General features: G+C 32.3%; 225 protein-coding genes, 3 tRNA genes, 1 other RNA gene and 2 riboswitches (2 of these 231 cut by a window edge). Of the genes, 74 read left to right on the top strand and 155 right to left on the bottom strand.

The window, feature by feature from the left end:
• The 12 genes from auxB to HMPREF2642_RS07855 all read right to left on the bottom strand — a co-directional run.
• Positions 1-749, bottom strand: partial view of a lipoteichoic acid stability factor AuxB gene (gene auxB / locus HMPREF2642_RS07910; RefSeq protein ID WP_030065207.1) — the 5' portion only. 484 nt of this gene lie to the left of the window's left edge; 749 of the gene's 1,233 nt are visible here — the first part of the coding sequence; the start codon lies at positions 747-749; the stop codon falls past the left edge of the window.
• Between the two features lie 75 nt (positions 750-824).
• Positions 825-1,898: an ABC transporter substrate-binding protein gene (locus HMPREF2642_RS07905; protein ID WP_030065205.1), complete on the bottom strand. Its 1,074-nt coding sequence runs from the start codon at positions 1,896-1,898 to the stop codon at positions 825-827.
• Positions 1,895-2,707, bottom strand: a complete 813-nt coding sequence (locus HMPREF2642_RS07900; RefSeq protein WP_030065202.1) for an ABC transporter permease — start codon at positions 2,705-2,707, stop codon at positions 1,895-1,897. Before HMPREF2642_RS07900 ends, HMPREF2642_RS07905 begins: the two co-directional genes overlap by 4 nt.
• Positions 2,708-2,712: 5 nt before the next feature.
• Positions 2,713-3,516, bottom strand: a complete 804-nt coding sequence (locus HMPREF2642_RS07895) for an ABC transporter permease (protein ID WP_002435321.1) — start codon at positions 3,514-3,516, stop codon at positions 2,713-2,715.
• Positions 3,509-4,603, bottom strand: a complete 1,095-nt coding sequence (locus HMPREF2642_RS07890) for an ABC transporter ATP-binding protein (RefSeq protein ID WP_037548702.1) — start codon at positions 4,601-4,603, stop codon at positions 3,509-3,511. Before HMPREF2642_RS07890 ends, HMPREF2642_RS07895 begins: the two co-directional genes overlap by 8 nt.
• A gap of 12 nt (positions 4,604-4,615) precedes the next feature.
• Complete coding sequence (locus HMPREF2642_RS07885; protein WP_030065198.1) at positions 4,616-5,155, bottom strand: helix-turn-helix domain-containing protein; 540 nt, start codon at positions 5,153-5,155, stop codon at positions 4,616-4,618.
• A gap of 166 nt (positions 5,156-5,321) precedes the next feature.
• On the bottom strand, positions 5,322-5,597 hold the full coding sequence (locus tag HMPREF2642_RS07880; RefSeq protein ID WP_002435331.1) for a UPF0223 family protein: 276 nt from the start codon (positions 5,595-5,597) through the stop codon (positions 5,322-5,324).
• A gap of 164 nt (positions 5,598-5,761) precedes the next feature.
• Positions 5,762-7,168 (bottom strand): dihydrolipoyl dehydrogenase, encoded by a 1,407-nt coding sequence (gene lpdA / locus HMPREF2642_RS07875; protein ID WP_070597770.1) that lies wholly within the window; start codon positions 7,166-7,168, stop codon positions 5,762-5,764.
• A gap of 4 nt (positions 7,169-7,172) precedes the next feature.
• A complete protein-coding gene (locus HMPREF2642_RS07870) occupies positions 7,173-8,498 on the bottom strand; it encodes a dihydrolipoamide acetyltransferase family protein (RefSeq protein ID WP_030065195.1) in 1,326 nt (441 codons plus the stop codon).
• 149 nt (positions 8,499-8,647) lie between these two features.
• Complete coding sequence (locus tag HMPREF2642_RS07865; protein ID WP_002435445.1) at positions 8,648-9,625, bottom strand: alpha-ketoacid dehydrogenase subunit beta; 978 nt, start codon at positions 9,623-9,625, stop codon at positions 8,648-8,650.
• 3 nt (positions 9,626-9,628) lie between these two features.
• The gene (pdhA, locus tag HMPREF2642_RS07860) at positions 9,629-10,741 is read right to left on the bottom strand and encodes a pyruvate dehydrogenase (acetyl-transferring) E1 component subunit alpha (protein ID WP_070597769.1); all 1,113 of its coding nucleotides are present in this window, start codon (positions 10,739-10,741) and stop codon (positions 9,629-9,631) included.
• A 171-nt stretch (positions 10,742-10,912) separates the two neighbouring features.
• Positions 10,913-11,539 carry a YkyA family protein gene (locus HMPREF2642_RS07855; RefSeq protein ID WP_070597768.1) on the bottom strand — a complete coding sequence of 209 codons (627 nt, stop codon included), beginning with the start codon at positions 11,537-11,539 and terminating at the stop codon, positions 10,913-10,915.
• 216 nt (positions 11,540-11,755) lie between these two features.
• On the opposite strand from HMPREF2642_RS07855, the gene def reads away from it, so the two are divergent.
• The 3 genes from def to rnjA all read left to right on the top strand — a co-directional run bounded on the left by def (position 11,756) and on the right by rnjA (position 14,697).
• Positions 11,756-12,307 carry a peptide deformylase gene (gene def / locus HMPREF2642_RS07850; RefSeq protein ID WP_023350468.1) on the top strand — a complete coding sequence of 184 codons (552 nt, stop codon included), beginning with the start codon at positions 11,756-11,758 and terminating at the stop codon, positions 12,305-12,307.
• Positions 12,308-12,739: 432 nt separating this feature from the next.
• The gene (locus HMPREF2642_RS07845; RefSeq protein ID WP_002435438.1) at positions 12,740-12,958 is read left to right on the top strand and encodes a DNA-dependent RNA polymerase subunit epsilon; all 219 of its coding nucleotides are present in this window, start codon (positions 12,740-12,742) and stop codon (positions 12,956-12,958) included.
• A complete protein-coding gene (gene rnjA, locus HMPREF2642_RS07840; protein WP_002435458.1) occupies positions 12,958-14,697 on the top strand; it encodes a ribonuclease J1 in 1,740 nt (579 codons plus the stop codon). Before HMPREF2642_RS07845 ends, rnjA begins: the two co-directional genes overlap by 1 nt.
• Positions 14,698-14,994: 297 nt before the next feature.
• Here the strand turns inward: rnjA and HMPREF2642_RS11860 are convergent, their stop codons facing one another.
• The 4 genes from HMPREF2642_RS11860 to HMPREF2642_RS07820 all read right to left on the bottom strand — a co-directional run bounded on the left by HMPREF2642_RS11860 (position 14,995) and on the right by HMPREF2642_RS07820 (position 19,044).
• A complete protein-coding gene (locus HMPREF2642_RS11860; RefSeq protein WP_256276642.1) occupies positions 14,995-15,351 on the bottom strand; it encodes a thioredoxin domain-containing protein in 357 nt (118 codons plus the stop codon).
• 579 nt (positions 15,352-15,930) lie between these two features.
• The gene (locus HMPREF2642_RS07830) at positions 15,931-16,590 is read right to left on the bottom strand and encodes a potassium channel family protein (RefSeq protein ID WP_002435479.1); all 660 of its coding nucleotides are present in this window, start codon (positions 16,588-16,590) and stop codon (positions 15,931-15,933) included.
• 85 nt (positions 16,591-16,675) lie between these two features.
• A complete protein-coding gene (locus tag HMPREF2642_RS07825) occupies positions 16,676-17,692 on the bottom strand; it encodes a cytochrome d ubiquinol oxidase subunit II (RefSeq protein ID WP_002435403.1) in 1,017 nt (338 codons plus the stop codon).
• Positions 17,689-19,044 (bottom strand): cytochrome ubiquinol oxidase subunit I, encoded by a 1,356-nt coding sequence (locus tag HMPREF2642_RS07820; RefSeq protein WP_030065190.1) that lies wholly within the window; start codon positions 19,042-19,044, stop codon positions 17,689-17,691. The genes HMPREF2642_RS07825 and HMPREF2642_RS07820 overlap by 4 nt, the downstream gene beginning before the upstream one ends.
• 206 nt (positions 19,045-19,250) lie before the next feature.
• Between HMPREF2642_RS07820 and HMPREF2642_RS07815 the strand changes: the two genes are divergently transcribed.
• Positions 19,251-19,493 carry a glutaredoxin family protein gene (locus HMPREF2642_RS07815; protein ID WP_002435401.1) on the top strand — a complete coding sequence of 81 codons (243 nt, stop codon included), beginning with the start codon at positions 19,251-19,253 and terminating at the stop codon, positions 19,491-19,493.
• 142 nt (positions 19,494-19,635) lie between these two features.
• Here HMPREF2642_RS07815 and ptsP read toward each other — a convergent pair whose 3' ends face one another.
• From ptsP to auxA, 5 genes are all read right to left on the bottom strand, one after another.
• Entirely contained in the window at positions 19,636-21,354 is a 1,719-nt protein-coding gene (gene ptsP, locus HMPREF2642_RS07810; protein ID WP_002469960.1) for a phosphoenolpyruvate--protein phosphotransferase, read from the bottom strand.
• A 2-nt stretch (positions 21,355-21,356) separates the two neighbouring features.
• Positions 21,357-21,623 (bottom strand): phosphocarrier protein HPr, encoded by a 267-nt coding sequence (locus tag HMPREF2642_RS07805; RefSeq protein ID WP_002435387.1) that lies wholly within the window; start codon positions 21,621-21,623, stop codon positions 21,357-21,359.
• Between the two features lie 157 nt (positions 21,624-21,780).
• Complete coding sequence (locus tag HMPREF2642_RS07800) at positions 21,781-22,320, bottom strand: hypothetical protein (protein ID WP_002435405.1); 540 nt, start codon at positions 22,318-22,320, stop codon at positions 21,781-21,783.
• A gap of 59 nt (positions 22,321-22,379) precedes the next feature.
• The gene (locus HMPREF2642_RS07795; protein ID WP_023350473.1) at positions 22,380-23,552 is read right to left on the bottom strand and encodes a class I SAM-dependent rRNA methyltransferase; all 1,173 of its coding nucleotides are present in this window, start codon (positions 23,550-23,552) and stop codon (positions 22,380-22,382) included.
• Positions 23,553-23,704: 152 nt separating this feature from the next.
• Positions 23,705-25,000 carry a lipoteichoic acid stability factor AuxA gene (gene auxA / locus HMPREF2642_RS07790; RefSeq protein WP_002435336.1) on the bottom strand — a complete coding sequence of 432 codons (1,296 nt, stop codon included), beginning with the start codon at positions 24,998-25,000 and terminating at the stop codon, positions 23,705-23,707.
• A 155-nt stretch (positions 25,001-25,155) separates the two neighbouring features.
• Here auxA and graF point away from each other — a divergent pair, with 155 nt between their 5' ends.
• The 4 genes from graF to HMPREF2642_RS07775 all read left to right on the top strand — a co-directional run bounded on the left by graF (position 25,156) and on the right by HMPREF2642_RS07775 (position 28,427).
• On the top strand, positions 25,156-25,290 hold the full coding sequence (graF, locus tag HMPREF2642_RS11780; RefSeq protein WP_002435469.1) for a glycopeptide resistance-associated protein GraF: 135 nt from the start codon (positions 25,156-25,158) through the stop codon (positions 25,288-25,290).
• A 156-nt stretch (positions 25,291-25,446) separates the two neighbouring features.
• Positions 25,447-25,548, top strand: a riboswitch (TPP riboswitch).
• Positions 25,549-25,635: 87 nt separating this feature from the next.
• Positions 25,636-26,211, top strand: coding sequence for an ECF transporter S component (locus HMPREF2642_RS07785; RefSeq protein ID WP_002435415.1), 576 nt, complete (start codon positions 25,636-25,638; stop codon positions 26,209-26,211).
• A 13-nt stretch (positions 26,212-26,224) separates the two neighbouring features.
• Positions 26,225-27,628: an ABC transporter ATP-binding protein gene (locus HMPREF2642_RS07780; protein WP_030065184.1), complete on the top strand. Its 1,404-nt coding sequence runs from the start codon at positions 26,225-26,227 to the stop codon at positions 27,626-27,628.
• A complete protein-coding gene (locus HMPREF2642_RS07775) occupies positions 27,621-28,427 on the top strand; it encodes an energy-coupling factor transporter transmembrane component T family protein (protein WP_070597767.1) in 807 nt (268 codons plus the stop codon). The genes HMPREF2642_RS07780 and HMPREF2642_RS07775 overlap by 8 nt, the downstream gene beginning before the upstream one ends.
• A gap of 88 nt (positions 28,428-28,515) precedes the next feature.
• Here HMPREF2642_RS07775 and purD read toward each other — a convergent pair whose 3' ends face one another.
• From purD to purE, 11 genes are read right to left on the bottom strand one after another with little or no spacing between them, the layout of a single operon-like run.
• Complete coding sequence (gene purD, locus HMPREF2642_RS07770) at positions 28,516-29,754, bottom strand: phosphoribosylamine--glycine ligase (protein ID WP_070597766.1); 1,239 nt, start codon at positions 29,752-29,754, stop codon at positions 28,516-28,518.
• Positions 29,755-29,781: 27 nt separating this feature from the next.
• On the bottom strand, positions 29,782-31,260 hold the full coding sequence (gene purH / locus HMPREF2642_RS07765) for a bifunctional phosphoribosylaminoimidazolecarboxamide formyltransferase/IMP cyclohydrolase (protein WP_030065177.1): 1,479 nt from the start codon (positions 31,258-31,260) through the stop codon (positions 29,782-29,784).
• Between the two features lie 15 nt (positions 31,261-31,275).
• On the bottom strand, positions 31,276-31,842 hold the full coding sequence (gene purN / locus HMPREF2642_RS07760) for a phosphoribosylglycinamide formyltransferase (RefSeq protein ID WP_030065175.1): 567 nt from the start codon (positions 31,840-31,842) through the stop codon (positions 31,276-31,278).
• Positions 31,839-32,873: a phosphoribosylformylglycinamidine cyclo-ligase gene (purM, locus tag HMPREF2642_RS07755; RefSeq protein ID WP_030065174.1), complete on the bottom strand. Its 1,035-nt coding sequence runs from the start codon at positions 32,871-32,873 to the stop codon at positions 31,839-31,841. The genes purN and purM overlap by 4 nt, the downstream gene beginning before the upstream one ends.
• Entirely contained in the window at positions 32,866-34,350 is a 1,485-nt protein-coding gene (purF, locus tag HMPREF2642_RS07750; RefSeq protein WP_002435420.1) for an amidophosphoribosyltransferase, read from the bottom strand. Before purF ends, purM begins: the two co-directional genes overlap by 8 nt.
• Entirely contained in the window at positions 34,329-36,518 is a 2,190-nt protein-coding gene (purL, locus tag HMPREF2642_RS07745) for a phosphoribosylformylglycinamidine synthase subunit PurL (RefSeq protein WP_064212240.1), read from the bottom strand. The genes purF and purL overlap by 22 nt, the downstream gene beginning before the upstream one ends.
• The gene (gene purQ / locus HMPREF2642_RS07740) at positions 36,511-37,182 is read right to left on the bottom strand and encodes a phosphoribosylformylglycinamidine synthase subunit PurQ (protein WP_023350479.1); all 672 of its coding nucleotides are present in this window, start codon (positions 37,180-37,182) and stop codon (positions 36,511-36,513) included. Before purQ ends, purL begins: the two co-directional genes overlap by 8 nt.
• A 1-nt stretch (position 37,183) precedes the next feature.
• Positions 37,184-37,444 (bottom strand): phosphoribosylformylglycinamidine synthase subunit PurS, encoded by a 261-nt coding sequence (gene purS / locus HMPREF2642_RS07735; RefSeq protein ID WP_030065170.1) that lies wholly within the window; start codon positions 37,442-37,444, stop codon positions 37,184-37,186.
• Entirely contained in the window at positions 37,441-38,148 is a 708-nt protein-coding gene (purC, locus tag HMPREF2642_RS07730; protein WP_030065168.1) for a phosphoribosylaminoimidazolesuccinocarboxamide synthase, read from the bottom strand. Before purC ends, purS begins: the two co-directional genes overlap by 4 nt.
• Positions 38,149-39,276, bottom strand: a complete 1,128-nt coding sequence (gene purK / locus HMPREF2642_RS07725; RefSeq protein WP_002435349.1) for a 5-(carboxyamino)imidazole ribonucleotide synthase — start codon at positions 39,274-39,276, stop codon at positions 38,149-38,151. It abuts the gene before it with no gap.
• Positions 39,263-39,745, bottom strand: coding sequence for a 5-(carboxyamino)imidazole ribonucleotide mutase (gene purE, locus HMPREF2642_RS07720; RefSeq protein ID WP_030065166.1), 483 nt, complete (start codon positions 39,743-39,745; stop codon positions 39,263-39,265). Before purE ends, purK begins: the two co-directional genes overlap by 14 nt.
• Positions 39,746-39,948: 203 nt before the next feature.
• On the opposite strand from purE, the gene folD reads away from it, so the two are divergent.
• Entirely contained in the window at positions 39,949-40,806 is an 858-nt protein-coding gene (gene folD, locus HMPREF2642_RS07715; RefSeq protein WP_002435335.1) for a bifunctional methylenetetrahydrofolate dehydrogenase/methenyltetrahydrofolate cyclohydrolase FolD, read from the top strand.
• A gap of 90 nt (positions 40,807-40,896) precedes the next feature.
• Here folD and HMPREF2642_RS07710 read toward each other — a convergent pair whose 3' ends face one another.
• The gene (locus HMPREF2642_RS07710; RefSeq protein WP_023350481.1) at positions 40,897-42,042 is read right to left on the bottom strand and encodes a globin domain-containing protein; all 1,146 of its coding nucleotides are present in this window, start codon (positions 42,040-42,042) and stop codon (positions 40,897-40,899) included.
• 261 nt (positions 42,043-42,303) lie between these two features.
• Between HMPREF2642_RS07710 and HMPREF2642_RS07705 the strand changes: the two genes are divergently transcribed.
• The 6 genes from HMPREF2642_RS07705 to rihC all read left to right on the top strand — a co-directional run bounded on the left by HMPREF2642_RS07705 (position 42,304) and on the right by rihC (position 47,979).
• The gene (locus HMPREF2642_RS07705; protein ID WP_002435347.1) at positions 42,304-42,621 is read left to right on the top strand and encodes a DUF5011 domain-containing protein; all 318 of its coding nucleotides are present in this window, start codon (positions 42,304-42,306) and stop codon (positions 42,619-42,621) included.
• 304 nt (positions 42,622-42,925) lie between these two features.
• On the top strand, positions 42,926-44,050 hold the full coding sequence (gene qoxA, locus HMPREF2642_RS07700; RefSeq protein WP_070597765.1) for a cytochrome aa3 quinol oxidase subunit II: 1,125 nt from the start codon (positions 42,926-42,928) through the stop codon (positions 44,048-44,050).
• A complete protein-coding gene (gene qoxB, locus HMPREF2642_RS07695) occupies positions 44,050-46,038 on the top strand; it encodes a cytochrome aa3 quinol oxidase subunit I (RefSeq protein WP_002435303.1) in 1,989 nt (662 codons plus the stop codon). Before qoxA ends, qoxB begins: the two co-directional genes overlap by 1 nt.
• The gene (gene qoxC, locus HMPREF2642_RS07690) at positions 46,028-46,633 is read left to right on the top strand and encodes a cytochrome aa3 quinol oxidase subunit III (protein WP_002435471.1); all 606 of its coding nucleotides are present in this window, start codon (positions 46,028-46,030) and stop codon (positions 46,631-46,633) included. The genes qoxB and qoxC overlap by 11 nt, the downstream gene beginning before the upstream one ends.
• The gene (qoxD, locus tag HMPREF2642_RS07685; RefSeq protein WP_002435478.1) at positions 46,630-46,920 is read left to right on the top strand and encodes a cytochrome aa3 quinol oxidase subunit IV; all 291 of its coding nucleotides are present in this window, start codon (positions 46,630-46,632) and stop codon (positions 46,918-46,920) included. Before qoxC ends, qoxD begins: the two co-directional genes overlap by 4 nt.
• A gap of 150 nt (positions 46,921-47,070) precedes the next feature.
• On the top strand, positions 47,071-47,979 hold the full coding sequence (gene rihC, locus HMPREF2642_RS07680) for a ribonucleoside hydrolase RihC (RefSeq protein WP_030065165.1): 909 nt from the start codon (positions 47,071-47,073) through the stop codon (positions 47,977-47,979).
• 142 nt (positions 47,980-48,121) lie between these two features.
• On the opposite strand, the gene HMPREF2642_RS07675 is transcribed toward rihC, so the two are convergent.
• Both HMPREF2642_RS07675 and HMPREF2642_RS07670 read right to left on the bottom strand, forming a co-directional pair.
• Positions 48,122-49,345, bottom strand: coding sequence for a serine hydrolase domain-containing protein (locus HMPREF2642_RS07675; RefSeq protein WP_030065164.1), 1,224 nt, complete (start codon positions 49,343-49,345; stop codon positions 48,122-48,124).
• A gap of 30 nt (positions 49,346-49,375) precedes the next feature.
• The gene (locus HMPREF2642_RS07670; RefSeq protein ID WP_030065163.1) at positions 49,376-51,028 is read right to left on the bottom strand and encodes a phospho-sugar mutase; all 1,653 of its coding nucleotides are present in this window, start codon (positions 51,026-51,028) and stop codon (positions 49,376-49,378) included.
• A gap of 440 nt (positions 51,029-51,468) precedes the next feature.
• On the opposite strand from HMPREF2642_RS07670, the gene HMPREF2642_RS07665 reads away from it, so the two are divergent.
• The 4 genes from HMPREF2642_RS07665 to HMPREF2642_RS07650 all read left to right on the top strand — a co-directional run bounded on the left by HMPREF2642_RS07665 (position 51,469) and on the right by HMPREF2642_RS07650 (position 58,528).
• Complete coding sequence (locus HMPREF2642_RS07665; RefSeq protein ID WP_030065162.1) at positions 51,469-52,734, top strand: LCP family protein; 1,266 nt, start codon at positions 51,469-51,471, stop codon at positions 52,732-52,734.
• A gap of 56 nt (positions 52,735-52,790) precedes the next feature.
• Positions 52,791-53,261 (top strand): DUF2538 family protein, encoded by a 471-nt coding sequence (locus tag HMPREF2642_RS07660; protein WP_002435360.1) that lies wholly within the window; start codon positions 52,791-52,793, stop codon positions 53,259-53,261.
• 201 nt (positions 53,262-53,462) lie between these two features.
• A complete protein-coding gene (locus HMPREF2642_RS07655) occupies positions 53,463-53,888 on the top strand; it encodes a GNAT family N-acetyltransferase (RefSeq protein WP_002435317.1) in 426 nt (141 codons plus the stop codon).
• A 779-nt stretch (positions 53,889-54,667) separates the two neighbouring features.
• Positions 54,668-58,528, top strand: coding sequence for a glucosaminidase domain-containing protein (locus HMPREF2642_RS07650; RefSeq protein WP_371094473.1), 3,861 nt, complete (start codon positions 54,668-54,670; stop codon positions 58,526-58,528).
• Positions 58,529-58,744: 216 nt separating this feature from the next.
• Here HMPREF2642_RS07650 and HMPREF2642_RS07645 read toward each other — a convergent pair whose 3' ends face one another.
• Complete coding sequence (locus HMPREF2642_RS07645; protein ID WP_002435477.1) at positions 58,745-59,164, bottom strand: MarR family transcriptional regulator; 420 nt, start codon at positions 59,162-59,164, stop codon at positions 58,745-58,747.
• A 155-nt stretch (positions 59,165-59,319) separates the two neighbouring features.
• On the opposite strand from HMPREF2642_RS07645, the gene HMPREF2642_RS07640 reads away from it, so the two are divergent.
• The gene (locus HMPREF2642_RS07640; RefSeq protein WP_030065159.1) at positions 59,320-60,327 is read left to right on the top strand and encodes an acyltransferase family protein; all 1,008 of its coding nucleotides are present in this window, start codon (positions 59,320-59,322) and stop codon (positions 60,325-60,327) included.
• A gap of 148 nt (positions 60,328-60,475) precedes the next feature.
• Entirely contained in the window at positions 60,476-61,648 is a 1,173-nt protein-coding gene (locus HMPREF2642_RS07635; protein WP_049427968.1) for an aminotransferase class I/II-fold pyridoxal phosphate-dependent enzyme, read from the top strand.
• A 106-nt stretch (positions 61,649-61,754) separates the two neighbouring features.
• Here the strand turns inward: HMPREF2642_RS07635 and menB are convergent, their stop codons facing one another.
• From menB to HMPREF2642_RS07615, 4 genes are read right to left on the bottom strand one after another with little or no spacing between them, the layout of a single operon-like run.
• On the bottom strand, positions 61,755-62,573 hold the full coding sequence (gene menB, locus HMPREF2642_RS07630; RefSeq protein WP_002435362.1) for a 1,4-dihydroxy-2-naphthoyl-CoA synthase: 819 nt from the start codon (positions 62,571-62,573) through the stop codon (positions 61,755-61,757).
• Positions 62,566-63,369 (bottom strand): 2-succinyl-6-hydroxy-2,4-cyclohexadiene-1-carboxylate synthase, encoded by an 804-nt coding sequence (menH, locus tag HMPREF2642_RS07625; RefSeq protein ID WP_070597763.1) that lies wholly within the window; start codon positions 63,367-63,369, stop codon positions 62,566-62,568. Before menH ends, menB begins: the two co-directional genes overlap by 8 nt.
• Positions 63,356-65,029, bottom strand: a complete 1,674-nt coding sequence (menD, locus tag HMPREF2642_RS07620; RefSeq protein WP_070597762.1) for a 2-succinyl-5-enolpyruvyl-6-hydroxy-3-cyclohexene-1-carboxylic-acid synthase — start codon at positions 65,027-65,029, stop codon at positions 63,356-63,358. Before menD ends, menH begins: the two co-directional genes overlap by 14 nt.
• On the bottom strand, positions 65,016-66,377 hold the full coding sequence (locus tag HMPREF2642_RS07615) for an isochorismate synthase (protein ID WP_070597875.1): 1,362 nt from the start codon (positions 66,375-66,377) through the stop codon (positions 65,016-65,018). Before HMPREF2642_RS07615 ends, menD begins: the two co-directional genes overlap by 14 nt.
• A 178-nt stretch (positions 66,378-66,555) precedes the next feature.
• On the opposite strand from HMPREF2642_RS07615, the gene HMPREF2642_RS07610 reads away from it, so the two are divergent.
• Positions 66,556-67,494, top strand: a complete 939-nt coding sequence (locus HMPREF2642_RS07610) for a 1,4-dihydroxy-2-naphthoate polyprenyltransferase (RefSeq protein WP_023350491.1) — start codon at positions 66,556-66,558, stop codon at positions 67,492-67,494.
• A gap of 55 nt (positions 67,495-67,549) precedes the next feature.
• Here HMPREF2642_RS07610 and HMPREF2642_RS07605 read toward each other — a convergent pair whose 3' ends face one another.
• On the bottom strand, positions 67,550-68,101 hold the full coding sequence (locus tag HMPREF2642_RS07605; RefSeq protein ID WP_023350492.1) for a GNAT family N-acetyltransferase: 552 nt from the start codon (positions 68,099-68,101) through the stop codon (positions 67,550-67,552).
• A 196-nt stretch (positions 68,102-68,297) separates the two neighbouring features.
• On the opposite strand from HMPREF2642_RS07605, the gene HMPREF2642_RS11850 reads away from it, so the two are divergent.
• Positions 68,298-68,426, top strand: a complete 129-nt coding sequence (locus HMPREF2642_RS11850) for an SAR1012 family small protein (RefSeq protein WP_002435341.1) — start codon at positions 68,298-68,300, stop codon at positions 68,424-68,426.
• A 470-nt stretch (positions 68,427-68,896) separates the two neighbouring features.
• Entirely contained in the window at positions 68,897-69,511 is a 615-nt protein-coding gene (locus HMPREF2642_RS07600) for a winged helix-turn-helix domain-containing protein (protein WP_002435460.1), read from the top strand.
• A gap of 136 nt (positions 69,512-69,647) precedes the next feature.
• Here HMPREF2642_RS07600 and HMPREF2642_RS07595 read toward each other — a convergent pair whose 3' ends face one another.
• From HMPREF2642_RS07595 to HMPREF2642_RS07585, 3 genes are all read right to left on the bottom strand, one after another.
• Positions 69,648-70,892: a lanthionine synthetase C family protein gene (locus HMPREF2642_RS07595; protein WP_030065145.1), complete on the bottom strand. Its 1,245-nt coding sequence runs from the start codon at positions 70,890-70,892 to the stop codon at positions 69,648-69,650.
• A complete protein-coding gene (locus HMPREF2642_RS07590; protein ID WP_030065144.1) occupies positions 70,885-73,866 on the bottom strand; it encodes a lantibiotic dehydratase in 2,982 nt (993 codons plus the stop codon). Before HMPREF2642_RS07590 ends, HMPREF2642_RS07595 begins: the two co-directional genes overlap by 8 nt.
• Before the next feature lie 96 nt (positions 73,867-73,962).
• On the bottom strand, positions 73,963-74,097 hold the full coding sequence (locus tag HMPREF2642_RS07585; RefSeq protein ID WP_030065142.1) for a gallidermin family lantibiotic: 135 nt from the start codon (positions 74,095-74,097) through the stop codon (positions 73,963-73,965).
• A 1,071-nt stretch (positions 74,098-75,168) separates the two neighbouring features.
• Here HMPREF2642_RS07585 and HMPREF2642_RS07580 point away from each other — a divergent pair.
• The 3 genes from HMPREF2642_RS07580 to HMPREF2642_RS07570 all read left to right on the top strand — a co-directional run bounded on the left by HMPREF2642_RS07580 (position 75,169) and on the right by HMPREF2642_RS07570 (position 77,360).
• The gene (locus tag HMPREF2642_RS07580; RefSeq protein ID WP_030065139.1) at positions 75,169-75,534 is read left to right on the top strand and encodes a hypothetical protein; all 366 of its coding nucleotides are present in this window, start codon (positions 75,169-75,171) and stop codon (positions 75,532-75,534) included.
• A 20-nt stretch (positions 75,535-75,554) separates the two neighbouring features.
• Entirely contained in the window at positions 75,555-76,226 is a 672-nt protein-coding gene (locus HMPREF2642_RS07575) for an Ltp family lipoprotein (RefSeq protein WP_047796099.1), read from the top strand.
• A gap of 606 nt (positions 76,227-76,832) precedes the next feature.
• Positions 76,833-77,360 carry an Ltp family lipoprotein gene (locus HMPREF2642_RS07570; protein WP_030065136.1) on the top strand — a complete coding sequence of 176 codons (528 nt, stop codon included), beginning with the start codon at positions 76,833-76,835 and terminating at the stop codon, positions 77,358-77,360.
• A gap of 580 nt (positions 77,361-77,940) precedes the next feature.
• Here the strand turns inward: HMPREF2642_RS07570 and HMPREF2642_RS07565 are convergent.
• From HMPREF2642_RS07565 to HMPREF2642_RS07555, 3 genes are all read right to left on the bottom strand, one after another.
• A tRNA-Ser gene (locus tag HMPREF2642_RS07565) sits at positions 77,941-78,029 on the bottom strand.
• A gap of 3 nt (positions 78,030-78,032) precedes the next feature.
• A tRNA-Asn gene (locus HMPREF2642_RS07560) sits at positions 78,033-78,107 on the bottom strand.
• A gap of 185 nt (positions 78,108-78,292) precedes the next feature.
• Positions 78,293-78,868, bottom strand: a complete 576-nt coding sequence (locus tag HMPREF2642_RS07555) for a competence protein ComK (protein ID WP_037582576.1) — start codon at positions 78,866-78,868, stop codon at positions 78,293-78,295.
• A gap of 219 nt (positions 78,869-79,087) precedes the next feature.
• Between HMPREF2642_RS07555 and HMPREF2642_RS07550 the strand changes: the two genes are divergently transcribed.
• The gene (locus HMPREF2642_RS07550) at positions 79,088-79,306 is read left to right on the top strand and encodes an IDEAL domain-containing protein (RefSeq protein ID WP_030065132.1); all 219 of its coding nucleotides are present in this window, start codon (positions 79,088-79,090) and stop codon (positions 79,304-79,306) included.
• Positions 79,307-79,386: 80 nt separating this feature from the next.
• Here the strand turns inward: HMPREF2642_RS07550 and HMPREF2642_RS07545 are convergent, their stop codons facing one another.
• A complete protein-coding gene (locus HMPREF2642_RS07545) occupies positions 79,387-80,373 on the bottom strand; it encodes a lipoate--protein ligase (RefSeq protein WP_070597761.1) in 987 nt (328 codons plus the stop codon).
• Between the two features lie 204 nt (positions 80,374-80,577).
• On the opposite strand from HMPREF2642_RS07545, the gene HMPREF2642_RS07540 reads away from it, so the two are divergent.
• Together HMPREF2642_RS07540 and HMPREF2642_RS07535 are read left to right on the top strand one after the other, a co-directional pair.
• Positions 80,578-80,763, top strand: coding sequence for a YkvS family protein (locus HMPREF2642_RS07540; RefSeq protein ID WP_002433441.1), 186 nt, complete (start codon positions 80,578-80,580; stop codon positions 80,761-80,763).
• A gap of 5 nt (positions 80,764-80,768) precedes the next feature.
• Positions 80,769-81,371 (top strand): CPBP family glutamic-type intramembrane protease, encoded by a 603-nt coding sequence (locus HMPREF2642_RS07535; protein WP_002433304.1) that lies wholly within the window; start codon positions 80,769-80,771, stop codon positions 81,369-81,371.
• 96 nt (positions 81,372-81,467) lie between these two features.
• Here HMPREF2642_RS07535 and HMPREF2642_RS07530 read toward each other — a convergent pair whose 3' ends face one another.
• From HMPREF2642_RS07530 to HMPREF2642_RS07500, 7 genes are all read right to left on the bottom strand, one after another.
• A complete protein-coding gene (locus tag HMPREF2642_RS07530; protein WP_030065128.1) occupies positions 81,468-82,976 on the bottom strand; it encodes a bifunctional metallophosphatase/5'-nucleotidase in 1,509 nt (502 codons plus the stop codon).
• Positions 82,977-83,154: 178 nt separating this feature from the next.
• Complete coding sequence (locus HMPREF2642_RS07525) at positions 83,155-84,513, bottom strand: TrkH family potassium uptake protein (RefSeq protein WP_002469916.1); 1,359 nt, start codon at positions 84,511-84,513, stop codon at positions 83,155-83,157.
• A 17-nt stretch (positions 84,514-84,530) separates the two neighbouring features.
• Positions 84,531-86,471: a S1C family serine protease gene (locus tag HMPREF2642_RS07520; RefSeq protein WP_030065125.1), complete on the bottom strand. Its 1,941-nt coding sequence runs from the start codon at positions 86,469-86,471 to the stop codon at positions 84,531-84,533.
• Between the two features lie 215 nt (positions 86,472-86,686).
• The gene (locus tag HMPREF2642_RS07515) at positions 86,687-87,487 is read right to left on the bottom strand and encodes a TerC family protein (protein ID WP_002432975.1); all 801 of its coding nucleotides are present in this window, start codon (positions 87,485-87,487) and stop codon (positions 86,687-86,689) included.
• A 317-nt stretch (positions 87,488-87,804) separates the two neighbouring features.
• Complete coding sequence (locus tag HMPREF2642_RS07510; RefSeq protein WP_070597760.1) at positions 87,805-89,367, bottom strand: peptide chain release factor 3; 1,563 nt, start codon at positions 89,365-89,367, stop codon at positions 87,805-87,807.
• Positions 89,368-89,381: 14 nt separating this feature from the next.
• Entirely contained in the window at positions 89,382-89,621 is a 240-nt protein-coding gene (locus HMPREF2642_RS07505) for a YueH family protein (protein ID WP_030065122.1), read from the bottom strand.
• Entirely contained in the window at positions 89,611-91,095 is a 1,485-nt protein-coding gene (locus HMPREF2642_RS07500) for a UDP-N-acetylmuramoyl-L-alanyl-D-glutamate--L-lysine ligase (RefSeq protein WP_023350574.1), read from the bottom strand. The genes HMPREF2642_RS07505 and HMPREF2642_RS07500 overlap by 11 nt, the downstream gene beginning before the upstream one ends.
• A 538-nt stretch (positions 91,096-91,633) precedes the next feature.
• On the opposite strand from HMPREF2642_RS07500, the gene HMPREF2642_RS07495 reads away from it, so the two are divergent.
• Positions 91,634-92,809 (top strand): diglucosyl diacylglycerol synthase, encoded by a 1,176-nt coding sequence (locus tag HMPREF2642_RS07495; RefSeq protein ID WP_030065118.1) that lies wholly within the window; start codon positions 91,634-91,636, stop codon positions 92,807-92,809.
• Positions 92,787-93,977: a lipoteichoic acid biosynthesis MFS flippase LtaA gene (ltaA, locus tag HMPREF2642_RS07490; RefSeq protein ID WP_023350575.1), complete on the top strand. Its 1,191-nt coding sequence runs from the start codon at positions 92,787-92,789 to the stop codon at positions 93,975-93,977. The genes HMPREF2642_RS07495 and ltaA overlap by 23 nt, the downstream gene beginning before the upstream one ends.
• A 151-nt stretch (positions 93,978-94,128) precedes the next feature.
• Here ltaA and HMPREF2642_RS07485 read toward each other — a convergent pair whose 3' ends face one another.
• The gene (locus tag HMPREF2642_RS07485) at positions 94,129-94,638 is read right to left on the bottom strand and encodes a YjcG family protein (protein WP_070597759.1); all 510 of its coding nucleotides are present in this window, start codon (positions 94,636-94,638) and stop codon (positions 94,129-94,131) included.
• Positions 94,639-94,796: 158 nt separating this feature from the next.
• Positions 94,797-95,543, bottom strand: a complete 747-nt coding sequence (locus tag HMPREF2642_RS07480; RefSeq protein ID WP_030065115.1) for an esterase family protein — start codon at positions 95,541-95,543, stop codon at positions 94,797-94,799.
• A gap of 264 nt (positions 95,544-95,807) precedes the next feature.
• On the opposite strand from HMPREF2642_RS07480, the gene cozEa reads away from it, so the two are divergent.
• On the top strand, positions 95,808-96,899 hold the full coding sequence (gene cozEa, locus HMPREF2642_RS07475) for a lipoteichoic acid biosynthesis protein CozEa (RefSeq protein WP_002433349.1): 1,092 nt from the start codon (positions 95,808-95,810) through the stop codon (positions 96,897-96,899).
• Between the two features lie 181 nt (positions 96,900-97,080).
• Here cozEa and fabI read toward each other — a convergent pair whose 3' ends face one another.
• The 7 genes from fabI to HMPREF2642_RS07440 all read right to left on the bottom strand — a co-directional run bounded on the left by fabI (position 97,081) and on the right by HMPREF2642_RS07440 (position 104,143).
• Complete coding sequence (gene fabI, locus HMPREF2642_RS07470) at positions 97,081-97,851, bottom strand: enoyl-ACP reductase FabI (RefSeq protein WP_002433356.1); 771 nt, start codon at positions 97,849-97,851, stop codon at positions 97,081-97,083.
• A 354-nt stretch (positions 97,852-98,205) separates the two neighbouring features.
• On the bottom strand, positions 98,206-100,050 hold the full coding sequence (locus tag HMPREF2642_RS07465; RefSeq protein ID WP_030065112.1) for a monovalent cation:proton antiporter family protein: 1,845 nt from the start codon (positions 100,048-100,050) through the stop codon (positions 98,206-98,208).
• An 8-nt stretch (positions 100,051-100,058) separates the two neighbouring features.
• Positions 100,059-101,444: a magnesium transporter gene (gene mgtE / locus HMPREF2642_RS07460; protein WP_023350579.1), complete on the bottom strand. Its 1,386-nt coding sequence runs from the start codon at positions 101,442-101,444 to the stop codon at positions 100,059-100,061.
• Between the two features lie 25 nt (positions 101,445-101,469).
• Positions 101,470-102,324: an RluA family pseudouridine synthase gene (locus HMPREF2642_RS07455; RefSeq protein ID WP_030065110.1), complete on the bottom strand. Its 855-nt coding sequence runs from the start codon at positions 102,322-102,324 to the stop codon at positions 101,470-101,472.
• Positions 102,321-103,130 carry an NAD kinase gene (locus HMPREF2642_RS07450; protein ID WP_030065108.1) on the bottom strand — a complete coding sequence of 270 codons (810 nt, stop codon included), beginning with the start codon at positions 103,128-103,130 and terminating at the stop codon, positions 102,321-102,323. The genes HMPREF2642_RS07455 and HMPREF2642_RS07450 overlap by 4 nt, the downstream gene beginning before the upstream one ends.
• Positions 103,131-103,143: 13 nt before the next feature.
• On the bottom strand, positions 103,144-103,779 hold the full coding sequence (locus HMPREF2642_RS07445; RefSeq protein ID WP_002433078.1) for a GTP diphosphokinase: 636 nt from the start codon (positions 103,777-103,779) through the stop codon (positions 103,144-103,146).
• 16 nt (positions 103,780-103,795) lie between these two features.
• Positions 103,796-104,143, bottom strand: a complete 348-nt coding sequence (locus tag HMPREF2642_RS07440) for a UPF0738 family protein (RefSeq protein WP_002433336.1) — start codon at positions 104,141-104,143, stop codon at positions 103,796-103,798.
• Between the two features lie 290 nt (positions 104,144-104,433).
• Here HMPREF2642_RS07440 and HMPREF2642_RS07435 point away from each other — a divergent pair, with 290 nt between their 5' ends.
• From HMPREF2642_RS07435 to yjbH, 3 genes are all read left to right on the top strand, one after another.
• Positions 104,434-105,021 carry a CYTH domain-containing protein gene (locus HMPREF2642_RS07435; RefSeq protein WP_030065105.1) on the top strand — a complete coding sequence of 196 codons (588 nt, stop codon included), beginning with the start codon at positions 104,434-104,436 and terminating at the stop codon, positions 105,019-105,021.
• Positions 105,022-105,105: 84 nt separating this feature from the next.
• A complete protein-coding gene (locus HMPREF2642_RS07430) occupies positions 105,106-105,477 on the top strand; it encodes a truncated hemoglobin YjbI (protein WP_030065104.1) in 372 nt (123 codons plus the stop codon).
• Positions 105,478-105,493: 16 nt separating this feature from the next.
• Positions 105,494-106,285, top strand: a complete 792-nt coding sequence (gene yjbH / locus HMPREF2642_RS07425) for a protease adaptor protein YjbH (RefSeq protein ID WP_002433191.1) — start codon at positions 105,494-105,496, stop codon at positions 106,283-106,285.
• Positions 106,286-106,622: 337 nt separating this feature from the next.
• On the opposite strand, the gene pepF is transcribed toward yjbH, so the two are convergent.
• The 4 genes from pepF to spxA form a co-directional block, all read right to left on the bottom strand.
• Positions 106,623-108,431 (bottom strand): oligoendopeptidase F, encoded by a 1,809-nt coding sequence (gene pepF, locus HMPREF2642_RS07420; protein WP_023350584.1) that lies wholly within the window; start codon positions 108,429-108,431, stop codon positions 106,623-106,625.
• 44 nt (positions 108,432-108,475) lie between these two features.
• Entirely contained in the window at positions 108,476-109,465 is a 990-nt protein-coding gene (locus HMPREF2642_RS07415; RefSeq protein WP_070597758.1) for a competence protein CoiA, read from the bottom strand.
• A gap of 103 nt (positions 109,466-109,568) precedes the next feature.
• Positions 109,569-110,291 carry an adaptor protein MecA gene (mecA, locus tag HMPREF2642_RS07410; protein ID WP_030065097.1) on the bottom strand — a complete coding sequence of 241 codons (723 nt, stop codon included), beginning with the start codon at positions 110,289-110,291 and terminating at the stop codon, positions 109,569-109,571.
• 253 nt (positions 110,292-110,544) lie between these two features.
• Positions 110,545-110,940, bottom strand: coding sequence for a transcriptional regulator SpxA (spxA, locus tag HMPREF2642_RS07405; protein ID WP_001829294.1), 396 nt, complete (start codon positions 110,938-110,940; stop codon positions 110,545-110,547).
• A gap of 291 nt (positions 110,941-111,231) precedes the next feature.
• Here spxA and trpS point away from each other — a divergent pair, with 291 nt between their 5' ends.
• Entirely contained in the window at positions 111,232-112,221 is a 990-nt protein-coding gene (trpS, locus tag HMPREF2642_RS07400) for a tryptophan--tRNA ligase (protein WP_002433373.1), read from the top strand.
• Positions 112,222-112,277: 56 nt separating this feature from the next.
• Here the strand turns inward: trpS and opp4C are convergent, their stop codons facing one another.
• The 7 genes from opp4C to HMPREF2642_RS07365 form a co-directional block, all read right to left on the bottom strand.
• Complete coding sequence (gene opp4C, locus HMPREF2642_RS07395) at positions 112,278-113,168, bottom strand: oligopeptide ABC transporter permease (protein WP_023350586.1); 891 nt, start codon at positions 113,166-113,168, stop codon at positions 112,278-112,280.
• A gap of 7 nt (positions 113,169-113,175) precedes the next feature.
• The gene (gene opp4B, locus HMPREF2642_RS07390) at positions 113,176-114,138 is read right to left on the bottom strand and encodes an oligopeptide ABC transporter permease (protein WP_023350587.1); all 963 of its coding nucleotides are present in this window, start codon (positions 114,136-114,138) and stop codon (positions 113,176-113,178) included.
• Positions 114,131-115,114 (bottom strand): ABC transporter ATP-binding protein, encoded by a 984-nt coding sequence (locus tag HMPREF2642_RS07385; protein ID WP_023350588.1) that lies wholly within the window; start codon positions 115,112-115,114, stop codon positions 114,131-114,133. The genes opp4B and HMPREF2642_RS07385 overlap by 8 nt, the downstream gene beginning before the upstream one ends.
• Positions 115,107-116,099 (bottom strand): ABC transporter ATP-binding protein, encoded by a 993-nt coding sequence (locus HMPREF2642_RS07380; protein ID WP_030065070.1) that lies wholly within the window; start codon positions 116,097-116,099, stop codon positions 115,107-115,109. The genes HMPREF2642_RS07385 and HMPREF2642_RS07380 overlap by 8 nt, the downstream gene beginning before the upstream one ends.
• Positions 116,100-116,151: 52 nt before the next feature.
• Positions 116,152-117,864 (bottom strand): oligopeptide ABC transporter substrate-binding protein, encoded by a 1,713-nt coding sequence (gene opp4A / locus HMPREF2642_RS07375; RefSeq protein ID WP_064212236.1) that lies wholly within the window; start codon positions 117,862-117,864, stop codon positions 116,152-116,154.
• Between the two features lie 402 nt (positions 117,865-118,266).
• On the bottom strand, positions 118,267-119,511 hold the full coding sequence (gene fabF, locus HMPREF2642_RS07370) for a beta-ketoacyl-ACP synthase II (RefSeq protein WP_023350591.1): 1,245 nt from the start codon (positions 119,509-119,511) through the stop codon (positions 118,267-118,269).
• Between the two features lie 11 nt (positions 119,512-119,522).
• A complete protein-coding gene (locus HMPREF2642_RS07365; RefSeq protein ID WP_002433345.1) occupies positions 119,523-120,464 on the bottom strand; it encodes a beta-ketoacyl-ACP synthase III in 942 nt (313 codons plus the stop codon).
• A gap of 305 nt (positions 120,465-120,769) precedes the next feature.
• Between HMPREF2642_RS07365 and HMPREF2642_RS07360 the strand changes: the two genes are divergently transcribed.
• Positions 120,770-120,964: a YjzD family protein gene (locus HMPREF2642_RS07360; protein WP_002433216.1), complete on the top strand. Its 195-nt coding sequence runs from the start codon at positions 120,770-120,772 to the stop codon at positions 120,962-120,964.
• A 111-nt stretch (positions 120,965-121,075) separates the two neighbouring features.
• On the opposite strand, the gene HMPREF2642_RS07355 is transcribed toward HMPREF2642_RS07360, so the two are convergent.
• From HMPREF2642_RS07355 to HMPREF2642_RS07340, 4 genes are all read right to left on the bottom strand, one after another.
• Positions 121,076-121,591, bottom strand: a complete 516-nt coding sequence (locus HMPREF2642_RS07355) for a YbhB/YbcL family Raf kinase inhibitor-like protein (RefSeq protein ID WP_030065066.1) — start codon at positions 121,589-121,591, stop codon at positions 121,076-121,078.
• 602 nt (positions 121,592-122,193) lie between these two features.
• Entirely contained in the window at positions 122,194-124,806 is a 2,613-nt protein-coding gene (gene clpB, locus HMPREF2642_RS07350) for an ATP-dependent chaperone ClpB (protein ID WP_049426904.1), read from the bottom strand.
• A 233-nt stretch (positions 124,807-125,039) separates the two neighbouring features.
• Positions 125,040-126,860 (bottom strand): acyltransferase family protein, encoded by a 1,821-nt coding sequence (locus HMPREF2642_RS07345; protein ID WP_030065061.1) that lies wholly within the window; start codon positions 126,858-126,860, stop codon positions 125,040-125,042.
• A 461-nt stretch (positions 126,861-127,321) separates the two neighbouring features.
• Positions 127,322-127,630: a metal-sulfur cluster assembly factor gene (locus HMPREF2642_RS07340; RefSeq protein WP_070597757.1), complete on the bottom strand. Its 309-nt coding sequence runs from the start codon at positions 127,628-127,630 to the stop codon at positions 127,322-127,324.
• Between the two features lie 112 nt (positions 127,631-127,742).
• Here HMPREF2642_RS07340 and HMPREF2642_RS07335 point away from each other — a divergent pair, with 112 nt between their 5' ends.
• Together HMPREF2642_RS07335 and HMPREF2642_RS07330 are read left to right on the top strand one after the other, a co-directional pair.
• Complete coding sequence (locus HMPREF2642_RS07335) at positions 127,743-128,564, top strand: Cof-type HAD-IIB family hydrolase (RefSeq protein WP_023350596.1); 822 nt, start codon at positions 127,743-127,745, stop codon at positions 128,562-128,564.
• An 81-nt stretch (positions 128,565-128,645) separates the two neighbouring features.
• The gene (locus HMPREF2642_RS07330; RefSeq protein WP_030065058.1) at positions 128,646-129,962 is read left to right on the top strand and encodes a CoA-disulfide reductase; all 1,317 of its coding nucleotides are present in this window, start codon (positions 128,646-128,648) and stop codon (positions 129,960-129,962) included.
• A gap of 134 nt (positions 129,963-130,096) precedes the next feature.
• On the opposite strand, the gene HMPREF2642_RS07325 is transcribed toward HMPREF2642_RS07330, so the two are convergent.
• The 8 genes from HMPREF2642_RS07325 to HMPREF2642_RS07290 form a co-directional block, all read right to left on the bottom strand.
• On the bottom strand, positions 130,097-130,498 hold the full coding sequence (locus HMPREF2642_RS07325) for a YisL family protein (RefSeq protein ID WP_002433419.1): 402 nt from the start codon (positions 130,496-130,498) through the stop codon (positions 130,097-130,099).
• A gap of 216 nt (positions 130,499-130,714) precedes the next feature.
• Entirely contained in the window at positions 130,715-131,620 is a 906-nt protein-coding gene (locus tag HMPREF2642_RS07320) for a fumarylacetoacetate hydrolase family protein (protein ID WP_002433262.1), read from the bottom strand.
• A gap of 198 nt (positions 131,621-131,818) precedes the next feature.
• Positions 131,819-135,475 carry a helicase-exonuclease AddAB subunit AddA gene (gene addA / locus HMPREF2642_RS07315; RefSeq protein WP_070597756.1) on the bottom strand — a complete coding sequence of 1,219 codons (3,657 nt, stop codon included), beginning with the start codon at positions 135,473-135,475 and terminating at the stop codon, positions 131,819-131,821.
• Positions 135,475-138,942 (bottom strand): helicase-exonuclease AddAB subunit AddB, encoded by a 3,468-nt coding sequence (addB, locus tag HMPREF2642_RS07310; RefSeq protein WP_030065054.1) that lies wholly within the window; start codon positions 138,940-138,942, stop codon positions 135,475-135,477. Before addB ends, addA begins: the two co-directional genes overlap by 1 nt.
• 129 nt (positions 138,943-139,071) lie before the next feature.
• Positions 139,072-139,647 carry a signal peptidase I gene (gene lepB / locus HMPREF2642_RS07305; RefSeq protein WP_002433408.1) on the bottom strand — a complete coding sequence of 192 codons (576 nt, stop codon included), beginning with the start codon at positions 139,645-139,647 and terminating at the stop codon, positions 139,072-139,074.
• 3 nt (positions 139,648-139,650) lie between these two features.
• Positions 139,651-140,187, bottom strand: coding sequence for a signal peptidase I (gene lepB, locus HMPREF2642_RS07300; RefSeq protein WP_030065052.1), 537 nt, complete (start codon positions 140,185-140,187; stop codon positions 139,651-139,653).
• Between the two features lie 4 nt (positions 140,188-140,191).
• Positions 140,192-140,767, bottom strand: coding sequence for a TVP38/TMEM64 family protein (locus HMPREF2642_RS07295; RefSeq protein ID WP_002433402.1), 576 nt, complete (start codon positions 140,765-140,767; stop codon positions 140,192-140,194).
• Between the two features lie 246 nt (positions 140,768-141,013).
• Complete coding sequence (locus HMPREF2642_RS07290; protein ID WP_070597755.1) at positions 141,014-142,345, bottom strand: glucose-6-phosphate isomerase; 1,332 nt, start codon at positions 142,343-142,345, stop codon at positions 141,014-141,016.
• Between the two features lie 350 nt (positions 142,346-142,695).
• On the opposite strand from HMPREF2642_RS07290, the gene HMPREF2642_RS07285 reads away from it, so the two are divergent.
• The 3 genes from HMPREF2642_RS07285 to HMPREF2642_RS07275 all read left to right on the top strand — a co-directional run bounded on the left by HMPREF2642_RS07285 (position 142,696) and on the right by HMPREF2642_RS07275 (position 146,463).
• Positions 142,696-143,901 carry an argininosuccinate synthase gene (locus HMPREF2642_RS07285; RefSeq protein ID WP_070597754.1) on the top strand — a complete coding sequence of 402 codons (1,206 nt, stop codon included), beginning with the start codon at positions 142,696-142,698 and terminating at the stop codon, positions 143,899-143,901.
• The gene (argH, locus tag HMPREF2642_RS07280) at positions 143,891-145,267 is read left to right on the top strand and encodes an argininosuccinate lyase (protein ID WP_030065050.1); all 1,377 of its coding nucleotides are present in this window, start codon (positions 143,891-143,893) and stop codon (positions 145,265-145,267) included. Before HMPREF2642_RS07285 ends, argH begins: the two co-directional genes overlap by 11 nt.
• 218 nt (positions 145,268-145,485) lie before the next feature.
• The gene (locus tag HMPREF2642_RS07275; RefSeq protein ID WP_371094472.1) at positions 145,486-146,463 is read left to right on the top strand and encodes a glycerophosphodiester phosphodiesterase; all 978 of its coding nucleotides are present in this window, start codon (positions 145,486-145,488) and stop codon (positions 146,461-146,463) included.
• A gap of 241 nt (positions 146,464-146,704) precedes the next feature.
• Here HMPREF2642_RS07275 and HMPREF2642_RS07270 read toward each other — a convergent pair whose 3' ends face one another.
• From HMPREF2642_RS07270 to HMPREF2642_RS07250, 5 genes are all read right to left on the bottom strand, one after another.
• Positions 146,705-147,949: a Glu/Leu/Phe/Val family dehydrogenase gene (locus tag HMPREF2642_RS07270; protein WP_023350604.1), complete on the bottom strand. Its 1,245-nt coding sequence runs from the start codon at positions 147,947-147,949 to the stop codon at positions 146,705-146,707.
• A gap of 108 nt (positions 147,950-148,057) precedes the next feature.
• Entirely contained in the window at positions 148,058-149,248 is a 1,191-nt protein-coding gene (locus HMPREF2642_RS07265) for an ornithine--oxo-acid transaminase (protein WP_023350605.1), read from the bottom strand.
• A 328-nt stretch (positions 149,249-149,576) separates the two neighbouring features.
• Positions 149,577-150,704 carry an NADH-dependent flavin oxidoreductase gene (locus tag HMPREF2642_RS07260; protein ID WP_030065046.1) on the bottom strand — a complete coding sequence of 376 codons (1,128 nt, stop codon included), beginning with the start codon at positions 150,702-150,704 and terminating at the stop codon, positions 149,577-149,579.
• Between the two features lie 332 nt (positions 150,705-151,036).
• On the bottom strand, positions 151,037-151,417 hold the full coding sequence (gene ygs, locus HMPREF2642_RS07255; protein ID WP_002433374.1) for a S1 domain-containing post-transcriptional regulator Ygs: 381 nt from the start codon (positions 151,415-151,417) through the stop codon (positions 151,037-151,039).
• A gap of 228 nt (positions 151,418-151,645) precedes the next feature.
• Entirely contained in the window at positions 151,646-152,239 is a 594-nt protein-coding gene (locus HMPREF2642_RS07250) for a peptidylprolyl isomerase (protein ID WP_002433133.1), read from the bottom strand.
• 65 nt (positions 152,240-152,304) lie between these two features.
• On the opposite strand from HMPREF2642_RS07250, the gene kapB reads away from it, so the two are divergent.
• The 9 genes from kapB (at position 152,305) to HMPREF2642_RS07205 (ending at position 159,951) form a co-directional block, all read left to right on the top strand.
• Positions 152,305-152,685, top strand: a complete 381-nt coding sequence (gene kapB / locus HMPREF2642_RS07245; RefSeq protein WP_002433108.1) for a sporulation phosphorelay system protein KapB — start codon at positions 152,305-152,307, stop codon at positions 152,683-152,685.
• Positions 152,686-152,868: 183 nt separating this feature from the next.
• Positions 152,869-155,274 carry a Na+/H+ antiporter subunit A gene (locus tag HMPREF2642_RS07240; protein ID WP_030065045.1) on the top strand — a complete coding sequence of 802 codons (2,406 nt, stop codon included), beginning with the start codon at positions 152,869-152,871 and terminating at the stop codon, positions 155,272-155,274.
• Positions 155,267-155,695 carry a Na+/H+ antiporter Mnh1 subunit B gene (gene mnhB1, locus HMPREF2642_RS07235; protein ID WP_037548550.1) on the top strand — a complete coding sequence of 143 codons (429 nt, stop codon included), beginning with the start codon at positions 155,267-155,269 and terminating at the stop codon, positions 155,693-155,695. The genes HMPREF2642_RS07240 and mnhB1 overlap by 8 nt, the downstream gene beginning before the upstream one ends.
• Positions 155,695-156,042: a Na+/H+ antiporter Mnh1 subunit C gene (gene mnhC1 / locus HMPREF2642_RS07230; protein ID WP_030065043.1), complete on the top strand. Its 348-nt coding sequence runs from the start codon at positions 155,695-155,697 to the stop codon at positions 156,040-156,042. The genes mnhB1 and mnhC1 overlap by 1 nt, the downstream gene beginning before the upstream one ends.
• Complete coding sequence (gene mnhD1, locus HMPREF2642_RS07225; RefSeq protein ID WP_030065042.1) at positions 156,029-157,525, top strand: Na+/H+ antiporter Mnh1 subunit D; 1,497 nt, start codon at positions 156,029-156,031, stop codon at positions 157,523-157,525. Before mnhC1 ends, mnhD1 begins: the two co-directional genes overlap by 14 nt.
• A 1-nt stretch (position 157,526) precedes the next feature.
• Positions 157,527-158,009, top strand: coding sequence for a Na+/H+ antiporter Mnh1 subunit E (mnhE1, locus tag HMPREF2642_RS07220; RefSeq protein WP_002433263.1), 483 nt, complete (start codon positions 157,527-157,529; stop codon positions 158,007-158,009).
• Positions 158,006-158,299, top strand: a complete 294-nt coding sequence (mnhF1, locus tag HMPREF2642_RS07215; RefSeq protein WP_002433123.1) for a Na+/H+ antiporter Mnh1 subunit F — start codon at positions 158,006-158,008, stop codon at positions 158,297-158,299. The genes mnhE1 and mnhF1 overlap by 4 nt, the downstream gene beginning before the upstream one ends.
• Positions 158,277-158,633, top strand: coding sequence for a Na+/H+ antiporter Mnh1 subunit G (gene mnhG1 / locus HMPREF2642_RS07210; protein WP_030065040.1), 357 nt, complete (start codon positions 158,277-158,279; stop codon positions 158,631-158,633). Before mnhF1 ends, mnhG1 begins: the two co-directional genes overlap by 23 nt.
• Positions 158,634-158,790: 157 nt before the next feature.
• Positions 158,791-159,951: an FAD/NAD(P)-binding protein gene (locus HMPREF2642_RS07205; protein WP_070597753.1), complete on the top strand. Its 1,161-nt coding sequence runs from the start codon at positions 158,791-158,793 to the stop codon at positions 159,949-159,951.
• A gap of 64 nt (positions 159,952-160,015) precedes the next feature.
• On the opposite strand, the gene HMPREF2642_RS07200 is transcribed toward HMPREF2642_RS07205, so the two are convergent.
• The 6 genes from HMPREF2642_RS07200 to HMPREF2642_RS07175 form a co-directional block, all read right to left on the bottom strand.
• Positions 160,016-160,390, bottom strand: coding sequence for a PaaI family thioesterase (locus HMPREF2642_RS07200; protein ID WP_002433169.1), 375 nt, complete (start codon positions 160,388-160,390; stop codon positions 160,016-160,018).
• Between the two features lie 24 nt (positions 160,391-160,414).
• On the bottom strand, positions 160,415-161,731 hold the full coding sequence (locus tag HMPREF2642_RS07195; protein ID WP_037548539.1) for a Na+/H+ antiporter family protein: 1,317 nt from the start codon (positions 161,729-161,731) through the stop codon (positions 160,415-160,417).
• A gap of 333 nt (positions 161,732-162,064) precedes the next feature.
• The gene (locus tag HMPREF2642_RS07190; protein WP_037548536.1) at positions 162,065-163,546 is read right to left on the bottom strand and encodes a M17 family metallopeptidase; all 1,482 of its coding nucleotides are present in this window, start codon (positions 163,544-163,546) and stop codon (positions 162,065-162,067) included.
• Positions 163,547-163,650: 104 nt separating this feature from the next.
• Positions 163,651-164,859 carry an NAD(P)/FAD-dependent oxidoreductase gene (locus HMPREF2642_RS07185; protein ID WP_070597752.1) on the bottom strand — a complete coding sequence of 403 codons (1,209 nt, stop codon included), beginning with the start codon at positions 164,857-164,859 and terminating at the stop codon, positions 163,651-163,653.
• Between the two features lie 378 nt (positions 164,860-165,237).
• Positions 165,238-165,597: a HesB/IscA family protein gene (locus HMPREF2642_RS07180; protein WP_002433168.1), complete on the bottom strand. Its 360-nt coding sequence runs from the start codon at positions 165,595-165,597 to the stop codon at positions 165,238-165,240.
• 73 nt (positions 165,598-165,670) lie between these two features.
• Positions 165,671-165,916 carry a YuzB family protein gene (locus HMPREF2642_RS07175; RefSeq protein ID WP_070597751.1) on the bottom strand — a complete coding sequence of 82 codons (246 nt, stop codon included), beginning with the start codon at positions 165,914-165,916 and terminating at the stop codon, positions 165,671-165,673.
• A gap of 317 nt (positions 165,917-166,233) precedes the next feature.
• Here HMPREF2642_RS07175 and HMPREF2642_RS07170 point away from each other — a divergent pair, with 317 nt between their 5' ends.
• Positions 166,234-167,298 (top strand): NAD(P)/FAD-dependent oxidoreductase, encoded by a 1,065-nt coding sequence (locus tag HMPREF2642_RS07170; protein ID WP_030065026.1) that lies wholly within the window; start codon positions 166,234-166,236, stop codon positions 167,296-167,298.
• 59 nt (positions 167,299-167,357) lie between these two features.
• On the opposite strand, the gene HMPREF2642_RS07165 is transcribed toward HMPREF2642_RS07170, so the two are convergent.
• Positions 167,358-167,678: a YuzD family protein gene (locus tag HMPREF2642_RS07165; RefSeq protein ID WP_002433267.1), complete on the bottom strand. Its 321-nt coding sequence runs from the start codon at positions 167,676-167,678 to the stop codon at positions 167,358-167,360.
• A 100-nt stretch (positions 167,679-167,778) separates the two neighbouring features.
• Here HMPREF2642_RS07165 and HMPREF2642_RS07160 point away from each other — a divergent pair, with 100 nt between their 5' ends.
• The gene (locus HMPREF2642_RS07160; protein WP_002433501.1) at positions 167,779-168,021 is read left to right on the top strand and encodes a NifU family protein; all 243 of its coding nucleotides are present in this window, start codon (positions 167,779-167,781) and stop codon (positions 168,019-168,021) included.
• A gap of 210 nt (positions 168,022-168,231) precedes the next feature.
• Here the strand turns inward: HMPREF2642_RS07160 and dltD are convergent, their stop codons facing one another.
• The 8 genes from dltD to HMPREF2642_RS07120 all read right to left on the bottom strand — a co-directional run bounded on the left by dltD (position 168,232) and on the right by HMPREF2642_RS07120 (position 175,225).
• Positions 168,232-169,473 (bottom strand): D-alanyl-lipoteichoic acid biosynthesis protein DltD, encoded by a 1,242-nt coding sequence (gene dltD / locus HMPREF2642_RS07155; RefSeq protein ID WP_030065018.1) that lies wholly within the window; start codon positions 169,471-169,473, stop codon positions 168,232-168,234.
• Positions 169,470-169,706 carry a D-alanine--poly(phosphoribitol) ligase subunit 2 gene (gene dltC / locus HMPREF2642_RS07150; RefSeq protein WP_002433359.1) on the bottom strand — a complete coding sequence of 79 codons (237 nt, stop codon included), beginning with the start codon at positions 169,704-169,706 and terminating at the stop codon, positions 169,470-169,472. Before dltC ends, dltD begins: the two co-directional genes overlap by 4 nt.
• A gap of 17 nt (positions 169,707-169,723) precedes the next feature.
• Positions 169,724-170,938, bottom strand: coding sequence for a D-alanyl-lipoteichoic acid biosynthesis protein DltB (gene dltB / locus HMPREF2642_RS07145; RefSeq protein WP_030065014.1), 1,215 nt, complete (start codon positions 170,936-170,938; stop codon positions 169,724-169,726).
• Positions 170,935-172,392: a D-alanine--poly(phosphoribitol) ligase subunit DltA gene (dltA, locus tag HMPREF2642_RS07140; protein ID WP_070597750.1), complete on the bottom strand. Its 1,458-nt coding sequence runs from the start codon at positions 172,390-172,392 to the stop codon at positions 170,935-170,937. The genes dltB and dltA overlap by 4 nt, the downstream gene beginning before the upstream one ends.
• A 15-nt stretch (positions 172,393-172,407) precedes the next feature.
• Entirely contained in the window at positions 172,408-172,557 is a 150-nt protein-coding gene (locus tag HMPREF2642_RS07135; RefSeq protein WP_002433492.1) for a teichoic acid D-Ala incorporation-associated protein DltX, read from the bottom strand.
• A 412-nt stretch (positions 172,558-172,969) separates the two neighbouring features.
• A complete protein-coding gene (locus HMPREF2642_RS07130) occupies positions 172,970-173,938 on the bottom strand; it encodes a 2-hydroxyacid dehydrogenase (RefSeq protein ID WP_023350620.1) in 969 nt (322 codons plus the stop codon).
• A gap of 73 nt (positions 173,939-174,011) precedes the next feature.
• Positions 174,012-174,791, bottom strand: a complete 780-nt coding sequence (locus tag HMPREF2642_RS07125; protein WP_030065011.1) for a TIGR01457 family HAD-type hydrolase — start codon at positions 174,789-174,791, stop codon at positions 174,012-174,014.
• Positions 174,791-175,225, bottom strand: a complete 435-nt coding sequence (locus HMPREF2642_RS07120) for a DUF86 domain-containing protein (RefSeq protein WP_002433111.1) — start codon at positions 175,223-175,225, stop codon at positions 174,791-174,793. Before HMPREF2642_RS07120 ends, HMPREF2642_RS07125 begins: the two co-directional genes overlap by 1 nt.
• A gap of 118 nt (positions 175,226-175,343) precedes the next feature.
• On the opposite strand from HMPREF2642_RS07120, the gene HMPREF2642_RS07115 reads away from it, so the two are divergent.
• Positions 175,344-175,610 carry a DUF3055 domain-containing protein gene (locus tag HMPREF2642_RS07115; protein WP_030065009.1) on the top strand — a complete coding sequence of 89 codons (267 nt, stop codon included), beginning with the start codon at positions 175,344-175,346 and terminating at the stop codon, positions 175,608-175,610.
• A gap of 120 nt (positions 175,611-175,730) precedes the next feature.
• On the opposite strand, the gene HMPREF2642_RS07110 is transcribed toward HMPREF2642_RS07115, so the two are convergent.
• The 12 genes from HMPREF2642_RS07110 to sufC form a co-directional block, all read right to left on the bottom strand.
• Positions 175,731-176,120, bottom strand: a complete 390-nt coding sequence (locus HMPREF2642_RS07110; RefSeq protein WP_030065008.1) for a YutD family protein — start codon at positions 176,118-176,120, stop codon at positions 175,731-175,733.
• A 77-nt stretch (positions 176,121-176,197) separates the two neighbouring features.
• Positions 176,198-177,115 (bottom strand): lipoyl synthase, encoded by a 918-nt coding sequence (gene lipA / locus HMPREF2642_RS07105; protein ID WP_002433269.1) that lies wholly within the window; start codon positions 177,113-177,115, stop codon positions 176,198-176,200.
• Positions 177,116-177,198: 83 nt separating this feature from the next.
• Complete coding sequence (locus HMPREF2642_RS07100; RefSeq protein WP_030065007.1) at positions 177,199-178,518, bottom strand: bifunctional metallophosphatase/5'-nucleotidase; 1,320 nt, start codon at positions 178,516-178,518, stop codon at positions 177,199-177,201.
• 93 nt (positions 178,519-178,611) lie between these two features.
• Complete coding sequence (locus tag HMPREF2642_RS07095) at positions 178,612-179,439, bottom strand: sulfite exporter TauE/SafE family protein (protein ID WP_002433256.1); 828 nt, start codon at positions 179,437-179,439, stop codon at positions 178,612-178,614.
• Positions 179,440-179,451: 12 nt separating this feature from the next.
• A complete protein-coding gene (locus HMPREF2642_RS07090) occupies positions 179,452-180,300 on the bottom strand; it encodes a DUF72 domain-containing protein (protein ID WP_030065006.1) in 849 nt (282 codons plus the stop codon).
• Between the two features lie 167 nt (positions 180,301-180,467).
• Positions 180,468-181,535, bottom strand: a complete 1,068-nt coding sequence (locus tag HMPREF2642_RS07085) for an NAD(P)H-dependent flavin oxidoreductase (RefSeq protein ID WP_002433275.1) — start codon at positions 181,533-181,535, stop codon at positions 180,468-180,470.
• A gap of 24 nt (positions 181,536-181,559) precedes the next feature.
• Complete coding sequence (locus tag HMPREF2642_RS07080; RefSeq protein WP_070597749.1) at positions 181,560-182,585, bottom strand: hemolysin family protein; 1,026 nt, start codon at positions 182,583-182,585, stop codon at positions 181,560-181,562.
• A gap of 187 nt (positions 182,586-182,772) precedes the next feature.
• Positions 182,773-184,170: a Fe-S cluster assembly protein SufB gene (gene sufB, locus HMPREF2642_RS07075; RefSeq protein ID WP_070597748.1), complete on the bottom strand. Its 1,398-nt coding sequence runs from the start codon at positions 184,168-184,170 to the stop codon at positions 182,773-182,775.
• 215 nt (positions 184,171-184,385) lie between these two features.
• The gene (sufU, locus tag HMPREF2642_RS07070; protein WP_002433278.1) at positions 184,386-184,850 is read right to left on the bottom strand and encodes a Fe-S cluster assembly sulfur transfer protein SufU; all 465 of its coding nucleotides are present in this window, start codon (positions 184,848-184,850) and stop codon (positions 184,386-184,388) included.
• Positions 184,840-186,090: a cysteine desulfurase gene (locus tag HMPREF2642_RS07065; protein WP_176744845.1), complete on the bottom strand. Its 1,251-nt coding sequence runs from the start codon at positions 186,088-186,090 to the stop codon at positions 184,840-184,842. The genes sufU and HMPREF2642_RS07065 overlap by 11 nt, the downstream gene beginning before the upstream one ends.
• A 66-nt stretch (positions 186,091-186,156) precedes the next feature.
• Positions 186,157-187,464 (bottom strand): Fe-S cluster assembly protein SufD, encoded by a 1,308-nt coding sequence (gene sufD / locus HMPREF2642_RS07060; RefSeq protein ID WP_023350627.1) that lies wholly within the window; start codon positions 187,462-187,464, stop codon positions 186,157-186,159.
• Positions 187,465-187,563: 99 nt separating this feature from the next.
• The gene (gene sufC, locus HMPREF2642_RS07055) at positions 187,564-188,325 is read right to left on the bottom strand and encodes a Fe-S cluster assembly ATPase SufC (RefSeq protein WP_070597746.1); all 762 of its coding nucleotides are present in this window, start codon (positions 188,323-188,325) and stop codon (positions 187,564-187,566) included.
• A gap of 323 nt (positions 188,326-188,648) precedes the next feature.
• Here sufC and HMPREF2642_RS07050 point away from each other — a divergent pair, with 323 nt between their 5' ends.
• Positions 188,649-189,506 (top strand): polyprenyl-phosphate transporter PopT, encoded by an 858-nt coding sequence (locus tag HMPREF2642_RS07050; protein WP_030065002.1) that lies wholly within the window; start codon positions 188,649-188,651, stop codon positions 189,504-189,506.
• 78 nt (positions 189,507-189,584) lie between these two features.
• On the opposite strand, the gene HMPREF2642_RS07045 is transcribed toward HMPREF2642_RS07050, so the two are convergent.
• Complete coding sequence (locus HMPREF2642_RS07045; RefSeq protein WP_002433364.1) at positions 189,585-189,773, bottom strand: CsbD family protein; 189 nt, start codon at positions 189,771-189,773, stop codon at positions 189,585-189,587.
• Between the two features lie 163 nt (positions 189,774-189,936).
• Between HMPREF2642_RS07045 and HMPREF2642_RS11735 the strand changes: the two genes are divergently transcribed.
• Positions 189,937-190,092, top strand: coding sequence for a hypothetical protein (locus HMPREF2642_RS11735; RefSeq protein WP_002433227.1), 156 nt, complete (start codon positions 189,937-189,939; stop codon positions 190,090-190,092).
• 57 nt (positions 190,093-190,149) lie between these two features.
• Here the strand turns inward: HMPREF2642_RS11735 and HMPREF2642_RS07040 are convergent, their stop codons facing one another.
• The 7 genes from HMPREF2642_RS07040 to HMPREF2642_RS07010 form a co-directional block, all read right to left on the bottom strand.
• On the bottom strand, positions 190,150-190,962 hold the full coding sequence (locus HMPREF2642_RS07040) for a MetQ/NlpA family ABC transporter substrate-binding protein (protein WP_070597745.1): 813 nt from the start codon (positions 190,960-190,962) through the stop codon (positions 190,150-190,152).
• 21 nt (positions 190,963-190,983) lie between these two features.
• Positions 190,984-191,679 carry a methionine ABC transporter permease gene (locus tag HMPREF2642_RS07035; RefSeq protein WP_002433122.1) on the bottom strand — a complete coding sequence of 232 codons (696 nt, stop codon included), beginning with the start codon at positions 191,677-191,679 and terminating at the stop codon, positions 190,984-190,986.
• The gene (locus HMPREF2642_RS07030; protein ID WP_002433504.1) at positions 191,672-192,697 is read right to left on the bottom strand and encodes a methionine ABC transporter ATP-binding protein; all 1,026 of its coding nucleotides are present in this window, start codon (positions 192,695-192,697) and stop codon (positions 191,672-191,674) included. Before HMPREF2642_RS07030 ends, HMPREF2642_RS07035 begins: the two co-directional genes overlap by 8 nt.
• A gap of 89 nt (positions 192,698-192,786) precedes the next feature.
• Positions 192,787-192,889, bottom strand: a riboswitch (SAM riboswitch).
• Positions 192,890-192,946: 57 nt separating this feature from the next.
• Positions 192,947-193,243, bottom strand: coding sequence for a thioredoxin family protein (locus HMPREF2642_RS07025; RefSeq protein WP_002433313.1), 297 nt, complete (start codon positions 193,241-193,243; stop codon positions 192,947-192,949).
• Positions 193,236-193,622, bottom strand: coding sequence for a toprim domain-containing protein (locus HMPREF2642_RS07020; protein ID WP_002452796.1), 387 nt, complete (start codon positions 193,620-193,622; stop codon positions 193,236-193,238). The genes HMPREF2642_RS07025 and HMPREF2642_RS07020 overlap by 8 nt, the downstream gene beginning before the upstream one ends.
• A gap of 227 nt (positions 193,623-193,849) precedes the next feature.
• Entirely contained in the window at positions 193,850-194,230 is a 381-nt protein-coding gene (gene gcvH / locus HMPREF2642_RS07015; protein ID WP_002433083.1) for a glycine cleavage system protein GcvH, read from the bottom strand.
• Positions 194,231-194,401: 171 nt separating this feature from the next.
• A complete protein-coding gene (locus HMPREF2642_RS07010) occupies positions 194,402-194,755 on the bottom strand; it encodes an arsenate reductase family protein (protein ID WP_002433128.1) in 354 nt (117 codons plus the stop codon).
• 142 nt (positions 194,756-194,897) lie between these two features.
• Here HMPREF2642_RS07010 and HMPREF2642_RS07005 point away from each other — a divergent pair, with 142 nt between their 5' ends.
• Positions 194,898-195,221: a thioredoxin family protein gene (locus tag HMPREF2642_RS07005; RefSeq protein WP_002433224.1), complete on the top strand. Its 324-nt coding sequence runs from the start codon at positions 194,898-194,900 to the stop codon at positions 195,219-195,221.
• Positions 195,222-195,296: 75 nt separating this feature from the next.
• Here HMPREF2642_RS07005 and HMPREF2642_RS07000 read toward each other — a convergent pair whose 3' ends face one another.
• Together HMPREF2642_RS07000 and aroD are read right to left on the bottom strand one after the other, a co-directional pair.
• Positions 195,297-195,839 carry a nitroreductase family protein gene (locus HMPREF2642_RS07000; protein WP_070597744.1) on the bottom strand — a complete coding sequence of 181 codons (543 nt, stop codon included), beginning with the start codon at positions 195,837-195,839 and terminating at the stop codon, positions 195,297-195,299.
• An 81-nt stretch (positions 195,840-195,920) separates the two neighbouring features.
• The gene (gene aroD / locus HMPREF2642_RS06995; RefSeq protein WP_030064992.1) at positions 195,921-196,640 is read right to left on the bottom strand and encodes a type I 3-dehydroquinate dehydratase; all 720 of its coding nucleotides are present in this window, start codon (positions 196,638-196,640) and stop codon (positions 195,921-195,923) included.
• 169 nt (positions 196,641-196,809) lie between these two features.
• Here aroD and HMPREF2642_RS06990 point away from each other — a divergent pair, with 169 nt between their 5' ends.
• The 3 genes from HMPREF2642_RS06990 (at position 196,810) to HMPREF2642_RS06980 (ending at position 198,945) form a co-directional block, all read left to right on the top strand.
• Positions 196,810-197,232 (top strand): organic hydroperoxide resistance protein, encoded by a 423-nt coding sequence (locus HMPREF2642_RS06990; RefSeq protein ID WP_002433175.1) that lies wholly within the window; start codon positions 196,810-196,812, stop codon positions 197,230-197,232.
• Positions 197,233-197,640: 408 nt separating this feature from the next.
• Complete coding sequence (locus HMPREF2642_RS06985) at positions 197,641-198,147, top strand: GNAT family N-acetyltransferase (RefSeq protein WP_030064990.1); 507 nt, start codon at positions 197,641-197,643, stop codon at positions 198,145-198,147.
• Positions 198,148-198,327: 180 nt separating this feature from the next.
• Positions 198,328-198,945, top strand: a complete 618-nt coding sequence (locus tag HMPREF2642_RS06980) for a LysE/ArgO family amino acid transporter (RefSeq protein ID WP_030064988.1) — start codon at positions 198,328-198,330, stop codon at positions 198,943-198,945.
• A 55-nt stretch (positions 198,946-199,000) separates the two neighbouring features.
• Here the strand turns inward: HMPREF2642_RS06980 and HMPREF2642_RS06975 are convergent, their stop codons facing one another.
• Positions 199,001-199,585, bottom strand: a complete 585-nt coding sequence (locus HMPREF2642_RS06975) for a histidine phosphatase family protein (RefSeq protein WP_023350633.1) — start codon at positions 199,583-199,585, stop codon at positions 199,001-199,003.
• A 211-nt stretch (positions 199,586-199,796) separates the two neighbouring features.
• On the opposite strand from HMPREF2642_RS06975, the gene HMPREF2642_RS06970 reads away from it, so the two are divergent.
• The gene (locus HMPREF2642_RS06970) at positions 199,797-200,033 is read left to right on the top strand and encodes a hypothetical protein (protein ID WP_002433110.1); all 237 of its coding nucleotides are present in this window, start codon (positions 199,797-199,799) and stop codon (positions 200,031-200,033) included.
• Here HMPREF2642_RS06970 and HMPREF2642_RS06965 read toward each other — a convergent pair.
• Complete coding sequence (locus tag HMPREF2642_RS06965; protein WP_002432976.1) at positions 200,025-200,228, bottom strand: sterile alpha motif-like domain-containing protein; 204 nt, start codon at positions 200,226-200,228, stop codon at positions 200,025-200,027. The genes HMPREF2642_RS06970 and HMPREF2642_RS06965 overlap by 9 nt on opposite strands.
• A gap of 438 nt (positions 200,229-200,666) precedes the next feature.
• Between HMPREF2642_RS06965 and tsaA the strand changes: the two genes are divergently transcribed.
• The 3 genes from tsaA to lnsA all read left to right on the top strand — a co-directional run bounded on the left by tsaA (position 200,667) and on the right by lnsA (position 201,920).
• A complete protein-coding gene (gene tsaA, locus HMPREF2642_RS11845) occupies positions 200,667-200,924 on the top strand; it encodes a type II toxin-antitoxin system antitoxin TsaA (RefSeq protein ID WP_023350634.1) in 258 nt (85 codons plus the stop codon).
• 32 nt (positions 200,925-200,956) lie between these two features.
• Entirely contained in the window at positions 200,957-201,142 is a 186-nt protein-coding gene (tsaT, locus tag HMPREF2642_RS06955; protein WP_002433387.1) for a type II toxin-antitoxin system toxin TsaT, read from the top strand.
• A 193-nt stretch (positions 201,143-201,335) separates the two neighbouring features.
• A complete protein-coding gene (lnsA, locus tag HMPREF2642_RS06950) occupies positions 201,336-201,920 on the top strand; it encodes a lipoprotein N-acylation protein LnsA (protein ID WP_030064984.1) in 585 nt (194 codons plus the stop codon).
• Positions 201,921-201,982: 62 nt separating this feature from the next.
• Here the strand turns inward: lnsA and HMPREF2642_RS06945 are convergent, their stop codons facing one another.
• Together HMPREF2642_RS06945 and HMPREF2642_RS06940 are read right to left on the bottom strand one after the other, a co-directional pair.
• Complete coding sequence (locus HMPREF2642_RS06945; protein ID WP_002433190.1) at positions 201,983-202,216, bottom strand: hypothetical protein; 234 nt, start codon at positions 202,214-202,216, stop codon at positions 201,983-201,985.
• Positions 202,217-202,349: 133 nt separating this feature from the next.
• On the bottom strand, positions 202,350-202,955 hold the full coding sequence (locus tag HMPREF2642_RS06940; RefSeq protein ID WP_070597743.1) for a GNAT family N-acetyltransferase: 606 nt from the start codon (positions 202,953-202,955) through the stop codon (positions 202,350-202,352).
• Between the two features lie 180 nt (positions 202,956-203,135).
• Here HMPREF2642_RS06940 and HMPREF2642_RS06935 point away from each other — a divergent pair, with 180 nt between their 5' ends.
• The 3 genes from HMPREF2642_RS06935 to HMPREF2642_RS06925 all read left to right on the top strand — a co-directional run bounded on the left by HMPREF2642_RS06935 (position 203,136) and on the right by HMPREF2642_RS06925 (position 204,535).
• Complete coding sequence (locus tag HMPREF2642_RS06935; protein WP_023350637.1) at positions 203,136-203,882, top strand: poly-gamma-glutamate hydrolase family protein; 747 nt, start codon at positions 203,136-203,138, stop codon at positions 203,880-203,882.
• Positions 203,883-204,002: 120 nt separating this feature from the next.
• A complete protein-coding gene (locus HMPREF2642_RS06930) occupies positions 204,003-204,287 on the top strand; it encodes a hypothetical protein (protein ID WP_030064982.1) in 285 nt (94 codons plus the stop codon).
• A 23-nt stretch (positions 204,288-204,310) separates the two neighbouring features.
• The gene (locus tag HMPREF2642_RS06925; RefSeq protein ID WP_002433282.1) at positions 204,311-204,535 is read left to right on the top strand and encodes a hypothetical protein; all 225 of its coding nucleotides are present in this window, start codon (positions 204,311-204,313) and stop codon (positions 204,533-204,535) included.
• A gap of 309 nt (positions 204,536-204,844) precedes the next feature.
• Here the strand turns inward: HMPREF2642_RS06925 and HMPREF2642_RS06920 are convergent, their stop codons facing one another.
• The gene (locus HMPREF2642_RS06920; RefSeq protein ID WP_030064980.1) at positions 204,845-205,579 is read right to left on the bottom strand and encodes an SGNH/GDSL hydrolase family protein; all 735 of its coding nucleotides are present in this window, start codon (positions 205,577-205,579) and stop codon (positions 204,845-204,847) included.
• 121 nt (positions 205,580-205,700) lie between these two features.
• Positions 205,701-205,901: a cold-shock protein gene (locus HMPREF2642_RS06915; protein WP_002433447.1), complete on the bottom strand. Its 201-nt coding sequence runs from the start codon at positions 205,899-205,901 to the stop codon at positions 205,701-205,703.
• Between the two features lie 785 nt (positions 205,902-206,686).
• Here HMPREF2642_RS06915 and HMPREF2642_RS11945 point away from each other — a divergent pair.
• A complete protein-coding gene (locus HMPREF2642_RS11945; protein WP_095658921.1) occupies positions 206,687-206,755 on the top strand; it encodes an epsilon family phenol-soluble modulin in 69 nt (22 codons plus the stop codon).
• 152 nt (positions 206,756-206,907) lie between these two features.
• Positions 206,908-207,480, top strand: coding sequence for a hypothetical protein (locus HMPREF2642_RS06910; RefSeq protein WP_030061196.1), 573 nt, complete (start codon positions 206,908-206,910; stop codon positions 207,478-207,480).
• Positions 207,481-207,601: 121 nt separating this feature from the next.
• On the opposite strand, the gene HMPREF2642_RS06905 is transcribed toward HMPREF2642_RS06910, so the two are convergent.
• From HMPREF2642_RS06905 to HMPREF2642_RS06845, 13 genes are all read right to left on the bottom strand, one after another.
• Positions 207,602-208,033, bottom strand: a complete 432-nt coding sequence (locus HMPREF2642_RS06905) for a GNAT family N-acetyltransferase (RefSeq protein WP_030061194.1) — start codon at positions 208,031-208,033, stop codon at positions 207,602-207,604.
• A gap of 92 nt (positions 208,034-208,125) precedes the next feature.
• Positions 208,126-208,487: a transfer-messenger RNA gene (gene ssrA / locus HMPREF2642_RS06900) on the bottom strand.
• A 119-nt stretch (positions 208,488-208,606) separates the two neighbouring features.
• The gene (gene smpB / locus HMPREF2642_RS06895; RefSeq protein ID WP_002433363.1) at positions 208,607-209,077 is read right to left on the bottom strand and encodes an SsrA-binding protein SmpB; all 471 of its coding nucleotides are present in this window, start codon (positions 209,075-209,077) and stop codon (positions 208,607-208,609) included.
• A gap of 24 nt (positions 209,078-209,101) precedes the next feature.
• Positions 209,102-211,480 (bottom strand): ribonuclease R, encoded by a 2,379-nt coding sequence (rnr, locus tag HMPREF2642_RS06890; RefSeq protein WP_070597742.1) that lies wholly within the window; start codon positions 211,478-211,480, stop codon positions 209,102-209,104.
• Positions 211,481-211,510: 30 nt separating this feature from the next.
• Complete coding sequence (locus HMPREF2642_RS06885; protein ID WP_002433145.1) at positions 211,511-212,251, bottom strand: alpha/beta hydrolase; 741 nt, start codon at positions 212,249-212,251, stop codon at positions 211,511-211,513.
• A gap of 314 nt (positions 212,252-212,565) precedes the next feature.
• Positions 212,566-212,799 carry a preprotein translocase subunit SecG gene (secG, locus tag HMPREF2642_RS06880; protein WP_002433475.1) on the bottom strand — a complete coding sequence of 78 codons (234 nt, stop codon included), beginning with the start codon at positions 212,797-212,799 and terminating at the stop codon, positions 212,566-212,568.
• Positions 212,800-212,867: 68 nt separating this feature from the next.
• Positions 212,868-213,326: a hypothetical protein gene (locus HMPREF2642_RS06875; protein WP_030061190.1), complete on the bottom strand. Its 459-nt coding sequence runs from the start codon at positions 213,324-213,326 to the stop codon at positions 212,868-212,870.
• Positions 213,327-213,524: 198 nt separating this feature from the next.
• Positions 213,525-214,829: a surface-displayed alpha-enolase gene (eno, locus tag HMPREF2642_RS06870; RefSeq protein ID WP_002432982.1), complete on the bottom strand. Its 1,305-nt coding sequence runs from the start codon at positions 214,827-214,829 to the stop codon at positions 213,525-213,527.
• Between the two features lie 135 nt (positions 214,830-214,964).
• The gene (gpmI, locus tag HMPREF2642_RS06865) at positions 214,965-216,482 is read right to left on the bottom strand and encodes a 2,3-bisphosphoglycerate-independent phosphoglycerate mutase (RefSeq protein ID WP_002433081.1); all 1,518 of its coding nucleotides are present in this window, start codon (positions 216,480-216,482) and stop codon (positions 214,965-214,967) included.
• Positions 216,483-216,484: 2 nt separating this feature from the next.
• Positions 216,485-217,246 (bottom strand): triose-phosphate isomerase, encoded by a 762-nt coding sequence (gene tpiA, locus HMPREF2642_RS06860; protein WP_023350645.1) that lies wholly within the window; start codon positions 217,244-217,246, stop codon positions 216,485-216,487.
• Between the two features lie 169 nt (positions 217,247-217,415).
• Positions 217,416-218,606 (bottom strand): phosphoglycerate kinase, encoded by a 1,191-nt coding sequence (gene pgk, locus HMPREF2642_RS06855; protein ID WP_002433372.1) that lies wholly within the window; start codon positions 218,604-218,606, stop codon positions 217,416-217,418.
• Positions 218,607-218,806: 200 nt separating this feature from the next.
• Complete coding sequence (gene gap / locus HMPREF2642_RS06850) at positions 218,807-219,817, bottom strand: type I glyceraldehyde-3-phosphate dehydrogenase (protein ID WP_002432992.1); 1,011 nt, start codon at positions 219,815-219,817, stop codon at positions 218,807-218,809.
• 52 nt (positions 219,818-219,869) lie between these two features.
• A complete protein-coding gene (locus HMPREF2642_RS06845) occupies positions 219,870-220,883 on the bottom strand; it encodes a sugar-binding transcriptional regulator (protein ID WP_030061186.1) in 1,014 nt (337 codons plus the stop codon).
• A 368-nt stretch (positions 220,884-221,251) separates the two neighbouring features.
• Here HMPREF2642_RS06845 and HMPREF2642_RS06840 point away from each other — a divergent pair, with 368 nt between their 5' ends.
• Positions 221,252-221,506 (top strand): hypothetical protein, encoded by a 255-nt coding sequence (locus HMPREF2642_RS06840; protein WP_030061184.1) that lies wholly within the window; start codon positions 221,252-221,254, stop codon positions 221,504-221,506.
• A 50-nt stretch (positions 221,507-221,556) separates the two neighbouring features.
• Here HMPREF2642_RS06840 and HMPREF2642_RS06835 read toward each other — a convergent pair whose 3' ends face one another.
• Entirely contained in the window at positions 221,557-222,336 is a 780-nt protein-coding gene (locus tag HMPREF2642_RS06835) for a hypothetical protein (protein ID WP_030061182.1), read from the bottom strand.
• Positions 222,337-223,231: 895 nt separating this feature from the next.
• Here HMPREF2642_RS06835 and HMPREF2642_RS06830 point away from each other — a divergent pair.
• Both HMPREF2642_RS06830 and HMPREF2642_RS06825 read left to right on the top strand, forming a co-directional pair.
• Positions 223,232-224,131, top strand: coding sequence for a TIGR01777 family oxidoreductase (locus HMPREF2642_RS06830; RefSeq protein ID WP_070597741.1), 900 nt, complete (start codon positions 223,232-223,234; stop codon positions 224,129-224,131).
• Positions 224,132-224,162: 31 nt separating this feature from the next.
• Complete coding sequence (locus tag HMPREF2642_RS06825) at positions 224,163-224,345, top strand: hypothetical protein (protein ID WP_030061180.1); 183 nt, start codon at positions 224,163-224,165, stop codon at positions 224,343-224,345.
• Positions 224,346-224,624: 279 nt separating this feature from the next.
• Here HMPREF2642_RS06825 and clpP read toward each other — a convergent pair whose 3' ends face one another.
• On the bottom strand, positions 224,625-225,212 hold the full coding sequence (gene clpP / locus HMPREF2642_RS06820; RefSeq protein ID WP_002433484.1) for an ATP-dependent Clp endopeptidase proteolytic subunit ClpP: 588 nt from the start codon (positions 225,210-225,212) through the stop codon (positions 224,625-224,627).
• Positions 225,213-225,401: 189 nt separating this feature from the next.
• On the opposite strand from clpP, the gene HMPREF2642_RS06815 reads away from it, so the two are divergent.
• Positions 225,402-225,473, top strand: a tRNA-Arg gene (locus HMPREF2642_RS06815).
• A gap of 178 nt (positions 225,474-225,651) precedes the next feature.
• Here the strand turns inward: HMPREF2642_RS06815 and whiA are convergent.
• The 5 genes from whiA to HMPREF2642_RS06790 all read right to left on the bottom strand — a co-directional run.
• Positions 225,652-226,596 carry a DNA-binding protein WhiA gene (gene whiA / locus HMPREF2642_RS06810; protein WP_002433095.1) on the bottom strand — a complete coding sequence of 315 codons (945 nt, stop codon included), beginning with the start codon at positions 226,594-226,596 and terminating at the stop codon, positions 225,652-225,654.
• A gap of 125 nt (positions 226,597-226,721) precedes the next feature.
• Positions 226,722-227,717, bottom strand: coding sequence for a gluconeogenesis factor YvcK family protein (gene yvcK, locus HMPREF2642_RS06805; protein ID WP_030061177.1), 996 nt, complete (start codon positions 227,715-227,717; stop codon positions 226,722-226,724).
• Positions 227,714-228,625 carry an RNase adapter RapZ gene (gene rapZ, locus HMPREF2642_RS06800; RefSeq protein WP_002432991.1) on the bottom strand — a complete coding sequence of 304 codons (912 nt, stop codon included), beginning with the start codon at positions 228,623-228,625 and terminating at the stop codon, positions 227,714-227,716. The genes yvcK and rapZ overlap by 4 nt, the downstream gene beginning before the upstream one ends.
• 169 nt (positions 228,626-228,794) lie before the next feature.
• The gene (gene trxB, locus HMPREF2642_RS06795; RefSeq protein WP_023350649.1) at positions 228,795-229,736 is read right to left on the bottom strand and encodes a thioredoxin-disulfide reductase; all 942 of its coding nucleotides are present in this window, start codon (positions 229,734-229,736) and stop codon (positions 228,795-228,797) included.
• A 64-nt stretch (positions 229,737-229,800) separates the two neighbouring features.
• Positions 229,801-230,686, bottom strand: the 3' portion of a protein-coding gene (locus HMPREF2642_RS06790) for a tetratricopeptide repeat protein (protein WP_023350650.1). The gene runs 554 nt beyond the window's last position; only the last 886 of its 1,440 coding nucleotides appear in the window; its start codon lies off the right edge, out of view; it ends in the stop codon at positions 229,801-229,803.

The raw sequence follows: 230,686 nt of genomic DNA, 5'->3' as shown, positions 1-230,686 counted from the left end.
TTATGACTCTCTGACTCATCATTCATATAAGCGTCATGTTGTTGAGGTTCATATTGGTGCTCTGCTTCATAGGCTTCTCTTTGTTGACGTTCTTTTCTGCGTTTACGACGTGTGTTTCTATATTCTTTATTATCACGTGGTTGTTCGTAATCATCGTAATAACCGTGATTGTACCCATCTTCGTAATAGTCATTATGAGAGGTAGACTGTGGTCTACGTTTATCATAGTATTCATAATTATCATAGTATGGTTGTCCATAATCATCATTATAGTATGCTGGTACGGTTTCTACCCGATCTTTTCTAGCAAACATCATGATAGCGACGATAAAGAATAAAATTGGAATAATTAATGTGACAACTAATAATACCAATGGAATCGTAACTATAGCTGCTAATAGAAATAAGAAACCTGAAAGTATTCTAATATTCATTGAAATTAAAGCTAAGAATGAAATCAATAAACAAATGATGAAGTAAACAATGATAGCCCAAACACCATTTTGTAACCATATAACAAATTGAGTTGTACTTAAATCATTGTTACCTAAAATTTGTTGAACCAACTCATTATTATTTAATGAATTTTCTAAATTAGCAATCGATGTATCATTACTAAATGATACAAGTGCAATAAACATCGTTACAATCGTTAATATGAGTAAAAATACCCAACTAAACCAACCTAGTACTTTTTCAGTTAGCCGACCGACTGGACGCTTAATTTGTGTGTATTGCTCTCCTGACATCCGCTACAACTCCTTACTTTACTATCAAATCATTATATAAGAAATATGAGTAAATAACTACTATTTATCATCAATCTATTTTAAGTTCATTTTAAAATTTAAAAAGCTTTCGTTATATTCGCTAAGTGTTTTCTGGCCTAAGTCCTTATAAACTTCCAAACGATTTTGTTCTTTTTTTGTTGGGTAAAATCTATGGTCTTCTCTAACTTCTTTAGGTAGCTTATCTCTAGCTGCTTTATTAGGCGTTGCATAGCCTACCCACTCTGTATTCTGTTTATTATTTTTCTCATCTAATAAGAAGTTCATAAATTTATATGCGCCTTCTTTATTCTGAGCAGTTTTAGGAATAACCATGTTATCAAACCAAAGATTAGATCCCTCTTTGGGAATGACATAGTTATACTTATTACTACCTTGAACTAAAGGTGCTGCCACACCACTCCAAACTACAGCGATGTTACCTTCATGTTGTTGAAGCATCATTGTTATCTCATCACCAACGACACCTCTTACTTGCGGAACTAACTTTTTCAAATCCACTTCAGCTCTTTTAATATGAGAAGAATGGTTATCATTCAAACTATAACCTAATTTGTTTAATCCCATTCCCATCATTTCTCGAGCACCATCTACTAATAAAATATCATTTTTATACTTAGATTGATACAAATCACTCCAACTATTGAAATTATCATGAGGATATTTATCTTTATTATATAAAATACCCACTGTACCAAAGAAATAAGGTAATGAATATTTATTATGAGGATCATAAGACATATTCATATAATCAGAATCAAGATTTTTGATATTGGGTATTTTAGTATGATCTAAAGGAACTAACAAATTGGAACGCTTAAGCTTTTGCACGGTGTACTCACTTGGAAATGCCACATCATAATGTGTACCCCCATTACGAATTTTGGCCTCCATGGCTTCATTTGAATCAAACGTTTCATATACAACTTGTATGCCTGTTTGTTTTTCGAACTTTTTAATCAAACTAGGATCAATGTATTCTCCCCAGTTATAAACATAAATCTTTTCTTGCGTTTGGGTGTTCTCTTTAGATTTAAACCAATGACTCATAACTAAACATAAAATACCAATAATTACTGCAGAAAAGATAAGTTGTAGAAATCGTTTCATTCACTTACACCCCGTTTCACCGTCTTTTGACGTTTAACAAAGTGTTGTATTAAATAATATCCTATGATACCTAATAAAATAACTATAAATAATATAGTCGATATAGCATTAATTTCCATACTTATACCTTTTCTAGCCATTGCATAAACTTCCACAGATAAGACACTAAATCCGTTTCCTGTTACGAAAAAGCTAACTGTAAAGTCATCTAAAGAATATGTTAAAGCCATGAAAAATCCTCCAATAATTGAAGGCATGATATTAGGTATAATGACGCTACTCAATAATTGCGATTCATTAGCTCCTAAATCTCTAGCTGCGTTCAACATGTTATCGTTCATTTCATAAAGTTGTGGTAACACAATAATCACTACGATAGGTATACAAAATGCGATATGTGATGCTAATACAGTAAAGAACCCTAAACCTAAACCAGTAAAATGTCCAATTGCGGTAAACATAATTAAAAATGATGCACCAATAACTACATCCGATGAGACCATGAGTACATTATTCAAAGTCAATAATGTTACTTTGAATTTTTTATTGCGTAAATAATATAAAGCAATCGCGCCAAACGTACCAATTACCGTAGACACTGATGCAGCTAATAGGGCGACCGCCACCGTGTTGAATATTACAGATATTAATCGATCATCTTGGAAGAGAGTACGATAATGTTCTAACGTGAAATGCTCAAAATGAATCATATTTCCAGCTGAGTTAAATGAATATATCATCAAGAAAAATATCGGTATATAAAGTATTGCTATTAAAATACCTATGTACATCTTTCCATACCATTTCACGTCGTTCACCCCTTCCCATTAGATGAGTTAGATTTAGTTAAGATTAAGATAAAGGCCATAAATATAATTAGGAATAACGCAATTGTAGAGCCCATACCGTAATTTTGAATTGTTAGAAATTGCTCTTCAATCGATGTACCTATATTAATAACTTTATTACCTGCAATCAATCGCGTAATCATGAATAGTGATAACGCAGGTATAAAAGTCACTTGAATCCCCGTCATTACTCCCTCTTTAGTTAAAGGAATGATGACCTTTCTGAAAGTAATTAACGGACTAGCACCTAAATCACTAGAAGCTTGTAATAAGTTATTAGGTATTGATTTCATACTATTGAATATAGGTAAAATCATAAATGGGATATAAATATAACTTGCAACCAATAAAAACGCTCCACTTGTGAAAAGCATATTAAATACTGGTAAGTGAAAGACATGAAGTGCTTGATTTATAATACCATCATGACTTAATAACCCTATAAAAGCATAGGTCTTCAGAAGTAAATTAATCCACGTTGGAATAATCATTACCATTAGTAATATATTCTGAAATCTAGATTGAGCAATAAAGTATGCTGCTGGATAACTGATCAATAAAGTAATGAGAGTGATTAGAAATGCATACCATATGGAATCCGCAAACATTTTAAAATAACGCAACGAAAAAATTTGTTCATAATTTGTAAAACTAAAATGACCATGCACGTCAGTGAATGAGAAATAAACAAGTAAAATTACAGGTATAATAATAAAAATAACCATCCATAATAAATATGGAACAAGTAGTAATTTATTGATATTACGCATGGTCTACATCCTCATAACTCTCTATACGCTTATCAAATTCTTCCTCAGTTTCACCAGGTACCATAATATGAATTGCTTCTGGTTCAAAGAATAGACCTACTTCACTTCCAACTTCAGCTTTCTTAGTAGATTGAATAACCCATTCGTAGCCTTTTCTATCAATACAACAAATTTCGTAATGTACACCTCTAAATAGCATTGAATCTACAGTTGCTTTAAAAAGTCCTTGTTCTTTATCAATGAGTGATATGTCTTCTGGTCTAATTACAACTTCTACTTTTTTATTTTCAGGTATCCCCATATCTACACATTCAAAGTTTTGACCATAAATATTTACTACGAAATCTTTAACCATTCTTCCTTCAACGATATTTGATTCACCAATAAAATCAGCGACGTAACGATTAACTGGTTCATCATATATATCAATAGGCGTACCAAACTGTTGAATTTTCCCATCTTTCATAACAAAGATATAATCACTTAATGCTAAAGCCTCTTCTTGATCATGGGTCACAAATATGAAAGTGATCCCTAAACGAGATTGAAGTTCACGTAACTCATATTGCATTTCCGTACGCAATTTTAAATCTAATGCAGATAATGATTCATCAAGTAAAAGTATTTCAGGTTCGTTTACTATCGCTCGAGCAATCGCTACACGTTGTTTTTGTCCCCCACTCATGCCTTCAATTTGTCGTTGTTCATAACCTTGTAACTTCACTAGTTTTAAAGCTTCTATCACCTTTTCATCTATCTCAGACTTGCTTAATTTTTTTAATTTTAAGCCATAGGCAATATTGTCATAAACGTTAAGATGTGGAAAGAGCGCATAATCTTGGAATACTGTATTTACTTTACGTTTATTTGGGGGTAACTTTCCGATAGGTTTATTTTGGTATATCACTTCTCCACTGTCAGGATACTCGAACCCAGCAATCAACTTTAATATTGTTGTTTTTCCACAGCCAGAAGGTCCTAATAATGTATAAAAATAACCTGATTCAATATCTAAATCAATTTCATCTAAAATTTGTACATCATCAAAGCCTTTGCTTACAGATTTGAATGAAAGTAACGGATTCATAAACATTCCTCCCTATAAATATGAAGCTGTGGCAACAATTAATATTTTCACTTCTTCATGAGTTTCATTGTATAAGCGATGTTTATCTCTCGCCTTAAAATAAAGTACATCTTCAGTACTCGCTTTATAAGTTTGATTACCAAGTAGCAATGACACTTCACCTTCTAAGCAGTATATAAACGTGTCTGACTCAGATGGTTTAAAATTTTTATAGGATGCTCCAGGTTTCAATGTAAGAATCAATGGTTCCATTTCAAATTCATTTGAATCTGTAACTAGCCAATTTATAATATAACCCCGATCGTATTCATCATATGTAATTTGATCTTTCTTTTTATATAACACTTTCTCACTTGGGCGCTCTTGAAAAAAGTCACTAGCTGGTGTCCCAAGAACTTCTAAAATGTTTAAAAACGTCTCTATACTTGGAGACGCATGTTGACTCTCAATCTGAGAGATATATCCTTTTGACAAATCCGTACGTTCAGCAAGTTCTTCCTGAGTAAAATTTTTAATACGTCTTAAATTTCTTAATTTATATCCTATATCCATATTTTTAACCACCTAAAAAAGCTACATTAAGTTTACTAATATCAAACATTTTGTTTAGTGCTTTATAAAAGTAACAGAATATAGCTTTGTAAGCAATAGTTTTATTCAATTGTTTTAGAAAACAAGTAAGTATAAATTTTTAGATAATAAGTGTATCTAAAATCAATTAAGATTCTTTACCAAATCTCTGCTGTTCAGGATATTTATTTACCTCTTGAACAACTTTATAACTATTATATCCGCTTTTATTTTCAAATTCTTTAAAGATTTGTTTTTCTTCAGCTTTGCCAGGTACAATGTCTTTAAATTTTTTATAAGCTTTTTTTACATCTTCACCTTTAACAGAAGATTCATAGTAATTTTCAATTTTATTAAAAAAATGAATGACTTGCATCATTTCTTCATTCGTCCAATCTAAATCTAAAGGATATTGATATTCCATTGTCTTAATAACCTCCTGTAATAATTATGTAAGTACAGTGTATCGGAGCCATTTTTATAAAACAACCGATACAAAAAATAATTAAAAAAGCTGAGACCCGCACATGACGAGTCTCAGCAGTATATAATGATTAATCTTTAACTATTGTGATTAAGGTTTAATAATTACATAGTATGGATTGGATAACCAATTGCTTTTTCAGCAGCTTCCATTGACATTTCACCTAAAGTTGGGTGAGCATGAACAGTTAATGCGATATCTTCTGCATTCATACCTGATTCAATTGCTAAACCTAATTCAGAGATGATATCAGATGCGCCAGTACCAACAACTTGAGCACCAATTAAAGTATCATCTTCTTTAAGTGTAATTAATTTAACAAAACCATTAGTATCATCTAATGATAACGCACGTCCATTAGCTGCATATGGGAATTTAGAAGCTTTAATTGATAAACCTTCTTCTTTCGCTTGAGCCTCAGTGTAACCTACTTGAGCTAATTCTGGTTCAGTGAAGCATACTGCAGGCATACCAATGTAATCAACTTCAGCAGCTTGACCATCAATTGCTTCAGCAGCTACTTTAGCTTCGTAACTTGCTTTATGTGCAAGTGGTAAACCAGGAACGATATCACCAATTGCAAAGATATTCTCAATAGAAGTACGGCTTTGTTTATCTACTTCTAATAAACCACGATCTGCGAATTTAAGACCTAATTCCTCTAAGCCTAATTCATCAGTGTTTGGACGACGTCCTACAGTAACTAATACGTAGTCAGCTTCAATAGTTTGTTCTTCACCATTAGCTTCATACGTAACTTTAACGCCATTGTCAGTTTCTTCAGCAGATTTAGCCATAGCTTCAGTGACAATTTCGATACCTTTTTCTTTCATGCCTTTTTTAACTGGTTGAGTCATTTGTTTTTCGAATCCACCTAAGATGTCTTTAGCACCTTCAAGGATTGTTACTTCTGAACCGAAGTTAGCAAATGCTGTACCTAATTCAGAGCCGATATAACCGCCACCAACAACAACAAGTTTACCAGGAACTTCTTGTAAATTTAAAGCGCCAGTTGAATCGATAACACGCTCACCAAATTCAAAATTAGGAATTTCAATTGGTCTAGAACCAGTTGCGATAATAGCATGTTTGAAATTGTAAGTTTGAGCACTTTTTTCGTCCATAACGCGAAGGCTATTATTATCAACAAAGTATGCTTCACCTTTAACGATTTCAACTTTGTTACCTTTTAATAATCCTTCAACACCACCAGTTAATTTATTTACTACTGATGATTTGAATTCTTGGACTTTCTCGTAGTTTAAAGACACGCTTTCAGCAATAACCCCTAAGTTTTCTGAATGTTGCGTTTCAACAAAACGATGAGACACGTGTAATAATGCTTTAGATGGAATACAACCAACGTTTAAGCACACGCCACCTAAATTACCTTTCTCAACGATTGTTACTTTTTGTCCTAATTGCGCTGCGCGAATTGCTGCAACGTATCCACCAGGACCTGCTCCGATTACAATAGTATCTGTTTCAATTGGGAAATCTCCAACTACCATGTTTTTACCCCTCCATTAATAATAGTTCTGGATTATTTAATAAACGTTTAATGTGATTCATAGCATTTTGACCAGTTGCGCCATCAATTTGTCTGTGGTCAAAGCTTAGTGATAACGCTAATACTGGAGCTGCTATAATTTCTCCATCCTTAACAATAGGTTTTTGAGCAATACGGCCAATTCCTAAGATGGCTACTTCTGGGTGATTGATAACTGGAGTGAACCATTGTCCACCAGCTGAACCGATATTACTGATTGTACAAGTTGCACCTTTCATTTCATCTGAAGTCAATTTACCGTCACGAGCTTTAACTGCAAGTTCATTGATTTCATCTGAAATTTCGAAGATTGATTTACGATCCGCATGTTTAACAACAGGAACTAATAAACCTTTATCTGTGTCAGCTGCGATACCGATATTCCAATAATGTTTGTGTACAACTTCGCCAGCTTCTTCATTAAATGAAGTGTTAAGTGCTGGATATTTTTTAAGTGCAGAAACTAAAGCCTTAACAACATATGGTAAGAACGTTAGTTTAGTACCTTGTTCAGCTGCAATTTCTTTGAATTTTTTACGGTGATCCCATAATTCTTGTACATCAATTTCATCCATTAATGTAACATGAGGTGCTGTATGTTTTGAGTTAACCATTGCTTTAGCAATTGCTTTACGCATAGCAGGGATTTTCTCAGTTGTTTCTGGGAAGTCACCTTCTGGTACTGATTGACTAGCTGAAGCACTAGTTTCTTCACTACCTTTAGATGATGCAGCTGCACTTTCGTTAGAAGCTGAATCCGTGCTTCCACCATTTAAGTATGCATCTACGTCTTCTTTAGTAATACGTCCGTTTTTACCAGAGCCTGTAACAGCTTTAATGTTTACACCATTTTCACGAGCGTATTTACGTACAGAAGGCATAGCCTTAACTGTTTTATTCTCATCAACTTCTGCTTCTTGAGTAGAAGCTGTTGAAGCTTCCTGAGATTGTGATGATGAAGTTGATTCTTTTTCAGCTGGTGCTTCTTCTTGTTTCTCTTCTTGTTTAGAAGAGTCATCACTATGGCTACCTTTAAATTGCATTTCTTCAGCATCAGGAGCATCAATTTTTACAATAACGTCACCAACTACTGCAACAGTTCCTTCATCTACTAAAACTTCTTCAACAGTTCCGCTAACAGGCGATGGGATTTCTACTACAGATTTGTCGTTTTGCACTTCTGCTAAGACATCATCTTCTTCGATGGTATCTCCAGCTTTAACAAACCATTTTACAATTTCACCTTCGTGGATACCTTCCCCGATATCGGGTAATCTAAATTCAAATGCCACGTTCTTGTCCTCCTAAGATTTTACTTAATCAAATCATTTCAAATACTTATATACTAAAGTTGCAAGTTAAGGAAGCCCTTACAACCTAGTTTACACTTATTCATTACTCATTGCTATAGTTAGCTACTTAATTTATTAATGAGTTTAAATTAGAACTCTAATGTAGCTTTAGCTTGTTCAACGATGTCATTTTTGTTTGGTAACCAAACATTCTCAGCTTGAGTGAATGGATATACAGTATCAGCTGCAGCTACACGAGCGATAGGTGCTTCTAATGAAAGAATTGCACGCTCAGCTAATTCTGCAGCAACCTGTGCACCTACACCAGCTTGGCGTTGTGCTTCTTGAACAACTACTGCACGACCAGTTTTTTCTACTGATGCAACTAATGTATCAATGTCAATTGGTTGAACTGTACGTAAGTCGATGACTTCGACAGAGTATCCATCTTTTTCAAGCTCTTCAGCTGCTTTGATAGATTCTTGAACCATAGCACCGTACGCAATTAGAGATATATCATTACCTTCTTTTTTAACATTAGCTTTACCAATGTCAATTGTATATTCTTCTTCCGGTACCTCTTCACGGAAAGAACGATACAATTTCATATGTTCTAAGTAGACAACAGGGTCATTACTTTGAATTGCTGAAATTAATAAGCCTTTCGCATCATATGGCCCAGATGGAATAATCACTTTTAAACCAGGTGATTGTGCTAAGATACCTTCTAAATTATCGGCGTGTAATTCTGGAGTGTGTACTCCACCACCAAATGGTGCACGAATAGTAACTGGTGCTGGTTTAGACCCGCCTGAACGGAAACGTGTACGAGCAATTTGACCTGCAACTTCGTCAAATACTTCAAATACGAATCCTAAGAATTGGATTTCCATAACTGGGCGATAACCTGTTACAGCTAATCCTAACGCTAAACCACCAATACCAGATTCCGCTAATGGTGTGTCAAATACTCGATCTTCACCAAATTCTTTTTGTAAACCTTCAGTAACACGGAATACACCGCCGTTAACACCAACGTCTTCACCGAAAACTAAAACGTCTTCGTCTCTTTTAAGTTCACTTTTAAGCGCGTCGTTAATCGCTTGAACCATTGTCATTTGTGCCATGGCTTACTTCGACTCCTTCTCTTTGTAAATTTCATATTGTTCTGATAAATTTCGAGGCATATCTTCATACATAATATCCATTAGAGAAGTAACAGTTTGTTTGTCTGTATTGTCAGCCTCTTTAATAGCTGTTTTAATTTCAGATTTAGCACGTTCAATGACTTCATTTTCTTTATCTTCATTCCAAAGACCTTTTGCTTCTAAATATTTTCTAAAACGTACTAATGGGTCTTTTTTCTCCCACTCTGCGTCTTCATCTGAGGTTCTGTAACGAGTTGGATCATCACCAGCCATTGTATGTGGTCCATAACGATAAGTTAATGTTTCAATTACTGTTGGACCTTCACCTGCAACAGCTCTTTCACGCGCTTCTAATGTAGCTTGATATACAGCTAAAGCATCCATACCATCTACTTGAATACCTGGTACACCAACTGCGATAGCTTTTTGAGCTAATGTTGTTGCAGCAGTTTGTTTACTACGTGGTGTTGAAATAGCGTAATTGTTATTTTGAATTACAAAAATAGCAGGCGCTTTATACGCTGATGCAAAGTTGATACCTTCATAGAAGTCACCTTGTGAAGAACCACCATCACCAGTATAAGTAATTGCTACTGCGTTTTTACCACGTTTTTTAAGACCGAATGCTACTCCAGCTGTTTGTACATATTGAGCACCGATAATAATTTGTGGACTTAGTGCATTAACGCCTTCAGGGAATTGGTTACCTTTGAAGTGTCCTCTAGAGAATAAGAAAGCTTCTGTAAGTGGTAAACCATGCCAAATAATTTGAGGAACATCACGATAACCAGGTAGGATGAAGTCTTCTTTTTCTAAAGCATATTGTGAAGCAAGTTGAGATGCTTCTTGACCTGCTGTAGGTGCATAGAAACCTAAACGTCCTTGTCTGTTTAATGAGATAGAACGTTGGTCAAGAATACGCGTCCATACCATTCTTTCCATTAATTCTACTAATTGTTCATCTGTTAAATCAGGTACTAAGTCTTCATTTACGACATTACCATCCTCATCCAAAATTTGAACCATTTCAAATTTCGATTGAGTTTCATTTAATACTTTAACTGCATCGAATTGGGCTTGTAACTTAGGAGCCATTCAATTCACCATACCTTTCCCATGTAAATAGAAATTCATTTTATCCTCCCTAATTGTATCACAAATGATTTTTCCTGTTAAACGATTTCATAAAGTTCTGTTTCAATAGAAAAAGATACAGTTGCACGGTCTGTTATAGTACTTTCCGCACAACTGTATCAGTCTGATAATTTATTTCAATTGATCTACGTCTTGTTTCTCTTGAGTAACCTTTCTCATCGCTTTTGAGTAGGTATTGAATTTTTTATTCATATCTTTATATGCTTTTGATAAATCTTTAGATTTACTGTCTACTTCTGATTGTGTAGCACCATCTTGGTTCAAGAATGTAAACAGTTCTTTTTCTTTGTTTAAAGCTTTTTTGTAAGCCTTTGCATATGCATCATGTGCTTCGTATTTTTCTTTGAGTGCATCATTAAGTTGAGTTACTTCTTTTCTCTTAGCCGAGTTATCAATATGATTCATATACTGTTTAGCTTTTTTAAATTCTTTTTCAGAATTATTCAATGCTTGTTCTTCGATTTTAAATTCTTTTTGACGCTTCTCTACATTTTTTACGATATCTTCTGCAGCTTGTTTTCTTGTATTCTGATCTTTACCATTTACTTTTTTAAATAATTTTTGTTTCTTTTCTTCTAAATCATTTATTTTTTTACTAGTACTATTTACTGATTTTTCTTGGTCAAAAGCTTTTTGAACTTGGTTGTCATATTTTTTAATTTCTTTTTTGTCAGTTGTACATCCAGCTAATAACACTGTTGATGTTAGGACAATTGCGACAGTTTTACCGAACTTCATTAACTGTTACCTCCTCATAGTTGTTCGCTTGTAATATTAAATAATTATTGTTCATAAATCAATATACACTAATAAAACGATTCATTGAAGCTAAATGAAATAGTCTAAAGTGTCTGTTCCACATATAATATAAAACCTTCATTCAAAATCAAATACCTATTAATGTACTAATCTCTATAGTATCTGATATATTATTACTTAAGGAAGGTGTATGACATGTTAACTATGAAAGATATTATTAGAGACGGTCATCCAACGCTTCGTGAGAAGGCTAAAGAATTAAGTTTCCCTCTTTCTGAAGAAGATAAAGAAACTTTACGCTCTATGCGAGAGTTTTTAATTAATAGTCAAGATGAAGAAACTGCAAAACGTTATGGATTACGTTCTGGCGTTGGTTTGGCAGCTCCACAAATTGATGTGGCTAAAAGAATGATAGCAGTTTATTTACCAGACGATGGTAATGGAAAATCTTATGATTATATGCTCGTCAATCCTAAAGTTATGAGCTACAGTGTGCAGGAAGCTTATCTACCAACTGGCGAAGGTTGTTTGAGTGTTGACGAAAACATTCCAGGATTAGTACACCGTCATAATAGAGTGACAATTAAAGCTCAAGATATAGACGGTAATGAAGTTAAACTAAGATTAAAAGGCTATCCAGCAATTGTGTTTCAACACGAAATTGATCATTTAAATGGCGTTATGTTTTATGATTATATTGACGCTAATGAACCACTTAAACCTCACGACGATGCAGTCGAAGTTTAAGTAAAATTATTAAACTTATATACACTTTATCAAGTTGATAACTTATCACGCTTGATGAAGTGTATTTTTTATTTTTCAAAATAAAAATATTACTATATATAATAATACGTATGACTCAATAATTAGTAAGATAAAACTGCTTTATTTATTCAAATACATCATGTAAAATATAACTTAACTGAAATCTTAGTATATCAATACTAATTTCTAATTAGGAACGACACTATTACCCTAGAAAACATACTGGGCAGTGAAATTAAACGAACATATATATTAAAGTTTAGATTGAGCTGGTATGTTTCTAAATAAAATATTAGAACACTAGATTATTGAAGACTTAATTGTACGCATGAATATTCTTTAATAACCCGAGTATTAATGACTAGGGTCGTAAATAAATTATGGAAATTATTCTAGGAGGAAATATATAAAATGGCAGTATTTAAAGTATTTTATCAACATAATAAAGACGAAGTCATCGTTCGTGAGAACACTCAAACAATTTATGTTGAAGGACAAACTGAAGAACAAGTTCGACGTTATTTGAAAGATCGTAATTACAATATTGAGTTTATTACTAAATTAGAGGGCGCACATTTAGACTATGAGAAAGAACACTCAACTCACTTCAATGTGGAGAATGCTGAATAATGAAGCAATTACATTCTAATGAAGTAGGTGTGTATGCACTTGGTGGTTTAGGTGAAGTTGGTAAAAATACCTACGCCATCGAGTACAAGAATGAAATTGTTATCATTGATGCAGGTATTAAATTCCCAGATGATAACTTACTAGGAATAGATTATGTTATTCCTGACTACACTTACTTAGAACAGAACCAAGACAAAATTGTAGGTCTGTTTATTACTCATGGACACGAAGACCATATAGGTGGTGTGCCCTTCCTATTAAAACAAATTAATGTACCTATTTACGGTGGTCCATTAGCATTAGGTCTCATACGCAATAAATTAGAAGAACATCATTTACTTAGAACTACTGAGTTACATGAAATTGATGAGAGTAGTGTAATAAAATCTAAGCATTTTGAAATATCATTCTATTTAACTACTCATAGTATTCCTGAAGCATACGGAGTTATCGTTGATACACCAGAAGGTAAAATTGTTCATACTGGTGACTTTAAGTTTGATTTCACTCCAGTTGGAGAGCCAGCTAATATAGCTAAAATGGCTAAACTTGGAGAAGAAGGCGTACTATGTTTATTATCTGACTCAACAAATTCACTAGTACCTGATTTTACACTTAGCGAACGTGAAGTTGGACAAAACGTTGATAAGATTTTTAGAAATTGCAAGGGCCGTATCATTTTTGCGACCTTCGCATCTAATATTTATCGTGTACAACAAGCAGTTGAAGCAGCGATAAAATATAATCGTAAAATCGTTACTTTTGGTCGTTCAATGGAAAATAACATAAAAATTGGTATGGAGCTTGGATATATTAAAGCACCACCTGAAACATTTGTTGAACCTAATAAAATTAACAATATACCTAAACACGAATTGTTAATTCTTTGTACTGGTTCACAAGGTGAACCAATGGCTGCATTATCAAGAATTGCAAATGGTACACATAAACAAATTAAAATTATACCTGAAGATACTGTAGTATTCAGTTCATCTCCTATTCCAGGTAACACTAAAAGTATCAATCGCACTATAAATGCTTTATATAAAGCTGGTGCGGATGTCATTCACAGTAAGATTTCAAATATTCACACGTCAGGTCATGGTTCACAAGGTGACCAACAATTGATGCTACGTTTAATTCAACCTAAGTATTTCTTACCTATTCATGGTGAATATCGTATGTTGAAAGCACATGGTCAAACGGGTGTTGAATGTGGTGTAGATGAGGATAATGTATTCATTTTCGATATCGGTGATGTCTTAGCTTTAACACATGATTCAGCTCGTAAAGCTGGAAGAATCCCATCAGGTAATGTGTTAGTAGACGGTAGCGGTATTGGAGATATCGGAAATGTAGTTATTAGAGATCGTAAACTACTTTCTGAAGAAGGTTTAGTCATTGTTGTTGTAAGTATCGATTTTAATACTAATAAGTTATTATCAGGACCTGATATCATTTCACGTGGCTTTGTTTATATGCGCGAATCCGGTCAACTTATTTATGACGCACAACGTAAAATTAAAACAGACGTGATATCTAAATTAAATGGTAACAAAGATATTCAATGGCATCAGATTAAATCATCAATTATTGAAACACTTCAACCTTATCTATATGAAAAGACAGCTCGTAGACCGATGATTTTACCAGTAATTATGAAAGTGAATGAAGATAAAGGTAACAATAAACCTTCTAATAAGAAAAATAACAAACAAGATAAAAATGAGTCTAAATAACATTTTTAACTTATAAAATTTATCTGTTTAAATATTTAAGGCAAGGACACATGTCCTTGCCTTTTATTTATTTCTCTTTCTAACAGTAGTTCCTATTACAATCATTAGAAATGAAATAAACACAATTAAATAAATAAGTCTGTAACCAATTGGGCTTTTGATAACATTATCATTATTAATTTAGATAATGTCTATAATCATGAGTGTGATAATACTAAGTATATATATAGCTTGTTTTTAATTAACATTTTTTTACTCCTTTAGTTTTCACTCTAGTTGTTGCATGTGTATATATTTTTACGATGTCTTTTTATCTAATATGCGTTGATATTCTTTATATTTATATGGGTTTTTTACTTTTTCACCATTTATGTATACTAAAGGAACTTTCTTAACTTTTTTCTTTTTAGCAACTTTTTTATCATCATTAGCCATTTCCCATGCTTTGCTATCTTTTTCTTTATACATTTTCTTAACTTTTTTTATTTCTTCATCATTCAAGTTAAGTTTATCTATTTGCTTATCTAATAATCTATTAGTAATCCAAGTTTTATGGCTATTTTTAGGTTGTTCGTTAAAAATTAAGTGATTAAATTTTAAATACTCTTTATCAGATATGAGTTTGACTGCTAATGCTGCTCGTCCAGCTTTCATAGAGTCTACCGAGATTAACAAAATTAACTTCCGCTTTGTCTTTTTTTATATAATCTTTTTTCAATTTAGGAACGATAGTATTTTCAATTTTTTTACAATAGGCACATTTGTAATCACCATAAATTGTTATGCATTTAGTGCGATTTGAATGATTATTAAATGAGCCATTTTTTATGTTCGAACAACTACATAATAACAAAACAATTACTAACAATGATGTGCATTTTAAAACAAATTTACACATATCCACTCTCCTTATTAATTTTTTCAAATTTAATGTTAACATCATTGTTTTAAAATTTTTGTTATCTTCCCTAATTGATATATTCTATTTCTCAAGTGTTTACGCAAAACTTAATAAATTATAGATTTAATCAATCACAATATTTCATATTTTATTTTGTTTTTAAATTGATTGAAGCTTTATTATTTTTTTATGTATAGATTAGCATGAAATCGTATGATGGGTATAACCGACTCAATTAAATAATTCTATACAAAAAAGCTTATAAATGAATTTTAACTCAATTCATTTATAAGCTAAAAGAAAAAACGTATATCTTAATTTATCGTCACCAATTATTTGGCTATATTTTTCTCGAAACGACCTAAATCATTATCATGACCAATCATGATTAAAATATCACCAATCTCTATACTAAGATTCGGATCTGGGGAAACGATAAATTCTTTCGCTCGTTTAATTGCAATGATATTTATGCCATATTGTGCTCGGATGTCTAAATTAATTATAGTCTGTCCAGCCATTTTTTCAGTCGCTTTAAGCTCTACGATTGAATGCTCATCAGCAAGTTCTAAATAATCTAATACACTTGCACTTGCTACATTATGCGCTATACGTCTACCCATATCACGTTCTGGGTGAACGACAGTGTCTGCACCTATTTTATTTAATATTTTAGCATGGTAGTCGTTTTGTGCTTTTGCAGTTACCTTTTTAACACCTAACTCTTTTAAAATTAAAGTAGTTAACGTACTTGATTGAATGTTTTCACCAATGGCCACAATGACATGATCAAAGTTACGTATACCTAAACTTTTCATGACCGCTTCATCAGTCGTATCAGCTACAACTGCATGTGTTGCGATATCACTATATTCATTAACACGATTTTCATCATTATCAATTGCCATGACATCCATATCTAAAGCGTTAAGTTCTCTAACAATACTGCCACCAAAACGACCTAGTCCAATAACGACGTATTCTTTATCCATATGCGTCCTCCATTAAATAAAAGAGAAAAAGAGAGTTTGATGATAAAATATATCAACATATCTCCCCTTATACTCAAAGGTTATATTATTTCTTTCCTTCTACGTACTCTTTATCGAAAACAAATAATCTTAATAATAATATTAACGATGGAATTAATAAAAGTAAACCTAAAATAAAGGCTATAACTAATGCTAATCCCATTTCTGGGTTAACATGAGAACTTGTGATTTTCACAAATGGATGTAATAAAAATGGCAATTTACTCATACCATAGCCAAAGAATGCAAAGAACATCTGTAATATGACCATGATAAACGCTAATCCATGATTTTTCTTAAGAATCGTTAATACACCTGCAATTAAAAAGAAGATAAAACTGATTACAAACATCCACCAATAGTTAAATACAGCATTATTGAAATGATCTGCATTTTGTATTCTTAAAGATAAAAATACAAACAATGAAATAACAATCATAGGCGGGCCCCAGAAAATATGCCATTGTCTTGTTAAGTGGTATGCAGGTTTATCTTTCGCTTTACTAGCATAAAATGTTAAGAAACCTGAAGAAATATATAGAACCGAAATGATAGCCAAGAATACCACAGACCAGGCAAATGGACTTAATAGTAATTGTACCCAGTTCAAATCTATATGAGACCCATGTTCTCTGATATATCCACCTTCCGAGATAGTTAGTGCAGTAGCTAATGATGCTGGAATAAGTAATCCTGTAAAACCATAGAGCACTATCCATGGTAACTTCGTATCTTGTCCGTAATTTTCAAAAGCATAAAAACTACTTCTAATGGAGATAAGAATTAATGCTATTGAACCTGGAACTAATAAAACGGTTCCCAAATACTTTGCAGAATCAGGGAAGAACCCAATAAATCCAACGAAGAAAAAGACGAAGAAAACATTTGTAACTTCCCACACTGGATTAAGATAACGATGAATTAAGTGATTGATCTTCTTCTCTTCACCAGTAATTCTAGAATGTAAAGCGAAAAATCCAGCACCAAAGTCAATTGATGCTACGATGATGTAACAAAATAAAAATATCCATAATACTGTTATCCCAATATATGCGTAAATCATTTTGTTCCACCTCTTTCTTCAATCACTTTGTCTACATCTTGATAAGCAGGTTTATTTCGATACATACGAATAAGTACATAAGCTGCTGTTACCATAAGCACGAGATACAATATACCGAAGAGAATCGTAACTAACGTGATACCACCTGCTTGTGTAGCAGCTTGAGACACACGCATATAACCTCTAATGATCCAAGGTTGACGACCCATTTCAGTTAAGAACCAACCAAATTCTATTGCAAGTAATGAGGCTGGGCCAGTTAAAAGTATTGCATATAGCATAGCTTTATTAACTTTAAATTTACGTAATTTCTTGAAGAATAAAATTAACATATATAGTCCTGAAATAATGAAACAGAACACACCCATAGAAACCATTAAATCAAAGAAATAATGAACAATCATAGGTGGTAAATCATTTTTAGGAAAATCAGTTAATCCTTTGACTTTTGTTTTGAAACTGTCATCTGCTAAGAAACTAAGTAATCCCGGAATCTCAATAGCACCAGTTACTTCATGTGTCTTCTCATTGAGCACACCAAAGAATACTAAGTTAGCATGTGATTGAGTATCATAATGCCACTCATAAGCAGCTAGTTTTTCTGGTTGCACTTTGTGCAAGAATTTAGCGGAAAGATCTCCAGCTACCATCGATAATATCGTTGATAAGAAACCAACTATCATTGTCATTTTCAATGCTTTTTTATGATAAGTTTTATCTTCAGAATGTTTATTACGTAATAATTTAAACGCCGCTATTGCAGCCAAAATAAATGCCATCGTCATACCAGCAGTAGCTACTACATGGAATGCTCTGACAATAAATGAGGAGTTAAACATTGCCTCTAATGGTTGTACATTAACCATACGTCCATTTTTCATTTCAAAACCTGCTGGTGTATTCATAAATGAGTTAACTGATGTAATAAAAAACGCCGAGAATGAACCACCAATAATTACAGGTAATGAAATAATAAAATGCGTCCATTTATTTTTAAATCTATCCCAAGTATAAAGATAAATACTTAAGAAGATTGCTTCAAAGAAGAAAGCGAAAGTTTCCATAAATAAAGGTAAAGCAATAACATGCCCACCCATTTTCATAAATGTTGGCCACACAAGCGAAAGTTGTAAGCCTATAATAGTACCTGTCACGACTCCAACGGCTACTGTAATTGTGTACCCTTTTGACCATCTTTTCGCTAATGCAATGTAGTTTGCATCATTCTTTCTAATACCGATAAATTCTGCAATCGCAAACATTAAAGGCATACCCACGCCGATTGTGGCAAATATAATATGCACTGCTAATGTCATACCAGTGAGAAATCGGCTAATTTCAACTGAATCCATATATAAATCACCTTTTTTATCTATTTTTATTAATAATTGGAGTCACAAGTGTCTAAAATTATAAAACCTCATGACTTTGAACAAAATTAAATTGCTTTAAATTTATATGTACATTTTTTGACAAGACACATAATGTTCACATGTTTGAAATTCTCAACATTTTTCTATATAGTATTTTGAGAATTACTTATGAAAGGACGACCTGTATGACTTCGAACATTGTCATTTATACCCAAGATGATTGTCCACCATGCACTTTCGTGAAAAATTATTTATCAGAGCAAGGCGTTGATTTTATTGAAAAGAATATTAAAAATAATCAATATCGTAATGAAATGATTGATTATGATGCATTTGCAACGCCTTTTATTTTATTAAATAATGAACCAATGTATAGTGTAGATATGGACAAAATAAATTCTACATTGAATTTAAATAGTAAAAATTAGTCATAAAAATCACTCAACATTATCTTTTCTATGATGTTGAGTGATTTTTTAATAAGTGAAGCCAGCTTATTTCAATTACAGATTAAAAAGAGAGTAAATGCAATGTTGCATTCACTCTCTCATGCTGTATTATTAACCTATATTATTTTGCTTTATTGTTAACTAATTCCATAACTTCTTCTTGTGTAGCACATTCAATAGCGCGATTAGCTAATTCAGCCATTTCATTTTTACTTAAGCCATTAATTTGTCTTCTAGCTTTAAGAATAGAAGTTGCACTCATTGAGAACTCATCTAATCCTAAACCTAGTAATAATGGAATAGCTGTTTCATCTCCGGCCATTTCACCACACATACCAGTCCATTTACCTTCTTTATGAGAAGCCTCTATTACTTGCTTAACAAGACGTAAAATAGAAGGATTATATGGTTGATATAAATAAGATACACGTTCTGACATACGATCAGCAGCTAGTGTGTATTGAATTAAGTCATTAGTACCGATACTAAAGAAGTCTACTTCCTTCGCGAAGACATCTGCTAATGCAGCAGTTGCTGGAATTTCAACCATGATACCTAATTCGATATCGTCAGAAATGTCATAACCTTCATTTTCAAGGTTTTTCTTTTCTTCTAAAAGAATCGCTTTAGCATCACGGAATTCTTTGATAGTAGCAACCATTGGGAACATGATATTTAATTTACCGTAAGCAGATGCACGTAATAATGCACGTAATTGCGGTCTGAAAATATCTTGTTGAGCTAAACATAAACGAATTGCTCTATAACCTAAGAATGGATTCATTTCTTCAGGTAAATTTAAGTAAGGAAGCTCTTTATCTCCACCGATATCTAAAGTACGTACAACAACACGTTTACCATCCATTGTTTCTAGTACTTGTTTGTAGGCTTCAAATTGTTCTTCCTCAGTTGGCATTTGGTCTCTTCCCATATAAAGGAATTCTGTACGGTATAAACCTATACCTTGAGCACCGTTTTCAATAACTCCTGGTAAATCATTTGGCGTACCAATATTCGCTGCTAATTCAGCATGCACACCATCAACAGTTACCGTATCCGCGTCACGTAATTTTTGTAGTTCCTTCTTATCTTCAAAGAAACGTTCACGTTTGTTTTGATAAGCGATTAATTCGTCTTCAGTTGGATCGATAATTACATCACCTGTAATTCCATCTACAACAATCATATCACCTTGTTTGACTTGCTGAGTGATAGTTTGCGTACCTACAACTGCTGCAATTTCAAGTGAACGACTCATTATTGCAGAGTGGCTCGTTCTACCACCGATGTTAGTTACAAAGCCTTGGACGAATTCCTTGTTTAATTGTGCAGTATCTGAAGGTGTTAAATCGTTACCAATTATAACGACGCTTTCATCAATCATACTTGGGTTTGGTAATTCTACACCTAGAATGTGCGCTAAAACACGTTTAGAAACGTCTCTAATATCTGCTGCACGTTCTTTCATGTATTCATTATCCATAGATTCGAAAATAGTAACAAATTGAGTTGTCACATCGTTTAATGCTGTAGCCGCATTAACTTTATCATTTCTAATTTTATCTTGGATAGGTTGAATTAATTCTGGATCATCTAGAACTAATAAATGAGCATCAAAAATAGCTGCTTTATCAGCGCCTAATTGAACTTCTGCATTATTTCTAATCTTAGTTAATTCAACTTTAGATGCTTCGATAGCTTTATTGAATTTATTAACTTCGCCTTCTACATCAGTGACCTGTTCGTTACTGTCAAAAGATAAATCTGGCTCTACTAATAAGTAAGCTTTTGCGATTGCTACACCATCAGAGGCAGCAATCCCTTTAATTAAGTTAGACATAATTATTTAGTTAATCCTTCTTTTGATAAGACATCACTGATAGATTCAATAGCATCAGTTTCATCGCTACCGTCAGCATAAATAGTGATTTCAGCATCTTTACCTACACCTAAACTCATAACACCCATGATTGATTTTAAGTTAACTTTTTTACCGTTATATTCTAATTGAATATCTGAATCAAATTTTGATGCAGTTTGAACTAGCATTGTAGCAGGGCGAGCGTGAATCCCTGTTTCGTCGATAATTACATATGATTTTTGTTCCATAGTTATATTCTCCTTCGTATAGTTAGAATCTTCAATATTATTACAATCTAACATATATTTTATACAATAACTTTACCAAAACCGATTGTTAAATTCAATTCGTTTAAAACCGGTTTCAATATCATTATTTACATTACATTAGAAATTATATCACTTACTATAGGTTATTGATAACTTTTTCACATTTTTCAACGTGATCTTTACCAAGTTTATTCATAAAGTAGTAACTAATTGAAGCTGAAACAGCTTGACCGATCACTGGGAACCATTTTGTTTGTTTAGCAGCTGCTCGTTTCGCTACATCTTTAATAACAACTTTTAAAAGTGCTTCTGAAACTTTTCTTCCTACAAATTGACTCCCTTGAATCGCTGCAGCAGACATCACTCTCTCTCTTACATCATCCCCTAACGAATTCACTTCTTTATGATCTAAACCATAAATTTTGTTAACATCCTCAATAATGTCTCTCATTAATTTAATATCTACACCGAAGTCTAATCCTGGGATAGGTACAATACTTGCGCCTGATGAAAGTATTGATTTCTTTTTAACTAACGTTAACGCCTGTTCTCGGCGACGCGCTAATTCTTCTTTAGTCTTAGGTAAATTATTTTTTTCTTTAATTTCTTCTATATTTAAAAGTTCATTGCCCACTTTATTAGTGATATCATTTGTGAATTTACTTCTAATACCCAAATTCATACATCCTTTCTTAGTATTGTTTCAATAAAATCTTATACCCAATATTTAAAAATTTAATGCTTAATATCTATAAATACAGCTTTTAAATATTTTGAAGGTTTGTAATGTGGATGAGTCTTGAAATCTTTAGGAAGTCCCATGACCTCTCTTATTTCAAACTCTACCCCCTCTTCATCTAATGTCTTTTTAATCACATTTTTGAACGCTTTTAAAGAAAATGCACTTGAATTTGTACATAATAGCAGTGAACCCTCAGGAGCTAATACACTTAAGGCGCCTTTAACGAGTGAACCATAGTCTTTCTGAACTGAGAATGTCTTTTTCTTATTGCGTGCAAAACTTGGCGGATCAATGACTACCGTTTCATACTGAAGACCATGACGTGCCGCGTAATTATAATAGTCAAACGTATCCATCACATAAATGTATTGAGATTTAGGATCAATACCATTTAAACCAAAGTTTTCTTCCGTTAAGCCTCTTGAACGATTTGCTAAGTCAACACTTGTAGTTGAACGTGCATTCTGAGCTGCTATAACTGAAAACGCTCCTGTATAACTAAATAAATTTAATACATCTCTATCTTCGGAAAATTGGTCTCTTAATTTTTTACGTACTTCCTTTTGATCTAAAAAGATACCAGTCATTAAACCATCTTCTAAATCTACATTATAAAATGTGAAATTTTCTTCAATAGTAATTGGAAACTCAGGGGCTTCACCATCAACAAATCCACCTGTGTATGTTGTATCCTTAAATCTCATTTTTTCATATAAAGACGTATAACCAAATACTGTTTTAATTGCTTCTATGATAAGATATCTAAATTTATAAATGCCTTTGGAATACCATTGAATTAATAAATGACTATCATAATTATCAATTGTGAGGCCTCCTACGCCGTCACCCTCAGCATTAAAAAGTCTAAAAGCATTTGTACCATCAATGTTGAAATAATATTCTCTTTCCTCTAATGCACTTTCAAATAATTTTACGAAGAATTGAGTGTTAATGTCCTCATTTTCATCATAACTTAATACCCAACCTAATCCTTTATGTTGACGGCCAACATAGCCAGTTGCGATATACTGTTGTTGATCAGTCACAATTTTAACTAAATCCCCTTCTTTAAGGTGGTCATGTTGGTAAATATCTTCCTCATCAATTAAAGGATATTGATTAAGATATTTAGTTTCTTTACCTCTATTCAATGTTGCTATTTTCATTTTTTACTTTTACCTCACTTTCTATTCTCTTTTTTCTAAAAATTAATACGTAAGCACAATTTCAAAATCATTTTAACAAATATCAGTCTTTAATAATATGTAAAAAAGCCACTGCTATTGAATAAACAATAACAATGACTTTTAGTAATCAATTATGGTTTCTCTCTTAACTGTAATGAGTAAGCAACAATCATTGCAATTAACATTAACAGTAAAATTGGTGTGATGAAAATTGATAACAATAGACCGTGAATCATAATATTGATAAATTCAGTTAAGAATTTAAAGAATAAAATACTACCCATGAAGAGCTGTAAGTAATAAAATTTATTTCTTAAATAATAAGTTAAAGTTGTAGCAATAAAGATGATGATTATGAATAGTAATAATATGAGTGTGACCCACTCTACTACATATTGCGTTTGAGAAAGTTCCCATTCTCCTGATAAGAATAGGGCGTTGCGGTTATTAAATTCAAGAAATGTAAAGAATAAAATAACAGCTCCACAGAACAACTCAACATACATTGGTTTAATCCATTTTGGCTTTCTCATCCAATTAGGAATATCATCTTCTTGAATATCTACAATATTTTTAACTTTTTCCTTAAATTTATCTCTTTTAGCTCTTATTTTATCTAAATCTACACTTCTTCTAGTCTTACGTGCATATTCTGTTGTCTTATCTTGTAGTTGTTTTAAGTGAACTTTAGTTTGATTAGATACGTTTCCTTTATTTGTTCTAGAAAGTTCAGGTTCTTCCTCGCCTAACTCTTCTTTAGTTAATGGTAATGATCGTCTTAAGAATAAGAAATTCCATATAGACATCTGTCCTAATAACCACATAATAATGAAGAATGTGTTCACACTTAAAATATCTATAGATTCAATTTCATTCGCATCTATACGTCCGTATAAAGAAATTTGTGTAATTAAATAACTAATACCATATGTCACGATAATCCACATATAATGACTTTTACGATTATTTTTATTTAATTCATCTTTATAAACAATGTATCCGATGTGAACGATGAACGGTATAATAAACACAATTGCGAAGAAACCATAAACTTGAGTCATTAATATTAGTGTAATAATAAAATACATAATACCAATAACTAAGAAGAAAATGGATATGTCATAGTCATATTTAATAGTTCTGAATAAAGTATGACCTAAAAGCATAACTAAGATACCAAACAAAATAATAATAATGGCACTTATAACTGGGAAACTACCTATAAACCTACTCATCACTTTTATAATTTCAGCGAAGAATGCATTAAGAAATTCCCATACATTATGTACATGAGTATTAACTTTTTTATCACCATTAAATTGTTTAATCAATGGTAAGTTAATTAGAATGATGAGACCTGTGAAAAGTGAAACGATACCGATAATGTAGCTAAATATGATCTCGGTGTGTTTCCTAAGAAAAGACATACTGTTCACCTCAAACGTTATTATATATGAAGATTTTCTAATTGTCTTTAAATTAACCATGAAATACGTCTATAGACCTATTAGGGTTTATCTATAGAATAACGGGGTATAGTTGTTGTGTAAACAATTATTCCTATTTAAGGGGTGGAAATACTATGGGAAAAGAAGAATTCGAAAAGAAATCTGCTGAAAAAGCTAAAGAAGCAGAAGAAAAACTAAAAGAACAAAATGAAGAAAAAACTGATGATATTGAACAAACGAAAAAAGATGTACAAGATACGTTAGATTAATTACTATAAATATTTGCCATTGAAAAGCTCTCAAAGTTTATACTTTGAGAGCTTTTTATAAAAAACTTTATTAACTTATTTATCCATATCCTCAATTTCCTCAAACTACCTTGACAATACAATAGAAAAATCATACATTTAATTTAAATTAAAATATCGACGCACTAGGGGTGTATATTTACTGAGATGAGGAAATCCTCAAACCCTTCGAACCTGATCTAGCTAGATACTAGCGTAGGAAAGTGTAGTTAACTATAGAATCTGATGAACTTACTTCATTAAGATATATCTTCTGACGCACAACTTTCCTAGGGAGGGTTGTGCGTTTTTTTAGGAGGAGACACAATGTCAAAAGGTTTAAAACTATCAGAAATACTTGTAACTGTATTAATATCTGTAGTCTTCGCAATCATCTATAACTTATGGTGGTTCTTCTACAATATTACACAAGTTGCAGGTATTCACCTAGAGCAGCTTACATATGGTGTTTGGTTTATGGCAGCAGTAGTTTGCTACTTAATTATTCCAAAACCAGGTATCGCAATCTTAGCTGAACTAGCTGCAGGGGCTGGCGAAACAATAGTCATGGGTAAATTTGATATACCTACAATTATCTATGCTTTATTACAAGGTGTAGCATGCGAAATTATCTTCGCAATTTTTAAATATCAATCTCGTTCTGCAGCAGTAGCAATGCTTGCTGGTTTGGTCACTGCACTGGCCACTTTCCCAGTAGATTATTTTTACGGTTACTTAAATGAAGTCGCGGGATGGAACTTATTCTTATTCATTCTATTCCGATCAATTAGCGGAATTGTTATCACAGGATTAGTGTCCTATTGGCTTGTTAGAGCACTTGATAAAACGGGAGTTACTAAACTCTTTAGACCAGCTTCTAAACATGACTACGATAACCTATAAGGGGATTTTTTAATTGTTAAAAGTAAAAAATTTACGTTTGAAATACCCTAACGGGGATAGAAAAATTTTTGATAACTTAAATATAGAGATTAATGATAAGGAAAAAGTGCTTTTACTCGGCCCATCAGGGTCGGGTAAAAGCACATTACTTAATGTACTAAGTGGTATTGTTCCTAATTTAATTGAACTACCAATGAAATATGATGAATTACATGTCGATCATCAAAGTGGTGTCATTTTCCAAAATCCTGATACACAATTCTGTATGCCTAAAGTATATGAAGAGTTAGCTTTTGTGTTAGAGAACCGCAAAATCCCTCGTAGTGAAATGGATAATGAAATTAAAAAAGCACTTGAATCTGTAAATCTTAAAGTCTCTGACCAAACTTATGTAAATCAACTAAGCGGAGGTATGAAGCAGAAGTTAGCTATCGTAGAAACCATTTTACAAAGAGCGGAAACCTTATTCTTAGATGAACCAACTGCTATGTTAGATGTTCAAGCAACTGAGGATTTATGGAAGAAATTAATAGAATTGTGGGATGAACAAACAGTATTAATCGTCGAACATAAGGTTGAACATATTTGGCAACATGTGGATCGCGTACTATTAATGAATTATGAAGGAAAAATCATAGCTGATGATACTCCTCAACACATTCTTAATGACTACGAACATTTATTAACTGAGTATGGCGTGTGGCATCCTAAAGCCTGGAATTATGCGCCACGTCCTATTAAACTAGATATTCAACCTTCCAATAGTTTATTTGAATTTCAACAAGGCCAAATCGTACGTGGTAAACAAACGCTCTTCTCTGTTGATGACTTTGAATTACATAAAGGAGAATGGCTAACTATAACAGGAGAAAATGGTGCTGGTAAAACATCTTTGCTCGAATCAATACTTCAATTAATAAAATATAAAGGTCGAATGACTTATAATAATGAAGAACTGAAAAAGATTAAACAAGCAGCAAAACACATGTATCTCGTGTATCAAAATCCAGAATTACAATTTATTACGAATTCAGTTTATGATGAAGTTTACATTCATTATAACCATTTAGACCCTGAAAATGCTGAACAAGAAACTATTCAATTGCTTAAATTACTTCATCTAGATCAGGTTAAAAATCATCATCCCTTTGAAATATCAACGGGACAAAAACGCCGATTAAGCGTAGCAACTGCCCTTAGTTCAAAGGCAGAAATTGTATTGTTAGATGAACCTACATTTGGTTTAGATAGTCATAATACGTTCCAACTTATTAAACTTTTTCAAGAACGCGTTAAACAAGGGCAAACAATAGTTATGGTCACACATGATTCGGAAATCATTCGTCGATATCCAACACGTCGTTTACATGTTGAAGATGGAATACTTAAAGAGATTGAAGGTGAGCACGTTGTTTGAAAGATGGAAGAAACGTCACACCTTTGTTGATGATGTAAATATTATAACGAAATTAATACTAGGAATCGCACTTTTTTTCTTTATTATCTTCATTCATAATTTCGATTTTATGATTTATATCGTGTTACTCATGTTTATTTTCTTACTATTATTTAATGGTACAGAATTTAAAATTACAGGTATATTCATACTAGTTACCACCCTATTCGCCTTACTATCCTCATTATTTATGATACTTTATGGTGATGGTGAGCATATGTTAGTTAAATTTGGAATCGTTCAAATTAGTGAAGAAAGTATAGTACGGGGCTTACATCTCTCTTTAAGAACAATCACAGTATCAATGTTCGGGATTCTTATAGCATTAACATCTCAAATAGTTATGATTTTTTATAGTTTAATGCAACATCTAAAAATCAAACCCAAAATTGCCTATGCCTTTATGGCAGCAATACGAATGGTTCCTTTAATTATAAGTTCATTAATCCAATTGAGACGCTCATTAAAAATGAGATACCAAATGATTGATGTCTCAAATTATAAAGGACTAAAAAGATTAAATCATTTAGTTATTCCATTATTGAGTCAAAACATACGACGTGCACATCAACTCTCAGTTGCTATGGAATCTAAAGACTTTAAAGATGGCCCTAGAACATATTACTACGAGACACCTTTCTCATATAAAGATGTAGTATTTATTGTGTGTGTGTTAATGATTATTGGTCTATCTTTCATACTATCAGGCTATTTACCATTAACTGGCATTCATGATGTACGTTTTGGAAAATTAGGATAAAAATTTCACTATATTTAATAAAGTTTAATCAATTAAATGATAGACATTAAAAAGGAGATGCAACATTTATTGTGCATCTCCTTTTTTACTATTTTATTGCTTTATTGCCTATATCATTACGATAGAAAAGATTATCGCTTTTAATTTTTTCAGCGTTGTTATATGCAGCAGCTTGTGCATCCTTAACCGTAGATCCCTCACCAATGGCTAGGATCACACGACCACCAGCATTAACAAAATGGTCTCCCTCTTTCTTTAAACCACTAACAAAATAATGAGAATCTGGGTCGAAACCACTAACTTTATATCCTTTATCATATGATCCTGGATACCCTTTAGATGCTAACATGACTCCTACAACTGCTTCATCTTTCCATTTAAAATGAATTGGTTGACGTTGTTCTAAATCAATAATATGTTGCATTAAATCACTTTCTAAACGCGTGAGTAACACTTGCGCTTCTGGATCACCAAATCTTGCATTGAACTCTATCACTTTAGGACCCTCTTTTGTTAAAATAGCACCAATATAGAGCAAGCCAAAGAAATGATACCCTTCTTTACTCATCGCTTGAGCAATAGGTTGAGCAATGCGCTCATTGGTTTGATGAAGTACCTCCTCACTAATATGCGGAACAGGACAATATGCCCCCATGCCTCCAGTATTAGGGCCTTCATCATTATCATAAGCACGTTTATGATCCTGAGCGATACAATCAAAAGGAACTGCATAATCACCATTAACAAATGTCATTAATGAAAACTCTTCACCCTCTAAAAAGCTCTCAAAAACCAGTTGCCCTTGCTCTTCAATGTATAGTGTTTCTACACCTTTGATAGCTTCATCTCGGGTTTTGGCGATTATTACTCCCTTCCCAGCTGCTAAACCATCCTTCTTAATAACTACCGGCAATTCACACGTTTTAACATACGTTAGCGCGTCAGATCGATTCGTTACTTCTTTATAATCTGCAGTAGGAATGTCATACTTCTCCATAAGTTGTTTCGCAAAGAGCTTTGAACCCTCAATTTGAGCAGCAGCTTGCCCTGGGCCAAACACTTTTATTGCTTGTTGTCTAAGTAAATCTCCTAGGCCATCAATTAATGGTTGTTCAGGTCCTATGACCACCCAGTCAATGTTATTATTTATAGCGAAATCTATTATCTCTTGATGACTTGACTCGGCTATTTCATTATGAATTTCCGCAACGTTAATCATTGCTTCATTACCTGGTATAGCATAGACCTTTTCAACGAGTGAGGATTGATTGATTTTAGAAGCTAACGCGTGTTCACGTCCACCTGCTCCGATAACTAAAACTTTCATAAGTTTACTCCTTTCTTTAAGTAAAACTTAGTGCTTAAAGTGACGCATTCCAGTCATAACCATTGTGATACCATATTTATTAGCCATATCAATAGATTCTTGATCTTTAATAGAGCCACCAGGTTGAATAATGGCTTTAATACCATGTTCTGCCGCATATTCTACTGTATCCCCCATTGGGAAGAAACCATCAGAAATTAGCGCAACATTATCATTAATTTCAATTGCTCTCTCGATAGCAATTTTAGCTGAACCTACGCGATTCATTTGCCCTGCACCTATACCAACAGTTTGTTTATCATTACTTAGAATCACAGCGTTACTTTTTACAGAACTTACAACTTTCCATCCTAATAACATTGCTTCCCACTGTGATTCAGTTGGACGTACTTCAGTAGCAACAGTCATGTCTTCACGAGTGACATCCTTATTATCTTTATCTTGCACTAAATAACCACCAGAAACAGAAACAAATTCTTGTTCAGCGTTATCAATGGTCATATCTATTTCAAGTAAACGTATATTTTTCTTTTGAGTTAAAATTTCAAGTGCTTCTTCAGTAAATTTAGGAGCAATAACTACTTCTAAGAAAATTGAATGTAATGTTTCTGCTAATTTAGCATCTACAGTACGGTTCAATGCAATAATTCCACCGAAAATTGATTGATTATCAGCATCATATGCATTTTTAAATGCATCTTCAATAGTTTCTCCAACACCCACGCCACAAGGATTCATATGTTTAACTGCTACTGCTGTAGGTTCTTCAAATTTTTTAACCAAACTTAAAGCCGCATCCGCATCTTTAATGTTATTAAAGCTTAACTGTTTACCATGTAATTGTTTCGCACCAGCAATTGTGTGTTTACTATCTGATGTTCTTACAAAGTATGCAGATTGTTGAGGGTTCTCACCATATCTAAGTGTTTCTTTATCACCTTTAAAGAAACTTACAATGGCATGATCATATTGATTTGTATGTTCAAATACTTTAATCATTAAGGATTTTTTATAATCTTCATCTAATTGATTATTTTTAATTCTATCAATGACTTCATTGTAATCTGAAGGATGTACTATTGTTGTTACATGTTTAAAGTTTTTAGCTGCAGCACGCAACATCGTTGGTCCGCCAATATCAATATTTTCAATAGCATCTGCTTCAGTAACATCTGGATTTTCTACTGTTTTTTGGAAAGGATATAAGTTGACGACAACCATATCGATAAGGTCGATATGTTGTTCATTCAATTGATCGAGATGTTCTTGTTTATCACGATCTGCTAGGATACCCCCATGAACAGCTGGATGTAATGTTTTTACTCGACCATCCATTATTTCAGGAAATTGAGTTAATTCAGATACTGACTTTACAGCGATACCCGCATCTTCTAGCACACGTTTAGTGCCACCTGTAGAATATAATTCATAATCTAATGAAGTTAATGATTTAGCGAATTCTACAATTCCACTTTTATTTGAAACACTTAAAATTGCTTTTTTCATTGCTTAGATACTCCTCTATTTAATGATTTTAGCGATAACTCTAGGATAAAGTTCATATTCTAAATTTTTGACTCTCTCTTCTAAATCTTCTTTCGTGTCGTCCGTTCTAATATCACATTGTTGTTGTTCAATAATTTCTCCCGTATCCATGCCACTATCTACATAATGCACGGTTGAACCTGTCACTGTATCTCCACTATCAAATGCTTGGCCTATTGCATCTAACCCCTTATATTTAGGCAATAGTGAAGGATGTATATTTAACATTCGTCCTTCAAAGGCTTGAAGTAAATCTTGACCAACCAATCTCATGTAACCTGCTAAAACTATCCATTGAACCCCTTCATCGGATAAATGTTTAAGCAACTGTTGTTCATAAGATGACTTTGAAGCAAAGTCTTTAGGTTGGTTAATATGAACAGGTATATTTAATTTTCTAGCTCGTTCTATACACTGAGCATTAGCTTTATCAGTATATAGTGCAGTCACTTCTATGTTCTGCAAATCGCCCTCTTTAACATGTTTAACGATATTTTCAAAGTTACTACCTGAACCTGAGGCGAAAATCGCTATTTTAATCACGATTCTACCCCCATTAAATGAAGTGGCGTATCAGCGTCTTCAATCACTTCACCAATTTCATAAGCTTTCACATCAAGCTCTTGTAAAGCCGCTAAAGCTGTTGATACATCTTTTTTATCTACTATAACGGTATAGCCTATACCCATATTGAAGATATTATACATTTCATCTGTACTAATGTTCCCTTGTTGCTGTAACCAATTAAAAACGTCTAATGTTGGGAACGAAGTTGTATCTATTCTAGCCGACAACCCTTTAGGTAAAGCTCTTGGTATATTTTCATAGAATCCGCCACCAGTAATATGATTCATTGCTTTAATATCCACATGTTTTTTCAATTCTAGAATTGGTTTTACATATAATTCAGTGGGTGCTAAAAACGTTTCTAAGTAAGTCTTTCCATCAAAGTTATCATGTAAATTGATGCCAGATTCTTTAATAAGCTTTCTAACTAAACTATAGCCATTAGAATGAATACCATTCGATGCTAAACCTATAATTGCTTGTCCTGCTTCTACTTTAGAACCATCTATGTACTCATCTTTTTCAACAGCGCCCACTGCAAAACCTGCAATATCGTACTCACCTTCGTGATACATTTCACCCATCTCAGCAGTTTCTCCACCAATTAATGCGGTATTCGTTTGTTCACACCCATCACTCACACCTTTGACGATTTGTTCAATAATTGATGGAACTACCTTATTTGTAGCAATGTAGTCTAAGAAATATAGAGGTTCTGCTCCAGTCGTTAAAATATCATTCACACACATCGCTACAGCATCAATACCAATCGTATCGTGCTTGCCATGATCAATAGCAAGTTTTAATTTCGTACCTACACCATCTGTACCAGAAACGAGTACGGGTGCTTTCATATTAAGTTGAGATAAATCAAAAGTAGCACCAAAACCTCCAAGTCCACCTAAGACTTCTTTACGCATTGTACGTTCAACATGACTTGATATTCTCTCTACCGCTTCATAACCTGCATGAATATTTACACCTGATTGTTCATACGCTTTAGACATGTAAGTTTCCCTCACTATCAAAATAATGTTTATTATTAGCTATATAAGCTTTCTGACGATCGCTTAAATGTGATTTGTAATTCTTTTCATAATCGTAAAGACCTGCTGGATAATCTCCTGTGAAACTTTCAACACATAATCCACGATACGGTGCATCATAATTCAAACCAATTGAGTCAATGAGCCCATCAACACTTAGATATGCTAGTGAATCAGCACCAATGTAATCTTTAATTTCTTCTGGTGATTTACTTGCTGAAATTAACTCTGCAGTAGTCGACACATCAATACCATAGAAACTAGGGAACATGAACTCTGGAGAAGCGATTCTCACATGCACTTCATCAGCTCCTGAATCTTTAAGCATTTTCACAATTCTTTTACACGTAGTACCACGCACGATTGAATCATCTACAAGAATAATTTTTTTACCTTCGACAATATCTTTAACTGCCGATAATTTAACACGTACGCCCTGTTCACGTAATTCTTGTGTCGGTTGAATAAATGTACGTGCAACATATTGGTTTTTAACGAGACCCATCTCATAAGGAAGCCCAATTTGTTCAGCATAACCACTCGCTGCAGACAGTGAAGAATTAGGTACTCCAATAACCATATCAGCTTTTGCAGGGCTTTCTTCAGCGAGTCTTTTACCAGATGCTTTTCTCACAGCATGAACATTTTTTCCAGCTATTGTAGAATCTGGTCTTGCAAAATAAATATATTCCATAGCCGAAATAGCTGTATTTACATGACGTGTATAATTTTTGACAACGATTCCATCATCGTTGATAATGACATACTCTCCAGCATGGATATCTTGTACAAACTCTGCACCCAGAACATCAATAGCGCAAGTTTCGCTAGCTAAGATATATGCACCATTTTCCATTCTACCGACTACAAGTGGACGAATCGCATTAGGGTCAACTGCGCCATAGAGTGCATCTTCAGTAAGTATCGCAAATGTGAAACCACCTTTAATTTGGCGTAAGCTTTCTTTAAGTGCTTCTTCAAAGGTTGGTGCTTTACTGCGACGAATTAAGTGCATGATGACTTCAGTATCAGATGATGAATGGAATATTGCACCATGCTTTTCTAAATTTTGACGTAAAGATTCAGCATTTATTAAATTACCGTTATGACAAATACCGACACTCATGTCATAAAAGTGATATAAAAAGGGTTGTATATTTTCAATCCCTTTATTACCAGATGTTGCATATCGTACATGACCAATTGCATGTGGATACCCTTTTAAATTTTCCATATTAGTATCTTTAATTGCTTCAGTCAGTAAACCTAGTCCTCTTTCTCCTTTAAGTGTTTGATCATCCGAAACTACAATCCCTGCACCTTCTTGACCACGATGTTGTAAACTATGAAGACCCATGTAAGTTAATTGTGCTGCTTCAGGATGATTCCAGATTCCAAATACGCCACATTCCTCATTTAATCCTGAGTTGTTAAACATTGAGCGATTGCTCCTTCCCATGTATGTTTAATGTCTGAAACCTTTTCCGAAATTGTAACTTCTGAATTAGAGACCTTAAATGTGCCATCACTTGTTAATTGACCAATCTCTATAGCTTGATTCATATCTAAAGTCTGACCGTCTTTAACTGAGATAATATAACGACCTTGAGTTTCACTAAATAATTGTGCATTAGTCATATCAAGTTGTGCATGAAGTCCAAGATTATAGTATGCACTTATTTTAGCTAGGGTAAGAAGTAAACCACCTTTACCTACTGTTTGAACATGAGAAGCCACGCCGTTACGAATTGCCTGTTTAATGGATTCACCCTTCTCAACTTCATCGCTTAAATCAATCTCTTCAAATTCATGGTTCACAGAACCGTATAATAACTTTTCGATTTGACTTCCACCGAAATCATTACGCGTATCGCCAACTAAATAAAGTTTTTCTCCAGCTTTGGGATGGAAATCGTTTAAATAATTAATATCTTCAATAAGACCGACCATTCCTACAACTGGCGTTGGGAAAATAGACGTACCACGCGTTTCGTTATAAAGCGAAACGTTACCTGATACAACAGGTGTATTTAAAACTTCACACGCTTCAGACATGCCTTTAGTTGAATCAATTAATTGTTGATAAATTTCTTTCTTTTCCGGTGAACCATAATTTAAGCAATCTGTCATTGCAAGTGGTGTCGCACCAACCGCAATTAAATTACGATATGCCTCTGCAACAACCATCTTTCCACCCTCATATGGTTGATTAAAAACATAACGTGCTTCACCATCAATTGTTGAAGCGATTGCCTTATTAGTTCCTTCTACTCGTACAACTGAAGATTGAAGACCCGGCTTCACTATCGTGTTTGCTCCAACTTGTTGATCGTATTGCTCATATAAATAACGTTTTGAAGCAATCGTTGGATGCTTTAATAATTTTGAAAATACATCTTCTACATCAATATTGCTATAATCATTTTTAGAAGTATTGTATTCTTTGTCTTCACCTTCAAGTATATAAACAGGTGCTTCGTCAGAAAGGGGTTGAACTGGGATATCTGCAAATACCTCATCTTCATAAGTTAATACGAATCGATCTGTATCAGTAACTTCACCAATCACTGCACTATCAAGTTCATGTTTATCAAATAAGTCTAAGAATTTTTGTTCAGTACCTTTCTCAACTACAAGTAGCATTCTTTCTTGTGTTTCAGAAAGCATCATTTCATATGGTGAAATATTAGGTTCTCGAGTAGGAACTTGGTCAAGTTTTAAATGAAGACCACTTCCACCTTTAGCAGCCATTTCAGATGAAGAAGATGTTAAACCTGCTGCCCCCATATCTTGAATTCCTACCAGTTCATCGAACGTAATAGCTTCAAGTGTTGCTTCCATGAGCTTCTTACCTACAAATGGATCACCGATTTGAACTGAAGGTCGTTTACTTTCACTTTCTTCAGTTAGTTCTTCAGAAGCGAATGTGGCACCGTGAATACCATCGCGACCAGTTTTCAGACCAACATAAATAACTGAGTTACCAACGCCTTTAGCAGTACCTTTTTGGACCATGTCATGGTCGATGACACCTACACACATTGCATTTACAAGTGGATTGCCATCATATCGATCATCAAATTCAATTTCACCAGCTGTAGTCGGAATACCGATACAATTTCCGTAACCACCAATCCCGCTCACAACTCCTTTTAAAAGTCGTTGATTTTGTTTGACTGATAGTTCACCGAAACGTAGACTATTTAACAAGTTAATAGGTCTCGCTCCTATTGAGACGATATCTCTAATAATTCCACCTACACCTGTTGCAGCGCCTTGATAAGGTTCTATAGCTGATGGATGATTGTGTGATTCCACCTTAAATACGACTGCTTGATTATCTCCAATATCCACTACACCTGCCCCTTCACCAGGGCCCATTAAGACATGCTCACCAGTAGTCGGAAACTGTTTCAAGAATGGTTTAGAATGTTTATATGAACAATGTTCACTCCACATTACCGAAAAGATTCCTACCTCAGTAAAGTTGGGTTCTCTACCAAGAATTTCAACTACTTTATCGTATTCTTTATCACTAAGTCCCATATCTTGATAAAGCTTTTCAAGTTTAATTTCTTCAACACTTGGTTCGATAAATTTAGACATGTTGTTCCCTCCAACTTTTAACCATTGATTCAAACAATTTCACTCCACTGTCAGTGCCTAGTAGTGTTTCTAATGCACGTTCAGGATGGGGCATCATTCCACAAACATTTCCTTCTTTATTAACAATGCCTGCGATATCTTCATATGAACCATTAGGATTATCAATATACTTAAGGATAATTTGATTATTTTGTTCAAGTTCATTAAAGATTTCTTCTGTACAATAGTAATGCCCCTCACCATGAGCAACAGGATAAACGACTTCTTGATTAGCTTCATATAAATGAGTAAATGGAGTTTGATTATTAACAATTTTTAAAGTTTCATTTCTACTTATGAAAAGATGAGAATCATTATGAAGCAACGCACCAGGAAGTAATCCAATTTCTGTCAATATTTGGAAACCATTACATACTCCAAGCACTGGTTTTCCTTCTTTTGCAAGACGTTTAACCTCATTAATAATAGGAGCCACACTTGCCATTGCTCCAGATCTTAAATAATCACCAAATGAAAAGCCACCAGGGATCAGAACCCCATCAAATCCTTCGAGGCTCGTTTCACGATAATCGACGTAAGCTGCGTCAACGCCAGATTTAATTGCGGCATTAAACATGTCTCTATCACAGTTAGAGCCAGGGAATACGAGAACTGCGAATTTCATCTTATGCATTCTCCTTTTCTTCAATCACTTTATAGTTATATTCTTCTATCACTGTGTTAGCGAATAACTTTTCACTTAATGTCGTAATGATATTATCAACCGCTTCATCTGTTGCTTCATCAACCGTCATGTATAGAACTTTACCTACGCGTATGTCATTCACTTGTGTATAACCTAAATCATGTACAGCTCTGTTTAGAGCTTGTCCTTGAGTATCTAATACTTGTGGTTGTAAAGTGATGTGCAATTCGATTGTTTTCATTGTTTAAAATCCTCCAATTTATTCAAGAATGTTTGATACGTTTCAATGAGTGAGCCAGTATCATTTCTATAAACGTCTTTATCAAAGTTTGTATCTGAAAATTTGTCCCATATACGACATGTATCAGGAGAAATTTCATCAGCTAGTAAAATTTCGCCATCATGTGTTTTACCAAATTCAACTTTAAAATCGACAAGTCTTAGCTCCATTTCTTCCATAAGTTGAACCAATACTTTATTAATTTCTTTTGCCATATGTTTTAACTTGTCTATTTCATCATCTTTAGCAATATGAAGTAGTTTTACATGATCATCAGTAATTAAAGGATCGTTAAGGTCATCATTCTTATAGAAAAATTCGACTAATGGTTCTTCAAACACGTGCCCTTTTTCAAATCCTAATCGCTTAGTAATAGAACCAGTGGCGATATTTCTCACTACGACTTCTAATGGGATAATCTCTACTTGTTGTACTATTTGTTCTGTCTCTGAAAGTTGCTTAATGAAGTGGTTATTGATGTCGTTACGAGTTAAATAATCAAATATAATTGATGTGATTTGATTATTTAACTTTCCTTTGCCGGCCATTGTGTCTTTTTTGGCTCCGTTGCCTGCGGTTACTTCATCTTTGTATTCTACTCGCAATTGATATTCTGTATCGGTAGTATAAACGCGTTTTGCTTTTCCTTCATATAATAATGACACTTATTTGTCTCTCCCTTCGAACTTCATTAACATGTATTGTTCAGTTTGATTCACATCATCAGTAAGTAATGTCATATGCCCCATTTTTCTATCTGGTTTGCGTTGCGATTTACCATAGATATGAACGTGCCATTCAGGATGATTTTCAAATTCATTTTCAAGTAAATCTAAGTCGCGTCCGAGTAAATTCATCATTACTGCTGGTTTCAAGACTTCAATTTGTTGTGGGAGTCTCTGTCCTGTTACTGCTAAAATATGGGTATCAAATTGAGAAAAGTCACATGCTTCTATTGAATAGTGTCCAGAATTATGAGGGCGTGGTGCTATCTCATTAACGTAAAGATTATTTTCTTTATCTATAAAAAATTCAACAGTAAATGTACCTACAAAATGAATTGCATTGGTTATCTTATCCACTTCTTTACGCGCTTCATTTTCTTTATTGGATCTAGCAGGTACGACTGTTTTAAATAAGATTTGATTTCTATGTTCATTTTCTTGTAATGGAAAATAAGTTGTTTGTTGCTCATTTCCGATAGTTACTGTAAGAGAAACTTCCTTATCAATATCAAGGTATTGTTCCGCTACACACTCTTGATTAGAAATTAAATCAATCGCTTCATCTAAATTTGACTCATTTTCAACTAGGATTTGTCCTTTCCCATCATATCCACCAAAGCGAGTTTTAACGATGAATGGATACCCTAGTTCCTTAGAAGCTTGATATAAATCTTGTTTATTTTTTATTTGTAGAAAAGGAACGATTTGTGTTCCAGCATCTTTTAGTGTTTGCTTTTCAGTAAGACGATCTTGAAGTAACTGAATTGCTTGATAGCCTTGAGGTATATTGTAGTTTTCTGTAAGTTGTTTAAGTTGTTGTGAAGAAATATTTTCAAATTCATAAGTGATGACGTCTGAACTTTCACCTAGTTCTTTTAATGCTTGTTCGTCGTCATAATTAGCATGAATAAATTGATGTGCAACATAGCGACATGGACTGTCTTCGTTTGGATCAAGGACAATAACCTTAAAGCCCATTTTTTGTGCGGACTGTGCCATCATTTTCCCTAATTGTCCTCCACCAATAATTCCGATTGTTGAACCGAATTTCAGTTTATTGAAGCTCATTTTGCATTGCCTCCACTTTATTCACTAATGTTTTTTCATAATTTTCCAAATTTTTATGAACTGTGTTATCAGTCATACCAATCATTCTAGCTGCTAATATTCCAGCATTTTTTGCACCTGATTTACCTATAGCCGTAGTTGCTACTGGTATTCCACCAGGCATTTGTACTATAGATAATAAAGAATCTAACCCTTTTAAACTTTTTGACTCTATTGGCACACCTATGACAGGTAAAGTAGTCATTGACGCTACCATACCAGGTAAATGTGCTGCTCCACCGGCTCCAGCAATAATAATGTCATAGCCGTTTTGCTTTGCTTGATTAGCGAATTCAAACATAAGTTGTGGCGTACGATGAGCAGAAACCACTTTTTTATCGTACGGAATATTAAATTCATCTAACATCAAGCAACTCTCTTTCATAATCTCCCAGTCTGAAGAACTACCCATAATGACTGCTACTCTCACGTTTTACACCCTTTCAAAAGTTTGGATTGTGATAAGAATTAGTTGTATATTACAGATATAGCATAACAATCATAGGATAGTTTTTCAATCAAAAATCGAACTTTAATTATATTTTTAAATTTAATTTACGTCTTTTGACTATCAATTACTTTATAATTAATGTTAAAGTTAAGATATTAAAGAAATTAAAGGAGGAGTTTTAAGTGGTTGCTAAAGTATTAGATGGAAAACAAATAGCTAAGGAATATCGTCAAGGATTACAAGAACAAGTTGAATCTTTAAAAGAACGTGGTTTCACTCCAAAATTATCAGTTATTCTAGTTGGTAATGATGGCGCAAGTCAAAGTTATGTAAAATCTAAAAAGAAAGCTGCTGAAAAAATAGGAATGATTTCCGAAATTGTACATTTAGATGAATCAACATCAGAAGAAGACGTTCTAAAAGAGTTAGACAGACTTAACAACGATGATTCTGTGAGTGGAATTCTTGTTCAAGTTCCTCTACCGGAACAAGTGAGTGAACAAAAAGTTTTAGAATCTATTAATCCTGATAAAGACGTAGATGGTTTCCATCCTTCAAATATTGGTAAACTCTATATTGATGAGCAAACTTTTGTACCTTGTACACCATTAGGAATTATGGAAATTTTAAAACATGCGGATATTAATCTAGAAGGTAAACATGCTGTTGTAATAGGCAGAAGTCATATTGTTGGTCAACCTGTTTCAAAACTATTACTACAAAAGAATGCAACTGTAACTATTTTACATTCACGATCAAAAGATATGAGTAAACACTTAAAAGATGCAGATGTTATCGTCAGTGCAGTAGGTAAACCTGGCCTTGTAACTAAAGACGTGGTTAAAGAAGGTGCAGTAATTATTGATGTTGGTAATACACCTGATGAAAATGGCAAATTAAAAGGCGATGTAGAATATGAAGAAGTGAAAGAAATCGCCGGAGCAATTACACCTGTTCCAGGTGGTGTAGGACCATTAACAATTACTATGGTACTAAATAATACACTTATAGCAGAAAAAATGCGCAGAGGAATTGAATAAATCTCTACGCTCTATAACTTTCCATTCTTTAAATAAAAAAATTAACCATCTCAGTAATCATTTAAATACTGAGATGGTTTCTTCGTTATATTATACAGTTACACTTAATTTAGGAATGAATGTTTCGTAATGAATTTTATTTGTATCTACATTCATTTCTTTTAATGCTTTTATAATTGATTGTAAGAAGTGAGTACCTCCACAAATATAAATTTCTGTTTCTTCATTAATATAGTCTTTAAGTTTTTCTTCATCTAGATAGCCTTCTGAGTTTTTATCATGTAGGTGATAATCAACAGATTCTTTAGTAGTTGCAATTTCATTAATTAATGATTCAAACGGTGCATCGTTAACATCATTAGTAACCTGAATAAATTGAGCTTTAGACCCATTTGTAACTGCTTCATTAAACATTGGTACTAAAGGGGTAACTCCTATACCAGATCCTAAGAATAATTGTTCGTTATTCAAGTTTTCTACTTTAAATGGACCTACTGGTGCAGATAAATTAATTGAATCACCTTCTACTAACTCATCATGTAATATAGTAGATACCTCTCCTTCATGCTCAGTTGTCACATCTCGTTTAACTGCAAATGTTAAATGTTGTTTGTCACCTTTTACTATTGAATAATGACGTTTTGCACGATACGGCATCTTTTCGCTACTTACATCTACGGTAATGTATTGACCTGGAACAAATTGACTTAAATCATGTTTATCTGAAACAACTGTGAAAGACTTAATATCTGAAGAAATATGTTTAATTTCTTCTATTTTAAATGGTTGGAAACCGTCCCAAGCCATTTGACTATAAATATCCTTTTCAACTGAAATAAATACATCAGCGATATCTTGATAGGCTTTCTTCCATGTTTTAATAATTTCATGATCATCATCTAATCCCACTACTTCTTTTATAGCTGCAATCAGATTTTCACCAACAATATCATATCCAGCAGGTGGTACTTGTAATGCACAGTGTTTATAAGCGATTTCTTTAACTACTGGCATAATATTTTCCAAATGCTCAATGTTAACTGCCGCAGCTAAAACACTTTGTGCAAGTGCAGTTGATTGAAGACCCTTTTGTTGGTTCGTTTGATTAAACATATTTTTTAATTCAGGATGTTGTTTAAACATTCTTTTATAGAAATGTGATGTAATTATTTCACCTTTATCCTGTAATACAGGAACAGTTTCTTTAATGATACTTTTTTCTTTTTCCGTTAACATTATTTCCACTCCCACATATGGTCTCAAAAGGCCTATTAATTTATTGCAAGTTAATTCTATTCCTATTTTTCTAAAAAATAAATAAAATGCTAAAACCTTCACAAAACTTTCAATTTACATAATCTTTAATGAAATTTACTTAAAATATATTTAATTTTTATTAAAACTGGGGTATATTAAGACCATAGTATGATGTATAAATCTTAAATATAAAGTATATTAGATTTAAATCATAGATGACTATCAGACGGAGGTTAAGTTATGAATAAATTACTACAGTCATTATCAGCGCTTGGTGTTTCAGCTACCTTAGTAACGCCTAATTTGAATGCAGAAGCGACTACTAATACCGAACCTCAACTACGCGGGGTCAATGATATTGTAATTGAAAAAGGCCAAGATTATAATTTATTAAATGGTATAAGCGCATATGATAAAGAAGATGGTGACTTAACTCATAAAATCAAAGTCGACGGTCAGGTAGATACATCTAAAGTTGGAAAATATGAAGTTAAATATATAGTAACTGACTCTGATGGAGCAGAAAAAACATCTACGAGATATATTGAAGTAAAATAGAATCTTTCCTATTTAAAGTTGAGAATTTTCTCAACTTTTTTATTTGCAAAATCCCCCTCAACCCTTCAATTGATAACACTTCTCAATACATAAGTTGTATTACATGCAATTTTGTTAAATTTGTCTAATTTCACAAAATGTACACATAATTTTAACAAATCTTAAAATCCCCGTCATACCTTATATCAATGCTTATTCTTTACATATAACAACAAATTTTTTTTTACAGGTACTTGTAAATATTGTGTAATAAACTAAAATTAGTGGTAAGCCCTACATTTGTAGTATTAGGAGGTCAAAAAAAGTGTCAAAATTTAAGTCTTTGCTTCTATTATTTGGCACACTAATTTTACTTAGTGGCTGTTCAAATATAGAAGTTTTTAATGCAAAAGGGCCAGTAGCAAGTAGTCAGAAGTTCTTGATCATCTACTCAATCATCTTCATGCTTGTTATTGTTGTCGTTGTGCTTGCCATGTTTGCATTCTTTATTTATAAGTACAGTTATAATAAGAATGAAGTATCAGGCAAGATGCACCACAATTCTTTAATAGAAACAATTTGGTTTGTGGTACCTATCCTAATCGTTATTGCTTTAGCTGTACCAACAGTTAAAACATTATATGATTATGAGAAACCACCTCAAAAAGACAAAGACCCACTTGTGGTTTACGCAGTAAGCGCTGGTTACAAATGGTTCTTTGCTTACCCAGATCAACACATCGAGACTGTTAATACATTAACAATTCCTAAAGATCGACCAGTCGTATTCAAGCTTCAAGCTATGGATACTATGACAAGTTTCTGGATTCCACAATTAGGTGGTCAGAAATATGCTATGACTGGTATGACAATGAATTGGACTTTAACAGCAGATCAATTAGGTACCTTCAGAGGTCGTAACTCTAACTTCAATGGTGACGGATTTGCTCGTCAAACATTTAAAGTTCACTCTGTAAGCCAAAATGATTTCGATAAATGGGTTAAAGAAGCTAAAGGTAAGAAAACATTAAATCAAGATACATTTGATAAACAACTCTTACCAAGCACACCTAATAAAGAATTAACATTCAATGGTACTCATATGGCGTTTGTTGACCCAGCAGCTGATCCAAAATATATCTTCTACGCTTATAAACGTTATAATTTCGTTCAGAAAGATCCTAACTTCACTGAAGAAAAAGATCTTTATAAAGATGTAAAAGATAAACCTGTTAAACCAGCTCGTAAGGTCAAAGTGACAAACGCGAACTATGAACGTCATGGTATGAAACCTATTATTCTCGGCAACAATGAAAAATATGACAATGAGTTCAAAAAAGAAGAGGACCATAACTCTAAAGAAATGGAAAAAATTTCTAAAGGAGCAAAAGACGAAAATGCGTCTAAACTTCAAAAAAAAGAACATGATGATCATGGAGGTGGACATTAATGAATTTTCCATGGGATGAATTACTCGTTAAAGGTAACTGGATGATTATCATGGCGCAAATTGCTGCCCCATTCTTAGTTATCGGACTTATCGCAGTAATTAGCTATTTTAAATTATGGAAATATCTATACAAAGAATGGTTCACATCCGTAGACCATAAAAAAATCGGTGTAATGTATTTAATCTGTGCCGTATTAATGTTCGTACGTGGTGGTATTGACGCGTTATTAATTCGTACTCAATTAACTATTCCAGATAATAAATTCTTGGAAGCAAACCACTATGATGAAATTTTCAGTACGCACGGTGTAATCATGATTATTTTCATGGCGATGCCTTTCATCTTTGGTTTATGGAATATCGTCGTTCCATTACAAATCGGTGCACGTGATGTTGCCTTCCCTGTAATGAACAACGTTAGTTTCTGGCTATTCTTTGCTGGTATGATTTTATTCAACCTATCATTTATCGTAGGTGGATCTCCAGCTGCAGGTTGGACTAACTATGCACCACTTGCTGGTGAATTTAGTCCTGGACCAGGAGTCAACTACTATTTAGTTGCAATACAAATTTCTGGTCTTGGTACATTAATGACTGGTATTAACTTCTTTGTAACAATACTTAGATGTAAAACTCCTACAATGAAGTTCATGCAAATGCCAATGTTTACTGTAACAACATTTATTACTACGCTTATCGTCATTTTAGCTTTCCCTGTTTTAACAGTTGCGTTAGCATTAATGACTACAGATAGAGTGTTCGGTACACACTTCTTTACAGTAGCAGATGGCGGTATGCCGATGTTATGGGCAAACTTCTTCTGGGTATGGGGGCACCCTGAGGTATACATCGTTATCTTGCCAGCATTCGGTATTTATTCAGAAATTATCCCAACTTTCGCACGTAAACGCCTATTCGGTCACCAAAGCATGGTTTGGGCGACTGCAGGTATCGCGTTCTTAAGTTTCTTAGTTTGGGTTCACCATTTCTTCACTATGGGTAATGGTGCATTAATCAACTCATTCTTCTCAATTTCAACAATGTTAATCGGTGTGCCTACCGGAGTTAAATTATTTAACTGGTTACTAACATTGTATAAAGGTAGAATTACATTCGAGTCACCTATGTTATTCTCACTAGCATTCATCCCTAACTTCCTATTAGGTGGGGTTACAGGTGTAATGTTAGCGATGGCATCTGCTGACTATCAATATCACAACACTTATTTCTTAGTAGCCCACTTCCACTATACATTGGTTACTGGTGTAGTATTTGCCTGCTTAGCTGGTTTAATCTTCTGGTATCCAAAAATGATGGGTTACAAATTAAACGAAACATTAAACAAATGGTGCTTCTGGTTATTCATGATCGGATTTAACGTTTGTTTCTTACCTCAATTCGTACTCGGATTAGATGGTATGCCACGTCGTTTATACACTTACATGCCTTCTGATGGTTGGTGGTTATTAAACTTCATCTCAACTATCGGTGCATTATTAATGGGAATTGGTTTCCTATTCTTAGTTGCAAGTATCGTCTATGCTCATATCAAAGCACCACGTGAAGCAACTGGTGATAACTGGGATGGACTTGGTCGTACTTTAGAGTGGTCAACAGCTTCAGCTATTCCACCTAAATACAACTTTGCAATCACTCCAGATTGGAATGACTACGATACTTTTGTTGATATGAAAGAACATGGTCGTCATTACTTAGACAACCATAATTACAAAGATATTCATATGCCTAACGATACTCCAGTAGGTTTCTGGATGGGTATCTTCTTTACAATCGGTGGTTTCTTCTTAATCTTTGAAACACTCGTTCCTGCAATTATCTGCTTAGCAGGTATCTTTGGAACTATGATTTGGAGAAGTTTCCAAATTGATCATGGTTACCACATCCATGCTTCTGAAGTTGCAGAAACTGAAAAACGTTTAAGAGAAGCTCGTATTAAAGAAAGGGAGGCTGTAAGTCATGAGTCATGATACTAATACAATCGATTCACGTAGTCATGAAGGCGAATTAAATAAACTTGGCTTCTGGATTTTCCTTACAGCTGAATTCGCGTTATTCGGTACCCTATTCGCAACGTTATTAACTTTGCAACACGGTGGCGATTACGCTCACAAAATGACTACAGAGTTATTTGAATTGCCTCTTGTACTAATTATGACATTCTCATTATTATTAAGTTCTTACACTTGTGGTATTGCAATTTACTACATGCGAAAAGAGAAACAGAACTTAATGATGATTTGGATGATTATCACTGTATTATTAGGGCTTGTATTCGTAGGTTTTGAAATTTACGAATTCGCACACTATGCACAAGAAGGAGTAAATCCTACTATCGGTTCCTTCTGGTCTAGTTTCTTCATCCTATTAGGTACGCACGGATGTCACGTATCAGTAGGTATTGTTTGGATCATTTGTTTATTAATCCAAATCGGAACTCGCGGTTTAGATTCATACAATGCTCCTAAATTATTTATAGTAAGTTTATACTGGCACTTCTTAGATGTTGTTTGGATCTTCATCTTCACTGCCGTATATATGATAGGGATGGTGTATAGCGGATGAATACAATCGTAAAACATACTGTCGGTTTCATTGCTTCAATCGTTTTAACGCTTTTAGCAGTTTTCGTAACACTATACACATCAATGACATTCCATGCTAAGGTAACAATTATCTTTGGTTTTGCTTTTATCCAAGCTGCAGTTCAATTATTAATGTTCATGCACTTAACTGAAGGTAAAGATGGTCGAGTTCAATCATTCAAAGTTATCTTCGCAATCATCATTACCCTAGCTATCGTTATTGGTACGTATTGGGTAATGCAAGGTGGTCACTCTCACCACTTATAAAACTGAGGTAAAGATTATCAAGCTCATGGCTTAGTTAATCAACACGCAAGCTAGCATATATATGTTAGCTTGCTTTTTTTATTGTCGAAATTATGATGATACAATGATACGCTTAATGGGAAGTTCATTTTTAGGAGGCGAATTAATATAATGGTAACCCCAATAATTATTGATACTGATCCTGGTATAGATGATGCTGCAGCAATCAGTTTGGGTTTATGTCATCCAGAATTTGATGTAAAAATGATTACTACTGTGAATGGGAATGTAGGTATTGAGAAGACTACCGCAAATGCTTTAAAGCTTAAACATTTCTTTAATAGTGATGTGCCTGTTCATAGAGGTGCATCAAAACCCTTATTAAACGAAATTGTCGACGCTGCACCAGTTCATGGAGAATCTGGTATGGATGGCTATGACTTTCCCCCAATTGCGCAAAAGGATTTGGCATCTACCCACGCTGTTGAAGCTATGAAAGAAACAATTTTAAAGAGCGAGAATCCTATGACTATCATTGCAATTGGTCCATTGACTAATATAGCAATACTCCTTTCTACATATCCTGAAGTAACTGATTACATTAAAGAAATTGTTCTTATGGGTGGTAGTACAGGAAGAGGAAACGTCACGCCTCTAGCAGAATTTAATATTTATTGTGATCCTGAAGCTGCGCAAGTGGTATTTAACTCTGGATTGCCTCTGACAATGATAGGATTAGACTTAGCTAGAGAAGCCATATTTACGCATGATTACGTTAAAAGCTTTAAAAATCAAAATGAAACAGGACAAATGTTACATGATTTATTTCAACACTATCGAAGCGAAGACTTCGAATATGGCGTTAAAATTTATGATGTGTTTACTATTTTATATTTACTGCAACCTCAAGCATTTAATGTCAAAGAAGCAGATGTTCAAATAGAATTAGCTGGTCATTACACTAAAGGAGCAACTGTTGTAGATTTCGAATCTCAATATCCTAATTGTACAGTTGTACTCTCACCTGTAGATAAAGATTACGAAGATTTATTCCTTAACGCACTGAGCTATTGTAAATAGTAACGTATTTATATTGAACTATATATTAAAAAAATCAGACTGAGATAATATTTAATTTCTCAGTCTGATTTAATATATTGGCTAAAAATATCTTTATTGAATATGCGTGGTTTTTATTCTAATCGTCTTTTTAGGTGAATATCTAATGATTTGTACGCTGTTTTTCTTGAACTTTAACACCTGGTGTATTATAAGGTTTCTTTTGATTAAGAATATTATAGAAAATATGTCTCATTTTATCTTCATTAGGCACGAAGCCGTTAGTATTTTTAATATTAGTACCTAATATAGCAACATAACGGTCATTAAAGTATACAGTAAATGTTTGGCCAAAGAACACGCCATTCACTCTATTAAGATATGGCGTAACATAGAAGCCATATCGATATTCTTCAGGATACTCTTCAGTACCAAATTCATGTAGCATTGGATTTGTCACATTAGAGCTAAATAATTTATCTTGTTGAAACTTATTAATAAGTTTACCCATATCGTAAGGTGCCATATATAGGTTCCCTGCACCAAAATATTGATCTAGTACATTAGGACGTAAGAACGAAAATGAATCATTCTTAAATTTATAACCTTTAGCCATTTCATTTTGTAATGGCTTCTCATCGTAAAAAGCAGAATGCTTTAGATGAAATTTATTACCAAGACGTTCGTAATAATTTTGTACGTATGGTTTCCCTGTTACCTTCTCAATCACTTTAGCTAGGACTAAATAGTTTGCATCATTATAACTATGTTTATGATAAACTTTATCATCAATTCCACGTTTCTGAATAGATAATACTGCTTGATCTAAGTTTTTAATGTTTGTTGAAGCTTCGTATTTGTATAATCCACTTTTATGTAACATTAAATCTTTAATTGTTATTTCTTTATCTGTTTTAAACCAAGGTAAATATTTCGTTACAGGGGCATTTAAATCCACCTTATGTTCTAGCTCTAATTGTTTAAGCATTAATCCCGTTGTGAATTTTTGAGAAGAACCAATAAGATACATTGTATTAGCAGTATTTTTCTTACCTTTTTCAATGTCTTTATAACCATATCCTTTATTCATTTTCAATTTACCATTATCAAATATAGCTACTGTACCATTGAAATGCGTTTCTTTTAAATACTTATCAATTTGGCCATACATTGGTTCTTTTTTATCAACTATTGTTTTTAACTTCTCGGGCGCTTTAACTGACTTATCTCTTTTTTCAATATAATTAGTGTTATCGCTTTGATTCTTTAATACTTGCGTTTCTACTTCATGATGTTTACTCCATTTAAATCCTAATATTCCAACTAATACAATCAGTGTAACTAGTACGATTATAAAAAAGATTATTTTAAATTTATTAAGTTTCATTTTTCTTGTTAGCCTCACACATTCATGTCTTTAATATTCAATATAAGTCTCTTGGAATTCTTTAATTAAACTATCAATGTTATTTACGTTTAGTGAAAAATATATCTTAATTTTAGGCTCTGTACCTGATGGCCTAATAGCTATAAAACCTTCATCAAATATTAGACGTATTAAGTTTGCATTAGGTAAGTAAGTGGCTTTTTCTTTCCCACTTTCTATATACTTAATTGTTCCTAATTGATAATCCTCAATTGCTTTTACATCTAACCCACACACTTGATGTATTTCTTTATTTCTAAATGAATTTATAATTGTTTCTATTTTACGCTGCCCATCCGCACCTTCAAATACAGGACTTAAATTAACATTTTGATAATGACCGACTGTACGATATATATCATCAAGTGTATCTTTTAAAGTAATATTATTTTCGTAAAGTAGATTTTTAAATTTGATGATTAAAGGTACGATTTGAAGAGCATCCTTATCTCTTACAAATGGTTCAACCATATAGCCATTACTTTCTTCAAATGCTAACAATAGTTTTTCATTAGTATGGCTCTTATCATTTAAAATTTCCGAAATATACTTAAATCCTGTAAGCACATTATAAACATTAACATTTAAAACATCCGCCAATTTTTCACTTAGTTCACTAGTTACTATGGACTTAACAATATATAAATCTTCATATGAAGCATCAATTAGGTCTTGATACCTTAATTTCATTAATATAAGTCCTAATTCATTACCATTGAAAAATTTATATTCTCCATTATCTAAACGTTCTACTATCCCTAATCTATCTGCGTCAGGATCAGTAGCAATAATGAGTTGTGCATCACTTTCTTCAGCTAGCTTCTTCCCTACTTCAAATGCGGATTCGTCCTCAGGGTTAGGACTATTTAGTGTAGGAAATGTTCCGTCTGGAATAGATTGTGATTGAGCAATAACATAATTATCATAATTGAGTTTGTCCAAAATGTCAGAAACTATAGGCAAACTTGTTCCATGTAGACTAGTTAGTACTGTTTTAGCATTCTTTTTTTCAATGTTTCCCGTAGCCCTAATAACTTCATTTATGTAATTATTTCTAACATCTTTGCTTGCAAAATTAATTTGATCTTTAGTTACTAACTTATCAAAGCTACCGATTTCTATATCTAATGGATTTTCAATTTCGTCTATATAACTACTTAAAATTTCAGAGTCTTTAGGTAATAGTTGCCCACCATATTCATTATAAACTTTAATACCATTATAATTTTTGGGATTGTGGCTTGCTGTTATCATTACCCCACCATCTGCCCCGTAATATCTTATAGCATGAGAGAGTTCAGGTGTAGATTTATAGCTTTCTGCAGTAATAACTTTAACTCCGTTATCAGCTAATATTGTAGATAATTCTTTAGAGAAAGCTTCTGAAAGTAATCTAGAATCGTAAAAGACAACAATAGTTGCTTCATTAGAATTTGCTTTTATAAATTTTGCTAAGCCTAAAGCTACTTTTCTTACCGTGAAAGCGTTCATTCTACCAGGACCAATGCCAAACTTCCCTCTAATTCCAGCAGTCCCAAAAGATAACTGTGTTGTTAACCCTTCTTCTATTTCTCTTTCGTTCTGTTGCTCATAAAACGATTGAATTAAACTTTCATCCAAACGCTTTATCCATTCTTGTTTCATTAGTAATCTCCTTTCTTATAAACAATCAATGTAAAGGAAAGTAGCACGTCGAATCTATGGTGAAAATTTGATAATTGAAATTGTATTTGATAATTGTTTTTACAAATTTTATATATTTGATTAGCTATGCATTATTATAACTTAATGACATAGATAAATCACTTTAATTAGATAATACGCTTATTTAAAAATAATTCTATAGTACTTTAGTACCATAAAGGGTTTTACAGAAATTTATTTCCAAACTTATAGAAAAAATAATGTAAACTTAGTTTTAAGATTGTAAAATTAATGTGAAGCTATGAGTTGTAATTTTGCTTATAAAGTAATACAATTTAAGGCTATAGTGCATAAATACAAAAGTAAAAACGTATCTCATAACTATATACAAATTTCAGCACATAAATATAAATTTTAATAATAAAATAGGAGCACTTACGATGAACAAATTTTTAAAGTATTTTTTAATATTATTAACATTCGTTCTTGTCGTCGTTCCAATCATATTTGCTACTCAATTATATAAAAGTTCAGAATCTGCTTTTGAAAAGTCTCAAGATCAGCATAATGCGCAACGTCAATCCACTTTAAGAGATTCAAAAGTAAATCCTGAAAAGCAACCTATTTCTATTTTATTTTTAGGAATAGATGATAATGAAGGCAGAGAAAAGAACGGACAAAGTATTGAACACTCTAGATCAGATGCAATGATTTTATCAACATTTAATCAAAAGAAACATCAAATTAGAATGTTAAGTATTCCACGCGATACAATTAGTTATATACCAAAAGTAGGCTATTATGATAAAATCACTCACGCTCATGCATACGGTGGTCCTATAGCTGCTATGGACTCTGTTGAAGCGACAATGAATGTACCAGTAGATTACTATGTTCGAATTAATATGAAAGCATTTGTTGAAGCTGTTGATGAATTAGGCGGTATTTATTATGATGTGCCTTATAATTTAAATGAACCAAATAGTGACGATACCGGCAGAATAAAAATTAAAAAAGGCTATCAAAAATTAAATGGTGACCAAGCTTTAGCTGTAGCTCGAACAAGACATCATGATTCAGATTTAAAACGTGGTCAAAGACAAATGGACTTAATAAAAATTCTTTTCCAAAAAGCCCAAAGTTTAGATTCAATTGATAAATTAGATAATGTAGTTGAAATCGTTGGTAAAAATGCTAAACATAATCTTACTAAAAAGGAAATTCAATCATTAGCTAAGATGTATCTTACAGGCAACACAGATATAAAAACATCCCAACTTGAAGGTAAAGACGATTATTTAGATGGTATTTATTACTATAATCCAAGTGTTAAAAGTATAATGAAATATTCAAATATCTTGCGCTCTGATTTAGGCTTATCTAAAATAACAGATAAAGACGACTTTTTAGACCATAGAGTTATCAAACATTATGGTTCACTCGTCCCATTAACAGAGTTAAGTGATAGTTTATTACGTCAAAATCAAAAAGACACAACAAGCGATGATGACAATAATAACAACGATACAATGAATGATAACTCAAATAACGAAGCAACATTCAACAATAACGATCAAAATGATGGTCAAGAAGATACAGGTAATAATAATCAAACAACTGATGACAACAATTACCAAAATCAATATCAACAAAATAATGAGCAAAATAACACATTAAATGATGATGCTAATATGAATGTTCAATAACTATTTATTAATCATGTTTACATCGCAGTTATTTAATTAGGAGAGGAGCTTATACAATGAGTCGCAAAACATATGAAAAGGTCGCTAATATTAATGGCATGTTTAATATGTTGGAACAACAAATTGTTCATAGTAAAGACATGGCCCTATTTCGTAATGAATTCTTCTATGTCAATCATGAGCATAGAGAAAACTACGAAGCATTACTTGTTTACTATAAAAACAGTTTCGATAATCCAGTCGTCGACGGCGCTTGTTATATTGTCGCCCTTCCTGAGATTTTCAATAAAGTAGATGTATTCGAATCTGACTTACCTTTCACATGGGTTTATGATGAAAATGGTATAACTGAAACTATGAAAAGTATTAGCGTACCTTTACAATACCTAATCGCTGCTGCACTTGAAGTGACAGACGTTAACTTGTTTAAACCATCTGGCTTTACGATGGGCATGAATAACTGGAATATAGCGCAATTAAGAATTTTTTGGCAATATTGCGCCATTGTACGAAAAGAAGCTCTATAAATGAAACATTCAGAGTGTTTTAATATAACTCTAACTTTCCGCTAACATTGCTTTTAACTATGTTAGCGGTTTTTTTTATAAATAATTTTTTGATTCTTGGATGTGCCATCTCTTCTAGAATGAAAATTTTATTAAAAAACTGTTCAATTTGTGATTTAATTACATGATTTTGGGAATTATTAGAGATACTGGAGGTTTTAAATGTTTAAGAAAGTTATTAATGAAGACATGTTGAATGATTGTTTTATGATAAGAAAAAAAGTTTTCGTCAAAGAACAACACGTCCCTGAGGAGAATGAAATAGATAATTATGAAGAAATATCATATCACATAATTGGTTATACAAAAGATGGTGATCCGTTTGCTACCGCTAGAATTAGACCTATTAAAGAAAAGTTAGGAAAAGTGGAACGTGTAGCTATCATTAAAGAACATAGAGGATTGGGTTACGGTAAACTATTAATGAACTCTATTGAAGAATTAGCTAATGATTTAAACTTTGACGAATTAACTATGCATGCACAAACACATGCGCAAACTTTTTACGAAAAAATCGGTTATAAAGCATTCGGGAATACTTTCATTGAAGAAAATATCGAACACATCAGAATGAATAAAGCAATATAACAACTTTTTATATTCAATTTTCAACTTTGCACAAACTTAAAAATGTAATATTTAATATGCATTTTACACTAATGAAAATGAATAGAAAACGCGTAATTAATGCTTTAACTGTATGAATACTAAAATAATTATCAGTTAGTCATAGGTTAAAGTTTGATTACAAAACTGTTAAAAGTAATACAGATATTACAACTAATATTATAATTGGTACAAAATAAAATATATTATGAGGAGTAAATAAAAATATGACGAAGAAATTCAATTACAAATTACCGTCAATGGTTGCATTAACGTTATTTGGAACTGCCTTCACTGCTCACCACGCACACGCCGCAGAAAACACTCAAGATCAAACAAACAATAAAAACGTATTGGATGACCAAGCTACTCTTAAACAAGCTGAACAAGTTAAAGAGAAAGTCTCTCAACCAGCACAAAATGTTTCAGGAACTCAAACTTATCAAGATCCTACGAAAGTTCAATCAAATGATGATACCACTTCAAATACATACGATGCCTCACTAGATGAATTAAACGGTTCTTCAAGTAAAACTTCTCAAGATCAATCGAACAATTCAGCTCAAACTGACCAACAAACTCAAGATGCTAACGTAACAATTTCAAATAAAGAAGATGCTAGCACACAAGATGATCATAAGGAAGCTTCACAATCTGAACAACATGAACAAGATGCAACTAGTCCTTCTACTAAAGAAGACTTAAAATCAGATAATAATGAAGATGTTTCACAACCTGAACAACAAAATCATGAATCTAGCTTGGACAAAAATGAAGTTACTTCACAATCTGAAGAAGTAGCTCACCCATCAAATACTGAAGATTCAAAATCTAATGAGAGTCAACAAGTAGACAACTCATCTACAAACGAGCAATATGCATCTCAAACACAAAGTAATGACAATAAAGAGTTAGATACTACTCAATCATCATTAAACAAAACTAATGAAAAGGAAAATAGTGAGACTTCTATTTCTAATTCAAGTCATTCTAATCATCAAACAACTAAAAATTCTAATAGTCAACAACCAACTGATGAAGAAACTAATCAATCAAGCGCTAAAGTAAGTAGCACTAATCAATCAGGGTATAATTTTGACTATGACGAATATGATGAGACTGAAGATACAGATGTATCTAATGTTCAAGCTTCAACATCTAATGAAGCAGATTCTCATACAACTCGAACTAATAATGATAAGCAGCCTCAAAACGCGTCATTAACTGCTCAAGCTAAAGAGGACAATAGTTCAGAGCCTAAAGCTGAATCTAATAAATCTAAAAATAATGAATCAACTAATAAAGCTACAACTACTAGTGTGAAAGCTACTAACAGTAACGCTACTACTAGTTCAAACAAATCAACTAATGAAAAAGCTACTTCTAATAATGATAAAAAAGTGACTACATTTAGTTCAGTAGCTAAACCTAGAATGATGTATTCAGTAAATAAGAAAACGACATCTAAAGCCACTTCTTCTTTACCTAAATACACACCTCAAGTTAAATCGTCAATCAATGATTATATTCGTAAGAATAATTTCAAAGCACCTCAAATTGAAGAAAACTACACTTCATATTTCCCTAAATATGGTTATAGATATGGTGTAGGTCGCCCTGAGGGAATCGTAGTACATGACACTGCAAATGAAAACTCTACAATTGATGGCGAAATTAATTTTATGAAGAATAATTATGAATCAGCATTTGTACACGCATTTGTTGACGGCAATAGAATTGTTGAAACTGCGCCAACTGATTATTTATCTTGGGGCGCAGGTCCAGCTGGTAACGAGCGTTTTATTAATGTTGAGATTGTTCACACACATGATTACGCTTCATTTGCGCGCTCTATGAATAACTACGCAGACTATGCTGCAACTCAACTTGTTTATTATGGTTTAAAACCAGATAGTGCTGAGAATGATGGTCAAGGTACAGTATGGACTCACTATGCAATTAGCCGATGGTTAGGTGGTACAGACCATGCAGACCCTCATCAATATTTCAGTAATCATAATTACAGTTATGCTGAACTTTATGATCTAATTAATGAAAAATACTTAATTAAAACTGGACAAGTTGCACCTTGGGGTACTACTTCTTCAAGTTCAACTAAACCATCAGGTGGTTCAAGTTCATCAAGTAGCGATAAATTAACTGTAAAAGCTAATAGTGGTGTCGCTCAAATCAAACCTAGCAACAGTGGATTATATACTACAGTCTACGATTCTAAAGGACATTCTACTGATCAAGCTCAAAAAACTTTATCTGTAACTAAATCTGCAACTTTAGGTAATAATAAATTTTATCTTGTTGAAGATTATAATAGCGGTAAAAAGTATGGTTGGGTTAAACAAAGCGATGTCGTTTACAACACAGCGAAATCACCTGTTAAAGTAAATCAAACTTTCAATGTGAAAGCAGGTTCAACACTTTACACTGTACCATGGGGTACACCAAGCCAAGTAGCTAGTAAAGTTTCAGGTTCTGGTAACCAAACATTTAAAGCTACAAAACAACAACAAATTGATAAAGCTATTTATTTATACGGTACAGTAAATGGTAAATCTGGTTGGATTAGTAAGTATTATTTAACTACTCCATCATCAAGTAGCAATTCAACTAAACCATCAAGTGGTTCAAGTTCTTCATCAACTAGTAATAATAAATTAACTGTATCTGCAAATAGCGGTGTTGCTCAAATTAAATCTAAAAATAATGGCGTTTATACAACCGTTTATGACAGTAAAGGTAAAAAAACAGACCAAGTACAACGTACTTTAGCTGTTACAAAATCAGCTACTTTAGGTAATGATAAATTCTACCTAGTTGAAGACTATAACACTGGTAAAAAATATGGTTGGGTTAAACAAAGTGATGTAGTGTATAACACAGCGAAATCACCTGTTAAAGTGAACGCAACTTATACTATTAAACCTGGCGTTAAATTATATACGGTACCTTGGGGTACATTTAATCAAGAAGCTAGTAAAGTTTCAGGTTCTGGCAACCAAACATTCAAAGCTACGAAACAACAACAAATCGACAAAGCTACTTATTTATATGGAACGGTCAATGGTAAATCTGGTTGGGTAAGTAAATATTATTTAACTGCACCAACTCAATCTAAAGTTGCAACGAGCAGTAAAGTCACAACTGCGAATAGAGCTGCTTCAACTCAATCAACATCTAAAGCAACTCAAAGTGCAACAACTCAAACTATAAATAAAGTAGCACAGGTTAAAGCTAATAATTCAGGTATCAAAACATCTGTTTATGATAAAACAGCTAAAAGCGGCACTAAATATGCTAACCGTACCTTTGTTATTAGCAAACAACGTACTGAAGGTAACAACACTTATGTTTTACTTCAAGACAGCACTCAAAATACACCTTTAGGTTGGGTAAACATTAAAGATGTTACAAGCCAAAACTTAGGTAAACAAACAAAATCTACAGGTAAATATAAAGTTAATTCAGAAAACAACGGATTATATTCTATTGCTTGGGGCACGAAGAACCAACAACTTCTTTCATCAAAAATGATTTCAAATAAAGCGTTTAGTGCTGCTAGATCGGTATATGTTGGAAAAGAATTATTCTTATATGGAACAGTTGATAACAGAACAGGTTGGATAGCAGCTAAAGACTTAACTCAAAATAGAACTGATGCTCAAGCTACTCCATATCATTACACGTTTGTTGTAAATAATAATAAGGGTTACTACTATAATGATGTTGCAAATAACGCCCATTATTCACTCAACTCTTATTACAATCAACCATTCTTTGTATCGAAACAAATGAAAGTCGACGGTGTAACTTGGTATTATGGTCAATTAACAAATGGTAAATATGTATGGATTAAATCAACTGACTTGTCTAAAGAGTCAATCAGATACGTTAAAACTGGTATGACTTTAACAAAAGCAGCAAATATTCAAAATAATTCATACTATAACCCTCAAGTTCAAAGAACAGCAGGAAAATGGGAAGATGCTAATTATGATGAAATTAAAAACGCTATGGATCCTATTAGATTAGCTAAAGACGATGAGTATAAATATCAATTCTTACTTTTAGACCAACCACAATATTTACCAGTTTCAGCACTTAATAAATTGCTGGAAGGTAAAGGTGTTCTAGAAGGACAAGGCGCGTCATTTAGCCAAGCTGCTAAAAAGTATGGTATTAATGAGATTTATTTAATATCTCACGCTTTAATAGAAACTGGTTATGGTACTTCTGATTTAGCTAAAGGTGGAGACATTGTTAACGGTAAATTCACTAATAAATCAGCTAAAAAATATCACAATGTATTTGGTATAGGCGCATATGATGATAATCCTTTAATAGAAGGCATTAAATATGCAAAAGAAGCTGGTTGGGATTCAGTTTCCAAAGCTATTGTTGGCGGAGCTAAATTTATTGGTCAATCTTATGTCAAAGCAGGACAAAATACGCTTTATAAAATGCGTTGGAACCCTGCACATCCAGGTACACATCAATACGCTACAGATATTAACTGGGCTAATTTAAACGCTCAAGTTATTAAAGGTTTCTACGATAAAATGGGTGAAGTTGGTAAATACTTTGAAATCCCACAATACAATAAATAATTAGTAATTCTAATTAGGGCATCTCTTAAGTAAAATAACTTAGAGGTGCCCTTTTTCCATTTTTAACTCATTTTGAACTTACGTCTCGTTATGAATAAAAAAATAAGCAACTTATATCAGTAATAAAATATTACTTATAAGTTACTTACCTTTTTAGTCAAATATTTGTTTAGATGTATATTGCACTTTGAAGCAAAAATTAAAATAATTACTAAACTAAATATAAATATGTCTACTGTTCAGTTTATCTAATAATTGATTAAGACTTTCTATTTCTTTAGGTGTTAAACATTGGCATCTCGCTTCGATTAATTCACATCTTGCTGTATTAATTTGTTGAATAAGTGCGCGAGCCTCATCAGTTAATATTAACTCTTTACAACGTAAGTCTTCATGAGATTGTTGACTTGTAATATAACCTTTAAGTACTAGCTTTTTAATCCATCTTGAAACGATAGATTGCTCTCGGCTGATCTTCATAGTTAAATCATATTGTGATAAGCGATCATAATTATATAAAATACGTAATAATTCTAACTGTTCAGCGGTTATATCTGTACGTTGACCGAAACGTCTGTTTACTAAATTTAAATCATTATTTGTGAGTGTGATAAGTTTTTCAAGTTGTTTATACATGTTGTTCTACTCCACTATTTAAGGTTGTTAATATTATATGCTTTATTTATAAAATATACAATACTATTATACACTTTGCACAAATTCGTTGCATATCTACCTAAAAGTATACTAAATTATAATAAGTCTATTCAGAGAGAAAAAGGAGACGCTTTATGACAGCTATCAAAGATAGGGATTATTTTTTCGATAATGCCCGAGCATTTTTAATATTTCTAGTTGTCTTTGGACATCTTTTACAACCTTATACTTCCGAAGATAAATTTTTATCAGCATTATACCTACTCATTTATAGTTTTCATATGCCTACATTCTTATTTATTTCGGGATATTTTGCGAAAAATCTTGATAAACCACACTACCTAGAGAAGATCGCTAAAAAATTACTAGTACCTTATATCATTTTTTTCGCATTCTTTTCAATATATTATTACTTAACTGGCAAGGAAGACGCTATACAGTTAGATCCATTTAACCCGGTCTTTGCCCTATGGTTCTTACTCACGCTATTCTTCTTCCATGTTGTATTAGTTATCGTGCGTAGATACAATCCATATATTGTTTTATCTGTTGCTATATTAGTTTCTGTGCTTGCAGGATTTTCAGGTAATATAGATAGTTATATGAGTATTTCTAGAACAATCGTCTTCTTTCCTATCTTCTATATAGGACATTTAGTCACTAAAGAACAAACAATCAAATTAAGAAATAAAAAATGGGTACCCTTATCAATCATTATACTTATTGGTTTCTTTATAGGGTATGTTATGCACCCTATTAATGGCGATTGGTTACTTGGCAGTTCGCCTTATATATCACTTGAAAACCATGGTGGTGATATGTATAGTCCATTTAAACGATTAATACACTACAACATTATTCTAATAACTATGAGTGCATTCTTAAATCTGACATCACAGAAGAAGCGTTTCTACACATATATTGGACGTAGAACGATGTTTGTATATTTGTTACATGGCATTGTCATTGGTATATTAAGAGGCTTTGCTATTTATCCATTTAAAGATACAGTTTCGATATTCACATATTTATTCTTAATCGTTACTTCACTGATTATCGTGTTCGTATTATCATCAAGATTTGTGTGTAAATGGACTAATCCAGTCATCAACTTGCGCAAACCAGCGGATTTCAAAGACTAACAATTTCATTATAATTCATAGATGTATTTTTATACCGAAATGTAGTACTTAAAATATGTTATGATAGTAATAATTTGAAAGAATTATGAGACTATTTTAACAATTCAAATACTACATTTTGGTATTTTTTTAGAGGTGTTTTTCGAAAATGAAGTTATCATTAAATACAAATTCAAAATTTTTAAGAGCGCCAAGTATACGTCAATTTTCAAACAGAATGAAACACATTGATGATTGTGTGAACTTAACTATTGGACAACCAGATTTTCCAATGCCTGACGTTGTTAAAGAAGCTTACATCAGTGCAATTAGAGAAGATAAGACAAGTTATTCGCACAATAAAGGCCTCTCTGAAACACGACAAGCAATTAGTAACTATTTCAAGAATAAATATGGGTTCGAATATAGTGAAGAAGAAATTATTATTACTAATGGAGCTAGTGAAGCGCTAGATACATCTTTGAGAAGTATTATTGAACCCGGCGATGAAATTTTAATTCCAGGGCCAGTATACGCAGGATATATACCACTTATCGAAACATTAGGTGGCATTCCTATTTACATGGATACCACACAATTAGAATTTAAAGTGACACCGGAACTCATTAATAAACATATTACAGAGAAAACCAAAGCTATTCTACTTAACTACCCTACTAACCCTACAGGCGTTATACTTGAACGCTCAGAGGTAAAAGCCATAGTAGATACACTTGTAGATAAAAACCTTTTTATTATTAGCGATGAAATCTACGCTGAAAATACATTTAAAGGCGCTCATACATCCTTCGCGGAATTCGAAGAAATTCGAGATCAATTGTTACTCATTGGAGGCTTAAGTAAATCGCATTCAGCTACAGGTATTCGTATAGGTTTCCTCATTGGTCCAGAATACTTAATTGAAAAGTTAACGTTTATGCACGCGTATAATTGTATTTGTGCCAATGTTCCCGCTCAAATTGCTTGTATCGCTGCTTTAAATGAAGGATTAGAGGCACCACAATACATGAATGATGCTTACATTAAACGTCGTGATTATTTAAAAAATAAACTTGAATCACTTGGTTTTGAATTAACAGCTCAACCGGAAGGCGCATTTTATATTTTTCCAAGTATAAAGAAATTCACTGAAAATGATTTCGATTTTTGTGTAGATGTACTTGAACAAGCACATGTCGCAATGGTTCCTGGCTCATCGTTCACAGATATGGGTAAAGGATATATTAGAATTTCATATGCTTATGAGATGGATATGCTCAAAGAAGGCATGCGTCGTCTAGAGAACTATTTAAACCAAAATTATCCTGATAAGATGAAATAAAGACTTGTAGGGTAATCATTTCTCAACTAAATAAGATACCTATGAATATAAAAATCCACTTGATCGATATCAATCAAGTGGATTTATCTATATTCTCACTAAACGCTTATGGGAATTTAGGGAATTGGTCGAAGTCAGGATCACGTTTTTCTTTGAAAGCATCGCGTCCTTCTTTCGCTTCATCAGTTGTGTAGTAAAGTAGTGTTGCGTCTCCAGCCATTTGTTGTAAACCAGCTAAGCCATCTGTATCGGCATTCATTGCTGCTTTTAAGAAACGTAAAGCAGTTGGAGAGTGTTTCATCATGTCTTTACACCATTGAACTGTTTCGTCTTCAACTTTATCTAAAGGTACTACCGTATTAACTAAGCCCATATCTAAAGCTTCTTGAGCATTGTATTGGCGACATAAGTACCAAATTTCTCTCGCTTTTTTATGACCAACGATACGTGCTAAGTAACCAGAACCATAACCAGCATCGAATGAACCTACTTTAGGTCCAGTTTGACCAAAGATTGCATTATCTGCCGCGATTGTTAAATCACAAACTACATTTAATACGTTACCGCCACCAATGGCATAGCCTCTAACCATTGCGATAACAGGTTTTGGAATAACGCGAATTAAACGTTGTAAATCTAGCACATTTAAACGAGGAATCTCATCGTCACCTACGTAACCACCGTGACCACGTTTCTTTTGATCTCCGCCTGAACAGAACGCTTTGTCGCCTTCACCAGTTAAGATAATAACTGAAATATTTTGATCATCACGCGCACGTGAAAATGCATCAATCATTTCAGCTACTGTTTTAGGTGTAAACGCATTACGTACTTCAGGACGATTAATCGTTACCTTAGCAATCCCTTCGAAAAATTCATATTTTATTTCATCATATTCTCTAAGTGTTTCCCACTGTCTAGTCATTTTGCTCCTCCTTTAAAAAACCTAATATTATTGTATCAAATTCCGTACTATCTTCCACATGAATTGTATGCCCAACATCTGAAACTTGTACAGTTCGACTATTAGGTATCTCTTCTTTTAATTTCTGTCCTATTTGAACAAACTTTTCATCTTTTTCACCTGTCAAAATTAACGTACGAACACGAAGCGACGACACTTGTGGCCAAAGATTCGGCATATTGCCCGTACCATAATCCCGAAGCGCTTTAGCCAACCTCACAGGATTCTGACTCATTCGATTCGCCCTAATAGCCTTCCGTACCTCAGCATCCAATTCGTACTGCGACCGGAAAAGCGGCAACTTCTCCCAATCATTCACGAAGATTTCCAATCCAGCAATTTCAAGCACCTTCGCACGAGCCGCATCCACTTGAACACGTTCCACTTTATCCGCTTCCGATTGAATCCCCGCTGAAGTACTTTCTAAGAGCAACCCACGCAGCGCTACACTGCCATTTAAAGCATAGTATAGCGCTACGCGGCCGCCCATAGAATAACCAAGAAGGTACACGTCATACATGTGATATTGACTCAGTACCTCATCAAGCGCATGAGCAATATACGGGAAATCCCAAGTATCACTCATGTCTGAAATATCCTGACCATGTCCGGGTAAATCAATGGTTAATACATTTACATGTTGACGAAGTTGCTCAATATGACTGTCATACGTTGTCGAATCACTAATAAAGCCATGCAACATCACAAGCAATTGTTTGCTATCATTTTGAGATTTAAAAAAATTATAATGTAACATTAACGATATCACTCAACTTCTTATATAAAATTTGATGTTGTTGCAAATTATCCTCTCGACTCGTTAAAACTTCATATATATGAGAACCCATCGCTGATAATTCCATATATTTAAAGTCTGTTAAGTTTTCAAAGCGTTCAAAAGTAAAATCATATAATAATGCAGTGTGCTCGAAATCTAAACCTGTTGGTGTACCGAATAGTCTTTCGAAATATTCACTAGCTGAATCTTTTTGAGGTAAATAAGAAAAGATGCCACCACCATCGTTATTCACAAGCACAATATTAATATGAATATCATTTAACTTCGCCATTAATAAACCATTCATATCATGATAAAAAGATAAATCTCCAATTAAAAGTGTCACATTCTTATGAACCGCCATACCTATCGCAGTTGATACCACTCCATCTATACCGTTTGCACCACGATTAGCATAAACTTCCGCTTCGGTTTCAAACATTAAATTATCAACATCTCGAATAGGCATGCTATTTCCAACGAAAAGCGCATCTTCATTTGATAATTTATGAATAAGTTCGCCCACATAAGCTGCTTCGTCAGATGCATGGTTCAAGTAATCTTTAATTTCAATGCGGGATTGTCTTTCTAATGATTGCCACAATTCTAGCCAATCTTTACGTTGAACATTCTCTTCCTCTATTAAAGATCTAAAGAAATCATTCGCTGAAATTTCATAAGAAATATCCGGTGGTGTTGGAAAGACATCAATTTTGTCGTTATTTTGTACTAATATTTGATAAGCTGATGTGCGTTTAAGCCATTGATTTAACTTTTTAGAAATGACGGGTTTGCCCACTCGAATAACAAAATCTACATCTAAATCTAAACCTGTACGATAAAGTAAATCATACGTGGTAATCACATTAGGATGATTATTTTTACGTAATTGGCTTAGTGGATCAGCCAAAATAGGCAAGTCATAAATTGTAGAATACGTCAGAATTTGATCAACCTCTTGATGTTGCAAGTCACCTACGATAATAAGGCCTTTTTTCTTCTGTAATGTTGCGCTAATATCATGAACAGCAATACTCTTCTGGTAATGCGGTAATGTTTTATTCTCAGATGTGAGTAAATCAACACGATCCATATCAGGTGTCAATGGCTCTCTAAATGGCATGTTGAAATGAATCGGACCACGATGCGGCCCATATAGATATTGGCTCGCAATTTGCATCTGATAATGTATCGTATCTAGCAATTGCTCACTACCATCTGCGATAGGTAAATCAAATTCGAAATTGACATAATTACTAAACATATTCACTTGATTAATCGCTTGAGGTGCGCCTACACTACGTAATTCATGTGGTCTATCGCTCGTCAATACGATTAAAGGCAATCTACTAATTTGGCTTTCAGCGATTGCTGGTGTATAGTTCGCTGCTGCTGTACCTGACGTACACAATATCGCAACTGGTTTTTTACTTCCTTTAATAAGTCCTAATGCGAAGAATGCTGCGCTTCGTTCATCAGGATGTATCCAGGTTTTAATTTTCGGATGTGCCTCTAATGCAAGGGCTAGCGGCGTTGATCGTGATCCTGGACTAATTACCACTTCACGTACGCCATATGCATATAATTCAGATGCGAACGTGAAAACTTGTTGCGTCAATGCGTCGCTATGATTTGTCATAATTATCTACTCCTAATGCATTCATCATTGGTGAAAATTTGACTGCTGTTTCAGCGACTTCGCTATCAGGATCAGAATTCTTAACTATACCGCAACCTGCGAATAATGTAGCTTGGTCTCCTTTGATTAACATCGAACGAATCGCAACAATAAATTCGCAATCATCATAAACGTCAATGAAACCTACTGGAGAACCATAAAGTCCTCGAGTTCCAAATTCTTTATTCTCAATAAATTCTAATGCCTCATCCTTTGGATAACCACCTAGAGCTGGTGTAGGATGTAAGCAATCAATTAAACCAATGTATGATTTTTCGTTTAAATGTCCTTTGATCTCTGTATATAAATGATATAAATGATCGTTTTTTAAAATATTAGGTGTTTCATTGTACTCTACATCTTGTACGAAAGGCTTAATATCATTCAAGATACTTTCCACTACAAATTGATGTTCACCTAAGTTTTTCTTATCTTTTAAGAAAGCTTTAATATTCGCTTCGTCTTCTACTTCGTTATGAGAACGTTTAATTGTTCCCGCGACAGCCTTTGTCGAAAGTACACCATCCTGAACTTTAATGAGTTGTTCAGGCGTTTGTGAAAAGAATATAGATTGATTAGATTCTAATAAGAACATATAGCTATTCTTTTCATTTTTTAAAGCTTGATTTAAAACGTAAGGAATATTAATATCTTTATTAAATTTTATTAAACGTCTACGCGCGAGTACAATTTTTTTAGTCTCATCAATTGTTTCTATCGCTTCTTCAACGAGTTCTCGCCAATCGTCTTTGTAGATGTCTTCCACACGTGTAACATCTCCAAGACTATCTTCTGTTTCATTAACTTCTGTATTCTCAAAATATGAAACTACCTCTTTAAAAGTTTCAATATTAAAATCTTGGCGTTCAGTAGTATAAGTGATGAATGTGCGGTCCCCTTCAATAGATATCAATACTTTAGGTAATACAAAGTGATTTAACCCGTACTCTCGCCACTCATCGTCTGATTTATGACTTGAAAATTGAAATCCACCACATAATCTTAGGTGGTGTTGACTGGTATTAGGATGTATTAATTCGATCTCATTTTTTAAATTTTCCCATTCCTTAAAGATAGACTGCTTATTTTCAAAGTTATTTTTAAACCTTTGAACTGCATGATATCCAAAATATGAAGAATGATTGTCATTTAAGCGCATATAAAAGCGATCGCCAGCATCCTGTTCTGTTAAATAAAATAAAGTACTTGGATCAATTGTTCTATTTAATTCAGTTTCAACAGACACCCAGTCCTTGGTGCTCGCATACAATTTATCGACAATGTCTTCTTCTTTAACATTCACAGTCATTCTTTTCACTTCTTTCTCCTTCGAATTTTACTCATTAGTATATTGTATCATTTTTGAATTCATGTGTTATCATTCTTGCTTAAACTAAACATGCAATTTTTCACGTCAATTGACCTTTAGCTACGATTCCTTTAAAATGTTTATGTTAAAACTATATAAATAAGAGGTTATGCATATTATGGCAGATCAATATCAACAATATTCAACTGTTAAGAAATACTGGCAATTGATGAGACCTCATACTTTAACCGCAGCAGTCATCCCAGTTTTAGTCGGAACAGCTACTGCAAAGCTTTATCTACTAGGTAGTGAAGACCATTTGAAATTCAGTTTATTCCTAGCCATGCTTCTTGCATGTTTATTAATACAAGCTGCAACAAATATGTTTAATGAATATTATGATTTCAAAAAAGGTCTTGATGATCATAACTCTGTAGGTATTGGTGGCGCTATCGTGCGTAATGGTATGAGTCCAAAACTTGTCATGAACATAGCGATTGCATTTTATATTATCGCAGCATTATTAGGTATCTTTTTAGCTATACAAAGTTCATTCTGGATTATTCCAGTCGGCATCGTTTGTATGGCAATTGGTTATCTTTACACTGGTGGACCTATTCCAATCTCATGGACACCATTTGGCGAACTATTTTCCGGCTTATTCATGGGAATGATTATTATAGTGTTATCATTCTTTATTCAAACAGGAAATGTTCAAGGTTATGCTTTCTGGATTAGTATTCCAATCGTTATTACAATTGGACTTATTAATATGGCAAACAATATCCGTGACCGTGTTAAAGATAAAGAAAGTGGCAGAAAAACTTTACCTATTTTATTAGGTAAACGTGCCTCTGTGATTTTCATGGCAGCCATGTATATAGTTGCTTATGTATTCGTTATTTTCACAGCATTGTTCAAAGCACCAGGATCACTATTTTACTTATTAGTGTTATTATCATTCCCTATGCCAATTAAAGCTGTAAGACGTTTTAATAAGAACGATACACCAGCTACTATGATGCCAGCTATGGCAGCTACAGGTAAGACCAACACAATATTTGGTCTTTTATATGCATTAGGAATATATATTAGCGCACTGTTAGGTGGGCTTTAATTTAATACTTTTGAAAATGAACTCGGCAATGAAATTACATTTCAATGTCGAGTTTTTAATTTAATGTCATGTGATGATACTGATGCCCATACAAATCAATATCTCCATTTTGTTTAAATCCTAATTTAGTATAGAGTTTTAAAGCGCCCTCATTCTCATAATCACAATTCAAACTCCATTTCGCATTTTTATCAGTCTCAATTAAATGTTTTAACAATTGCGTAGCGATGCCTTGACCTCTGTATTCAGGAAAAGTAGCCACCGCTTCAATATAGAATTCATCATTGTAAGCTTCTTGTTGAGGTAATGGTGTACCTAGTTCACGAATATCCTCTTCAAGCGGTAAATTCAACCATTGTCTCTCTAAATCTAGCTCCTTTTCACCTGGATAAGCTATAATACAACCAGCCACGACACCTTCTTTTTCATATACCCAAATATGCTCATAATACGTACGATATTTAACATTTACAATGCTTAATTCTATCGCCTCAATCACACGTTTTTTAGTAAACGTTTGAGTCAGTTCTAACTCCATATCTTTCCATATGATATAGCATAATTTAGCAATTTGCCTATTATCACTTGGTCGCGCTCTTCTAATCATCATTTATTCCCCTTTTTAAATAGGTTGCACTGTTATTATATATAATCTCTGTGATTTAATAAAATTATTACTAACTGGGCATCAAGTTGATGAGTAAATTCAATGTTGAATGTTTAAAAATTCTTAAAATTACTTTTAATAAGCTACAATCAAGGGTAAATATGTATAATAAATCAATCATAAAGGGAGAATAATTATGGATATCATTAGAAGAGTTTTTAGAATTTTAATCACAGGCTATATTGTTAAAGCCATTAGAAACCTCATATCTGGTAAATCAGGAAAATCTAACAATGGCAATGACAATGAGAATAAAGAAAAATAAATACTAAGAAGTTTATTAATGGGAACATTACATTTGTTTGAGAAGCACTATATTTTAAATATGTCGAACTAATCACGTACGGTTAGTTCGACTTTTTATTAAATAAAAACTTCTATTAATAATTAAAAGATATTCATTATAGTAATGTAATAAAAATGTCGAAATCTTTATTTAAAATTTTATGGAATATTATAGTGAAAACCCTTACAATATATAATGTGAAATTCAGATAAAAAACTAAGGTAAAATAATCCGTAAAATCAAATTAATAATTCTAAAAAGTAGTCATTATGATTAATAATCAGAATTTTCTAAATATAATGTTTTATCTCCTTTTTATAGCAAGAATGATTAAAATTACTTTAAACGATTGAGGTGAAATATATGCTAAAAGAAAAAGATAGAGAAAGTAAGTTCTATAGAGTCATATTAAATATTTTACAATTTATTAAAGGAGTGAGTAGTTATAAGTGTTTAATATCCAAATTTTACCTTCTATAAATGAAATAGAAAAAGAAAAAATACTCGACATTAATGACTGCATTGTTATTAATTCAAAGAAGTCCAAACCCGATTTGCTTATCATTTGGGAAACTAGTAACGAATATAATCAGATGATAGAAAATAAAGTGAGTTCAATACCTATCATAGTAATAACTAAAAATAATAACAAAGACCGAAAGTATTACTTTTATGAAAAAGGTGTAGCTTTATATGTCATCCTTAATGACGAAGACCATTATTTTATAGAGTGTCTCATTATTAACGAAATAAAGAAGCACTTACACTACCTTCGACCTAAGCTGCTCATCGATTTTGAAAAGCAATTATTTATTTTTAAGGACAAAAAATATGCACTCTCCCACATTGAATTGCAAATTCTAAATTATCTATACCAAAATGTGAACCAATACGTCTCCAGCAAAGATCTAAAAATTCAAGTTTGGGATACCTTAGAATATGTAGATTCTAATACTATAAATGTTTACATTCACAGATTAAGATACCATCTTCAAAATTGCGATAATTTGGAAATTATAAATAAAAGATCTACAGGCTACAAATTAGTTATCAAAGATAGATAATTAAATTCATAATCAGTACAAACACGAAACAATCCTCAAAGTATTATAAATTCTATTACTTTGAGGATTTAATATTATACTACGATTAAAATCTTAAATGTTTACTATTGGTTAACGCTTTAACGAGACGAAATTATTAGCTAATTAAAAACATATTTTTCCAACTTTTTTCTAAATAATTACTATGAGTGGCTTGATAATCTAATAATGATAAAAGAATACCTATCTGTCCTTCTAATAACCCCACCTTATTTTTATAACGTGTTTGATTATTTTCTAATTCGATATCATAAAACATAAACTGATTTTCAGAAGAATAATGTGACAATATCTTTTCCTGGATTAATTCTAGATAACTATTAACTTCTTGTATATTAAAGTATCTATTTACATTATTTAGAATAGTTAAATGAGACGATAGACCATGACAAAACGTTGGACTCAATAAATTATCATTATTCAATCTAATTATTTTAATTATTAAATTTTTAGCTTTCTCAATGAGATTTACATTATTTAAAGCTAAACCTAATAGCCAAATTGTATTCATTATCCCAGTATCCCCGTAACACCAGCCATTTCTGATAGAGTATGAAGGATAATACTTTTCTGCTATATCATAGCGATCAAGCCAACTTTGATTATATTGAAATTCAGTCTTAAATAAATATTCCGTAATATCAGAAAGTAAACTTGAATGATTATCAATTTCCACTCCTTTTATTTTACTAAGCGCCAACAACGAGAATGGACCTAATATGCCATGTGCTAAACCTAAATTTATATTTCCTAAAGAAAACCTTTCTTTATCTATATTTAAAAATTGATTATCCTTGGAAACAATCCAGTGTCTTTTTGAATAATGTATATCTCTAAAGTGATTCATTATTTCTATCAAACTAGAAATAACCTTCGGATTTGCATCTACTCTGTTTAACAAATACCTACCAATACCCGCTAAACCTCTTACCACATCATATTCTCTAGGATTAGCTTCTGTATTTATACACGTCATTTTTCTATTGATAAACTCGATTAAATAATCATCTAGTGTCTGCAAAATATTTCGATAATGTAAATGACCATCAGATACCACATCAATTGAAAATGCTATACCTGATATACCACTAAACAAAGAATAACCTTCTATTCCTCTTTCTAATTCTTTGCCTATCCTCAACACATATTTATGTATTAATTCATCAAAGTTAACGTGGTATAAATTTTGAAATTCATTTAAAAACAATATCACTCCAGGATAACCATGGGACAATGTATAAGAACTCCAACAATCACTCTTATTCTCAATTAGTGCTGTAGCATTTTCATAGTGTGATAAAAATTCAACTTCTTTTTTCATCATTGCTTCGACTTTATTCATTGATAATATCACCACACCAGTATTTCTTTGTCTTCTCTATTTCATTAAAAATAGAAAGTACAAATTTCTCTTTATCTCGATTAACGCCAAATACTCTATTACATCTCATATGAATCAAACTGCCAATAATATGTGCTCTAGGAGTAGATAAACCTCTACTTAAAGCGACTTTTAATTTTTCAATTTCTTTATAATTGTTATATAAAATTTGATGAAGTTTGGGTAGCTTTGCATGTAAATAGCAATAATTATCTCTAGGGTTAGTAAGTTTAACCATCTCATTTTTATATTCTCTTATCTCATTATTACGATATAAATTTTCAACATTGTTATGTCTAATTTCATCAATTTCTTCTTGGTTTATATTTAATTCATTTATTAAAAAAATAATAGTTATTGCTACAATAAATTCCTTAGGATAATTAAATGTTTGATCAATGATATGAATTGCCAACCAACTATCATACATAAAATAATCCTCAATGATCTCAATTGTTTCAATACCACCATATCTGTTGATTTCAGGTTGATATTCTACAATAGCATAAGTAGATAATTCAGATTCTTTAAGCCACTTTTGTTTAAGTTGCATTATCTCATGATATAAATGTATTGAATCATTTGATTTACTTAATAAACGAAGCTTAATGAAATGATCATTTTCTCTATATTTAATGAAAAAGAAACTTTCTAAGTGATTATTATCAAAAAGTTCTCTTAAACACGGTAATATATATTGAATTAAAAATTCATTTTGATAGCTTTCATCAATATACAAATGTATTGAAAGCCATTCCCTTTTAGTTTCCAATCGCTTATATATATTTTTAGGAATCATTAAACTTTTTTCATTAGATTTAGCTTTTCTATATATTGGCGTCACAATTTCTATCACTCTATCATTGTTAGACTTAGATATAAATTCCTCTAAAAGACAAACTCTACCTTGCTTTTCAATTTCTTTTTTTAATATAGATATATGCGCATCATTAGACAAATTAATCGTTAACCTATTATCGCCAAAAGCCATATTGACATCATTAGGGATATTATAAAATTGTTGGATCTTATGAAATTGTTCAATCCAATTTTCTTTTTCACTACTTGAAAACATATCTTTATTTAATTTCCATGTTGCGGGCTTTAAAATTACATTTTTATATCTAATTCTAGGACAATAATTAAATCCCTCAATTCCATCGTCTTTAATAGGTTGGATAAATTTTGTATTACCTAAGGACACCTCTCTGAGAAACCTATATAAATTAGAACATAAAACATAATTCAACATAGAATGAGTAATAAATAAGATTCTTGAATTTAAAGTTTTAGAAAATAAATATAATTTATCAAAAGTACTTCCAACATATAAATCGTCTAATGTAATTGAACTACATGGCATATCTAGGTCAAGTTCTTTAAATTTTGTAGTACCAGTATGATTAATATTTAAATTTCTGGCATATTTAGGAATTTCATTTATATGAATAACTTCAGTGTTATTTTCATTACTATATTCAATATATTGTTCATATATTTCGTTATCTAATTGCTTACGTATGTCCCTATCAATTTCCTGAGAAAAGCGCCCCATCGTCGCACCAGCATTGAAAGAAGATACAATAGGACTAATCACCAAAAATTCATCATATCCTTTTATATTATTACCATAATAAAACTCACTATATATTTCTGAAGATAAAGGCGCTCTCTCGATAGGAATAGTGTTTTTCTTTTCTATGTCTAAGAAATCATTTTCAGTGATTTCTATCTCTTCATTATGAGAAAGTGCGTAATAATATTTTTCTTTCAAAAAAGGACTATTATTTTTTATAGATTTATCTTCTTTAGTGCAATAACCCATACCATTGATATCAGAAAGTAATTCCTTTAAATTTACAATTTGTTCTAAACCATATTTTTCTAAAAAACTATAATGAAAATCATGATTAGTGCTAATACCCAAATCATCTGGAGAAAGTAACCATAGTAGATATGCAGCTTCACTAATATTTCTAGCAATTTTCTTACTTAAATAATTATTTTTAGTTTGAATTTTAGTATCAATTTGAATATACTCTTTAGCTTTAAATAAATGACTCATCAACTCTCGAATTCTTAAAAAGGTTTTCTTACCTTTCCCAATTTCCATAATTTGGTACTTCATCATTTCAAAATGTATAAGTTGAAGTGATCTAATAAAATCATTATCAAAGTCTCTATAAAAGCATAATAAATAATCTAACGGGTTTTCTTTTTTAAAAGCAGTTCTTAAGCTTGTAAATATTATTTCTTTGTCTAATAGATTTTGTATAAAACTTTTTATTTCCTGCTCGTCATTAATTAAAAATTTTTCTGAAATTAATTTTATTAGATCTTTAAATGTTAAATCCTCTTGCAAGCTTTGTTTAATGAATTTAAGCAAATCATTATTTTTGATCGAGACTAGTTCTCTATTATTTTCCTGAATGAGACATGTTTGATTATCCAAATATATACGCTGGTCGGTAATGTAATTTCTTTCATTCCAAATAACGTAACTATCTTGATAATAATCATAATTACTTTCTAAAAAATGAATTAATTTGCTTAACCAAGACCCATCTATTTTTACGCTTTTATAATAGTAATTAACATCTTCTTGTATTTGTATATTTGTTTTTTCAGCAAGTTGTCCCAATGATACGCCACTTAACAATCCATATGGCGTGCCCCTCGTACTCATTCTAATAAGATATTTTAAAAAGCTCTCTTTAGCATTACGCACTTTCTTCGTCTCACTATCAAATGAAATATTAGTTAAGCTTTGATATAAATGATATGTCGTAGTCAAAATGGTTTCTTCAATAATTTTGTTTTGAAAAAAAGAGGAATAATCTATTTCATCATTTTTTAAATAAGTATTATAAATGGAAACAGGAAGTAAAGGAGCTCTAATAATGTAATAGCTAGACGTATTAAAAATACTTTTCATTTATTCACCTCTAAAAATAAAGCAGAGCCCTTTATAAGGAACTCTGCTCAAACATTGCACTTAAATCAACACTTTTTACTAGAGAATTACAAGTTTTTACCGTTTAGCGCATCCATCTGTACACCAAATTAAACTTGTGTTTGGTGGATCTGATTTCGAATTACTGATTTCTCTCGCATTTACTTTAACGTCAAGATCAAAAAGTTCTTTCTTTTCTTTAACACATTTCATTCGAATCACTCCTTAATTTTTTTAAAAGAATATTTAAATTCTTTTCAATTACATATTAATACGAGTTTAAAAATATTTCTATATTTTATCATTATTATTACATATGTGTAATAATATAATAGTTTAAATTAGGACTAACTTTATTAAATAATGAGAATACAGTGTTATCACATATACTTACACTCTAAAGTAAAATTTACATATTAAAAAGCCATGACTGTATAGTCATAGCTCCACTTAAATCTAAGTTATTCAATTATGCTTCCTAGTCTTATAGTAAACGAATACTATAATTTTTATAAAAAATACACACTTTTTTAGGAAATACCATATTCTTTAACCTCATAGTAGTCACTAATAAAACAGTGACATTTAACAAAATCAAATATAATTAATAAATAATGATGACTTCTTAATAAGAATAAATTTATTATACAAATTAGCTTTATCTTCTTTATATACAAAAATAAAAACATTTTTATGCCTTGTAAACAATCCAGCTAACAGATTGAATTAATTAGCAAGCTTAACTAGTTTGAATTGTTTACTATTATATATTCTTAATTACTATTAGCAACTCTACCCCTCTATACTAAAACTCAAAACCAAAACTTGTTTAAATCTACTTTATTTTAAGTATTATTCGTACACTTTGAATTATATTTCAATTCACTATTAAACAAATTTTACGCAATACTTTAATTCAATATTTTAGAATTTTATTATCGAAATTTTTTTTAATATTATATATAATATGCTTATAGGCTTTAAGTAGGTTTTAAAATAAGAATTAACATTAGTGATCAACTTAAAATGCTACTCATGAATTTATTGCTACATATATAATTGACTATATGATGTTTTTAAAGCGATAAAATTTCATAGATTAAAAAGCAAATGAAATAGCGATAAATAAAGAGAACGCTAACTTACTAATAAATTAACCATTAGTATAAGTGCGTTCTCTTTTTTATATAAAAATTATGCATAATTTAAACTTTTAATAGGAGTTGATGTTTAAAAACAAATAACAGATATACAATTTCTAAAACTAGATAAGGAGTGAGAATTATGCATCAATATAAGGAGCTGATTGATGATATTAATGTTAAATATATAGAGATGCCTAATAAATTAGAATGTTTAATCTCGGGTAATGATTTATACATTAATGAACGCTTATCATCATCTGCTAACATTAGAGAAACATCTGATTCTTATTATTTAAAAAGCAATGAATTAACTTCATTAATCCCTTTAAATCAAATAGAACATGCAGTTACTACACACAACTGCACTACCCTTCTTAAACTTAGTAAGTTTTTTAAACTTCCTACCACTTTTATTTTTCTAAACCTTTATTTCTACTCTATTAAATATTCTAATTTACCTTTTCTCAATATATTACAAATCAAAATTTTACTACTCATCAAATAGATACATAGGAGGATATTTTTATGCAACAAGAATCAACATCATGGTATAAACAAGAATGGTTTATTGTTTTAACTTTAATATTTATTTTCCCACTTGGTTTATTTGTAATGTGGCGATATAGTAAATGGCCTTCTATTACAAAATCAATCATAACAGTGGCAATAGTAGTTATAGCGTTATCTAGTATAACTTATGTTGGTAACCTCAAAACAAATAATTATGAAACACAACCTACCGTAAAGACAGATAATGAAACAGCAGATACAGCCAATAATACAGAAAACATAAATTATGATGATAGTAGTACAGATAAAGAAATAAACGATAAGTATCAAAAAGATGACAATACAACAAATAAAGAAAACGAGGCCACATCTGTTGAAGGTACACGTTTAGAAAAAGCTGCACTAGAAAAAGCAAAAACATATTCTAAAGATTTGCATATGTCAAAACAAGGAATATATGATCAATTAACATCAGAATATGGAGAAAAGTTTAATAAAGAAGATGCACAATTTGCTATAGATCATCTTGATGCCAATTATGAAAAAAACGCACTAGAAAAAGCAAAATCTTATGCTAAAGATATGCACATGTCTGATGATGCAATTTACGATATATTAGTATCTGAATATGGTGAGAAGTTTACCGACTCTGAAGCAAAATATGCTGTAGACCATTTAGATAATTAAGTCTTGAGAAAGAGTAACTTTTTCTCATATTTCCTTTGAGAATATATGTAAAAACGACCAAATTTATAGTCCGCTGTTTTAGTAAGACAACATAATATATCAAATGTTATATAAAAAAATTAAAAGAAGCGAAAAACTAAAAATGTGTTTTTTATTTTTCATAACTAATCAGGATAATTTAGTTGAGAATAACCATTTTTCATTGGAAACTATATTTCAAAAAACATTAACTTATCTCTTGAATTTTTGGTATAATAATTCTATATTTATTTTTTATAAAATTTTACACCGCATTTATAAGATGTATAAATTAAAGCGACCAACACTCTTAGTTTAGTTATTAATAGAGAAGTCACAATTAAATTTTATAAAGAAGAAAATATTTTGAATGTGATGATGTTGCAATTTAAAAGAGCAATTAAATATTTGTCTTAATATGGCTACATCTTACATACAAGCGAATACGTATCAATAATGATAACGTCATCTGGTTATATGTAATATACAACCTAGATTTTAATCTCGAGGTTTAACATAAAGCTGATGTAATATGTGTTATTGATTTATTAGTATGCGACTTTAAAATTATTAAAAGGGAGTAAAAAGATGGAAAAAAATTACAACAAGTATCAACAAGAAAGACAAAAAGAACAATTTCAAGAATATCAGAAAATGAACGAACAAAAAAAGAAATCCAAGAAAGGTTGGCTGTGGGGATGCGGCGGATGTTTAGTCTTAATTATTATAATCATTATAGGCATTTCTGCTTGTACTGCTAGCATCACTAACACTAGTAACTCAAATAATAGTTCAAATGATACTAACGCTACTACTCAAGAAAAAGCAGCTTTAAACAAAGCAAAAATTTATTCTGATACTATGCATATGTCTAAACAAGCAATATACGATCAGTTAACATCTGATGCAGGTGAAAAATTTAAAGAAAAAGACGCTGATTATGCAATAAAACATTTAAAAGCTAACTATAAAGAGAACGCTAAGAAGAAAGCTAAGGATTACGTTGAACAACAAAATATGTCAAAAGATGCGGTGTATAATCAGCTTACTTCATCTTATGGCGAGAAATTTACTAAAGAAGAAGCGCAATATGCTGTAGATCATCTAGAAAATTAATTTAATTTTAGGGTAGCACGTCTACCCTTATTTTTTTTACCATATTTTAAGAGAGGAACATAAAAGGTAGCAAAAATAACTTAAAGTAAAATGAATTATGTTTAAAAGTTGAAACGTTTACTTTAACTTCTAACCCAGATGATTTATTTAGTCTATAGCTATCTGTAACTATTTAATTATGTTAGTTTCTAAAATTATATCATTCAGCACAGAAGTTAAAAATTAGGTGATTCAAAAATATCAATTACATAATGTGTTTATAATCACCTATTAGAAGAATTAAAAGATAAAGTAGATGAAAGTTTAGACGCTAAACTAACTTCGTTCTAAGTATTGCAGGAATAAACCGACTACTAAATCGACAACTTTTAAGGAAAATTTCAAATATTGTCGGTCTCGTTGACATTTTAATTTGAAACAGACTTTTACAGTTTTCTATTAAAAATAAAAAAGAACGTTGATTTAACAACGTTTTATTGTAATCTAGTAAAACAAAAGTTTACTAATATTTACTATTTTACGGAATAAGAAGATAAAAAATAACGCTTATAATGGATTTAAACCATTATAAGCGTCTGTACGGAAACGGAGGGATTCGAACCCTCGCGCCGCTCTCGCGACCTACACCCTTAGCAGGGGCGCCTCTTCAGCCAACTTGAGTACGTTTCCATATGGCTCCGCAGGTAGGATTCGAACCTACGACCGATCGGTTAACAGCCGATAGCTCTACCACTGAGCTACTGCGGATTAATTTAATTTTATCTCTATCAAGCACAAATATTATTATATCAATCCTGTTCAGTTTTTCAAGAGAAATCTTAAAAAAATATACGGAACATTTACACTAATTTAATATTAACGCCCCGCATATTTTAAAATTAAACAAACAATTTTAATCTTAATTTGTGTAGTTAAAAATATTAAAATGGTGTCTACTTATCATCTAAAAGAGAATACCTTGAGAGAGCTTCAAATATATTTAACGATGATTGATTATAATCAATGGGTTGTTCTGGATTATTTGATTTCATACGTGCATGTTTATCTACCATATAATAATAAATAATCGCATTTGTATATTGATGCCATAAGCTATGATATGAAACGTTTAATATAAAGGATTCACCATTAGCAAATATCACTTTACTTTTACGATTTTTAAGTTCTTTGATGCTGTCGATATAATGCATGTTTATCCAGATGTTTTCGTCTTGTCGATCAGAATGTGTTGGGAAAAAATAAGTTGGAAATAAAGGGGTAAGTAAAATAGGTGGTTTACTAGAGATACCTGTAATTCTATTAGTTTCAGATTTTTTACTTAGGTAGCTATTACCATAGAATTTGCAGGACCTCTCGATAATTCTTTGAACTTTAAATGGACTCTCCTTTCGTGATTTATCAAATCTTATAATTTCTGCACCTGAAGTTTGCTGATATTCATCATACCTTGGTCGAATTAACATGTCACCTTTTCTAATAACATAGATTGATTCACTAAAAATAGTCATTCGATTACCTCACTTCACAAAAAAATAAATTATTGTTACTATTTTCTTTTAATAATAATAACTTAATTTTATTTTATACGAGCCTTAAATTAAGTCAAGTTCTACTTTTATTTTCTTTTTACACATATTTCTTTTAAAATGTCAGAATATTCATTGATTTCAAAAATTAAAAACTGTATAATACTCATATATCAATAAATAGGAAAGGTAGTGATTTTCATGAATCATAATACAAATGTAAAATACACTACACTTGAAGACTTTGTAACAACAGTTAATGATTTAGGTGTAGAACTTGTAATTGATGAAGCATTAAGAGAAGCTAGGAAGAAAAAACTTGAGACTCTTATCGACGAAGCACTTGTTAATAAGAATGAGAAAGATTTCAAACAGTACACAGATGAATATAAAAAATTGGAGGCTTTTCTCAGTGAATAAATTAGATTCGAGTCACTCATTATAAAAGGTCTATTCCCTACTTTAATTTAAGTTTAGAGAATAGACCTTTTTTATTTTATTTAAGACATTAATCTTATAATTTCATATTTATCAATATCACCAAAATAATGGTATAGATCATAATTGGATAATGCTTCCTCAATATGCTCGAAGTCATTTAAACAACCTTCAAGTGCATATTCAAGTTCGGTTACATCGCCTTCTCCAAAGAAGTCTCCAAATATTTTCGCATGTTCAATACGTCCTTTTTTAACATCAAATTTAATTTGTATAAAACCCTTTTCAAATTTTTCTTCACGCTCAAAATTATATTTAGGATTTTTACCATAATTCCATTCCCAAGTACGGTATTTTTCGTTACTTAACTGTTTAATTTTAGTCCAATCGTCATCAGTTAATACATATTCTTCTACTTCATTTTCCCCAAAAATAGTCTTTAGAATAATTTGCTTAAATTCATTAATATTTAGTGGTTCTTCTAAAAATTCATCAATGTTAGCCACACGTTTTCTTACAGATTTAACGCCTTTAGATTTAATTTTAGCAGGATTAACTTTTAACGCATTTTGAACTTCATCAAGTTCACAATTTAACATCAGAGTGCCGTGACTAAACATTCTATTTTTAACCTTTACCATTGCATTCCCTGAAATTTTAGCTTCACCAACTTGGATATCATTACGGCCCGTCATTTCAGCATTAACTCCTAAAGATTGTAAAGCTTGCACAATCGGCAATGTAAACTTTTTAAAGTTGTGAAAACTATTGCCATCATCATCAGTAATAAAGCTAAAGTTTAAATTACCTGTATCGTGATATACCGCACCACCTCCAGATATACGACGCACAACATCAATGCTGTTCTTATCAATATATTCTTTATTAACTTCCTCAATTGTATTTTGATTCTTGCCTACAATGATTGAAGGTCTGTTAATATAAAATAAAAAGTAACTTTCTTCAGCTGGAAGATTTTTAAGAACGTACTCCTCCATTGCTAGATTGAGCGTGGGATCAGTAATATTATTATTACTAATAAACTTCATAACATTCCTCTCCTTAAAGTATCTTTCTATATGCCCTTACCCTAGTTATGAATGATTTATATTAAAAATTCCAATTATTTACTCATTTATGTCTTACTTTTCATATTTATATATAACAATCTTAGTTTTTTAAGGATATTAGTTTATTTGTTATGTAAATTTTAGTACAATATTATCTAGCTATGATTTAAGGGAGGAGTCATTATGACTGTTGCAGAAGTAGGTAATATTGTAGAATTTTATGACGGTTTAAGAGGCCGTGTAGAGAAAATTAATGACAATTCTGTTATTGTAGACTTAACAATTATGGAAAACTTTAATGAATTAGATTTACCTGAGAAAACTGTCATTAATCATAAGCGATATAAAATCGTTGAACAAGAAGGTTAATTATAATGAAAAATGTTTCTAAAGCTTTAATTTGGTTTATTATAAGCTTCATCGTCTTTCACGCAATTTTATTTGTGATGTGGGGTGAACACCAAGAGTACTGGTACTTATACACTGGCATTATGCTAATAGCAGGAATAAGTTATGTTTTTTATCAAAGAGACATTGCATCTAAACGATTATTAACTTCAATTGGAATTGGTATAATCACAAGTATTGTACTTATAATCGTACAACTCATTTTTTCACTTATTTCATCAGAATTATCGTACGCATCATTAATCAAAGAATTATCAAGAACAGGCGTTTATTTCAAATGGCAAATGCTAATTACATTAATATTTGTAATTCCGTGTCATGAGTTATATATGAGAACTGTTTTACAAAAAGAATTAATTCGTTTCAACTTACCTAAATGGGTAAGCATATTAATAGTTGCAATCTGTTCAAGTTCATTATTTATCTACCTTGATAATTGGTGGATTGTATTCTTTATCTTTGTAACTCAAATCATTTTATCATTAAGTTATGAATATACTAGACGAATAGCAACTACTTCAATAGCACAAATAGTTGCTATAATATTGTTATTAATATTTCATGGATAAAAAGCATTTCTTAACCCTTCTCTTGCGGGTTAAGAAATGCTTTTTTTGTTGAAGTAATTTTATTAATCATAACGTTGTTATATATTGAGAGACAAATTAGAGATTAACTTTAAAATTATTCATTACTTTAACATTGTAATCTGCATTTTTCAGATTATTTCTAATCAGTCCCCCCATTGTTTCATCATGAGTTTCATGAACAATCGCATCTTTCAAGTAATCTTTGTAATTTCTATAACAATAATCTGTCATGGTGATTCTATACATTTGATTCTCATCTATATTATCTATTTTAACTCTGTGGTATGGCTGTTGTTTCATATCGACTGTATAATTAATACCTTGCCAGAATGTAAACAACGTTTCATCAATAATTGTTAAACTTAATTTTCCTTGTTCGAATTCTATATGGGAATAGCTATACTCTAGAATATCTTTTATGTTTTTCCCTCTTACCGTTAGATCAACAGGTTTGTCTGGATGTGGATATGCCTCATATAAATCCCTATTGCGAATAACTCCACCTAGTCCTTCCTCTCCGTTTATAGGTAGGTGCACACATGAGATTTTATAATCATACGCAGCTTTTATACCATCATGAAGTAATTGAGCAAATGGATGTGGCTGACAAATAATGTCTTCAATACTATCAATAATTAGATTAAATTTGTTATTAGATATAATTTCATCTGCCCAATACTCTACAGCTTTACGATCATAATGCGTCTCATTTAGTAAATCTTGATCTTCATTATAGTCATTTAAATCTATCACTTTTGATTTGATATTCTCTATTTCATATGAACTCGTACGCTTTTTAAAATGAATTGATAAATGTACTAACTCTTCAGCATTTTGACCTGCTTGTACATAAACTGTTTCATGATCTTTACCAACAATAGTTTGATGTTGATGAGCTGTAATAATTAAGTCTATAACACCCAATTCTTCCATAATTTTTTCAGCTTCGTTCGCATTTCTTTCGTTTCGTTTACTCTTATTACTTATTTTATTAAGACCACCATGATAAATAACTATAAGAAAATCTGGCTCCTCAACTTCATGAATATATCTAATCCAACGCTTAGCTGAGAGAAGCGTCTTTTCAATACTGACATCATCTTCCATTTCAGCATATTCATTTTTCATTAAACCATCAGCTGTTAATCCGACAATAGCTATCTTTAAATCATCATAGTTTTTAATTGTATATGGTGTTGAAAAATATGGCTCACGCGTCACTGTGTACTCTATATTTGCTGATAACCAAGGAAAACGGGCTAACGCAACTGAACGCGTCAAGAATGACAAACCAAATTTAAATTCATTAGGGCTTATCCCACTAGCATCGTATTGCATAGCATTCATTAATTTAATCATAGGGTGACGCTTATAAGGAGCTACTACCGCATAATAAAATGCTGCTAACGAACCTGCTAAGCTACCTCCACTATCAAGTAAAATAACATGCTTATTTTGTTTACGAGCATCTTTGACATATGTGCCTGCTCTGTAGATATTTGATCCATAGTCCCCGTTTAAGAAGTGACTATGCATATCTGAGGTTGCAATCACATCTACAGTAATATTTTCATTTTTTTCCATCTAGCCACTCCTCTCATTAAAGTAAGTTTAACATGTAAATATCTTGTAGTGTAATTAATATAAAAGTAATTCAAATCATGCCTTTGGAAAACAAAACACAATAATTAATAAAAACTTATCTAAACATAAAAACACTTCTGATAAATAGTATTCATTTACCAGAAGTATTTTATAAAAATTATCCTATTTGAATTCGTTCTTTAGGATAGCTAAATTTATCAGGTTCTTTACGTCCAGCTAAAATAATAATAAATGATATCAAGCCGACTCGCCCGATAAACATCAGAATCATTAGTACAATTTTAGTTAAATTACTAATATTATCAGTTGCACCTAAACTTAAGCCACACGTACCGAATGCTGACATTACCTCAAAAAAGATTTGAATAAATGTCAATTTACCTTGTTCAGTAGCAGCAATAATAATCATACTTACAAAAGTTAGAATTGATGCCATTGTAAATACCGCAAAGGAACGTTGAATATCCATAATATGAATTTCTCTATTAAAGGCTTTGATACCTGTTTTATCAGCAGTATTATTAAAATTAATAATAAAAAGAATAAGAATAGCAAAAGTCGTTGTACGGATACCTCCACCAACCGAACTTGGAGAGGACCCAATAAACATTAATATGCTCATTATAATATTTGTGGCATCACTGAAATGTGACACATCAATTGTTTGTAAACCAGCACTACGTGTAGTCGCAGACTGGAATAATGAATCAAATAGAGCCTGATGCCAACTCAAACCCTTGAAGGCATGGTTATGTTCTAATAACAATATAGATAGTACACCGAATACAAATAAAAATAGATATGTAGACGTTGTTATTTTAGTGAATAATGAGAATCTAAAATTAGTTACTCTATTTTTTATGTATGCTTTAAGTTCGAGAAGAACCGGAAATCCAATCGAACCTAAAACAATTAGAAACATAACTATTGTTTGAACAAAATAATCTTTTGCATATGGCACAAGAGATTCTCCCGTTATATCTAAACCACCATTTGTTGTAGCAGAAACCGATACAAACACACCTTGCATAAAAGCGTGTTTTAAATCAGGATTATCTCGATAAAAGTAAAATGCTAATAATAATGCGCCTACAAGTTCAATTACAAATATTGTTCTTACAATCTCTAAAATCAATTTTACAGTACCACTCATCGTGTCTTTATTATTATCTAACATGATAAGTTGTCGTTCTCTTATACCAATGTGCTTACCCAACACTACCCAGAGTAATGTACCGATAGCCATGACACCTATTCCACCTATATTTAAAATAATCAAAATGATTATTTGTCCAAAGGTAGAATAAGTATCAACTATATTTACTGGTGTTAATCCTGTCACACTAATTCCAGAAACCGCAACAAACAATGTATCTATAGGATTAACATCAACTCCATGTTTATGTACAAAAGGTAAATTTAATAATAGAAATGCAACCACAATGGCAAAGAGATAATAAAGAACAATCCCTTGTTGAGGACTTGATTTCTTAAGTAATTGACTTAATATAGACATAAATTTCACCTCAACGTTTATTTCAGTTTAATTTGAATAGTTTTTTCTGTACCATTTCTATAGATTTTAGCTGTTAAAGTTTTTAAATCATCTCTATGGCTAAAAATAATTTGTCTATAGCGTAAATTATCTTCAACGGTTTTACCATCTAATTCTACTATTACATCATCTTTTTTCAACCCTGATTTTTCACCTAAGCTATTTTCTTTAACATCATTAACAAGCACACCATTGTTAACACTTGATGGAAGGTTGGCTTCCTCTCGTTCTTCACTTGAAATATCTGCTACATTTTTTATTTTTATACCAGTGTTAGGGTATTGCACTTTTCCTTTGTCTTCTAATTGTTGTGCTATTTTACGTACATCATTAATCGGAATTGCAAAGGCCATACCCTCTACATTTTCCATATCTATCTTCAACGAAATAATACCTATAAGTCTACCATCTTTATCTACTACAGCTCCTCCAGAGTTACCTGGATTAACTGGGGCATCAACTTGAAATGCTTTCATCAACACATCATAACTGTTGTCTTTATCTATATCCACAGGTACATGACGATCTAAACCTGAGATAATCCCTTTAGAAACACTGCCTTTAAAATCTACTCCTAAAGGATTACCAACTACTAATATTGATTCTCCTAATACTAAGTTATTTGAATCACCTAAAGTTATTGGTTTCATACTTTCATCTGATAAGTTAGCTTTTACAACAGCAATATCAGACCATTTGTCTTTGCCAACCACTTTTCCTTCAACAGACTTATTATTATTGTATGTAACTTTCTGTTTATCTTTATCTCCGACTACGTGAGCATTCGTTAAAATATAAATAGAGTCGCCTACTTTTTTGTAGACGACACCCGAACCAATTTCATTATCTGAACCTGATTTACTTTTAGGAATAGTAGTATTATTAGATACATTGTTTTGAACAGTTACTACTGATTTGACAGAGTTATTAGCGTTTTTCATTGTAGTTGTATAATTCTTGTCATTTCCATTAAAAGCACTATCATTAGTATGATCATTTTTATTAACTGTTGTAAATATAGCATTTAATATAAGTAATAATAAGATAATACCTATGATAATTAAAAGTTTTGGCCAGTGTTCTTTAAAGAAAGCAATTATTGCATTCTTGATGTATTCAAAATTATCATTTTTATTACTCGTTTTTAGAGAATCTTTCTTTGAATTTTTATCATAACCTTTATCATCATTTTCCTTATCATCTGAATGATGATTTATAGATGAATATGGCTTTTCTTTGTTTTGTTCAGAATCTAAATGACGCTCATCATTATTTTTTCTCTTATCTGTTATATCATTAGAAGTTTCTATCTGATTATTGTTCTCATAATCACTATCTTTAGTGCTAACCTCTTTTTTATCTGTTGTTTCATTTATACTAGACTGTTCTTGTTGAACGTTGTCATCATTTTCTTTAGCGGTTTTAGCGGTTTTAGCGGTTTTGTCTTCCCCCTCTAAGTCCTTCGGTTGGTTAGTGATTGAATATGGCACTCTTGTTTCTTTATGATTATGATTTACTTGTTCATCTTCAACTTCACTTCGTGGTCTATCCTCTGAAGTTAAATGTGTTTGAGTGTGATCACTTAATTCTTTAGAATTAGAAGATTTTTTGCTCATTGAAGAAGGTTTTAATGCATCTGTTTGATTGGTCTCTTCATGTCTATTTTTTTGCCTTTGATTTGCTATTTCGTGTTGTTGTTGAATTTCTTCTTGAGTTAATTTCTCAATTCTTGCTTTACGTAAATTATCTTTAACGCGTTCTTCGTTAACCTTGGATTGTTGTTTTTCTTTAGCAACTTGCTGTTTTAGAGCTTCTCGTTCACGTTTAATACGTTCTTCTCTTTCTTCATTATGAAAATATTCACGTCGCTTTCGACGATACTGACTACGGGGTATGACTTGTTTTTTATCATTATCCAATTGATGACCCACTCCTATATTCACTTATATTAGTTAAATATGTAAAAATTATTAAATTTTAGTTATTTCTAAGGTTTTCAATACAGTATTATCGAGTTTGATTATAGTTTAAATTTTAATATTTTAACTATAAAACTGCAATGTTCAATATAACAAAGTTAAAAATAAACTCCACTCAAAAGGTTAGATGAGTGGAGCAATGTTTAAATAATAAACTATTTATTCTTCTTTTTGTTTTTAATGACAGAAGTAAACCATCCTATAATCACTAGTAAAATTAGCACTGCCCAGAAAATGGATTGCCATAAAGCACCATGAGGGAATTCTTCTGGTAAAACGCCAATATCAGGATGCGCAAGAACCATTACAACTAATTTAATACCAACCCAACCAACGATGGCAAAGGCTGCTCCCTCTAAACCTGGATATTTATTTAATAATTCAACGAACCAATTTGCAGCAAATCTCATAAGAATGACACCAATCATGCCACCTAAGAACATTACTATAAATTGACCTAAGTCCATTCCACCGAAGTGAATCCCCATCTTAGGTAATGTCACTGCTATAGCTAAAGCAGCTAACATTGAATCAATAGCAAAGGCAATATCTGCAAATTCTACTTTGAAAACTGTGCCCCAAAATGCTTTAGGCCCAACTTTCTTTTCATTTCCTGAATCATCATAGTGATGATCATCACCTGAGTCTTTATGATGCTCTTCTTCTGATTTATGGAAGAAATCCCACAAATTCTTGATAGACATATAGATTAAATAGATTGCACCTGCAGCTTGAATCCACCAGAAATTCGCAATAATACTAATTAAGAATAAGGCTATAAATCTAAATATAAATGCTCCTAATAAACCATAAAACAATGCCTTCTTACGTTGTTCTGGTGGTAAGTGTTTTACCATTACAGCCATAACTATTGCGTTATCAGCTGCTAATAAACCTTCTAAGAACACAAGCACTAAGAGTACCCATAAATAAGGTAAAATCAAACTTGGATCCATAGTGGACAACTCCTTTATTAAAAAATACAAATAAAGAGACCTATGCTAAATAATAGCAAAGGTCTCACTAAGCAATTGTATTGCCCACTTTACCGGAAGACTTACCTTCGTAATGACGATAAAGTGTTAAATAGTAGTTGCTAATAATTAAAGTTCTACTATCCTCTAGTTACTCCCCTCTGACAAAGTCGTCATAGGTATTCATTTGTTAATAATAGTATACATAGATTGTACAAGTAACACAATCTAAATCGTATCTACTTCGTTTAATATGTTCTTAAAGAATACCCCGTTGTCAATAAAGTTAAACTCAAAACTTATAATAAACTATATAACTTAATATCAGGGAATTTCTCTTCAAACCAACGAGTAGCAAATTCATTTTCAAATAAGAAGACAAAGTTGTCATAGCGGTCTTTCACTAATATAGAACGTGAAGTGTTCATATTATCTTTAATATCTTCTTCATTTTCTATCCATCGCGCGATTTTTCTTCCGACTGGTTCCATTACTACATCAACATTGTATTCATTCTTCATACGGTGCTCGAACACTTCAAATTGTAATTGACCTACAGCACCAAGAATAATTTGATTGGTGTGTAGCGTTTTATAATATTGGATTGCACCTTCTTGTACAAGTTGTTCAATACCTTTATGGAAATGTTTTTGTTTCATCACGTTTTTAGCTGAAACTTTCATAAAGATTTCAGGCGTAAATTGAGGTAAATCTTGGAAACTATATTTTTGCTTAGCACCGACAAGTGTGTCCCCTATTTGATAATTACCTGTATCGTATAAACCAATAATATCACCAGCTACAGCGTGGTTAACAGTTTCTTTATCATCCGCCATGAATGAAGTAGAACGTGTTATTTTTTGTTTCTTACTTGTTCTCTGTAATGTTACATCCATACCACGTTCAAAGGCACCACTTACAACACGCATAAACGCAATTCGGTCTCTGTGTTTAGGATCCATATTCGCTTGTATTTTGAAAATAAATCCTGAGAAGTCTGTATCAAATGGACTTACTTCAACATCTTCATTTGTTTGACAAGCGTTAGGCATCGGTGCGTGGTCAACATAAGCGTTTAAGAAGTTTTGAACACCAAAGTTAGCTAAAGCTGAACCAAAGAAAACTGGTGTGAGCTCACCGTTTAGTAACGCATCATTATCAAATTCTTCGCCCGCTTCTTCCACAAGCATCATTTCTTCAATAGCTTGTTCAAAGGCACTATCATTTTTAATATCATGATCTTCTTCTAATTCGTAATCATCATTGAGATGTAATAGATTTTCTTCATCTCTAAATGGCTCAATAGTTTTAGTCGCTCTATCTATAATACCGAAGAAATTTTGACCCATACCCACAGGCCAGTTCATTGGATACGTTTCAATATTTAATGTTTCTTCAATTTCATCTAACAATTCAAATGGTTCTTTACCAACTCGGTCAAGTTTATTGATGAACGTAAATATAGGAATACCTCTCATTTTACATACTTTGAAAAGTTTTAAAGTTTGAGGTTCAATACCTTTTGCGCAGTCAATGACCATGACAGCACTATCTACTGCCATAAGAGTACGGTACGTATCTTCAGAGAAGTCTTCGTGTCCTGGTGTATCTAAAATGTTAATTTTATAATCATCATAATCAAATTGCATAACTGAACTAGTTACAGAAATACCACGTTCTTGTTCTACTTTCATCCAGTCACTTGTAGCGAATTTCCCTGTTTTCTTACCTTTAACAGTACCAGCTTCTCTAATCGCTCCACTGAAGTATAATAATTTTTCAGTTAAGGTAGTTTTACCAGCATCCGGATGCGAGATGATGGCAAATGTTTTTCTTGACTCTACTTCTTCCTTTAAATTCATTCATCATTCTCCTTTTAGTTTGTTGCTATCCAATCACAAATGTCACGTGCGAGTGCATCGGCTTCATTTTCAGTATAAAAATTAAAAAATTGCATTAATAATTCATCATGTAAATCATTAACAGTTAAGTCGAGGGGCAGTTCTACAGACCAAAATAAGTCAGGAATCGCTATCAACATAACGCCTCTATCGCTATTTTGATAGAAATAAATATTTATTATTAGTTCATTATACTGAAGTTGCTTAATCTTCAACAGGTCCACCGCCGAATTTCTTATAAGCAGCTTCTAATCCAATTAAATCATCTCTATGAGGAACTTTCACATGGCCAGGCATAATTTGATAAGGTTCTCTTCCTTTAGATGCTAATACTACTGTATCTCCAGGTTCAGCAACATCTATTGCATGTTTAATGCCTTCAGCGCGATCATCAAATTCGACATAATTATCATGAGTTGCACCTTTAGCTAACTCAGCTGTAAGCATTTTAGGATCGTCATTTGCAGGATTATCAGGAGTAAAGATAACATAATCTGCACGACATGCTACGCTACCCATCTCAGGTGTTTTAGTCATGTCTCTTTCTCCAGCCATACCAACTAAGAAAATCAATTTCTGTTTAACAAAAGGTTTCACAGCGTCAATCAATTTATTCATACCATCTGCTGTATGAGCGTAATCAATAATTAAATCAATTGGTAATGAAGGATCGAGTACCTCTAATCGTCCTTCTACGGGTTCAAGAGAAGTTACCGCATTAATAATTTCTTCCATAGAAGCGCCTTTACTCCAAACTGCAATGATAGCAGCCATAATATTAGAGATATTGAATCGACCTACATATGGTGATTTAACTCGATAATCTCCAAATGGTGTACTTAAATCAAACTCCACACCCTGTAACGATTCATTAATATTCTTAGCCATAAATTGAGCTTCGTTATCTATGCCATATGTAAACACTTCATAAGGTGTCACACTTGCTAAATAATGAGAGAAATCATCGTCATTATTAAGTACGACGTATTTTTCTTTAGCTAAATCTTCACCAAGTTGGCTAAATAATAATGATTTCGCGTGGCCGTATGCTTCCATAGTGCCGTGAAAATCTAAGTGATCTTGTGTTAGATTTGAGAAAATCGCAACATCAAATTCTACACCTCTTAACCGACCAAGTGATAAACCATGACTCGATACTTCCATTGTCATAGCTTCGGCATCAGCATCAACTGCTTCTTTAATCTTTTTAGTTAATGAAACTGTTTCAGGCGTTGTGTTGGCACCTTTAGTCTTTGTTTCATTGATTTGGAATCCATTGGTACCTAAATAGGCACTATTTTTATTTAATTTTCTATAAATGAGATGAATCATTGTTGCAATTGATGTTTTTCCGTTAGTCCCCGTGACACCATATGTAGTCAACTGATGACTTGGAAAATCAAATAACGTATGTGCTAGTAAACTAGCTACTCTTAATGTATCTGGAACAACAACTTGAGTCACTTCCCCATCAAGTTCAAGTTCCCTGTTTACCACTACAATACTACAACCTTGTTCAATTACATTTTGACAAAATTTATGACTATCTACCGTATATCCTTTAGATGCTACGAAAATACTTCCTTCTTTAGCTGTACGTGAATCAGTAGTAATATCATCTACATTTTTATCTAGTGTTCCAATTACATTTTTTACTCTTATTTTCTCGAACAACGCACTCGCATTCAAAATGTATCGCTCCTTTTTTTACAATAATTCTATTATACACATTTTACTAGTGTTGATAAATTTATTCTTATTTATTGAGGTTCGTTATTAAAATAAAGTCCTTCTATATTTAATAGGAGGTAAAAATTTAATTAAAAATATTCTTCATTGTAAAATTAAGTCAATTTTTATTAAGCTTAAGTAAAAATATCTTAAAAATATTTCTATAGCCCCAATCATCCCAATACATTTCCCTTAATTAATGCTAGTATGAAAGTAGATTAAGAAAATATAAAGTTTTTAATAAGTTTATTTTGTGTTAGTACGAAGTTTAGATTGAGTAATTAAAAATTTATTTTGAAGATGAGTGTGGTATAATGCATAAATAAAAATTTAAATTACTTAGTTTACATAGTTAATTCATGAATTTGAAATGTGTTGCACACTGTATTTATCATGCTAAGAAGCGACAACTTCATGTCGCTTAATTCCTTTTATAATGTATGAAAATACGTTACACTTATTATAAATTTTAAAAATTAATGGAGGGTGGCTATAAATGGTTACTCAAAATAAAAAGATATTGATTATTACTGGATCATTTGGTAACGGTCATATGCAAGTCACACAAAGTATTGTCAACCAATTGAATGAAATGAATTTAGATCATTTATCAGTAATACAACATGATTTATTTATGGAAGCTCACCCAATTATGACTTCTATTTGTAAAAAATGGTATATCAATAGCTTTAAATATTTTAGAAATATGTATAAACGTTTTTATTATAGCCGCCCTAACGAGCTTGATAAATGTTTTTATAAATATTACGGATTAAATAAATTAATCAACTTACTCATAAAAGAAAAACCAGATTTAATACTTTTAACATTCCCTACACCTGTCATGTCAGTACTTACTGAGCAATTTAATATTAATATTCCAATTGCAACTGTTATGACAGATTATCGCATGCATAAAAATTGGATTACCCCAGATTCTCAAAGATATTACGTTGCTACAGAGGATACTAAAGATGATTTCGTTGAAGCAGGCGTGCCAGCTTCTCATATAAAAGTAACTGGAATCCCTATTGCTGATAAGTTTGAAGACTCCATTGATAAAGAAGCTTGGTTGTCTAAGCATCATTTAGATCCAAACAAACCAACTATCTTAATGTCAGCAGGTGCATTTGGAGTTTCTAAAGGTTTCGATTATATGATTAATGAAATCTTAGAAAAAAGTCCTCACTCTCAAATAGTGATGATATGCGGACGTAGTAAAGAACTGAAACGCTCTTTAAAAGCAAAATTCAAACATAATCCAAACGTTTTAATTTTGGGTTATACCGACTATATGAATGAATGGATGGCTTCAAGTCAATTGATGATTACTAAACCAGGTGGAATTACAATTTCTGAAGGACTCACTCGTTGCATTCCAATGATTTTCTTAAATCCAGCACCTGGTCAAGAACTTGAAAATGCTCATTATTTCGAAGATAAAGGGTTCGGTAAAATTGCTGACACACCAAATGAAGCCATCGATATCGTATCTCATTTAACAAATCATGAAGACAGACTAGAAGCTATGACTAATCAAATGCGATTATCAAAAGTAAGTTATTCTACTCAGAAGCTATGTAGAGATTTATTAGATTTAATTGGTCACTCATCTCAACCAGAAGAAATCTACGGAAAGGTTCCTTTATATGCAAGATTCTTCGTTAAATAATTACTCCAATAACAAAAATTTTGTTATTATGTTAGTTATTTTATTCTTAATGGAATTTGCACGAGGCATGTACATACTTAGCTATATTAACTTCTTGCCAACAGTGACGTCGATTGCAATCGCAATTACTTCATTTGCATTTTCTATACATTTTATAGCTGATGCAGCAACAAATTTTGTTATCGGATTTTTACTTAAGAAATTTGGTGCAAAGATTGTTTTAACTGCAGGCTTTTTACTCGCATTTGTAAGTTTGTTTCTAGTCATCTGGTTCCCAGCATCACCATTCGTAATCATATTTAGTTCTATTATGCTAGGAATAGCCGTTAGTCCGATATGGGTCATCATGTTATCAAGTGTTGAAGAGAATAATCGTGGTAAGCAAATGGGGTATGTATACTTCTCATGGTTACTAGGTTTATTAGTCGGCATGGTCGTAATGAACTTGTTAATCAAAGTACACCCTACTCACTTTGCTTTCATGATGTCTCTCGTAGTTCTTATCGCATGGGTATTATATTATTTTGTTAATATACAATTAACGAATTATAATACGAAACCTGTCTCAGAACAGCTTAAACAAATCGTTGATGTTACAAAACGACATCTCGTATTATTTCCTGGGATATTACTACAAGGTGCAGCAATTTCAGCATTAGTGCCTATACTTCCTAAATACGCTACAAAAGTAATCAAAGTTTCTACCGTTGAATACACTATTGCAATCATTATAGGTGGTATTGGTTGTGCATTTTCAATGTTGTTCTTATCAAAGATTATTGATAATAATAGTCGTGGATTTATGTATACCATTATCTTTGGTGGTTTCATATTATATACGTTATTAATATTTGCTTTATCATTGTTAACTAATATCTACTTAGTTTGGGTAATAGGTCTCTTTATTGGATTAATGTATGGAATACTTTTACCTGCGTGGAATACTTTTATGGCTGGTCATATTAATCCTGAAGAACAAGAAGAAACTTGGGGCGTATTTAATAGTGTTCAAGGGTTTGGATCTATGATTGGACCATTAGTTGGTGGATTAATCACTCAATTTACAAATAATTTAAATAATACATTTTACTTCTCAGCTATGATTTTCCTATCTTTAGCTGTATTCTATGGTTATTACTTTATAAGTAGTAGACAAAAAAGGAAATAAAGTATTTCGAAGCCTATTGATGAATTTTCATGGATAGGCTTTTCTTTGGCTTAATGTACTTCTTTTTTCATTTGAGATAAAACATAAAAATCCGCTACAAAAAAAGGATGAATCGACACCCCTGTACAATTCATCCAATCATTTATATTAATTATCCTAACTCAAATGTTTCTACTACTGTCCATTTATCGTCTCCTTCACTATATTGTAATAAAGAAAGTTCGTTAATTGTCTCTTTATGGTCTACCCCTGCTAATTTTACTTGACCATAGATATCTTCAAATTCTTGACTTGATAAGCCTTGTGCAATTGTAAAGTGCGGAACAAATGGATGTTCAGCCTTACCATAAAACTCGTCAGTATTGAATTGATCAAAAAGTTTTTCTAAAGAATCAGTTTTAGCTACTTTGAAGTAAATAACATTAGTTGTTGGTGCAAAACTTGAAGCTTTCGTTGCATGAACATCAACTGGTTGAATGTCACTAATACGTTTTTTCACTTCTTCTTTAATAGAATCTAATTCATTATCATCAATTTCAAATTGAGATTTAATTGTTATATGAGGCATGATTTGTGCATAATGCGTATCATAGCGTTTACGATAAGCATTCACCTCTTCTTGGAATGACTTAGACGGAACTAATGCTAATCCTAGAATCATTTAAATTCCTCCTTTGTTTAACATATTTCCATTATATCAAAATTTTTTGAAAACCGTTACTTTTAAAGTGAAAACAATTACATTTCTGAAATATCTACATTTAGTAAGATTTATATTTATAGCCTTCACTAATAGAGTATAAATATTAGGGAGAACGCTTAATCTAGAATGACATCACTCAAGAAATATTCAAGAATATCTCCTAATAATGGTTTCCATGATTTCCAACTATGCCCACCCTCGAACTCAGTATAGTAATAATCAACATCATAATCTTTAATAAGGTCAGCTAATTCACGGTTAGGCGTAAGAAAATTAGCACGTTTACCATTTGTAGGTAATGTGAAGTCTTCCTCTTCTAAGCCAATTGCGTGCCACAGTGTAAGTTGATTTCTATTATCACAATTAACTACTTTTTGTTTAACATTATCGTCATACATTGGGCTTAGCATTGCTGCCTGACTAAATATAGTTGGATATGTTAGAGCAGTCATTAAAGCGATACTACCAGCCAAACTATCTCCAATTAACAATCGAGCATTACCTACTTTATAAGTTGGAAAAGTAGAATCAATAAAAGGTAATATTTCTTTACCAATTGCTTGAACTGTCAAATGTGAACGACTGCCTGATGGATGAAACTCTTCTCGTCGTTTATCAATATCTTCATAATGAAACCCGACGATAATTGCTCTTTGAATAGAATTATCCTTTCTCAACTGTTCGTATGTACGTTGAATTCTACCGAATCTTAAGAAATCTAATCCATCAAAGCATATAATAACTTGATACTTAAACAACTCAGTATATTCTTCAGGTAAATAAATGGAGAGTGTTACATCTCTATCTAGAATGTCACTGTGTATTACTTTTTTATTTATTTTTCCAGCGTTAAACTCTGTCATATGCGTATGCCCCCTCATAGTAGTATTATCATTGTATCAAGACTTGTAACACATTTAAATTCTCTAAAATGATTTTAAGCAGAATCCTCAGTATCTTATTACTAATTTTCAAGATATGGAGAACCTTTTAAAAAAATTAAGCGAAAGCTGTTTCATAGCGCCTTTAACTATGATTTATAAAGTATTTTCCCTTTTTTAAGATATGGTTTTAAGATATACTTATTAAGAATAAATAAAAGTATTACTATAGGAGGAAAGAGGTTTATGTTAAATAAAGTTTGGTTTAGAACCGGCATATTTATTATCATGCTGTTCATACTCATCAAACTATTTATGGAAGTACATGAAGTATTTACACCTATTGCGACGATTATCGGCTCTGTATTCCTTCCATTCCTAATCAGTGGTTTTCTATTTTACATATGTTTACCTTTTCAAAATATTTTGGAAAGATGGGGATTTCCACGTTGGGCAAGTATTTTAACGATATTTATCGGGTTAATTGCAATTATAGCAATTGTGGTTTCATTTATCGCACCGATTATTATTTCGAATATTAATAATTTAATTAAACAGACACCAGCGTTACAAAAAGAAGCTGAACATATTATTAATTTCTCTTTAAAACAAATGGACAAATTACCTGATGATGTGACTCATCGTATTAATAAGGCTGTTAGATCTGTAGGTGATGGCGCAACATCAGTTTTATCTAACTCAGTCACTTACATTACATCATTCATTTCAACAGTTTTCTTATTAATCATGGTACCTTTCTTCTTAATTTATATGTTGAAAGATCATGAGAAATTTATTCCAGCTATAGGGAAATTTTTCAAAGGTGAACGAAAAGTATTCATCGTAGATTTATTAAAAGATTTAAACTTCACTTTAAAATCATATATTCAAGGTCAAGTAACAGTCAGTGTGATTCTAGGTATTATTCTTTACATCGGTTATACAATCATAGGATTACCATACACACCATTACTTGTTTTATTTGCAGGTGTGGCAAATTTAATTCCTTTCCTAGGTCCATGGCTCTCATTTACACCCGCGGCTATTCTTGGCATCATTGAAGGCCCAACAACATTTATATGGGTTTGTGTTGTTACATTAATAGCACAACAACTTGAAGGAAACGTAATTACTCCTAATGTTATGGGTAAATCATTAAGTATTCACCCACTTACAATTATTGTTGTTATCTTAGCTGCAGGAGATTTAGGTGGATTTACATTAATTCTAATAGCTGTTCCATTATATGCAGTAATTAAAACATTAGTTAGCAACATCTTTAAATATCGTCAAAGAATTATTGATAAAGCAAACAGTGACGTTAAAGATATTAAATAAACAGTTCCAACATCGCTTACTTTTTTCGAGTAAGTGATGTTTTTTATTGAAAACGTCTAAACCCACTAATGCAATATCACTAACACTTCAATTTAACAACGGCATACTTAATGTATCGTTAATAAGCAATATTAAAAAGCGATTGAGTCAATTACTCAACCGCTTCAAATATTATGCATTGTTATTTAATTGCGTGGAACCCACTGTCAACATGGATATTTTCACCAGTTACACCGCTTGATAAATCACTTAATAAGTAAGCTGCCGTTTTACCTACTTCTTCTTGATCAACGTTTCGTTTTAATGGTGCACGTTCTTCAATCTCTTTAAGGATTGTATTGAAGCCACCTACACCCTTCGCGCTTAGAGTACGAATTGGTCCTGCAGAAATAGCATTCACACGAATATTATCTTCACCTAAATCAAGCGCTAAATATTTAACATTTGCTTCTAAGCTTGCTTTAGCAACACCCATGACGTTGTAGTTTTGAACAGCAAACTCACCACCAAGATAAGTTGTTGCAACGATACTTCCACCTTCTGGCATAAGCTTTTTAGCTTCATGCGCAACGATTGTTAAAGAATAAGAACTAATATCTTGTGCAAGTAAGAAGCCATCACGTGAAGTTTCATTGAAGCGTCCTCTTAAGTCTTCCATATTAGCAAACGCAATTGAATGATAAACGCCGTCAATATTTCCTACTTCTTCACCAATTTTAGCGAAACCATTAATAACATCTTCATCACTTTGTACGTCAATTTGATATAAATAATGTTCAGATTGATTTAATTGTTCTAATAATTTTTCTAATTCTTTACGGCTACGATCTTTACGATATGTAAATACTAACTTTGCACCTAATTTGTCTAATACCTTAGCTACACCAAATCCGATACTACGTTTGTTTGCAATACCCATGATGACATATGTTTTGTTCTCTAAATTTAACATTACAGTATAACTCCTTAATAAAAATCAATTCTTTTTTCAACGGTTATAAAATTGTTTCTTAAATAACCCTTCTACCATAATTAGTTTAACACTTTTAGTACCTGATAATAAAGTATTTTAGACCTTGATTAATGTTCAGACAATGTGGTTTATTCTATGATAAACAAATATAAGAATATAGAAAATTTAGAAGTTTGTAACTCAAGTTCTACACTCCTAATAGCGCAATAAATTATCGAAACTGGATTAATAATAATTAAGCCTACAATTGGATTGGTTTAAAATCCAATTATAGGCGTTAATACTAATGTTTGTTTTCTAACTTCCACCTTAAAGATATTTAAAGCTGTAGATTTAATAATAGAATTCTAATTCTTGTTTAAGTTCATCAACGTATTCTTTCGAACCAGTCACAATAAGACGATCTTTATAACGTAGTTGTGTATCACCATGAGGTACTAATGATTCATTATTACGTACTATTCGTACGAATATGATGTCGCCTCCAAATGGGAAATTACGCAGTTGTATATTTTCATAATGATGATTTAACATTTGAATTTCGTAAAGAGATGTTTCTACATTGCTTAAAAGGTTTAGCATATTTGGAGTTTCGATCAAACCTTTTAGTAAAATTTTATTACTTAGATAATTACTAAACACCTCAATGCCTTGCGCTTTAATTTCCGCGTCTTCATTAGAGCTTTCTAATTTACAAATCACACGGTCGACACCGTATTTCTTTGCCATTAATGCTACATTCCTATTAATATCATCATCATTAGTTGCGCATACTACGATGTCTTTTTCGAATAAACCTAAACGAGCTAATAAACTCTCTTCATAATCGGCAATTTCTACCATTGTAATTTCGTCAGATAATTTTCTGCTATCACTTAAATCCTTACGGTAATATAACGAAATATTATACAACTGTGATGTTAAATTTTGAGCAATCGGAATAGTTAACTGATTCTTACCAATTAAACTCACTTCAATTCGACGATTAACCTCATTGGGTATTGGGAACAACTTTTTAAAAACGATAGGCACAAATACACAAGTAATGACCGCACTTAAAATTAATATACCTGAGGTCTCAGCTGAAATCGTTTTAAGTTGTTCTGCGATTTTCGCAGCCGCTATGACTAAAGATAAAGTTGAAGTTAATAAAAATGCTGAAGCAATCGTCGTTTTAGTATCAAACCAACGTTTTATAAATAAAACTGGGATAAGCTTTGACACTACAAAAGCTATGATGAGCACTGGAATAATTAAGAGCAGAGATGGTTCTTTAATTAAAGATGGTATATTGAGATCTACACCCACCATAATAAAGAATATTGGAATAAAGAATCCATATCCAAATGAATCTAATTTTTCCACCATTTCTTCATCGGGATTTAATAATGAGACAACAACACCGGCTAGGAATGCACCTAGAATATACTCTGCACCTACACCTTCAGCAAGTGCTACTAATAAAATTATTAATGCAAAGACTGCACGAATCCCAATTTGAGTTGTGCCATCCATTAATTTTTGTAAAAATGACATGCGTTTAAATACGCCACCGAGTATGTAGAAAATAATTGTAAATACTATGAGTATTCCAGTTAACCATATCGTACTGCCTCCATGGCCATTAATAGCGCCATAAACAGTTAATAAAAGCATCGTTACAAGATCAGCTAAAACTGCAACTAAAAGTATAAATTGACCTATTGTTGTACGCATGATATTCATTTCTTTAAGTGTTGGTACGACAACGCCTAAAGAAATAGTTGATATAATGATGACCATTAATAATACATCATCTACTAAACCTAACCATTTAAAAGCGTAAGCCAAGATGATAGAAATCAACATGATAAAACCAAATACAGTTAAAGCTAAATTTAAATGACTTGGTAAATTCTTTTCTTGTTTATTCTTTCCTTGTCTAGAACGTGAATCTTTTTTAAATGCTTTAAAATCAATTTCCAATCCACTTAAAAACATTAAAAATATAAAGCCTAAAGTAGATAATATGTTTAGTACAGAATCTCTTTCCACAATATTAAGGAAAGAATGACCTATGACAATACCCATTAAGATTTCTGCCACTACCACAGGCAGAAAATTAATGTTAAGTCGGTTAACGATAATAGGAGTTAAAAATGCAGCAACAACTACGATAACTAATGATAAAAACTCCATGCGACCTCCTAAGTTAAATATGACATAAATGATGTTGCTAAACCGAAGTAAATTAACATACTTACAATATCATTTATAGTAGTAATGAAAGGACCACTTGCAACTGCTGGGTCTATTTTAAATTTATTCATGATTAATGGAATCATAGAGCCAACTAATGTTCCGACAGTCATTGCACATGTAAGGCTGCCTCCAACTATTAGTGCTAATAAAGGTTGTCTATATATAACTACAATAATTAAGAATAGTACCACTGAACAAACTAAACCAGATAAAAATCCACTTCCAGCTTCTCTTAAAGCTATTTTAAATTTACTTTGTTCATTAATTTCACCAGTAGAAATATTACGTACTGAAACGGCTAAGGATTGAGTACCTGAATTACCAGACATACCACTAATAATTGGAATAAACGCAGCTAATAAAGCGACTTGAGATAATGTATCTTCAAAACTTCCTAAAATAGTAGCAGTAATCATTCCTAAGAAAGTTAAGACAATTAGCCAAGGAAGTCGTTTACTGGCTGTTTTGATAACTGAATCACTTGTAGAGTCAATATCAGATACACCGGCTAAACGAGAGTAGTCTTCACTTGCCTCTTCATCCATTACGTCTAAAATATCATCAATAGTAATGATACCTAATAGGTGGTTCTGATAATCAACAACTGGCACTGCAATAAAATCATAATCTCTTATGACCTGAGCAACATCTTCTTGGTCATCAGCCACATTCACACTAATGACACGTTCGCTCATCACATCTTCAATATAAGAATCATTTTCAGCAGTTATCAAATCTCTTAAAGAGAAAACTCCTACCAGTTGTCCCGCTTCATTAACAGCGAAAATAACATAAATCGTTTCAGCATCAGGTGCTTGTTCTTTTACATGCATTAACGCTTCTTTCACTGGTGTTGTGGATTTTAATGAGATATATTCCGTTGTCATGATACCGCCAGCTGTATCTTCTTCGTAATGTAATAAAGCTTTTATTTCATTAGCTTCATCTTTATCCATTAATGTTAGTAAGCTAGCGACTTTAGATTTTGATAATTTATTTAAAATATCAACTGAGTTATCATAAGACATTTCCTCTAATACATGACTTGCATAATTGGCATTAATTTTATCGAAAAGTTCTTCGTAATCTTCATCATCAATATCTAATTGATCAAAGAAATTAGCAACTTCTTTAGGTGATAAGAACTCAAATATTTTTTGTCTATTATTATCATCCGTGTCTTCAAAGTATTCACTTTGATCGTAATTATGCATTGCTAAAAATTCATCTCTAAATTGGTCGATGTCATTTCCATCTAATAATCTATTTAATAATTCTTCATCATATACGTCTTCGCGCACTTTATCTTTAATCTCTGTGTCGTTAGACAATATTCACACCTCCAAAGCATATTTATTATAGCACGTTAAATAATTGAATTAATTGTTTGTAATCAACATTTATTGTGATTTTATTATGTTTTATGGGATGAACGAACTTAAGTGAACAACATTGTAAACTTTGCCCCTCAACTAGACGATGTATGCCACCATATAAATCATCTCCTACTATTGGGTGACCCATAAATTGGAAATGAACTCTGATTTGATGGGTTCGTCCTGTATGAAGTTTCACTTTACATAAACTCAAGTTATTATTTTGAGCGATAGTGTAATAACTAGTCTTAGCATATTTTCCTTTGTCAGAGACTTTTCTTGTAATAATACTTTCGTTGTCTCTAGCAATTGGTGCTTCTATAACACCTTCAGATTGAGTACGACCATAAGCTAAACATATATATTCTTTTTCAAATTTCACCTTTGAAAATAAATGATGAATGTGTCCAAACTTGGCAAATAAGACGAGCCCTGATGTATTACGATCTAATCTAGTAACAATGTGCGGATTTGTCTGCTCATCTTTATTCATCAAATAAGCTAATACTTGCTCTACTAAACTCTCATGAGGATGTTCCCTTGAAGGTGCACAGTTTTGTAATTGAGGTTTATTAACTATAAGTATAAATTCATCTTCGTATACGATATCTAAAGGTTTTGGATAAGGTAACAAATTTGAACTCGGTGTTTCAATTGGCATATGAACTTCAAAGTGATCTCCGATAGCCATCTCTTTTCTAACTGTTACAGAACGTCCATTTACAGATAAAGCGCCATTATGTTTAATGGCGCTAATCGTCTTTTTAGAGTAATCATTTCTCTGTAAGAAAGATTTAACAGTTTCTGATTTCTCGATAACATATTTGAAAATCATCTTTCATCATCACTTGATATGAATGAATCATGAACTCTTTTCCAAAAAGGAAATGGTCGAAATCTAGCAAACCTTACTTTTTCATTTGCTACTCTAAATTGAATGGCATTTACATTTTTATGTTTAATACTTACGTGATCAATAGTTGTCCTAATCGTGTCATGATTAACAGGCGTAATTAAACAAGTATGATGTTTAGGTAGAACTAAAGGAGATCCTACTGTTCTAAAAACCCTATTATTAATAGAAGCTATTTCAGCAATTTGCATTGCTTCTAATGATGGATGTATAAGCGCTCCGCCTAAGGCTTTATTGTAAGCAGTTGAACCAGACGGTGTTGATATACATAATCCATCTCCCCTAAATCGCTCAAAATGTTTACCACGTATATTAACGTCCACAACTAATGTTGAACCATTTTCTGTTTTCATTGTAGCTTCATTTAAAGCAAGATATCGTGTTTCATATCCATTGTCGTTATACCTCACAATTAGTTCTAATAATGGATATTCTATCACTTGAAATTCAGTATTATTTATTTCAATAATCAACTTCTCAACTTCATGAGGTAACCAGTCTGCATAAAAACCTAAATGACCGGTGTGAATCCCTACAAAGGCGACTTTTGATAACATATGACTATATTGATGAAATGCCTGTAGTAACGTTCCATCACCACCAACAGATATGACAATTTCAGGATTTTCACTATCCTCTACCATTTGAAAATCCTTCATATGATTAATCATTTTATGCTTTAATGCATTCGATTTCGAATCACCTTTAGTTAGGATTGTATAACGCATCATCTACACCTCATTAGTCATTTTCATGTTTCTTCGCACGTTTCTGAGTATAATACTTCTGTGCCTCTTGAATTTCATCTTTTATTTCAGACATTTCTTCATCTAATAAATATGCTGCTTCTGCTGCTCTTTCCAAACGATGTTGTATTTCATCAGGATAGTCTCCATCGTATTTATAACGAAGAGTATGTTCTATTGTAGCCCAGAAATTCATAGCTAACGTTCTTATTTGAATCTCAGCTAGAATATGTTTTTGTCCGTTTAATGTTTCAATAGGATATTTAATAATTACATGATAGGAACGATAGCCACTTTCTTTAGTATTACGGATATAATCTCGTTCTTCTACGACTTTGAAGTCTCTTCGTTGCCTTAATATATTAACAACAATATCAATATCATCCACGAACTGGCACATCATTCTTAATCCAGCAATGTCATACATTTCTTCATGTAAGCGGTCGAACGGAATACCTCTTTTATTTGCCTTATCGATAACACTTGATATAGGTTTAACTCTTCCTGTAACAAACTCGATAGGTGACGTGTGTTCACCTACTTCATATTGCTTACGCAAACCTTTAAGTTTTACCTTTAATTCATCTACCGCTTGTTTATAAGGTGTTAAAAATTGATCCCACTGGTTCATTTTGTTTCACTCCGCTTCACTCTAGTTCGAAAGTTTTTTCAACAGCTGAAACAAACTCCTTACCATAGTTATTATTTCCTTCAATATTTTCTAATATGTAATCTAGTTCTTCTTGGAAATGTTTCAATTCTAAATCGTTATTGATGATAATCTTCTTATCTCTATTTTCATGTAACAGTGACCATGTCTCTTGCACAAAGATTAGATAAGAATACGATTCACCGTCATCTAATAGATATGCGAATCCATAATTATCACTATCAACAAGCATTTGTCCAACTTCCTCTAGACCATCTGTTGGGTCCTCTGAGAAGCAATAAATGCCATCATCTTTAACTTTAATTTCATTTATATAAATACGCATGCCCGTCTTCCTCCTTATTCCATACTAGTTTAACATAATATACGCTTACAAAACACGCCACAACTTGCATTGAAATCTTAGATTAAATTACAGATTTTCATTTTCTTTCAAGTAATTTATATATTCCGAAGTCTACATACGTTATAAGTTAATTTTCAGAGTTAAAACGACTTCACAAAATTTTTCACAAACTTAAATGTGCTATTAAATTACTTTAATTTATAGAAGAAATTCGTCATAATTGTAAATGCTTTAAATATGAACAAAAGTAAATGATTGAGGTGTTTACAATGGCAACAAATAATGAAATTGAGTTCAAACAAATCTTAACCAAAGATTTGTACGATAAAATTTTTAACACTTATTTTAAAAATGAAAAACCATTTAGCCAAACTAATTATTATATTGATACTATAGATTTTAAACTTAAAGATCATCGTTCAGCATTACGTATCAGAGTTAAAGATAATACATATGAAATGACTTTGAAGGTACCTGCTGAAGTTGGATTAATGGAGTATAACCACGCAACTGATATTAAACCAAAGATGAATGATTCAATATCAAACTCCAAACTACCAGATGATATAAGAAATATTATTGAAGGACAATTTAATGTTTTAGACGAAGAATTAGTTATTTTAGGGGATTTAACAACTTATAGAATAGAAACTCAATATCAAAACGAATTACTTGTATTAGATAAAAGTGAATACCTAAATAAAGTTGACTACGAACTTGAATATGAAGTTAGTTCGTACGATGAAGGTTATGAAAAGTTTAAACAATTACTTCAGGAATTCGATATAAAACATAAAAAACCTTTAAATAAAGTACAAAGATTCTTTGAAGAAAAGAAAAAAGCAAGTGATAAATAGCAATATGTTCCGAAAAGGCAAATTACTTTCAAATGTAAAAATTCATGTTATATTAGATATATATTAATGGAACACGGTGATATTATGTCTAAAACACCTTATGAGTTAGTAGGTCAAGACGCTCTGTATCAAATGATTGACTATTTCTATTATCTAGTCGAAAGAGATAATCGTATTAATTATTTATTTCCAGGGGACTTTAATGAAACAAGCCGAAAGCAGAAACAGTTTTTAACTCAATTTCTTGGTGGCCCTGACTTATATACTCAAGAACATGGACACCCCATGTTAAAAAGAAGACATATGGAATTTACAATTACTGAATATGAGCGAGATGCATGGTTAGAAAATATGTATACTGCGATTCAATATGCAAATTTCCCTGCAGGTGTTGGTGAGTATTTATTTGAAAGATTACGCTTAACTGCAAACCACATGGTAAATTCCGAAAAATAATTGTAGGTGAAAATACATGGCTGAAGAATTAAGAATATTGGATAACAAGAGTCGTGAAGATGCTAATCTATCACCTGTAAGTAAAATAGAAATTTATTCTTTTTTTGATCCTTTTAGCAAAGAATGTTTTAAGCTATCAGCTATATTATCAAAATTAAGAATTGAATATAATCAATATATCCGAGTAAGACACATTTTAAACCCTTCCTTGAAAGTTTTAACTAAGTGTCAGGCTCAAAGTACATCGGATTTCGATAACATTGCTCTGGCATATAAAGCAGCTGAATTACAAGGACGTTTGAGGGCTGAAAGATTTATTCATTTAATGCAAAATGAAATCATACCTAAACGCGATATCATTACCGAAGATATGATTTGCGATTGTATTAATAATGCAGGTATTGATTATCAAGTATTTAAGGAAGATTTACAGAAGAGCAAGCTTACTGATAGCCTAAAGGTAGATCTCCATATTGCTAGAGAAATGGACATTGAGCAAGCGCCCTCTCTTGTTTTCTTTAGTGAAGACGTCCAAGAAGAAGGTTTAAAAGTTGAAGGTCTATACCCATATCATATCTATACTTACATCATAAACGAATTAATGGGAAAACCTATTGAGAAGAATCTTCCACCTAAATTAGAAGTGTACATTCAAAAGAAACAATTAGTAACGATGGAAGAACTTTTAACCATTTACGAGTGGCCAGAAAAGTTACTTAATAAAGAATTAAAAAAACTTTCCTTACAACAAAAAGTTGAGAAATTACAATATCCAGAAGGCGATTTTTGGAAATCAAAAATGCCTTAATAACTTAATGTAAAAAGACGGCTAGTAAAATAAAACTAGCCGTCTTTTAGTATTTATATTGAAAATCATCTTATACTCTTTTATGTATAGGAACTGCATAATTTACACATCAGAAAATAGTATTTTAAAATTAAATATAAAAAAACGCCGTGTCTGATTACACGACGCTAAACAAAGGGGATGGGAGAAATTTTTCACTTCAAACAAAGGGGTATGTTTGTTATGTGATTAATTTCATGTTCATAATATAACACGGTGCATACCCCTTTTCAACCTTTGTTTAATTATATACATAAATTGTCACAATCTGTTCAAATTGAAAGCGAATACACTCGTACTAAGCTTTCATAAGTTTTTCAAATGCATCTAATTTTTGTTCAAATACTTCACACGCTTCTTCAATAGGTTTAGGTGTAGTCATATCTACGCCTGCATTTTTTAGAATTTCTATTGGATAGTTTGAGCTACCTTTTTTCAAGAATTCATTAATATATCTTTCTACAGCTGGTTTACCTTCTGATAAAATTTGATGACTTAAACTTTGTGCTGCACTATAACCTGTAGCGTATTGATATACATAATAATTCATATAGAAGTGTGGTATACGTGACCATTCTTTACTAATATCTTCATCTGTTTCAACAGCATCTCCGAAGTATTGCTTATTAAGCTTCGCATACTCTTCATTCATTCGGTTAGGTGTTAATGGTTCGCCCGCCTCTTCGATTTGGTGAATTTTATGTTCAAATTCAGCAAACATAGTTTGACGGAATAAAGTAGCTCTAAAGCGTTCTAATTCTTGATTTAACAATAACAATCGACGCTGGTCGTCTAAATGTTTATCCATATAGTCACTTAAAAGCGCTTCGTTACATGTAGATGCGACTTCTGCAACGAATATCGTATAATCACTTAAGTTTGAAGGTTGATTTTGACGACTGAAATAACTATGAGCTGAATGACCAAATTCATGTACTAAAGTGTATAAATCAGAAACAGTATCTGACCAATTTAATAAAATGAAAGGATTTGTAAGATGCGCTCCTGAAGAATAACCTCCAGAGCGTTTACCTTTATTTTCATAGACGTCAACCCATCGATTGTCTAAACCTTCTTTAACAACGTTTAAATATTCTTCGCCCATTGGTTCTAGTGCTTTTAACATCCACGATTTAGCTTCTTCGTATGGCATATCAAATTTCACATCTTTAACTAGAGGTGTGTAGAGATCATACATTTTTAAATCTTCAATACCTAATAACTCTTTTCTTAATTTAGTGTATCTGTGAAGTAATGGAAGATACTTATGCACTGTTTTGACTAAATTATCATATACAGCCTCTGGGATATGATTGTTACTTAAAGCACGCTCACGAGCTGAATTATAATGATGAGTTCGAGCATTAAATACATTTTTCTTCACTTCTCCTGCTAGCGTTGCACCTAGTGTATTGTTATGTGAACCGTAAGCTTTATATACATTTCTAAATGCTGATTCTCTTAATTTACGATCATCAGACTCTAAATATTTTATAAAAGTACCTTGCGTTAACGGATGTGCTTCCCCATCTTTATCAATGGCGTCCTCAAATTCTAAGTCTGCGTTACTAAACATTCCATAAACATTTGAAGGTGTAGATAAAGCATCTTGTGCTTCTGTTAATAGTTTCTCTGTGTCTGCATCTAAAATGTGTGGACGTTTCTCGTTAATTAATTTTAAGTCGAACTCATATTGTTTTAATTTATCAAATGAGGAAACAAATTGTTCAATAGTAGATTGATCTAACTGTAAAATTTCAGGCACTAAAAAGCTCCATGCAGAACTGTATTTAATTAATAATTGATGTGCACGCGCTTCTAGACCAGTATATTTATCATTAGCAGTATCTTGGTCTTGCTTCAAATGAGCATAGACATAGACTTTTTCAAGTTTAGTTCCTAATTCATCTTCAAGTGCTAAGGCATTATATAAAGTTTCAGCACTATCACCTAAATGTCCTTTGAATTGTTCTTCCTTACCTAACTCATTCTCTACTTCCTTGAACGCCTCCTCAAAAGCCTCGTCGTTTTCGAAAATCGTCGTTAAGTCCCATGTATACTCAGGATATTTACGTTCCTGCTCTTCTCTTGTTAATTGTTGACTCATAAAGTAAACCTCCTTGATTATATCAATAATATAATTTTCTCATTTTAGGATTGGTTTTGCACGCTTAAACATCTGTTATAATACATTTTCTCGAAGTCATTTAACAAATCTTTTAATATAGTCAACTTATGATACTTATGGTATGCGAAATATCTGAATTTAATGATAGACATTAATAAGTCACAACTTTGATGTCTGTCATATTTACGTCTTAATAATAGATAATTGAGTTGCCATTCAACTGGGTGTGTTTCAATATATATTTGATTTGGAAATATAAAACCTGTATTTATACATACTTCATTATCATTCATTTGTAGCTGATATATTGCACTTAGAGTTGGTTCAAGAACCGAATTTTTCCTTCTACACTGTAGAATATAATTATTGATTGTTCTTTTAGATAATTTATAGATTTGTGCTTGTTCTGATTGATATGTATTGAAAAGTTGTTTAATTTGTATGGTATGTTTTTTGCAAATAAATTTTTTTCCAGCGATATTTTGAAGGTGCGTGTAAACTATGAGTCTTGATTTTGTGAAGTCCCAGGTTATTAGGGTACGATGAATAGGATTAATAAAAGTAGTTTGAAATTGTGTAAGTTCAATAAAATCCCCTCTTTTTTTCACATCATTGATTATCCAATAAACCTTTAAGCCTATACTTTTTAAACCAAGGGTTCTTTCAATTATTTCAGTCGTACTAATTGTGGAACACTGAATTTCGATGGCGTGTCTTTGGTTAATCACTAAATCAGGATATTGCTTGATACATTTAAAAAAGGGTTCAATATCAACATCATAATTTATTGCTTCAAATTTTTGTGCTAATAGCATTTTTAATTGGTAATGATTATACGTTTCAGCTTTATAACAAAGTCTAGTACTTTTAACTTTATGTGCAAAATGAGGTATAACTTTAACTCCATGTCGTAATATAACTTCCCCTAGACAATAAGGACACCGATATATTTGATTTCTCTTCGCATTTTTCGCTAAAACTCGCTCATTCATTCTATTCATTGCTATTAACATTTCATCACCTCATATATAACAACGAGGAGAACAAAATTTTTACTTTAAAAATTTATAAAAAAAACAAGGCACCTTAATTTGGTACCTTGTGAGATAAATCGTGTTATTCTTCTGAGTCTGTAAAATATCTACGAACTTGAGAAGTAACATTATGACTCATGATAATTTTGGCATAGTCATTTAAGTATACTTCCGTTTTATCTGTTGGATAAGCAAACTCTAATAATTGACTATAGCTATCATTAATAGTTTCTTGGCTTACAGAGTCATCAAAATGAACTGAATAATAGTAGTGATTATCAATCATATATAATAAATCTTCATATTCAGTAGTATTTTGGTTATTATGATATGCATAATTAATAACATGTTCTAAATCATCAAATTTAACAATTACAGTTCTTACGTTAGCACGTTTATGAGTTCGTTGATTATTTGCCTGTTGTTCAGCTTTTTTCTGTTGTTGACGTTGCTCAAATAATTCTTCTAAATTATCTTCACCATCTAAGGTTTGTGCTAATAATTCATTCACTTGATCATCAAATTGATCATTTGTATTTTCATCTGACATGTTCATTGCGTCTTCATTTTTAGATTTAGAGATGGTCACTTCCACGCCTTTTTCAAAAGCATGTACTTGAATCCATAATGGACCTTCTACCACGAAATCTTCTTCTTCGTTAATTTCATCCATCATTGACCAGAAGAATTCTTCACCGCGTTTACGGTTAGTCCATAAGTCTTCACGATTAAATCCTCGTGCTTCAATGTCGCTATATGTTATAAACAATTTAACTGTTGTGTCATCAACGCGTTCTATTCTCATATCATCTCACTCCTTACAGTCGATGAATAGTAACCATATTGTATTAGAACGGAACGTAAATTACAATCTATTTGTTTGATTAAATTTAACTAATTTTAATCGGTAATCTATATTAACATATTCCCTATTTATTTAACAAAAAACTACTACTTTAGAAGGTACTATAACATGCAAAAAACAACACTATTAACAATGAATAGTGTTGTTCTTAATCTTTAAGTAAAGTGATAATATCACATAGTTATGTTAGTTATTAATCAACTAAACGTTGTGCTTCTTGTAATTGGAACGTACGAACTTTTCTTGGTAAGAAACGTCTAATTTCATCTTCGTTATATCCAACTTGCAAGCGTTTGTCGTCTAAGATAATAGGACGACGTAATAATCCTGGGTTATCTTGAATAATAGAATATAAATCTTGTAAAGGTAAAGAATCAATATCTACATTCAATTTTTGATATGTTTTAGAACGAGTTGAAATAATTTCATCTGTTCCGTCTTCAGTCATTTTTAAAATTTGTTTAATTTCATCAATTGTTAAATGTTCAGAAAAAATGTTACGCTCCGTATATGGAATGTCATGTTCTTGTAACCATGCTTTCGCTTTACGGCAAGATGTGCAACTTGGTGAAGTAAATAATGTTACCATACATCTCACTCTCCTATAGAATGAATTAAATTCATTATTTTAATATTATTATCGATTTAAGAAATTGAATTTTTAAGCTTTCTTAATCTTACACTTAATAGTATAACTATCTAAGATTAAAATTAAATGAGAAAATCCTAATTTTTCTGAGAAATCTTGAAATTCATCAAATTTTTTAATTCGCTTTTAGTATATACCCAGTTATATTAATATTTTAACACAACTTACATTTTAACGAAATACTGTTATAATGTTATCTAAACAATATTAATTAGAAAGTAGGCATCTAATATGGAAACTTTATTTTCAGGAATTCAACCGAGTGGTATTCCTACTATCGGCAACTACATAGGTGCGTTAAAACAATTTGTAGATGTACAAGATGACTATGATTGTTTTTTCTGTATTGTTGACCAACATGCCATAACGGTACCACAAGATCGTTTGAAATTACGTAAACAAATTCGTCAATTAGCAGCAATATATTTAGCTACAGGAATTGACTCAGATAAATCTACTTTATTTATTCAATCTGAAGTCCCTGCACACGTACAAGCTGGTTGGATGCTTACAACAATTGCTTCTATTGGTGAACTTGAACGTATGACACAATTTAAAGATAAAGCACAAAAACGGGTTGATGGTGTACCAGCAGGATTATTAACATATCCACCTCTTATGGCTGCAGATATAGTAATTTATAACACTAACATTGTTCCAGTTGGCGATGATCAAAAGCAACATATGGAACTTACCCGTAATTTAGTAGATCGTTTTAATAGTCGTTATAATGATGTCTTAGTAAAACCAGAAATTCGCATGCCTAAAGTTGGAGGACGTGTGATGAGTTTACAAGACCCAACTAAGAAAATGAGTAAAAGTGATGATAATCAGAAAAACTTTATTTCACTACTCGATGAGCCAAATGTTGCAGCAAAAAAAATTAAAAGTGCCGTAACGGATTCTGATGGCATTATTAAATTCGATCGTGAAAATAAACCAGGTGTTTCAAATCTTTTATCTATATATTCAGGTCTAACTGATGAACCTATTAAAGATATTGAAGTTAGATACGAAGGTGAAGGTTATGGCAAATTTAAAGGTGACTTAGCAGAGATCGTTAAAGACTTCTTGATTAATTTCCAAGAGAAATATGAGAACTTTTACAATTCTGATGATTTAGATGACATCTTGGATAAAGGGCGAGACAAAGCTCATAAAGCTTCATTTAAAACATTGAAAAAAATGGAAAAAGCTATGGGATTAGGACGTAAAAGATAATATAAAATAAAAAAGTTACTGGAAAGGAAAGTTCCAGTAACTTTTTTTATAAACTTTTATTTTCTTCCTTTAGGATTAAATGCATCTTTGAGTCCCTCTCCGACAAAATTGATACTCAAAATAGTCAAAGTTATCATTAAAGCAGGAGGCATCCATATCCATGGTTTACCACTTAATACATCTCCCTCTTGTGCATCACTCAACATATTTCCCCAAGAAGGAATAGACTTACTTATACCAAATCCTAGAAAGCTAAGCCCTGATTCTACAACTATCATACCTGCAAAAGTTAATGTTGCTTGTACAATTACGACACTTAAAATATTAGGTAATAAATGCTTTAGTATAATTTTATAGGTAGGTGTTCCAATTGATTGTGCAGCTAAAAAGTATTCATTCTCTTTTTCTTGCAAAACTTTTCCCCTAACAAGTCTAGCAATACCACCCCAACTCAGTATTATGATTACAAATACTAAAATAATTGCTGAACCATAGGGATTTTTTATTTTATCTCCTAATGCTGCATTGAGTACTATTGCAAAAATTAGAAATGGAAATAACATAACAAACTCTGTAATTCTCATTAGAACAGTATCTAATACTCCACCAAAATACCCAGAAATAACGCCAATTGATATTCCAATTAAAAGCATTCCTACCGTAGACGTAAACCCTATAGTAAGAGAAATCCTACCCGCATATAACAATCTACTGAAGTTATCTCTGCCACCAGCATCAGTACCAAGCAAATTTTCAATAGACATATCACCTTTTATATTTAATAAATCTTGTTTATTAATTGGTAAAGGAGCTATTAAAGGAGCAATAATAGATATGATTGCAACAATTATTAAAAATGATAAAGAAATCATCGCAAGTTTGTTATGATAAAATTTCTTCATAGAAATTTTAAAAGGTGAATTTGGTTTTTTCTTCAAGATAATCATCCTCTCATTAATTACTTCGTATTCGTGGATCAACAAAGCCATACGTAATATCTGAAATTAAGTTTCCTAGCAAACCTAAAAATGAGAAAAATAATGTCATTGCCATCATAACTGGGTAATCTTGTCCTGTTACTGACTCTAAAAACAATTTTCCAATACCGTTATAAGAGAAAATAGTTTCTGTAATTACAGCTCCACCCAATATACTAACTATGTCAGCCCCTAGAAAAGTAATTATTGGAATTAAAGAATTTCTCAAAATATGCTTCATATAAATTCGATTTGTAGAAAGTCCTTTAGATCGAGCAGTTAATACATAATCTTTTTGCGAATTTTCAATAATATCATTACGTAAATATTGTATATAACCTGCAGTAGATAACAATCCCAATGTAACCGCTGGTAAAATCGTATGATAAAGCTTGTTTATATAGTATGAGAACGTACCTTCTTGAACATTAATATCAACAGAACCTTGGAAAGGAAATAAATTTAATTGAAAGGCAAAGAAAAATATTGCAAATACACCTGCTATAAAAGAAGGAATAGCTAGCATTATGTAGTTAAATACTTGTATTGAGTAATCACTAATCGTATATGCATATCTTCCAGATACTATTCCTAAAGTAAAAGAAATAATATAGGTAATAATGAGAGATACACTACCTAAAAGAATGGTATTGGGTAGTCTCTCTTTAATGAGATCCATTACTGGTCTTTTATACTTGATTGATTCACCAAAATCTCCATGAATAATATTATTTGCCCATCTAATATATTGTTGTGGTATTGAGTCATTAAGACCTAATTTTTCTCGTTGAGCATCTAATGCTTCTTGTTTAATATTCGTACCATGTTGTCCTGAAAAAGGATCACCCGGTTGTATAATTGCTAATGCAAAAACTACCATCGAAATTATAATGAGCAATGGAATCATTAGACCTAGTCTTTTTATTATTAACTTAAACATTAGCTACACTCCCTACATGGTTTGGATAAAAACAAGCTACTTGATGATCTTTAATTATTTCTTTCAGTTTAGGTTTCTCTCTCCTACATTTATCTTGAACCAAAGGGCATCTAGTTTGGAAAGGACATCCACTTGGTGGATTACTTGGTGAAGGTAACTCTCCCTTCAAGATTACTCTGTTCTTTTTTTCTTGATTAAATTGAGGTATAGAAGAAATGAGTGCTTGTGTATAAGGATGTAAAGGTTTTGTATAAATTTCTTCATGAGAAGCTATTTCAACCATATTACCTAAATACATGACACCTATGATGTCACTAATGTGTTTAACTACACTTAAATCATGTGCAATAAAAAGATAACTTAATTTAAATTCATCTTGTAAATCTTTTAAAATATTTAATACTTGAGATTGAACCGACACATCTAATGCACTTACCGGTTCGTCGGCAACTATTAGCTTCGGTCTTAGAGCAATAGCTCTTGCTATTCCAATACGTTGTCGCTGTCCTCCTGAAAATTCATGAGCATACTTAAAGTATGCTTCTTCACTAAGACCTACACATTTTAATAAATGCACAACTTCTTTCTTTACTTCTGCTTTAGAGACTTTTTTATAATTAAGTAGTGGTTCAGCAATAATGTTTCCAACCATTTGCATAGGATTTAATGATGCATAGGGATCTTGAAATATCATTTGAAAATTTTGACGAGCTTCTCTTAAATTCTTTCCTTTCAAATGAGTAATATTTTCCCCACATAACTTAATGTCTCCACTCGTAACATTTTCTAACCTCACAATTGTCTTACCAATAGTTGATTTCCCACATCCTGACTCTCCCACTAAGCCAAATGTTTGTCCTTCTTTGATAGAAAATGAAATGTCATCTACAGCTTTAACATATTGATTTTTTTGAAATAAACCAGTTTTTAATTCATAGTATTTTTTTACATTTTGCACATCTAATATGTTATTCATGATGTTCTTCCTCACTTTGATTTTGATATAAATGGCAACGAACTAGAGAACTATCAACATGAGTAATTTTCGGACATTGAGAGTCACATACTTCAATCTTTTCATCACATCTATTAGCAAATCTGCACTTATCTAACTGAAAATCAGTGATAGATGGTACGATTCCTTCAATAGTTTCTAATCTATCCCGTTCATCTTCTAAAGTAGGAATTGTTTTTAATAATTTTTTTGTATAAGGATGTTTAGGCTTGTTTAGTATAGATTTTAAATCTCCATATTCTACAATTTGACCTGCGTACATTACCATTACTTTATCGCAAAATTCCGAAACTACACTTAAATCGTGAGTAATTAAAATAATAGACATTTGAGTATCATTTTGTATATTTTTTAATAAATCTAATATTTGAGCTTGTATAGTTACATCTAATGCAGTAGTTGGTTCATCTGCAATTAATAATTTAGGTGAACAACAAATGGCCATAGCTATCATAACCCTTTGTCTCATACCACCTGAAAGTTGATGAGGATAACTATTAAGCACCTCATCCTGTCTAGAAATTCCAACTTTCAAAAGTAATTCCTTAGCTTCTTTATAGGCTTCTTTTTTAGATTTCTTCTGATGCACTAATATACTCTCAATTATTTGATTCTTTATTTTAAAAACTGGGTTTAATGCTGTCATTGGTTCTTGAAATATCATTCCAATATCGTTACCTCTAATATTTAAGAATTCCTTCTCGCTATATTTATCTATTCTTTTTCCTTCAAAAAGAACTTCACCATTAGTAATTTTTGAAATCTTTTCAGGTAATAATTTGATAATTGATTTATTTAGTATAGATTTCCCACATCCAGATTCACCAACGATACCCAAAACTTCTCCTTTATCTAATTTAAAGCTTACTTTATCGATAGTTGGAAACCATTGCTTATTAATTAGAAGTGATGTTTCAAGTTCCTTAACTTCTAAAAGATGCTCCATTCTTATCCCCCCTTAAAAATAAACCCCGACATTTGGTCGAGGTTTACTTAAATTAATTATCTTTTGTCACTTTATAGAATTGTGCTTCAGTACCTAATTGAATATCATAATTGCGTACTTTATTATTAGTTATAGCGATTGATTTCATCTGTAGCATAGGCAGAGCTGGTAGTTCCTCATTCATATATTGTTGCCATTTAACATAAAGTTCTTTACGTTTCTTTTCATCTGTGCCAACTTTATCGAAATCTAAAGCATCATCTAAAAGCTTATCTGATTTTGGTAGAACGGTTCTCATTTCATTTTGAGGTCTATCAGTATGATATAAGTCTGAAGGATCTGGATCAGTTCCACCCGCCCAACTTCTGAAATAAACTTCCATATTTTTAGAGGCATCGGCTAAGTCATCATTATATTTACCAAATTCAACTAATTTTACTTTAGTTTTTAAACCAACTTTTTCCCAAAAATCTTTAATAGCTGCTGTTCTAGGTTCAAAAGTAGGATTTGTTCCAGCGTAATGTTTGAGGTTAATTACAAAAGGTTTTCCATTTGGATCTTCTCTGAAACCATCCCCATCTCTATCTTTATAACCTAACTTATCTAAGATTTTTTTAGATTTTTCAGGATCATATTTGTAATCTTTTAAATCTTTAGGATCAGCTGCAATCCATTCCGTACTTGGAACAAATGAGTTAATTACTGAACCATAACCATTAAAGAATGCTTTAACCCACTTTTCTCTGTCTATCGCATATAATAAAGCCTGTCTTAGCTCTTTATTCTCGTATTTTGGTCTAACTTTTCCAGTTTTGTTTTTAGCTTTATCATAATCATGAGAAACAAAGCCAATAATTGCATAATCTAGACTTGGAGTAGATAAAACTTTTAAATTGTTTTTAGATTTTTTAGCTTCTTTAGCCATGGGTCCAGTGGCGTCATCAACTAAATCAATATCTCCTTTTTCTAAAGCTTTAATCATTTGCGGTTGATCTACTACTTTTAATTCAATCTTATCTAGAGCTGGTTTTCCTTGCCAATAATCATCAAATCTTTCTAACTGAATAGCTTCTCCAGCCACTATTTTTTTAACTTTGTAAGGACCAATTCCAATAGGATGCTTACGTATTTTGTCAGATTTAGACAAATCTTTTACTGGTATATCACTAAGATATTTTTTACTTAGTAACGGTCCGCCAACAAATCCTGTAAGATAGTTAAGTTTTTTCTTATCAAATGTAACTTCCATAGTATAGTTGTCTAATTTTTTTAAACCACTAATATGATCTGCTTTTCCTTCATGTACTTCTTTTGCTCCTTTAATATTTTCCACAGAAGGATAGTATTGACCATCATAATCTTTATTAGCTAATACATCTAAAGTATAAATCCAATCATCTATAGTAAATTCATTACCATCATGCCATTTGATTCCTTTTTTAATCTTAAACTCAATCTTTTTACCAGGATCTATATCTTTCCATGATGCGATATATGGTTTTGGTTTAATTTTTTTATCAATTTTCATTAAAGCTTCATTGAAATAACTTTCAACTGTAAAATCTGTGTGATCAGAACTTAGTACAGAAGAATAAACTCCAGTTGGCGCGGCTGGCATTCCAACTTTCAAGACTCCGCCTTTATGCTCGGACGAAGCTGTCTTACTCTCATCACTAGATGCATCTTCTTGTTTACCTTTACCACAGCCACTAAGCACTAGTATAATCACTAAAAATAAACTTAAATACTTAAAGCATTTTTTCATCCAATTCCCTCCTGTTGATTCTTAGTTGCTTTTTACAGTTTACTATTAATAAATTATATTACAAGTGTATTTTTAGAATATTCTGTTAATTTATTTACTAAGTATCTTCACTAATTTTAAAATTAAAATCATTGAATTTATATGAATAGTTTAAATATAAGTCTCCTTATTTCTCCTTAGTTTCCATTAATATTTAGGAAACCTGTAGGATTGATAATTTTGTGAGATGTAAAGATTCAAAACTCGTAGAAAGATTTATTATAAGACTGTAGTATAAAGAGAAACCTATTAAATTATAAAATATATGTCCTTGGTAATTAAAATTGTTATTTCTTTTTCCATATAAAAAATCTTCAAGTGAGCCATCTATAAACTCACTTGAAGATTTTTATTTATGTTCAATTAGTCTTGAAATTTCTTAAATACTAATACAGCGTTATGTCCACCGAAGCCTAAACTATTACTCATAGCGTAAGTAATATCTAAGTCTTCAGCTTTATTAGGAACGAAATCTAAATCGCATTCTTCATCTGGTGTGACCGCGTGAATGGTAGGTGCGACTTTAGAGTCTCTAATTGATAGTGCTGAGAAGATGGCTTCAATACCACCTGTTGCACCTAATAAGTGACCGGTCATTGATTTTGTTGAACTTACTTTTAGAGATTTTGCAGCTTCTCCAAATGTATTTTGGATAGCTTTAACTTCATATAAATCGCCTACAGGCGTACTCGTACCATGCGCGTTTAAGTATTGAACGTCTTTTGCTTCAATACCTGCATCGTCTAAGGCAGCTTGCATAGCTCTTGAACCGCCTTCACCTTCTGGAGCTGGTGCTGTGATATGATATGCATCTCCAGTAGAACCATAACCAACGATTTCAGCATAAATTTCAGCTCCACGCGCTTTAGCAGAATCTAATGATTCTATAACCACGATACCTGCACCTTCACCCATGACAAAACCATCACGGCCTTCTTGGAATGGGCGACAAGCTGTTTCTTTATCATCATTTGTAGATAAAGCTCGACTTGCGCTAAACCCAGCAATTGCCATGTGAGTAATTGGAGCTTCAGTACCACCTGTAATCATCGCATCAGCGTCACCACGTTGGATGATTTTAAATGCTTCACCAATTGAATTCGTACCAGTTGCACAAGCTGTAACCGTAGCACCATTCGGACCTTTAGCACCTAAGTCTATTGAAACTTGTCCAGTAGCCATGTCAGGAATTAACATTGGTACAAAGAACGGGCTTACTCGACGTGGTCCTCTTTCAACGAGTGTAGTATGCGCAGTTTCAAATGTTTCCATGCCACCAATACCAGAACCAATCCAAACACCAATTCTATTAGCTGTTTGATCATTGATATCTAACTTCGCATCTTGTACCGCTTCTCTCGCAGCAACAACGGCATATTGTGTGAAACGATCCATACGACGTGCTTCTTTTTTATCAATATGATCTTCAATATTAAAGTCCTTTAGCTCACCTGCAAGATGAACATTATATTTTTCGGTATCTAAACGTGTAATTTTATCGATACCATTTACTCCTTTTAATGCGTTTGCCCATGTTGTTTTAGCATCGTTACCGATTGGAGATAAGGCTCCGATACCCGTTATAACAACTCTATTATTTTTACTCATACGTTATCCTCCTATTTTCCCCATTTGATAACGATTGCGCCCCATGTTAAGCCTCCGCCGAAGCCAACTAAGACTAAAGTATCGTCATCTTTAATTTTTCCGTTTTGTAACTCTTGATTGATACTTAAAGGTATAGAAGCAGCTGAAGTATTACCATATTTATTCACCGAAACACTCATTTTCTCTTTTTCTATACCCAATCTCTCTCTCGCAGATTCCATAATGCGAATATTTGCTTGATGAGGGATAAATAAATCAATGTCATCTGACGTTAAACCTGCTTTATCTACTACACGTGTTGATGCATCACCCATGATTCTTACAGCAAATTTAAATACTTCTCTGCCATTCATTTTTAATTTACCAGTTTCTTTGTCTAAATATAAATATTTTCCACCGCTACCATCAGAACCCATTTCATAACTGATGATTCCACGGCCTTCAGAAACTTCACCCATCACTACTGCACCAGCACCATCACCAAATAAGACAGCAGTTGAACGGTCAGTTAAATCCGTTATTTTGGATAGTTTGTCAGCACCTACAACTAATATATTTTTATAATCACCAGATTGAATATATTGTTTAGCAGTAATCATTGAATACATAAATCCAGAACAAGCAGCAAGTTGATCCATAGTTGCTACTTTGCCAGTTCCTAAACGTTCTTGTAGTATATTAGCTACGCTTGGAAACGGCATATCACCTGTTGCAGTTGCTACAATAATCATGTCTATATCTTCTGGTTGAATACCAGCATCTTCAATTGCTTTAACACTCGCATTGTACGCTAAGTCAGATGTGTCTTGATCTTCATCTGCCCAGTGTCTTTCTTTAATACCAGTCATTTTAGAAATCCATTCATCTGAAGTTTCTAAAAATTGTTCAAAATAGGCATTGTCTACAATGTTTTCCGGAGCATAAGCACCGAAACCTTTAATACCCACGTTCATGGTCGTACACCTTCTTAAATAAATTTTTAATACCAGGTATTAATTTAACACATTTTTGTTTTCAAACTCAAGTAGATTCATTTTTATACCTCTTTTCAAAAGTAGCGTTTTAGGCTTATCTATGACCTCAAAACCTTTAAATAGCTTAAGTGATTAATAACAACAATTTGCTCATAATAATTGTATGATATCCTTAATCCTAAAAAGGTTAAAATTATAGGACTTAATCCTTGATTACTACTATACAAACTTAAATATTTCACTTAAAATAGAGTTATCGATTTTATAAGCGGAGGTTATAGGCAATGAAATACCTCATGACATTTATTTGGGCAGTATTATTGCTTGAAATGGTTAACTTCGTATTGAATAGCCTTAACAGTGGTCCAGCGCTTAATGTAATTAATCCAATCATTATGGCTGTTGTATTCACAATTTTTATCGCTATTTTAGGTGCGGTTATGAAACCAAGCAAAGGTTCAGATCAATACGATTCATAGTAATATTTATAAAAAGACGAGATACGATGACTTAATTGTTCATACGTATTCTCGTCTTTTTTTTACCAAAATGGAGTTTTATTATTGTTTATGAGGAAGATGCCCTATCCCTTAAACTTTTCTACCTACTAAATTAATTTTTGCTTTATCTAATAATTTAGAATCAACTTGATGTAATAATTCATTTAAATAGAAAGTATTTTTTAAATTAAGCTTTTCACTTAAAGCATAAACTACAAGTTCATAGTAATGATCTTTATCTGTAGGCGTAGGCCCTACATAATGATTTTCAATATCTGAAAAGTCTTCAGCTAATAAACCTGTTGCAAAGCTGTTCTTACCTTGTACAAAGTCACCTTTAATTCTAGAAAGGTCTTCAACAATATCTATTGTATCGCTATTTACTCTCACGTTAGCAACTGCCCAATGAATCCATGGGAAGCCACATACTGGAATAGCGTCATAATCTATTAATGTCCAAGCAAGATATTTTGTACCGAATGGTAAATCTTCTACAGTAAATGGAAAAGATTTAATTGGGTTATTATGTATTAGTTGAGTATGTTGTGCACCTGCAGCATAGTCATAAGGTATAATGTTGTTGTTAAAATTAGTGTTGATTTTCATGTTGTCTTCTCCTTAGTAATAAAATTATTATTATATAAATGATATAAAGCATCAATATATACAACAGAACTTATTGAATGGATCCGAGAGAATATAAATAACCACCTAATATAAAAAAAGATGTATTTATAATGAAGTATAAGTTTTCAGCATTATTTAAAACTTGCTTTAAATAAGAAGTATTTGATATTCCTTTTATAGTTTGAGGTCGGGTTAATCCTGAAGATATACCTAAAAATACCATACTTATTAAAATTAATTTTATTTGACCAGTAAAAAAATAACACTAAAAACGCTAATAAAGATATCTCTGGAAGATATTTAAAGTTTAAATATTCTATTAAATATTTAGAAGCTAAGTACCCAGATATAGTATAGCAAGATAATATATAAACGATTTCAACTTATTAATTAATAAATCAGAACATATTGTTCCTCCTGACTCATATACTTATATTTATTATAGAAAGAAAACCAAATATTTGGAGAATTTTATTGATACATTTAAATCATTTATAAAGAAAGAGCAACTTTAAAAAATAAATCCAAGAAAGTGACTTGCACACACTTTCTTGGATCTTTGTTTGATTCATTCTATTTCATTAAATATTTTCTGCTTTTTCAACGTCAAATTGTAATTCATTGTCAGAATTTAAATCTACTTTAATTGTTGTACCTTCAGGTAGGCTTTCTTTAATCATCATGCGGGCAAGTGGTGTTTCAATTTGTCTTTGAACGAAACGTTTTAATGGTCTTGCACCGAATTGTGGTTCATAAGCTTCTTCACCTAACCATTTTTTTGCTTCATCAGATACTTTAATTGTAATACGTTGGTCCATTAAACGAATATTTAATTGAGTTAAGATTTTATCGACAATCATACTCATATCACTAACTGATAATGGTTTAAATAATACAATATCATCCATACGGTTTAAGATTTCAGGTTTGAAATAAGCATGTAAACTATCCATTACCGCTTTCTCAGTACTTTCGCTAATTTCTCCAGCGTCTTTAACGTTTTCAAGTAAAACTTGTGATCCAATATTACTTGTCATGATGATAATTGTATTTTTGAAATCAACACTGCGTCCTTTAGAGTCAGTAAGTCGACCTTCATCTAATATTTGAAGTAGCACATTGAAGACATCGCTGTGCGCTTTTTCTACTTCATCTAATAAAATAACTGAATAAGGATTTCGTCTAACTGCTTCAGTTAATTGTCCGCCTTCATCATGACCAACATAGCCTGGAGGGGCACCAATCAAACGAGAGACTGCATGTTTTTCCATATATTCACTCATATCAATTCGAATCATGTGTTTTTCAGAATCAAATAGTGAAGCAGCAAGTGATTTAGCTAATTCAGTTTTACCTACACCTGTTGGTCCTAAGAATAAGAAGCTACCAATAGGTCTATTTGGATCTTTGATACCTGCACGTGCTCTAACTACTGCATCAGAAACCAAGTCTACTGCTTTGTCTTGGCCAACGACACGTTCGTGCAAGATGTCACTTAAGCTAAGAAGTTTTTCTCTTTCAGTTTCTACAAGTTTAGATACTGGAATACCTGTCCATTGGCTTACAATATCTCCAATTTCTTCATCTGATACAACTTCACGAATCATTCTTTCGCTATCCTCACCTGTCTCGTCTTGGTAAGCCTCTTCGAATTCTTTTAATTCTTTTTCTAATTGAGGAATTGTACCATATTGTAGTTCGGCAGCTTTTTCAAGATCACCTTTAGTTTGAGCATCTTCTAAAGCTTGTCGGCTACGGTCTAATTCAGCACGTTTTTCTTGTACTTTAGCAATTTTTTCTTTTTCTTGTTCTACTCGAGATTGTAAAGATGCTTGTTTTTCTTTTTCATTAGATAACTCTTCTTGCAATTCCTCTAAACGATGTTTACTTGCATTGTCTGATTCGTTTTTTAAAGCACTTTCTTCAATTTCTAATTGCATTACACGACGGTTGACTTGGTCTAATTCAGTTGGGTTAGATCCCATTTCAGTGCGAATTGTAGCGCAAGCTTGATCGACTAAGTCAATTGCTTTATCAGGTAAGAATCTATCAGTTATATATCTATCGGATAATTCTGCAGCTGCAACTAAAGCGCGGTCTTGAATACGCACACCATGATAAACTTCATAGCGTTCTTTCAAACCACGTAAAATGGATATAGTATCTTCTACATCAGGTTCACTCACACCAACTTTTTGGAATCGACGTTCTAAAGCGGAATCTTTCTCAATATATTCTCGATACTCATTAAGTGTAGTTGCTCCAATACAATGCAATTCACCACGTGCTAACATTGGTTTAAGCATATTTCCGGCATCCATTGCACCATCAGTTTTGCCAGCGCCTACTAACATGTGAATTTCGTCAATGAAGAGAATAATTCGACCTTCTGATTCTTTTACTTCTTTAAGCACAGCTTTAAGTCGTTCTTCGAATTCCCCTCTATATTTCGCTCCAGCTACTAAGGCACTTAAATCTAATTCGAAAATGGTTTTATCTAACAATGATTCTGGAACGTCTTTTTTAACTATACGTTGTGCTAGACCTTCAACTATAGCTGTTTTACCTACACCAGGCTCACCAATAAGTACGGGATTGTTTTTAGTTTTACGACTTAAAATACGGATAGAGTTACGTATTTCTTCATCTCTACCAATAACAGGATCCATTTTTCCTTGGCGAACTTCTTCTACTAAGTCTCGACCATATTTTTCTAAAGCTTCGTAATTTACTTCAGGATTTTGAGATGTCACATGATTTCCTCCTCTAATTTTAGTAATGATTTCTTTAATAACTTCTGTTTTATTTCCAACATGTTGTTGAGTCGTTTCATCAATATCCATTGCTGCACGCAATAAATGTTCCATAGAAATAAATTCATCATCATATTCTTTCATATAAGTTTCAGCTTTATTTAGTAAATCATTCGCTTTTTGACTTATATACTGACCATATTGAACATTATCGCCTTGTACTGTTGGATAATTTTTTAATTTATTTTCATAAGCTTTCGTTAATTGATCAACATCAATATTTGCTCTTTCTAATACACTTTTAAACAAACTTTCATTTTCTTCTAAAGCAGCTTTTAATAAAGCTTCGATTTCAATATTTTGTAATTCATATTCTTTGCTTGCTTCAACGGCTTTTTGTAAAGCTCCTTGAACAGCATACGTCATTTGATTAATATCCAATTGTTATCACCTCTATTATTTAGAGTAGGTCAAAATCGATTTTTGACTTTGACTTTCTTTGACCTTAATTACATTATAGACCTTCTTTACTTTTAATTCAATAATTTACACTTACTTTTTGACCTTTTTATTTTTTTCTTGAAATAGATATTCATATTCATCACTCTCATTTTTACCACAAAAAGAAACTAGCCTAACGTAATTTATACGTCAAACTAGTTCCTTATTTTAAGCTATTTCTTTTTCATATTTTTTAGAATTTCATCAGTGAGTGCTTCAACACCACTATTTTCAAGGTGAATACCATCAGGAGCAAAATACTCTGTATGCCCCTCTGACCGTTGATACCAATCAACAAGTTTTACATTTTTATGTTTTTTAGCAGCATCAGCCATTAATTCATTTACATGGCCTTCATATGAACGAGGTACTCTAGTGTTCACGAGATACACTTGAGCTTTACCAAATTTTTCGATTAAATTATCAAGTTGATCTTCAGTAAAATCACCATTTGTACCTAATTCAAGGACAACTTGATCTGAAGGCTGATTATAATGTTTATAATTACTATCTACTAAAGGTAATGCTTGATATAAATTTCTTCCTACTTTACCGTCAATATTTGCTTTAGGAACTCTAGATTTAAATTGCTCACCTATATCTACCATGACCGAGTCACCAATTAGCAATGGTTTAATATTAGAATATACTTCATCCTCTTTACCCTCTTCAGTTCTTCCGTCAGCAGTAAGTTTAATGTCATCGATAGGTAACATACGGATAAGATATTTATCATTTTCGCTAGTGTTAAATGTTTGCGCTTTATCATTAATGTTATCTTTACCTAATTTATCAAACGCACCTGCAAGTATTAAAATAAGTGGCAAAGCTAATACAATAGTAATAATTGTTCTAATAAACTGAGGCTTGAAACGTTTGTTTATAGCAAATGCTTTGAAACCTTGCTTTCTAAATGGTGTTTCGACGTATCGATAAGATAACTCAGCTAACGCTATCGTTAAAATGATATCAAGTAGATAGACATATATTGGTATTTGACCATCTATATAGTGACTATGGATAAAACTAATCACTGCAAAATGCCATAAATACAAGCTATATGAACGTTTGCCTATATAAACAAAAACTGGATTACCTAATACTTTAGAAACTAAAGTTGCAGGATGGACTACACTTGCTATAATAAACAAGGTCATCGTTGAAATAATATAAAATCCACCGTTATAAATCCAATCACTATCATCTTTAACGGTAAGGAATAGAATGAATAAAAATATTAACCCGACTATTCCAGCAGTATCAATTGTTGCTCTTAATGCTTTAGGTGGTTGAGTCTTGAGTTTAAATGGTGGCCACATAAATGCAAGAAGTACACCTAATAAAAGCGTTTGTAATCTGGTATCTGTACCAAAATAGACACGTGAGTGATTCATATGTGGCTGTGAGATAATTACCATCAATAAAAGTGATACTAATGATATAATCCAAAATATTACTACCACATTTCTATATTTCTTAATCGTAAGCAATAATAATATCAATATCGCAGGAAAGAACAAATAGAATTGTTCTTCAATAGCCAGTGACCACAGATGTTTTAATGGCATAAATGAAAATTGTTCAAAGTAATTAACATCTTTAGCAATATACCACCAGTTTGAAACATAGAATATCGCTGCAACAATATCATGTTTAACTCTTACAATATTATCCGGTTCAAGTATCAGTGTTGCAAGTCCAACAACAATTAGCAATGCTAAAACTGCGGGTAACAATCTCTTTATACGTCTAATCCAGAAATTTTTGAGATTAATTATTCCAGTTTCTTCGTATTCTTTTAATAATAAACTAGTAATTAAATAACCAGAAATTACGAAGAATGTATCCACTCCTAAAAAACCGCCAGTAAGCCATTTTTTATTTAAGTGATATATTATAATTCCAATAACAGCAATTGCTCGCAAACCATCAAGTCCAGGCATATAACGCATTTTTTTACCGCGTTGATGACCTTTCTTTAATTCTTTTTCCATTGTTAACATTCATTCCCTATAAGTAGTTAATTCGTTAGACAGTTAAATTGAGTTTTTTATAATTTCCCATGATAAAACAAATGCTTTTCAGTTCATCTAATACACTTCTTATTCAATTTTCCATACATATTAAATATTGAAAATTACTGTTTCATTCTTATTAACTTAATAAATTTATGTCAAATACCTCACATTTTCATTAAACATGCACTATATAACGCGCAAATCTAAACACTTTTATGCAAGAATTTTCATTTCCCGAAATGTAGTAAGTCTTATGTATTGTAATATATTTGTAACATTAATTCAATTTAAATAGTAATGTCAATTTATTAAAAATTTCTTAACTCACTTTAATCTTAAATAGCGCTATCATAAAAAATTTTATATGTTTAAACAAAAAGAATAGCTACACATATTTTAAAAGTAAAAATGTGTAACTATTCCTAGTCATTTATTAGTTATCCAACACCGAGAACAATCTTAGCATAACGAGACATCATGTCTTTATTCCAAGGCGGATTCCAAACAATGTTTACTTCTGTATCAGAAATCTCAGGAATTTCTGCTAATACACCTTTAATTTGTTCAATAATTTGTGGTCCTAAAGGACAGCCCATAGAAGTTAAAGTCATTTCAACTGTGCATAGACCTTCATCGTCTACATCAACTTTATATACTAAACCTAAATTGACAATATCAATGCCTAATTCAGGGTCGATTACCATTTCAAGAGCCCCTAGGATACTATCTTTTAATGCTTCCTCCATTAGTATCACCTCTTTAAAATTATCTTTATACTAATATATCAAATATCCGACAAAACGCCAATAAAATGCTATGATACTGTTACATGAACAATTGATACACAAGGAGTCTTATATGCAACCTTATTTAATTTGTCTAGATTTAGATGGAACATTATTAAATGACAACAAAGAAATCTCATCCTATACAAAACAAGTTTTAACTGAACTACAACAACGTGGCCATCATATTATGATTGCTACTGGTCGTCCATATAGAGCAAGTCAAATCTATTATCATGAATTAAATATGAATACACCGGTTGTCAATTTCAATGGCGCTTACGTCCATCATCCTAAAGCTAACGATTTTACTACAATACATGAAGTTTTAGATGTAGAAATTTCAAAAAATATAATAACTGCCCTTCAACAATCTCATGTTACAAATATCATAGCTGAAGTAAAAGATTATGTATTCATTAATAATCATGATCCACGCCTATTTGAAGGATTTTCAATGGGGAATCCTAAAATACAAACAGGTAATTTATTAGAGCAACTAACAGAACCTCCAACTTCTTTACTTGTTGAAGCAGAAGAAGATAATATTCCTAAAATAAAGGATATGTTAACTCATTTTTACGCTGAGAATATTGAACATCGTCGTTGGGGTGCACCATTTCCTGTTATAGAAATCGTTAAACGTGGTATTAATAAAGCACGAGGCATCAAATGCGTTAAACAGTATCTTAATGTCGCAGATGAACGAGTGATTGCTTTCGGTGATGAAGATAATGATATAGAAATGATTAAATATGCATCACATGGTATTGCAATGAATAACGGTTTACAGGAATTAAAAGATGTCGCAAATGATACGACATATAGTAATAACGAAGATGGTATAGGTCGCTATTTAAATGAGTTCTTTGATTTGAATATTCGTTATTATTAATAAAGATAAGTATTAAAGGGGATGACATGGATGATGTATCCCTTTTTATTTTTTTAATTTTTTATAAAAGGAGTTCACAATTTGAATAAAATAATCATTATTGGTGCTGTTGCAGGCGGTGCAACTTGCGCTAGTCAGATTCGTCGTTTAGATAAAGAAAGCGAGATTATTGTATTTGAGAAAGATAGAGATATGAGCTTTGCTAACTGTGCCCTACCTTATTATATTGGTCAGCTTGTTACTGAAAGGGAAAAAGTATTAGCTTATACACCAGAATCATTTTATGATAAAAAGCAAATTAAAGTTAAAACCTATCATGAAGTAACTGAAATTAATGATAAGCATCAAACAGTAACTGTTGTGAATAGACAAACCGGAGAAACATTTGAAGAATCATATGACACGCTTATTTTAAGTCCTGGTGCTGGGGCTAATAATCTAGGATTTGATAGCAATATTTCATTTAATTTAAGAAATTTAGAAGATACTGATGCAATTGATCAGTTTATCTCTAATAACCATGCTAAAAACGCGTTGGTAGTCGGTGCTGGTTATATATCACTAGAAGTATTAGAGAACTTATATACCCGTGGGCTCGACGTCACATTAATTCATCGTTCAGAGCAAATTAATAAACTAATGGATCAAGATATGAATCACCCTATTATCGATGAATTAGAAAAAAGATATATCTCTTACAGATTTGACGAAGAAATCCATCAAATTAAAGGTAATGAAGTTACTTTTACATCTGGGATAACTGAAAAATACGACCTTATTATTGAAGGCGTAGGAACACATCCGCATTCGAACTTTATTAAATCTTCTAATATTCACTTAGATGATCACGGCTTCATACCAGTAAATGATAAATTTCAAACAAATATACCCAATATTTACGCTTTAGGTGATGTTATAACTTCATTTTATCGACATGTTGATTTACAAGCTCAAGTACCATTGGCATGGGGAGCACACAGAGGGGCTAGCATTATTGCAGAACAATTAGCTGGAGATAAATCAATTATATTTAAAGGGTATTTAGGATCTAATATTGTTAAATTCTTTGATTATACATTCGCAAGTGTGGGTGTTAAACCAAATGAACTTTCTCATTTTGATTATGAAATGGTAGAAGTTAAACAAGGAGCTCATGCTGGTTATTACCCAGGAAATACTCCCCTACATTTAAGAGTATATTATGACAAAACTTCACGTAAACTTTTACGCGCCGCTGCAGTTGGACAAGAAGGCGTAGATAAAAGAATTGATGTCTTGTCTATAGCAATGATGAACCATATGACAGTTGATGAATTAACAGAATTTGAAGTTGCTTATGCTCCACCATATAGTCACCCAAAAGATTTAATTAATATGATTGGTTACAAAGCTAGATAAAGCACATTTACATCGCTCATAACCTTGCTCTATCTAATAAAGTAATATTTAAAATCTATAATGTAACCAAAAGAACATAAAAAAACTGCGTACTATACAATGACGTATAGACGCAGTTTCTTGTTTTAATTACTTTAACCTAAACCAAACATTTTAGTTAATGGGCCCCATGGCAAGATGATGCCAATAGCCATTGTTATAATAATTAGCGCGATTGTAATCCAAAAGAATTTATGTCCTTCTTCTTTTTTCTTTCTTTTAGCTATGGTTACTTCCATTAAAGCAATAACCGCTAAACCACATAGCATTTTCAAAGTAAGTAACATATGGTTTCCACCATCGCCATGAGCTGCTGCGATAAATTCTTTAATTAATTCCCAGAAACCAGTAAATAATGTGAGTAACATAAATAGTCTTAATGCCATATGTAATGGTTTAAAGTAAGGTGAAGGACCTTGTATTTTTGAAAAGTTTAAATAAGTTGCGATAAATAATACTATTGCTAATACCCAACTTAAGATATGGACATGTAACATGCTTGTGTCCCCCCATATATTTATTTTCTCAACTATCATAACATATTTAGAAATTATAAATGTAGCAGCACTTTTAAATTTTATAACTCTATCATTTTGTATGTAGTTAGAAATATAAATGATGAGTTAACTCAAATCTAAAAAGCTGTCGATAAAAGTAATTTTATCGACAGCCTATCTATATACAACAAGCTTTTAAAATTTAGTAGTAATTAATTATTTTTCTGAAATGTAAGTCGTTAACGTACCAATGTTATCAATTGTAACTTTAACTTCATCACCAGGTTGCAAGAATTGTGGCGGTTCCATACCTGCTCCTACGCCTGCTGGTGTACCTGTCGCGATAATATCACCTGGATGTAGTGCTACATATTTAGAAATTTCTTCAATTAACTCATCAATTTTAAGAATCATTTGTCCAGTGTTACCATCTTGACGGATATCGTTGTTCACTTTAGTTACGATGTTAACATTTTCAGGGGTTGGTAATTCATCTTTAGTGACGATATAAGGTCCCATTGGACAGCCACCAGTTAAACTTTTAGATAAGAATGCTTGGTCATGCGCATTTTGAGCTGTGCGGTCAGTTATATCATTAATAATTGTATAACCATAGATATAATCTAAAGCTAAACCTTTAGGAATCTTCTCACCTGATTTACCAATGACAATACCAAGTTCACCTTCGTAATCTAATTGGTCTGTAATATCTTTATGATTAGGAATTGTTGATTCATCACCAGTTAAAGATGAAGCAGCTTTAGTAAATACATATAAACGTTCAACTTCATGATTTAATTCGCTCGCATGATCTTGGTAATTACGCCCAAATGCAATAACATTATTTGGAGGTGTAACTGGAGGTAAAAACTCTACATCATTAAACGAAATTTTAAACTCTGTTTCTCTACCGCTATCTTCAGCAGCCACAACTGCTTTACGTACTTGTTCTTGAAAATCTAAAGTCTGGTTTTGTTGTAATCCTTGTAGTAATGTTTTGGGATGAAAATCTTCTTCACCAAATTCAGCAAAAACCATTGGTAAATCCCAAACAGCATCTTCACGTTTAACTTTTACCCCGTATGAAGTTCTGTCATTGTGTTTGAATGATAAAAATTTCATTCATAATCAACTCCTCATCTATATCTTATTACATATTATAACTATATCTAAGTTCAAATAACAAACATATAAGTAAGAAAATTAAGAAATTTCTTAATAGGATATTTGATATCAATAAATAAAAACGCTACGTCATCATAAGCCTTACACTTATGACTGACATAGCGAATATTTATTCTAACTAATTGAAACACATTTTTATTCATCTATCTTTAACATACCAAATTTAAAGAAATATAGATAACCTTGAACCGGCTGTTTGAGTATAGTTTCTAACGTATTACGGTAATACTCCATTTGGATTTGATATTTCTGTTTGAGTTGTTGACCAATCTCATCATCAGTAATCCCTTTTCGTCGATTAAATGCATCTGTTTTATAATCAACGAAATAGTATTTTCCATCCTTTTGGAAAATTAAATCAATCATACCTTGGATAATTGAAACGTCTTGATTATCTTCAGGTAATTGATCGACCATAGCTTGATTAACTACAAACGGCAATTCAGTATACACTTTGTCTGCTTGTGCAATTTGCAAATACAAGGAACTTTCAATAAATCTCATAATATCATCATATTTAATATCAGCTTTGGCATCCTCTTCAATGATATTAAGTTGAATCAGCTTATCAACATATGAATCTAGCTCTTCTCTTGTTAATCCTGATTCATTAAAAGGGAGATGTTGCATGACTGTGTGCATTAACGTACCAATTTCGTTGGCTTTACGTTTCTTATTTTCACTCAAAAATCTAGGTCGCTCATATGTCGCTACGCCGATACGGTATTGTCTAACTCTATCATAATTTGTGTCACTTTCCTCAGTTTCAAGTTGACGTTTAAGTTCAGATACAGACTGCTTTGAAGGTTTCAAAGTATCATCTTGATAAGGGTATCTATATGCTAATTGATGGTGAATCTTAGCTTTTACGTCATCATTTCCACTGTTAATGTCGTCAATATCGTTAACTGTTCGACGTTCATTTTCAGGCGTGACCTCTTCTGTAGATACATCTTCGTAGTGATCAATTGTAATCGTTACGCGTGGTTTCACTTCAGAATTAAGTGTTTCAATATCTCGTTCGAATTTCTGATCATCAGGTAAAGATGCTGATTGATGTTTGGATAAAATACTGTAAATAAATTTAAATGAATTTTTAGCCGTCAAGCGCTCATTCACTGCAATAAGATCTGCAGATATAGGTAATTGTTCAAGTTCTGTCAATTCTTGTTCTTTTTTGACTCTACCTATTAAAATTAATTGTTCTTTAGCGCGAGTTAATGCTACATAAATAAGACGCATTTCTTCAGAAATATGCTCTTTTCTATTAATAGCGCGATAGGCTGCTGAGGATAATGATGGATAAACCATTTCTTTATCAGTATCATAATAATCCATTCCCAATCCGTATTGTTGGTTTAGAATTACAGGCTGAGTCAGGTCTTTTTCATTGTATTTTTTAGAAAGTCCTGAATAAATAACGAACGGAAACTCTAATCCTTTACTACTATGAATGGTCATCATTCTAACAACATTATCATTTGGTCCAACTATATTTTCTTCACCGAAATCTCTTCCTCTATCAATCAATTCATCAATAAATCGAATAAATTGGAATAAACCTCTAAAGCTAGAGTTCTCAAACTCGATAGCCTTATTAATTAAGCCATAAAGGTTTGCACGTCGACCTTTACCACCAATAAGACCACTAAAGTACTGTATTACGAAATGGTCGTTATAAAATTTATCTATTAGCTGATAAACAGGTTGATTTTGACTATAATCTTGATAATTTTTTATATCTTTTATAAATCTTTGTAGTTTATGAACTAAATGAGTTTTAGAATTATCATCCTCAGTATAATTTTGAATCGATTGATAAAAATAAATATCGTTAGGACTAACTACTCTAATTTCTGCTAATTCATCTTCAGTGAATTGATAAATAACTGAACGCATGAGTCCTACTAAATAAATATCTTGTAAGGGATTATCAACAGTTTTTAAAAATGATAAAACAAGTTGTACTTCAGTTTGTTCAAAATATCCTTTTTTACTTTTAACATGGAAGGGAATATCACTATTTTTAAAAGCTTGTTGCAAATTACGCGCATTATCAGTATTTCTCTCAAGTATTACAATATCTTTGAATGTTACACTTCTATATGTTCCAGTCTTCATATCAAATACTTGTTCATTTGCAATTATATCTTTTACTTGTTCTACGATGTAATTGGCTTCTTGCTCACTTCCAGTCAATTCACTCGTTTCTTTATCCGCTTCAATTAATGCACGAAGTTGTACAGGTTTATCAGTTTGATCGTATGGTGCTCCATAATATAATTGAGCCGCATCATCATATATTATTTCTCCTACGTTATCGTCCATCATATGTTTGAATAAATAATTTGTGGTAGACAGTACCTCTTGTCTAGAACGGAAGTTTTGAGATAGGTCGATGACCATACCTGTACCTTCCCCTTCACTAGTGAACCGATTATATTTCTCAATAAATAGACTTGGATCAGCTTGTCTAAATTTATAGATTGATTGCTTAACATCACCTACCATAAATAGGTTTCCGTTGTACTCTTCACCTGTTTTAATACAAGATAAAATCTTTTCTTGAACACGGTTTGTATCTTGATACTCATCCACTAGGATTTCTTCAAAATGTTCTTGATACGTTTTTGCGATATGTGAAGGCGTACCATCATCATTAGTGAGTATTTGCAAGGCAAAATGCTCATAATCTGCAAAGTCCAATAAATTACGACTTCGTTTTTGCTTGCTAAATTCCTCTATCACATCTTTTACGATTTGAGCTAAATAGGCTACTCTGGGAGCCAATTTCTGCATATCTAACTTCAAATCTTCAGCACTTCTTGAAAAATAATCATTTTTTACGTCACTAACTAGACTTTTGTATTTATCATAATGTTTCTTAGCGTCATCTAACGCTTCTTCCATACCTTCATTTGCTTCTTTAATCTTTTTGGTAATTGAAGGGAAACGGCTCACAAATTCATGTGAGACCAATAATTCAGAATTAATCATGTCACCTTCGATCACTTTAGAAACAAAGCGGTGTTCATCTTCCACTACCTCTAATTGCTTTTCCACATTGTCGAGCATTGAGAACAAATTAAAACTTTTTATAATCTCTTCATAAGCAGCTTTAAGAAATATCATTGCCAAATCATTAAGTAATTTCAGCAATTGATCTTGTTGGCCTTCATTTTTATAAGGTTGAGATAACTGATCTAACCATTCGAATGGATTAGGATTCGCAATACTAAAGAAGTACAAACGTTTAATAATATTTCTAAATTGGTCATCATTTCTATCTGAGGATAATTGCTCAGTTAACTCGATAAAATCTGAGTCTAAAATGTCATAATGACGTTCAAGAACATCGTCAATTGTTTGATCTAATAATAAGACATTCTCAGCTTCACTACTTGTTCTAAAATTAGGATCAATATCTAAAACATCGTAATGTTGTTGAATTAATTTTAAACAAAAACTGTGTAATGTAGAAATTTGAGCCTGATGAATTTTAACACGTTGATTTTTTAAATGTTCATTTTCAGGTTCTGCAAGAGAAGCTTCTTGAATACGTTGATCTACGCGATGCTTCATTTCACGCGCACTTAAATTTGTAAATGTTACAACTAGTAAACGATCAACGTCCATATTATCTCGGAGAATACGTTGAATAATACGTTCAACTAATACGGCAGTTTTACCTGAACCAGCGGCAGCAGCGACGAGTACATCTTGACCTTTAGCGTATATACTACGCCACTGTGCGTCAGTCCAAATTACGTCATTAGGTTTAGTTGGTATCATCACTGGTCACCACCTTCGTCAATCATATTTTGGATTAATTCTATAGGTTTAATAGACTCGTCTACAGTTCTATAGCGTTTACTATCTATCATACTATCCACATGGCATACTGACTGATAACTACAGAATTGACATGGTAAAGTATTTTTATATTTTAAAGGGGCTACCTCTGTATGGCCATCCATAATGTGAGTAGCCGTATCGATAAAGTTATTTTTGTTGTGCTGAATAAATTGACGAATAACGTTTTCATTCGCTACACGACTCGTATTCTTACTTATGGCACCTTTAGTAGTTAAACCAATTGGGGCGATATCTGAATTAAAACTTGGTTCCAAACGCTTATCTAAAGCATCTATTACTTCCTCATCACTATTTACAAGACCACTCATTTTGAAACTTTTAATTAGTTCTTTATTTAATTTATCTTCATCAATTTTAGACCAGTTATCAAATTTAATACGTGGTTCATGGACATGGAAATAAAGTAATCCACCAGGTTTAACGATATCAGTAAGTTCTAATCTATCTTTATTTTGTAAGACGATGTCCATGTAAGTCATCATTTGCATTTGCAAACCATAGTACACCTTCGTTAAATCTAAAGTCGCACTACCAGTTGAAGATTTATAATCAATGATATTTACATAACTGTGATCGCCTTTAGTATACGTATCAATCCGATCGATTTGACCTCTTATGTTAATTGGGATTCCCTGTTTAGTATGTAGAGGTTGCGTAACTAATTCATCTTTATTTCTAGGTGATTTTCGGAATCCTGTCTCAAACCTTTGCGGTATAAATTTTGAAAAGCCTGTTTGATACTTTAATGCATTTAAAGTTGTTTCTACTATAGAACCTATTCTTCTAGATAAATACTTATAGTAGGCTGTTGAATTCAATAAGTTGAATTGAACTTTAGGCAGTATCAACTCTAATGCTTCTTCAGTTAGCTCTTTAATCTTCTTACGATCTAAGTTTTTAAAGTCACCTTCTACACGGTCAGAAATATGTTTGAGCACTGAATGGAATATATCTCCTAAATCAAAGTTTTGTAATTCATATTTCGAACGTTCATTTAACCTTAAACCATGGGAGGCATAATGCTTAAATGGACATTGTTGATAGCCTTCAAAACGTGACACACTTGCATTAATAGTTGTTCCATACAATTGCTTTGTGAGTGTCTCATTTAATTGTACTGTTTCATTATCATAAGTTAGAGAAGTGATAAGATAATCCAATCCATCATTTAATTGCTCATCATCTCGAATCACTTGGTATGCATCTAGCCATCTTATATCCACGTCCTCATGGTCTAACCATGTACGCAATGCATCAAATAATTCAATTTTAGTTTGATGCACATGTTGCATAAGACTTATTGGTTGTTCTTCATGTTCTTGTTGAATATTAACTATATCTAAATGATGATATAAATCTTTAATTTGTGATAAAAATGGACTTATTTCTTTTTCATCGCCTGAATTTCCCATCAAACTATATGAAAAAGTTACTTTTTCTCGTGCGCGTGTCATAGCAATATAACAAACAAATGCTTCATCCATTTGTAAAATATCTGATGTCGGACTTAGTTCAATTTGTGCATTTTGTTCAAAATATTTCTTTTCTTCATCTGTAATCAAGCTAGATGAAGATACCGGTTGAGGTAATGAACCATCATTCATACCTACCATGTATATATGTCGTTTATTATCGACCTTAGCCAAATCCATTGTACCGATACTTACCTGATCTAAGGTCTGTGGTATCATGACAAATTCTAGTTGCTCTAATCCTATATCAAACACTTCAAGAAATTGTTTCAAAGTCATCTCTTGAGTATCAAAAACTGTTACCAAATCATCTAAAATTTGAATAAATCCGTTCCAAATTTGATCGATTTCCTCCGCTTGTTGATGCTTACCTTCTACATCTAACTCATCTCTCTCAGTCATGAGTTGGTTTGGCAGCTCAAAATATTCCATACTTTCGTAAAAAGCAGTCGCGAAATCTCTCACAGTGGTAGCGTCACTCATCGCTTTTTCAAAGTAAAGAACTTTATCAATGACGTTATTCTTTAAACGAACTACCTCTTCGTAAGTTTCTTTTTCTTGAGGGGTTAGAGCATGAGATTTACGTCCCATTTTATTAAATTGGTCAACATGAAATACTTCCTCATCCAACCAACGTTTACCATATACACCGCGCTCTAATGCGAAATTCTCCAATAAATCTATTAAGTAGCTACTATTCTTAAATTGTGAAGTTAGTACATTTGTTTTAAATAAACGCAACATTGCGTTAATATTCCAATTTGACTGTATGACCTCTATTAAAGAACGAATCATTTCCATAATTGGATGGTGTGACATTGACCTTTTTGTATCGATATTAAAGGGAATGTCGTATAAAGAAAAAATAGATTCGAATAAATATGCATATGATTCGTCACGATATAAGATAGCAATGTCTTGAAATCTCAAATGATGATCACGAACATCTCTAATAATTCGTCTTGCTAATTCATTTACTTCTTCACGCATATTTGAAGATTCAAGTATTTCCACATAATTTGAATGAGATTGAGGTGTCATTTGCAAAGCATCAAAATCACTTTCTAAATGTTTGAGATCATCATTTTCAAATCGAAACTTTTGTTTAAATAAGGTTTTATTTAAGTGAATATTTAATTGATTCGCAATGTCTTCAAGATGTGTTAAAACTTCTGATGGCTTTCTAAATAGACTGAATGGGTCTTGATTACCATCTGTTGTTAGTAGAACTGTGACACTCTTAGCATGTTGTACTAAAGCTTCAATAATCCTATATTCAAGTGTTGAGAAGTTGTAGAAACCATCGATAAATATTTCTGCCCGTTTGAGCCACTCAGATTTAGACATTTGGTCAATAAAACGCTCTAAACTATCCTCAGTAGTTATAAATTCACCGCTCATGCGAGATTCTAATTCTTTATAAATTAGAGTAATATCTTCTAGTTTATGTTGCGTTCTTGTTTGTAATTGATGTTCTGTAATAAATTGATCTAAATGGTCCGGTGTAACACTATATTTTTTAAAATCTTGAATCTGTTCAGCAAGTTTTTCACTAAAGCCATAATATTTAGATTGAGAACGGTATAATTTAAGTTCTGAATCATATTGTTGAACGATATGATAAATCATCATTTGCATAGCAGCTTTAGATAATTTTTGTTCTGTATATCCCCCTACTTCTTGAAAAATACGATGACTTAATCTTTCAAAGTGAAGGACTTCTGTTCTCAAACTTCCATTAAGTTCTGAATCATTTACAAAAGCTTGTTCTAATTGAAACGTACTCTGAGTTGGAGCGATTAATACGATGGGATCGCCTAAAGGATCATGTTTCATTTCATTCTTTATATAATTTAACATCGAAGCTGATTTGCCCGTACCAGCTCTACCGATATATGTATTTAATTCCATAACATTCCCTCACTCCTTTATCCTTTATATTATCACATCAAAGTTAGGTTCTAATATTAATAAAAAATGGAGACGTCTATAATTTTTAATTATAGACATCCCCATTATTAAAATCATTTTGTATACTTTTTAATTTTTGGTATTTTCCGGATTAAAATTTGATTTAAATTCGTTAAACGGCCAGAATCTAAATGATACTTTACCAACAATTTGATCTTTATCAATTAAACCAAATGAGCGACTATCCTTACTTACTTCACGATTATCACCTAAAACTAAGTATTTGTCTTTAGGTATTACATTTGTTTTAGGATTAGCATTTGGTAAGTCTTTAACTTTAAATGTTCCTGTAATATATTCGGTTTGTTTTCGCTTTTCATTATAATTTAAATATGGTTCTTTTTGTTTCTTTCCATTGATGTATAATGTGTCATTTTTATACTGAACACTATCGCCTGGCGTTCCAATAACACGTTTTACATAGTCATCCTTTTTATTAGCGTGGAAAACAATGACGTTACCTTTTTTTACGCCACCAATTTTATAACCAATAATATTTACCATTACACGTTGACTATCTTTAAGTGTAGGATCCATTGAATCACCTTTAATAGTGTACGGCTTAGCAATAAATTTCCCAATTACAAATATAAGTGCTAGCGCTACGGCAATGGCGACAATCCATTCTACTATTTCTTTTTTCAATTTTCACACCTCTTCTAATTTATAAAAATCATAGGCAAATTCTTTAAAAGGGTAATATTTTAAACTCACATCGCCAATGATATCTTTTTTATCAATTAAACCATAGCGTCTTGAGTCTGATTTTTTATCATCATTATCATTTAATACAAAATATGAACCAGGTGGTACAGTATCTCCATCTGAATCTTTAATATCTCGTAATGCAATATTATTTATTTGTCTATTTTTACCATATTGTTGATTGACGCGTCTATCATCTCTATATAAGTTATGATTTATAATTTCAATTGATTCTCCAGGTTTACCAACAATTCTACTGAAATGGATTTTATTGTCACGACTATACATGATAACATCCCCATCTTTAAGTAAATCGAAAGTCACCTTTATTTTATTAACAATTACTCTATCATCCTTCTTCATAGTTGGAGACATATCATGATTTGGTATAACCGCCCCAACAACAATAAATGTTTGAATGAATAGTACAATAATAATTGCAAAAATTAAGGAAATCAAATATTTAATCGTGCGTTGCACATTGTCACTCCTTAGTAGAACCCATAAAATATTTTTCCACTTTTTTACTAATAAACCAAAGTGCAACGAGTAATAATAACATTATTAATGCGCGAATAGGATTAGTAAAAATAGTAGTTACTTCTCTTCCCATTACTCCTAAAATAGTAATTGAAATAAGTTTTGAAATAGTTAAAACAATAAAATAATACTTTACCTTAATATGAGATAAACTTGCTACTAAATTAATCAATGTATTAGGTGTAAATGGAAAACATAGTAAAATAAATAAAGGTATTAAACCTTGTCTATCTATAAAACTTATAAGTCTTTGTACAGATTTTCTTTTCTTCACATTTTTCATTTTTTCAGTATTAATTAATTTCTTACACACTAAAAATACAGTAAATGTACCAGTTACGATGCCTAACCAACTGATGATAATTCCCGGAATTGACCCATAAGCGTGCATTAATAACACAACATAGAGTGTCAAAGGTAACACAGGTACAATTGCTCTTAAATAGAGCATAATGAACCCAGGAATGTATCCGAATTGCCGAAATATGTCAAACCATTCTTCTAATTGATGAAACGACAAAACATCAAATCCTTTCTAGGGTTAGTATTACTTTATTATTATAGTGGTATTTTACGCTTTTTGAAACAACTAAATTTTGTTCACAACATAAATCAAATTTTAGTGATAAATACTCTTTTTGGTATTTATATGAAAATTAATTATAAAATCTCAAACAGAGTATGAAAAAAGCCAAGAACTTAAGAAATATTCTCAAGCCTTGGCTATAAAATTACTATATTCGAATGATAACTTACAATCGAAAAATTATAAGCGATCTTCTAATTCTTTTTTCTTATCTTCATATCCTGGTTTACCTAGTAATGCAAACATATTTTGTTTATAAGCTTCTACACCAGGTTGGTTGAATGGATTAACTCCTAATTGATAACCACTCATTGCACACGCAAGTTCAAAGAAATACACGACATAGCCGAATGTTTCTTCGTCTAGTTGAGGTATGTTAACTACGATATTAGGAACACCACCATCAGTGTGCGCTAATAGTGTTCCTTCAAAAGCTTTCGTATTAACTTCATCAATTGTTTTACCAGCTAAATAATTTAATCCATCTAAATCTTCACTATCTTGTTCAATAGTAATATCATGTTTAGGATGATTAACTTTCACAACTGTTTCAAATAAGAAACGACGACCCTCTTGTACGTATTGTCCTAAAGAGTGCAAGTCTGTTGTGTAATTGGCACTTGAAGGATAGATACCTTTGAAATCTTTACCTTCAGATTCACCATATAATTGTTTCCACCATTCATTAAAATATTGCATAGAAGGCTCATAGTTTATCAACATTTCTGTTGTGTAACCTTTGCTATATAAAATATTGCGAATAGTTGCGTATTGATATGCAATATTTTGTTCTAAATCTTCAGATGATAATTCTTCACGTGCTTTAGCTGCACCAATCATAATTGATTCGATATTAATACCAGCTGTTGCGATTGGTAATAAACCTACTGCAGTTAAAACTGAATATCTTCCACCTACATCGTCAGGTACTACAAAAGTTTCGTATCCTTCATTATCTGCTAATTGTTTTAAAGCACCTTTTGATTTATCTGTAGTCGCAAAAATTCGTTTTTTCGCTTCATCTTTTCCATATTTATCTTCGACTAGTTGTTTAAATAATCTAAATGCAACTGCTGGTTCAGTAGTTGTTCCTGATTTAGAGATTACATTTACTGAAAAGTCTTTATCAGCTAAATAAATTACTAATTCTTGAGTATAACTTGATGATAAATGATTACCTACAAATACAATCTCTGGATATTCATTACTTGTTCTGAATGATGAAGTTAGCATTTCAATAGCTGCTCTCGCACCTAGATATGAACCACCGATTCCAATTACAACAAGTACATCAGAATTAGACTTAATACGTTTTGATGCTTCCACTATTCTTGAAAATTCTTCTTTGTCATAATCTACTGGTAAGTCTAACCAACCTAAAAAGTCATTACCTGCACCATTACCTTTATGAATTGTATGATGAATCGTTTTAACGATTTCTTTTTGTTGTTCTAATTCATGTTTGTCGAAAAATTCTAAGGTTTTACCATAATCTAATTGAATATGAGTCATCTTATTGCCTCCTATGATGTGTACTATTTTAATTCTACTAAGTTTAAATGAGCTATTCAATTCCAAAGACTATCTCAATGACTGAAAAATGATTGTTCTGTGAATTTTTAAGTTAAATTACAAGTTATTTATAGTTTTTATCAGTAATTTCTTTATTAATCTTATATTCATTTTACAGAATTTTTAAATATATTAAAAATACCGTTATTACAAAGTTTAATAATTGATACACCTATTACATCATTATCGCATTTTGAATATTTATGTAATAAAATGGTTTTATTTTCATCTGTAATCTGCTATGATGTATCCATATTAAAATTCTGAAAATTTATTAGAGGTGTAAACTTATGAAAGAAAAAATTGTTTTAGCCTATTCTGGCGGTTTAGATACAAGCGTTGCAGTGCAATGGTTAATTGATAAAGGATACGACGTCGTAGCATGTTGCTTAGACGTAGGAGAAGGTAAAGATCTTGATGTTGTATATCAAAAAGCATTAGATATGGGAGCTATTGAATGTCACATTATAGATGCAACAAAAGAATTTAGTGAAGATTATGTAAGTTATGCAATTAAAGGAAATTTAATGTATGAAAATGCATATCCCCTAGTTTCTGCACTTTCTCGTCCATTAATTGCTAAAAAGCTAGTGGAAATCGCTGAGAAAACTAATTCTATTGGAATTGCACATGGATGTACTGGTAAAGGAAATGATCAAGTACGTTTTGAAGTGGCTATTAAAGCATTAAACCCTAATTTAAAAGCATTTGCACCTGTACGTGAGTGGGCTTGGAGTAGAGAAGAAGAAATTGATTACGCAATCAAACATAACATTCCAGTTTCAATCAATCACGATTCTCCCTACTCTATCGACCAAAATCTATGGGGAAGAGCAAATGAATGTGGTATTTTAGAAGATCCTTATGCTGCTCCACCTGAGGATGCATTTGACTTAACTACACCTCTAGAACAGACACCTGATAAAGCAGATGAGATTATTATTTCATTTAAAAAAGGACTTCCAGTTCAAATTGACGGTAAAGATTATCAACTCGATGACCTTATTCTTTACTTAAATGAATTAGCTGGTAAACATGGTATTGGAAGAATTGACCACGTTGAAAATAGAATGGTGGGTATTAAATCTAGAGAGATTTATGAGACTCCTGGTGCTGAAGTATTACTCAAAGCTCACAAGGCGCTAGAAACAATTACTTTAACAAAAGATGTTGCTCACTTTAAACCAGTTATTGAAAAGCAATTTTCAGAACAAATCTATAATGGACTATGGTTCTCACCTCTTACAGATAGTTTGAAACTCTTTATTGATAGTACGCAACAATATGTAGAAGGTGACGTAAGAGTTAAATTCTTTAAAGGCAACTCAATAGTGAACGGTAGAAAATCACCATTTACTTTATATGATGAGAAACTTGCTACTTACACTAAAGAAGATGCATTCAATCAAGAAGCGGCAGTAGGATTTATTGACATCTATGGATTACCAACACAAGTAAATGCAATGTTACATGGAGGTTATAGTGATGAGCAGTAAAGCTTGGGGAGGTAGATTTGAAGCTCAACCAGAAGATTGGGTTGATGACTTTAATGCTTCAATCGAATTTGATAAAAATTTAATTAATCAAGATATTCAAGGTAGTATTGCACATGCCACAATGCTTGCGAATCAACATATCATTACACAGGATGAAGCTCAGTCTATCATTCAAGGACTAAAAAATATTCAAAAGGATTTTAATGAAGGTAATATTGAATTCAAAGCATCATTAGAAGATATACATCTAAATATTGAGCATGAGTTGATTCAACGTATTGGGGAAACTGGTGGTAAATTGCATACAGGACGTAGTAGAAATGATCAGGTTGCTACAGATATGCATTTATATACAAAAGAAGAAGTTCAAAATATTATCGAATTAATCAAATCATTTCAACATGAAATAATTAAACTTGCTGAAGAACATGTAGATACGATAATGCCAGGATATACGCATCTCCAACGTGCACAACCTATTTCTTTTGCACATCATGTAATGACTTACTTCTGGATGTTAGAGCGTGATAAAGGACGCTTCAATGATAGTCTGAAACGTATCGATATATCACCACTAGGCGCTGCTGCTTTAAGTGGTACAACTCACCCAATAGATAGACATGAAACACAAGCCCTTTTAGATTTTGCTAATATTTATGAAAATAGTCTCGATGCAGTGAGCGACCGTGATTACATTATCGAAACGTTGCATAATATTTCATTAACTATGGTTCATCTATCTCGTTTTGCTGAAGAAATTATTTTCTGGTCTACGGATGAAGCTAAATTTATAACACTATCAGATGCTTTTTCAACTGGATCATCTATTATGCCTCAAAAGAAGAACCCAGACATGGCAGAATTAATTAGAGGGAAAGTTGGACGAACGACAGGTCACTTAATGAGTATGCTAGTTACGCTTAAAGGTTTGCCTCTAGCTTACAACAAAGATTTACAAGAAGATAAAGAAGGTTTATTCGATGCAATTCATACGGTCAAAGGTTCTCTACGCATCTTTGAAGGTATGATAGCTTCAATGACTGTTAATACTGATCGATTAAGTGAAACTGTAAAAAAAGATTTTTCAAATGCCACTGAGCTTGCAGATTACTTAGTAAGTAAAGGGGTTCCTTTTAGAACTGCACATGAAATTGTTGGTAAAATCGTGCTAAATTGTATTCACAAAGGTATTTATCTTCTTGATGTACCACTATCAGAGTATCAAGCACAACATTCTAGCATTAATGAAGATATTTATGACTATTTAAATCCTGAAAATTGTTTAAAACGTCGTAAAAGTTACGGCTCAACAGGACAAGATTCCGTTAAACATCAATTGAATGTAGCAAAATCATTATTAGCTTAATATCTTTGAAATATGATTGAATGTTGTTATGATACCTTCGAAATTTGTTAAATATTAATTAAGTTTTTTAATAATATTTGAAGTTAGTAAATTTTATATAAAATTTCTCGCATTCTCTTTTTCATCCTTTTAAAATGGTGTAATTTATATTTATCACATCAATTTGAAAGGATGTTTTTATGTTCAAATCTAAAAGAATAGTTTTGACGAGTTTGGTCGTGCTATTTATAGGTATCATTTGTATTACTACCTCTAACTTCCTTAATACTAAAGGAGTTAAAGCCAATCAAAGTCAAACACAACAAACAACTAATACAACTCAAGATAATCATTTTAAACGTCAACCTGAATCTGATTCAGTAAGTGGAAAAACAAACGATTCACATCCTCACTGGGCTACTAATCCTACAGGAGAAAAATATACAACTATAGCTCATAGAGGTGCAAGTGGTTATGCACCTGAACATACTTTTCAATCTTATGATAAAAGTCATAATGAATTAGGCGCCTCTTACATAGAAATTGATTTACAACGTACGAAAGATGGTCATTTAGTTGCCATGCATGATGAAACGGTAAATCGTACTACAAATGGCCATGGACGCGTAGATCATTATACTTTAAAACAATTAAAACAGCTTGATGCTGGAAGTTGGTTTAACAAAGCAAATCCTAAATATGCCAACAAGAACTATAAAAATGCAAAAGTACCTACGTTAGATGAAATTTTAGATAGATATGGCAAAAATGCCAACTATTATATTGAAACAAAATCACCGAATGTTTATCCAGGAATGGAAAAACAATTACTTAATACTCTAAATCAACATGGTATGTTAACAAATAGTTCATTAAAAAATGGACATGTGATGTTGCAATCATTTTCCGGAGATAGCTTACAAAAATTACATCAAATGAATCCGAATGTACCTTTAATTAAACTAATGAATAAATTCGAATTAACAAACGCTTCAGAACAAGATTTAAAAGCGATTAAATCATATGCAGTGGGTGTCGGTCCAGAATACACGGACTTGAATATAAAAAATACTAGACACTTAAAAGATTTAGGTTTCCTAGTACACCCGTATACAGTAAATAAAGTTAATGATATGAGACGTTTAAATCAGTATGGTGTAGATGGCGTCTTCACTAACTATGCTGATTTATATAAAGCAGTTTCAAAACAACAATAATAATCTCCTATTAAAAAAGACTTTGTGAGATAGTTAAATTATGTCACAAGGTCTTTTAATATGTCGTTAAAACCCTCACAAAGATTTATCATCAGTTTAATCAGTGCTTCTTGTTTAAACTGAAATATCTAGATTTATTTATATTTTTCGGAAGTTCTCAACTGGTTCTTAACTTTAAAAAACCTACAACTCATTACAAGTTGCAGGTTTGCCTATCACTTTCTTTATATAGTTGTAAATATTAAGCCCAACCACGATAACGAGCAGCTTCTGCTGTACGTTTAATACCTACAATATACGCGGCAAGTCTCATATCAATTTTTCTGTTTTGAGCTAATTCATAAATTGTATCAAATGCAGTGACTAATTTTTCACGTAATTTTTCATTAACTTCTTCTTCTGTCCAGTAGTAACCTTGGTTATTTTGTACCCACTCGAAATAAGATACTGTCACTCCCCCAGCACTTGCTAATACGTCTGGAACAAGTAAAATACCTCTTTCAGTTAAAATACGTGTAGCTTCTGGAGTTGTTGGACCATTAGCCGCCTCAACAACAATGTCAGCTTTAATATCATGCGCATTATCTTCTGTAATTTGATTAGAGATTGCAGCAGGTACTAAAATATCACAATCTAATTCAAATAATTCTTGGTTAGAGATTGTTTCTTCAAATAAGTTAGTCACTGTACCGAAACTATCACGACGATCTAATAGATAATCTATATCTAAACCATTAGGGTCATGTAATGCACCATAAGCATCACTAATACCAACTACTTTGGCACCTAAGTCATATAAAAATTTAGCTAAGAAACTACCAGCATTACCAAAACCTTGAATAACTACTCTAGCGTCTTTAACATTCATACCTCTACGTTTGGCTGCTTGTTCAATTGCAATAACAACACCTAAAGCTGTTGAACGGTCTCGACCTTCTGAACCACCTAAAACGATAGGTTTACCAGTGATGAAACCTGGTGAGTTAAATTTATCTAGTGCACTATACTCATCCATCATCCATGCCATGATCTGTGAGTTAGTAAATACGTCTGGTGCTGGAATATCCTTATTTGGTCCAACGAATTGAGAAATAGCTCTTACATACCCACGAGATAATCGTTCAACCTCATGAATACTCATTTGACGTGGGTCACAAACGATACCACCTTTACCACCACCATACGGTAAGTTAACGATACCGCATTTTAACGTCATCCACATTGATAACGCTTTAACTTCTTCTTCATCAACTTCTGGGTGGAAACGTACCCCACCTTTAGTAGGTCCAACGGCGTCATTATGCTGTGCACGATATCCAGTAAAAGTTTTAACTGTACCATCATCCATGCGAACTGGAATGCGAACTTGTAAAAATCTTAATGGTTCTTTAATAAGATCGTACATTCCATCGTCAAATCCCAATTTGTGTAATGCTTCTTTAATAATCCCTTGAGTGGAAGTCACTAAATTATTATTCTCAGTCATGATCCTATTCGCCTCTTTTTAACTAATGATTTCGCTTTCAAATTTTATTGTAACACAAGTATACGCTTTTTAAAGGGTTTACAAAGCGAATGTTACAAGTTTTTGAACTTACTCAAATACACTTCTAATTTTATCTAATGCTAGGTCTAATTCCTCTTTAGTGATAACTAATGGTGGTGCAAATCTAATTACTGTATCATGCGTTTCTTTACATAATAAACCTTTTTCTTTTAAGGCTTCACAATATGGTCTAGCACTTTCATTAAGCTCTATACCAATGAATAAACCTCTTCCGCGAACTTCCTTAATTGAAGGATGTTCAATTTTTTGAAGCTCACCCTTGAAGTATTCACCTAGTTCTAATGAACGGCCCGGCAAGTCTTCATCTATAATTACATCTAATGCTGCAATAGAAACTGCACAAGCAAGCGGATTACCTCCAAATGTTGAACCGTGTGATCCTGGTGTAAATACATCAAGCACCTCATTATCTGCCAAAACTACAGAAATTGGTAACACGCCTCCGCCTAAAGCCTTTCCTAAAATGTAGACATCTGGTTTAACATTATCCCAATCTGTAGCAAATAGTTTACCAGAACGACCTAGACCTGCTTGGATTTCATCTGCAATAAATAAAATATTGTGTTCATCACATAATTCTCTAATCTCTCTAAGATAACCTTCTGGTGGTACATTAATACCAGCTTCCCCTTGAATAGGTTCAACTAAAATCGCTGCAGTGTTCTCATTAATTGCCTCTTTCAACTTATCAACATCACCAAAATCAACTTTATGGAAACCATCTAGTAAAGGACCATAACCGCGTTGATATTCAGCTTCTGATGAAAGTGATACTGGAGCCATTGTACGACCATGGAAGTTACCATTAAACGCTATGATTTCGGCTTGGTTAGGTTCAATCCCTTTAACATCATAAGCCCAACGTCGAGCTGCTTTTAATGCAGTTTCGACTGCTTCAGCACCAGTATTCATAGGTAATGCTTTATCTTTACCAGCCAATTTGCAAATTTTCTCATACCATTCCCCTAAGTTATCACTATGAAATGCGCGAGAAACTAAAGTCACTTTATCTGCTTGTTCTTTCAAAGCTTGAATAATTTTAGGATGACGGTGTCCCTGATTTACCGCAGAATAAGCTGAAAGCATGTCCATATATTGATTTCCTTCTGGATCTTTAACCCATACACCTTCCGCTTCCGAAATAACGATTGGAAGTGGTACATAGTTATGTGCACCATAGTGGTTAGTCAATTCAATAATTTGTTCAGATTTAGTCATAATATCTCCCCTTTGTTATCAAAATTATGAAACTTATTAACAATATCATAACTGATTTCTAACGGCTCTCAAGCTTTATTTTATTGAAAATGAAATACCCTCTAAAAATTTTTGCGTCGGCTATTTTAAATCAATAATTAAACACATCAAAAGTGAACACCAACATCTTTGAAAGCCCTTACAAATATAATGACACAATATTGCTACAATTTACAAGCAAAATTTACAATATTTCCACAACTTTTAATTTATAACTTACAACCTTTTAGAATAAAAAAATAAACCAAGTCCCTCTATTAAGTTGGAACTTGGTTTAGTACTGAAATGTTTATTTATCTTTACGAGGCAATGGATAGAATCCTTCATCAAATTGTTTCCATAAATTTGGTGGTAACTCATGACGATCTTCTCTATTCGGATCATACTCACTAATAATTTCATCTTCTTGTCCATTTTTAATTTTGCCGACAAAGTCATAATCAAGAAGAATTTCACGACCTAACGCAACAAGTTCTACACCGACATTGTCAATGGCATTTAACGCATCTTCAGGTGTAAATATTGATCCAATACCAATAAGAGGCATACGACCATTAATCCAATGATGAATCAGTTTAAGACGATTTTCACCTTTGTATTTACCATCTCGTGTTTCAGAATTAACGTCCATGAGAGAAATATGAATATAATCTAACGGTTGATTCGCAATTTGATTGATAAGTTGTTCAGTAATTTCCATTGATATACCTGGAGATTCTGCTTCTTCAGGTGACAATCTATAACCCACTATGAAGTCATCATTAGCATATTCTTTTTTAGCTTTAACAACTTCTTCTATAACTGACATTGGGAATTTAAGATTATCTGCCCAAACATCGTTTCTTCTATTATAATAAGGTGACACAAATTGGTGGATAAGGTAATGATTCGCGCCATGGATTTCTACACCATCAAAACCTGCCTCAATCACTCTTCTTGTTGCTTCTCCAAAATCTTTAATCGTTTGTTCTATTTCGTCAGAAGTCATCTCACGCGCTTCGTGAGGTTCTTGCTGACCAAAACTCTTGAGTGTAATAGGACTAGGTGCGACAACATCACCTTGTGGTGTTAGATTAGGTAAAGCTTGAGCACCACCATGGTGAATTTGTACTATTGCTTTCGCACCATTTTTCTTCATTGCTTTTGCAAGTTCTTTTAGGCCTTCAATGTCAGAATCATGAGCTACTGAGGGCTGTCCTGGGAAAGCTTTCCCAACATCATTAACATTACTTGCAGCATTAATAGCAAGTCCTACATCTTTAGAACGTTTTTCAATATATGGAATTTCTACATCAGAAATCGTTCCATCATCATTCGATGAAATATGAGTTAATGGAGCTAAAACAAAACGATTTCTCAATTCTACACCATTAGGTAACACGAGTGGTTCGAATAAAGATTTATATTTATTATTCATGTGTTAATACTCTCCTTGTTTTTATGTTGTCACGACTATATCATGCAAGTTTTAAATATCTCTAATTTTTTGCTTGCACGTGCATTTTTATCGAAACTTTACCTTTAGAAAGGTAATTAGTTGAGATTACGCAGATTTCTTAAATCTGTGTTCCTTTGTATCACTTTTTATATTTTCAAAGATAGAACGTATTTAAATTTATAAATTAAAAATTGCTTTTAAGACAAAAAGAAAACGATAATCCTACGACTATATATCGTAAAGATTATCGTTATGATGCGATGAATTACTCTTAGTGAGCTCATCACATATTGGCACGAATGTACAGTCATTCAGTCGTTACGAATGGCACGTTTAGACTGTTTGATCCAGACCGGTAAGCGTTCTTCAAGTGTTTGAAACCCATACTTTTCCGTCTCTCTTATTTCATCTAAGACTGACTGTTTTTCTTTTTTACGTTCATAATTTTTAAAGTAATCATTATCTTTTAAAGACAAGTTTAATTTTCCTTCATCATCGATGGATAAAATTTTAGCTTTTACAATTTGTCCCTCAGATAGAAATTTCTTCAAGTTATGGACATAGTCATCCATGATTTCAGAGATATGGATTAGTCCTTCAGTATGGTCAGGGGTCTCAACAAATGCGCCATACGGTTGAATACCAGTCACACGTACCTTGATATGTTGACCTACTTTATAGTGATTATTCAACGTGATAACCCCTTATTTCGATTTTTCTTAACACACATATCATAGCATAAATCATTTTTATGGACTAACTAAAACGATAATAAATTTCAATTATTCTAAAAATTGTTGTGTAACGCGTACCTTTTTAATCTATTTTAAAGCTACAAAAAAAGCTTTAAGTCATATACATCAACCAGACATATAATGACTTAAAGCTTTAATTCATTTAAAACATTTTAACGTTTAATCTTATTCTTCAACGTCGATAGATTCGATAACCACGTCATAAACTGGTTTATCTTGAGCGCCTACTTTAGTATTAGCGATATCTTCTAAAGTAGATTCCCCATCAATCAATTGACCAAATACTGTGTGTTTTTGGTCTAACCAAGGTGTACCACCCTTTTCACCATAAGCTTCAACTATAGGTTGAGGCCAGCCACCATCAAGTAATTGATTTAGCATATTTTCAGGAACTTCTTTCATTTGGACTACAAAGAATTGAGAACCATTAGTATTTGGTCCAGCGTTTGCCATTGAAAGTGCACCGTATAAATTGAAAGCTTCTAAAGAGAATTCATCTTCGAATGCTCCACCATAGATACTTTCACCGCCCATACCAGTAGCAGTTGGGTCGCCACCTTGAACCATAAAATCATTGATTACTCTATGGAATGTCACGCCATCATAATATCCGTTCTTAGAATGTGTCACAAAATTTTCAACTGTTTTAGGGGCAATGTTTGGGAAAAGTTTAAAAGTCATATCTCCCTTATTTGTATGCATAACGACTTTAATTTCGTTATCTTGAATCTCTGTATTTAACTGAGGATAGTTCGCCATTTAAATTCTCCATTCATGTTATGATATAAGCATATCTTAACACATTTGAAAGGAAGGAATATAGCATGTTATATCGATTTTCTCACAAGACTGGTAGTTATGGTGTAACTATTAGAGAAGAGAATGACGATCAAGTTTTAGTACAAGTTGAACAAGTCATTAAACACCCTAAACAAGGTGATTTACATAATCCTAACGAAACTAAAGGTGTCTTCTTTCATGAGCGTAAGGCTTTAAGCCACTTTGAAAAACGATATGCAAAACGTTCACAGCTACGAGAATTCAATGTAGAAGAAATGAATTACGAGGATTCACTTCAACAAGCTATTACAGATTTAGAACATCAATTAAAGGATGATGATTCTGAACATGCACGTCTCTCACTTAAAAATTTAAATGAACTTAAAGAGGATTATTCAATTCAATATAAAAGAGAATTTGTCTAAAATTCTTTTAAAAATGTCGTGAACGTTTACAAAACTTAAATTTTTTTCTGTGAAATTTAACGTGTTTCTTCTTATTTAACAGTCCCTCAAAATCAATGCCTTCAAGCGATTAAGAGGTTTTTCAGACTAAGAGCATTCATGTATAATGTAAGTCATAAATATTTTTTAAAGGAGGACAACATAATGAGTTTGTTACATATTGCGGTACTATTACCGTTAATATTCGCACTCATTATTCCTATCCTGTATCGGTTCGTTAAACGTATACACTTAGGATGGTTTGTATTACCTGTTCCAATACTCTTATTTATCTATTTCTTATCTATGATTTCTATTACGAAGTCAGGTAATACAGTAATGAAAACCTTAAATTGGATGCCACATTTTGGAATGAATTTTAATCTATTTGTGGATGGCCTTGGATTACTCTTTAGCCTCCTTATAACAGGCATAGGTAGCTTGGTTGTTTTATATTCCATTGGCTACTTAAGTAAATCTGAGCAACTTGGGAATTTTTATTGTTATTTATTACTATTTATGGGTGCAATGCTAGGAGTTGTACTTTCAGATAATTTAATTATTTTATATTTATTTTGGGAGTTAACTTCATTTTCAAGTTTTTTACTTATCTCATTTTGGAGAGAGAAAAAAGCATCAATTTATGGTGCGCAAAAATCACTAATTATTACCGTTTTAGGCGGATTAAGCTTATTAGGAGGAATTATCCTATTATCGTTAGCCGCCCATACATTCAGCATTCAAACGATGATTGAAAAAGTAAGTGACATACAAAATAGTCCTTTCTTTATCTTGGCAATGGTATTAGTCATGATTGGCGCGTTTACTAAATCAGCTCAAGTACCATTTTACATTTGGCTACCTGATGCAATGGAAGCACCTACACCAGTAAGTGCTTACCTTCATTCAGCTACAATGGTTAAAGCTGGACTGTATTTAATAGCAAGAATGACGCCCATCTTTGCTATATCTGAAGGTTGGGTATGGACAATCACTTTAGTAGGATTAGTCACACTTTTTTGGGCTTCATTAAATGCCACAAAACAACAAGATTTAAAAGGCATTTTGGCATTTTCAACTGTATCTCAACTTGGAATGATTATGTCCATGTTAGGTATAGGTGCAGTGAGCTATCACTACAATGGTACTGATAGCCAAGTTTATGTTGCAGGTTTCATTGCTGCCATTTTCCATTTAATCAACCATGCAACATTTAAAGGTGCATTATTCATGATTACTGGTGGTGTTGATCACTCTACAGGTACTCGAGATGTAAGAAAATTAGGTGGATTACTTACAATCATGCCTATATCATTTACTATCACAGTTATTACTGCATTAAGTATGGCTGGAGTTCCACCATTTAACGGCTTCTTATCAAAAGAAAAATTTTTAGAAGCAATGATTGATGTGACACATGCGAATTTAATGAGCCTCAGTACTTTAGGCTTTATATTCCCAATCATAGCGATTGTAGGTAGTATTTTCACTTTCGTGTATTCAATTAAATTTATTATGCATATATTCTTTGGTAAATATAAGCGTGAAAGTTTACCACAATCTGCACATGAATCATCAATTTTAATGCTTTTATCTCCAATTATTTTAACTCTTTTAGTTATTGTATTTGGACTTTTCCCAAGCATTTTAACGCAATCTATTATCGAGCCTGCAACTCAATCAGTGAGTCAATCTACAGGAATAACTGCAGAGTTCCATCTTTTCCATGGAATTACACCAGCATTTATTTCAACAATAGCTATATATATTATAGGTATATTACTTATCATTACATTTAGCTATTGGGTGCGATTATTAGAAGCTCAACCTAATCAACTTAAATTTAATCATTGGTACGATACTATGGGACGCAAGATTCCAGGTTATTCTGAAAATATGACCAATAGCTATGTTACTGGTTTCTCTAGAAATAACTTAGTCATTATATTCGGTATTTTAATACTACTTACAGTAGTGACTTTAATCAGCGTTCCATTTAGTATTAATTTTAAAAATGTAAGTCAGTTCAGAATTTTTGAAGGTGGCATTGTACTATTCTTACTCGTTGCCTCACTTTTAATTATATTTGCTAAATCACGACTCTTTAGCATTATTATGCTAAGTGCTGTAGGTTATGCAATTTCAGTATTATTTATATTCTTTAAAGCACCTGACCTAGCTTTAACTCAGTTTGTTGTTGAATCTATTTCTACGGCTTTATTCTTATTATGTTTCTATCATTTGCCAAATTTAAATCGTTATAATGAGTCGCCAGCGTTCAAAATTAACAATGCAATGATTTCTGCTGGTGTTGGTTTAGTAGTCATTATTCTAGGTTTAATCGGATATGGAAACAGACATTTTTCTTCAATTACAAAATACTACCAAGACCATGTATATGATTTAGCTCATGGTAAAAATATGGTAAACGTTATACTTGTCGACTTCCGTGGCATGGATACTTTATTTGAGTCATCCGTACTAGGTATAGCTGGTTTAGGTGTTTATACGATGATTAAACTTCGACTTAAACAAAGAAATCAATCAAGCGAGGTGAATGACCATGAATAGACAAAAGAATAACTTAATGTTTCAATACGCCGCTGTTGTCATTTTCTTCATGGTCATCGTCTTCGGTTTCTCATTATTTCTAGCAGGTCACTATACACCCGGGGGTGGCTTCGTTGGAGGTTTATTGTTTGCGAGTGCGCTATTAGTCATTACAATCGCATTCGATGTAAAAACAATGCGTAAAATTTTTCCTCTGGACTTCAAAGTTTTAATTGGCATAGGCCTACTGTTTTGCGTAGGTACACCCATTGCAAGCTGGTTTATGTCTAAAAACTTTTTCACACATGTCACTTTTGATATACCGCTTCCCCTACTAGAACCCATGCATATGACAACGGCAATGTTCTTTGATTTTGGGGTACTTTGTGCAGTAGTAGGAACTGTAATGACTATTATTATTTCGATTGGAGAGAACGAATAGTGGAAATTATCATGATATTTGTTAGTGGTATTCTCACAGCAATAAGTGTCTATCTCGTTTTGTCTAAAAGTTTGATACGAATTATTATGGGGACTACTTTACTAACACACGCAGCAAATTTATTTTTAATTACTATGGGTGGATTGAAACATGGTACTGTTCCTATCTATGAAAAAGGAACAGCCAGCTATGTTGATCCTATACCTCAAGCACTAATCCTTACTGCAATAGTTATCGCATTTGCTACAACAGCATTCTTCCTAGTACTTGCATTTAGAACTTATAAGGAACTTGGAACAGATAATGTTGAGCGTATGAAAGGAGCACCTGAAGATGACGGAAAGTAACTTGCTCGTTTTAACACTTGTGATACCTATTTTGACTGCAATCTTGCTTATCTTTATCGGAAAGCGTCCGCTAATTAAACGTTACGTGGCACTTGCTGGATCAATATTGACATTGATTGTAGCTCTTTTTAATTTAAAAAATGTATTACATTCAGGACCTTTAAAAGTAGAATTAGGTTCATGGAAAGCGCCATACAGCATTGTCTTTGTATTAGATGTTTTTAGTGCTTTACTTATTATCACAAGTATTATTATAACGGTTATAGTAATTTTATATTCCTATCGTTCTATAGGCATTGAAAGAGAACGATATTATTACTACTTTTCAATTATGTTTATGTTAATCGGTATTATCGGCGCTTTCACTACTGGTGATATCTTTAATATGTTCGTGTTCTTTGAAGTCTTCCTAATGTCTTCTTATTGTTTACTAGTCGTTAGAACGACAAAAATTCAACTTCAAGAAACGATTAAATACGTTCTAGTTAATGTTGTTTCTTCTTCATTCTTTGTTATGGGTGTAGCGATACTTTATTCAGTAGTTGGAACACTTAACTTGGCGCATATTAGTGAAAGATTATCTAGTTTATCAGTTCATGATAGTGGCTTAGTCAATATCGTATTCATCTTATTTATCTTTGTCTTTGCAACTAAAGCTGGCGTCTTCCCTATGTACGTATGGTTGCCAGGCGCATATTACGCACCACCTGTAGCCATTATCACATTCTTTGGAGCCCTGCTTACTAAAGTGGGCGTCTACGCTATAGCTAGAACGCTCAGCTTATTCTTTAATAGTACGGTTAGCTTTTCACACTACGTCATTCTATTCTTAGCTTTACTTACAATCATCTTCGGATGTGTAGGTGCCATAGCTTATTATGATACTAAAAAAATCATTCTATATAACATTATGATTGCAGTTGGTGTCATCTTAGTCGGTGTATCAATGATGAATGAAAGTGGCATGATGGGTGCTATTTACTACACTATTCACGATATGCTAGTGAAAGCTTCACTATTCTTACTTATAGGCGTTATGTATAAGATAACTAAGTCAACAGACTTGCGACATTTCGGTGGTCTAATCAAGAGCTATCCTGTATTAGGATGGACATTCTTTATTGCTGCACTCAGTCTAGCAGGCATACCACCATTGAGTGGTTTCTATGGGAAGTTTTATATTGTACAGGCCACTTTTGAAAAGGGATTCTACCTAAGCGGTATCATTGTCTTATTATCAAGCTTAATCGTTCTATATTCAGTCATACGTATCTTTCTCAAAGGTTTCTTCGGTGAAGCAAAAGGTTATGATATGACACGCAAAGTGAACGTCAATTACTTAACAACTATCGCCGTTATTTCAACTATTATTACAGTATTATTCGGCTTGTCCGCTGACTTACTGTTCCCTATAGTTAAAGAAGGTTCTGAAACTTTCACTGATCCAAATATCTATATTCACAACGTTTTAGGAGGTAAGTAATATGGCCGCACAATTTATCGTCAATTTATTGGTCGCTATCATTTGGTTATTTGTAACTGATAGTTACACGTTAAATAACTTTGTTCTAGGATTTCTATTTGGTCTTATACTTGTTTACCTCCTACATCGGGTAATGCCAGGTCGCTTTTATTTAGTAAGGATTTATCGCATTATTGTATTAATTCTTACATTTTTAAGTGAACTGATTAAAGCGAATTTCGATGTTCTGAAAATCATCCTCAAACCAAATATCACGAATAAACCAGGTTTTTTCGTGTATGAAACAGATCTTAAGACAGACTGGCAAATTGTCTTACTTTCAAATCTTATTACGTTAACCCCAGGAACTGTGGTATTAGGCATTAGTGATGATCGTAGGAAAATATACATTCATGCGATTGACTTTAGTACTAAAGAGGAAGAAGTTGAAAGTATAAAAACTTCATTAGAAAAGGTAGTAAGAAAGGTGGGTGAAAACGAATGACACATAATATTTTCATTATTATTGCATTAATTATTGTTGTAGCTTCAATGTTAGCCATGTTAGTACGTGTCATTCTGGGCCCTTCTTTAGCCGATCGTGTTGTTGCACTTGATGCTATTGGACTACAGTTGATGGCTGTGATTGCCCTATTTAGTATTTTATTAAATATTAAATACATGCTTGTAGTTATTTTAATGGTAGGTATACTAGCTTTCTTAGGTACTGCAGTTTTTTCTAAATTTATGGATGAAGGTAAGGTGATTAAACATGATAACAACGATCATCATTAGTATTGCCGTAATCTTTGTCATGTTAGGTGCTTTGATTAGTGCCTTTGCAGCGATAGGCTTAATCAGACTAAAAGATGTTTACTCACGTGCCCATGCTGCTGGTAAAGCAGCAACACTTGGGGCGATGTTTCTACTCTTTGGTGCCTTCCTGTATTTCATCGGCACTGAAGGCTACGTCAATATGCAATTAATCATCGGCATTATCTTCGTTTTCATAACTGGTCCACTTTCTAGTCACATGATTATGAAAGCAGCCTACAATATTCAAACACCTTACAGTAAAGATACAAAAGTTGATGAAATTAAAGAAGATATGAATGATACAAAATTATAGTTCTAAAACTCTAAGGAAATAATAAAACATATTTCCTTAGAGTTTTTTTATACGACATAATACATCAATAGTCTTTTGTCTATATGCATAAAATGTGATATGATTTAAATCGTAATTATTTCGATTTAAAATTAAGAAAGTTAAGGGAGTGCTTTACATGCATTGGACTATTATTGGTGGCGGAGTTCAAGGTACAACTGTAGCAATTAAACTAAGAAATGAAGGAATAAGTAGCAATCAACTAACTATTATTGATCCTTATCCTTCCCTATGTGAACAATTCAACGAGTATACCAAACGTATAAGTATGCCTTTCTTAAGATCGCCATTTGTGCATCATATACATCCCCAACCTTTTCATTTAAAACAATATGCTAAATTAAATCAATATACTTCGGCATATTACGGCCCATATAAACGTCCTCAAAGAGATATGTTTATGCATCATATTCATGATTTAGTACATCAATACGATTTAAATAAAAGTCATATTCAAAGCATTGCTTCTAAAATTATGAGTAATCAACAAGGTAAATGGCAAATTGAATTACATAACGGGGAGTCAATCCTTACCGATTGCGTAGTTATTGCAAATGGATGTAATCATCAACCATTTATACCTTCGCAATTTATTAGTAAACCTAAAGTGACTCATATATTTGATAAGAATTATGATCAAACAATTGAAGAAAAAGCTAATCATATTGTTGGTTCAGGGATTTCAGCAGCACATTTAACGTTAAAATTAATTAATCGTCAAGAAAATAATAATAAATTACATTTATGGCTTAATAAAAACATTGAAATACATGATTTTGATGCAGATCCTGGGTGGTTGGGCCCAAAACGCATGAATCACTTGCTAGCAATATCTTCACCAGAAGCGCGTTTAAACGTCATTAATGAAGAACGTCATAAGGGCTCAATGCCTATGGAGTTATTTTTACGATTGAAGAAACAAGAACAAGCGGGTCGGTTAATGATTCATCATTCACCTATAGATGAAATCAATGATAAGACTATCACTTCCAATGGTTGTCATTATAAATATCATCATATTTTACTTGCCACTGGCTTTGTTAATAAAATCTGTAATCAACCTTTGATTCAACATCTTATCTATGATGAACAAGCCCCATTAAATTCGTGTGGCTATCCTTCATTAAGTGATGAACTTGAATGGCTACCTCAATTGTTTGTTGTGGGGGGACTTGCTGATTTAGAATTGGGACCCTTTGCGAGAAATATCATGGGTGGAAAAGAAGGTGCTGAGAGAATTAGTAAAGCATTACATCGTTTAAATAAAAAGATATCATAAACTAAAAAAGTGCTCCCTCTAATGTAGACTAAATCGTCTTTAAACCATTAAAAGGAGCATTTTTTTATTTGATTGATTTGATAGCAATAGTGCCACGCATAATACTAATTAATTGATTCGAGTCATTTTTGATTTCAACATTCCATACTTGTGTTGTACGACCTTGATGTATGATCTTAGCAATTGCTGTGACACGTCCCTCTTTTGTTGAATGTATGTGGTTAGCATTCATTTCTAAGCCAAGAGGAATATATTGAGTTGTATCTATTAAATTAGCAGCACCCAAAGAACATGCTGTTTCACCTAAGGCGAGACTTGCACCCCCATGTAAATATCCGAATGGTTGTTTAACCTTGTCTGTAACAGGCATTGAAATTATTACAACACCTTCATCCTCTTCTTCAACATGCATTTCAAATGTCTCCAAAAGATTGGTCACGCTTTACACACCTCATTTCAAGTTTTATAGTACCATAGCTGCAATCGTACCAAAAATAATTAGAGGTATATTATAAAACAAGAAGTTCGGAATACACGTATCTCGTATATGATCGTGCTGTCCATCGATATTGAGTCCTGCCGTTGGGCCTAAAGTAGAATCACTCGCTGGTGAACCTGAATCACCAAGAGCACTTGCCGTACCAATTAAGGCGATAAGCGCCATAGTATCAAGACCAATAGATGCGCCGAATGGTATAAATAATGATGCGATAATTGGTATCGTTGCAAATGAAGAACCGATACCCAAAGTAACAATAAGACCAATAATATACATGACAATAATACTAATTAATTTATGATCACCAGTGATACTTGTTAAATCTTTAACCAATGTATCAATATCACCCGTTGCATTCATAACCCCTGCAAAGCCGTTAGCTGTCAGTATTACTACCCCAATATACGCCATAATTTTAATACCATCAACAAACTGTTCATCTAGTTCGTACCACTTATAAACTCTAGAAATAAAGAAGACGAGCACACCTGCAAGCGCACCAAAAATCATTGAATCTGTGAAAGTTTGGACAATAAATGTCGCTAAAATCGCAATGATTGTCACGATTAAAACATAAGGCTTTAATTCAGTGACTGTTTCACGTTCATCAACATTACGTTGTACGTAGTTTCTTGGTTTACGATACACGATAAACCCTAATATAAGTCCTACAATATATCCCATTGAAGGAATTAACATCGCCTTCCAAATCATACTGAATTCAATTGGGTGATGCGCTTTTTGGAAACCACTTTGAATGATTTGATGGAAGATTTGACCAAAGCCATATGGAAGTAAAACGTAAGGCCAGCATAAACCAAATCCGATTACTAAACCAATGAGTCGTCTATCAATTTTTAAATCATTGAATAAACTAATTAATGGAGGAATAACTATTGGAATAAAAGCTATATGTACTGGAATAAGATTTTGGCTCATAATACTCATTGCTAATAAAGCAAGAATAATAATAACTTTTACTTTTATACGTGAAAGTCTGCTATTTTCTGAATGGATGCCTTCAATAATTTTTCCAACGAGATAATCAGTAATCCCGCTATAAGAAATGAGTGCTGCAAAACCACCTAGTAAAGCGTAGCTTAAAGCAACCTCTGCTCCATCGGTAATATTCTTCCCAAAAACACTGATGACTTTCTCTACACTCATACCAGAAATTAAACCACCTATGAGTGCACTTATAAATAAACTAATGACTACATTGAGTCTACATAAACATAAGACGATCATTAATATAACTGCTATAACAACTGCATTGATCATGTCGCTCCCCATCCTTTACCACTCTATCGAACTAAAGTATTTATGTTTTAAATAGTACCAAGACACAAATTTAATGTCAATATAAAATATGATGCAAAATATTTTATTGTTGTAGTCTTAATTATCCTACTCGTAATCAATGACTGGATTAAAAGTGTGCTAGATTCAAGCTTCTTTTAAACCAAGTCATTTATGTCACGAGATGGTAAGTGATGAAATATTTGTTAAAAACATTCTTCAATTAAAGTCAATTGTGGAAAACCTCAGAACTACTAATTACATACTATTATGCTTTCACACATAATGAACATCATCTTTACAATTATAAGGATGTTACTGGTATTGTTGTTTCAACCATTCTACTACTGTAGGAATCATATAACCTGTTGGCCCTTTTGGACCTTTAAAAGTTGATTTATTAATCGTAGCTGGTCCTGCAATATCAAAATGGATATGGGGTGTCTGACCACTAAAATGCGTAATAAATGCTGCTGCAAATAATGCTTTACCTTGTCCATTCGTATGATTGACTAAGTCTGCTATGTCTGAATTTCTAATTAACTGCTTTTCAGTATCTGTGATAGGTAATTCAAACACTTTTTCATCTACTGATTTAGCTATATCTAACAGACTGTTGATTTCATTTTTAGCGTGAGAGTGAAAAGCAGCTGCTTTATCCTCTCCAAGTGCCACAATTGCTGCACCAGTTAAAGTGGCGAAATCCATAATAAGTTGTGGTTGAAATTGCGTAGCATATGTAACGGCATCACCTAGCACCATACGTCCTTCAGCATCACTATTTAACATTTCAACAGTTTCGCCGCTGAGTGAGGTAAAAACATCATCTGGTTTCATAGACTTTTCATTAATCATATTCTCAGCTGAAGCAATAACTCCCACTACATTAACTGGCAATTTTAATCTCTCGATAATATCTATCATTCCAACAACGTTTGCGGCCCCACACATATCGAATTTCATCGTCTGCATACCGATTTTAGATTTAATGCTATATCCACCTGAGTCATATGTAATACCTTTACCTACTAAAGCAATGGGTGCATCATTCGACTTTCCGCCATTGTAAGTTATTGTTATTAAACGAGGACCATTCACCGAACCTTTTCCGACTGCATGTAAAAGCCCAAAGCCCTCTGATACAATTGTTTCCGCATCTTTAATATCTACTGATACCTTTTTATCTTTAAAATGACCCTCAATTTCTTCAGCAAAATATTGTGGTGTTAATATGTTAGGAGGCATTTGACTTAGCTCACGTGCTAAATTAATAGACATCCCTAGTTGTTGACCTTCATTAATATCAGAAGCAATCTCATCATGTTCAGTTTGTATATAAATAGATGGTTGATAAGGCGCTTTTTTATCTGATTTATAATTATCAAATTGATAAATGGATTGTTCACTCTGCAATCCGAGAGTTTTAGCCACCTCTACTACATCATTATGTTTAGACATAAATGTATCTATAAGAACTTCAGCTTCATTAATATGTTCTTGTTTTAAATACTGAAACGTATATCCCCAAACTTTTAATAATCGCTGATAAGAAAGCTCTTTAAGATTACCTAATCCCACTGTTAACAAGCGCTTTGGCTGATCATTTATGTAAAGCAAAGTGGAAGATATCTTTCCAACCGAGCTTCCAATAATATGATGTTGCTTCAACGTCTCAAGTTGTTCAATAATTGATTGATTCTTATATTTAATGTCTCTTAATTGATTAATGTGTTCTGGTAATCCCACGATGAGCGTTTCAATATATGTGTTAGATTTTTCATTGATGTAAATGTTCATAAAATACCTCCATTTATGTATATCGTATTATAGGTTTCCTATTAAAAAACCCTCCTGCTTAATAAACAGAAGGGTGAAATACATTTATATATAATTAGCTTAGTTTAGAATTTACCTTTTTTGAATGCTAAGCCGATACCACCGAGTTTGAATACGGCACGTGTATCAATAACTTTTTTCATTAATGCAGCTTTTTTACCAGTAATATCTCTACCGTAAACGATACCTACACCATCATGAGCACCTAATGAGCATACTGTACCACGATTTACGTATTGGAAGTCTTCTTTAGATTCACCATTTAAGATATGTTTGATATTTTTGGCAACATGTTCACCTTGTTGCATAGCAATTTGTGCAGTTGTTGGTAATGGACGTTCTTCACCAGCTGGAATGAATGCTGAACAATCACCAATAACAAAAATATCATCGTGACCTTCGATAGTTAAATCTTGCTTATTAATGATACGACCACGTTTAACACCTTCAAATGATTCTTCCATTAACTTACTACCGCGTACACCAGCAGTCCATACTGAAGTACCAGCTTCTAATTGTTGTTTTTCTCCATCTACTTCTACAACGAAACCTTGTTCGTTACAAGCAACAATTGGAGTGGCAATTTTGAATTCTACACCACGGTCTTCTAAGTAATTAACCGCGTAGTTTACAAGTTCATCAGAGAACATTGGTAACATTTTTGGTGCCGCTTCAACGCAAGTTAATTTAACTTTACTTTGATCGATACCATATTTACTGCATAATTCTGGAATTCTATCTGTTAATTCACCTAAGAATTCAATTCCAGTGAAGCCAGCCCCACCTACTAAGATTGATAAATCTTTATCATCTTTTTCTTTAGAAGCTGCGTAATTAGCAAATTTATCTTCAATGTGACGAGATAATTTACGAGAAGTTAATACGTTCTCGATTTGAAAAGCATAGTCTTTCATACCTTCAATGCCAAATGTTTCACTTACGAAACCTAAAGCTACTACTAAGATATCGTAGTCATATACTCCCTTGTCAGTTTCGACACGTTTAGCATTGCGGTCAATTTTTGTTACTTCAGCAACTACGAAGTTAACTTTATCTTGTTTTACAGCACTTTCAACTGGATATAATAAATCTTCATAATTGATTGTACCAGCAGAAGCTTCATGTAACCAAGTTGATTCATAGTGATATTCATTCTTATTAATTAAAGTAATTTCTGCTTCGTCTGCAGAAATTTCTTTTTGTAATTTAGTAACTGTTTGTAAACCAGCATAACCGGCACCTAAAACTAGCACTTTCTTACGATCTTGAGCCATCTCTAATTCACCTAAGCTTTCATAATATTTTAACCAAAATGAAGATAAAGGCTATAAACTTATGACAAGGTAAATTGCCCTATCGTTATAGACTTCGTCGACATCTTAAATTATTACGTCTTTTATCAAGGTTAAATCTTTAGTTGTTCACACAAAAGACAATTTTTAATCCAATTCTAATTTTATAGCTTTTACGCTACATTTTCAAGCTACAACAGAGTTAGATTGTGAAGATTTTAATTTAACTAACGTAGTTCTCACAAATGCCATAGAAACGTTGTAAAACATCCAAATAATATAAAAAAAATAGGCAACCTGTTTCCAGGATTGCCTAAAATCTTTTTACATCATTTAATACTATTCTTTGGTTTGACTTATTTAGCATTGTTCAGGGTTACCTGATACTTTAGCCGTTTTGAATGAGCTTCCACAACCACAGGATGCTATTGCATTTGGGTTATCTATTTGGAAGCCACCGCCCATAAGTGATTGTTTGAAATCAATTGTTGTACCATTTAAAACTGGTGCATCATATTTATCAACAAGTACTTTAAGTCCAAAGTATTCTAATACTTCATCGTTCTCACCAGGGGCTTCTTCGGCAGACATTCCATATGTGAGCCCTGTACAACCGCCACCATTCACTTTAATTTTTAAATAGCCATCTGCCATATCATTACTTTCTAACATATCTTTTACTTCATATGCAGCTGCTTCAGTTAAGATTACTGTTGGCATACAATTTACCTCCCAATTTCTCAAAGAAATTTTATAATTTCTACATCATTTTATTGCTAATTTATGTTATATATTAAAACATATTTGTAATATCGTTTTCTTCAATGTGTTTATAAATATTGATTAATAAATCCTCTGGCGAATCACCTTCAACAATATCACCATCGACAAGTACATACAACCCACTAGAGCACATGCCACAATTTTGCAAGCATCCGTATTCTAATACATCTACGTCTGGATCATTTTCCAATTTTTCATAGACGATATCTCCGCCCTTTGCCATGTTCGACACACAAAATTCTACTAACGGAAACATAAGACACCTTCTTACTATTTTATTAGTCTTAACATTATAACAAAGTTACTAATCATATGCCTATCGGTCAGCTTGATGATTTCCATCATGTATGGTATACCCTTATTTCTAAAAATTAAATTGTATTCTACATTTGTTTGTAGTCATTTTGAAAAACCGATATAATGAAGACATATATATATTTACTTTCAATTCAGGGGTTAAGAAAGTAAATCGTTAACTATCTATAGTGTAAACGGGCACATTTTAAAAGATAGTCTCAAAGGATCTCAATAATTTTTCAAAAATTAAACAAATTGAATAAAGGGGTATAAAAAATGAAAAACTTAGTTTTACTAGGCGGGGGTTATGGTAATATGCGAATTATGTCACGTATCTTACCAAATTCAATTCCCGAGGGGTATCAAGTGACGTTAGTCGATCGAATGCCTTTCCATGGATTAAAACCTGAATTCTATGCACTAGCAGCAGGTACAAAATCAGACAAAGACGTACGTATGCAATTTCCAGATAATAAACAAATTAATACAGTATATGGTGAAATCAATGATATTAATTTAGAGGAACAAATCATTTCTGTAGGCAATTCTAAAATCGACTACGACGAACTCATTATAGGGCTTGGTTGTGAAGATAAATACCATAATGTTCCTGGCGCTGAAGAATATACACATAGCATTCAAACATTATCTAAATCACGTGAAACCTTTCATAGTATCAGTGAATTACCTACCGGTGCGCGTGTAGGAATTGTAGGAGCTGGACTTAGTGGTATCGAATTAGCAAGTGAATTACGTGAAAGTCGTTCAGATTTAGAGATTCTTCTATACGATAGAGGCCCTCGTATTTTAAGAAATTTCCCTGAAAAGCTAAGTAAATACATATCAAAGTGGTTTTCTAAACACGACGTTACTGTAGTACCAAATTCAGTTATTGATCGCGTTGAACCCGGTAAGATATATAATAACGGTCAACCTGAAGATATTGATTTAGTAGTTTGGACAGCAGGAATACAACCTGTTGAAGTTGTACGTAACTTACCAATCGATTTAAGCAATACAGGACGTGTCATTCTTAATCAATACCATCAAGTTCCAACTTATAAAAATGTGTATGTAGTAGGAGATTGTGCAGATCTTCCTCATGCACCTAGTGCACAATTAGCCGAGCTACAAGGTGATCAAATTGCCGATGTACTCAAAAAACAATGGAATAATGAATCACTACCAGATAAGATGCCTGAAATTAAAATCCAAGGCTTCTTAGGTTCTCTTGGAGATAAACAAGGTTTCGCATATATAATGGATCGTACAGTCACTGGTCGTTTAGCTTCAATTTTAAAATCTGGTGTGCTTTGGCTTTATAAATATCATAATGGTTAAATCACTTATTAAAGGCAAGTTCTACTCATTTAAGAACTTGCCTTTATTTCTGTATTAAACTACGCTTCAAAATGCGTTTCTATAAAGCGTACAACTGGTTTCATTTGAATGTAACCGTCAGCAACATACTCATCGTTCATCGTTACTAATGGATAAAACAATTCGTCTTCTTGAATTCTTTCAATAAACTGTTCGTCATGATCTGTTAAATTCTCTGTATCTCGATTAATGTCAATATATGTAAATTCAAAATGATGTTCTGGAAACTTCCGTTTTAGCAAAGGTTGAAGCCATTCATATGTATCTTTCGATGTTGGTGCGTTAACACAACTTGCACAAATTACATCAGCTCCATAAACCACAACACTTATTTTAGTCATTAAAAATCCCCCATCTTGTTTTATAGATTTTTACTACTGAATCTATTATAATGAATTAATAATGATTATGAAATAAATGACTTGAAAGGAGACATGTCACATGCCTACTGAAAACGCAACGATGTTCGATCAAGTAGCTGAAGTCATTGAACGCTTACGTCCATTTTTATTACGCGACGGCGGTGACTGTACACTTGTTGACGTCGAAGATGGTATTGTTAAATTACAATTACACGGTGCTTGTGGTACATGCCCAAGTTCTACAATCACTTTAAAGGCCGGAATTGAACGTGCACTACATGAAGAAGTTCCTGGTGTTATCGAGGTAGAACAAGTATTCTAATCGAATATATGAGTATAGATTGAGTCTGGGATGTTATTCTCAAATTAACAGCAGTAAGATAATTTTTATTAGAAATTATCTTACTGCTTCTTTTATATTTTATACTCTTCATTAACATATAGTTTTGATTTACTTTTGAAAATTTGACAACGTTTATATTTAAAAAGCCAGAAACTACTTATTTGTAGTCTCTGGCTTGATTATTATAAATTATTCATCATGATGCTTCTTTTCGTGATGGTCATGGGCTTTGTGGTCTTTTTTTGGTGGCTGATTCTTGGAGTAATCAACTTTATGATTTTTAGGATCTTTACCATCCATATGTTTAGCAATTTGTTGGTCTACATACACCCAACCTTTCCATCCAATATGAACAGCATCACTAATTACATATTTCTCATAATCTTTATTTGTCATATCATAAATTTTACCACCATTATCTACTACAGTAGAATGGATTTTTTTATAAATAGACTCACGTCTATCTTTATCTATACCGATATGATCATACCATCTACCATTTGATGGAATACTTACGTACTGTACATCTGCACCTGCTTCATGCAGAGTTTGCACTAATAATTGTAAGTCTTGGAATTCTGGAGAATCAATATTAAATTCATAATCACGTTTTATTTTACGTTTATTCTCTTTAATTAACTTCCAGTATGGGTCTCTAATATCAAATTTGTTAGTTTTAGTATTAGCCTTCCCAATATCTATAGCCTTATCTTTCATCTCATTCCAAGATGCATCTTCTTCAGTAGCAGGTTTAACATGTGCTAATGGAGGCTTTTTAAATGAGAATAGAGATTTAATTGCTTCAATTTTTATAAGTTGGTTTTCTTTAAATGCAGAAATATAGTTACCTGAAACTTCCCCTGGATGTTTCGCTTGCTCTCTTAAATATGATTTATTGTGAGCATGCGGAAATTGTAATAATCGTTGAGCATAAAGTTTCTTTAAGTCAGCAGGCATATTTTTTTGATTGAACATCTGGTTGATCTGAGTTTGTGACATACGAGCATCAAAGTTTTGATTTGTTAAACCGTGATTGGTAAACCATTGAGGAGAAATAATAAATGTTAATTTCTTCCCTTTGAGATTATCGTATTGTGATGCCAATTCAACTGCATTAATCAAATCCGTTGATCCTCCAGTCCCGAGTAAAAACGTTTGTTTGCTTGAATTATGTTTATTCAATGCAATACCTGGATTAAAAGGATCATCTTTACCAAGTTCACTTGAACCATATATTGGATAATACTTATCTGACTCAAATAGTTTATTTTGAATGAGCGTGCCTTTTAATACTTGATCTGTTAAAGAAATTCTATTATCAGCTAGCGTTTTATCCGTTACTAAGCCCGTAAACCAGCTTGCTGGCAATAGGACGAAGATAACGAATATCACACCACTAATTAAGATAGGTAAGAAAGGTTTAAATTTCATCGTAACTCTTCTAAAGCTTCTACAATTTTATTAGGAGTTGCCCACTCATCTCTATCAAAATCCATAATAGATACTTCAATATCTAATTTATTTTGAATTTCTAAAAGTAAACCTACAGTTTGGAAAGAATCAATAATACCTTCTTCAAAAATTTCTACATCTGGGTTTTCTTTTACAATATCATTTTCAGCTACTTCTGCTAATAAGTCTAAAACTTGATCTCTAAATTCCATAATTAATTACTCCTTTATTAAATAAATTTACCTGAGAAAATTAAGAATCCAAATGTTACAAAATGGAAAGTAATGATAATACTCAATGCTGTAGTAAATCCATTTTGCCAACGTGGTGGATGTTTTTTACGCCAGCGTTCATAATAACCATACCCTATGAACAATGCCGCATGGTATAAACCATAAACAATGTAATATACTTCAAGACCATGCCATATGCCCATAATAAAGAAGTTTAAGAAGAATGCCATATTAGACATTGCAAATTGACTTTTTAATAACTTCTTACGAGACATATAGAATAATGATCTCATGTAAATGCAATCTCTAAACCAGAACGATAAAGTCATATGCCATCTGTTCCAGAAATCTTTAATATTTTTAGCTTTAAATGGTTGATTAAAGTTCGGTGGTGTTTTAATTCCATATAAATAACTTACTGCAATCGCAAACAAGCTATATCCTGCAAAGTCAAAGAATAAGTATAAGCTGTATGCATACATATAAAGCCACATATGTGTGAAACCGTGTAAGTTCATTTGTAATGGGTTAACTGCATACACTTGAATAAAGTACGCAATAATATATTTATACAAGAACCCTAACATAATCATGTGGATGGCTTTAAGAACAAGCTCTCTATACTCTCCACCTGTAGGCACCTTCTTATCGTCTTTAACAAAACGTTTATAACGATCAATTGGTCCAGAAGAAATTGTTGGGAAGAATGAAATAAATTGAATTAACTTCCAAACTTTGATCTCTTTAATTGAACCATCTCTAATTTCCATAATAAGTTGAACACTTTTAAATGTTACGTAGGATATACCTAAGAATCCGACAAATTCGATTAATTTACTTTCATGAAAATGAATCTGATGTCCGCCTAACCATGAACTTTGAAGAATCTTCACAATCGCTAATGGTAGGATAGATAACACCATGACAGTAGTAAATTTAGCAAATGTATTATTCTTTTGACGAGACTTATAATAGAACATGATTAATGCGACTTGCCAAATTACATAAATAATAAAACTTAACAATTGCACACTTAAATACTTTTGACCAAGAAGATTGTGTTTATCTGAAGAAAAGATAAGTACAATCATAATGGCGGTACTTATACCGTTATAAATATAACTACGCTTACCTAAAAATCCGAGTATTATAACTGGTATAAGCACAATAAAAGCAATTAAGAAGAAGGTAAACGTTCCATATGGAATCATCCGTTAACTACCTCTGCAATCTTCTTACGATCTAATTTACCATTTGAAGTAAGTGGTAATTGTTCCATCCATTCGAACTTTCTCGGAATCATATACTCTGGTAAGCGTGATTTAAGTTCATGTTTGATATTCGTTGTCATTTCTAAGTTGTCTTCAACTCTATCATAAGGTACAACAGCACCGATAAGATGTACAACTTTACCATTTTTATAAACTGGTACGACAATTGCTTCTCTTACATATTGTGATTGACGTAATTGCGTTTCAATTTCTTCTAATTCCATTCGATAACCGTTTAACTTAATTTGGAAATCGATACGTCCTTGAATAAACCATAATCCATCTTCTTCTTTAGCCTTATCTCCAGTGTGATAAGTTCTGGTACCATCTTCAAAGTTGAAAACCGCTGTAGTCTTCTCCTCATTCTTAAGATAACCTAAACTCACACTTTGTCCTTCAATAACAAGCTCACCTTCATCAGTAGTTGATAATGTTGTACCTGGTCGTGATACGCCTACTGGTAGAGGATTATATTGCTCTAATACCTCTTGAGTGATTTGAATACTTGTTACAGCCACTGTAGCTTCTGTAGGTCCATACGTGTTGTAAATTGTGGCACTTGGATATCTACTTACTAAAGCTTTAGCTGTTCTATGAGGTAGAATTTCCCCGCAGAAGAAGAAATGATTTAAACTATTATATTGCTTCTCATTAAGATTTGGTAATAATAAACACATTTCGATAAATGAAGGAGTAGATACCCAAACATTAATTGGTGTGTTCATTAACATCTCATTTAACAGTTTAGGTTTTTTAATCATATCTTTATCCACTAAATTAAGAGTACCACCGGACGTTAAGCATGGATATATCGCCATGACCGATAAATCAAATGAGAATGGTGCTTGGTTTAGCCATTCTTGACCTTGTCCAGCTCCATTCAGTGATACCATCCACTCGGCAAATTCAACGAGACTTGCATATTCGATTTGAACCCCTTTAGGTTCTCCTGTCGAACCAGATGTAAAGATAGTATACACAACATCGTTATATTTCATTTGACTATCAAAAATAACAGGATCTTGTGAGTCTTGAATATCTTTAATAGAAATTTCTTTTCCGATAGATTGCTCTAAAGTTTCATCTGAAGTGTTAAAAATAAATTCTGGTTGAACTTTTTCGATAATCATTTTTACACGTTCTTCTGGTACTGATGTATCGATAGGTACATAACCACAACCCGCTTTAATTGCTCCTAACATCCCGACAATCATATACGGAGACATGTGTCCATATAATACCATTGGTTTTTTACCATCTTGTAATTGATGTGCTAACTTACTTGAAGCTTCATCTAATTCTTTATAAGTCAAGACATCTTCTATATGTCTAACAGCTATCTTATCTGGCTGTTCTTTAGCGAAATGATTTAACGTATTAATAATTTCTGCCATCATTACTCTCCCTCATTAAAATTCATTATAAATGAAGTTATTATGTGTATCGCCACTACCATATATTAAGTATAAAGCTATAAATATAGCTAAATATAATAATGTAAGTAAGTAAGGCTTCATTTTTTCATAATACTTATTAGGTTCTTTACTTTTAGTTTTCATATAGCACCTCTTAAACTTAGATTGTTTGATATGTATATAAACAATCATCTTACATATAAAAATATATTCGTCAAAATTTAAAGCTTTCTCGAATCGTTAACATAAAAATACAATGCTACTTCTATATTTTTGTTTTACAATTCATTATAGTCACAATTGAATTATAATTCAATTCTATTTTTATAATTATTGCATGTTTCACTTTGATATCAAGACTTTGTAAAACATTTTTTCGTCACGCATTGGGAAAGACTTAAGTTCCTCTTTTTATTAGAACATCATTATTTTAAGACTAAAACAGCTAATAAACAATTACATACCGACTAACAAAATTGTTAGATTAAATCACTAAAAACTCACGCAACCTCAAAAGGATAATTATCCCTAGATTGCGTGAGTTTAAAAAACCTTTTTAGTTATTAACTTTTACCGGAGTGATAGGTAGTTGATGATTTAAAACAGCTAAAATATTATTAACACAAAGTTGTACCATTCGATCTCTTGTGAGACGTGATGCGCTTCCAATATGAGGTACAATCACCGCGTTATCAAGTTTCAATAGAGGATGATTCACATCGATAGGTTCTTGACGCAATACATCAAGTCCACAACCTAAAATAGTATGATTTCGTAGCGCTTCAACCAATGCAGTTTCATCAACAATGGCACCTCGTCCGATATTAATGAAAATGGCATCATTCTTCATCAAATTGAATGCTTTTGAATCAAATTGATTCTCAGTTTGTGGTGTTAACGGTGCTGTACAAATGACAAAGTCACTTTCTTTTAATAAAGTTTCAAACGAAACGTACGTCGCATCTAACTCTTTTTCAGCTTCTGGATTCTGAGTACGGTTGTGATATAAAATACGAGTATTAAAACCTTTTAAACGACGTGCAAACGCTCTACCAATACCGCCCATACCATATATACCTACTGTCGAACCGTGAACATCTTTTCCGGAAAGTAAATAAGGCCCCCAGCTTTGCCATTGACCCTCTTGCACATATCTTTCCGCTTCAATAATGCGTCTAGCAACTGTTAACATAAGTGTAAAACCTAATTCAGCAGTCGTTTCAGTTAATACATCAGGTGTGTTAGTTACAGTAATGTCATGATCATTCGCTCTGACGACATCTATGTTGTCATAACCTACAGCCATATTTGCAATAATTTTAAGGTCAGACGCTTCTGTCAATACTTCTTCGTCTACGCTTTCACTTAAAGTAATAAAACAAGCAGTAGCGTCTTTAACTTCACTTAAAAATGTTTCTCTAGGCATTGGTGTTAATTCTTTATCCCACATGACGACATCGCCGATTTGTTCTAATTGTTCAATAAATTTTTGAGGAATCTTTCGAGTAATTAGTATTTTGTTCATCCACTCACCCCAGTTTATTTATACATCTATTATTTAATGTTTACCTTAGAAAATTATTACACAGTACTATGGGTTACTTTTCAAGTTCAGTGATAGCAACATTTAAATCTGCGAAAGAATGTGTGGGTGGTACTTCTTTAGTTTGAATTTCTTCGTAAGTAGTTACGCCTGTTTGAACGTGAATCGTATCAATGCCTACATTAATACCTGACATAATATCTGTATCATACAAGTCTCCTACCATGGCTACATCCTCTTTATTTAAACCTAGTATTTCTAGAGCTTTATCCATAATTATCGTTTCAGGTTTACCAATAAATTGTGGTTGTACCCCAGTAGAAACACTAACAACACTTGTAATAGCGCCATTTCCAGGTAAGAACCCTCTTTCCTTAGGAATGGAGACGTCAGGATTAGTAGAGAGGAATTTAGCACCATTCCTAACTCCTAATGTGGCTACTGCAAGTTTCTCATATGTAACTTCTTCATCTAAACCAATCACCACATAATCTACATGTTCATCAGCTTTTACAGTTAATCCTGCTTCAGTTAAAGCTGTTTTCAAGCCATTACCACCAAGCATGTAAACTGATGCATTTGGGTGTTCTTCTGAAATAAAGTCAGCAGTAGCAAGTGCTGAAGTCACAATTTCCTCAGGTTTCGCATCAATTTTCATTTCACGAAGTTTGTCAACAACTTGGTCCGGCGTCTTCGTTGAGTTGTTTGTAACATATAAATGTGGTATTTCATTGCGATTCAAATAATCTATAAATTGTGCCGCTCCATCGATTTCATCTGTACCTTTGTACATCGTACCATCTAAATCGATTAAATAGGCTTTATAATTCTTCACTATTGGTTCTCCCCTTTTCCAAATGCAGTAATTGGAACGTTCTCACTTTCAAGAAATTGTGCAACCTCTTTGATAAATTCCTTATAATATGGCAATGATTTATCAAATAAAGGCATGATTTCTTTTACATTTAATTCTGTATAATTGTGTGCAAATTGTTTTCTGACATCTACAGTGTCATTAATATGGGTTTGAGTTTCCTTAGAAATTACATTTTCTAATTCTAGAATATCAATCACGTCTTTATAGTTACCTGGATCTCTTAAAATAAACCCATCTATAATCATATTTCCAATATCTACTGATGATTCGATTAACATTTGAGCAATACGTTCATACGCATAATGATTTTCTTTATTTTTATCATAATCCTCTGTCAAACCTTGTAAATAGGTCAATTTCTGTGTCAATTTTTCTTTATCTACGAAATACATTCGTTCGTCACCTCTTCATACATCTATCATGCTTATCATATCATAATTTTGCAGTCGTCTTCATTTGTCGTTATACTTAGACGTAACACTTTTTGGAAAATAAAGGAGCGCATAACGCATGATTGATATGTACTTATATGATGACGAAGAACAAAGCCAAGTTCAGTTCGTAGGGTTTGTTGGAGAACACAGTCGTTATGATTTAATGCTCGTTCAAACTGACAGACACTATGGGAAAACACTCGTATTAAATATGCAAACAAATAAATTCGGAATTATAGGAACAGATGATATTGAAGAAGAAGGCTATATTGCACATATACTTGGTGTCACAAAAGAAGAAGGCGATGAAATTATTGGATACTTGAACGAAGTGATTCATTAAATATATCTGTTAACAAGAACGTAATCATACCACTACAACAATGAGCAAAAATGATATATATCTACTTATAAATCATAAAGGCCCATTAAATCGAGATATAGTGCTCGACTTAATGGGCCTTTATTTATCTTCAGTATCTTGTGTTTTCTCAGTATCTTGAATGGTAGGTTGTATTTTAACATCATGAAGTTTATCTATAAGATCCGCTTCATCCTCTACTTCGTCTACTAGTTCATTTTCGGGTATATGTCGTACTACAAAATATGGGCAACCAAAATTACAGTATTCTAGTATGTAATCTTGAATACTTGAAAACCGTTTACTTATCTCAGCTTTCTTATTACTATCTTTATAAAAACCTTTTAAACGTAATTGATCATAACCAAAATCACCAACTACATAATCATACTTATTTAAAATATCTGAGTATCTCGCTGCAAATGTTTCCTCATTGAAACAATCTCTATATTCTTCAATTAATTCAAAGTATTGTTCTTCTACTTTAATCATCGTTTCACCTAATCTAATTAATATAAAAACTTAGGTTGATGACGAACCAACCTAAGTTTCAGAATATATATTACATCTTATTTACTTAATTGTTCTTCACCTTGGCGTTGTCTTTCTTTAGCTGCTTCGTTAACTTGTTCATCTGCGTGATATGAACTACGTACAAGTGGACCTGCTTGGCAATGTTTGAAGCCTTTATCCATAGCAACTTTTCTCATTTTACCAAATTCTAATGGTGTATAATATTTCTCAACTTTAAGATGTTTACGAGAAGGTTGTAAGTATTGTCCTATTGTAAGGATGTCTACATCATTTGCACGTAAATCATCCATTGTTTCATAAATTTCTTCCATTGTTTCCCCTAAGCCGACCATAAGACTAGATTTCGTTGGAATATCAGGTTGTAGTTCTTTAGAACGACGTAGAAATTCTAACGTACGATCGTACGTAGCACGGGCACGTACTCTAGGCGTTAAGCGACGAACTGTTTCAATATTATGATTTAAAATGTCTGGTCTTGAAGCCATTAAGGTTTCAAGCGCTTCATAATCTCCACCCATATCCGATGGTAAAATCTCAATCGTTGTAAATGGGTTTCTTTCTCTAACTTTACGCACTGTTTCAGCGTAGACATTTGAGCCTTGGTCTCTTAAATCGTCACGAGCAACTGCAGTAATAACCACATGTTTTAAGTTCATTAACTCTACTGATTCAGCGACACGTTCTGGTTCATTTAAATCTAATTCATTCGGCAAACCAGTTTTAACCGCACAGAATCGACAAGCTCTTGTACAAACAGCCCCTAGAATCATAAACGTAGCTGTACGTCTAGCTCCCCAACATTCGTGTATGTTTGGACACTTTGCTTCTTCACAAACTGTGTGTAAATTTTTCTCACGCATCATCTTTTTGAGACCAGTATAGTTTTCGTTCGTGTTAAGCTTAATCTTCAACCAATCTGGTTTACGCAAAATTTCTTCATTTTTAGTCGCCATAACAACGCATACCCTCCTGTTTAATATCTCTTCGTTTATTATAACGAAATTAACAATAAATTAAAATCTAATATACGTTAAATTTAAAATCTAAGCAACTTTTCCTTGAAAATGTCTCTTAAAAATTCTGGCATGATATAATCTGTTGGCAAGCCTTTTAAAATTGGGAAATATCTACCAAATGTATACATATCGACAGTACCTAACGTGTATTGATGATCTGTTTGAATTTCTTCACCATTTATGAAGTATCTATTTTCAGATTCTATGAATCCTAGATTATAAAGAATATAACCACCGAAAATGTCACCTCTAAAACCTAAGCCTTGAGCATGTTCATGCATGTATTCCTGTTTTTGGCTCTTTTGAATGACTTTAATTAATTCGTCACCGGTTAAACGAACCCTCACTAAGTTAATCGGATGCGGTAACATACGATGAATATCATATTCCGTGACTTTATCAGCCTCTATACTATTCACAATTAACCCAGCATTCACTAATGCACAATCTGCATGCGTAAATTCATAAACACTCTCTGCTAATAAGTAAGAAGTTTCGGTAATGACATCCGTTTTTTTCAGTAATTTAACATGATGGTCAATGACAGGCTCACTTAATAAAGCTTTACCTTCTTCTTCAAAGTGCGTTTCAACTTGTGGTAACGCATCGAGAGGATGTAATTTCGCTTTTTTATCAGAGACTTTACCATGTTCGATGGTTAGGTTGACTTCTCCTAAGAAATGACCATATTTCCCAGCTGCGGCCATAAGTACGCCATTGTTAAATTCACCATTTTCAAAGTAATGGTGTGTATGACTCCCGAAAATGACATCAATTTCAGGAATTTCTTGGCATAATTTCTCATCAAAGAAAACACCCACATGGCTCATAACAATTAAAATATCAAATTGACCCTTATGAGCTTCAATTTCATCTTTAATTGCCGCTAATGGATCAGTCACAACCCAATCCAGTGCTCTGTAAAAAGGAGTGAATGGTGCTGTTGCAGCCACAAATAATATACGACTACCTTCAATTTCTTTAATATATGAAGACGTTATATGATTAGGTAAATATCCTTTCTCATCAAACACATTTGCACATATGACTTTAAAATTCGCGTCAGTGTATAAATTTTGTAGTGCTTCATGAGAAATCGTCATACCTTCGTTATTACCAATCGTCGCAATATCACAATGTGCTTGATTAAGTAATTCAATATTCTTTTTACCAATCGTTGCTTCTGTGACAGGGGCTGATAAATCTACATGATCACCAATATCTAAATAAAGGGAGGGATGTTGAAGTTGTGGTCGATGGCTAGCCATATAAGATTGAATACGGGCATATTCATTTAAGTGACTGTGAATATCGTTTGTATGATAAATTGTTAATTCCATGACACGTCCCCCTCTCAAATTAATCAATCAATTATACTTATTAGTTACTTTAGCATTTAACATCTCTATCTAAAAGTAGAAGTGCTTAGAGTATTACAAGAGAGATTTAATTATTAAATATGCGCCTAATAATAACATGACTGTTCTTAGTAGCATGACTACAGTATCTGATTTAAGTGAACGATTCACTTTAACTCCAATTTGCGCTCCAATAATACTAGAAATAATCAATGCCACTGAATAACCCCAAGCAACATGACCTTGTACAATGTGTCCAATAGAACTCATTACACTTGAAAAGAAAATCATCATCATACTTGTTCCTACAGCAACATGTGGTGGAAATCTAAATACAATGAGCATTAATGGAGTCATTAGAGCTCCTCCACCTATACCAAATAAACCGGTAAGTATACCTATAAATAAAGTTGCGACAAATGCAAAGAATGGTGGCACACTGTAATGATAGGTTTTACCCTCTGCATCAACATATGTACGTTCATATTGTGGTTTATCAAATATTTTGAAAGGTTTAATTTTATGACGCACCATAAGCAATATTGCTACACAAATCATAAAAATACCAAAGTATAAGTTAAATGAATCTAAAGTTAAAAATTGACTCAAAAATGAACCTATGAGCGATCCTGGTAATAAGCCAAAAAGAAAAATAGAACCGTTTTTTATATCAACTTGTTTCGTTTTTAAATAACCTAATGAAGATGATAATCCTGTAACGATAAGGATAACTGAAGATGTACCAATAGCAATCTGTGGAGTGATGCCATGAAGTATATGATGATTTACTCCTAAATATACAAGCGTCGGCACAATAATTATGCCGCCTCCTATACCTACAATTGACCCTAAGATTGCTGAGAGTCCACCTATTAAAACAAGTAAAATAATAGTTAATAACATGATATTCGCCTCTTAAAATAATTTTAATTGTTGTGGAGCTAAACCTTCATAATCAATACCTAGTATGTCTTGATATGTTTTAGCATTTTGAGCTGCATGTCCACCAGAATTATTATTAAAAATTACATAAACTTTTTTAGCTTTTTGATTTAGGATTTTAACCTTTTGTGCTAAATCTTCAAGTTCTTCTTCATTATAATCATACAAATATCTAACATCTCGCCATTCTTGATCTGTCATATCTTTTTTCGTCCATCCATGACGATTACGGCCATGATAACGTACAAAAGCTACTTGGTTTGTAATTCTGTTAACGAGAGGAATACTACCTTCTTTTACTTGAGGTTCATCAACAACAGAATGTATAATTTGATGATCTGTTAAAAATGATAAAGTTTGCTCTTTAAAACGATCATCGAACCAAGATTGATGTCGGAACTCCACGCACATAGGAACTTCCTCTAATTGCTTTCTTACATATAAAATGTAGTTAATATTTTGAGCGTTGCAATCAAACCATGGTGGAAATTGAACTAGGACCATCGCAAGTTTATTATGCTCTTTAAGAGGCTCAAGCATCTCTTTAAATTGTTCAAATAATTCACTACGTGTTTCCGCATATTCTTTATAATCTGCATGAAGGGTTAATGCTTGGTGTATTTTTACAATAAATTGAAAACGTTTAGGCGTTTCATTTATCCATTTCATTATGTTTCGTTCTGGTTGAATTGCATAATATGAGGCATCTAATTCCACTATGGGAAAATGACTAGCGTAAGTCTTTAACTTGTCACTTTTGCGGTCTAAATCCTCATATAATGTATCATGGTCTCCCCAACCAGTAAGACCTATTTCTATCATTTTTATCACCATCAACATGATACCACACTATAATAGAGTGGTTCACTCGAACAAGCTAAAATTTACATATTCTTTATTATTATAAAAATCGATGATTTTCATATAAAAAAGAGAAGGATACTCCGTTATTATCAACGGATGCTTTCCCTCTCTTAATTGAACTATATCTATATAAGTTGTAATTTCTTATTCACTTGCGATATGACTCTATCCATTATCATTGCAGCATGCATTTTCTCAGCAAGACGTGGAGATTGTCCACTCCACATATGTGTAAGTTCTCTATTACCATCTTGAGCTGCAGCTTTTCTGATACTATTAGTCAGTTGATTTTGAATTGGATAATCAGGAATTTCGCCATCAAACTGATTCATTTCATCAATAAACTCATTATGAATCCCTCGTGCATACTTACCACTAAATACTTTAGTAACTACAGTGTCTGTTTCCTTGCTTCCTAGAATAGCATTTTTTAATAAATCACTCGCAGCACTTTCATCAGAAATCAGGAATGCTGTACCCATTTGCACACCTTGTGCGCCAAGCATCATGCTCGCAAGCAAACCTCTACCGTCCATAATTCCGCCTGCAGCTACCACCGGTACCGTCACATTATCTACCACTTGAGGTACAAGCGACATTGTTCCTATCATAGGCTCATCATCGCCATGATTTAAAAATGAACCCCTGTGTCCACCTGCTTCACTGCCTTGTGCGACAATGATATCCATTCCTGAACGCTCATTTTCAATTGCTTCATCAACACTTGTAGCTGTACCGACTAAAGTGACATTTGCTTCTTTAAGTTTTTGAATTGTTTCTTCATCAGGAATACCGAATGTGAAACAACATACAGGCACACGATACTTAATAATTAAATCAATCGCTTGTTTAAACTGTATATCCTCTGTGACATTGACAACAGGTTCCTCTAAATTAAATGCACGTCTATATGGTTTCAACCAAGCATTCATATGATTAATTTGGTCTGGTAGATAACGATTTTTACTAGGAACAAAGAGATTCACGCCAAAAGGTTTATCAGTCAATCGTTGCACTTCTAAAATTTCATTTTCCAACTTTTCAGCATTAAAATAACCTGCACCAATTGTGCCTAAACCACCACGTTCACTAATAGTTGAGACTAGGTGAGGCGTCGTACTACCAGCCATTCCTGCTTGAATGATAGGATATTGTATGCCCAATACTTTCGTCATTCCATTTTCATTCCACATCATGTTTCACCCTTCTTAATAAAGTTATCGGCCTTTCATACTTTGAGGAAGTCTTTGATTTTTTAATTTTTCTTCTTCTTCTTGATCCATTTCATCCTCAATTTCCATGCCTAGTAATTCTTCAATTAAGTCTTCATGTGACACAATCGCATCGGTACCACCATATTCATCCAACACAATCGCTAAATGCTTACGCGTCACAGTCATTTTACGAAGCACCCATTCCGCTCGATTGTGCTCGTTTACAAATAGTGGGCTCGATACATAATTCGTAATTTTATCGTCTTTATGCTTACTCCATGCTAATAAATATTTTGAATGAAATACACCGATAATATCATCAATATCTTCATCATACACCGGATACCTTGTATAAGGTTCATTCATAACTGTTTCATATGCTTCATCATAAGTGACTTCTTTTGAAAATGCCACTACCTTCACGCGTGGTGTTGTATCTACATCAGTTATCTTTAATTTTTCAAAGTCCATCACATTTTGCAAACGTGCATTTTCAACTTCATTAAATGCACCTTCTCGTCCTGCAATATTTAATAATGTACGTATTTCTTCTTTTGAAAAACGCTTTTCCACAGGTTTTCCTCGAGAAAACAAATGATTAATACCGTCTGTCATTTTATTCAATACGAATGTGATAGGCTTTAAAATAATAACTAAAATATTGATAATTGGATAAACCAAACGTGAAATTTGATCTGGAAATGTCGCAGCAATTGATTTCGGAATAACCTCTGAAATTAAAATAATTAATATAATTATAATTACAGAAGCAACGACAATATTGACTCCCTTTCGAATAGCTAAAATAGCTACTAGAATAGGTAAAATAATATTTGCTACGTTATTAACTATAAGAATAGTCGTAATAAATTCATTGGGTTTATCTAATAATTTTGAAAGTCCTTTAGCTTTTCTGTCACCATCCTTCGCAGCAGTTTGAAACTTAGTACGATTAGCAGCAGTTAATGCCGTTTCACTTCCAGAGAAGAAAAACGAAACTAAAAATAAAATGATAATCGAGACAATCATGATGTATTCTCCTTATAAAATAATCATTGTGAACTTTTATACACTATTTCCCAAGAAATAAACATTCGAAACGATAAACCACTATGACAATAAATGAATCAAATAAATAACCTGCCAACAACTCTGATATAAGGTTGATGACAGGTTTAATATTCTAAATTATTAAATTCGTAACTTTAGTGTATAATTAGCCGATTGAACCTTCCATTTCGAATTTGATTAATCGGTTCATTTCTACTGCATATTCCATTGGTAATTCTTTAGTGAATGGTTCAATGAAGCCCATAACAATCATTTCAGTGGCTTCTTCTTCAGAAATACCACGACTCATAAGATAGAATAATTGTTCTTCTGACACTTTAGACACTTTAGCTTCGTGTTCTAATGAAATATTGTCATTAAATACTTCATTATATGGAATTGTATCAGACGTAGATTCATTATCTAAGATTAACGTATCACATTCAATATTTGAACGTGCACCTTTAGCTTTGCGTCCTAAGTGAACGATACCACGATAAATAACTTTACCACCATTTTTAGAGATGGATTTAGAAACGATAGTTGAAGATGTATTAGGAGCTTTATGAATCATTTTAGCACCGGCATCTTGAACTTGACCTTTACCAGCGAAAGCAATTGATAATGTACTACCTTTAGCACCTTCACCTAGTAATACACAGTTAGGGTATTTCATTGTTAACTTAGAACCTAAGTTACCGTCTACCCATTCCATGTTACCATTTTCATGAACAAAAGTACGTTTAGTAACTAAGTTATAGACATTGTTTGCCCAGTTTTGAATAGTTGTGTAACGAACATGCGCATCTTTATGCACTATAATCTCAACAACAGCCGAATGTAATGAGCTTGTTGAATAAACTGGTGCAGTACAACCTTCAACATAGTTTACTGATGCACCTTCATCCGCAATAATTAAAGTACGCTCAAATTGACCCATATTTTCAGAGTTAATACGGAAGTATGCTTGTAAAGGTGTATCTAATTTAACGTTTTTCGGTACATAGATAAATGATCCACCTGACCATACTGCTGAATTTAATGCCGCGAATTTATTATCTGCAGCAGGTACAACAGATGCAAAGTATTCTCTGAATAAATCTTCATTTTCACGTAATGCACTATCAGTATCTTTGAAGATAATTCCTTTTTCTTCTAATTCTTTCTCCATGTTGTGATAAACAACTTCTGATTCATATTGTGCAGATACACCAGCTAAATATTTTTGTTCAGCTTCAGGAATACCTAATTTGTCAAACGTACGTTTAATTTCTTCAGGAACTTCATCCCAAGAACGTTCTGTATGCTCTGATGGTTTAACATAATAAGTAATATCATCAAAGTCTAATTCTGATAAGTCTCCACCCCATTGTGGCATAGGCATTTTATAGAATAATTTCAATGCTTTAAGACGGAAATCTAACATCCATTGCGGTTCTTCTTTCATCTTAGAAATTTCAGTAACGATATTTTCTGTTAAACCTCGCTCTGATCTGAAAATGGACACATCCTCATCGTGGAAACCATATTTATAATCTCCAACATCAGGTGCTTTTTTAGCCATTTTAATCACTCCTTGAATTGATAATTAATAAACAACGTGCGCATGAGATTTTTAATTTATATAGTTAAAAGTGTAATACTTAAAAATGACTATTCTTTAAAGTTGTAATATATATTATAACAACATACTGTAGTCATCTAAAGACTACATAATTGCTATAATTTAAGTTTACCCGATTCATTTTAAAACACACTGAAGAAGATATTAATAATTAATTATTCTTCTTCAGTTGTGCCTTCTGCTTTACCTTCTTTTTCAACTGTACCTTTTTCTAGAGCTTTCCAAGCAAGAGTTGCACATTTGATACGTGCTGGGAATTGAGATACACCTTGTAATGCTTCAATGTCACCCATCTCTTCCGTAATTTCATAGTCTTCACCGAGCATCATCTTAGTGAATTCTTGGCTCATTTGCATAGCTTCAGCAAGAGAATGACCTTTTACCGCTTCTGTCATCATTGATGCACTTGACATAGAAATTGAGCAACCTTCTCCTTCGAACTTTGCATCATTAATTATACCGTCTTGAATATCGAATGTTAGACGAATACGGTCACCACATGTAGGGTTATTCATATCCACTGTCATTGAGCCGTTATCTAAAACACCTTTATTTCTAGGGTTCTTATAATGATCCATAATTACAGATCGATATAGTTGATCTAAATTATTAAAATTCATAAGAGAAAAACTCCTTCGTTTGTTTCAATGCTTGAACTAACTGATCAATATCCTCTTTAGTGTTGTAAACATAGAAACTTGCTCGTGCAGTTGAGGATACATTAAGCCATTTCATTAGTGGTTGTGCACAGTGATGTCCAGCTCGGACAGCCACACCTTCAGTATCAACTGCTGTCGCAACATCATGAGGGTGAATATCTGAAAGATTGAAAGTAATCACACCTGCTCGACGATCTTTAGGTGGTCCATATATTTCTAAACCTTCAATTGCAGACATTTGATCGTATGCATATTCAGTCAGCTCTTTCTCATGCTTGTGTATAGCATCAAAGCCAAGGTCTTCAATGTAACGAATCGCTTCACCTAAACCAATAGCTTGTGCAATAAGAGGTGTTCCAGCTTCAAATTTCGTTGGTAAATCGGCCCAAGTAGCATCGTATTTACTAACAAAATCAATCATATCTCCACCGAATTCTACAGGTTCCATATCTTTAAGTAATTGACGTTTACCATATAAAACACCAATACCTGTAGGTCCTAACATCTTATGTCCACTAAAACTATAAAAATCAGCATCAATATCTTGCATATCCAAGGCCATATGTGGTGCGGCTTGAGCGCCATCAACACTAATAATAGCACCATGTTCATGTGCGATGTCTGCAATCGTTTTAACATCATTAATTGTACCTAAGACGTTTGATACATGTGCAATAGCTACAATCTTAGTTTTTTCATTTATTGTTTCTTTAATGTCATCTACTCTAAGTTCGCCTTCATTAGTCATTGGGATAAATTTTAGTGATGCATTTTTACGCTTAGCTAATTGCTGCCATGGAACAATATTCGCGTGATGTTCCATCTCAGTCACAACTATTTCATCGCCTTCTTCGACGTTAGCGTCACCATAACTACGTGCAACAATATTGATTGATGCAGTTGTCCCTCTAGTGAAAATAATTTCTTCAAAATATTTAGCATTAATAAATCGACGAACAGTTTCACGAGCACTTTCATAGCCATCTGTTGCTAGTGATCCTAAAGTGTGAACACCACGGTGGACGTTAGAGTTATAACGTCTATAATAATCATCTAATACATTTAACACTTGAACAGGCGTTTGACTTGTAGCAGTTGAATCAAGATACGCTAAGCGCTTTCCGTTAACTTGTTGTTCAAGAATCGGGAAATCTTTAATGACATTGTTCACATTAAAAGTTTTTTCGGCCACTATATTCACGACCTTTCTATAGTTAAAAATCTCGTTTTATTGGGTTAATAATTTTTGAAAATTTAAATTAAAGATTTATTTAGAAACTTTACGTTCAATAACTTCTCTTAATTGACGTTTAACGTCTTCAATTGGTAATTCACGAACTACTGGGTCTAAGAAACCATGTATAACTAAACGTTCAGCTTCAGTTCTTGAAATACCGCGACTCATTAAGTAATAAAGTTGCTCAGGGTCAACTCGACCTACTGACGCAGCGTGACCTGCTTCAACATCGTCTTCATCAATTAATAAGATAGGGTTAGCGTCACCACGTGCATTTTCAGATAGCATTAGTACACGAGATTCTTGATTAGCGATAGATTTAGTACCACCGTGTTTAATATAACCAATACCATTAAACACTGAAGATGCATTTTCTGTCATTACGCCATGTTTTAAGATATAACCGTCAGTTTCTTTACCATACTGAACAATTTTAGATGTTAAATTAATTTTTTGGTCACCTGTTCCAACTACAACTGATTTCAATTCACTTGTTGAACGATCACCAATTAAGTTAGTAGTATTATCAATAATTTGACTACCTTCATTCATTAAGCCTAATGCCCAATTAATAGAGGCATCTGCTTCAGTTGTACCACGACGAATAATGTGACCGGTAAAACCTTTATCTAAGTAATCTACAGAGCCATAAGTGACATTAGAATTAGCTCCTGCAATCACTTCTGAAACAATATTAATTTGATTATCTTCACCATTTGCATTAGATAAATAATTCTCTACATAAGTTACTTCTGCACTTTCTTCAGTAACAAGAATAACGTGATTATAGAAACTTGCATTATCGTCGTCATGAAGTACAACGTATTGAATTGGATGTTCAACTACAACATTCTTAGGTACATATACAAATATACCACCATTCATTAATGCAGTGTGTAGCGCTGTTAAACGATGTTCATCAATATCTACAGCTTTAGTCATGAAGTATTTTTGAACTAATTCACTGTGATTCACCAATGCTTCTGATAAACCTTCAATAATGACACCATCTTTTTTAGCTTGGTCTGACACTTGACTATAAGCTAAATCGTTATTGTGTTGAATCACTAAATTTTCAGAGTTTTCAACATCGATAATTTGTTTTACTGATTCTGGTAATTCGCTAAGGTTTTCATATGCACTGCCTTTTGTTTCATGTTGTTTAAATGTATCAAAATTCCATTTTCGTAATTTTGTTTTATCAGGTTTTGGCATTTCTAAAGTTTCTGTTAATTTCAACGCTTTTTTACGTAATTCTGTCATCCAAGAAGGTTCATTGTGCGCTTTTGAATAATCAACAAGTTGTTCTTCAGAAATGTTCAAAGTTTCAGTTGTCATAACTTTCTTTGCCTCCTACTTGATGAAATATAATTTGCTTAGTATGTTCATTTTCATCATTAAAAGTGAACATCTCATTGTAAAAAGTCCTATTGACGACTATTCAGCTGCACCAAATTCTTCTTTAACCCATTCATAACCTTCTTCTTCAAGGCGTTTAGCTAGCTCTGGGCCACCAGATTTAACTACTTTACCACCATACATAACATGCACTTTATCAGGTGTGATGTAGTTTAATAAACGTTGATAGTGCGTAATCATTAATGCACCAAAGTCTTCACCACGCATTTGATTAATTCCTTTAGATACAACTTTTAAAGCATCAATATCTAAACCAGAATCAATTTCATCTAGAATAGCGAATTTCGGTTCTAACATCATTAATTGTAGAATTTCGTTACGTTTTTTCTCCCCACCAGAGAAACCTTCGTTTAAGTAACGTTGAGCCATATCTTGATCAATATCTAAGAAATCCATCTCTTTATCAAATTTCTTGATAAATTGCATTAAATTAATTTCTTGTCCTTCTTCACGTTTAGCATTAATAGCAGAACGCATGAAATCAGCATTTGTAACACCAGTGATTTCTGAAGGATATTGCATTGCTAGGAATAAACCTGCTTTAGCTCTTTCATCAACTTCTAATTCTAAAATATTAACGCCGTCTAATAATACTTCCCCTTGTGTCACTTCATAACTTGGGTGTCCCATGATTGCAGATGATAATGTTGATTTACCAGTGCCGTTAGGGCCCATAATTGCGTGTATTTCTCCTGTATTTACAGTTAAGTTTACACCTTTTAAAATTTCTTTATCCTCAATAGACACATGTAGGTCTTTGATTTCTAATGTTGATGACATTTATATTCCCTCCGTAAAATATAAAGTTTTCTTAACTAGTTTATAATAATTTTAATCTGTAGTCAAAAAGACTTAGTGAATTTCAATTCTCTTTATTATAACGCACTTAAGCACTAATATAAACTTTTTAAACCGTTTATTTAGATTAATTCTTTAAATAAAATTATTTTTATTTAACTCGTAAAATTTCATTAAATGATAAAGATAAGCTCAATTTCTCAATAGCCAATTTTTAGACAAAATAAAGGGTTTGTTTCCCTAAAATTTGAATTTTGTGATATTATGCAGTTTAACCTTTAAATCTTAAATGAAAGGAGCCATTCATGAACAACTTCAAATGGACGAATATTCTTAAAGGTTTTGGCATGGGTACAAGTGATTTAATTCCTGGTGTAAGTGGTGGAACAATAGCTTTACTGCTAGGTATCTATGATGATTTTATTAGTTCTGTAAGCGGACTGTTCTCGAAACGTTTTTGGCCGAGTTTTAAATTTTTACTTCCTATTTTATTAGGAATGGGTTTAGCCATCGCTTTATTAAGCAACTTATTCAACTATTTATTAAGCTATCACGAAATTCCAACTATGTTCTTTTTCACAGGATTGATTATTGGAATCATTCCATACTTACTAAAAACTTCTAACTTTAAACAAACCTTTAAAACCAAGCACTATCTAATGATTTTAATTGGAATTATTATTTTGGTCATCATTACACTTCTTAATAATGGTGATAAACATTCTGGCGAAACATTAACTCTATCTTTTGGTCTTATTATTAAATATTTTATAGCTGGTATGTTCGCCTCAAGTGCAATGTTATTACCCGGAATCTCTGGATCTTTTATGTTATTAGTATTTGGTGCCTATGGGACGGTAATGTTTTCAATCTCTGAGCTAGTGAAATTAAATTTCACAGCATTACCTATTTTAATCATCGTTGGATTAGGTATTTTGACAGGATTTATGCTGTCTAGCCGTATGATTCAGTACTTCCTACATCATCACACAACGATGACGTTCGCATTGATTATTGGATTTATAATTGGTTCAATTTATGCAGTTTTCCCAGGCTTTCCTGAAAATGGTCTAGTTTGGATAATCTCATTTTTAACAATAATTATAGGCTTTATTGTTAGTTTTACCTTAGGACTAATTACAGCAAAATCAGATAATCAATAAATTTTAATATTTTTAACACAATAAAGCCCTCACGTACGATTCTGTACCTGAGGGCTTTTTAAAAGTAACGAGACAAATTTATTTGTCGCCTTTAAATTTATCAATTACATCGTTAGCTTTTTCTTTAGCGTTATCAACAACTTCTTTAGCTTTACCTGAAGTTTTATCTTCTTTGCCTTCTTGTTCTAAATTTTTATTATCTGTAGCGTTACCTACTGTTTCTTTAATATTACCTTTAGCTTGTTCAAATTTATTATCTTCAGCCATTGTAATTTCCTCCTTATGACTTTATCTTTATAATTTATACCCTCTAAAATCTAGAATAAACATCAATGTAATGATAATAGCTTAATTTTTTATTTTAAAGGATTGCTTTATACAGTGATTTTCATATACTAAAATTACCAAAAGCTTTTTAAGGAGTGTAGTTATGAAATTTGTCAATATTACATCTATGACTGAAGGTGGACTTAATAAGAAAGTTAATCGTTTTTTAGAACAAAATCCAAATATAGAAGTCTTAAAATTTGATTATCAAATGGGATACGGTGGTCTCGGTGTAGGTATTCTTTATAGAGTAGTATAAAATTTAAATAAAAAGATCACTCTCTTAACATATGCGTTAAGAAAGTGATCTTTTGTGTTACTTAGCTGGTACGACTGCACCATCATATTTTTTATCGATATAATCTCTGATTTCTTTAGATTGAAGAACTTCCATTAAAGCTTTAATTTTCTTATCATGTTTATGTCCTTTTTTAACTGCAATTAAGTTAGCATAAGGATTATCTTTGGCTTTCTCTAAGGCAATTGAGTCTTTTTTAGGACTTAATTTTTGGTCAATTGCGTAGTTAGAATTGATGATGACTGCATCAGCTTTTTGATTTTGGTAAATTTTTGGTAAGTATTCGGCTGATTGTTTGTTATTAAATTTGATATCTTTTTTATTCTCTTCGATATCACTAAATTTAGCGTCTTCAATCTTAACGCCTTTTTTAAGTTTAATTAAGCCTTCATCCACAAAGAATTTTAAGAAACGTCCTTGTTCAGCAGGATTATTTGAAACGTAGACCGTTGCACCTTTAGGTAAATCTTTCAAACTTTTATATTTTTTAGAGTAAACTGCCATAGGTTCTAATTCTACATCTCCAGCAGATTCAATTTTGTATCCTTTTTCTTTACTTTCAGTTTTCAAGTATGGTGTATGTTGGAAGAAGTTTGCGTCGATTTCACCTTTATCTAATAATTTATTAGGTGTAGTGTAATCGTTAATTGTTTTAATCTTTAAGTCATAACCTTTTTTCTCAAGTAATGGTTTAGCTTTTTCTAAAATTTCAGCGTGAGGGGCTGGAGAAGCACCTACTGTGATTGTTTTCTCTTTGTCACCACCGCTACCACAAGCAGCTAAAGCAACTGTTAATGCCAAAACTAAAATAATACCTAAAATTTTTTTCATTGAACGTTTTTCCCCTTTTCTTTAGCGTTTATCAATTTTATTTGTAAGCCAATCCCCAAGGAATTGAATTATAAATACAATAATTAAAATGAATACAGTTGAAACTAATATGACATCATTTTGATTCCTAGTAAATCCTGTTAAGTATGCTAAGTTACCTAAACCACCTGCCCCGATTACACCTGCTATGGCAGTTGAACCAACTAAAGCAATAGCGGTTACAGTAATACCTGAGACTAAAGCTGGCATCGCTTCAGGAAGTAGTACTTTGCGTACAACAGTCCATGTGTTAGCTCCCATTGACCAAGCCGCTTCAATTACACCTTTATCAATTTCTTTAAATGCAATTTCTACTAAACGAGCATAGAATGGAGCTGCACCAATTATAAGTGCAGGTAATGCTCCTGTCGGTCCACTAATAGTACCTAAGATGACACTCGTAAATGGTATGAGTAATAAAATTAAAATAATGAACGGAATGGCTCTAAATAAGTTCACTATAAATGAGACAATTGTATAGAAAATTCGAGCTGCTGGTGAATGACTCTTCGCAGATAGGAAAAGTAACACACCTAAAATCAAACCAAATATAAAGGCAAAAATAGTAGAAACAATTGTCATATACAGCGTTTCTAAAATAGCTTGCCATACATCTGGCCATTGAACATTAGGCATTGTAAACATTTCATGAAAAATTTCGCCATAAGACTTACCCATGTCTCAACACCTCCACATTCACATGTTGCTCATGAAGATCATTTTTAAAATGTTCAAAGCTATCATTATTAATGTGTGGAATATGTATCACTAAGAATCCTATAGAACCATTTCTAGTATTCTTGATGTCAGCTTCCAGAATATTAACGTCAATATTATGTGTTTTCGTGATATACGAAACAATAGGTTCAGTTGCATTATCACCAGTAAAGTTCAATCTCACTATGTAAGAGTCACTCGCTAATGGTTCTAATTCATCTAAAGAATCTTCAAAATCATCATTTAAATCGTCTTTAACAAAGCGTTTTGTAACCGCGTGTTGAGGATTCTCAAACACTTCACTTACTTTACCTTGCTCTATTACTTTACCGCTTTCCATTACAGCAACTTCATCACATATACGTCTAATTACGTGCATTTCATGAGTAATTAAAACGATAGTTAGATTTTGCTGTTCTCTTACTTTAAGTAATAGGTCCAAAATTTCGTCAGTTGTTTGAGGGTCTAAAGCACTTGTAGCTTCATCACAAAGTAAAACATCAGGATCATTTGCTAATGCTCTAGCAATACCTACTCTTTGTTTTTGTCCCCCAGATAACTCTGATGGATAAGCACTTTCTCGTCCTTTCAAACCTACCAATTCTACTAATTCGAGTGCTTTTTGCTTCGCTTTACCACTTGGGACTCCTGCGATTTCAAGTGGAAATGTGATATTTTTTAAAACGGTTCTTGACCATAATAAGTTGAAATGTTGGAAAATCATACTTACTTTTTGTCGTTTTTTTCGTAGCTCTGATTTAGATAATTTACTAATATTGTCCCCGTCAATTATTACATCTCCTGAAGTTGGAGATTCCAAGTTGTTGAACATTCTAATTAGTGTACTTTTACCAGCACCAGAGAAACCAATAACGCCAAAAATTGAGCCTGATTCAATATTTAAATCAACGTGATCAACTGCAAGAACATCTTTGTTCTTAGTATGATATCGTTTAACTATTTGATTTAACTCAATCACGTTAATAGCCTCCTTAAATTGCATATATAAATTAAAAAATGCTTTCTCAACTTATAGAGAGTTGAGAAAGCATTCTAAAAATCTTCTTTCTCTCATCTTCTAAAGTTGAACTTTATGTGAATTGGCACCATTTCTATATCAGACGGTTGCCGGGCTTCATAGGGCACATCCCTCCACCTCTCTCGATAAGAGTTGTCGCATCATTTAATTTGTATTAATCCTACCATCGTACTAGAGTTTCGTCAATAATTATTTTAAATTTTCTAACAAATAAGGAACTGATTGAAATGCATAGATTCTATTTTCTTCTTTGTCCTTATTCATTACCAATAGAACAGGAACTGACATTATTTCTTTTTCTTTACTAAAATCCGGATGAAAATTTAAATCTACCTTCTTAATAGGCAGCTGTAATATATCATTAGCAATATCTAACATTCTTTCTGAGACTTTACATGTCCCACACATAGGTGTATATCCAAATATAAGATGTTTATCTTCATTATAGTTTTCTGTTATATCTTCGAGATCGATTGTACTACTCATTAACTAAAACTAACCTTTCAGTGTTTAAATTAGGCATTAGATTCTTCTCTTTTCGCACTGCGAATCCGTATCTATTTAAAACATTAGCTAAATAGTTTTTAGGACATTTAGCTACTTCACAATATGTTTTATCAACATATATATGTTCACTTTCGCTTAAATATCGCTTAAACCATTTTCTAATTTTTTCTCCTTCATCATCAGAATCTGCAAGAACATAAACTTGTTTGCCATAAAGTGATTCTATCATATCATCGATTTTATCTATACTCATGGTCCCATGGGTACAAATAATACTTACTGGTTCTGCAATAACTTGTTGCACTCGTTTCTTATCCGACTTACCTTCAACAATGATAACTTTATTCACAATAGTCATGTCAATCCACCTTCTAAGAGTCGATAGTTAACTGTCACTTACATCATTCACAGAATCCTCAAAAACTAAACATTTTTAGAAACACTTACCACTTTAGTGGTTAGTGTTTCTTATGCGTGAGCTTTAGCTCAGGCGTTCCTTTTTTCACTTAGCACTTTAGTGCTAAGTGTTTCTAAGTTAATCTAAAAAAAACTCCTTGATTATATTAATCGAGGAGTTTAAACATACTATTCACCAATCATCTCAGAATATTGCTCTGCTGATAATAATTGATCTAATTGACTTTGATCACTAATCTCTACTTTTACCATCCATGCTTTTTCATATGGTGATTCGTTAACAAATTCAGGACTATCTTCTAATTCGTCGTTAACTTCGACGATTTTACCTGAGATAGGCGCATATAATTCTGATACAGTTTTAACTGATTCAACACTACCAAAAGTATCGCCTTCATTTAAATCTTCATCTGTTTCAGGTAATTCAACAAATACGATATCACCTAATTCATTTTGAGCATATTCTGTGATACCAATAGTAGCTACATTATCTTCTACTTTAACCCATTCATGTTCTTTAGAATATTTAAATTCGCTCGGTACTGCCACGAGAATCCCCTCCTAATTATTAATTACATTTTAATGATGCCACACTGATATTGTTCAATCAACTAATATCTAAAAGATTTAATATGATAAAATTCGTGTTTATTTATGTAAAATATCATATTCGCATCATTTCAGTTTTTAATGTTCACTTTTAAAATAAATATTTAAATACTATAACCAAGTATCTTTATACTGATCTTCTTTAAATCCTAAAGTGATTTTTTCTCCAGAGATAGCTAATGGACGTTTTACCAACATTCCATCAGATGCTAATAAATCTAATTTTTCATCATCTGACATGTCTTTAAGTTTATCTTTCAAATTAAGTTCACGATATTTAGCGCCATGAGTGTTAAATAGTTTATTTACTTCAACACCTGTTTTTTCAATGATATCTTCAAATTCTTTTTTAGTAGGTGTGTGTTGTACGATATCAATAGGTTCATAGCTCACACCATATTCATTTAAAAATTTAGCGGCTTTCTTACAAGTCGTACAATTTGAATATTGATAAAATTTAATCATTCGTTTGTTACCTCCTTCTCTTTATTAAGACAAATATATCATTTTCTTTAGGAAAACGCTCTACTTTTTAAGCTAATATTTTTATAAAAAAGATATCATTGGTTATAATAAATTTACTAATAGTGAAAAGGAGCATATAACTATGCAAGGTATTCATAAAACAGAAGACTTTAATTCTACAATCAATAGTAAAGAACCAGTTATTATCAAATTCGAAGCAGATTGGTGTCCAGATTGTAAAGCAATGGATATGTGGATTGACCCTATTACAGAAAAATATAATAACTATCATTGGTATGTAGTAGATCGTGATGAGTTAGAAGATGTTACTACTGAAAATGATGTTATGGGTATACCAAGCATCTTAATTTTCCAAAATGGCGAAAAATTAGCGCATTTACATTCGGCTAATGCGAAATCACCAGAACAAGTCGAATCTTTCCTAGATGAAAACTTAAATCAATAAAAATAAAATTAGAGCTTTCTCTACAAATTTAAAGTAGAGAAAGCTCTTTTTTAGGTACTTTGAAAATTAAAATAATTACTCAAACTTAGTGATTAAATTTTTATTTTTACGTTTAGCTTTAGTTGGCTCAACTTCTAAATCCGTTAGATACATGAAACCAGCTAAAATTTCATCATCTTGAATATCTAAAGCTCTACGTACTTTAGGTTCAAAAATATAGTGAGGTGTTTTCCAACATGTGCCAATTCCCGCTTCGTAAAGTAACAACATTAAATTTTGAACAAATGCTCCAAATGCAAAGTGATTTTCTCTGTTTTGTCTTTGTCTAGGATCATTTTTCAAAATGAGTAATAATAAACCACCTAAATTTGTTACAGCATTATAATGATCTTCTCTTTTTTCGGGATGATCTGGAAATGCAAATCGAGTAATGTCATGACTAAAATCACCTAATTTGTCTTTTGAAACATGAACGACTCTCCAAGGTTCACGCATTCCATGATTTGGAGCGTCGGTAGCTTTTTCGATAGCATCATATAATGCCTTATCGTCAATCACCATATCATGTTTAAATTTTTTTATACTTCTTCTATTAGATATAGCTTCTTGTAATTCCACTTTAATTCGCTCCTTCTACGTTCGTTGATAACAATTATCAATTATAAGTCACAAAACCGTTAAATTCAACTTATTCGTTTATCATTGATAAAATTCAAGCTGTTGTTTCAGAGCTTTAACATGAATTTGACCAGGAGCTTGTGGCTCACCTAAGCAACCGTATGAAATCGATCCCCCAAACACCCCTTGTGCAACACGACTTACTAATCCTAGATGAGACATAGATATTCCGATAACTTTATAAGGTGTATTATCAGAAGTCACACTCATCGCCTCTAATAAATGTAGTACATCTTCTTTATTGTTTGGCATTACTGCAAGTTTTAAATATTGTGGTGCTAATTTTTGCATTTTGTAATATATAAATTTAATCTCTTCTAATGATGGTGTTTCTTCAAAATTATGATGCGATAACACTACGTTTAAATTCTTTTCTTGAGCATCAGTGATTAATTGAGCATATTGATCTGTATTTATAGATCCACTCCATTCAATATCAAGTAATTCAAATTGGGCATATTCAATCAATAGCTTAAGAATATCTATATAAGTTGTTTCTTCAACATTTCCTTTACCACCTTGTTTAGAGGTACGATAAGTCACTAAAATCTTAAAATCCAAATTCAATCCTCTTAACTGTTGAATCACAGTATCAACATTTTTAATAACAAAGTTCTCCCACTGATCTATTCGTAGTTCTACGATATCTATATAGTCTTTATATTTTATTAATTCATCTAAGCACAATTGCGTTATTGTTTCTTCTGGCGAAATGGTTACTGCAACATCTACTTGCGTCATGATATCCCTCTATTCATAAGAATAATATTAAGATTATTTTATATTAATTTATTCACAACTTACAAATGATGATTGGGAGATTGATTTTTATTTAAAGAATTTAATCATGATTTAAAAAATCTAGCACTGGGTATGGTAAAAATATATAAAGATTTAGGAGGTAATAATAATGGCAGTTCAATATGAAACTAAAGCTACAAACGTTGGTGGACGTAAAGGACATGTACACACTGACGATAACGCAATAAATGTTGATGTATTACCACCACAACAAGCTGATGGAAATGCTACAAATCCTGAACAATTATTTGCAGCAGGTTACGCTTCATGCTTTAATGGTGCTTTTGATCTTATTTTAAAACAAAACAAAGTACGTGATGCTGAACCAGAAGTTACTCTAACAGTACGTTTAGAGGACGATCCAAACGCTGAGAGTCCTAAATTGAGTGTAGATATTGATGCAAAAGTTAAAAATGTTTTATCTCAAGAAGATGCTGAAAAATATTTACAAGATGCACATGAATTCTGTCCATATTCAAAAGCAACTCGCGGTAACATTGATGTAAATCTAAAAGTAGAAGTTATTGATTAATCATTTTAGTCATTTCAATTAAATATCTAAGTGTTACTTATAGCTACCAACCTTTGTAAAAGAAGTGTTGGTAGCTTTTTTCTTTCTAAACAGTACATTTCTAACAGAAATTTTCAAACTTAAGTTTATTAAAATTTTTTATTAAGATTTAGTAAACATAATTGTATGATTACAATATCTGATAAAATAGTATGTAGTTAAACCCTTTTAAGATATGGATATAGATGAAATTTCAAAATAATATTTTTATAATTTGAATTTCCACATAATTAAATTATCACAAATGCTTTTTGTTAATATAAAACGATTATTGCGTATTTTTAATAATTCTTTTATTATGTATTTGATAAGTATCTTAGTCTAAAGATATTAAATATGTTTTTATTTTCTTTGAACCTGGAGGTCAACATGAAAAATATCCGTGTATTAAATACTGATGATTTAGAATCTTATAAAGAATTAATGTCAAACGGCTATCATAATTATGCTTGGGATCAATATTATTTAGAACATGTTACTGAAGAATGTCTAAACTCTATTCTCTCGGAAGAAACAAAGTATTTAAACGTTTTCGGCGCATTTGATAACAATCATCTTGTTGCAACATGTACGTTAAAGCAAATAAAATTTGTTGAAAAGCGTCATAAAGCCGTTTTAGAGAATAATTTTGTTAAAGATAATGATGAAATTATTAATAGAGAGCTCATTAATCACATAATTGAATTCGCTAAAACACAAGGTATTGAAATGTTGATGACCACAATCGCTTCAAATAACATAAGTGCTAAAATATTTTTCAGTTCTCTCGGGTTTGAAAATTTAGCCTTTGAAAAAAATGCTAGTAAAATTGGGGATGAATATTTAGATGAGAATTGGCTCATTTACTATACTTCTGACATTCCATCGAATTCTTAAGAAAGTTTATTTAAAACATGCGTAAATGGGGTATGGAAGATACCCTATCTGCGGGCGTATGTTTCCGCTATGATTTAGTTTTTATAAATATACATAAGTGTTAGACATTATTATTTTTAAAAGTTATAATTAGCTTAAATTATCAGAATTTTCAATCTTTAAAGGCTGGTGATCCCCTTTATGAGCGAAGCAGTAATACACGGTTTTCTCTTAGCTATAGGGTTAATCTTACCCTTAGGCGCACAAAATGTTTTCGTTTTTAATCAAGGAGCAAATCAATCTAAGCTAATTAAAGCCTTCCCAGCAGTTATTACAGCAGGAATATGTGATTCTATACTAATTAGCTTAGCGGTTATCGGTGTTTCTTTAGTATTAATGTCACTACCTCTTTTACAAATCGTAATCTACATTATTGGACTTATTTTTCTGCTTTATATGGCATGGACGCTTTGGAATGAAACGCCCGATCCTATTAAACAAGAAGGTGGACTATCTACAACAAAACAAATAAGTTTTGCTTTATCTGTCTCTTTATTAAATCCACATGCAATTATGGATACTATTGGCGTTATAGGTACAAGTGCGTCCGCTTACGAAGGAAATAACAAATTCGCTTTTACTTTAACATGTATATTTGTTTCATGGATTTGGTTTATCTTCTTAGCTTTATTAGGTAAATCAGTGGGAAGAATCGATAAATCAGGTAAATTATTAGTTGTGATAAACAAGTTATCTTGCATTATCATTATAGCTGTTGCAATTTTAATCATTAAAAAATTGTGTCAACTTCTTTTTTAGTACAAATAAGCTCAAGCCCATAATATAGCTATTTAAGGACTTGAGCTTATTATTTTTAGTTTGTAGGATCAATGATTTCTATGAATTTAAATTGATTATCATCATATTCAAATTTTAAGATATGACAATTACCGATATCATAAGTACTACCCTCTTGATTACCTAACACCTTTCTAATAAATAAACCGATCGTACTACCATGGCTTACTGCCAAAGCTGTTTGATTAGTTTGATTAGCGACGACATCCTCAAGTGTTTCATAAACTCTGGATTCAACCTCAGATTTTGATTCACCACCAAAGGGTACTACATAATCACCATATAAATTCTCAGGCTTTTTAATTGCCTTTAATAACTCAATACTCTCTCCTTCAAATAAACCAAAACCCCATTCTTTAATACCTTTTAATCTTTTATAATTTTGGTTAGGCACTGCATTTTCAAGAGTTTCACAGGCACGTTCTTGTGATGACGATACTATTGTATCAAATGTAATATGATGCTTTTCAAAATAACCTTTAGCAGACTGAGCCTGCCTAACCCCTAATGTTGTTAATGGCGAATCACTCGCACCTTGAATTCTTCCTTTTAAATTGAAAACTGTTTGACCATGTCTCATTAAATATAATGTTTTAGTCATAATAAACACCTCTTCACTACAATGACTTACTTTTACTATTTAGCATTCTATACAATTTCTATTTCAATATTCATTTAATCATTATGAAAATGAGATGTAAACGACTTCTAATAATATACATATTTGCTTATCTGCATATTAAATTGTTTTAAATTTGTGAGTATGGGTATAACTTAACATCAGATTTACATTTACTAAAGGAGTGTCTATTATGGATAGTCATAATCAATGCAATTATGTAAATCCTAATTCAGTTTCGTTAGACTGGGAATGTTTTATTATTAGTAAAACTGATATGTTATTAGATGGCGTTCCAAAAGAATTGATTAATGCATGGTTAGACAAAGATCTTATTGAACCTTTTTCTATAAGAAATAACGAAGTTAATTTCAAGACTAAAGATGTATGGGAAGCGCTTAATACTCATAATTGGTATTACTCAAATTAATTTATATAAACTAATTGCTCTATTCGTACTTTCAATTAACTGATGGTCTCTATAGTGATCAAGCACGTATGCACGAATGGCTTTATTGTTTTTTTCTTCACGGGGAAAATGAATATCATCTAAAATATAATTTGCTAAACTACCTAAAGGTGTATCATCATTTATAAAACCTAAAATAAAATCATAAAAAGTCATTCCACCTCAACCCCTTTTCCACTTATTAATAGCTAAGTTATATAGTATTACTCTTTATCATACCAAATTACTCGAGATTGTCTATGTGCAAAATTTTACTTTTGCACTTTTTTTATTATGCTCTTTTAAAATTCATCACATATAATTACATTTAAAATATTTCATAATCTTTATTGGTTTCTTATTTAGTAATCATTTACTCTTAAATACAATTAACTTTTCATGACCTAAATGAGTCCAAAACTCTCACAAAATACTTCATCATTTACAAATTTAGTAAACTTTCTAATTCATTTGTTTTACAATATCTTATGAGTATGAGTAAATTAAAATGTAAATTGTATATAATTAAAAGTAATTGATTTACCTGTGAGTAATTAATGATATTATAGTATGTAAAAGACTTTATGCTATACGTGTCTAATGAGGTGGCCACCTATGAAAATATTTAGTATAAATGTGATTAATATTTTATTGACCATATTATTTATAGCCTTTAATGTGCTTATAACTTATAACGCAAATGTTGATAATCAATTATGGTTGATACCAGGATTATGTATTTGTGGCGTCGCTTTATTCACTAGTCTAATAATAGCTATTATTTACACTGATTTGCTAAGCGAAATTATATTTTTCATAAATATAGTATTAGCACTTTACTATATTTATCCTATTTTTTACGACTTCTTGTAATTAAGTAACACTGAGATAAGGAGGGAATCATTGTGAGTTTGCATTTTCAAATATTGTTATGGCTAGCAATTATATTTATTGTCGCTGGAGCTATTATTTTAACAATTATGCTTAAGACTAAGAAAGAAGAAAGAAAAGAATCTTATTTAGGATTTACTGTAATATTCTTGATTTTTGGATTTGCTATGCTTATATACACACTCATTTTCGGATTGTAACCTTTTTTAGTAGAGCGGATATTAATTGCAATTCGCCTTTGAATTCAGTTAGCTCATGCTAATGTTGATTTTTAGCTAAGTCATTAATTTTGACTTAGCTTTTTTATTTTTGAAAATGAAGTTTATTTTACATATAGAGTCATTTAATATAATAATTAATTTAGTATATTTAATGAAGGAGTTTTCACTATAAATGAAAACTAAATATAAACTTACCATTCTATTTATAACTTTGGTTATAGTACTTTTAATTTTATTTTCAATAAACGTCTTCAATAAAGATAAAGAATCTTATGAAAGCATAGACACTAAAGAATTTAAACTTAAACCGGGCGACATTATCATTACTAAAGGCCCTGTATTATTCGGGTTCTTCGGCCATTCAAGTATAGCCATAGATGAAGATACTGTGCTTCAAATTGAAGGCCCTGGTGATCAACCTATAACCGAATCATTTGAATCATATCAACGGCGTTTCGGTACTGGAAAAGACGATTGGATAAAAGTGTATCGTAGTGTAAAACCAGATGCTGGTCAAAAAGCAGCAAATTGGGTAAAACGTAATTACGAAAATAGTGATAGCCGATATCTCGTTACGCTAAATTTGAAAAGTCAAAAATTCACTTATTGCACTAAAATAATTTATCAAGCTTACAAATACGGTGTAGATAAAAATGCTGTAAGTGATCATGGATTATACATCATTTCACCATATGCATTAAAAGATAATTTTACACATGACTATCGTTTAAAGTTAGTTAAAAATATTAAAAATTAAACCCTCCAGACAATAGTTAAGGTAAATGAATAACCTATTGTTTAAGGAGGGTTTTTATAAAATTAAACTTCTTTAAAATAGTTAACGAATTGCTCATTTCTATCTAAAAGGTCTAAATAAGAAATAGAGCTAAATGGGATAATTCGTGTGCAATTCTTAAGCGGATAGATGATAATCTCATTTTCATAATCGACGTGAATATCATTCTCCAATACGATTTTCTTATTTCCAACGACCACCGCGACTGCTTTAAAACTATCATCATTCAAATATCTTCTTAATAATTCTTTATCCATAACAACATCACATCCCTTTATTATAAAATAGCACATTATTGTTAAGGGAGTGTGAAAACAATCTAATTATTTAATTAATTCATAATATTTTTAGAAAATATCGCTTTAGTTTGGATATCACTTAGAACTTTCACTAAAGATTCTTTCTCATCTTAAATAAATAAAATGGCGATTGATTGATTTCTCCTACAATCGAAAAACCGAATTTTTTATAGACGCTTAGAGCTTTCTTATTATCTTGAACTACTGTTAATGAAATTTTGTCAAAACCATCATTGATAGCAAGACGTTCAGCAAATTTTAATAATTTCGTACCAACGCCCTTACCTCTGGCTTTCGGGAGAGTTGCAAGCATACTCACATGAAATTCATCTTTCTCTCCTTCATCCATTGTAATTAGAGAATATATCTTTTTGAAATTGGATAAAATAATTTTTAATGATTTCAATTTTTTCATTTTGATGATTTCAAGCACAGTTTGAAACATTGATTTTTCTAATTTGACTAATGAGGTACAAGTTATAGCACCTAAAACTTGTCCCTCTTCTTTTGCTACATAAGAAATATCATGACTAAATCGGTTACCCTTCTTTTGCCATAATTGCTGTAACTGTTTATTTAATCGTTCATTCGATGTCTCTCCTAAAATAACTGTTGCCATTTCATCAATGGCTAAATGAGTTAATCTTCCTCCTTCTTTGTCACTTGATTGAGCACTTTTAATCTGAATGTCCTCCACTTTATCACCTTCGTAAATTATTTTTAAAATAAAAAATACATTGAATTAACAATAATTGTTTACCCTATTAAAGTAAGTTCAATTATTTTTATATAGAAAATAAAAGATGAAATACTTGTTTATTTAATAAAATCATTGTTATCATTTATGAGTTAAATTATTGAAAACAAAGGAGATATAATGAGCAATAAAGGCAGTCTATATTCCATACTTTATTATTTAGCTATAGCGTTAATTGTCATCACTATCATAGTAGTGGTTTTGATTTTCTATAACACTAGAAAATCAGCTTCTAAACCTTCAAGCGATCGCTATAGTGATTTTGAAGAATTAAAAAAGAATACCACTAAAAACAAGGATTGGAGAATTGTGACGAAACATAGAAAGGATAATAATATTTTACTTACAGCCATTCACGGTGGTGGAATAGAACCAGGTACAACAGAACTTGCAAGACGTGTATCGAACGTAGGTAAATATAACTTTTATTCTTTTGAAGGTTTACGTAAACATAATAATGATCAACTTCACGTGACTTCAACGAATTACGATGAACCGAAATTAATTAATATGTTAGAAAAATCGAATGAGACAATTTCAATTCATGGTTCTTCTGGAGATGACCCTATCGTGTATATAGGTGGAAAAGATACTAAAATGGCAAAAGCGATTGCGAAGGCATTACGTAAGAAAGATTTTACCGTTAAAGAGAGTCCGAAAGAAATTAATGCGCAATCTGATGATAATTTTGTAAATAAAAATGATACAGATTCAGGAGTACAACTCGAATTGACCACTGCACAGCGCGAGGAATTTTTCAAACATCATAAATTAGATAAAACAACGCGAGGTAATCCTAAAAAATATACTAGAGATTTTTATAAGTTTGCGAACGCTGTAGAAAAAGGTATAAAAAAAGCAAAATAAACTCAAATGACCTTCTACCTACATATAAAAATTTTTATTAAAAATCATTTTTTTCAGCGTTTCTACAAGTACGTATCTAGGGTATAAAGTGATATGTATTTTGTGTGGAGGGATTAATATATGGATGAATTAACTAAAGAACAAAAATATACAGTCGCAAAGTTTTATAAATTATATATGGAACGTTCAAATGAAGGATTATCTGAAGAACAATCTAACGACTTCAAAGATTCTATAACTACTCAAGATGATTATTTCTGTGACCGTGAATATGAAGATTTTATTCATAACTGTAAAGTACTTATAGAAGATGGCTATCTTGAAGGTGATATTGAAGATCAAACGATTTATAATATTAAATTAACTACCAAAGCTTTTACAGAAATTGAAAAAAGCTTTGGTTAGTATTTTTAGTAAGGTGATTTTTAATGGATAATTGGAAAATTGATAATCATTCAAATCGCAAATTTTTAATTCAAAAAAATGAGGGTGAATTATCAATTGTAGAACCATTAGATAATGGTGCATTTAAAATACTTGCTGAAATTAACTTATCTAATGAAAATGATGTGAATATTTATGACAGTCATTTATATGTTTCAGTAAGCCTAGAACAAGAAGAAATTTGTATATTTGATAACAACAATACGTAATCTTTAAAAATTGCGATAATTCTATATTTAATGAATTATCAATTTATGTTAACAGAACTTTAATAATTATTTTATTATTGTCAAACTAATAAAATAGCCATAAATATAGTTTTATGGTACTCTATATGTGTTGCACTCTGTGAGTGTTTAACATTACTTCTTGTTGTCGCCGTACAGACTTTAATTTTCGTCATTATTAAAGCGCTGTACAGGCGATTTTTTTATAATGAAGACAAAATAATTCAAAAAGGATATCACTTTGGGCCTATATAAATAAGAAATTAAAAAAGCTGCGATATGCAGCTTTTTTTATAATATCTCATCTAATTGTTTTACTAAGATAGGTGTATATAAATAACGGTACCCTTTTTTGGTTGGATGTGAATCATCTGCCATCATTTCTTTATCACTTTCAGCTAATTTATTAATTTCATCATTATTAAAAATATCAATAATATGTATATCCCATTTTGTTTTAAGTGGATAAAGATGATTAACTAACTGCTTATAAGTTAGATCATTTTCTCTAATACAGGTATAAAAGATGATTGGACAATGCCATTTAGTATGAACATACTTAATAATATATTCAATCGCACCTAATGTCGTCTCAGTATCAAAACTTTCAAGGTCAAAAGACTGACTCATTTCACCAATTTCATAACCAAATCTTGCATCATTCGTAGATAACTGTATTACAACAGCATCAATTTTAGTATTCACAAAATTTAACTTTCTGAGTCGATTTAAATAACTATTTACATTTTTCCCAGCTAATGTTGTGCCTGATTTAGCCTCTTTGATTCCTTTTACTTCATATTCTGTTGTGAGATATTCAACAAAAGAGATTCCTTTCGAAGCCGCACCATAAGTTATAGAAGACCCTAAAAAGATAATTTTTTTCCCATTAAGATTATCATCTTCTTTTTTCATATCAATTTTTGGATTATAGTAATCTTTATTCCCATTGATAATATTGAAAATGTTCTTCAATGACTTCAACATCGTTGGTACTTCATTCAATATCATTTTTGCTTTATGCATGTATTTCTCCTTATACTTATTTATATTGAAAATTTACTGGTTTATATATTTTAGCATTTTATTAGATTAAGGATACCATCTTACAAAAAAAGCCCTCCTAAGAGGGCTTTAAAACTTTTAATTACATTTTAACAACGTTCGCTGCTTGTTCACCACGTTCGCCTTCAACAATGTCGAATTCAACGTTTTGACCTTCTTCTAAAGACTTATAACCGTCTTCTACGATTGCTGAGAAATGAACGAATACGTCCCCGCCATTTTCTCTTTCGATGAATCCAAAGCCTTTTTCTGAATTAAACCATTTAACTGTACCGTTATTCATATAGAATACCTCCATGTGCTGTTGCACTAAATATTTGTAACAAATCCATTAATTAAAAGAGAATATTCTATAAAAATAATTCCACAATCAACTTCACGTTCTTTATTACTTAACATTCACTATACGCTTATTTTGAAATAAGTAAAGTCTTTTCCAGGAATTTCTTAAATTAATTTATATTTCAAATTTTTAAAGATAACTATTTATCATCACATATACCATAACTATTAAATAAAATGATTATCACAAAGATAAAGTTATAGTTAATGTGACTTTTTAAATTGCACAAAAATAAGTAGCTAAAGTAGAAATTAAATAAAATTATACAGTTAGGAATTCAAAATTATCTCAATTTTTAATTTTTTCACACAAAAGAACCATATATAATTATTTGCGCATTAACCACCAAAATCTCCAATACTTGCTATATGATATACACATAATCAATTAATTGGAGGTGCTTATAAATGTTCATCTTTGATTTATTAAAAAAAGGAATTCAATTCTTTAAAGACGTATTTGGTAAATAATATTTTTGAGTAGTAGTGGTGCCCTTCATTATTGAAGGGTACTTTTTTTATATAATAAATCCCTAGTATCCTTATAATAAATATTGAATGAATTTGTTATTAATTTTTAGAATTAACAGAAAAGAATTCAAAGTTATTAAATATATACTAAAAAACTACATTTATGAATAATTTTTTACTACTTTTGAAATAATTAACAAAAATTACTCTAATAATAATATACTACAGCTAACAAATACATAGGAGGTGAGTCAAATGTTCATCGTTAACTTAATCAAAAAAGCAATCGAATTCTTCAAAGGTTTATTTGGTAACAAAAAATAATTAATTATCTTCCCCTCTTTCAATAGAGGGGCTTTTTTATTTCATATACAAATAACTCTTTTAAAATTTTACATTAATTTTAAATTAGATTTAACGATTTTGGGTAAAGAAAAATTATCACAATAAAATCATTATTTTAGGAGTGAAATTTAATGAAGAAATTTTTTGCCGTATTATTATCAAGCTTTTTAGTGCTAAGTGCATGTAGTCATAGTGATCATTCAGATAAAAAAGATTCAGATAAAAACAGTTCAAAAACGGAATCTAAAAAGTCGGATAAAAAAGATTCAAAAGGTGATAAAAAAGTTAATAACGCTAAAGATAACATTAAAGACAGTAAATTAGGTAAGAAAAGCAAAGATAAAAGTTCAAAAAGTAAGGATTCAAAACCTAAAAATAAACAAACTAATCAACAATCATCTAATAGCGCATCACAAGCAAACAATACTTCAACTCAACCTCAAAATAATAATGCTAATAACGCTAACAATACTAACGGCAATAACCAAAATTCTTATAACAATCAAGCTAATTCACAAAACCAACAACAAAACCAACAACAAAATCAAACTAACAATACACAACAAAATAATTCCCAAAGACAACAACCATCACAGAATAATCAACAACAATATTCAACTGGCAACAACCAATCTGCAAATAATAGCCAAAGCATGAATAACTCACAAGGACAAACAAATACTAATACCCAAAGAGGATTTTAGAATCACAAAAAGTCATGAATGCTATACCTTTACTTAGCATCCATGACTTTTTTACAAATAAATCAAACTTTCCGTTTAATATTCACATTCAATATTTATATTGAACTTAAGCATCACTTAATTATAACTTAAGATAATATATAGGATAATCTCTTCCTTGTTGATCTTTTAGAGATTCTTTATATTTTTCAAAACCATTCTTTTGATAGAACTTAACCGCGTTATAATTCTCTTTATTAACTTCTACATATCTTACTTGGTCTTCACGAATTAGAGTTTGAAGTATTTGAGTTCCATAGCCCTTTCTAAAATACTTAGGATCTATGAACAACATTTCTAGATTTTGGTCGTTTGTACCTGAAAATCCAATAATTTCATCGTCATCACACCAAAAATAAGCTTCAACATTATTTAAATAATTCGGTATTTCAGGTTTTAACTCTAATCTATCTTTTTCTTTTAAAAAATCATGAGTGCTAATTACAGACTTCTCCCAAATATCTAATACCTTATGATAATCTTTTTTCTCAATTTTTCTTCTAGTTAATGACATATGAATTCCCCTAATCTTTTAAAAATACAGTTAATTAAAATAATACGTATAAAAAATAAAACCCACAACCATATAGGCTGCGGGTTTCAATCATATGGAGACGGCGGGATTCGAACCCGCGTCCAGAGGTCCTGATACACACCTTTCTACGTGTGTAGTCTATTGATTCATTTCGCATAATAGTAAGCAACAGACAACCAGTATTATGCTAGTTTGATTAGTATTCTTCTAAACAGACTTCAAACGGCAGTGTTTAGCATATCCTACTAGGGTTGAATCGCGTTAACAGCACGTAGGAGATGCTGTTAGGCGATGCAGTGTACTATTACGCAGCTACTGCGAAATTATTGTTTGATTTGTCAGTTATATTTACTGAAATGTGTTGATGTCGGAGACAACCCTCCGACACGCTTAGTGTGCTCGAGGGACCCCTGTCGAATCCAAAAACGCCCCCGAAATAATATTAATGACAAATAATAATACAAACAATTTGGTATGACAATATGCGTCATTCATTTAAATAACAACATCATTAATCATACCAAATGGCACCCGTTTAAGCAATACGCATGCTTAATAACGGGCTTTTATCGCACGATCGACATCACGTTTCATCGCTTTATCTTTTAAAGCTTGACGTTTATCGTGAATTTTCTTACCTCGTGCAACGCCTAATAAAACTTTACATTGTCCATGCTTTAAATAAAGTTTTAATGGGATTAGAGAATAGCCAATTTCTCGTGTACGTTCTCCTAATTTAATAATTTCACGCTTATGCAATAATAATTTACGAGAACGTAAAGGATCATGATTAAATCTATTACCTTCTTCATATGGAGCAATATGCATATTATTTAAATACATTTCACCACGTTTAACTTGAGCATAACTATCTTTCAAGTTCGCACTTCCACGTCGTATAGACTTGATTTCGGTACCTTGCAGTGCAATACCCGCTTCAACCGTATCTTCAATGTTATAATCATGTCTTGCTTTACGATTCTCCGCTAAAGTACCTGGTGATTTAGTTTTTTTCTTAGCCATTCATACTCACCTCATCTTTGATGACTATTTTTTCTTACGGCGTGATTTCTTTTTCACGCTTTTATCTTTATAGAATGGTTTATGATTTGTTTTACCTTGTTTATCTTTTTTACGTGCATTCTTACCTTTACGTTGCTTGCGTTTCTTTTTATTGCCTTTGCCATTATTGTCATCTTTAGACTTATCTAATGACTTACCACGTGTTTTTGCTTGAATTGTTTTACCACGTGCTGGACGTTGGGATTTATCATTTTTAGGTAAAGGCATACCCACAATTTGAAAATCAATCATGCGTTCGTCTACATCAACATGAGTGACTTTGACTTTCACTTCATCACCAATGCGGAACACCTTCGCTTGGCGTTCACCTATAAGAGCCATTTGGCGTTCATCAAAATTATAGTAATCATCAGTCATATTAGCAATATGAACCATACCTTCAATTGTATTAGGCAATTCAATAAACATACCAAAGTTAGCAATTGAACTAATGATACCTTCAAATTCATCGCCAATATGTTGAATCATATATTCAGCTTTCTTCAATTCATCTGTATCACGTTCTGCCTCTATAGCACGACGCTCGCGTTGAGACGTGTGTTCAGCAAGTTCTGGCAACGTATCTTCCCAATGTCGTAATTCCTTTTTATCCATAGAGTTCTCTATTAAATATTTACGAATTAATCTATGCACCGTTAAATCAGGATAACGACGAATTGGAGATGTAAAGTGCGTATAATACTCGGCAGATAAGCCGAAATGTCCAAGGTTTACATCGTCATAATGCGCTTGTTGCATTGAACGCAACATCATTGTCGAAATAACCATTTGCTCTGGTCGACCTTCAACTTCTTCTTGAATGTTTTGTAAAGTTGTAGGATGAATATCTTCACCAGTACCTTTAATCATAATACCGAAATTAGTAATAAAGTCGAAGAATTGTCTTAAGCGATCTGACTTAGGTTGCTCATGTACTCGATAGATAAATGGTACTTCCATTTTATTGAAATGCTCTGCCACTGTTTCATTAGCAGCTAGCATGAATGATTCAATTAAACGTTCACCTTCACCACGTTCACGCATTTGAACATCTGTAGGAATACCTTCTTCATTTACTAGCACTTTAGCTTCATTAATATCAAAGTCAATTTCACCACGACGACGTCGCATTTGGATTAAACGATTAGATAAATCTTGCGCTAAATCAAGCATCGGCGTCAAATCTTTATATTGTGCACGAACTTGAGGATCTTGATCTGTAATAATTTTATTTACAGCATCATAAGTCATACGATAATTAGAATGAATCACGCTATCAAATATTTCATGATTAACGACTTCGCCACGTGCATTAATTTCCATACGACAACTTAACGTTAAGCGGTCGACTTCCGGATTCAATGAACATATACCATTACTTAAACGATGAGGAATCATTGGAATCACTCGGTCTACTAAATAAACGCTTGTCGCTCTATCATATGCTTCCTTATCTAAAGCTGAATCTTCCTTCACATAGTAACTTACATCTGCGATACTTACAGTCAATTCAGTATTACCATTCTTTAATTTCTTAACTGCTATGGCATCATCCAAGTCTTTAGCATCTGCACCATCTATAGTTATTGTTAAATCACTTCTTAAATCACGACGACCTTCAATTTCAGATGGTTCAATTTCTTCAGGAACATCTTCCGCTTCTTTAAGCACGTTATCTGGAAACTCAATTTCTATCCCATGTTGGTAAATGATAGATAAAATATCTACACCTGGATCATTTTTATGACCTAGTATTGCTGAAATATGACCTTCTGGGTTGTCTGTACCATCAGCATATTTAGTAATCTGAACGAGTACTTTATGTCCATCTACAGCACCTAAACTTTGACCTTTAGGAATGAAGATATCTTGCATAATTCGTTTATCATCTGGAATAACAAAACCGAAATGTTTTGCTTCACTATATGTTCCTACCACTTGAGTGACAGAATGTTTCTCAATTGATTTAACTTCACCTTCAACTTTACCTTTATGTTCTCCTCTAGATTTTTGAAGTTCTACAATTACTGTATCGCCATCTAGCGCTCGATTAATTTTAGTTGGAGGAATGAAGACATCTTCCATTTCATCATCTTCTGGTCGAAGAAAAGCGAATCCTTTTTTATTCTGACTTAAAGTTCCTTTGATTAATTTAGAATTGGACTTACTTGATTCTTTCCTTTGATATCTATCTGTCTTAGTTCGTTCGATTAAACCCGTTTGTTCTAGTTCAACGAGCACCTTAATTAAATCTCTAAATGAGTCGGCACTATTTAAACCTAACGCATCTTGAAAATCTGACACTGACATGGGTTCATAGTCAGGTTGTTTAATTATTTCTTCGATGGATTGCTTTAAATTCATTATGCCCCTCCTTTCTTACTTTTAAATTAATTATTCTGTCCAATCTAATGATTCTAAAAATTGATATACATCTTCAAAAACTTGTTCTTTTTCTTTATCAATTGTAATTACATGTCCTGATTCATGATACCATTTGATATCCTTTTCATCAGAATCAACATGTTCATATATATAATTCGCTGATTGAGGATCAATCATTTTATCTTGTTCTGCTTGTATAACAAGAATAGGCTCAATAACCTCGTCTACTTGTTCTTTACCACGAAGTAAAGTTTCACTAAGTTCTTTAAGCGTCTCAGTAGGATGGAAGTCTTTCATTTCTTTATCAATCGTTTCCTGATCTTTGCCTTCATATTTTTTAAAATTACGAGCATAATCAAGGAATCCATCATAAATAGTGTCTTCCGTCTTGCCATCCATAGGAGCACACATCGTTATAATACCCTTCACATCACGATTTAAGCTTAATTTCAATGCGAAGACCCCACCTAGTGATAAACCTGCTACTGCTATTTCATCATAGCCTTGTTCAACCAGGTAGTCATAACCATCTAAAACATCCTTAAACCATACATATGGGCTAGATTTTAAAATTTCCTCCGGCGGTGCTGCATGCCCTTCATATTGAGGTGCATAAGATGTATAACCCTTTTTCTGAAGATAACGACCTAATTGTCTCACATCAGCTGAGTTGCCAGTGAAACCGTGTAATAATAACACAGCTCGTTTTCCTTCTTCAAAAAAGAATGGTCTTGGTAGTTTAATTTGCATGGTTAGAATCCCTCTCCCTTTTTTATTGAGAACTCATTTCTTTATATTTAATCTTGTCTGCTTTCAGGTTGCTATTAGCATAATTTTCATTATAAAAAGAACTTCAATAATGCTTATTAAGCGTCTTTGAACTATTCCCTTATATATAGGTATTAAAAACATCATTATGATACATTATAAAATAAAAAAGCCCGACAAGTATATCGTCGGACTCAGGCTGATAATATTTGTGAGTTATTATAGTTCTTGTTAATCACATCTTCTATCAGACTTGGTTAAGATTCATTAACTTCATTAATACATTATCTTATGGCTTACATACCTAAGTAACTGATACAGAACATAAGTACGAAGAAAATAATAGCTAAAATAATTGTTAATCTATGCAAGAATAAATCGACGCCACGTTGTTTTTGTTTACCAAATAACTGTTCCGCGCCACCACTAATAGCACCTGAAAGTCCATTACTTTTACCTTCTTGGAGTAATACAACAGTCACTAATGCAATACAATCTATAATTAATAAAACGATGATTAATGTATGCATAAAAATTGTCCTCCGTTCATTATATACGAGACGAATTATAACACATCTCTAATAGAGTTATCAAACTTCTATCTATTAAAAGTACTTTTTCTAGCTATCGAAACAACTAACATATAAATCGCTAAAATAATAGAGCCAATTACAACAATGAGTATAGGTAAAACTGCGACAACATTTTTAACATCCAAAATGGCTTGAACAAACATGTATAAATTAACAAGTGTGAATAATGCATTAGAAACATATACAGCAAACATAAACCACCATAAATATGGATGGCGATTCCAAAGTGCCACGACTCCTGCTAAGTATGCAAGAATGTACATTACGCCTGTATATCTATCACTATTTAGAATATTATGTACTGCAGTGTCAGAAGTCTTTTGACCAGCTAAAGATAGCAATGATTTAGCGGTTGTTACATCTAAAACTACAAAATGATGAATGATTAATAAAATACAAAATAATAAAGAACTCATTGCTATTAAGCGGCCAGATCTTTTTTCTCTAACATTTGAATCTGTTATATCTTCCATAATGGTACTCCTTTTTAAAATTACTTTAACTATTATATCAGTTTAATGGGTTAAATTAAACGAGATACGATGTAATAAAAGTATTAAAAAGACCCATTACAGCCTCAACTCTGTAACGGGTCTATAAGTTCTTTAGGGCGTGAAACCTAAAGATTAAAGCGTGAACTCATTTATTTAATATTAGAGATATTATTTGTCTAAATTGTAGAAAGATTTAATTCCATCAAATTTAGCTGTTTCGTATAATTCATCTTCAATACGTAATAATTGATTATACTTAGCAATACGGTCAGTTCTTGATAATGAACCAGTTTTAATTTGACCTGCGTTAGTAGCAACTGCAATGTCAGCAATAGTAGTATCTTCAGTTTCACCTGAACGGTGTGAAACTACAGCTGTGTAACCAGCTTTTTGAGCCATTTCAATTGCTTCAAATGTTTCAGTTAAAGTACCGATTTGGTTAACTTTAATTAAGATAGAGTTACCAATACCTTGGTCAATACCTCTTGATAAGATTTCTGTATTTGTAACGAATAAATCGTCACCTACTAATTGTACTTTATCACCGATACGATCAGTTAATTGCTTCCAACCTTCCCAATCGTTTTCATCCATACCATCTTCGATAGTGATGATTGGATATTTACCAATTAATTCTTCTAAGTAGTCAACTTGTTCTGCTGCGCTACGTTTAGCACCGTGTTCACCTTCGAATTTAGTGTAATCATATACACCATTTTCATAGAATTCTGAAGAAGCACAGTCAAATCCTAAGAATACATCTTCACCTGGTTTATAACCAGCTTTTTCGATAGCTTTGATGATTGTTTCAACAGCATCTTCAGTACCTTCAAATTTAGGAGCGAATCCACCTTCGTCACCAACTGCAGTTTCTAAACCGCGTTCACTAAGGATAGATTTTAAGTTGTGGAAGATTTCAGCACCCCAACGTAATGATTCTTTAAATGATTCAGCACCAACTGGTAAAATCATAAACTCTTGGAAAGCGATTGGTGCATCAGAGTGTGAACCACCGTTAACGATGTTCATCATTGGAACTGGTAATTGTTTACCATTGAATCCACCTAAATATTTATATAAAGGTTGACCTAATAAGTCAGCTGCTGCACGTGCTACTGCGATTGAAACACCTAAAATAGCATTAGCGCCTAATTTACCTTTATTATTTGTACCGTCTAATTGAATCATCATTTTGTCGATAGATACTTGATCTAATACTGAAAATTCACCTTCAACAATTTCTGGTGCGATGATTTCATTAACGTTTTCTACTGCTTTAGTCACACCTTTTCCTAAATAACGTGATTTGTCTCCATCACGTAATTCAACTGCTTCGTGTTCACCAGTAGAAGCACCTGATGGTACTAATGCACGACCGAAAGCACCACTTTCAGTAAGTACTTCAACTTCAACTGTTGGATTACCACGTGAGTCTAAGACTTCGCGAGCGTAAACATCTGTAATAATTGGCATGTTTAATATCTCCTTTAAATATATTATAAAGCTATTATAGCCCTATTTATAATTTTATTAAAATAATTTATTAGCAAGGTTGTAAAATGCGGGAGTACTAAATTTCCTCCCTTAATTTAACATCTAAATTCTGTATTAGTGATTAATTAATGATTCACCAGTCATATCAGAAGGTTGTTCTACATTTAACAAGTCTAATAGTGTAGGAGCTAAATCTCCTAAACGTCCTGTTTCACGTAAAGTTACGCCTTCTTTAGTTACAATTACTGGAACTGGATTTGTAGTGTGCGTAGTCATTGGTTCATCATCATCTGTTAACACTTGATCAGAGTTACCATGGTCAGCAGTGATGATAGCATGACCGTCCATTTCAAGGATCTTATCAACAACTTCGCCTAGACATTCATCTACAGCTTCAATTGCCTTAATTGTAGGTTCAAGCATACCACTATGTCCTACCATGTCAGGATTAGCAAAGTTTAATAGAATTAAATCTAAATCGCCTTTATCTAATTCCTCTAAAAGAGCATCTTTAACTTCATAAGCACTCATTTCTGGTTTTAAATCATATGTCGCAACTTTAGGAGAATCGATTAATCTACGACGCTCTCCTTCGAATTCATCGTTACGACCACCGCTCATAAAGTAAGTTACATGTGGATACTTTTCAGTTTCAGCAATACGTAGTTGTTTTAAGTTATTATTTTGAGCAACTTCCCCGATTGTATTGTGTAAATCAACTTTTTCAAAAACGATTTCAGCGTCTACATCATCGTTATATTTAGTGAATGTTGCATAGAATAAATCTTTAACTTGTTCAACTTCGAAACCATCAAATGCTTGATTAGTGAAAATTTCTGAAAGTTGAGCTGCTCTATCAGGACGGAAGTTATAGAACACAACTGCGTCACCATCATTGACACCATTATTTTGATTATCAATGATAAATGGTTCAACGAATTCGTCAGTAACATCATTGTTGTAATTAGCTTCCACACCTTCTTTGGCTGAAGCATAAGTCGGACCTTCGAAGTTACGGATAGCATTATAAGCTTTTTGTTCACGATCCCAACGTTTATCGCGGTCCATCGCATAATAACGTCCTGATACTGAAGCGAATTGGCCAACGCCTAATTCTTTGAATTTAGCTTCAGTTTCTTCAATATATTTTAGTGCAGATTTTTGATCTACGTCACGTCCATCTAAGAAAGCATGAACATAAACTTTATCTACACCTTGTTTTTTAGCTAATTCTAAGATTGCAAATAAATGTTTATAGTGACTGTGAACACCGCCATCAGATAATAGACCAAATACATGTAGTGCTGAATTATTATCTTTTACATGTTTAACTGCGTTATTTAATACATCGTTTTCAAAGAAATCCCCATCTTCGATAGATTTATTAATACGAGTTAAACTTTGATAAACAATGCGACCTGCACCAATATTCATGTGACCTACTTCCGAGTTACCCATTTGTCCTTCTGGAAGACCTACATCCAAACCACTCGCTTCAATTTGTGTAGTTGGGTATTTATCATAATAGCGATCAAAATTAGGCTTGTTTGCTAATTTTACAGCGTTACCATGTTCACTTTCACGATTTGCAAAACCATCTAAAATGATTAAGGCAGTTGGTTTTTTAGCCATAATTATTTTGCACCTTCCAATAATTGTACGAAATCTTCAACTTTTAATGATGCGCCACCTACTAATGCACCATCAATATCTGATTGAGCCATATATTCTTTAATATTATTTGGTTTAACACTACCACCATATTGAATACGTGTTGCTTCAGCAACATCTTGGCTTGATAAGTCAGCTAATGTTTTACGAACGTGCGCGCACATTTCATTAGCATCTTCTGAAGTAGAAGATTTACCAGTGCCGATTGCCCAAATTGGTTCATAAGCAATAACTACTTCTTTAAGTTGATCTTCAGATAAGCCTTCAACAGCTTTTTTAACTTGATTACCTACTACTTCATTTGCTTTACCTGCTTCACGTTCTTCATCTGATTCACCAACACAAATAATTGGTGTCATACCATGATTAAAGATTGCGTGAGCCTTTTTATTTACTTCTTCATCAGTTTCGTGGAAATAATCACGACGTTCTGAGTGACCAATCACGACATATTTAACACCTAAGTCAGCTAAAGCTACAGGTGATGTTTCACCAGTGTATGCGCCACTGTCTTCGAAGTATGCGTTTTGAGCACCGATTTTTAATCCTTGTGCTTTACCTTCTTTAACAGCAGTTACTAAAGCATCTAATTGGATTGTTGGTGCACAAATTACTGATTCTACTTCTTTAGGATCAGGTAATGTTGGTAATTCATTTATGAAATCTTTAGCTTCTTGAACTGTTTTATTCATTTTCCAGTTTCCGGCTATAATTGGTGTTCTCATTCATTACACTCCTTAATAATTTAGTGTTAAATTTAAAAATTTGTAAGATAATAAATTTTAATGATGACATATGAGTCAGATAAAGAAAGCATATATAAGCTTTCATTCATCCTTTTCCCATATCATTAAATTTAAAAACTTACGCCTTAACTGAGCGAGGTTCATTCAATTATTTATCGTTAATTGCTTTAATACCTGGTAATTCTTTTCCTTCTAAATATTCTAATGATGCACCGCCACCAGTAGAAATATGAGTAAAGTCATCTTCGAAACCTAGTGAGATAGCTGCTGCTGCAGAATCACCCCCACCGATAATAGTAGTAGCATCTTTTAAGTTAGCGATTGATTCACATACACCGATCGTACCTTTTGCAAAGTTACTAAATTCAAATACACCCATAGGTCCATTCCATACTACTGTATGTGCACCTTGTAATTCTTTATTAAATAGTTCAACAGTTTTAGGACCAATATCCATTGCTTCTTGATCAGCTGGGATATCATCAATTGAAACTTCAGTGATTTTCGCGTCATTAGAGAATTCTTTAGCTACCTTACAATCTACTGGTAAGACAATTTGATCGCCATTGTTTTCTAATAAATCTTTAGCGAAGTCAATTTTGTCTTCTTCTAATAACGAAAGACCAATTTCTTTACCTTGCGCTTTCATGAATGTATAAGCCATACCGCCACCAATTAAAATTTTATCAGCGATATTAACTAAGTTTTTGATGACATTAATTTTATCTGAAACTTTGGCACCACCTAGGATAGCTACAACTGGTTTGTGTGGGTCGTTAACAACTCCACCAATAAATTTAATTTCTTTTTCCATTAAATAACCAGCTGCTGTTTCTAAATGAGTAGAAATACCTACGTTAGATGCGTGTTCACGGTGAGCTGTACCAAATGCATCGTTAACGAATACATCACCTAATGATGCCCAATATTTGCCTAATTCAGGATCATTTTTAGATTCTTTCTTACCATCAATATCTTCAAAACGAGTATTCTCAACTAATAATACATCGCCTTCATTTAAATTTTTGATAGCAGTTTCAAGTTTTTCTCCACGTGTTTCAGGTACGAAAGTAACTTCCTTACCTAATTTTTTAGATAAATCATCTGCTACTGGTTTTAAAGATAAACCTTCTTTATCACTTTCTTCTTTCACTTTACCTAAGTGAGAGAATAATACTAATTTACCACCTTGTTCAATAATGTATTTAATCGTTGGCAACGCTTGAACAATGCGGTTATCATTAGTGATTTCTCCATCTTTCAACGGAACATTAAAGTCTGCACGTTCGAGAACTACTTTACCTTTTAAATCTAAATCTGAAACGATTTTTTTAGCCATTATTAATTTCCTCCTTTAAATAGGAAAACTTTATATAAAAATAAGCGGAGAAGCGTTTGTGCTCCCCGCTTACTCATAAGCTTATATATCTAATTAAACAGTACAGAGCACTAATCAAATTATGAACGTTTGAGAGAGTTACTCTCTCGACATGTGTACTTTAAATAACTTGAATTACGTGCTTATACACTATGCTTCAATTATTTAGAAAGTTCAGCTAAGTGAGCTAATGTACGAACTAATTGAGAAGTATAAGACATTTCATTGTCGTACCAAGCTGCAACTTTAACTAATTGGCGGTCACCAACAGTCATTACACGAGTTTGAGTAGCATCGAATAATGAACCGTAAGTCATACCTACAACGTCAGAAGATACGATTTCATCTTCAGTGTAACCAAATGATTCGTCAGAAGCTTGTTTCATTGCTTCATTTACTTGATCAGCTGTTACATCTTGTTTATCTAATACTACAGTTAATTCAGTTAATGAACCTGTAGCAACTGGAACACGTTGAGCTCCACCGTCTAATTTACCGTCGATTTCTGGAATAACTTTACCGATTGCTTTAGCAGCACCTGTAGAGTTAGGGATAATGTTTTCTGCTGCTGCACGAGCACGACGTTTGTCGCCTTTTCTGTGAGGAGCATCTTGAGTATTTTGGTCACCAGTATAAGCATGGATAGTAGTCATTAAACCTTCTACTAAACCAAACTCATCATTTAAAACTTTTGCAACTGGTGCTAATGAGTTAGTAGTACATGAAGCACCTGATACAACTGTTTCAGAACCATCTAATTCATCATGGTTAGTGTTGAATACGATTGTTTTTAAATCACCAGTAGCTGGAGCAGAGATTAATACTTTTTTAGCACCTGCATCGATGTGAGCTTGTGCTTTATCTTTATCAGTGTAGAAACCAGTACATTCTAATACTACGTCGATGTCTAGGTCTCCCCAAGGTAATTTGCTTGCATCTGGTTCATCGAATGATTTAATTTCTTTACCGTTAACACGGAATCCACCATCGATAACTTCAACTTCTCCAGTGAAGCGACCTTGCATAGTGTCGTATTTTAATAAGTGAGCTAACATTTCGTCATCTGTTAAGTCGTTAACTGCTACTACTTCAAGACCTTCTACATCTTGGATTCTTCTGAATGCTAAACGACCAATTCTACCAAAACCATTAATTGCTACTTTAATTGCCATTATAATGGCCTCCTTTAAAAATGATATTTAAAAAGTATTAAACTTTTTATTACTATTGTAAAATAACTTTCGCTGCAGTTTCGTCTGTGATTAATACAGTATTGTCTGGAGCAATAGAGAGATAAGCTTTAATTGCTTCTCCTTTAGATTGTCCACCTGCTACAGCAAAGATAAAATCTTTACTCTCAAGGTCTTCTAATTGTAGCCCAATCGTTTTAACTTTATGAACCACATTGCCTTGAGCATCAAAATAATATCCAAAAGCTTCTCCAACGGCTTGATGATGTTGAAGTTTATCAATCACTTCTTTTGGTGATTGACGTCGATGCGCCATCTTCAGCGCATCACCAATACCGTGAATTGTAACATTTGCTTGTTTAATTTTATCTAACGTATGAATCACTGATGGCTCTAACATCAAAGTGTCATATGTAGATTCACTCACATTATCTGGTACATACAATGTTGTGTAGTATCCACCAGCTTGTTGAGCCATACTAGAAGAAATAGTATTTGCTTGGTAGACCATATTTTCACCTAGTCCACCTCGAGCTGGAACAAAGAAAACATTAAATGGTAGTAAATGAATAGATTCACTTACGTATGCCATCGTGGATCCTCCAGTTACAGAAACAATTGCATCTTCATATAAAATACTTTCTAGTAACTGACCAGCCTGTCTTCCTATTTCTCTTTTAACTGTTTGATTCGAATCTGAATCACCTGGAATGACATGAACATCTTTAATGTTGAACTTTTCTTTAATCGCTCTAGCCATTCTGTGGTCATCACTATAAACATTGAAGTAATCACTGAGTTGCGATAACACTTCAGTACCTTCATGAGTGATTTCCATACCGGTTGATTTAACTTTAATTAATTCTTGCTTTTTCAACATGTCTGTTTCAGATCTTAAGACCCTTTCAGTCATGTCCATGTGTTCACTTAAACTTCTTCTACCCACTGGTTGGTTTTGAGAGATAGTAGTTAAAATCGAAAAACGTCGATACATCTTGTCAACAAGGTCAGGTATGAGCTTTTGCTGAACTTTTATTAAGTCTTTCACTACTACCTTCCTCCTTATATCTTTATAAAAAGGTAATCGAGGGGCTACTCACAACCATGGGTTGACTTTTTAAGTCCCACCTGGGACAAAAATTAACCTCTTTACACTTGCAATAGTACTATTGCGTATAATAAATTGCAAGCAAATTAACTCATATTTTTATTAATAATTATTAATGTTTATAATAAAACGTTTACATCCTTGAAGTGTTCATTATGAGCTCCAAAAGGTTTAAATTATTGTTTTATTACCTTTACGAGATAATTTTACCCAAGCTATATTAAATATAATCATCTGTTTTAAATCCTTGATTAATTCAATTATAATTAAAATTGTTGACAAAGATTTTTCATGAAGAGGGATACAAAATGACAAATGAGAATAATAAAGATTCAAACGAAAAAGTAGAAGTGATAGACCCAAGCGATATGCGCTATAAAGATGATGAATATTTTAAATCAAATCAACATACCAATGAAGATTATCAATTTGAGGATGAAAGAATGATTAAGAAAACATATTCTTATGGATGTACGCATACAGGTTGTGGATGTACTATAGGGTGTTTTTCAATCATGTTCATCTCCTTTTTATTATCTTGGTTAGTATATTGGTTATTCTAAATAATATATTAAAAGCCAACATCCTTATTAAAGGACGTTGGCTTAATTTTTTAATCTTCTTTTGAATTTTGTGAGCTATTATTAGATGAGCTTTGATTACTTGAACGTTCCTGAGTGCTACTGCTTTGATTACTAGATTGTTGAGTTTGACTCGTGTTTTTTTGAACAGATTGATTACTACTATTGCTAGTATTACTATTTGATTGCGATTGTTGTTTTCTATTATCCTGTTGAGAACTTGGTTGTTGTGAACTTGATTGTTGTGAACTAGGCTGTTGAGATGATGATTTCTCTTCTGAACTAGGTTGTTCTTGAGTTTTATTATCATTTTTACTTTCTGACTTAGACTGCTCAGTTGTCTTCTCATCTGTTTGTGCTTCTTGAGTTTGTTGTGATGAGCGTGGTTCTGCCTTTTGTTGTTTAGTTTTTTGCTTTTCTTGAGTGTTTCTTTGTTGAGTTGGTGTCTGTTGTGTCTTCTCAGATGTGCTTGGAGCTTGTTGTGTTGACTGCTTTGTTTGTTGTGTCTCTTGTGTTTGTTGTGTTTGACGCGTTTGTTGAGTCTGTTGTGTTTGTTGCGGAGCTTGTTGTGTTTTGTTTACTTTAGTATCTTTAGATTTGTCTTTGTCATTATCCTTATTTTTATCTTTGTCTTTATCTTGATCTTTATCTTTCTTGTCATCTTTCTTCTTATCATTTTGTTCAGTTTTATCACTGTTAAGACGCTCATTAGCTTTTTTAGAACTGTCTACAAAAGAGAATATTCCAAATGCTAAGCCAATTAATAAAAGTAATACTATGATGGTACTAATTATTTTTGCCAAACCACTCATTCCTTACTTACCTCTCTTTCAATTATTAGGAATTCATATATAATAAAATTTAAGTTTGTTTTTTATGCTCATTTTTACGATATTTATTGTTCAATAATTCATTTTGAAAATAAAAAACCTTCCTTATAACTATAGTTGAATGAAATATATAGTTATAATTCAACTTTATATAATGAACTAACTACTAGTTAAAAGCAATTAATTATAATTTACTAAAAACTGTATGTTTTCATTTGCCTATTTTTTATATGATAACATCATACTCATAAGTAAACACTATATTTTTAATTTCTTAATCTAAACTTAACATGAATGGTACGTGATTAAATGTATGACTTTAATAATGAGAATTCACAAAATAAAAAATCTCACAATAATTTGAAATACATGATGATTAAAAATGATAATTATGAAGACAGTAAGTCAAATCATATTGCTGGATTTATAATCACATTATTAATTATAGCCCTCATTGTAATAATTAAATGGTTACTTGGGTAATAATATATTACATCAATCTAATAGATAATAACCTTAAATTAGACTAATCAAACAATTAAAGAGACTTTAAAATCTATTGAAATCATTTTCTGTAAAAAGTGATTTATGTATTTTAAAATATAAAAAAGGACCCATACGTTGCTCGCATGGATCCACTACTAAAGGGAGTCAAAATTTACCTTCGTTAGTATATTATGGGGTATACTCATACTAATTAAGAGATGTTTAATTAATTATCGAAGGTACAATTTCATTATAACTGAAATGTTTTAATTTTAAATGCAAATTCATAAAAGTATTTGACATCTTATTGGCTAAAAAATGTATAATTTTTGAATATTAATAATCACTATCAATAAGGTAAGCGCTTTTATTTTTAAAATGAGGTGAAATGATGAAACAATACTTAATTACTGGTGGAACTGGAATGGTAGGTTCACATTTAGTAAAGGAAATTAAAAAAACGGATGCACATATTACTATTTTAACCCGACAAGATAAAACATCTAATGAATCTAAAATTACTTACGTCAATTGGTCAAAAGAAGGCTGGCAAAATGACGTTCCTGATATAGATGTAGTTATCAATTTAGCAGGTGCAACGCTCAATAAACGCTGGACTAAATCACATAAACAAGTCATGATGGTTAGTCGTATTCAGTCTACACAAGCTTTATATGAGTTATTTGAAAGCCGTACTCAAAAACCAAAAGTTTTATTTAACGCGAGTGCTATGGGATATTATCCTCCTGATTTATATTATAGTTATACAGAATTATATCAAACTTTACCTTTTGATTTTCTATCAGATATTGTTTACCAATGGGAACGTTTCGCTAATAAATTTAAAGATTTCGGAACACGAGTAGTCTTAGGAAGATTTGGACTTATTCTCTCTGATACTGGTGGAGCGTTACAAACTATGGAATTACCGTACCGTTTTTATGTAGGTGGTAAATTAGGTTCAGGTCAACAATGGTATTCTTGGATTCACATAGATGATTTAATCAGAGGTATTATATTTACTATAGATAATAAAGATGCACACGGTCCTTTCAATTTAACAGCACCAATCCCTGAAACACAAAACTTATTTGGATATACTTTAGCTAGAGCAATGCATAAACCTCATGAAACTTGGGCGCCAAAATTAGCAATGCGTTTAGTTCTTGGAGAAATGTCAACAGTTGTTTTAGACACTCAAAAGGTTTTACCAAATAAGTTACACGCACTTGGCTTTGAGTTTAAGTTTAACAATTTAAAGAATGCGTTAGATGATTTAGTTAAAGCCTAAGAAATTACAACGTACGAAGAAGGTTTATAAAATGAAAGACAATCAATTAACTTATATTTTGTTAATTATTGCTAGTATTTTATTAATATTGAATGGAATATTTGCATTTGATCACACAATTGCAATGATATTAATGTCATTACTCTTTACAATTGTAGGTTTAACATTATTCATTGTAGTTTTTCGATTACTTATAAAAGACAAGAAGCACTAAGCAATAAAATGATTAAGAGACATGATTTGTGATTTATAAACAAGTTGAACATGTTAACTCAACTTTTAATTTTCACAATATCGTTGTCTCTTTTTTTATAAGTATTGAATGTTGATTTTTTCCACCCACTCTAAGCAATTTTTTAATTGAAATATTTTTTAAGAAACCTATAACGAGAATACGCCTTGAGCTAAAACTACATAAAAAAACTGCCCACAAAGTTAGTAACTTTGTAGACAGTGTGACAGAAAATTAACTAAAAGATATTCTAGCTTTTAATTATTTACTTTCTGGCTCCATGACTTCATCGATTAAACCATATTCTTTTGCTTCTTCAGCAGTTAAGAAGTTATCACGATCAGTATCTTGTTGAATTTTCTCAATTGATTGACCTGTACGCTCAGCTAAAATACGATTTAATTTTTCACGAGTTTTTAAGATATGGTTTGCAGCAATTTCGATTTCAGTCGCTTGACCTTGTGCACCACCTAAAGGTTGGTGAATCATAACTTCAGCATTTGGTAATGCAAAACGTTTACCTTTAGCTCCTGCTGCTAATAAGAATGATCCCATAGATGCTGCCATACCAATACAAATTGTTTGAACATCTGGTTTAATATGTTGAATTGTATCGTAAATAGCAAAACCTGCTGTAACACTACCACCTGGTGAATTGATATATAAGTAGATGTCTTTTTCAGAGTCTTGAGCTTGTAAGAATAATAATTGAGATACAATTGAATTAGCTACATTATCATCAATTTGAGAACCTAACATGATAATACGGTCTTTTAATAAACGGGAATAAATATCATATGCGCGTTCACCACGATTTGTTGTTTCAATAACTGTAGGAATTAAATTCATCTATTTTTCCTCCTTTAATAACTGTTGAATTTTATTTTACCTTAAAAGTCAAAAATGGTCAAAATTTTGAACTTACTATTTAAAAATTCAGTTTGACGCTTAACTATAAGATTTGTAAACTAGAATTATCGTTTTCATTGTACTGTTATCACTATTATTAGTACAGAAAAATGTTTCTATCCTCATTTACCCCTCGTAGTGTAATGGATAACACATGAGATTCCGGTTCTTATAATAGAGGTTCAATTCCTCTCGAGGGGGCTTTTAACTTTAAATTACACACAATTTTTTTATTTAAAACGCTGTAATGACGGCGTTCTTTTTTGTCTTGTCTATTAATAAAACACGATATAAAACGTAGTTTCATGAAATTTTACATGACCCTGCTCTTCTAAACATAAATGAGGTATTTTTGAATTTATTTCAAAAATACCTATGCTTACATTTCGATTTGTTCTCCATTACGTATTTTATCTGCAAGTTCATTAAGTTTTCTTAGTCGATGGTTCATACCTGACTTAGATATTGGCCCAGTTGAAATCATTTCACCTAATTCTTTCAATGATATCTCTTGATGTTCAACTCGTAATTTAGCTACCTCTCTCAATCGGTCTGGTAAGTTATCCAAACCAATTTCTTGATCAATAAGTTGTATGCTCTCAACTTGTCTCATGGCTGCGCTCACTGTTTTATTTAGATTCGCTGTTTCACAGTTTACTAACCGATTCACAGAATTCCTCATATCTCTAACAATGCGCACATCTTCAAATTTCAGTAACGCTTGATAACCACCTATTAAACTAAGAAAATCCGAAATTTTTTCAGCCTCTTTTAGATAAGCAATACTACCTTTTTTACGTTCAAGATGCTTTGCATTTAATTCATAACTATTCATTAATTTAGTCAAACCTTCTGAGTGACTTTCATATTGCGAGAAGATTTCGAGATGATAAGAAGATGTTTCAGGATTATTTACTGAGCCACCAGCAAGAAAGGCTCCTCTTAAATAACTTCGTCTCATTTCGTCATCTTTAATCATGTCAGGATCAATTTCATGGGTAAAGATGCCCTCTTTAAGTATTCCAAGATCATTTAAGATTTCTTTCGCTAACATTTTTGTACGACAAATATAGATGTTGTTCTTTTTTAGTTTCATCTTTTTTCGAACCAATATTTCAACTTCTACATTAAAAATTCGTTTAATAAGAGAGTATATTCGTCGTGCTGTCGTTGCATTTTCAGTCTGTACGTTAATTACAAATTGTTGATTAGATAAACTAAGTGCGCCATTCATACGAATTAATGCACTGAGCTCTGCTTTAGCATTTGCTTCATCAACTTCAATACGTGTTAATTCATTTTTCATGTCTGATGCAAAGCTCATAGAATACTCATTCCTTCCTAAATCAACTCTATTTTGATCTATGTATGGTCGACATAGAGATTACATTACACTACTTTGATAAAACACACGTAAGCTATCATATCATAACAAATATTGCACTAACACTATTTATGTTTATCATTAGGGTTAAACTGAATTGTGCTTGTTAATTCTAGTGCAAGCTCATAAATCATACCTGATAAAATTTTAGTATTATGGCGTACGAAGTGTTCGTCAGAAATTTCAATTAAATTTGAAGCTGTTAAAACTCTTATACCTTTGTTTTTTAGCTCTTCTTTATGAACTTCTACTGGTTTTGAATTTTTTTCTTCATATTTACGTAAAACGTCTTTGCTATAATTTTCATTACTGCATATCACAAAGTCGATAAAATCTTCACCGACTTGTTGGCAAATTGCATCTATATGTTCTTTAACACCGTAATTATCTGTTTCTCCTGGTTGAGTCATTACGTTAGAAACATAAAGTTTTGGTGCATTAGAGCGAAGTAATGCTTCAGAAATCCCTTTAACACATAAATTAGAGATAACACTTGTATATAACGAACCAGGCCCAAGAACGATTAAATCTGCATGTTCTAGAGCCTCAACCGCTTCTTCCATAGGTTCAACATCCCCGGGTTCTAAAAAGACGCGATCTATTTTTTTATTTGTTTTAGGTATGTTGGTTTCTCCACGAACAATTTCTCCGTCTTCCATGACCGCATTCAATTGAACACTTGTGTTTGTTGATGGTATAACTTGCCCTTTGATATTGAGAACTTTACTAAGTTCTTTTATCGCATGACCGAAATCATTAGTTATACTTGTCATCCCTGCAATAACCAAATTCCCTAGTGAGTGGCCGTCGACTTTATTTTCATCAAAACGGTATTGAAAAAGTTGAGTTAACGTTGATTCTGAATCACTAAGCGCTGCGATAACATTACGTATATCACCTGGAGCAGGTATATCCATAACATCTCTAATCTTCCCTGTGCTTCCGCCGTTATCAGCGACAGTAACAATAGCAGTAATATCTATAGGGAATTCTCTTAATCCTCTTGCTAGAACAGATAAGCCTGTTCCTCCTCCGATAAGTACTACTTTCATTTGTTTCATTTTTTCTCTCCACTTTCAATATGAGCATCTCTGTGATGCACATAGACATTGTAATCAAAAACCTCATCAAGATATTCGCCTAAACGTTTTGCTAAAGCAACTGATCGGTGTTGACCGCCTGTACATCCTATAGCAATAACAAGCTGTGACTTTCCTTCTTTTTTATAACCTGGAATCATATACTTTAAGAGGTCTGTTAATTTATCAAAGAAAATCTCAGTTTCTTTCCATTTCATTACATAGTTATAGACCAGATCATCAAGACCAGTCAGCGGGCGTAGTTCTTCTACATAGTATGGATTTGGTAAAAATCTTACATCGAATACTAAATCAGCATCCATTTGAATCCCATGTTTGAAACCAAAACTGGTAACATTAATCGTAAACGTTTCAAAATTATCATCTAAATAAAATTTAGCGATCCGATGCTTTAATTCCTTAGGTTTTAATAGCGTCGTATCGATAACAAAGTTTGCAATGCTTCTAATTTCAGAAAGATGTTCTCTCTCCTCATTAATTGCTTCAATAAGAGAACGTTGTCCATTTTCATTCAATGGATGTGCTCTTCTTGATTCTTTATAACGAGAAATAAGTTTTTCTGTTTTAGCCTCTAAAAACATGACGTCTACGATAACATCATTACGACTTTTAATGATATCAATTTCTTTAATTAAAGATTTAAATAACTCCTTCCCTCTTAAATCAATGGCAATTGCCACCTTTTGTAAAGAAGGATTTCCTTGTTCCATGAGTTCTACAAATTTGGGTAATAAAACTGGTGGTAAATTATCTACGCAGAAGAACCCCATATCTTCAAGACTTTGTATCACTAGTGATTTACCCGCTCCTGACATGCCTGTAACAACTAATAATTCACTTTTAACAATTTCATTTTCGCTATTTTTCACTTTTTAAAGTCACCACCATTTAAGTTCTTCGCTCTTACTTCATATAATTAAATTAATCTTATCATACTAGTATATCTAAAGGAATCTTCTTTATTAATCAAAAAAGCTAGAACGATTGATAGCGACTACTTGTCGACATCAATGTCCTAGCTACATGTGATTGTGTAGATTAAGCTTCTAATTTATCTTTAAGCTCTGTGATATAATCTGCTGCACTTTGAGCTGCAATACTACCGTCTCCCGTTGCAGTTACAATTTGACGTAATCCTTTATCACGAACATCACCAGCTGCAAAGATTCCAGGGACATTCGTACTCATATCAGCTTTAGTGACAATATATCCTGTTTCATTTGTGATTCCTAAATTAGTAAATGGTGCTGTTAAAGGTTTCATTCCAATGTAAATGAAAACTCCATCAGCATCGTACGTTTCTTCCGAACCATCTTTAGTAGATTCTAAAGTTACTGATCCTACTTTGCCATCTTTTTCGTTGATTGTTTTTAAAGTATGACTCCAAATGAAATCAACTTTTTCATTTTTGAAAGCACGTTCTTGTAAAATATTCTGCGCACGTAATTCATCTCTTCTATGAACGATTGTTACTTTATCAGCGAATTTAGTTAAGAATGTTCCTTCTTCAACTGCTGAGTCGCCACCACCAATAACAAATAATCGTTTATTTTTAAAGAAGGCACCATCACACACAGCACAGTAACTTACACCACGTCCACCAAGTTCTTGTTCCCCAGGCACACCAATTTTTTTATATTCTGCACCAGTTGAGATAATCACTGCATGAGCCGTAATTTCTTTATTACCTAAGTTAATTACTTTGTAGTCACCTTTATCTTCTACAGATTTAATATCTCCATATTGATACTCTGCTCCAAATTTTTTCGCGTGTTCAAACATTTTCGTAGATAAATCTGGACCCGTAATCATTTCAAATCCTGGAAAGTTCTCTACCTCTTCAGTGTTGGCCATTTGACCACCTGGCATACCACGTTCAATCATAACTGTTTTTAAATTTGCACGAGATGCATAAACTGCTGCTGTCATACCGGCAGGACCTGCGCCGATAATGGCTACGTCAAAATCTACTTCAGTCATTTTTTAATGCCTCCTAGTTATTAATCATTATCGCATTATATACTATACCATTTATTTCTTAAATTTATATGCTCAAAATAAAAGCAATGGTTTTATCTAATTTATATCGTGTGACTTCAAAAGAATCAATAATTTGTTTTTTAGTCATAGCGTGATTGGTATATTTATAGTGCATATATACAAATGCAGCTAAATATCTGTCTACCTCTGCTAAATCAACTTTTTCAGAGATAATCGCTTCAGCTTGATCAATCCAGTCAATAAATAGTGAGGTATCGTTTTTAAAATAATCCATTTCATATAATTTCAACATACCTCTGTGAATAAAATCTAATTTATTTAATGTTAATCCTTGTACCAGATACGTTAGATATAATTTTTCATAATCATTCATTGATTCTAAGATTGACCAAATCTCTTCTGTCATAAGAATTTCTTTACCATTGAGTTGATTTAATAAAAAGATTCCATATAGTCTATAATGACTATCGTCATCCAATAATAGTGGAAGAATGCGTTGGTTAAAAACAGATTTACTTTCCTCAAGCACCCATGGCGCATAACCAACATCTACTTTAGATATCTGTAGTAATTTATTCCATAATTCTACACTTTCATCTTTATTTCCGAGGTAATAAAAATTAAAGCTCAATGCATTATACATTTGAATGGATAAAAACTTACCCTTTTTATATAGAGGATAAAGTAAATTTTGAGATGCTTGATACTGTTTTAAATAACTTAATACAATTCCTAGTTTAAAACTTTCATCATCATTCATAGGTACAACTTTGTTTAATATTTTAAGATACCTCTTATATTTCTCCATTTCATTTGTGTTATAAAGTAAAAGTGTATAATGACATAAGGCATGAACATCTGAATTATCTTCACTCAATAACGCTTCAAACATCTCTTTAGCTGTTTCATATTCACTTAAATAAAGATAG

It is taken from the genome of Staphylococcus sp. HMSC055A09, from assembly GCF_001809655.1.
Lineage (GTDB): Bacteria > Bacillota > Bacilli > Staphylococcales > Staphylococcaceae > Staphylococcus > Staphylococcus capitis.
This window is presented reverse-complemented; position numbering and strand designations above follow the sequence as displayed.

Excerpts from the sequence above, each read along its gene's own strand:
- rnjA (WP_002435458.1), top strand. The coding sequence starts at position 12,958 with ATGAAGCAATTACATTCTAATGAAGTAGGTGTGTATGCACTTGGTGGT.
- HMPREF2642_RS07005 (WP_002433224.1), top strand. The coding sequence starts at position 194,898 with ATGCAAGGTATTCATAAAACAGAAGACTTTAATTCTACAATCAATAGT.
- opp4B (WP_023350587.1), bottom strand. The coding sequence starts at position 114,138 with ATGTTTAAGTTAATAATAAAAAGACTAGGTCTAATGATTCCATTGCTC.
- HMPREF2642_RS07890 (WP_037548702.1), bottom strand. The coding sequence starts at position 4,603 with ATGAATCCGTTACTTTCATTCAAATCTGTAAGCAAAGGCTTTGATGAT.
- HMPREF2642_RS07045 (WP_002433364.1), bottom strand. The coding sequence starts at position 189,773 with ATGGCTGAAGATAATAAATTTGAACAAGCTAAAGGTAATATTAAAGAA.
- HMPREF2642_RS06825 (WP_030061180.1), top strand. The coding sequence starts at position 224,163 with ATGAAAGACAATCAATTAACTTATATTTTGTTAATTATTGCTAGTATT.
- qoxB (WP_002435303.1), top strand. The coding sequence starts at position 44,050 with ATGAATTTTCCATGGGATGAATTACTCGTTAAAGGTAACTGGATGATT.
- HMPREF2642_RS07665 (WP_030065162.1), top strand. The coding sequence starts at position 51,469 with ATGAACAAATTTTTAAAGTATTTTTTAATATTATTAACATTCGTTCTT.
- opp4A (WP_064212236.1), bottom strand. The coding sequence starts at position 117,864 with ATGAAAAAATGCTTTAAGTATTTAAGTTTATTTTTAGTGATTATACTA.
- HMPREF2642_RS07160 (WP_002433501.1), top strand. The coding sequence starts at position 167,779 with ATGCCTACTGAAAACGCAACGATGTTCGATCAAGTAGCTGAAGTCATT.
- HMPREF2642_RS07035 (WP_002433122.1), bottom strand. The coding sequence starts at position 191,679 with ATGGGTAAGTCTTATGGCGAAATTTTTCATGAAATGTTTACAATGCCT.
- HMPREF2642_RS07435 (WP_030065105.1), top strand. The coding sequence starts at position 104,434 with ATGGCAACAAATAATGAAATTGAGTTCAAACAAATCTTAACCAAAGAT.
- HMPREF2642_RS07465 (WP_030065112.1), bottom strand. The coding sequence starts at position 100,050 with ATGGAGTTTTTATCATTAGTTATCGTAGTTGTTGCTGCATTTTTAACT.
- HMPREF2642_RS07130 (WP_023350620.1), bottom strand. The coding sequence starts at position 173,938 with ATGAACAAAATACTAATTACTCGAAAGATTCCTCAAAAATTTATTGAA.
- mnhB1 (WP_037548550.1), top strand. The coding sequence starts at position 155,267 with ATGAATAGACAAAAGAATAACTTAATGTTTCAATACGCCGCTGTTGTC.
- HMPREF2642_RS07180 (WP_002433168.1), bottom strand. The coding sequence starts at position 165,597 with ATGCCAACAGTAATCTTAACTGAAGCAGCTGCATATGAAGTAAAAGAT.
- lnsA (WP_030064984.1), top strand. The coding sequence starts at position 201,336 with ATGAAAACTAAATATAAACTTACCATTCTATTTATAACTTTGGTTATA.
- spxA (WP_001829294.1), bottom strand. The coding sequence starts at position 110,940 with ATGGTAACATTATTTACTTCACCAAGTTGCACATCTTGCCGTAAAGCG.
- HMPREF2642_RS07195 (WP_037548539.1), bottom strand. The coding sequence starts at position 161,731 with ATGATCAATGCAGTTGTTATAGCAGTTATATTAATGATCGTCTTATGT.
- HMPREF2642_RS07905 (WP_030065205.1), bottom strand. The coding sequence starts at position 1,898 with ATGAAACGATTTCTACAACTTATCTTTTCTGCAGTAATTATTGGTATT.
- smpB (WP_002433363.1), bottom strand. The coding sequence starts at position 209,077 with ATGGCTAAGAAAAAAACTAAATCACCAGGTACTTTAGCGGAGAATCGT.
- HMPREF2642_RS07555 (WP_037582576.1), bottom strand. The coding sequence starts at position 78,868 with ATGACTATTTTTAGTGAATCAATCTATGTTATTAGAAAAGGTGACATG.
- HMPREF2642_RS07815 (WP_002435401.1), top strand. The coding sequence starts at position 19,251 with ATGACTTCGAACATTGTCATTTATACCCAAGATGATTGTCCACCATGC.
- HMPREF2642_RS07545 (WP_070597761.1), bottom strand. The coding sequence starts at position 80,373 with ATGAAGTTTATTAGTAATAATAATATTACTGATCCCACGCTCAATCTA.
- HMPREF2642_RS07495 (WP_030065118.1), top strand. The coding sequence starts at position 91,634 with ATGGTTACTCAAAATAAAAAGATATTGATTATTACTGGATCATTTGGT.
- HMPREF2642_RS07865 (WP_002435445.1), bottom strand. The coding sequence starts at position 9,625 with ATGGCACAAATGACAATGGTTCAAGCGATTAACGACGCGCTTAAAAGT.
- purH (WP_030065177.1), bottom strand. The coding sequence starts at position 31,260 with ATGAAAAAAGCAATTTTAAGTGTTTCAAATAAAAGTGGAATTGTAGAA.
- qoxC (WP_002435471.1), top strand. The coding sequence starts at position 46,028 with ATGAGTCATGATACTAATACAATCGATTCACGTAGTCATGAAGGCGAA.
- yjbH (WP_002433191.1), top strand. The coding sequence starts at position 105,494 with ATGGCTGAAGAATTAAGAATATTGGATAACAAGAGTCGTGAAGATGCT.
- HMPREF2642_RS11735 (WP_002433227.1), top strand. The coding sequence starts at position 189,937 with ATGAAATTTGTCAATATTACATCTATGACTGAAGGTGGACTTAATAAG.
- HMPREF2642_RS06975 (WP_023350633.1), bottom strand. The coding sequence starts at position 199,585 with ATGACTAAAACATTATATTTAATGAGACATGGTCAAACAGTTTTCAAT.
- HMPREF2642_RS07290 (WP_070597755.1), bottom strand. The coding sequence starts at position 142,345 with ATGACTCATATTCAATTAGATTATGGTAAAACCTTAGAATTTTTCGAC.
- HMPREF2642_RS06980 (WP_030064988.1), top strand. The coding sequence starts at position 198,328 with ATGAGCGAAGCAGTAATACACGGTTTTCTCTTAGCTATAGGGTTAATC.
- opp4C (WP_023350586.1), bottom strand. The coding sequence starts at position 113,168 with ATGATTATCTTGAAGAAAAAACCAAATTCACCTTTTAAAATTTCTATG.
- purF (WP_002435420.1), bottom strand. The coding sequence starts at position 34,350 with ATGTTTAACAACTCAGGATTAAATGAGGAATGTGGCGTATTTGGAATC.
- auxA (WP_002435336.1), bottom strand. The coding sequence starts at position 25,000 with ATGTCTTTTCTTAGGAAACACACCGAGATCATATTTAGCTACATTATC.
- sufD (WP_023350627.1), bottom strand. The coding sequence starts at position 187,464 with ATGACAACTGAAACTTTGAACATTTCTGAAGAACAACTTGTTGATTAT.
- HMPREF2642_RS07360 (WP_002433216.1), top strand. The coding sequence starts at position 120,770 with ATGAAATACCTCATGACATTTATTTGGGCAGTATTATTGCTTGAAATG.
- fabI (WP_002433356.1), bottom strand. The coding sequence starts at position 97,851 with ATGTTAAATTTAGAGAACAAAACATATGTCATCATGGGTATTGCAAAC.
- HMPREF2642_RS07110 (WP_030065008.1), bottom strand. The coding sequence starts at position 176,120 with ATGATTAAAGTAGAAGAACAATACTTTGAATTAATTGAAGAATATAGA.
- HMPREF2642_RS06965 (WP_002432976.1), bottom strand. The coding sequence starts at position 200,228 with ATGACTTTTTATGATTTTATTTTAGGTTTTATAAATGATGATACACCT.
- HMPREF2642_RS07895 (WP_002435321.1), bottom strand. The coding sequence starts at position 3,516 with ATGCGTAATATCAATAAATTACTACTTGTTCCATATTTATTATGGATG.
- tsaA (WP_023350634.1), top strand. The coding sequence starts at position 200,667 with ATGAAAATATTTAGTATAAATGTGATTAATATTTTATTGACCATATTA.
- lipA (WP_002433269.1), bottom strand. The coding sequence starts at position 177,115 with ATGGCGACTAAAAATGAAGAAATTTTGCGTAAACCAGATTGGTTGAAG.
- HMPREF2642_RS07020 (WP_002452796.1), bottom strand. The coding sequence starts at position 193,622 with ATGACTATTGTGAATAAAGTTATCATTGTTGAAGGTAAGTCGGATAAG.
- HMPREF2642_RS07615 (WP_070597875.1), bottom strand. The coding sequence starts at position 66,377 with ATGACTGTGAATGTTAAAGAAGAAGACATTGTCGATAAATTGTATGCG.
- HMPREF2642_RS07250 (WP_002433133.1), bottom strand. The coding sequence starts at position 152,239 with ATGGCGAACTATCCTCAGTTAAATACAGAGATTCAAGATAACGAAATT.
- purD (WP_070597766.1), bottom strand. The coding sequence starts at position 29,754 with ATGAAAGTTTTAGTTATCGGAGCAGGTGGACGTGAACACGCGTTAGCT.
- HMPREF2642_RS07795 (WP_023350473.1), bottom strand. The coding sequence starts at position 23,552 with ATGAAAATAGCAACATTGAATAGAGGTAAAGAAACTAAATATCTTAAT.
- trpS (WP_002433373.1), top strand. The coding sequence starts at position 111,232 with ATGGAAACTTTATTTTCAGGAATTCAACCGAGTGGTATTCCTACTATC.
- HMPREF2642_RS07345 (WP_030065061.1), bottom strand. The coding sequence starts at position 126,860 with ATGGAAAAAGAATTAAAGAAAGGTCATCAACGCGGTAAAAAAATGCGT.
- HMPREF2642_RS07010 (WP_002433128.1), bottom strand. The coding sequence starts at position 194,755 with ATGATTAAATTTTATCAATATTCAAATTGTACGACTTGTAAGAAAGCC.
- HMPREF2642_RS11860 (WP_256276642.1), bottom strand. The coding sequence starts at position 15,351 with ATGAAAGCTGGACGAGCAGCATTAGCAGTCAAACTCATATCTGATAAA.
- pdhA (WP_070597769.1), bottom strand. The coding sequence starts at position 10,741 with ATGGCTCCTAAGTTACAAGCCCAATTCGATGCAGTTAAAGTATTAAAT.
- aroD (WP_030064992.1), bottom strand. The coding sequence starts at position 196,640 with ATGACGCAAGTAGATGTTGCAGTAACCATTTCGCCAGAAGAAACAATA.
- HMPREF2642_RS07820 (WP_030065190.1), bottom strand. The coding sequence starts at position 19,044 with ATGGATTCAGTTGAAATTAGCCGATTTCTCACTGGTATGACATTAGCA.
- whiA (WP_002433095.1), bottom strand. The coding sequence starts at position 226,596 with ATGAGCTTTGCATCAGACATGAAAAATGAATTAACACGTATTGAAGTT.
- purK (WP_002435349.1), bottom strand. The coding sequence starts at position 39,276 with ATGAGCTTCAATAAACTGAAATTCGGTTCAACAATCGGAATTATTGGT.
- lpdA (WP_070597770.1), bottom strand. The coding sequence starts at position 7,168 with ATGGTAGTTGGAGATTTCCCAATTGAAACAGATACTATTGTAATCGGA.
- HMPREF2642_RS07185 (WP_070597752.1), bottom strand. The coding sequence starts at position 164,859 with ATGGCTCAAGATCGTAAGAAAGTGCTAGTTTTAGGTGCCGGTTATGCT.
- HMPREF2642_RS06835 (WP_030061182.1), bottom strand. The coding sequence starts at position 222,336 with ATGAGTGGTTTGGCAAAAATAATTAGTACCATCATAGTATTACTTTTA.
- kapB (WP_002433108.1), top strand. The coding sequence starts at position 152,305 with ATGTTATATCGATTTTCTCACAAGACTGGTAGTTATGGTGTAACTATT.
- pgk (WP_002433372.1), bottom strand. The coding sequence starts at position 218,606 with ATGGCTAAAAAAATCGTTTCAGATTTAGATTTAAAAGGTAAAGTAGTT.
- HMPREF2642_RS07100 (WP_030065007.1), bottom strand. The coding sequence starts at position 178,518 with ATGGAATTAACAATTTATCATACAAACGATATTCACAGTCACTTAAAT.
- HMPREF2642_RS06910 (WP_030061196.1), top strand. The coding sequence starts at position 206,908 with ATGAAGAAATTTTTTGCCGTATTATTATCAAGCTTTTTAGTGCTAAGT.
- HMPREF2642_RS07170 (WP_030065026.1), top strand. The coding sequence starts at position 166,234 with ATGAAAAACTTAGTTTTACTAGGCGGGGGTTATGGTAATATGCGAATT.
- HMPREF2642_RS06990 (WP_002433175.1), top strand. The coding sequence starts at position 196,810 with ATGGCAGTTCAATATGAAACTAAAGCTACAAACGTTGGTGGACGTAAA.
- fabF (WP_023350591.1), bottom strand. The coding sequence starts at position 119,511 with ATGAGTAAAAATAATAGAGTTGTTATAACGGGTATCGGAGCCTTATCT.
- dltC (WP_002433359.1), bottom strand. The coding sequence starts at position 169,706 with ATGGAATTTAGAGATCAAGTTTTAGACTTATTAGCAGAAGTAGCTGAA.
- HMPREF2642_RS06925 (WP_002433282.1), top strand. The coding sequence starts at position 204,311 with ATGGATAATTGGAAAATTGATAATCATTCAAATCGCAAATTTTTAATT.
- HMPREF2642_RS07455 (WP_030065110.1), bottom strand. The coding sequence starts at position 102,324 with ATGATTTTCAAATATGTTATCGAGAAATCAGAAACTGTTAAATCTTTC.
- HMPREF2642_RS07025 (WP_002433313.1), bottom strand. The coding sequence starts at position 193,243 with ATGAGTAGTACAATCGATCTCGAAGATATAACAGAAAACTATAATGAA.
- HMPREF2642_RS07285 (WP_070597754.1), top strand. The coding sequence starts at position 142,696 with ATGAAAGAAAAAATTGTTTTAGCCTATTCTGGCGGTTTAGATACAAGC.
- mnhG1 (WP_030065040.1), top strand. The coding sequence starts at position 158,277 with ATGATAACAACGATCATCATTAGTATTGCCGTAATCTTTGTCATGTTA.
- mnhE1 (WP_002433263.1), top strand. The coding sequence starts at position 157,527 with ATGGCCGCACAATTTATCGTCAATTTATTGGTCGCTATCATTTGGTTA.
- HMPREF2642_RS07115 (WP_030065009.1), top strand. The coding sequence starts at position 175,344 with ATGATTGATATGTACTTATATGATGACGAAGAACAAAGCCAAGTTCAG.
- HMPREF2642_RS07260 (WP_030065046.1), bottom strand. The coding sequence starts at position 150,704 with ATGAATAATAAATATAAATCTTTATTCGAACCACTCGTGTTACCTAAT.
- HMPREF2642_RS07670 (WP_030065163.1), bottom strand. The coding sequence starts at position 51,028 with ATGAAACAAGAATGGATAAAGCGTTTGGATGAAAGTTTAATTCAATCG.
- HMPREF2642_RS07590 (WP_030065144.1), bottom strand. The coding sequence starts at position 73,866 with ATGAAAAGTATTTTTAATACGTCTAGCTATTACATTATTAGAGCTCCT.
- mnhD1 (WP_030065042.1), top strand. The coding sequence starts at position 156,029 with ATGACGGAAAGTAACTTGCTCGTTTTAACACTTGTGATACCTATTTTG.
- HMPREF2642_RS07705 (WP_002435347.1), top strand. The coding sequence starts at position 42,304 with ATGAATAAATTACTACAGTCATTATCAGCGCTTGGTGTTTCAGCTACC.
- HMPREF2642_RS06945 (WP_002433190.1), bottom strand. The coding sequence starts at position 202,216 with ATGGATAAAGAATTATTAAGAAGATATTTGAATGATGATAGTTTTAAA.
- HMPREF2642_RS07340 (WP_070597757.1), bottom strand. The coding sequence starts at position 127,630 with ATGGAGGAAGCATTAAAAGATAGTATCCTAGGGGCTCTTGAAATGGTA.
- HMPREF2642_RS07095 (WP_002433256.1), bottom strand. The coding sequence starts at position 179,439 with ATGTTATTAACTATTATTTTACTTGTTTTAATAGGTGGACTCTCAGCA.
- argH (WP_030065050.1), top strand. The coding sequence starts at position 143,891 with ATGAGCAGTAAAGCTTGGGGAGGTAGATTTGAAGCTCAACCAGAAGAT.
- HMPREF2642_RS07080 (WP_070597749.1), bottom strand. The coding sequence starts at position 182,585 with ATGATTGTCTCGATTATCATTTTATTTTTAGTTTCGTTTTTCTTCTCT.
- HMPREF2642_RS07135 (WP_002433492.1), bottom strand. The coding sequence starts at position 172,557 with ATGAAAACTAAAAGTAAAGAACCTAATAAGTATTATGAAAAAATGAAG.
- HMPREF2642_RS07090 (WP_030065006.1), bottom strand. The coding sequence starts at position 180,300 with ATGATAGAAATAGGTCTTACTGGTTGGGGAGACCATGATACATTATAT.
- HMPREF2642_RS06915 (WP_002433447.1), bottom strand. The coding sequence starts at position 205,901 with ATGAATAACGGTACAGTTAAATGGTTTAATTCAGAAAAAGGCTTTGGA.
- sufU (WP_002433278.1), bottom strand. The coding sequence starts at position 184,850 with ATGAATTTTAATAATTTAGATCAACTATATCGATCTGTAATTATGGAT.
- HMPREF2642_RS07640 (WP_030065159.1), top strand. The coding sequence starts at position 59,320 with ATGACAGCTATCAAAGATAGGGATTATTTTTTCGATAATGCCCGAGCA.
- HMPREF2642_RS07855 (WP_070597768.1), bottom strand. The coding sequence starts at position 11,539 with ATGAAGTTCGGTAAAACTGTCGCAATTGTCCTAACATCAACAGTGTTA.
- HMPREF2642_RS07270 (WP_023350604.1), bottom strand. The coding sequence starts at position 147,949 with ATGACTGAGAATAATAATTTAGTGACTTCCACTCAAGGGATTATTAAA.
- HMPREF2642_RS07085 (WP_002433275.1), bottom strand. The coding sequence starts at position 181,535 with ATGTGGAATGAAAATGGAATGACGAAAGTATTGGGCATACAATATCCT.
- mecA (WP_030065097.1), bottom strand. The coding sequence starts at position 110,291 with ATGAGAATAGAACGCGTTGATGACACAACAGTTAAATTGTTTATAACA.
- HMPREF2642_RS07480 (WP_030065115.1), bottom strand. The coding sequence starts at position 95,543 with ATGACAGAGTTTAACGCTGGAAAAATAAATAAAAAAGTAATACACAGT.
- HMPREF2642_RS06930 (WP_030064982.1), top strand. The coding sequence starts at position 204,003 with ATGGATGAATTAACTAAAGAACAAAAATATACAGTCGCAAAGTTTTAT.
- ptsP (WP_002469960.1), bottom strand. The coding sequence starts at position 21,354 with ATGTCTAACTTAATTAAAGGGATTGCTGCCTCTGATGGTGTAGCAATC.
- HMPREF2642_RS07605 (WP_023350492.1), bottom strand. The coding sequence starts at position 68,101 with ATGATTAGAAGAGCGCGACCAAGTGATAATAGGCAAATTGCTAAATTA.
- sufC (WP_070597746.1), bottom strand. The coding sequence starts at position 188,325 with ATGTCATCAACATTAGAAATCAAAGACCTACATGTGTCTATTGAGGAT.
- HMPREF2642_RS06985 (WP_030064990.1), top strand. The coding sequence starts at position 197,641 with ATGAAAAATATCCGTGTATTAAATACTGATGATTTAGAATCTTATAAA.
- HMPREF2642_RS07785 (WP_002435415.1), top strand. The coding sequence starts at position 25,636 with ATGTCAAAAGGTTTAAAACTATCAGAAATACTTGTAACTGTATTAATA.
- HMPREF2642_RS07430 (WP_030065104.1), top strand. The coding sequence starts at position 105,106 with ATGTCTAAAACACCTTATGAGTTAGTAGGTCAAGACGCTCTGTATCAA.
- gap (WP_002432992.1), bottom strand. The coding sequence starts at position 219,817 with ATGGCAATTAAAGTAGCAATTAATGGTTTTGGTAGAATTGGTCGTTTA.
- tpiA (WP_023350645.1), bottom strand. The coding sequence starts at position 217,246 with ATGAGAACACCAATTATAGCCGGAAACTGGAAAATGAATAAAACAGTT.
- HMPREF2642_RS07610 (WP_023350491.1), top strand. The coding sequence starts at position 66,556 with ATGGCAGATCAATATCAACAATATTCAACTGTTAAGAAATACTGGCAA.
- addB (WP_030065054.1), bottom strand. The coding sequence starts at position 138,942 with ATGGAATTAAATACATATATCGGTAGAGCTGGTACGGGCAAATCAGCT.
- HMPREF2642_RS07885 (WP_030065198.1), bottom strand. The coding sequence starts at position 5,155 with ATGGATATAGGATATAAATTAAGAAATTTAAGACGTATTAAAAATTTT.
- HMPREF2642_RS07415 (WP_070597758.1), bottom strand. The coding sequence starts at position 109,465 with ATGTTAATAGCAATGAATAGAATGAATGAGCGAGTTTTAGCGAAAAAT.
- HMPREF2642_RS07830 (WP_002435479.1), bottom strand. The coding sequence starts at position 16,590 with ATGGATAAAGAATACGTCGTTATTGGACTAGGTCGTTTTGGTGGCAGT.
- dltD (WP_030065018.1), bottom strand. The coding sequence starts at position 169,473 with ATGAAATTTAAACCTTTCTTACCTATCTTAATTAGTGGTGTGATATTC.
- HMPREF2642_RS06885 (WP_002433145.1), bottom strand. The coding sequence starts at position 212,251 with ATGCAAATTAAACTACCAAGACCATTCTTTTTTGAAGAAGGAAAACGA.
- dltB (WP_030065014.1), bottom strand. The coding sequence starts at position 170,938 with ATGATTCCATATGGAACGTTTACCTTCTTCTTAATTGCTTTTATTGTG.
- HMPREF2642_RS07440 (WP_002433336.1), bottom strand. The coding sequence starts at position 104,143 with ATGCGTATTTATATAAATGAAATTAAAGTTAAAGATGATGGCATTTAT.
- HMPREF2642_RS06905 (WP_030061194.1), bottom strand. The coding sequence starts at position 208,033 with ATGTCATTAACTAGAAGAAAAATTGAGAAAAAAGATTATCATAAGGTA.
- HMPREF2642_RS07265 (WP_023350605.1), bottom strand. The coding sequence starts at position 149,248 with ATGACTAAATCTGAACAAATTATTGAATTGACTAACCACTATGGTGCA.
- HMPREF2642_RS07380 (WP_030065070.1), bottom strand. The coding sequence starts at position 116,099 with ATGGAGCATCTTTTAGAAGTTAAGGAACTTGAAACATCACTTCTAATT.
- qoxD (WP_002435478.1), top strand. The coding sequence starts at position 46,630 with ATGAATACAATCGTAAAACATACTGTCGGTTTCATTGCTTCAATCGTT.
- mnhF1 (WP_002433123.1), top strand. The coding sequence starts at position 158,006 with ATGACACATAATATTTTCATTATTATTGCATTAATTATTGTTGTAGCT.
- gpmI (WP_002433081.1), bottom strand. The coding sequence starts at position 216,482 with ATGGCTAAAAAACCAACTGCCTTAATCATTTTAGATGGTTTTGCAAAT.
- HMPREF2642_RS07580 (WP_030065139.1), top strand. The coding sequence starts at position 75,169 with ATGCATCAATATAAGGAGCTGATTGATGATATTAATGTTAAATATATA.
- dltA (WP_070597750.1), bottom strand. The coding sequence starts at position 172,392 with ATGGCAGAAATTATTAATACGTTAAATCATTTCGCTAAAGAACAGCCA.
- HMPREF2642_RS06830 (WP_070597741.1), top strand. The coding sequence starts at position 223,232 with ATGAAACAATACTTAATTACTGGTGGAACTGGAATGGTAGGTTCACAT.
- HMPREF2642_RS07825 (WP_002435403.1), bottom strand. The coding sequence starts at position 17,692 with ATGATTTACGCATATATTGGGATAACAGTATTATGGATATTTTTATTT.
- menB (WP_002435362.1), bottom strand. The coding sequence starts at position 62,573 with ATGACTAGACAGTGGGAAACACTTAGAGAATATGATGAAATAAAATAT.
- sufB (WP_070597748.1), bottom strand. The coding sequence starts at position 184,170 with ATGGCTAAAAAAGCACCTGATGTTGGAGATTATAAATATGGTTTCCAC.
- HMPREF2642_RS07585 (WP_030065142.1), bottom strand. The coding sequence starts at position 74,097 with ATGAAATGTGTTAAAGAAAAGAAAGAACTTTTTGATCTTGACGTTAAA.
- HMPREF2642_RS07485 (WP_070597759.1), bottom strand. The coding sequence starts at position 94,638 with ATGATTCTAGGATTAGCATTAGTTCCGTCTAAGTCATTCCAAGAAGAG.
- HMPREF2642_RS07190 (WP_037548536.1), bottom strand. The coding sequence starts at position 163,546 with ATGAACATTTACATCAATGAAAAATCTAACACATATATTGAAACGCTC.
- purS (WP_030065170.1), bottom strand. The coding sequence starts at position 37,444 with ATGAAAACAATCGAATTGCACATCACTTTACAACCACAAGTATTAGAT.
- HMPREF2642_RS06840 (WP_030061184.1), top strand. The coding sequence starts at position 221,252 with ATGACAAATGAGAATAATAAAGATTCAAACGAAAAAGTAGAAGTGATA.
- HMPREF2642_RS07385 (WP_023350588.1), bottom strand. The coding sequence starts at position 115,114 with ATGAATAACATATTAGATGTGCAAAATGTAAAAAAATACTATGAATTA.
- yvcK (WP_030061177.1), bottom strand. The coding sequence starts at position 227,717 with ATGAAACAAATGAAAGTAGTACTTATCGGAGGAGGAACAGGCTTATCT.
- HMPREF2642_RS07335 (WP_023350596.1), top strand. The coding sequence starts at position 127,743 with ATGCAACCTTATTTAATTTGTCTAGATTTAGATGGAACATTATTAAAT.
- HMPREF2642_RS07880 (WP_002435331.1), bottom strand. The coding sequence starts at position 5,597 with ATGGAATATCAATATCCTTTAGATTTAGATTGGACGAATGAAGAAATG.
- HMPREF2642_RS06920 (WP_030064980.1), bottom strand. The coding sequence starts at position 205,579 with ATGCATAAAGCAAAAATGATATTGAATGAAGTACCAACGATGTTGAAG.
- pepF (WP_023350584.1), bottom strand. The coding sequence starts at position 108,431 with ATGAGTCAACAATTAACAAGAGAAGAGCAGGAACGTAAATATCCTGAG.
- HMPREF2642_RS07240 (WP_030065045.1), top strand. The coding sequence starts at position 152,869 with ATGAGTTTGTTACATATTGCGGTACTATTACCGTTAATATTCGCACTC.
- HMPREF2642_RS07645 (WP_002435477.1), bottom strand. The coding sequence starts at position 59,164 with ATGTATAAACAACTTGAAAAACTTATCACACTCACAAATAATGATTTA.
- menD (WP_070597762.1), bottom strand. The coding sequence starts at position 65,029 with ATGACAAATCATAGCGACGCATTGACGCAACAAGTTTTCACGTTCGCA.
- HMPREF2642_RS07450 (WP_030065108.1), bottom strand. The coding sequence starts at position 103,130 with ATGCGTTATACAATCCTAACTAAAGGTGATTCGAAATCGAATGCATTA.
- HMPREF2642_RS07635 (WP_049427968.1), top strand. The coding sequence starts at position 60,476 with ATGAAGTTATCATTAAATACAAATTCAAAATTTTTAAGAGCGCCAAGT.
- HMPREF2642_RS07320 (WP_002433262.1), bottom strand. The coding sequence starts at position 131,620 with ATGAAATTTTTATCATTCAAACACAATGACAGAACTTCATACGGGGTA.
- HMPREF2642_RS07595 (WP_030065145.1), bottom strand. The coding sequence starts at position 70,892 with ATGAATAAAGTCGAAGCAATGATGAAAAAAGAAGTTGAATTTTTATCA.
- HMPREF2642_RS07165 (WP_002433267.1), bottom strand. The coding sequence starts at position 167,678 with ATGACTAAAATAAGTGTTGTGGTTTATGGAGCTGATGTAATTTGTGCA.
- cozEa (WP_002433349.1), top strand. The coding sequence starts at position 95,808 with ATGTTAAATAAAGTTTGGTTTAGAACCGGCATATTTATTATCATGCTG.
- def (WP_023350468.1), top strand. The coding sequence starts at position 11,756 with ATGTTAACTATGAAAGATATTATTAGAGACGGTCATCCAACGCTTCGT.
- HMPREF2642_RS07040 (WP_070597745.1), bottom strand. The coding sequence starts at position 190,962 with ATGAAAAAAATTTTAGGTATTATTTTAGTTTTGGCATTAACAGTTGCT.
- HMPREF2642_RS11850 (WP_002435341.1), top strand. The coding sequence starts at position 68,298 with ATGGATATCATTAGAAGAGTTTTTAGAATTTTAATCACAGGCTATATT.
- HMPREF2642_RS07175 (WP_070597751.1), bottom strand. The coding sequence starts at position 165,916 with ATGTTTCCGTTAGTAGAATTTTGTGTGTCGAACATGGCAAAGGGCGGA.
- HMPREF2642_RS07845 (WP_002435438.1), top strand. The coding sequence starts at position 12,740 with ATGGCAGTATTTAAAGTATTTTATCAACATAATAAAGACGAAGTCATC.
- purM (WP_030065174.1), bottom strand. The coding sequence starts at position 32,873 with ATGTCTAAAGCGTATGAACAATCAGGTGTAAATATTCATGCAGGTTAT.
- HMPREF2642_RS07575 (WP_047796099.1), top strand. The coding sequence starts at position 75,555 with ATGCAACAAGAATCAACATCATGGTATAAACAAGAATGGTTTATTGTT.
- HMPREF2642_RS07675 (WP_030065164.1), bottom strand. The coding sequence starts at position 49,345 with ATGAAACTTAATAAATTTAAAATAATCTTTTTTATAATCGTACTAGTT.
- clpP (WP_002433484.1), bottom strand. The coding sequence starts at position 225,212 with ATGAATTTAATTCCTACAGTTATTGAAACAACAAATCGTGGTGAACGC.
- purQ (WP_023350479.1), bottom strand. The coding sequence starts at position 37,182 with ATGAAATTCGCAGTTCTCGTATTCCCTGGCTCTAACTGTGATAGAGAC.
- HMPREF2642_RS07535 (WP_002433304.1), top strand. The coding sequence starts at position 80,769 with ATGAAAAATGTTTCTAAAGCTTTAATTTGGTTTATTATAAGCTTCATC.
- ltaA (WP_023350575.1), top strand. The coding sequence starts at position 92,787 with ATGCAAGATTCTTCGTTAAATAATTACTCCAATAACAAAAATTTTGTT.
- HMPREF2642_RS07655 (WP_002435317.1), top strand. The coding sequence starts at position 53,463 with ATGTTTAAGAAAGTTATTAATGAAGACATGTTGAATGATTGTTTTATG.
- HMPREF2642_RS07550 (WP_030065132.1), top strand. The coding sequence starts at position 79,088 with ATGAATCATAATACAAATGTAAAATACACTACACTTGAAGACTTTGTA.
- HMPREF2642_RS07660 (WP_002435360.1), top strand. The coding sequence starts at position 52,791 with ATGAGTCGCAAAACATATGAAAAGGTCGCTAATATTAATGGCATGTTT.
- HMPREF2642_RS07050 (WP_030065002.1), top strand. The coding sequence starts at position 188,649 with ATGAACAACTTCAAATGGACGAATATTCTTAAAGGTTTTGGCATGGGT.
- HMPREF2642_RS07205 (WP_070597753.1), top strand. The coding sequence starts at position 158,791 with ATGCATTGGACTATTATTGGTGGCGGAGTTCAAGGTACAACTGTAGCA.
- rnr (WP_070597742.1), bottom strand. The coding sequence starts at position 211,480 with ATGAATTTAAAGCAATCCATCGAAGAAATAATTAAACAACCTGACTAT.
- HMPREF2642_RS07510 (WP_070597760.1), bottom strand. The coding sequence starts at position 89,367 with ATGAATTTAAAGGAAGAAGTAGAGTCAAGAAAAACATTTGCCATCATC.
- HMPREF2642_RS07805 (WP_002435387.1), bottom strand. The coding sequence starts at position 21,623 with ATGGAACAAAAATCATATGTAATTATCGACGAAACAGGGATTCACGCT.
- HMPREF2642_RS06970 (WP_002433110.1), top strand. The coding sequence starts at position 199,797 with ATGGATAGTCATAATCAATGCAATTATGTAAATCCTAATTCAGTTTCG.
- HMPREF2642_RS07540 (WP_002433441.1), top strand. The coding sequence starts at position 80,578 with ATGACTGTTGCAGAAGTAGGTAATATTGTAGAATTTTATGACGGTTTA.
- HMPREF2642_RS07570 (WP_030065136.1), top strand. The coding sequence starts at position 76,833 with ATGGAAAAAAATTACAACAAGTATCAACAAGAAAGACAAAAAGAACAA.
- HMPREF2642_RS07515 (WP_002432975.1), bottom strand. The coding sequence starts at position 87,487 with ATGGATCCAAGTTTGATTTTACCTTATTTATGGGTACTCTTAGTGCTT.
- HMPREF2642_RS07710 (WP_023350481.1), bottom strand. The coding sequence starts at position 42,042 with ATGTTAACGGAAAAAGAAAAAAGTATCATTAAAGAAACTGTTCCTGTA.
- HMPREF2642_RS07530 (WP_030065128.1), bottom strand. The coding sequence starts at position 82,976 with ATGGAAAAAAATGAAAATATTACTGTAGATGTGATTGCAACCTCAGAT.
- HMPREF2642_RS07365 (WP_002433345.1), bottom strand. The coding sequence starts at position 120,464 with ATGAACGTGGGTATTAAAGGTTTCGGTGCTTATGCTCCGGAAAACATT.
- rihC (WP_030065165.1), top strand. The coding sequence starts at position 47,071 with ATGGTAACCCCAATAATTATTGATACTGATCCTGGTATAGATGATGCT.
- HMPREF2642_RS07120 (WP_002433111.1), bottom strand. The coding sequence starts at position 175,225 with ATGTATTTCGTAGATAAAGAAAAATTGACACAGAAATTGACCTATTTA.
- purL (WP_064212240.1), bottom strand. The coding sequence starts at position 36,518 with ATGTCTAAATTTATCGAACCAAGTGTTGAAGAAATTAAACTTGAAAAG.
- HMPREF2642_RS07445 (WP_002433078.1), bottom strand. The coding sequence starts at position 103,779 with ATGAACCAGTGGGATCAATTTTTAACACCTTATAAACAAGCGGTAGAT.
- graF (WP_002435469.1), top strand. The coding sequence starts at position 25,156 with ATGGGAAAAGAAGAATTCGAAAAGAAATCTGCTGAAAAAGCTAAAGAA.
- HMPREF2642_RS07525 (WP_002469916.1), bottom strand. The coding sequence starts at position 84,513 with ATGTCTATATTAAGTCAATTACTTAAGAAATCAAGTCCTCAACAAGGG.
- HMPREF2642_RS07325 (WP_002433419.1), bottom strand. The coding sequence starts at position 130,498 with ATGTTACATGTCCATATCTTAAGTTGGGTATTAGCAATAGTATTATTT.
- secG (WP_002433475.1), bottom strand. The coding sequence starts at position 212,799 with ATGCATACATTAATCATCGTTTTATTAATTATAGATTGTATTGCATTA.
- trxB (WP_023350649.1), bottom strand. The coding sequence starts at position 229,736 with ATGACTGAAGTAGATTTTGACGTAGCCATTATCGGCGCAGGTCCTGCC.
- eno (WP_002432982.1), bottom strand. The coding sequence starts at position 214,829 with ATGCCAATTATTACAGATGTTTACGCTCGCGAAGTCTTAGACTCACGT.
- HMPREF2642_RS07355 (WP_030065066.1), bottom strand. The coding sequence starts at position 121,591 with ATGAAAATCAACACTAATTTTAACAACAACATTATACCTTATGACTAT.
- HMPREF2642_RS06935 (WP_023350637.1), top strand. The coding sequence starts at position 203,136 with ATGAGCAATAAAGGCAGTCTATATTCCATACTTTATTATTTAGCTATA.
- menH (WP_070597763.1), bottom strand. The coding sequence starts at position 63,369 with ATGTTACATTATAATTTTTTTAAATCTCAAAATGATAGCAAACAATTG.
- addA (WP_070597756.1), bottom strand. The coding sequence starts at position 135,475 with ATGATACCAACTAAACCTAATGACGTAATTTGGACTGACGCACAGTGG.